A 230,686-nucleotide genomic window follows, 5' to 3' on the forward strand; every position below is an offset into this window, starting at 1 on the left:
AGAAAAAAACAATACGATTTTGTTGAAAAACTAAGTGGTGGCGAGCGTAAACGCTTATATTTATGTACCGTTTTAATTCAAAATCCTAATTTTTTAATTCTCGATGAACCTACAAACGATTTAGATATTGTTACTCTAAATGTTTTAGAAGAATTTTTATTAGATTTCCCAGGTTGTATTATCGTAGTATCTCACGACCGCTATTTCATGGATAAAATTATAGATCATCTTTTCGTTTTTAAAGGTGATGGTAAAATTGAAGATTTCCCTGGAAACTATACAGATTATCGTGTTTACGAAGATAGCCAACCAGAAACTCCTACAATAAAAGACGATAAAAAAGATAATAAAACGTTAAAACAAAACGAAGCTTCAAAACTAAGCTACAACGAGCAAAAGGAATTAAATAATATAGAAAGCAAATTAAAATCCTTAGCCTATGATAAAAAACAACTTGAAGATAAATTCTTAAACCCCGATTTAACACAAGATCAAATTAATGCCCTTTCTGAAGAATTACAAGGTATTATAAATGCTATTGAAGCAAAAGAAGAACGTTGGTTTGAATTAAGCGAAAAATTAGAAGGTTAGTTGTTTGTTGTTTGTTGTTTGTTGTTTGTTGTTTGAAACTAATTAATATGTCTTATCAAATATTACAATACATAAAATTCCTTTTAAAATCCACCAATCAGCATGGTGTACACTCCCCTTTTGTGTATAATTTGGTAACGCAATGTTTCTATAACAAAACAAAATATACAGATTATAAAACTATTTTAAATTACAGAAAAGCGCTTTTAAAAAATAACAACATATTAAATGTTACCGATTTTGGCGCAGGTTCACATACTTTTAAAACCAGTGAACGTAAAATATCTGAAATGGCAAAATATGCAGGTTCAACTTTAAAAAGAGCTAAGTTACTTTACAAAATTTGTAAATACTTTAAACCTGACAACATTTTAGAAATAGGAACGTCTTTAGGTATAAGTACCCATGCCATGAGTCTCGGCAATTCAAAATCCAAAATAACGTCTTTAGAGGGCTGTCCTAATATCTCACAATTCACATCAAACCTTTTAAATAACAACAACGTTAACATAGATACTGGAAACTTTAGCGAAACACTTAAAACGCAAGATAACAAACCATTAGATCTAGTGTTTTTTGATGGCAATCATCAGAAAGAAGCAACTATTAGTTATTTTGAATCACTAATAGAAACCGCCCATAACGATTCTGTTTTTATTTTTGATGATATTTACTGGAGTAAAGGTATGACCGAAGCTTGGGAAATTATAAAACAACACCCAAAAGTTACAGTAACTATCGATACCTTTTTCTGGGGTTTTGTCTTTTTCAGAAAAGAACAAGTTAAACAACATTTTACCATTCGTTTATAACATATATTGCTTTTTTATGAGTTCGTTAACGTAAAAATTAATAAAAATAAGCGATTTTAATTGTTATGAAAAAGAACTCTCACAACTCCAAACGAAAATTTTACAAGAAAAAACGATTTAAAATAATAGCTAGCATCATAATTCTACTAGTAATTGCTCGGTTAGCTTTACCATACATTGTAAAAAACTATGTTAATAAAACATTAGCCAACATACCTGAATATTATGGCCATGTTGAAGATATAGATATTTCACTATATCGAGGCGCATACACCATAAAAGATTTATACTTAAATAAAGTTAATGCAAAAAGCCAGGTGCCTTTTTTAAATTTCCCAAAAACTGATATTTCTATAGAATGGAAATCCTTATTTAAAGGAAGCATTGTAAGTGAAATTATAATGTACAATCCCGAAGTCACATATATTCTAGAAGACCAAGAAGCTACAGTTAATGGTGAACAGGCCGAACTAGACGACTGGACAACAGCCATTACAGACCTTGTACCTTTAGAAATTAACCATTTTGAAGTACATAACGGTAAAGTAGGTATTGCCCAGATAACCACAGAACCTAGCTTAGATTTGTATATGGACGATGTAGAGTTTACTGCAGAAAACCTAAGAAACGTAGTTGAAAACAACAACAAACTACCATCTCCCATTTCGGGTTCTGGCGTAAGTATAGGTAATGGTAATTTTAATATAAATGGCGCTATTAACTTAATAAAAACCATTCCAGATTTAGATATAGATTTTGAGCTTACTAATGCCAGCGTAACTTCGGTAAACGATTTTACTAGACACTATGGTGGTATCGATTTTGAATATGGCAATATTGATGTTTTCGGCGAAATAGCAATTGCTAACAGTTATTTAAAAGGTTATATAAAACCAATGCTAAAAGACTCCAAACTTATCGGTAAAGACGATGGTATTTTAAGCACTATTTGGGAAGGGTTTGTTGGTTTGTTTAAGTTTATTTTAAAAAATCAAGGCACAAAAACATTAGCCACTAAAGTTCCTCTTGAAGGCGATTTAAGCAATGTAAACGCGGGAATATTTCCTACTATAATTAATATTTTTGAAAACGGCTGGATTAAAGCTTTTAAAACCGAAGTTGATAAGGATATTAAGTTTAACGATGCTTTAAACAATACTAAAAAGTAAAATGCAACAGCTTTATATTTTGCTGTATTAGTAATTTAAATATAAATTTGAAGCTATGAAAATTTACACTAAAACTGGCGACGCAGGTACAACGGCACTTTTTGGAGGCTCACGTGTACCAAAACATCATATCCGTATTGAAAGTTATGGCACTATAGACGAGCTAAACTCACATTTAGGTTTAATTCGCGACCAAAACATTAATGATAATTACAAAAAAAATTTAATCAACATTCAGAATAAACTATTTACAATTGGCGCCATTCTAGCAACTGCTCCAGATAAAGCAACTTTAAAAAATGGCAAAGAACGCTTAAATATTGAAAAAATAACCGCAAGCGACATTGAACTACTGGAACAAGAAATGGATACTATGAATGAGGCCTTACCACCAATGACGCATTTTGTTTTACCCGGCGGACACCAAACCGTGTCATTCTGTCATATTGCACGCTGCGTGTGCCGCAGAGCCGAACGTTTAGCTGTAAGTTTAAACGACTTAGAGCCTTTTGAGCCTAATGCTTTAATATACTTAAACCGCCTTTCTGACTATCTTTTTGTGTTGGCACGAAAGTTGACCTACGACCTGCAAGCTAATGAAGTTAAGTGGATTCCCGAAAAGTATTAAATTACAAATTAAATATTATTAGGATTTCCCCTTTGCGCTAGGGGTTGCAACGAATAGCTTTTGGCGAGGCGCGCATCGAGCCAAAACTTGTAGTGTAAAGCCCGACCCTTTTAGGGTAGCGCCCAAATTAATAGCTATAAACGTTCATAATATTATTGATAAAACGGTTTAATTTGATGTTTTTTGCCCAGAGATGCATTAAACATTTATGTTTTAAACCTTGTTAAAACTGTTGATTGTCAGTAAAATTGAACCTGTTTTTTTTAAAATTAAAATAATTCATTTTTTTCTTGCTTGTTTAAACTAAAAATTTATTTTTGCAGAAAAATTAAAACGAACACAACATGTATTGGACATTAGAATTAGCATCTTATTTAAGTGATGCACCTTGGCCAGCGACTAAAGACGAATTAATAGATTATGCTATTAGAACAGGTGCTCCTTTAGAAGTAGTTGAAAACCTACAATCTATTGAAGACGAAGGCGATTCGTATGATTCTATTGAAGAAATCTGGTCTGATTACCCAACCGATGAAGATTATCTTTGGAATGAAGATGAATACTAAAGAAAAGTATAAATTATAGTTAAAAAGTCTCGTTTTGAGGCTTTTTTTTATTCAAGTAGTTATTTAAAATAATAACAAAATGTATATTTGAACATGTTTCATAATACATAAAATTAAAATAATAAACACCTATGTTTCTCACTTAATGTAGAAACAATAAAATATATAAACATGAGTTTTTTAGATTCTGTATTAAAGGTATTTGTTGGCGATAAATCTAAACAAGATGTAAAAGCCATAATGCCTATTGTAAAAAAGGTAAAAGCTTTTGAAAGCGATTTACAAGCCTTATCGCACGACGAACTTCGTAATAAAACTGCCGAGTTTAAAGCTAAAATTGCTGAGGCTAACAAAGCTATAGACGAGCAAATTGAAAACTTAATTAAGGAAGCAGAAAACACTGAAGATATTGATGCTCGCGAAGATATTTACGAGCAAATAGATAAACTTAAAGACGACGCTTACAAAATTACAGAAGATGTTTTAAACGACATTTTACCTGAAGCATTTGCTGTGGTAAAAGAAACAGCTAAACGCTTTGCAAACAACACATCTATTAGTGTTACAGCAAACGAATTCGATAGAAGCTTATCTGGTGAAAAAGATTACATTACCCTAGAAAACGATAAAGCTACTTGGGCAAATTCTTGGAATGCTGCAGGAAAAGAAGTAACCTGGGATATGGTACATTACGATGTGCAGCTTATTGGTGGTATTGCTATGCACCAAGGTAAAATAGCAGAAATGCAAACTGGTGAAGGTAAAACGTTAGTTGCTACATTACCTGTTTATCTTAATGCTTTAGCTGGCAACGGTGTACACTTAGTAACGGTTAACGACTATCTTGCAAAACGTGATAGCGCGTGGATGGCTCCTATTTTTGAGTTTCATGGCTTAACAGTAGATTGTATTGATTACCACAAACCAAACTCTGCCGCTAGACGAAAAGCCTACAAAGCCGATATTACTTATGGTACAAATAACGAATTTGGTTTTGACTACTTACGCGATAACATGTCGCACTCACCAGAAGATTTAGTACAACGCCCACATAACTATGCTATTGTAGATGAGGTCGATTCTGTTTTGGTTGATGATGCACGTACACCTCTTATTATTTCAGGTCCAATTCCGCAAGGCGATCGTCACGAATTTACAGAGCTAAAACCTAAAGTAGACGATATTGTTAGTGTACAACGTAAATATTTAACGGGTGTTTTAGCCGAAGCTAAAAAACTTATTGCCTCAGGCGACACTAAAGAAGGTGGTTTTCAATTACTTCGTGTATATCGCGGTATGCCTAAAAACAAAGCACTTATTAAATTTTTAAGTGAAGAAGGCGTTAAGCAATTACTACAAAAAACCGAAAACTTTTACATGCAAGACAACAACCGCGAAATGCCAAAGGTTGATGCTGAATTGTATTATGTTATCGAAGAAAAAAATAATCAAATTGAATTAACCGATAAAGGTGTTGAATATATTTCTGGTAAAGACGACCCTAACTTTTTTATTCTACCCGAAATAGGTATTGAAATTGCTAAAATAGAAGAGCAAAACTTAAGCAAAGAAGAAGAAGCTGAACTTAAGGAAGACCTTTATAAAGATTTTGGTATAAAATCTGAGCGTATTCACTCTTTAAATCAGCTTTTAAAAGCGTATGCTTTATTTGAAAAAGACACAGAATATGTGGTTATGGATAATAAAGTAATGATTGTTGATGAGCAAACTGGCCGTATTATGGAAGGTCGTCGTTACTCCGATGGTTTACACCAAGCCATTGAAGCTAAAGAAAATGTTAAGATTGAAGACGCCACACAAACATTTGCTACGGTAACACTTCAAAATTACTTTAGAATGTACCGTAAACTGTCTGGTATGACGGGTACAGCGGTTACCGAAGCTGGAGAGTTCTGGGAAATTTATAAACTTGATGTTGTTGAAATTCCAACTAACAAACCCATTGCTCGTGATGACCGTGATGATTTAGTTTACAAAACAAAACGTGAAAAATACAATGCCGTTATCGAGGAAGTTACACAACTATCAAAAGCAGGTCGTCCTGTTTTAATTGGTACAACTTCGGTTGAAATTTCGGAGTTACTTGGTAAAATGCTTAGTATTCGAAAAATTCCGCACAACGTATTAAATGCAAAACAACATAAAAAAGAAGCCGAAATTGTAGATCAGGCAGGTAAAAGTGGGCAAGTAACTATTGCAACTAACATGGCTGGTCGTGGTACCGATATTAAATTAAGCGACGAAGTTAAAGCCGCTGGTGGTTTAGCCATTATTGGTACAGAACGTCATGATTCGCGTCGCGTAGACAGACAGTTGCGTGGACGTGCTGGTCGTCAAGGAGATGTTGGTAGCTCGCAATTTTACGTATCGTTAGAAGATAACTTAATGCGTTTATTTGGTAGCGAACGTATTGCTAAAATGATGGACAGAATGGGCTTAAAAGAAGGCGAAGTTATTCAACATTCTATGATATCGAAATCTATTGAACGTGCACAGAAAAAAGTTGAAGAAAATAACTTTGGAGTTCGTAAAAGATTACTTGAATACGACGACGTAATGAACGCCCAACGTGAAGTGGTTTACAAACGTCGCTACAATGCTCTAAACGGTGAGCGTTTGCGTGTAGATTTAGCGAATATGATTTTTGACACTGCTGAAAACATAGCAGAAACAAACAAAGGCGCTAACGATTTTAAAAACTTTGAGTTTGAATTAATTCGTTATTTCTCGATGAGTGCTCCTATTTCTGAAGCTGAATTTGGAAAACTTTCGGCTCAAGAAATTACATCAAAAGTATACAAAGCTGCTTTCGATAATTACCGTGAAAAAATGGAGCGCAATGCAGAAATTGCATATCCAGTTATCGAAAATGTTTATGAAAATCAGCGTGATAAATACAAACGTATTGTGGTACCATTTACCGATGGTGTAAAAAGCTTAAATGTTGTAACCGATTTAGAAAAAGCCTACGAAACCAAAGGAAAACAATTAATTACCGATTTCGAGAAAAATATTACGCTTGCCATTATTGACGATGCTTGGAAAACGCATTTACGTAAAATGGATGAGTTAAAACAATCTGTTCAATTGGCAGTGCACGAACAAAAAGATCCGCTTTTAATTTATAAATTTGAAGCTTTTGAATTGTTTAAAGCTATGATTGATGAGGTTAACAAAGATGTGATTTCATTCTTATTTAAAGGTGAATTACCAAGCGAAACTCAAGAAAACATTCAAGAGGCTAGAACTAGGCAAGCCGAAAAAGTACAAACAAGTAAAGAAGAAATTCCTAATCTAGACGAGCGTGCTGCCCAAAGTAGAGCTGCAGGCAATACGCAACGCCAAGCAGAAGTTGTCGAAACTATTGTTCGCGATAAACCAAAAATTGGTCGTAACGACCGTGTTACAATAAAACACGTTATGAATGGTGAAAGCAAAACTGTAAAGTATAAGCAAGCAGAACCTTTAATTGCCAAAGGCGACTGGGTTTTGGTTGAAGAGTAATACGTTACACTGTCATTCTGAACTCGTTTCAGAATCTAAATTCAAAAATAATACGACCCTGAAATAAGTTCAGGTTCACATAAAAAATCCCGGAAACAACTGTTTTCGGGATTTTTTAATATAGAACGCAACCTTTTTAAGCAAATATCGTCTTAGTAAAAAAATAAGATGAGGAAACTATTAGTATTATTTACTCTGTTAATTATTTCAATAAGCTGTAAAAGTAGTGACGATAATATAGACTGTGCTACTGTAATTTGCGAAGCTTCTTCGTATTACATAAAGATAATAGATTCTGAAACAGGAAATAATTATGTAACCGAAAACAATATTACCAATAATAATATTACAATTAAAAATACTGAAGATGAAGCTATTTATTTTTACGTAGTTTCAACTAGTAATGAAGATTACAATAATACAATAAGTATAGGTTTGCATACATTAAACAATGAATCTATCACTATTGAAAATCTGTCGGAATTAGAAACATCATATTCAACAACAATTAACGACACTAATAGCTGTTGCCCTAATATTTTAATTGAAGACTTTGCAGTATCTACAGAATACAACTATACGTTTGATTATGAATTAAATATTTTAACTATTTATGTTTAATTAAAACACAACTAATGTTTATAGTTACTATTTCTCCTACCATAAATGTTTTCTTATACTTTTCTGCTCCTAAACCATAATCGAAACGGTTTAACTCAAATTCACCCTCAATTATAATACTATCAGCGTTTTCATTAATAATTAAAGGAATAGTTACATCTTTTATTACACCATGCAACGTCATTTTACCTTTAGTAATATACTTATCACCAGATTTTACTATGCTTTCAGATGTAAAATTTATGGTTTTATATTTTTCTACATGAAAAAAATCTTCGTTTTTTAAATGTTCATCTCTCTTTTTACTTTCAGTATTCACTGTTGCTGGATCTATACTAATATTAAAGCTTGAAGTTGATAAGTTATTTTTATCAAAAACCACATCACCTTTCATTCCAGAAAATGTACCTTCAACAGTATTCCATTTCATATTTTTGATACTAAATTTTACAACAGATTTCTCTTGATCTATTGTTTGTGAATTTGTGATACCTATACAAAAGAAAAGGCATAAAATAAATGCATACTGTCTCATATTAATTTATTTAAATTGATATTTTGTGAACTTATACAACAAATTTAACAAAGAAATAAAGCTTTTTTGTAAAGCTTAATTAAAAGTTGAATCGTTTTTAGTTTTGCAGTGTAATTAATTTCAACTAAATTCGTTTCAAATAGTTTATAAAATAAATTACAGAATTGTTAGGGGTGCCACTAATTGGCTGAGATTATACCCTATGAACCTGATATGTTTAACAACAGCGGAGGGAAACGAGAATTGTAATATACATTTTATGTATATAAATATACAAGCCACTTTCATTGCTGTGAAAGTGGCTTTTTTTTGAAGTAATATCAACTAAAAATAAAATAATGAAAAATTGGTACAGCGATATAAATAATAAAACCGAAAATATTTTAAGCAGCATAAAAACACATCCTTTTATAACTGAATTAATTAACGGAACCTTGCCGAATGATGTGTTTGTTTTTTACATTAATCAAGATGCCCTGTATTTATCTGAATATAAAAAAATACTAGCTGCAGTTGGCACAAAATGTAGTGACGACGACGACACACAATTTTTCTTAGACTCGGCTACAGGCATTATTCATGTTGAAAATGCCCTACATCAACAATTTTTAAAAAACGAAAAAATAATAAATGAAACCTCGCCTTCATGCGAATTATACATTAGTTATTTATCTAGATTAACACACACCTGTTCGCTAGAAGAAGCTTTAGCAGCGGTTCTACCCTGTTTTACTATTTACAAACAAATTGGCGATTATATTTTAAGCAAACAGAACGCTAACAACAACAATCCGTATAAAGACTGGATTAAAACTTACAGCGGTGAAGATTTCGAAAAATCGGTAAAAAACGCTATTGCCATTACCAACAAACATGCTGAATATGCATCGCCAAATGTTTTAGAAAAAATGAACCAAGCCTTTACTAAAGCGTCGAAGTTAGAGTGGTTATTTTGGGATAGTGCTTACAACCAAGAAAAATGGAAAATTTAACAAATTATAATAGTGTTTTAACCATTGCTGGAAGCGATTCTGGTGGTGGCGCCGGCATTCAAGCCGATATAAAAAGTATAAGTGCTTGTGGTGCTTTTGCCGCTAGTGTTATTACCGCTACAACGGCGCAAAACACACAAGGCGTTTTAGATATTCATGCCATTCCTGTGGCTCATATTGCTACGCAATTAGACGCAGTTTTAAGCGATATTGAATTTGGAGCTGTAAAAATTGGCATGCTCCATTCTAGGGAGGTTATTCAAATTGTTGAAAAAAAACTAACACAATATAAGGTTAAAAACATTGTTTTAGACCCTGTAATGGTTGCCACATCTGGCGATAAATTAATTAATGATACGGCCATTGAAACCCTAAAATCCTTCTTACCAAAAGTAGATTTAATTACACCTAATATCCCAGAAGCAGAATTGCTTTTAAACGCCAATATTTCCGCAAATAATTTTATCGCTTCCGCGGAAGAACTTGCTAGTAAGTACAAAACTTCCGTTTTATTAAAAGGCGGTCATTTAAATAATAAGCGCGACCTCGTGAAGGACGTTTTATTTGATTGGAAGACCCAAACTACAAACGAATTTATTAACACAAAAGTTAACACCAAAAACACCCACGGTACGGGCTGCAGCCTATCGTCAAGTATTGCAACATATTTGTGTTTGGGCAACCCTTTAGAAGCTGCTGTTAAAAAAGGCTGTGAGTTTGTTAATAAGGCCATTTATAACGGAAAGGACAAGGTTTTAGGAAAAGGCAATGGCCCAATAAATCATTTTAATTTATAAACAGAAGAAGCGTATAAAAACTAACAAATCTGAAATATTCCTGAAAACTATCAGGAATATTTCAGATTATTAAAAACTATTAATTTATCCGATAATTAGATCCTGAAACGAGTTCAGGATGCTAGATATAAATAGTTTAAGCCTCTGGAATGCGCTTTAAAATTTCTAAAACAAACTTCCAATATTTTTGAGCCGACGAAATTTGCGCACGTTCGTCTGGCGAATGTGCGCCTTTTATGGTTGGACCAAAGCTAATCATATCCATTTCGGGGTAATTCTTACCCAAAATACCACATTCTAGTCCGGCATGACATGCGGCAACGTGCGGTTTTTCGCCATTTAGTTCTTCATAAAGTGGTGCTAAAACTTTTAAAATTTTAGAATCCATATTTGGAGCCCAACCCGGATAATCTCCAGAGAACGCAACTTCGCATCCCACAAGTTCGAATGTGGCTCGTAGCGCATTGGCTAAATCGTCTTTTCCACTATCAACCGATGAACGTGTTAAACAGCTTATTTTAATTTTTCCGTTTTTAATAATAACCCGTGCAATGTTGTTTGAGGTTTCTACCAAATCTGGAATATCGGCACTCATGCGATAAACGCCGTTATGCGCAGCATAAATTGCTCGTGTTACACCTTCTTGAATGCCTAAATCCATTATTTTTTCTGGTATTTCAATTGGCTCAACTAAAATTTCTAAATCTGGCTCTGTAGTTTTAAACTCGTTTTTAATAGCAACACCAAGTTCTGCTATTTGAATTTTAAAATGATCTTCCTTAACCGCATCGATAGCAACTATAGCAGTACTTTCTCTTGGGATGGCGTTACGTAAACTACCGCCATCGATTTCTGAAATTCGGAGTCCGTAATGTTCGAAACCATCAAATAACAAACGATTCATTATTTTATTGGCATTACCTAAACCTTCGTGAATTTGCATTCCGGAATGCCCACCTTGTAACCCTTTTACTTTAATGGTGTAACCAATTTTAAATTCGGGCGTTTCTTCTTCGTTATAAATTCTGGTTGCCGTAACATCTATTCCACCGGCGCAACCTACACCTATTTCGTCATCTTCTTCGGTATCTAAATTCAGTAAAATGCCTCCAGTAAGTAAACCTCCTTTTAATCCCATAGCTCCTGTCATCCCCGTTTCTTCATCAATGGTAAAAAGCGCTTCTATGGCTGGGTGCTCTATGGTTTTACTTTCTAAAACAGCCATTATTGTGGCTACGCCTAAACCATTATCGGCGCCAAGGGTTGTGCCTTTAGCGCGAACCCAATCGCCATCAACATACATTTCGATGCCTTGAGTATCGAAATCGAAGACTGTATCGTTATTTTTTTGATGAACCATATCTAAATGCGATTGCATAACCACGGTTGTGCGGTTTTCCATTCCTGAAGTGGCCGGTTTTTTAATAATTACGTTTCCTACGCCATCTACAACAGTTTCTAAACCAAGAGTTTCACCAAAATTTTTCATGAATGCAATAACGCGTTCTTCTTTTTTTGATGGCCTTGGAACCGCATTTAAATCGGCAAATTTATTCCAAAGTTCTTGAGGTTCTAGTTGTCTTATTTCTTGATTCATGTATTTTTTTATTAGGACAACAAAGGTAACAAAAAGGAACCGACTTTGGCAGCTGCTCCTGATTGCAGCGGCATCCTTTTTTGAAGTATGAAAAAAAGATATAGCGGAAAGCAGGAAGAAACCTTAACAAATTTTAAACAACCATTGGGCTCTAATTTTTATTACTTTTGATGAATGCCTAAGAATAAAAAACTTGTTTTAGCTTTTGCTATTGTTCCGCAATTTTTGCTTGTGAAATTAGTAGCGAATTATCCTGAATTTATAGAAACATATTACAGCAATGGCTTGTACATTTATATTTCGAAAGCGCTGCGTTTTACTTTGGGATGGCTGCCTTTTTCGTTTGGCGATTTAGTGTATTCGGTGGCTGTAGTTTACATAATTAGATGGATTTTTATTAACCGAAAACGTATTTTTAGCGATACAAAACATTGGTTAATTGATGTTTTTGCTGCAATTTCTGTGGTGTATTTTGCTTTTCATATGTTTTGGGGTTTAAATTATTACCGTTTGCCTTTGCATGAAAACCTGAATTTAGAGGCCGATTATACTACGGAACAATTGGTTTTGGTAACGGAAAAATTGATTGCAAAATCGAACGAAGCACATTTTAACATTACTAAAAACGACACTTTAATTGTTAATTTACCATACACAAAAAACGAAATTTTAAAATTAGCTCCAGACGGTTATAAAGCTTTAAAACAAACATTTCCAGATTTAGAATACTACCCGGAAAGTGCAAAAAAATCGGTATTTAGCTACCCTTTAACTTACATGGGTTTTAGTGGTTATTTAAACCCGTTAACCAATGAGGCGCAAGTAAATAGCTTAATTCCTAGTTATAAATTCCCAACCACAACTACACACGAAATGGCGCATCAATTAGGTTATGCTGCCGAAAATGAAGCTAATTTTATTGGATGTTTAGCGGCTATAAACCATAGCGATTCTTATTTTAAATACACGGGTTATAGTTTTGCTTTACGGTTTTGCTTAAACGAAATTTACAGACGTGATGTTTGCCTATTTGAAGATTTAATTGCTGATGTTAACTTGGGTATTTTAAAAAACTACGAGGAAACGCGCTTGTTTTGGGAAGCGCACCAAAACCCTGCTGAGCCTTACTTTAAACAATTTTACAGTGGATTTTTAAAGGCTAATAAACAGAGTAAAGGCATGGAAAGTTACAGCTACGTTGTGGCACTTTTGGTTAATTATTTGAATGAAAAATCTCTATGAAAAGTTAAAATTTGTTAAGAATTTTTCAATAAAATCTTAAATTATCTAATTTAACCCCAAAACTAACTCATAACATGCTAAAAAAATCCTTTTGGTTTGTTGCTCTCCTTCTATCGGTAGCAATAAACGCCCAAGATTATTTCCCAAAAAATAACGGTGTACACACAAAAAACAGTAATTATACTGCTTTTACAAATGCTAAAATTTATGTTACACCTTCCGAAATTATTAAAAACGGTACTTTACTTATTAAAGACGGTAAAGTTGTAAATTCTGGAACTTCGGTAAATATTCCAAAAAATGCTGTTGTTGTAGATTTAGAAGGCAAGAGTATTTATCCTTCGTTTATAGATTTGTATTCTACTTTTGGAGTTAAACAACCTCAGCGCCCAAGTACTCGTTCGCGATCTACGGAATACGAACCAAGTAGAACTGGATATTATTGGAACGATCACATTATGCCCGAGCAAGAAGCTATTTCTGCATTGGCATACAGCGAAAATGCAGCTACCGATTTACTTAAAGCTGGTTTTGGCGTTGTTAACACACATGTTCACGATGGTATTGTTCGTGGCACCGGAACCCTAATTGCTTTAAACAACAGTAAAAGTAATGCTTATCGTATTCTGGAAGAACATTCGGCTCAATACTTGTCGTTAAGTCGCAGTGTTAAGACAAAACAAAGCTATCCTAATTCCATTATGGGAAGTATGGCGCTTTTAAGACAATTATATATTGATGCCGATTGGTATGCTAAAGGTAATATTGACACCAAAGACTTATCGCTAGAGGCCTTAAACAAAAACAAAAGTTTAATTCAAATTTTTGATGCTGGTAGTAGAGCCAACATTTTAAGAGCCGATAAAGTTGGTGATGCTTACGGCATACAATATATTATGCTTGGTGGTGGAGACGAATACGAACGTATTAACGAGATTAAGGCTACCAATGCTAAAATAATTTTACCTTTAGATTTCCCTGATGCGTTTGATGTTGAAGATCCTTTTACTACAGCTTCTTTATCGCTTGAAGATATGCGCGCTTGGAACCAAAAACCACACAACCCAAAAATTTTAGCAGAAAATAATATTGAATTTGCTTTAACTACGCATAAATTAAAATCGGCTAAAGAATTAAAAGCGAAAATTTTAAAAGCTATTGATGCTGGACTTTCTAAAGAAAAAGCCCTTGCCGCATTAACTACCGTTCCTGCAAAACTTATTAACAAGGAAAACGAAATAGGTTCACTTAAAAACGGAAGCTTAGCCAACTTTTTAATTACTTCGGGCGATATTTTCGATAAAAAAACGACGCTTTACGAAAACTGGGTTCAAGGAGACAAAACGGTTATTGAAGCCCTTGACAAAAAAGATATTAAAGGCGATTATACGTTTTCTATTGCAAACCAAGATTATAAAATGTCTATCTCTGGCGAGCTAAGTAAACCAAAAACTAAAATTACAGCCAATGATAAAACCTTAGATTCTAAGATTACTTACAACAAAAACTGGGTAAGTATATCTATGGCAACTATAGATTCTACTAAAAATGAATTTATACGCATTATTGCCAATCCTGGAACCAACGGTTTAACCGGAAAATCTATTTCACCTAATGGCACGGAAAACAGTTTTGTTGCGAGTTTAAGTCCTTCTGAAGACACATCTGATAAAGAGAAAAAAGACAAAGACGATAACAAAAGCAACACACTTTACCCTGTTAGCTACCCAAATAAAGCTTTTGGCTTTAAAACCTTACCAGAAACAGAAACGCTTTTATTTAAAAATGCCACGGTTTGGACAAGTGAAGATGAAGGCATTCTAGAAAACACCGACGTTTTAATAAAAGATGGTAAAATTATTAAAATAGGCAAAGACTTATCTGCCGGAAGAGCTAAAGTTATTGATGCTACTGGCAAACATTTAACCGCAGGTATTATTGATGAGCACTCGCATATTGCAACAGCATCTGTTAACGAAGGCGGTCAAAACTCTTCTGCCGAAGTTACCATTGAAGATGTTATTGATGAAACCGACACTAACATTTACCGCAACCTTGCAGGTGGAGTAACCTCTATTCAAATTTTACATGGTTCTGCAAATCCAATTGGTGGTCGCTCGGCAATTATAAAATTAAAATGGGGCGAATCTGCAGATAACTTAGTTTACACCAACACACCTAAATTTATAAAATTTGCTTTAGGAGAAAACGTAAAACAGTCTAACTGGGGAAGTTTTAATCGTTTTCCTCAAACCAGAATGGGTGTAGAACAAGTTTATATCGATTATTTTACTAGAGCAAAAGCTTACGATGCATTAAAGAAAAGCGGTAAACCTTATAAAAAAGATATAGAATTAGATGTTTTAGCCGAAATTTTAAATAAAGAACGCTTTATTTCTTGTCACTCGTACGTACAAAGTGAAATTAATATGTTAATGAAAGTCGCAGAACAATTCAATTTTAACATAAACACCTTCACCCATATTTTAGAAGGCTACAAAGTTGCCGATAAAATGAAAGATCACGGTGTTGGCGGTTCTACTTTTAGCGATTGGTGGGCTTACAAATACGAGGTAAACGATGCCATTCCTTACAACGCAAGCATTATGCACAACGCCGGTGTTACGGTTGCCATAAATAGTGACAATGCCGAAATGGCTAGACGATTAAATCAAGAAGCTGCAAAAACCGTAAAATACGGTGGCATGAGCGAAGAAGAAGCTTGGAAATTCGTTACCATTAATCCTGCTAAATTATTACACATCGACGATCGCGTTGGAAGTATTAAAGTTGGAAAAGATGCCGATTTAGTGTTATGGTCTAATCATCCGCTTTCTATTTACGCTAAAGCGGAAAAAACCATTATTGAAGGAAAAACTTATTTTGATATTGAAAAAGATAAGCAACTACAAGCTGAAGTTACAAAAGAACGCAGCGAGCTTATCAATTTAATGCTTCAATCTAAAAGCAAAGGCAACAAAACACAGCCTATCAAAAAGAAAACAAAAACCTTATTACATTGCGATTCTATGGATAACGAATTAGCTGAAGCACATAGCCACTAAAAGTTAATCCTAAAACATATAAAAAATGAAAAAAACAATAACACTATTATACACGCTGTGTTGCCTTGTAAGTTTTGCGCAACAAACACCAGCACCTGAACAAACTAAAGCCATTACCATTGAAGGTGCTACTGCACATATTGGTAACGGCGAGGTTATAGAAAATGCCTTAATTATGTTTGAAGGCGGAAAAATAACCTACATTGGAAGCGCCTTAACCAAAATTGCTAGAAAAGGCGACATTATTGACGCCAAAGGAAAACACGTTTACCCTGGGTTTATTGCACCAAATGCAACGTTAGGTCTTGTTGAAATTGATGCCGTAAGAGCTTCAGACGACGATGCTGAAATGGGACTTTGGAATCCTAACGTAAGAAGCTTAATTGCCTACAATGCCGAATCTAAAATTGTAGAATCGATGCGACCTAACGGTGTACTTTTAGGTCAAATTACACCACGTGGAGGATTTTTATCTGGAACATCGTCTATCGTTCAATTTGATGCTTGGAACTGGGAAGATGCAGCTGTAAAAGTTGACGACGCCGTACATTTAAACTGGCCTCGCACCTTTAGAAGAAGACGTGGTAATGTAAGCGTAAACAAAGATTATGATAAACAAACCGAACAAATAACAACTTATTTTACAAATGCAAAAGCTTATTTAGGTGGCGATAAAACACCTACACATTTACCTTTTGAGTCTCTAAGCGGTATTTTTAATGGTTCGCAAAAATTATTTATTCATGCCGATGAAGAAAAAGGTATTATTGAAGCTGTAAACTTCGCAAAAACCTTCAATCTTAAAAACATTGTTATTGTTGGTGGTGCCGAAGCTAATAAAACTACAAAATTGTTAAAAGACAATAATATTCCTGTAGTTTTAATGCGAACACACTCTTTACCTGGTTTAGATGACAACGATTACGATTTACCATACAAAATGGCTAAACTTTTAACCGATGCAGGCATAACCGTTGCCCTTGAAACTAGTGGCGATATGGAACGTATGAACACCAGAAATTTACCGTTTTATGCCGGAACTACTGTTGCATATGGACTAACAAAAGAACAAGCTTTACAACTAATTACCCTAAATGCAGCAAAAATAATAGGTATTGATACTAATTATGGATCGCTTGAAAGCGGAAAAAGCGCGACCTTATTTATATCGGAAGGTGATGCGTTAGATATGAGAACAAATATTATTTCTGAAGCATTTATTGATGGCAGATCTATTAGTTTAGAAACGCACCAAACAACACTTTGGAAACGTTATTCTAAGAAGTTAGAAAACTAATTATAGCTACTTAACACTAAAAAGAAGCTGTTTAAAAGGTTTCCTTGTCATTCTGAACTTGTTTCAGAATCTACAACTTATAACCATGAGAACCTGAAACAAGTTCAGGTCGACATATAAAGAGGTCACTTTTTTAAACAGCTTCTTTTTTCATAAATTTTTAAAGAACCTCTACTCTATTATTTTACTTCCTTCTGGAGCTTCAAAAACAGAAGGCATTCCGCAGAAATAAAACATCAAGTAATTGTAAAACTTACATTTACTTTCTAATTGTTTATAATTTCATAAAGAATACAAACTGTTTTTTCATCAAAACCAAAACTAGGTTTTGGTAATTCAATTCTCGATTTTCTTTACACTAAATCTATCGTTGTTACTTCATCGCCTTTCTTATTACCTATTGTAAAATCAAGCATTTTCAAAGTATTCCAAGTAAAACTTTTCCTCTAAGCGTGTGAAACACTTCAGAAATTAGCTCTGTAAGTATAGAGATTGCATCGGGCCTTTAAGTTTTATAATTTATTCAACCATAAGCTTTTTAACACTCTCAAAACCATCCTTCTTTATTTTCAAAATATACAATCCACTTTTAAACTTTGAAACATTTAAATGTGTTTTGTTTCTATCCAGTATTTCGTTGGTTTTTAAAATTAATTTCCCTTGTAAATCAAAAGCGCTAATCTCGATTAATCCTTCGGTTGTATTGGTAAATATTAAATCGAGCTTTCCATTAGTAGGGTTTGGATACATAGAAACGCTTTTAGTATTAAAATCTTCTGTTGAAAGACTAGTTTCGTCCACAAATTTAGTTTCGAAAATATTGGTTATAATGGGGTCGTTAAAATCAAAATAAATTTCGGCTTTATTGGGGATAATATCACCAACACTATAACCTGCAGTTGGTTTTATTTTGTAGTACACATAACCATGACTGTTTGGTTCATCCATGTCTTCACTTGGTAAATATATGTTATCAAATTGCCAATTTAATTGATTATTAGTTCTTGTAAAAACATAATCATGACTGGATGTTAATATTTGAATGGTAGATTCATCTAATTTAGAATCTAAAGTATTGTCAATTGAAATATTTATTGCATCTGCTGTTCCTACATTTTGAAATCGTATTGTATAGAATAAATAATCTTCATCTGTAAAAGATTCATGCAAAATTTCTGGACCGTGAGATTCTAATATATCGTTAGGATCGTAAGAGCCTACTAATGTTTCAGTAAGTGTTGAAGAATTATCGGTTAAATTATAATCATAAAACGAAACCGAAACAGAGTTAGTTAATACATCCCCTAAATTTAATGAGGATGGCACACTCATATTAACAAATAGGGTTTCAGTTTCGTATGGCTCAATCTCTTGAATATTTAAAACGAATCCGGTATTTGTAGTAGTGAGTGTATTTTCAGGACTAACACCTAAAACTTCTATCACTTCCACATTCTCATCTTTTTCAAAATAAATATTTAATGAATTAATAGTTTGATGTGCAGAGTTTTTTATTTGCAATTTATTAGTATAATTAAATCCAGGGCGAGGTGAAACATCACTTAACAAAACTACAGCAATATTTCTACACGTCTTTTTCTTAACAACAGGAAAAGATAAGTGTTTTATTTTTCCACCTGAAACACTAACATAATACATAACTTCATTTGTGACTTCGTAACAGTTTGTCAACTCATTAAATAAGGTATAGCGTATGGTATACTTATCCGTATCATTTTCAGTTTCAATTGTAAAAAACCCTTTAGATGCATCAACATTATGAATAACACCATTATTATTCACTTCATAGGTAAAAGTACCTTGCGAAAAATATTCCTCCTGAGCAGAAAACGAACCATCCTTATTTTCATCGTAAAATGCACTTATAGACAGCCTCCCTTTATCCGTGCAATTATTCACATAAAGATAAATGCTTCCAAATAATGGACAATTCCCATATTGATAACGAAAATAGACTCTATCTTGATAAGGCTTTAAATTTTGAAAATATTGCGGTAATTTATTAATATTAGCTTGAGCATCCTCCTGGGTTCTAAATAAATCTAAACCTTCTGTAGGCACACCGTTTATGTAAATTCTCGCATCATTAGAATTGAATTCCGTAATACCATCAATTGCATCTGAATCGCATTTATACAAACTATCATAATCAAATACTGGTTTTCTTTCTACAGTTAATTTTAATGATTTAACAATATAATCTTGCAGGTTATTTGGATTAAAAATATAAACATAGATCGCTTGATGGTTATATAAATTTGTGTAATTTTCTGTGTTGTAAATCCGATTTATACCAACATTATTAGAATTATCCCAACCTTCATAAAACAAAACATCTAACTTCGGGTACTCTTCCTTTACCATGTCTGATATAGTTTCAAGATTAAAACTATCAAAACCAGTGTAATATGAATGGTCTTGACATACGTATAAATCTTTTAGGTCAACATCTATCTCTGGCAAATCAACATAAAAATCAAATGAAAAGATTTCAAATAACTCACAAGGTTCATTTTCTACTCTTGCAAACAATGTAACTAAAGTGTTACTATTAAAATCGTCGCTTGGAATTATTTCATTAGTTTTATTTTCTGCATCTATTTCAGAAAAATAATACGATACTTTTAATTTGTTTTGGTCTGATAATATACGATTGGTTATAGATGTAAAGGGCAGGTTTTCAACCCCATTCCTATCCTCATCAATAATAACAAAGTCTGTGATAATATCATATACCAAGATAGGTTGAAGCACTCCTATTTGAGCGGAGTTTTTTATATAGGTATTTCCCCAAGAGCTTCTATACCTTGCTCTAAAATATATAGTTTCTTGACTACTGGTAGTAAGGTCGTAATAAGATGCTTGATATGATGTAAGTGCATTTGTACCATTATTCATATCTTCTTCTGTCAAAAAATACTGTGTAGATTCGTATTGATAACTGCTAGCATTACAAAAGGGGAAAGGAAAAACACCCTTTAAGTTAAATGTTTCTAATCCATCATTATCACTGTCACATTTATAATATTCTAAATCTTCACAACCAGCAGAAGACCCCTGAGCAAAAGTAAACCAAGAAAAAAATATTGAAAAAAAGAAGAGTAAAAGTTGTTTCATGTTTGGAGTAAATTTACACCACCAAACATAGTAAAAAATTAACTACAAAAGTTGTATCTAGCTTACAAAAGCTATTTATTCTTCAACTTTTTCGATTAAAAGAAAAATCGCTTGAGCCTGAAAAAAAAGCAACTATCCTTATATGTCAACCTGAACTTGTTTCGGGTTGTCATGACATAAGTTGTAGACTCTGAAACAAGTCAGAATAACAAGGGAACTTTTTAAACAGCTTCTTTTTTCATAAATTTTTAAAGAACCTCTACTCTATTATTTTGCTTCCTTCTGGAGCTTCAAAAACAGAAGTATCTAGTTTAACTTCTTCAGCTTTAGTTTTGTTAAAAGTTAAGGTTTTACGTAATTCGGTTGGCTTATTGTCTTCAACTTTATACCAAGAAATAGTTTTAGGCAATTTTAATCCGTTTAAATCTTCCCAAACGCCATATTTTATAAAACTAAACTTTTCACTTTTCTTTTTAGAGCGAAATGTTACCGTGTAAGCTAACCATTCCATTTGGTAAGTTTCTGCGTTGTAATATAAAATATATTCATCGTCTGGCGACTCGCCTACCCCCGCTTCATACGATATTTTAACACCCGGATATGTAACACCTTCAAAAGTTAACGGTTCCGCTTCTTCGTAGTTAATACCGTCATCAGCCAAAACAAAAGGCATTGCGTAAAAGTAAAACATAAGGTTGTAATAAAACTTTGGATTGCCTTTATATTCATCTTCAAATTTATTGTTTAACCAAACTTTTTCACCATTAAATCCAATAGTATGTTTCTGCATATCTATTAAAGATTTTCTAGTTTTTAAATCGGTTGTATGCTTTTCTTCTCCAGCCGGTTTAGTTATTAAAAACTCTAGTGTATTCATTTTATTCCAAGAATCAATTCCACCATGAGCATCAAAAACTTTGGTAATGGTTTCAGGATAAATACTTGTAGTTACATTTAAAGTTTCTTCCTTGTAGTTTGGAGTTTCTTCAGATGTTTTTTGTTTACAGGAAATTAGCAACACTACCGTTAAAGCTAATAAGAATAAGTTTTTCATTAAATATTATATTGGTTAATTTTTGTTTGTCGATTTAATATAATTGAAATTACATTAATTACAGTATTTTTGCAGGTATTCTATGAAAACAATTTTAAGCACCCAAAACAAATATATTAAAGAGTTAGTTTCTTTAAAAGACAAATCGAGACAGCGTAAAAAAAGCGGATTATTTCTAATTGAAGGTGTTCGTGAAGTATCTCTTGCTTTAAAGGGTAATTACAGCATTAAATCTATTCTGTTTTATCCGGAGCTTTTTTCTTTTGAAGCTTTAACAGATTTAATTGGTGAATTTAAAATAGAAGTTACAGAAATATCGAAAGAGGTTTACGAAAAGCTAGCCTACAGAAGTACAACCGAAGGTATTATTGCAGTTGCAGAAACTAAAAACCACGACATTTCCAACTTAACTTTAACTACCAAAACACCATTAATTTTAGTTGCTGAAGCACCCGAAAAGCCAGGAAACATTGGCGCACTTTTACGAACTGCCGATGCTGCTAATATTGATGCTGTAATTATTGCAAACCCAAAAACCGATTTATACAACCCTAACATTATTCGTTCTAGCGTAGGTTGTATTTTCACCAATAATATTGCCACAGGAAGCACAGAAGCTATAATTGCTTTTTTAAAGGCAAGCAACATTAATATTTATTCTGCTATTTTACAAGAATCGGTGCCTTATCACACCCAAGATTTTACAAAACCAACAGCTATTATTGTTGGCACTGAAGCCACTGGGCTAAGTGAAGATTGGCGTATAAATGCTACTCGAAATATTATTATACCCATGCAAGGCGAAATAGATTCTATGAATGTTTCGGTTGCAGCTGGAATTCTTATTTTTGAAGCTAAAAGACAACGAGAATTTAAGTAAACCGAATTTCAGTCGTCAGTCTGAGCGCAGCCGAAGACCTAGAAAATCTAGGTTTTTATTTTTTACATTTTAAATCTAAATAATATAATAAATATACACTTCTCCTAAGCTAAGTGTGATTAATAGTTTTTATTTTAGCCTTATAACTTAACACAAATGACAGCAAACACCCTATTCTACATAATAATAGCCATTATACTCATTAATTTTTTAGTTGATAAAATTTTGGATGCCCTAAATGCTAAACATTTTAACGACGCACTACCTAGTGAATTACAAGATGTTTATGATGAAGCCGAATACCAAAAATCGCAAAACTACAAAGCCACTAAATATAAGTTTGGAATTTTAACCTCAACCTTTTCAGTGGTTTTAACTTTAGGTTTTCTGTTTTTTGATGGATTTGAATTTGTTGATAATCTGGCTAGAAATTATAGTGAAAACCCCATAATAATTGCTTTAATTTTCTTTGGAATTATTATGATTGGAAGCGACATTTTAACAACTCCGTTTTCGTATTACAGCACTTTTGTGATAGAAGAAAAATTTGGGTTTAACAAAACCACTAAAAAAACTTTTTTCTTAGATAAACTTAAAGGATGGTTAATGAGTACCATTTTAGGTGGTGGTATTTTGGCCTTAATTATTTGGTTCTACCAAATTACTGGTTCCTATTTTTGGTTGTACGCTTGGGGTTTAGTTACACTGTTCACGGTTTTTATGAATATGTTTTACTCCAAGTTAATTGTGCCGCTATTTAACAAACAAACACCGCTTGAAGCTGGAGAGTTACGTGATAAAATTTCGGCTTACGCAAAAACCGTTGGTTTTAAATTAGATAAAATTTTTGTGATAGATGGCTCCAAACGCAGCACAAAAGCTAATGCTTATTTTTCAGGTTTTGGCAGCGAAAAACGTGTAACTCTTTACGACACTTTGATTAACGATTTAAACGATGAAGAAATTGTTGCCGTTTTAGCCCACGAAGTTGGTCATTATAAAAAGAAACATATTATTTTTAACCTTGTGGCTTCAGTTTTACTTACTGGCTTAACACTGTTTATTCTATCTTTATTTATATCAAATCCTGTATTATCGAACGCTTTAGGTGTAGAGAAACACAGCTTTCATATTGGGCTAATTGCTTTTGGGATGCTTTACGCTCCTATTTCGGAAATTACGGGTTTAATTATGAATGTGTTTTCCAGAAAATTTGAATATCAAGCAGACGACTATGCCAAAAATACTTACAAAGGCGAACCTTTAATTACATCGCTTAAAAAACTAAATAAGAATAGCTTAAGCAACTTAACACCACATCCCGCTTATGTTTTTATGCATTATTCGCATCCTACTTTATTGCAACGCATTCAGAATTTAAGAAAATAAAATGCTACCAAAACTATGACATTTAACATTAATAAAATCACCTTAATTTTAACGCTTATTTTCACTTCTAGCTGTTCCAATAAATACGATAAATTTAAAACAACACCAGAATATATAAATAACGCTTCCGCGACAAAAGCAGCTTATTACGAAGCTTATAACAACACCTTAAAGTTATGGCAAGTTCCTTTCGAAGAACTTTACATACCTACCTCCTTTGGCGTTGCGCACGTTATTGTTTCTGGTAAAAACAATGAAAATCCTGTGGTACTTCTTCACGGTATGGACGCAAGCTCTACCATGTGGTTTCCAAATATTGAAACGCTCTCTAAAAACCATAAAGTATTTGCTATTGATTTTATTTTAGAACCAGGAAAATCTCATTTACAAAAAGATATAGATGCTATTGAAAAAGTGGTCTCATGGTATAATGAAATTTTTGACGCTCTGGAAATTAAAAACTTTCACTTAATTGGAGCTTCGCGTGGTGGTTGGCTAGCTGTTAATTTAGCTTTAAATAACCAGAAACAAATTAAAAGCTTAGCACTGTTAAGCCCTGCCCAAACGTTTTCGTGGATTAAACCTAGCGTAGATTTACTTAAAAACATTGTAACGCTTTTTTCATCAAAAGAAAAACAACTCAATCAGCTGCTAGAAAGCATGTCTAACAACCCAGCCAATATTGATAAAACATATATCGAGCAATTTAAATTAGGTTCGAAAATAGAGAGTCCAAATAAATTAATAACGGCCATGAAACCTTTTTCTAAAAACGAATTAAAATCTTTAAATATGCCTATTTTGGTTTTAATCGGCGATAACGATGTTATTAACTCTACAAAAACCATAGAAATAGCCAACACCCTTCCTAAAGGAAAAGGAGAAATTATTAAAAATGCAGGTCATTTTTTATCGATTGACCAAGCAGACATTGTAAACACTAAATTGCTTGAGTTTTTAGATTAAAAAAAACGAAGACAACTTTAGTTTTAAAGATTATTTTAGTCTTAATATATCAATTGAAATAAAAGTGTATCTTTGCGCCTTGAAATTCAATAAAATGAGATTCTGAAATAAATCAGAATGAGTTTCAACAAAATTCCTCAGGGTGAGGATGTGTTACTAGAAGTTTGGTTTTAAGTATGTCGATTCGCTTCTTATGTAACACTACATAACAAATCGCATACATATTTAAACAGAATGAGCACATTCCAAGATTTAGGTCTTAATGACGACCTATTACAAGGCATTACAGATTTAGGATTTGAAAAACCTAGTGAAGTACAAGAAAAAGCAATCCCTTTATTATTAAATTCAGAAGAAGATTTAGTGGCATTAGCCCAAACAGGAACTGGTAAAACAGCTGCTTTTGGTTTCCCGATGCTACAAAAAATTAACATAGATAGCCGTACTACTCAAGGCTTAATTTTATCGCCAACACGAGAACTTTGTTTACAAATTGCTAGCGAAATGAAACTTTATGGCAAGCACTGTAAAGGTTTAAACGTAGTGGCTGTTTACGGTGGTTCTAGTATTACCGAGCAAGCTCGCGACATAAAACGTGGCGCACAAGTTATTGTTGCTACACCGGGTAGAATGAAAGATATGATTAGTCGACGTTTGGTTGATATTACTAAAATTGAATATTCGGTTTTAGATGAAGCCGATGAAATGCTAAACATGGGCTTTAAAGAAGACATTACCGACATTTTATCGCACACACCTTCCGACAAAAGTACATGGCTATTTTCGGCAACTATGCCAAAAGAAGTAGCTGCTATTGCTAAAAACTTTATGCATAACCCACAGGAAATAACGGTGGGTCGCAAAAACGAAAGTACTACAAACGTATCGCACGAGTATTATTTAGTTAATGCCAGAGATCGCTACCAAGCTTTAAAACGTTTGGCAGATGCAAATCCAGATATTTTCTCGGTTATTTTCTGTAGAACCAAGCGCGATACCCAAAAAGTAGCCGAAAAACTTATTGAAGATGGTTACAACGCAGGTGCTTTACATGGCGATTTAAGCCAAAACCAACGCGATTTGGTAATGAACGCCTTTAGAAAAAACCAAATACAAATGCTTGTGGCTACAGATGTAGCGGCGCGTGGTATTGATGTAGATGATGTTACACACGTAATTAACTACCAATTACCAGACGAAATTGAAACGTACACACACCGTTCTGGCCGTACAGGTCGTGCCGGAAAAACAGGCGTTTCAATGGTTATTGTTAGTAAAAGTGAGGTTAGAAAAATTAAAAGTATCGAGCGTATTATAAAACGCCAGTTCGACAAAAAAGAGGTGCCGAATGGCATGGAAATTTGCGAAGTACAATTAAAATCGTTGGCTAATAAGGTACACGACACCGAAATTAATCACGAAATTGATGCCTATTTGCCAAGTATTAACGAACTTTTTGAAGACACGACTAAAGACGAATTAATTAAAAAATTCTTTTCCGTTGAGTTTACTCGTTTTTACAATTACTACAAAAATGCCCATAATTTAAATGTTGCAGAAGGTAGTAGCGATAGAGACGAAGGACGCTCTTACGGTGGCAACAAAAACGCAACACGCTACTTTATTAACGTGGGTAAAAAAGATGGCTTCGATTGGATGAACCTAAAAGATTTTTTACGTGATCAACTAGATTTAGGTAGAGATGATTTATTTAAAGTTGAAACTAAAGATAGCTTTTCGTTTTTTAATACTGAAAAAGAATTACAAGAGAAAGTTTTAGCACATTTTACCGATTTTAAACACAACGGACGATTTGTAAACGTTGAAGTTTCGGAAAACCGAGGTGGCGGAAGACGCGACAGAAACCGAGGAAGAAAAAAAGATTCTCGTGGTGGCGGAAGACGCAGCGAAGGAAGATCATCGGGAGGTAACAACAAGCGCGCTAAATCTGGCGCTGGTTTTGGAGCTTCACGCCCAAGACGTTCTCGCAGATAGTAGCCATTTAAATAAAATTAAATAGTTGTCAACCTGATTTTAATTATTTTTAAATTAGGTTGACATTTTTAATTTCAAGCAAAATTTTTAATTAAAACGTGTCGATAAGATTAAACTTATTTGTTAATTTTAAGTCAAATTACCGACTAAAAAACGACCGCAAAAATTTTCTTTATTACTTTTACAGCTAAATACCTAATTAATGAAGCAATATCTTTTACTTTTTTCTATTTTATTAACATCAGTTTTTTGTTATGCTCAAGATGCTGAAAAAGTAATTGGTGTTGTTATAAATTCTGCAGATGGAACGCCTTTAGAAAGCGTTAACATTGTTAACTTAAACCAAGTAAAAGGTACAACAACAAACAATAAAGGTGAGTTTACTATTTCGGCAGTGGCAAACGATACGCTGCATTTTTCATATTTAGGTTTTAAATCTATTAAAGTTAGAGTTACTAACGACTGGTTAAAGTTTGGAAGCTCTGAAATTGCCTTAACCGAATTGGCTTTAGCTTTAGAAGAAGTGGTTGTAAATCAACTTACCTTAACAGGTTATTTGGAAGTTGATATAAAACAAGTTCCTGCACCAAACGACAATTATCGTTACAGTATTTCTGGCTTGTCTGGTACTGGCTATGAGTCTGGTAAAAAATCGGCCGTATCAAAAGTTTTGGGTTCAATTTTTAATCCTGCAGACTTTTTACACCGTATGTTTGGTAAAAAACCTAATGAGCTTAGAAAGTTAAAGCAAATGAAGGAAGACGACCAAATTAGAAATCTTTTAGCTTCTCGATTTGATCGTGAAATGCTTACCGCCTTACTACAAGTTGACAAGGTAGATTTAGATGAAATTGTAAACCAATGCAACTACTCGCAAGGATTTATTCAATCGGCTAACGATTTACAAATTCTTGATGCTATAAGTGAATGCTACGAAGAATATAAGCTTTTAAGTAGAAATCGAGGTTAATGCTAGCTTTCTAATATAGCTTTTAAATCAGATAAACCTGCTTCAAAATCCTTTCCAACGGATTTTTCAAAATTAAAAAACAGCATAAAAATATTGGTAGGCGCTGGATTGCTTCCTGAAAAACCCCAAGTAACTTTAGTGTTGTTTTCATTTATAGCATCAACCATTAAAAAGGCATTCGATAAAGATTTCCAGGGTTTAAAAAAGCGTAGTTCGGTTTCAAGTTTATAATTGTTTTCAATATTTTTTATTTCCTGTTCACCAATCCCAACTTGTTTGTTGCCTTCCCATTTGGAAATAAAACCAACTTCTCCATCGGTTCCAATAAATTCTTGTTTCATTTCGGGGTCTTTCTTTTTCCAAGGCGACCAATTATCTTGGTTTTTAACCAATTTTAAATAAGCAAAAACCTCTGGCAATGGTTTTTCTATTTCAACACTTCGGCTAACCCTATACGACCTTGGCGCAATTAAGCTTAATAAAACAAAAATAATAGCAATAGCTAGAACAACATAAAGGAATAAATACATGGCAGTTAAATTTTAGTTTAGTTCTTAAATTTAGCGAAATAGTTACAACTTATAAAAATTTTCTACAATTTGCTCGTAGCTTTTAATTGTTTTCTTACACCAATCTAAACGTTTTGCAAGCATTTCTTCTTCTGTTAATTGCCAATTAACGTTGGTTTGCTTCAGTTTTGTTGTAACATGCTGTAAAATTATAGCTGCAGAAACCGAAATGTTTAAACTTTCGGTAAAACCAACCATAGGAATTTTTAAATAACAATCGGCTTCATTTAAAACCTCATCAGATAAACCTTCGGTTTCCCTTCCAAAGAAAAAGCACGACTTTTTAGTAACATCAAATTCATGTAAAACCGTATCGTTAGTATGTGGCGTAGTAGCTACAATTTGGTAACCGTTTTGTTTTAAACTTTTAATACAATCTTTCACTGTATTAAATCGGTTTAAATCTACCCATTTTTGGGCTCCCATAGCAATTTCTCGATCAATACGTTTTGTATTTACCTCTTCTACTATATTCACCTCTTGTATACCAAACACATCGCAACTTCGTATTACAGCGCTTGTATTGTGTAATTGATACACGTCTTCGGTGGCCACTGTAAAATGCTTCGTGCGCTCTGGCAAAACTTTGTTAAAGCGCTCTAACCTATTCTCGGTTAAAAAAGTTTCGAGATGTTCTAGTAGTTTTATGTCTGTCATGTTAGTTAAAAACTATTTTAGTTGTTAAATTTGATGAGATTCCTATACGCCTAGGAACAGCAAATATAACATGATAAACATGAAACACATAGTCGTTTTAACAGGAGCTGGCATAAGTGCCGAAAGTGGTATAAAAACCTTTAGAGATGCCAATGGTTTATGGGAAGGCCACGATGTTATGGAAGTTGCTTCGCCAGAAGGTTTTAGAGCAAATCCTGAATTAGTTTTAGATTTTTACAACCAACGCCGTCGCCAACTTTTAACCGTAAAACCTAACCAAGCGCATATAGATTTAGCCGAACTTGAAAAAAGCTTTAAGGTGTCAATTATTACCCAAAACGTTGACGATTTACACGAACGCGCAGGCAGCACAAATGTTATTCATTTACATGGTGAACTATTAAAAGCACGAAGTACAAAAAATATAAATGATGTTTTTGAATGTAAAACGGATATTGTTTTAGGTGATTTATGCCAAAACGGACACCAAATACGCCCGCATATTGTTTGGTTTGGTGAAGATGTACCTATGATTGAAAAAGCCATGGAAGTTTGCCAAACCGCCGATATTTTAATAATTATTGGCACATCGATGCAGGTGTATCCTGCGGCAGGATTAATGCATTACGCTCCAGATGGTATTCCCGTGTATTTTATAGACCCAAAACCTAGTGTCAATTCTAATAAAAACCTAACCGTTATTGCCGAAAATGCGACCACTGGTGTTAGAAAAGTGATTGACCATTATTTGGTTTAATGGCTCACCATTTTTAACCCAATAATTGATGTGATGAGTGTTACTAGAAAAAACAAACGCCAAAATGTTGCTGGTTCTTTAAATATAAAAATGCCAACCAAAACAGTTCCTACTGCGCCAACACCTGTCCAAACGGCATAAGCCGTTCCAATTGGCAAAACTTTGGTTACTTTAACCAATAAAATCATACTAATTGCTAGGCAAACTAAAAACCCAACAAACCAATATTTAGATTCCATACCGGTGGTAGATTTTACTTTACCTAAACATGACGCAAAAGCAACCTCGAATAACCCTGCTATAATTAAAAGTATCCAATTCATTATTTTGTTTTATTTTTCTCTTCAATCCATCTACTCATAAATTTGGTGCTTTGCATGGTATGATGCATGAGCATTTGTCCCGTAAAATTGTGAAGTCGGTTTTCGTGAAGTTGTTCTGTTAAAACTTTAATCTTCTCTAAAAAATTACTCTGAAATTGAGTTTTATTAAATCGCGTATTTACAACCTCAAATCCGGATTGTTGTTTTTGGCTCCAAAGGGCTTCATTTTGATATAAATCGACAGCTTTTTTCGCGAAATTTTCAGGATTTTCTTCAATAAACCCATTTGGTTCTAGGTTTCCAAACATACCTTCTGCAGCAATAGGCGTCATTACACAAGGTGTTCCGTTTTGCATGGCGTCAACTAGTTTACCTTTTAAACCAGCACCAAATCGTAAAGCTGCTAAACATACTCTGGACTTTTGCATAACCTCATGAACATCTTCAGCAAAACCTTTTATTAAGAAACCTTGTTTTTCGTTGTGAAGCTGATTCACTTTTTGTGATGCATAAGCACCATAAATATGCATTTCTGCCTTTGGCAATTCCTTTTTTATAAGTGGCCAAATGCTTTCTTTTAAAAATAAAACGCCATTGTAGTTAGGTTCGTGTAAAAAATTGCCAATGGTTATAAAATTCTGCCTATTGCTAAACTTGGGCAATTTTTCTAAAACATCGGCTTCAATAGGATTCAATAAAAATGGTAGATAACATAATATAGCTTCTGGAACTTTAAATTGCGTTTTTAAAATGTCCATCTCTGATTCAGAAATAATTAAACTTAAATCGCAACGGTAAATACTGGCTATTTCACGTTTAGCAACATCGTTAAATAAATAAGTTTCATTAAATATTGCATTTGCTTTTAAGGCTTGCTGTCTTCCTTTTCGCAAAACATGTAAATCTTCGGTATCTAAAATCCGTAATGCATATGGACAATTTTCTGCAACACGCCAACCAAATTGTTCTTCGGTTGCAAACCTATCGAACATAACCACATCGGGTTTCAGGTTCAATATAAAATCGTCGAAACTAGAATCGTTTAGTTTTATTTGCTGTTCTGTAACTCCTAATTCTTCTAAAGCAAATGCATTAGCTGTTTTTGTAGTTGTAGTTGCAAATGTAATGTTATAATTGGCATGTAAAAACGCATCAATCAACTGCATCATTCGGCTACCTGCCGCAGAACTTTTAGGCTCAGGCCAAACAGAACCAATTATTAATAAATTTAGCATTAGTGTTCTGAAAAAGCTTCAATGCCATACGAAACGCGAACCATTTTTGCCCACGTTGTAACCGCTTCTATTTGGCTTTCACTTAATTTGGCGTCTTTATGAATTAAAGTATAAGATTCTAAAGGCATTTTGTGTTCTTCAATTTCCTCAATCAATTCATCCATTTTATGGTCTTTTCGTTTTACTGAGTTACTAACCCAATTCGAGAAATTTAAGTGTTTTTTTCCGTCTTCAATATGGTCGGCTAACCAATAATTTACTGGTGTTATTTTACTATACCAAGGGTAATTTGTAGCATCGCTATGGCAATCAAAACAAGCTGTTTTTAAAATGGTTTTTACTTCTTCCGACGGTTTTGTTTCATTATAAAATGGCTCAACCGAAGCTAAACTGCCTTCATTTTTTTCTGGTTGAAAAAATTGAGCTACAATTAAAACTATAACAATTAGGTAAAATATTTTTTTCATCGTTTTTATTATTGGTTAAATTAGATTCCTAAAATATAAAAAAAGAATGACCACCCAACAACTTTACGAAGAATTAAACTATGTGAACCATTCGCGCGAAAAGCGATTGTATTACGCCAATTTAGTTTTAGCAAACGAAAATTTATTTACTAATTTGCTAGATATTCTTTTTAAAACAGACGATAAAATATCGTGTAAAGCGGCTTGGGTGCTCGAATTTACTTGTAAAGAAAATTTATATTTAATTATTCCGCATCTCGACTATTTTACAAAAAACATGCAAAAAGTCCACCTCGATCCGGCCGTGAGACCTGTTGCTAAAATTTGTGAATACTTAGCGAACGCCTTTTATAGCAAAGAAAATAACGAAGTAAAACACGCCTTAACCTTAACGCATCGAGAAAAAATTATTGAGTTGTGTTTTGATTATCTGATTAGCGACCAAAAAGTAGCAGCCAAAGCATACAGCATGCACACTTTATTTTTATTTGGTAAAGATGCCGACTGGATTTACCCCGAATTAAAAACCATTTTACAGCGCGATTTTTACAACCAAAGTGCCGCATTTAAAGCCCGTGCAAAACACATTCTAAAAAAACTAAAATAGAATTGCCTTTTACACCATTAATAATCATTTTTTAAACGCATATTTTTTTGAAAATTTGAAATTCAAGCCACAACGTTTATCGCTTAAAAAAACTATATTTGCGCTTTTAAAACAACACACATAAATATGTCACTTTCAACCTTAAATGCCATCTCTCCAATTGATGGCCGTTATAGAAATAAAGCAAACGCTTTAGCGCCTTATTTTTCTGAAGAAGCCTTAATTAAATACCGCGTTTTAGTAGAGATAGAATACTTTATCGCACTTTGTGAAATTCCGTTACCGCAACTAGAAAATGTGGATTCGGCTATTTTTGAAGATTTAAGAGCTATTTACAAAAATTTTACAGCTGAAGATGCTACAGCAATTAAAGACATAGAAAAGGTAACCAACCACGATGTTAAAGCGGTTGAATATTTTATTAAAGAGAAATTTGATGCCTTAGGTTTATCTGAATTTAAAGAGTTTATTCACTTTGGATTAACCTCACAAGACATTAATAACACCGCAATTCCGTTAAGTATTAAAGAAGCCATGAACGATGTTTATGTGCCAGAATACTTAACCGTTTTAAATAAATTAAAAGAATTAGTAACCGAGTGGGCTAGCGTTTCTATGTTGGCACGTACACACGGGCAACCAGCATCGCCAACCCGTTTAGGTAAAGAAATTGATGTTTTTGTAGTACGCTTACAAGAGCAATTTAATTTACTTAACGATATACCTAGTGCAGCTAAATTTGGTGGCGCAACGGGTAACTTTAACGCACACCACGTAGCTTACCCAAATATTGATTGGAAAGCCTTTGGAAGTAAATTTGTACAAGAAAAATTAGGATTACAACACTCCTTCCCTACTACGCAAATTGAGCATTACGACCACATGGCGGCTTTATTTGATACTTTAAAACGTATTAATACCATTATTATAGATTTAGATCGTGATATTTGGACCTACGTTGCTATGGATTACTTTAAACAAAAAATTAAAAAAGGTGAAGTTGGTAGTAGCGCTATGCCTCATAAAGTAAACCCAATAGATTTTGAAAACTCTGAAGGAAATTTAGGCATTGCTAACGCTATTTTCGAGCATTTAGCTGCTAAATTACCTATTTCTCGTTTACAACGCGATTTAACAGACAGTACCGTTTTACGTAACGTTGGTGTACCTTTTGGGCATACATTAATTGGTTTTAAATCCACTTTAAAAGGTTTAAACAAACTACTTTTAAACGAAAGTAAATTTGCTGAAGATTTAGAAAACAATTGGGCTGTTGTTGCCGAAGCCATACAAACTATTTTACGTCGCGAGGGTTACCCAAACCCATACGAAGCCTTAAAAGGTTTAACCAGAACAAACGAAAAAATAAACCAAAATTCTATTTCAAATTTTATTGATACCTTAGAGGTTTCAGACGAAATTAAAACTGAATTAAAAGCAATTACACCAAGTAATTATACAGGTATTTAAAATTATGATGTTAAACAACCAACAAACTTTAGTCGTTTCAGGAATTTTAGCCTGCAGTTTTTTTGTTTGTGGCTTGTTAGATATTCTGGATAATTTTTTAATATTAACACTCTTAACCTTAATGTTTTTTGCAATAGTAATTAACGTTTTTCGCTCTGGTTTTAAAAATAATGACGAAAATTTAGAAGAGTAAATTCAGAATTTATAATTATTAAAAAAAGCTTCCTTTTCGGGAAGCTTTTTTCATATCAACATTTAACTATAAATTATTTAAAGAAATTTACAATATTTTCTAATTGTTTTTCATTTATGTTGGCTTTTTGAAACGCATCAATTAAAGTCATCATTTTTTCTGGACTCATATCATTTCCCAAAATTCTCACTACTCCAAAACCGGTTTCTTTTGCACTACCAAAAACTATAACCTCATCGGCTTCATCTTCTTCACCTAAATATTTCACAATTATTTTATTACCGCGGTCGCTAAACTCCATTAAATCGTTGTACTCTTCGTTTGCTAAAATGGTTTTCACTTTCGCAATTTCTTGGTTATACATTTCTGTATTTGTTTCATTGGATTTAAATCCTAAAAAATTCAACTTTTTAACCGATTCGTAAGCCTCTAGCTGTTCTTTGGTAAAACCAGTTTTATCAATTTCTACCATAGATAATGGCAAATCTTGCGAAATAAAATTGGCAGACTCTTGGTGGTTTACAAAGTATTGTTGCAAACTAGGTTCATCACCACAGCTTGTTAAAAACACTGTGGTAATTACTACTAATAAAAGGTTTGTGATTGTTCGTTTCATGATTGTTGGTTTGTTTTCTTATTTTTTATCTAAATGCTCACCTCCTGGAATATTCATTTTAGAGGTAAGTTTCGATATTTCATTTAAATCAATATCTCCAGTTAAAGACACTACAACCGTTTCAATTTTACGTTGTTTACCATTAATTTCAATTTTGTCTTCCATAACCTTATCAATACCATTAACAAAAATTAAAAGTTCCTTAACGTGGTCGGCATCTTTTCCTTCTTTTACATAAAAATTTACGGTTGTACCATCGTCTTTTACTTCCATAAGCTCTTCTAAAGCGCTCGAGCGCGAACCCACCCATTTCGATACATCTGCAGCAATTGTGGCATTATCGGTAACAATGGTTTTAAAACTGGTAATGCTTTTAACCATATCCATGTAAGCTTGTGCTTCAGGGTCGTCTACATCAATATTAATTTTTGCTAACATCTGGAACATTTTTGGTTTAATGTTAACATAAGTTACATTGGCGTTATCGCTATACTTCTCAAAAATATCCTTTTGGGCCATACCTGTTAATGGTAATAACATTACGGCTAATACAAATACTATTAATTTATTTCTCATTGTTTTAAATTTTAAATTTTTAATGTCTTTTTACTTATTGTTTTTAAAAATAATACTCGTTGAATTTTCAATTTCATTCAAGTAACCTAAGGTAGAAGCACCTTTATTTACCTCATTTAAATATCCAACCGTTGCTGTGCCTTTATTAAAGCGTTTGCTAATCATTTCTAACGATTTTGCAACCTCGTTATAGGCTAATTGCGGGTCTTGGTAAGTACCTAACTCATCTTTACTCGTTGTGGTACCAAAATAAAACCCTAACATAAGAACCGCTACTGCTGCGACAGAAATCCATTTATAATTAAATTTTCTAGTAGTTTTTAATGGAACGTCTTTAGTAAATTGTTCTTGTTGGTTTACCAAAAAATACGCAAACATAGGTTTATACATTTCTAAATGCGAAGCCACATTGTCGCTTGTAAAATAGTTTTTTAACAGTTGCTCTTCCTTTAAGCTAGTTTCGCCGTTATCGTACTTTTCTAGTAATTTTTCTATATTATTTAACACCATAATTATGTGTATTAGTCAATTTTTCTCGTATTGCTTTTCGCGCTCTCGATAAGTTTACACGTACTGCCGTATTATTCATATCTAGCATTTTTGCAATCTCATCCAAATCGTATTCTTCTATATCTCTAAGCTGCACAATTAAACGTTGTTGCTCTGGTAATTCTTCAATAATTTTCGCCACCCAATTAACGCTATCGTTAAGCTCAACCTGTTTTTGCAAAGGCGTATTTCCATCTTCGTAATTGCTATGTACAATTTTAAGGTTTTGCGCCTGTTTCGATTTTAATTTGTCAAAACAAAAATTTTTTGTCATAGTCATAGAAAAAGCCTCCACATTTTTATACTCCTGTATTTTCTTTTTATTTTTCCACAACTTTAACAGAATTTCTTGAGTAGCATCTTCAGCCTCTTCGGTCGAGATAAGTAAGCGTTTTGCTACCCTAAACACTTTATCCTTAAAAGGCATTACAATATTTAAAAACTCTGTTTGAGTCATTTTTGGTTTGGTTTCGTTAAAAGCAGCCGGTTTATTTCTGCTATTTGTAATTACGACGACACAGTATTTATTTTGTTACATCCAATCTAAAAAAAAATAAAATATAGGCGTAACCACGCTTTATGGCGTGGTCGGGCTTTACGCTAAATCTTTTTCTCGTGCCTCAAAAAAGGATACCGCTTCAATCCCTTACGCGAGTGCTAGCCAAAGTTTTCGTTTAAATGGTTTATAATTTAACATTCCAAAGTCAGGTGCTTCATTTTTATTAAATAAATTTTAAATTACACAATATTGTAAATACTTTTAAAGTTTACAGACTAATAAGAAAAATAATAGCATGAAACACTTAAAATCTACCCTTCTTTTACTAGCCATATTAGTTTTAGCAACAAGCTGTTTCGAAGATGGCGACGATGTTACCAACCCCGATTCAGTTTCACTTGAAGTAAAAGATTTTGTCTGGAGTGGCATGAATATATTTTATCTTTATAAAGAAAACATCCCAAACCTAGCAGACGATCGTTTTTCTAGTAATACCGAATACAGCGAATATTTAAATAGCTACACCTCGCCAGAGGCCTTATTTGAAAGTTTAATTTACGATTCCGAAAACACCGACCGTTTTAGCTGGATAACCGACGATTATATTGCCCTAGAAGCACAATTTAGTGGTGTTTATACAACAAATGGTGTAGAATTTAGCTTGTATCTCGCCCCAAACAGCACAACTAATCTTGTGGGTGTTGTACGCTTAATTTTACCAAATACCGATGCTAGTACCAACGGAGTAAAACGAGGCGATATATTTTATGCAATAGACGATGTAACCTTAAATGTAGATAATTACACCCAACTACTAAGCCAATCGACTTACACCCTAAGTTTCGCAGACTATAACGATAATGGCACAACCGATACAACCGACGACACCATAGTGGCAAACGGCACGACAGCGAGTTTAACAAAATCAACATATACCGAAAATCCTGTTCATACAACAAACATACTAACCGTTGGTGGGCAAAATGTGGGCTATATACTTTACAACAGTTTTACCTCAGGATCGGAAGACGAACTAAATAACATTTTTGCAAATTTTAAATCAAATAATGTAGCTCACTTGGTTTTAGACTTACGCTACAACCCTGGTGGAAGCGTAGCTACAGAAACCTATTTGGCAAGTATGATAACCGGACAACATACTGGAGAAATTTTCACCAAATTGGTTAGAAACGATAACTTCGACGAAAGCAACTACCTATTTACTAATCAAATAGAAGAAGGTGGCAGCATAAACAGTTTAAACCTAGAAAAGGTTTATGTTTTAGCAACCGATAAATCGGCATCGGCAAGCGAAGGTTTAATTAACGGCTTACGCCCATATATTAATGTTATACATATTGGTGAAAATACTGTTGGAAAAACCCAAGCATCGGTAACGCTTTACGATTCTCCTAATTTTGGCAGAACTGGGGCTAACCAAAACCACACTTATGCTATGCAACCACTAATTGCCAATGGTGTAAACAAAAATAACGAGCAAGTGCCTAGTACAGGTTTAACACCAACTGTTGGTTTCGAGTATACAGAAAGCCCTACCAATTTGGGGGTTTTAGGCGACGAAAACGAACCTATGCTTGCATTAGCTTTGGAAGACATTGAAAATTCTACAGGAAAATCATCAGCTACAAAACTGGAAATCAATAATACATCTTTAATTTTTATAAAAGATAGTAACGACTTTAATCCGTTAGACGGCGGTATGAGAATAGACTAACACTTCCATGCATAAAACATACTTTAACTGGAGTTCTGGCAAAGACTCTGCTTTGGCTTTACATTATTTATTGCAAGACAAAAATTACAGTGTCGAGAAATTAATAACCACCGTAAACAGCTATTACAACCGTGTGTCTATGCACGGATTGAGAACCGAACTTTTAATACAGCAAACCCAAGCCATAGGCATACCTTCAAATTTAATTGAGCTACCTGAAATGCCTAGCATGGAAATTTATGAGCAAAAAATCACAGCATCTTTAAACACTTTAAAAAATAATGGTTTTACACATAGCGCTTTTGGCGATATTTTTTTAGAAGATTTAAGAGATTACCGCGAAACCCAATTAGCGAAACTAAATTTTAAGGCCGTTTTTCCTATCTGGAAACGGGATACTAAAACACTTTTAAACGAATTTTTAGAATTAGGTTTTAAAACCATTGTAGTTTGTGCTAGCTCTAAATTTTTTAATAAAGATTTTGTAGGTACGGTAATAGATAAACATTTTATAGATAACTTACCTAAAGGTGTAGATCCTTGCGGGGAGAACGGTGAATTTCATACGTTTTGCTTTGACGGCCCTATTTTTAAACAACCTGTACAGTTTAGTATTGGAGAAAAAGTTTATCGAGAGTACCAACAACCTAAAACTAATAATTCGGTTTGTAACACTAATAATTATGGTGTATGGTATTGCGATTTAATCCCATAAAAAAGGCCACCCTTTGGTGGCCTTTCAAGTTTAACCTTGTCTCTCACCCAAGGCTAAACCAATACAGCTATTTGCATAAACAATCTAGCATGGTATTTTTATTACTTTTTATGTAAATTTACACTAATTAACTTACAAATAATGCATTATCTTAAGAATTGCAACATTATTTTAACAAATAATTTAGATTTACATCCAGATAAATAATTAATTCGATTGAGCTTTTTCTAAATATCTATCCTAATTAAAGTAAATTTTTGATGCACCTAGTGCAACAGATTGAGTTGAAACTAACTCAGACGTTTCTAAACTGTAAACATTTAAAGTACTTAAATCTGTAAAGCTTGTATTAAGCAGATAAATATTATCATTTTCTACTTCCATTCCATACAAATATCCTTCTGCAGTAAAAATTGAGGAGCTTGATAAAGCAGTGTCAGTTACACCTATTTCGTAAACACTTCCGCTTAAAGCGTAATAAATAATTTCATCGTCAATTACCATTAAGGATGGATGATCGCCTTCTGCAAAAACCACTTCTTGCTCTACCGCTAAACTACTAATGTCGATTGTAGAAATACTTGCCAAAGTATGCCCCGTAACATTCCAATTAGCATCATAAATTGTTCTTCCTTCAGACAGAACAACTAAATCTCCAGTACTGTTAAAAGCAAGTTCGTCTGGGTTGTCTTTTACTTCTATTTCGGTAACGCTATCATCTTCAATATTAATAACCGAAATAATATTATTAGTAGTATAAGCCCCCTTGTGAGAAACGTATAATTTACCGTTACTTTCAACAATTCGTTCTGGCCCATTACCTACGCTAATTCTTTTTTCAACGGTATACGTCGCTAAATCTATTACAGCTACAAAATCATCTGTATCATCAGAAGTACTCCCCCAGTTGGTTACATACCCTTTATTATCTGAAACCACCATGAATCTTGGTAATTCTAAATCGGTAGATATTTCACCTTTATATTCAAAAGTATATCTGTCTACAACCGTAACTGTATTGGCATCATCTACTACTAAATAAGCATTATCATCATCAAAAGCCATCGATTGTAAATGTGTTCCTAGTTCTACATTATTTACTGTTTTGTAAATTAAATTTTCGGCTACAGTAAAATCGTTTGAAACAAAAGAAACCGAACCTGTTCCTGTACTTTTGCTTCCTTCGCCGCTAATTAAAATACCATTTTCGTAATCGCCTCTTGGCTCAGAATCTGTATCGTCTTCACTACAAGACGTGAAGCATAAAATGCTTAAAATAAAAATTGTGGTTAGTAATTTATTAATTTTCATAATTTAAAATGTATAGTTAATTTTTATATTAAAATTTCTGTTTGGCATTGGTCGCCTAGGTTGTATTACATAATATTTATTAAACAGGTTATTTACTTTAACGCCCAATTGTAATGTGTTTGCATTTGTATGTAATATTTTAAAATTTATTCCTGCATTAGCTATGGCATAATCTGGCACAATAAAATCTTCGGAATTACTCGCGGTAGTATAAACTTTACCATTATATAGCTGCTGATAAAATCCTGAAAACCGTTTGTAGTTGTAGGATAAATTAAAATTCAACAAGTGTTTTGGCGTGTAAATAGTTTGCTTATCTGTTGAAGCATCGATAGCTTCGGTGTAACTGTAATTAAGGTTAAATTGAAGCTTATGATTGTGAAATGTTTCGTTATAACTTAAAGCTAATTCGGTACCTTTATTATTTACTTCAGATAGATTTATAGGCACCCAAACACCTGACCTGTCTTCATCGCCATTTGGTGTCCAAACTATTTTATCTTTTGTGGCAATGTAAAACACTCCTAAATCGGCAGAAAATTTATTGTTTTTAAAACCTAAGCCCAATTCACCTTGTGCAGCGGTTTCGGGAATTAAATCTAGATTACCTTGTCCAGGCCAGTACAAATCGTTATAAGTTGGCACCCGGTAATTCTTTGATCCATTAACTCTTAAAAACCATGATGAACGGACTTTGTAATTTATTCCCAAAGCATAAGTAAAGGGCACTGAATAATCGGTGTTAAAATCTTTTCTAATTTTAGCTTCAAAAGCTATTTTTTGTTGAAGATTTTGATTGTAAACTACAGATTGTGAAAACTGCCTACGATTTTGTTCGGAAATTAAATCGGTGCTTCCGTAAATAGTTTCAAACTCTGAAAACGACGTTATACTTGCTCTTATTTTATTAAAACTATACTTTAAATTATAGTTTGCCAGCATGCGTTTAGACTTACCAAAATTAAAGTTACTGGAGTTTTTATCGGCAAAATAGCGATACTCTTGTGTTAGGTAAGCTAGTTTTGCTTCATGATTAAATACAACACCTTTGTTGGTGTAAACTAGTAAATTTCTATTACTAAAATCTTGATACTTGTCGTTTGCCGTAGTTGGATTGGGTAATTCGCCTGAAAAAAAACGTTCGCCTCTATAATTTGCTGTATAAAAATTAAGTTGCGATTGTTTATTTAAATAAAATGAACCACTAAAATTTAAAGCTAAATTACTATAAGCACCGTTTGTATTTTTATAATCGGTATTTAACCAAGGATAATCGTTATTTGACCTGTTGTACGATACTCCTGCGTTTATAGCTATTTTTTTATTAGAAAACTTTAGCTTGTGTAATCCTTGGTAAGTATTATAACTTCCAACCGAAAATAATGTGTGGTTTTTAAACCTTTTATTTTGGGTAAACTTTAAATTATCGTTTAAGTGAATAGTGCCACCAATAGCTCCCGAGCCGTACTCAATGCTTCCGCCACCGCTTCTTACATTTATACCATCAAACAAAGTTACCGTTAAACTGTTAAAACCTGTCTGCCCACTATTTACAGAATTTATATTTATGCCATTCCAAATTACAGCAGTGTTTGATGAACTTGTGCCCCTAAAACTTGCTGAACTCGTACCTCCCGAACCATATTCACGCAAATAAATTGGCGTATTAAACCTAAGTAAATTGGTAAACGACTCGGTATTTTTTAAAATTACAGAATCGGTTAAACGCTCTACTTTGTAACCAACAGAGTGAACCTGCAATTTTGTATCGGCAGTAACCACAACTTCCTCCAAACGATTAACCAAACTATCGTTTTGAGCAAAACATAGGGTGCTAAAAATACTTGCAACTAAAAAGAGTGCTTTGTGCTTCATAAAATTATTAAACTTTTATCCCGAAAGTTTTATTAATTAATTATGAAATTTGGCAGGTCTCCTGACTTACGTATTCATGTTTGTCTTCCCAATGTTATTATTACAATTTACCGCTTTAGGTGATGTAGCAATAATAAACTTCAGTGACTAAAAAGTATAACATGAATCTCTTTAAAGAGATGCCCAATCGAGTTGAGCACTATGCTTACAGTTGCGGGAACAGCTCTGGATTTTCACCAGATTCCCTTTTAATCGACGTAGTCGTCCCAAACTTGTTTTGGGAACTCATTCTATGTCAAACCAAAATTCGGCACAAATGTATTGTATTTTTTATTATTAATAAGATTTTAATGCATTATAATTACAAAATTTCGAAGCTAAATGTTGTGGTGCTTCAAAATGTTCTGGATGAATCATAGCTGCTAAACATTCTATACCATTTACCAATGTTCCTGCAGAAGATTGTGTAAACATATCGAAATCGGCAATATAAACTTGTTTATTTTTAACGGCTCTTAAATTGTCCCATTCCGGTTGTTTTTCTAAAAAGTGCATATCTTGTAAAGTACGCGCTGTAGTGTAACCACAAGGCGCTATAATGATTACTTCTGGATTGTATTTTACAATTTTATCAAAAGGAATAACAATGCTATCGCCCGACGGATGCGATAACAAATCTATACCTCCAGCATAACCAATTTGGTGCGGAATCCAATGCCCGCAATTAAAAATAGGATCTATCCATTCTAATAAAGCCACACTTTTCAATTGTATTTTTAAGGCTCTTTGATTATCAACTATATTGTAAATACGCTGTTTTAAACCGTCGACATATTTTAACCCAACTGCTTCGTTATTCATGGCTTTGGCGATGGTTAAAGCATTATCAAAAACATCATTTAAACTATTTGGAGTAATAGAAATTAGTTCAGGAATTTTAGGTAATTTGTATGCCGAAGCCGCCACACATTCGGTGTCTATTTGGCAAACATCACAAACATCTTGTGTAAAAATAATGTCTGGAGCTATGGTTTCTAATACAGCTTCATCAACATAGTATAAAGTTTCTCCAGCAGCTTTAGTTTCAGAAAAAATGGTATTTATTTCTTCGCTTGTTAATGTTTTTCCTTCTAATTTGTATCGTACAGCCACTTGCTTTTCTTGTAAGGCTTCCGCAGGACACTCAAAAGTAACACCTTGTAAATCAAATTGTAAACCCATATCATAAATCATTTGGGTAACCGCAGGCATAAACGAAGATACTTTCATATTCTATAGTTTTAATAGCGAAAATACGCAGTTTTAAAGTAGTAATTAAAAAAAATTAAAGACCTTTGATTTTCGAAACGAGAGTTATGCGATTATATTTTTTAACGCTTTTAAGCACATTTATGTTGTTTTCCTGTAAAGAAAACAGCACAAAAACGAATGCGCAAAACGTAAAATTAGAACAAACCCAAAACGTAACTTACGCCAAAGGTTTTACTATTGAAAATCACGACACTTATAAAACGCTTACTGTTACATCGCCTTGGCCAAATAGCAATAAAACATTCACTTATTATTTGGTAAATAAAAATGAAGCCATTCCTGAAGCTTTAAAAAACAAAACGGTTATAAAAACACCTATTAACAAACTAGTTGTAACATCTACCACTAATGTTCCTGCTTTAGAATTTCTAGGTGTTGAGGACAAATTAGTAGGTTTCCCGAACACTAATTTCATTTCTTCGAAAAAAACCAGAACACGCATTGAACAAGGCCTTGTAAAAGATTTAAACAGTGAAGTTGACATTAATACCGAATTGCTTCTAGCCTTACAACCCGATTTAGTTATTGGGCACTCCGTTAATGGAAATAATAAAAGTTTAAACCAAATTGAACGCTTTAATATTCCGGTTGTAATTGATGGCGCTTGGACCGAAAATCATCCACTTGGCAGAGCAGAATGGATAAAATTTATCGCAGCGTTTTTTAATAAAGACAACGAAGCAAAAACTATATTTAAAGCTATTGAAGCCGATTATTTGAAGGTGAAACAACTCGCCGCGAACACTACGAAACAACCCACAGTTTTCTCTGGATCGATGTTTAAAGACATTTGGAATGTTCCTGGAGGGCAAAGTTTTATGGCTAAATTCTTAGAAGACGCCAACACAAATTATATTTGGAAAAACAACACCTCTACCGGCAGTTTACAACTTAACTTAGAAAACGTACTTGAAAAAGCAAAAACAGCTAATTTATGGATTGGCGCTGGCCTTTTTAACAATAAAACCGAAATGGAAAGCCAATACAATGGTTATACTTTTTTTAATGCTTACAAAAACAATAACATTTATAGCTACACAAAACAAATAAGTGAAACCGGTGGCTTAATATATTTTGAGCTTGGGCCACTTCGTCCAGATTTAGTTTTAAAAGATATTATTAAAATTGCACACCCAGAAGTTTTACCAAACTACGAACTTTACTTTTTTAAACCGTTAAATTAATTGCAACAGCACCCAGCATATAAAACCCCATTTTTAGTACTTACTCTAGTACTTATTCTGTGCTTTATTATAAATATTAGTTTGGGTTCGGTTTTAATTCCTTTAAAATCCATTTTTGGTATTGTAACGGGGCAAGTTCCAGAAAATACTTCTTGGGAATTTATAGTAATCAACTACCGTCTACCTAAAGCACTAACCGCTATAATAGTTGGTTCAGGCTTAGGTATTTCAGGCTTACTTATGCAAACCTTATTTAAAAACCCTTTAGCTGGCCCGTTTGTATTAGGCATAACTTCTGGAGCAAGTTTAGGCGTGGCTATAGCTATTATGGGCGCTTCGTTTTTTGGAGGTGTTATGGCTGGTGTTTTAATATCGAAATGGAGCATTGTTATTGCTGCTAGTTTGGGTAGTTTTTTAGTACTACTTACCGTTTTAATTGTTTCAAATAAAGTAAGAGACACTATGGCTTTATTAATTATTGGTCTTATGTTTGGAAGCATAACTGCCGCTATAATTAGTGTTCTCACCTACTTCTCTACAGCCGAAGAATTACAACAATTTGTGTTTTGGCGATTTGGCTCGCTAGGTAATTTATCGTGGCAAGAATTAGTGATTTTTTCAATAATATATTGTATTGGCTTACTTTTAAGTTTAGCCTCAATTAAAGCATTAAACACTTTATTATTAGGCGATAATTATGCTAAAAGCTTAGGACTAAACCTAAAAAAAACACGATTAACTATAATAATTGCCACAAGTTTATTAGCAGGAACTATTACCGCTTTTGCAGGCCCAATTGCTTTTATTGGTTTAGCTATTCCGCATATAACACGACAAATTTTCACCACCTCAAACCATAAAATATTATTACCTGCTGTATTTTTATTAGGCAGCATAATTATGCTTATTTGCGATACTATCGCTCAACTACCGGGTTTAGAATACTTTTTACCTATTAATGCTATAACTTGCCTAGTTGGAGCACCTGTTGTAATTTGGTTACTTGTAAGAAAACGAAAAATGGTGTTTTGATGGTTGATGGTTGATGGTTGATGGAATATATTTAATTTACATTAAACACTAAATTTGAATAAGAAAACTGAAAAATAATACATGGCAGAGCACAATGAGCATATCATTCTTAAAACTGAAAACCTTTCTGTTGGGTACAAAACCAAAAAAGATCAGGTTTGTGTTGCTAAAAACATCAATATTCAGCTTGAAAAAGGACAACTTATTGGTTTAGTTGGTGCTAATGGTATTGGAAAATCTACATTATTAAAAACGTTAACTAAAAATATTCCGGCTTTAAACGGAAGCATTTTTATTGAAAATAAAAACTTAAATAAATGTTCTAATTTAGAACTATCAAAATTACTAAGCGTTGTTTTAACCGAACCTTTAGTCGCTAAAAACCTATCCGTTTTCGAGTTAATAACTCTTGGTAGGCAACCTTACACAAATTGGATTGGTAACTTAACAGAACAAGATTTAAAAACGGTTAACCACGCCATACAAATTATTAATATTGAAGAGCTAAAACACAAAAAATGCTTTGAGCTTAGCGACGGACAACTACAAAAAGTTATGATTGCACGCGCCTTAGCTCAAGATACAAGCCTTATAATTTTAGATGAACCAACCACACATCTAGACATGTATCACAAAGCTTATATTTTAAAATTGCTTCAAAAACTAGCAACAACTACCAACAAAACCATTCTTTTTTCTTCTCACGAAATAGATTTAGCTATCCAATTATGTGATAAAATGATTGTAATGAATACTAACGAAATTAATTTTGATTCGCCATGTAATTTAATTGAACAAGGTGTATTCAACACACTTTTCCCTGATGATTTAATTACTTTTGATGAAATTACAGGTAGTTTTAAAGTGAAGAAATAGAACTTTACTTAAGGACATTTCTTCATAAAAAATTATATTTGATAAAATCTAAATTTTAAATGAACGACAGCTTAATTCTTATTCTAGCTATTTTAGTTTCTGCCATTGTTGGTGGGTATATTGGTGTAACCATCGCTAAACTTAAAAGTAAAACCGAAAAAAGCACTTTAGAAGAACGTAATAGTAACTTACAGCTTCAAATTGAAGATTTAAAAACGCTGCATGCCACCGAAAACGAAAAGCAAAACATCAATTTTGAACAAAAAATAAACGAGTTAAAAGAAACCCTAACCAAAATTGAAAAAGAACGCGAAGATATTAGGCGTGAAAAAGATTTTTTAAACACCGAACTCGCTAGAAGAAACTCGGAGTTTAAAAACCTACAACAACAAAACCTTAAACGCGATAAAGAACTCGAAGAACGCCAAGAACAACTTCGTAAAGATTTTGAACTTTTAGCTACTAAAATTCTAGATGAAAAATCTGAAAAATTTACTATTCAGAATAAAGAAAACATAAAAAACATTCTTAATCCGTTACAGGAAAAAATAAAAACGTTTGAAGAAAAGGTTGATTTAACACAAAAAGAAAGCATTAGCATGCATTCGGCTTTAAAAGAACAATTATTAGGTTTAAAAGACCTAAACCAACAGATGACTAAAGAAGCCACAAACCTAACTCGTGCCTTAAAAGGCGATAGCAAAATGCAAGGAAATTGGGGCGAATTAGTTTTAGAGCGTGTTTTAGAAAAATCTGGTTTAGAAAAAGACCGCGAATATTTTGTACAACAAAGTTTTACCAGAGAAGATAATTCGCGCGTCATGCCCGATGTGGTTTTGCATTTACCCGATGGCAAAAAAATGATAATTGACAGTAAAGTGTCGCTAACCGATTACGAACGTTTTGTAAATGCCGATGATGACGACAAATTATCCTTTTTAAAAGCGCATGTAAATTCGGTAAAACGCCACGTAGATCAACTTTCTGAAAAAAACTATCAGGATTTATACAACATGGAATCGCCCGATTTTGTGTTAATGTTTATACCTATAGAACCTGCTTTTGCTGTAGTTGTGAATGAAGACAACACAATTTACAACAAAGCTTTCGAAAAAAATATTGTTATTGTTACACCATCCACTCTTTTGGCTACTTTAAGAACCATTGATAGCATGTGGACTAACGAAAAGCAACAACAAAACGCCATTGAAATTGCTAGACAAGCTGGTGCACTTTACGATAAATTTGAAGGCCTGGTAAAAGATTTAACTGGAGTTGGCAAAAAAATTGATGCTGCAAAAACCGATTACTCTGCCGCAATGAATAAATTAGTTGAAGGCCGAGGAAACCTAATTACCAGCGTAGAAAAACTTAAAAAAATGGGAGCAAAAGCCAAAAAAGCACTTCCTGAAGCAATTATAAAACGTGCTCTAGACGAGGACTAAAAAAATCATTTATCTATGTTTAAAAACATTGAAGACTCTCAAGTCTCTATAACAGAATTAATGCTACCATCGCACTCCAATTTTAGCGGTAAAATTCACGGTGGGCATATTTTAAATTTAATGGATCAAATTGCTTTTGCTTGTGCCTCAAAACATTCTGGCCATTACTGTGTAACGGCATCGGTAAATCGTGTAGATTTTTTAAATCCTATTGAAGTTGGCGAATTAGTAACCTTAAAAGCATCGGTTAATTTTACCGGAAACACTTCAATGGTAGTTGGTTTACGTGTAGAATCTGAGAATATACAAAGTGGTGAAAAAAAACACTGTAACTCATCTTACTTTACTATGGTTGCTAAAGATGCAAACGGTAATAACGCTAAAGTTCCTGGTATAATTTTAAACACCGTAGATAGTGTTAGGCGTTTTGCTAGAAGTATTGAACGTCAAGATCAATCTAGAAAAAGATCAACTAAATATAATTCTGCACAATTTAACATTGAAGAATATTTAGATATTGTAAAGCAACACAATGTTATGATTGATTTGTAAAAAAACAACTCATATTTCCTATTTGGTTACAAGTAGATATAAAAAAATGTTGTTCTAAAATAAATCAGAATAACATTTTTTATCTTATTAAAACAGAATTAAAGCTTCTTTATTCTTTTAAAAATTTACTAACGTAATCTTTAGTTTCTGTTTTTACTTTTATAAAATAAATTCCTGTTTGTAATTTACTTATGTTAATTTGCTCGCTACGTTGTAATTCGTTTTTCAAAATAATTTTTCCGAAAACATCATAAATTTTAAATGATGAAATTTTTTCAGAGTTACTTAAAAATACATTTAAATAATTGTTGGCAGGATTAGGATAAATTTTAAAAATATGCTCTTCCACAAGGCTTTCAACGGTACTTAATGAATTTGAAACCGTTATACCATAATCGTCGCCACGTAAAACAAAACCGTCACCACAAATAACTGGAGATTGATTATAATCTGTTACCACACGCATTTTTAAAAGCGTATTTGATATTGCTGAAGCAGGCACTACAACACCTGTACTTGCCGTATGTACTGTACTCGAACCAATATTATCGACTAAAACTTGCTCGTTGTTTCCATTAGAGTTTGATGTTTCGAACTCTCCATTACTATCCCAATCTATCCAAACTTCTAAGTACTCAGAGCCATCTGTTCTTGAATTATAAGTAACATCAAGCTGATAACTCATTCCTGAAATTAAAGTTGTATTATCCGAACAAATAAAATCGTTAACAGCTCCATTTGGAATATAAGTTGACGTTGCTTTATCAATTGTATTAAAAGTTAAATTTGTTACACCACAGCCATAATTACCACCATCGTAAAAACTACTTAAATCGCAAATAGCTTCGGTTTTACTATTAATAAGTTCTATACTTTCTGTATCTGTACATCCGTTTGCATCGGTTACCGTTACCGTATAAATACCAGGTTCGGTAACTGTGATACTTGCATTTGTACCTAAACCATTATCCCAAACATAGCTCACACCTCCCGATGCCGTTAAATCTATTGACGCAATATCGCAATTGAATGCCGATTGCCCATTTTCGGAAGTAATTTCGGCAGTTGGATTGGGTTTATTCTCTGTAATTACAATGCTTTCAATATCCGTACACCCATCAGACGACGTAACGGTAACCGTATAAGTTCCAGGCTCGGTTACAGTAATCGTAGCATCAATACCTTTATTATTATCCCAATTATAGCTTGAACCACCCGTAGCGGTTAAACTAATAGAAGGCTCGTTACAAGTTAAAACAGTTGTTGATGAATTATTTGTAATTCCAGCACTTGGTGCTGTACAAGCTGGTTTAACATACACACCATAGTCGTCGGCACGTAATACATAACCATTTCCACAAGTTACGGGGCTTCTACCAAGGTCTGTAACAACCCGCATACGAAGCAATGTATTTAATACGGATGATATTGGAGGACTTATGCTCGCAGTTGCAGTTCCTGTGTAGTTAGGTATTATATTATCAGAAAGCACCATTTCGCTATCGCCTTGAGAATTTATAGCTTCGAATGCACCATTATTATCCCAATCAATCCAAACCTCTAAGTATTGATTTCCATCAGATCTTGATTTGTACTCTACTTCTAAATCGTAATTTTCACCCAAAAAAACAGAGGTATTATAATCGCAAGTAAAATCGTTTAAAGCACCTTCAGGAATTACAGTCGTTGTGCTATTATTTATAGTATTAAAAGTAATATTTGTAACACCGCAGTTAACATTTGAATCATCGGTGGCGCTTGATATTGCGCACCCCGACACCACCCCATTAGTTACCGCAATATTACTTGTTTTGGTCAAACTTGTTGTGCCTTCGGGGTTAGTTACCTCCAAGGTTACATCGTAATTTCCTAAATTTGTAAATGTTATTGACGGATTTTGTAACGTAGAGGTTATTGGCGTATCAACGCCGTTGTTAAAAGTCCATGAAAAACTTACATCATCATAACCATTATTTGTATAAGTATTTGGAGTACAGCTAGACTCATCTGTAAACGTAATGGTTTCTCCCAAACAAGCCGTTGAAGATGAAGCTGAGAAAAAAACTGTAGCCGTATCTGGCGGTATTAATGCAGGACTAGATAAATAAGAAGCTCTAGTAGTAGTTAATGTATTTATTACTACAGTTCGCTGACCTCCTGTAAACTCGGAGGCACAACCCGTATAATCCATATAATTAAATATATGATCTTGATGCGTTCCAGAATTCCTAACAAATCCAGTATCAGGATTAATAGTTTCGTTAAAATCAGCATCGCAAGAGTTAACTACAGAAGTATCGCAATCATAATAAATTGAAGGACTTATTGAGTTGGTTCTCATATGACTTGGCGTATCAAAAATACCATCGTCTCCACATTGGTCTGCTACACCATCGTTATTAGCATCATCTCCATCAAAGGTATGAGGTAGGTTAAAAGCATGTCCCATTTCGTGTGCCCAAGTAGACGACGACTCACTTAAAAAAGAGCACATTAAAACCACAGCTCCATCGAATGCCTGCCCGTGAGCTCCTGCAAAATAGGCATAACCAGAAGTATAAGAACCACCACTATAACAATTTTCATTATCAATTTCATCGACTAACCAAACATTATAATAATTATTAGGATTCCAATTTCCATATTCTTTTAATGAATTAATTTCACTATCTCCAATATAATCGGCCAACCCACCAGAGCCATAACTATTTACACCATTATTTACATAAGAATCTACTCCGCTCATATCTACACGGTTTATGCCGTTAGTACAATTTCCACTTTCATCCTGTACGGTGAGCACGAATTCAATTTGCATATCAACACCATTTCCATCTCCATTAGAACCAGATACTTTTCTCCAATAATTATTTAAATATTTTAAACCCTGCTTAATATCTGTATCAGAAATATTTGTGCCTGTACCCATTTCTTCACCTTTATGCATAACATGAATTACGACAGGCACTTGTAAAATACCATTGGCCACTTTGGCATTACTCGCTGAGATTTTATTAAAGTTTCCTATCGCATTTTGGTATTTTAGCTTGTAAATCTCGTCGGTTTCCATTTTATGATTATGAAACAAGTACGATCCGCAATGGCCATTATTAATTTGTTCTTGCGTTAAAACTTGTCCATTTGTAAGTTTTCCAAATAGAAAACAAAGGAATAAAATGCACGCAAAGCGATACTGGTTGGAAGACATTTAAATTAAATTAAGATTGAATAATTTATGAATAAATCATAATTTTGATTGCAATTTAGTCGATTTTTTTTTAATCAACATACTTCAAAACATAAAAAAAGCCGCTTAAAAAGCGGCTTTTTTTTATAAATATAATTTTTATTTACTCAAATACATTTTACGTCTAGAATATAGATCATAAAATTGGTCGTCTTTTAAACTATCTATAAACAAAATACTTTCACCCGTACTTTTCATTTCCGGGCCTAAAGTTTTATCTACATTAGGGAATTTATTGAATGAAAACACCGGTTGTTTAATAGCATAACCTTCTAGCTGAGGATTAAAAGTAAAATCCTTAACCTTCTTCTCACCTAACATTAACTTAGTCGCATAATTTACATAAGGCTCTCCGTAAGCTTTTGCAATAAATGGTACTGTTCTAGATGCTCTTGGATTAGCTTCGATGATGTAAACTTTATCGTCTTTAATTGCGAACTGAATATTTATTAATCCTACTGTATTTAATGCTAACGCGATTTTTTTAGTATGATCTTTTATTTGTTGCATTACAAACTCACCTAAATTAAATGGAGGTAATGTAGAATTACTATCTCCTGAATGAACACCGCAAGGCTCTATATGCTCCATTATACCAATAATATAAACATCTTCACCATCGCAAATGGCATCGGCTTCCGCTTCGATTGCACCTTCTAAATAATGATCTAATAACAATTTGTTATTTGGTATTTTATTTAAAAGACTTACAACGTGTTCTTCTAATTCTTTTTCATTAATTACAATCTTCATGCCTTGACCTCCAAGAACATATGATGGTCTTACCAAAATAGGGAAATCTAATTCTTTGGCAACAGCTAAGGCCTCATCGGCAGTTTCGGCAGTATCAAATTTTGGATAAGGAATGTTGTTTTCTTTTAATAGTGTAGAGAAACTTCCTCTATCTTCAGCTAAATCTAAAGACTCGTAACTAGTTCCTATAATTTTAACACCGTATCTAGAAAGTTTTTCTGCAAGTTTAAGCGCTGTTTGTCCTCCTAATTGAACTATAACACCTTCTGGTTTTTCATGCTTAATTATATCATAAATGTGTTCCCAAAATACAGGTTCGAAATATAATTTATCAGCGGTATCAAAATCGGTTGATACGGTTTCCGGGTTACAGTTAATCATGATGGTTTCGTAACCACATTCTGCTGCTGCTAAAACCCCGTGAACACAACAGTAATCGAACTCTATACCTTGCCCAATTCGGTTAGGTCCAGAACCTAAAACAATTATTTTCTTTTTATCTGATACTATACTTTCGTTATGAGCAAAACGTTTGCCATCGGCAGTTTCCATATCACTTTCGAATGTAGAATAGTAATACGGTGTTTTTGCTTCAAACTCTGCTGCACAAGTGTCAACAAGTTTATAAACACGATTTATACCTAGTTCTTCTCGTTTTGTATATACTTCACTTTCTAAACACCCAAGCATATGTGCTATTTGGCGATCGCCATAGCCTTTTTGTTTTGCCTCTAAAAGTAATTCCTTTTCAATTGAGTTTATATTGAAGGTTGAAATTTCTTTTTCTAAGAAGTATAATTCTTCATATTGTTTTAAGAACCACATGTCTATTTTTGTAATTTCGTGTATTCTGCTTAATGGAATCCCCATTTTAATAGCATCGTAAATTGTAAATACACGATCCCAAGATGCATTTGTAAGCTTATCGATTACTTGGTCGTAATTTGTATTTTCTTTTCCATCGGCGCCTAAACCGTTACGTTTAATTTCTAAAGATTGTGTGGCTTTGTGCAGTGCTTCCTGGAAAGAACGACCAATACCCATAACTTCTCCTACGGCTTTCATTTGTAGCCCTAAGGTTCTATCAGACCCTTCAAACTTATCAAAATTCCAACGTGGTATTTTTACAATTACATAATCAAGAGTTGGCTCGAATAAAGCCGAAGTTGATTTTGTAATTTGGTTACTTAACTCATCTAAACTATAGCCTAAAGCTAATTTTGCAGCAATTTTAGCAATAGGATATCCCGTTGCTTTACTCGCCAATGCGGACGAACGAGATACACGTGGGTTAATTTCTATGGCGATAATTTCTTCTTTCTCGTCTGGAGAAACTGCAAACTGTACGTTACAACCTCCTGCAAAATCGCCTATGTTACGCATCATATGTATCGCCATATCACGCATTTTTTGGTAGGTTGTATCACTTAAAGTCATGGCTGGAGCTACTGTTATTGAGTCTCCTGTATGGATTCCCATTGGATCCATGTTTTCAATAGAACAAATAATTACAACATTCCCATTAACATCACGCAAAAGTTCAAGCTCGTATTCCTTCCATCCTAAAAGCGCTTTATCTATCATTACTTCATGGATAGGAGAAATTTCTAATCCATGTCTTAATAATTTATCAAAATCTTCCTCTTTATAAACAATAGCTGCACCTGCACCTCCAAGAGTAAACGAGGAACGAATACATAAAGGGAAACCAAATTCTTGTGCAATTTCTTTACCTTTTAAAAATGAAGTTGCAGTAGCCTGAGGTGCCATACCAACACCAATTTTTCCCATTAACTCTCTAAACTGCTCTCTATCTTCAGTAATATTAATGGCATCGATATTAACACCAATTAATTCTACTCCAAAATCTTGCCAGATCCCTTTCTCGTCGGCTTCAATAGCTAAATTTAATGCAGTTTGACCACCCATAGTAGGTAAAACAGCATCTATTTGAGGGTGTTCCTTTAAAATTTTTATTATCGATTTTGTATTAAGCGGCAATAAATAAATATGATCGGCCATCGAAGGATCGGTCATAATTGTTGCCGGATTAGAGTTAATTAAAATCGTTTCAATTCCATCTTCACGTAATGATCTTAAAGCTTGCGACCCAGAGTAGTCAAATTCGCAGGCTTGCCCTATAATAATTGGCCCAGACCCAATAATTAGTATCGACTTTAGTTTTGAATTCTTTGGCATTTTTTTGTTTTATATGGAGTTAATATGTTTCAGTGCAAAAATAATAATCACGAGATATAAAAAAAGGCGTTACACTTAAGCAACACCTTTAATTTATAAACAATTGTTAATCATATTATTTCTTATGTCTAGTTTCAGAAGACACAGATAATCTTTTTCTACCTTTAGCTCTTCTACGAGCTAATACCTTTCTACCATTAGCAGAAGCCATTCTTTCTCTAAAACCGTGTTTGTTTCTTCTCTTTCTTTTAGAAGGCTGAAATGTTCTCTTACTCATTATCTTATATCTTTAAATTCTGAAAAACTTTAATGTATTAGGGCTTGTTAAAAACCGAGGGCAAATATACAAAGCCTTTATTACTTTGCAAATCATTTTTATAAAAAATTTAAAATATTTTTTTAAAGCTCGCTCAACTCAATATTTTCCTTTATTTAATTGACTTTAAACCTTATTTAAACAAAAAAACATTCTACTTTTTCTCATAAAATTTTAGTTTATTTGCAAACCAAAACGCCTAAAAAAAGCAAAAGACTGTTATTTTTGGGATTTTTTCAATCTTTAACTAAACAATTATGTATAATAAAATTATAAAATTAATAATTGCGGCAGGTATTTTAGCTTTTGCCGTATATCAATTTATAGAAGGCAATATTGGTAATGGTATAATGTATATTTTACTAGCGTCCATTTTTGTTTTTCTTTACTTTAAGAATGAATTTATTTTATTAGCATTTTTGCGCTTAAGAAAACAAGATTTTGAAGGCGCAAAAAAATGGCTTAATAAAATTAAAAATCCTGAAGCTGCTTTAGTTACAAAACAACAAGGATATTACAATTATTTACATGGTATTATGGTTTCGCAAAGTAATATGACCGAGGCTGAAAAATATTTTAAAAAAGCTATTTCGTTAGGTTTATCTATGGATCACGATTTAGCTATGGCTAAATTAAATTTAGCTGGTATTGCTTTTTCAAAACGCAGAAAGCAGGAAGCACAAAAACTGCTTAACGAAGCAAGCAAGCTTGATAAGCAAGGTATGCTAACCGACCAAATTAAAATGATGAAACAAAACATGAAACGCTCTTCTGGACCAAACCAACAATTTGGTGCCGGCGGTTCTTTAAGATCGCAAAAAAGACGTTCGCGATAATCTGTTTAGTTTTAAAACTAAAAAAACAAAAGCCTCAAAATTTTAAATTTTGAGGCTTTTTTTATATTAAGGGAGACCAAAGCCTGCAATATGATTCTTTTAACTTATCGAATTTAGAACGCTTTTTATAAACCTCTGGATTTACCACTTTACTGTCTTCTAAATCTTGTTGAAAATGAGATTTTAATTCTTTCGATTTTACTTTATCATAAATTACAGAATTAATTTCAAAATTAATATTGAAACTTCGGTAATCCATATTAGAGGTTCCAACCATGGCAAAAACATCGTCAACTACCATAGTTTTTGCATGTATAAAGCCTTTTTGATATTTATATACTTTTATTCCTGCTTTAAATAAGCCTTCTAAGTATGAATTTGACGCGTGCTTTACTACCCAAGAGTCTGACTTTTCTGGAATTAGTAACCTTACGTCTACCCCACTTTTTGATGCAATTTGTAGGGCTTTAATCATTTCGTCATTAGGCACAAAATATGGTGTCGTTAAATATACATAATCACTTGCTGTTATTATAGCTGTTAGGGTTAATTCCATAATATTAGCCCAATCTGTATCTGGGCCACTGGCTGCTATTTGTAAGCCTACGTCATTTTTATTTGTTTCTTCTAAATCTGGAAAAAACAACTTAAAATCGTCAATACGCTCATTTGATACAAAATGCCATGTAGATAAAAAATGAATTTGTAACGACCTAACTGCTTCACCTTGTATTCTTAAATGTGTATCGCGCCAAAATGTTTTATTGTTAGCATTTACGTATTCATCACCTATGTTTATACCTCCAACATAACCAATTTCACCATCTATAATTGCTATTTTTCGATGATTTCGATAATTCATCTTTCCTGTAAACTTAGGCAGTAAAACAGGCATAAATGCATGGTGTTTTATACCGCAATGCGTAAGTTTAGATTTCATTTTGTTAGAAATTTTACTTCCTACATCATCATAACTCATTCTAACAATTACACCTTCTTTAGCTTTTTCGCATAATAAATTGAGTAGTTTTGAACCTATTATATCATCTTTAATTATATAATATTCAATATTAATATGATGTTTTGCTTGTTTTATATCGGCAAATAGTTTCTTGAACTTATCATCACCGTTTTTTAAAATATCAATATTATTTCTTAAAGTTAACGGCTCGTTTTGGTTGCTATGAAGGAGCTTTACTAGTTTTACTTTTTCATCTAAATAATTATTAACTTTTTGCAGTTGTTGCTTACTAAAAGCTTGTTCTTTTTTTACAGCCTTTATTACGGTTTCATTTAAAACATACTTCCTGTTAAAAATTTTATTTTTTCGGTATTCTTGCCCAAAAAGATAATAAACCAAAGGCCCTAAAAAAGGAAAAAACACTAATACAACAATGTATGATAGTGTTTTTGTAGGATTTAAATTTTTTAAAATTACCGTTATTACAGCGGAAACAGCAATAACATAGTTAAGTATAATTAAAAAAAGCCAAATATTATTCCCAATGAATTTAAGCATACCAATGGTTATTGATAGTAGCCTTCTTCCGGAATTTCTATTTGATATACTTTTCTCGATTTATTATTTAAGTGTGGCTCTCTAAGCCATGGGTTATGTAATTTTAAAATCTTGTAGTTAATTTTAAAATTCTGAGCAAACTTTGAAAAATCTGTTACAGCTGTGTCAACTTCTACTTTATAAGTTGGCACATTTTTATATAAATCTTTGCTTCTAAAATTAAAACCGTATTTAGAAGGATGAGATAAAATTTCTTTTAAAGCTACAATTCTAAACATATATCTTCCAGTTTCTTCACCTAGCAACAAATCGTAATAATTAGTAACCTGCTGCTCTTTTAAACGTCTTGAAATTCCTGCAGTACCTGCGTTATATGCAGCAGCAGCAAGTGTCCAAGAACCAAGTTTAGCTTTAGAACGAAGTAAATATTTACAAGCCACTTCGGTTGCTTTTTCTAAGTGATAGCGTTCATCTACATTCTCGTTAATCTCTAGCCCATTTTCACGACCAGTAGTTTTCATTATTTGCCAAACACCTCGTGCTCCTGCTGGAGATACTGCGTTGGTTAAACCGCTTTCTATAACTGCTAAATATTTAAAATCGTCTGGAACGCCATATTTAGCAAGAATAGGTTCTATTATAGGAAAATATTTTTCAGCACGCTTAAACATAAGCAAGCCGTTTGATTGCCAATAGGTATTTACAAGCAATTCCCTATCCATACGTTCGTAAATATCTGGGTTACTAAGCGGCAATGGTTCGCCCGCAAAATCTAAATTATCGGGAATTTGTAATGCGTAAACATTATAATCGTTTATTAATTTTGTTTCAAAATTTTCGTCGGTTGGAGCGTCTTGTAAAGCGTATATAAATAAGCCACATAAACTTAATAATCCCACAAACGCCAAGGCTTTCTGTACTATCTTCATGTTTAATAAGTTTTGATAAAATTAATGAAAAATATCGAGATGCGATATTAGTCCTGCAAAATAATATCTGGTAAATTTTTGTTAAACCAGCGATATTTATTTAAAATCATAACGTGAGTTCCACCTTTTATTGTCCTGCAATTTTGAATATTTTTTATAGGAAAAACGGTATCGGCGTCGCCATGAATATGTACTACATTATTCTGTGGTTTTTCTTGATTCCAGCATATCATATTTTCGATAGCCCAATTTAAATAGCGTTCGTCGTTAACCGATAGGTATTTTTTATAAAGCTCGATGCGTTTATTTACCTTTTTACCAAAAGCATACTTAGATAGTTTTTCTATGTTGTTTGCTAAATGGGTTGGTGCTAGCTTGTAAATTTTGGTTCTCCGAGCGAATTTCATACGTTTTGGAAGTTCGTATTTAGACTTAACACTAGAAACAATAATAAGTTTTTTACACGTTATTACCTTACTCAATTCTTGCACAATTACACCACCAAACGATACGCCTATAAGCACTACATTTTCGTGTTTAATATATGCTGACAACCGAGACACATAACTTGTAAGTGACTCATCTTCAAATGGAATAAGCCACTCGAGCAAATGAATTTGGAACTGGTTTTTAGGCAGTTTTATATTGTCAAATATTTTTGAACTTGCTGCCATACCAGGCATAAAATAAACATGAATTATTGGCGTATTATCCATTTTACAAATCAGTTTTTTTACCAAGCGTAATAGTTAAAACTTTATAAACGAACAGTTTAACTAAATATTTAACAAAAAACGAGTTATTTTTTAGTATATTTGCATCGCAAACTTATAAAATAGTCTTCACTATTTTTACTTTTCCGCTTAATTTAAAATTTTTATAACATGGTTGAGGCTGCTGAACTAATTGATAATGACTTTTTACGCCAATTTGAGTTAAAAGTTGATAATGAATTAGCTACGATTGAGTATTCATTACAGGAAAGAAAAATATTTTTAACTAAACTTGTAATTCCGAGTAATAATAACGACGAAATATTTAAAAAAGAATTTTTAGAAATTGTTTTTGAACAAATTAGAGAACGAAATTTAAGTGTGGTTCCTACAAGTCCTGAAATTGCCAAATTTGTAAGAAGTAATCGTAAATATAAGCGTATGCTTCCTGTTGGTGTTAGAATTTAAATTTTTAAAAAGAATTAAATTATTATAAAACTGAAAGTAAATAAAACTTTCAGTTTTTTTTATTCTGTTAGGTAATCTGTATAGTTATTTGACACTTTAACATAAATAATATCAGTATTTTCTGCAGACACCAACTCTTGCGAATCTATTAAATTAAAAATCTCTTCGGAGTTTGTTCCTTCTAAAACAATTGTATTATTTTCTTTTCTCCAAGTTCTACCAACCAAACTAGAAGTTATCTCGCCTTGGGAATTTTCTATCAGCTGAATTTTAGCTGCTTCATTATTTGTTCCTAACACAATTTGGCTTGTATAAACTACATCATCAACTTCTGTAATATACTCCCAAACGCCCAACATTTCATTAATATTATCATCTAAATCATCAGAGCAAGATACGTGCAAACTAAAAATTAAAAGTAGAATTGTTAATTTTTTAAAATGCTTCATTAAATAAGCGTTGTTTAAATTAATTTTAAATCTAAAGTTATGCTTTTTGCTAAAGTAAAAATTTCGATAAAATGTTATAATATCGGCTTAAAGTAGCACTTCTTCAAAATTAAATCGAACTAAACCATCATCATCAATTTTAGTTAATTCTACTTTGTGTAGCGTATTAACAAGTTCTGGGTTCCACGGTGTTTTTACTTTTACATAGTTTTCTGTAAAACCATGAATGTACCCTTCTTTGTTTTCACTCTCAAAAAGTACCGTTCTGGAGCTACCTATTTGGTTTTCGTAAAAAGCTCTGCGCTTTTTTACAGAAAGTCCTCTTAACATTTTACTACGTTTACTTCTTACATTTTTAGGCACGACACCTTCCATATTTGCCGCTTCAGTATTATCACGCTCCGAATATGTAAATACATGAAGGTATGAAATATCTAAGTCTGCCAAAAAGTTATACGTTTCTAAAAAGCTCTCGTCGGTTTCACCAGGAAAACCAACAATAACATCAACACCTATGCAGGCATGCGGCATAACTTCTTTTATTTTATTAACCCGATCTACATATAATTCTCGCATGTAACGACGCTTCATTTTTTTAAGAATAGTGTTACTACCTGATTGTAAAGGTACATGAAAGTGTGGCACAAATGCTCGGGATTTTGAAACCAAATCTATAGTTTCATTTTTCAATAAATTTGGCTCAATTGAAGAAATTCGTAAACGTTCAATACCCTCTACCTTATCTAGTTCTGTAACTAAATCTAGAAAGGTATGCTCGTGTTTTTTATTACCAAACTCACCTTTACCATAATCGCCTATATTAACTCCTGTTAATACAATTTCTTTTATATTTTTTTCTGATATTTCTCTGGCATTCTTTAATACATTATCCATGGTATCGCTACGCGAAATACCTCTAGCCAAAGGAATGGTACAGTAGGTACATTTGTAATCGCAACCATCTTGCACTTTTAAAAACGCACGAGTTCTGTCTCCTATAGAGTAACTGCCTACATAAAAATCGGCATCCTCAATTTCGCAAGAATGCACTTCGCCGTAATCGTTTTTAGAAAGGTCGTTTATGTAATCGGTAATTTTAAATTTTTCTGTGGCACCAAGAACTAAATCTACACCATGCACATCGGCTAGTTCTTGTGGCTTTAATTGCGCATAACACCCAACAGCTGCTACAAATGCATCAGGGTTTACCTTTTGCGCTTGCTTTACAATGGTTTTAAAACGCTTATCTGCATTTTCGGTTACCGAACAAGTGTTAATAACATAAATATCAGCTTTTTCAGAAAAATCTACACGATTAAAGCCCTCATCTTTAAAGGTTCTAGCTATGGTAGAGGTTTCAGAAAAATTTAATTTACAACCTAAAGTATAAAATGCAACGTTCTTTTTCATTAGCTTTCATTTCCGCAACGGCGAAAATCTCATTATATTTACCTTTATCATTTAAAAGAGTGCAAATTTACAATTAATTACCCACATGATAAAACCCTTAACCAAACAATTAAACCTCTACTTATCAATTAGTTGCGTGGTAATTTTATTTTTTTCTTGTTCAAATAAATCTAATACAAATAAAGAGCACCTTGTTTTTCGTTATAACGAACATACCAATATTAATACTTTAGATCCGGCATTTGCAAGAACTTTACAAGATATTCGTATGGCCAACCAACTTTTTAATGGGCTTGTACAAACAGATAGTGCTTTAAATATTATACCGTGCATTGCTAAAAGCTGGACCATTTCGGACGATGCCACAACCTACACTTTTAACCTTAGAAACGATGTTTTTTTTCATAAACACCCAATTTTTGGTAAAGATTCTACCAGAACTGTGATAGCTTCTGATTTTGAATTTAGCTTAAACCGTTTACGAGACAAAAAACTTGCTGCCCCGGGGAGTTGGGTTTTAAATAAAGTAGACGATTTTAAAGCTATTAACGACAGTACGTTTCAAATTACATTAAAACAACCTTTCCCTGCCTTTATTGGTTTATTAAGCATGAAATATTGCTCTGTTGTACCTAAGGAAATAGTAGAGCATTATGGCGTAGATTTTAGGGCGAACCCCATTGGTACCGGGCCTTTTAAATTTAAACGTTGGAAAGAAAATGTAAAATTAGTTTTTAGAAAAAACACTAATTACTTTGAAACGGATAAACATGGTGAACAACTCCCATACCTTGAAGCGGTATCAATAACCTTTTTACCCGATAAGCAAAGTGAGTTTTTGCAATTTGTTCAAGGCAACATCGATTTTTTAAACAGCTTAGATGTGTCTTATAAGGATGAATTATTAACCAGTAATGGTAAATTAAGAGCACAATATTCTGAAAGCGTTAATATGATTCGTGGCCCCTATTTAAATACAGAATATTTAGGATTTTATTTAGATTCGAAAATTCCTGAAATACAATCCGAACTCATTAGAAAAGCCGTTAATTATGGTTTTGACCGTAAAAAAATGATTCTTTATTTACGCAATGGCATTGGTAACCCCGCTAATGGCGGATTTATTCCATTAGGGCTTCCTGGACACAGCACATCGGTTGGCTTTAATTATCAGCCTAAAAAAGCCAAAGCATTAATCGATCAATTTAAAAAAGAAACTGGAATTAGCAATCCAGAAATAACACTAAATACAACTAGCAATTACCTTAGTTTTTGCGAATTTATTCAACGTGAGCTTGAAAAAGCAGGGTTAAAAATAAATGTTGATGTGATGCCTGAATCTACGCTAAGAACAGCACGATCAAATGGAAAAGTAGATTTGTTTAGAAGTTCATGGATAGCCGATTACTTAGATGCCGAAAACTATTTATCTATTTTTTATAGTGAAAATTTTGCTCCAAAAGGCTCAAATTACTTTCATTATAAAAATGCCATGTTCGACAGTTTATACAACAAAGCATTCTCTATTAACGATATTGAAAAACGTAAACATTTATATACTAAAATGGATTCGCTAGCTATGGATGCTGCACTTATTGTACCTCTATATTACGATGAAGTAATTCGGTTTACAAGAAAAAACATTAAAGACCTTGGCATAAACCCTGTAGATATGCTCGATTTAAAATATGTAAAAAAAACTAAGCTTTAAAGCTACTCTATATTTTCTGCAGGTTTAATTTTTTCTGTTACCAAACCATACACGATCAAGAATTGTGAAATGGCATAAAATGAAACTATGGTTATTTTATTGTACAAGAAATAATCTTGATAAAATTTAGCAAGAAGGGCTATGGTATCGTATGTTACAGAAAAAACCACACCAATTACCACCATTAAAAAACTTTTAAAATCTACTTCTACCCTTCTTAAAAAAGAAAATAAAAATTGAATAGAACTAAACAACAAATATATTAAAACAGGAACTACATACTCATTTAGGTTTTTAATAACCACATTAAAAACTAATAAAATGTAAAAAAAACAAAAAGCTAAAATGGGGAACAAATTAGCGATTTTAAAATCTCTATCTCCAGAAAAACGAAATATATAAAAGATTTTGCCCATCATAAAAAACAACATGGCAATTAAAAATAATATAGGTTTATCTTTAAATACAATTATTACATCTCCCAACAAAAAAGCTATTATTGCTAGATTTAAAAATTTAAATTTTTTATTTTTTCTATTTGCTGTATTTACCCAAGTAAATATCAACAAAGACAACATAAAAAAAGGTTTTACAAATACTCTTAAGTAATTTTCGTCAGTATTAAATTTCACGTAAAGATATACAACTAAAATGACGAAATATAAAACAGAAAAAAGGAACTTATTTTTAAATAAACTCATAACTAAGCGACTTAAATTTTAGACCAACTTTTACAATTTTTATTAAAAATACATACGTTTTTATCTTCCAAAATACCAACGACTATAAAAAATTGAAATAAACCATAAAATACCATAATTAAAGATTCTGAAAAAGGAACAGACACCTCTGAAAAAGATGACAATGCTGTTATTGTATCTGAAAAAAACGAAAAAACCACGCCCAACAATACTAATCTATAACTAATTCGTGTTACTGCATTTTTTCTTATTAAAGCAAACAAAAACACCAATAATGCAGCAAAAAAATAAAGTAAAATCAAGAAAAAACAACTTTTACACAATCCATTATATATTAAATAGTACACCATAAATATAAAAGCAACACCAAAAAACACATATGGCACTAACCTATTCATGCTAAAATCCTTTTTTGTACTTAACCTTAAAACATAAAATAACTTACCTATAAGAAAAAAGAAAATAGCTAGGAAATACACAGCCATGTTATCGTCAAACAACATTAGCATATCTCCAACCCAAAAAAACATAAGAGCAGATTTTAAGTAAAACATATTACGCTTTTTCTGCTCTGAATTATGATTGAGCACTAATATAAATAATGCAAGTAACAATGAGGACTTTGTTACTATTCTAAACAAAAAAACTTCACTTATATTTTTTACAATGACATCGATTAGGAGTATTGTAAAATAAACAACACCAAAATGAAGCTTACTTTTAAAAATTTTATTCATGGATTAATAACTTAAAACTATAGTTACAACCCAAAACTACGCAATGAACTAAAAGCTATAGAGGTATTTTCGTTAAACCAATTTAAAAGAGACTTTTAAATGTCATTTTCTGTAGACGAATAGATTTACTAATTTCTGCGATATTTCTTAGTTTCCTCAAATATATGCTCAAAAATGTTTTCATCACCCTTTGTAAACTCAACATTTTTACGCTCCATAACACGTTTAGCAACATCTGCAGCTTTTTTAGTTAAATAACTAGTGAAACCACTATTACCACCCCATGAAAAACTTGGCACGAAATTTCTTGGAAAACCTGAACCAAAAATATTTGCACTTACACCTACAACTGTTCCTGTATTAAACATAGTATTTATACCACATTTACTATGATCTCCCATCATTAAGCCACAAAACTGTAGTCCTGTTTTAGCAAAACCTTCAGTTTCGTAATTCCACAACCTTACTTCGGCATAGTTATTTTTTAAATTAGAATTATTGGTATCTGCTCCTAAATTACACCACTCACCTAAAACTGAATTCCCTAGATAACCTTCGTGACCTTTATTAGAATTTGCAAAAAGCACAGCATTTTTAACTTCCCCTCCTACTTTACTTCCTGGTCCAATAGTTGTGGCTCCATATATTTTTGCCCCTAATTTAATTACTGCTTCGTCGCATAACGCTAACGGACCACGAATTACAGCACCCTCCATAATTTCAGCATTTTTACCAATATAAATTGGCCCTGTAGAGGCGTTTAATGTGGTAAATTCTAAACTCGCACCTTCTTCAATAAAAATATTTTGAGCATCTATAACATTATTGCTAGAAGGTATAGGCTGCGATTTTCTGTTTTTTGTTAAAAAATTAAAATCATCTTGAATGGCGTCTTCGTTTTTTGAGAAGATATCCCAAGTATTTTCAATTTTTAAAAGCTCGTCATTATACTCGAAAGCTTCATAATCATTAAAATTTATATCCTCTTGAGCTTCTTTAGTAAAAAACGCAATAACCTCTTCTCCTTTAAAAATAGCCTGATTTTCTTTTAAATCACGAATCATTTCAACTAACTCTAAATTTGGCAAAAACGACGCGTTAATCATTACATTCTCATCCATTTCAACCATTGGGAATTTATCAGATAAATAATCTTCCGTTATGGTGGTTGTGGTAGTACCCAAATAAACTTCCCATTTTTCGCGAATAGTTAAAATACCTACTCGAATATCGGCAACAGGGCGTGTAAACGTAAATGGCAACAAGTTATTTCGTGATGGTCCATCAAAAAGAATATAGTTCATAACTAAATTTGAAGTTAAAATGGAAGAATTAAAAATTCGCTTTTAATTCTTACAATTTGTTTTAAACAAATGTATGCGAATTACAGAAAATAAAAAAGCCTTTCATTTCTGAAAGGCTTCATAAAAGTTTTAAAAACTCGAAAATTATTTTTTAAACTTCGCGTATTTGTTTTTGAACTTGTCAATACGTCCAGCTGTATCTACTAATTTAGATTTACCAGTGTAATAAGGATGAGACGTTCTAGAAATTTCCATTTTAACTAATGGATACTCAACACCATCAACCTCAATCGTTTCATTAGTATTGGCTGTAGACTTAGTTAAGAAAACATCGTCGTTAGACATATCTTTAAATGCTACTATTCTATAATTTTCTGGGTGTATACCTTTTCTCATCGCTAAATACTTTTATCTAATCAATTTTGGAGTGCAAATTTACACTTTTTTATCTAACGTACAACAATTTATTTAAAAAAATATTTAATTTTTATGTGTAACGTTTTTCTATATTTGACTACAAACTTAGTAACTAATTATAAAAACCAAAATATTATGGAAAAATCTATTAAATCCCTTGCTACAAATTGGGGATTATATCTAGGCGTTGTCTTAGTTATTGCAGGAATTATGGGCTATATGAATCTCGAGTTAATGACTAAATGGTGGTTTGGTATTAGCATGATGATAGTTGTTATCGTTTTTGGCATTATTTCGGCCATGAAATCAAAAGGCCTTTTAAATGGTTTTATAAGTTTTAAACAAGCTTTTACATCCTATTTTATTACCATTGTAATCGGTATTGTAATTAGCGTAGTAACCACTATACTTATTTATAATTTTATCGATCCAGATGCTGCGTTAACATTAAAAGATAAAATGTTGGATAGCCAAGTTGAAATGATGCGCAATTTCGGAGCACCAGAAGAAGCTATTGCAGCAGCAGTTGAAGAATTAGAAGCTCAAGAAAACATATTTTCTATTGGCAAAATTTTACAATCTTTAGCTTTTCAACTTGTGGGCTATAGTATTGCGGGCTTACTTGTAGCCGTAGTTGTTAAAAAAAACAACCCTAAAGAAGCATAAAATCTGTATTTTTGAAAACTAATTTATTTTCAGAAAATATTTAAATGAATATATCAGTAGTCATACCACTACTTAACGAACAAGAATCTTTAATAGAATTACACGATTGGATTGCAAATGTTATGCAATCCAATCGTTTTTCTTACGAAATTATTTTTATTGATGATGGCAGTACAGACCATTCTTGGAAAACTATTACAAAACTTGCCGAAAAAGATAGCAACGTAAAAGGCATCAGGTTTTTAAAAAACTTTGGAAAATCTCAAGCACTTCACGCCGGTTTTGAAAAAGCCAAGGGTAATGTTATTATTACTATGGATGCCGACTTACAAGACAACCCAAACGAAATACCAGAACTCTACAACATGATTGTAAAAGATGGTTTCGATTTAGTTTCGGGCTGGAAAAAGAAACGTTACGATTCTGTAATTTCAAAAAACTTACCATCAAAATTATTTAATTGGGCTGCAAGAAAAACTTCGGGGGTTAAACTAAACGATTTTAACTGTGGCCTTAAAGCTTACCGTATTAATGTTGTAAAAAATATTGATGTTAATGGTGAAATGCATCGTTATATTCCTGTACTATCAAAAAACGCCGGTTTTACTAAAATTGGCGAAAAAATAGTACAACATCAAGCTAGAAAATATGGCGAAACCAAGTTTGGCATGGACCGTTTTATACATGGCTTTCTAGATTTAATAACTATTTGGTTTTTGTCCCGTTTTGGTAAACGTCCCATGCATTTATTTGGCGCCTTGGGTGTTATAATGTTTATAATTGGTTTTGGTTTCGCTTTTTATTTAGGCGTAGATAAATTATTTTTAAATCCAACCGGACGTTTAATTACCCAACGCCCACAATTTTACCTTTCGCTGTCTACAATGGTAATTGGCTCACAGTTTTTTATAGCAGGCTTTTTAGGCGAACTTATTTTACGAAACAAGCCAGACAAAAAACGTTATTTAATTAAAGACAAATTAAATTTAAGTTAAATCAACCACTTTAATCGTTAAAACGATAACTTTTTAAAAGGTATTCCTTTTCAAATTGTTTATTTTTGAATACAAATTTATTAATTGATCATGATACACATAGAACCAAAAATTTTAGAACGAATTAATTCGTGGTTAACTCCAACTTTTGATGCCAACACGCAGGCAGAAATAAAAGACAGTATTGCCAACAACCCAAAAGATATTCAAGAAAGTTTTTACAAAGACTTAGAATTTGGTACTGGTGGCATGCGCGGTGTTATGGGTATTGGTACAAACCGAATTAATAAATATACATTAGGAAAAAGTACACAAGGCTTAAGTAATTACTTAAAAACATCGTTTCCAGGCGAAAAAATAAAAACTGTAATTGCTTACGATTGCAGAAACAATAGTAAAACACTAGCCAAAGTAGTTGCCGATGTATTTTCTGCAAATGGTATTGAAGTATTTTTATTTGAAGATTTACGCCCAACACCAGAATTATCTTTTGCAGTAAAACATTTAAATTGCCATTGTGGTATAGTTTTAACAGCCTCTCATAACCCGCCAGAATACAACGGTTACAAAGTATATTGGCAAGACGGAGGGCAATTAGTTCCCCCACATGATGCTGCTGTAATAAAAACGATAAACGATCTAGAATATTCAGATATTAAATTTGAAGCTAACGATAGTTTAATTAATTATATAGGTAAAGAAGTAGACGATATTTTTGTTGATGCCTCTGTAAAAAACGGATGCGTTGGCGCTACTCAAGATGCTAAAGATAATTTAAAAATTGTTTTCACTTCGCTTCATGGCACTTCAATCACCGCAGTTCCAGAAACTTTAAAACGTGCTGGATTTAAAAATGTGCATATTGTAAAGGAGCAAGAAGTACCTAACGGAAATTTCCCAACGGTAAAATCGCCAAACCCAGAAGAACCAGCGGCCTTAAAAATGGCATTAGAGCTGGCTAACGAGGTTGATGCAGATATTGTTATTGGCACCGACCCAGATTGCGATCGTTTAGGAGTTGCTGTTAGAAACAGTGAAGGTGAATTACAACTTTTAAACGGAAATCAAACCATGGTTATGATGACCGATTTCCTATTAAAACAATGGAAAGCTGAAGATAAAATAAAAGGTAAAGAATTTATTGCAACAACAATAGTATCTACGCCAATGCTAAAAGATTTAGCTAAAGCTTATGGTGTAGATATTAAAATTGTTTTAACCGGATTTAAATGGATTGCTAAACTTATTTACGATTACCCTGAGTTAGATTTTATTGGTGGTGGCGAAGAAAGTTTTGGTTTTATGGTGGGCGATTTTGTTCGCGATAAAGATGCTGTAACCTCTACCCTTTTAGCTTGCGAAATTGCTGCAATTGCAAAATCTCAAGGAAGTTCTTTCTACGAAGAATTACTTAAACTTTATGTTGAGCACGGTTGCTTTAAAGAAAAATTAATTTCACTTACCAAAAAAGGTATTGAAGGCGCCGAAGAAATAAAACAAATGATGATTGACGCTCGCGAAACACCTTTTGAAACTATAAACGGCTCAAAAGTTGTAAAGTTTGAAGACTATCAAACATCAAAAGCAAAACACTTACTTACCGGCGAAGAAACCGATATTGATGTACCAAAATCTAACGTGCTAATTTATTACACCGAAGATGGAAGCCAAATCGCTTTAAGACCAAGCGGGACAGAACCTAAAATAAAATTCTATGTAAGTGTTAACAAAAGTTTAGACAGTGTAGAAAACTTTAAAAACACAGAAGCAGAACTAGATAAAAAAGCAGAAGATATCTTAAAAGATATGAAGCTAATATAATTGAATGAACGAATTTTTTAAAATATTAAGGTACGCAAAACCTTATAAAAAATATGCAATAGGACACATTATTTCTAATGTGTTTTTTGCTTTATTTGGGACACTTTCTTTTGTAGCTTTAAAACCTATGCTCGATGTTATTTTTGAAAAAAACATCGATCCGTGTACAGGTAAAACTATAATTACCAACCCAACAGCGCCTATTTACAAAGGTATTTGGGAAATTGGCGACTATTTTGAAGGCTTTTTAGCTTACAGAATGCATGTATTTACTGGCGGAGACAAATCAAAAGCCCTTATTTTTGTAATCCTGTTGCTAGTTCTTGCTTTTTTATTAAAAAACATCTCTGGATATTTAGCAAACTACTTTATGGTATTTTTACGTAACGGAGTTATTCGCGATATTCGTAACACGGTTTACAATAAAATATTAGAATTACCATTATCCTATTTTTCCGAAAAAAGAAAAGGTGATATAATGTCGCGCGTAACGGGCGATGTAAACGACTTACAATACTCAATGCTACCTGTTTTAGAGCTTATTGTTCGAGAGCCATTAACCATTCTGTTTTCGCTAATTGCCATGATAATTATAAGTACAAAACTTACAGTATTTGTATTTATTTTTATACCCATAGTTGGTTTTGTTATTTCTAAAATTGGTAAAAGTTTAAAACGTAAATCAGACCGAGTACAGCGCGAACAAGGTTTATTTTTATCAACTTTAGAAGAAACTTTAGGTGGCTTACGCATCATAAAAGGTTTTAATGTTGAAAAATTATTTAATGAAAAATTTAAAGCCTCAACCCAACGGTTTTATAATTTTTCAAACAAATTATTAATCAGGCAAAGTTTAGCCTCACCTTCAAGCGAATTTTTAGGCATTTGCATGATTGCAGTTATTTTATGGTTTGGAGGTAATTTAATTTTAAACGACGCTTCCGAATCGTTTTTAACAGGAAGTAAATTTTTAGTTTATATAGGGCTAGCCTACAACATTTTAACACCTGCAAAAGCCTTTTCTAGAGGTTTAGTAAATGTAAAAAAAGGAGGTTCTGCAGCAGAGCGTATTCAGGAAATTTTAACCGCTAAAAATCCGCTTCAAGATATACCAAATGCTGTTGAAAAATCTGGGTTTAATTCCAAAATTGAATTTAAAAACATATCATTTAAATATGATAAAGAGTATGTTTTAAAAGATTTTTCTTTAACTATACCAAAAGGAAAAACTGTAGCTCTTGTTGGGCAATCTGGTAGTGGAAAATCTACTTTAGCAAACTTAATCACACGCTTTTACGATGTAAACAAAGGGAGTATTTTAATTGATGGGCAAGACATAAAAACGCTTACTATTTCATCATTAAGAAAACAATTAGGCATTGTTACTCAAGACGCTATTTTGTTTAACGATAGTATTAAAAGCAATTTGCAATTAGGAAAAGAATATGCTACCGACGAAGAGGTTATCGATGCCCTAAAAATAGCTAATGCTTGGGAATTTGTTAAAGAATTACCTGAAGGCATTGAAACCAACATTGGAGATTCTGGAAATAAACTATCTGGCGGCCAAAAACAACGCTTAAGCATTGCTAGAGCCGTGTTAAAAAGCCCTCCTATTATGGTGTTAGATGAAGCAACATCTGCTTTAGATACCGAAAGTGAGCGTTTAGTACAAGTTGCTCTAGAAAACATGATGAAAAACAGAACGTCTATAGTTATTGCACACCGACTTTCTACGATACAAAATGCCGACAATATTGTAGTTTTAAACAAAGGAGAAATTGTAGAACAAGGCAAACATGACGAGCTTATTTCAAAAAATGGCACCTACAAAAAACTTGTAGATATGCAAAGCTTCGAATAAAATTTATTAAAAATTAAACATAAAAAAAAGGATAGAGATTTGGGCAGCTATCCTTTTTCAGTTTTTGTTAGACTTGGGGACGACTAACATATAAGTAGGTTTCTACACCAAATATAAAGTATAATTCAAGTTTACACAAGAAAAACATCCATTTTATCGTTTTTATATGCGTTTCATCGATTATATTAAAATCAAAATATTGATTTTCAACCAATTGTGTTTTCTAGATAAAAAAATACTTTTAATTAAACTTTTAGTACTTTTAGAAGTCTAATTACAAATGGATTTTGTGACAGAAGAAGTAGATTTACTTAAACAATTACAATCTAGCACCAATAAGGAGGTCGCCTTTAAAGAATTATTAAATCTTTACAAGGAACGCCTATATTGGCACATAAGGAATATCGTAAAGTCTCACGACGATACGGACGACGTGTTACAAAACACCTTCATTAAAATTTATAAAAATATAGATAAATTTAAAGGAGATAGTAAGATTTATTCATGGATGTATCGCATTGCCACAAACGAGTCGCTCACTTTTTTAAATCAAAAAGCAAAACGTTTACAAATTACTAGCGAAGAAGTTCAAGAACTTGCAATAAACAACTTAACATCCGATGTTTATTTTGAGGGTGATGCCATCCAATTAAAATTACAAAAAGCCATTGCTACATTACCAGAAAAACAACAATTGGTGTTTAATATGAAATACTTTCAAGATTTAAAATACAGCGAAATGTCTGATATTTTAGAAACCAGCGAAGGCGCTTTAAAAGCATCATACCACTTAGCAGCAAAAAAAATTGAAGCATATTTAACTAGCAATTAAACCTTTATTAAAATTTATAGTCTTATTTAAAGATGAGCAATAATAGTTTACATAACATAAAAAAAAGCGGATTTAAAGTGCCTCAAGATTATTTTACAAATCTTGATGATACTTTGCTTACCGTTACAAAACTTAAAAATGAAGTAAACAAAACTGGCTTTAGCACGCCTAACAACTATTTTGACACTCTAGAAACATCTGTTTTAAATAAAGTGTCAAAGCGAAAAGCAACTAAAGTTATCTCTATATTTAGTAAAAAAAATATAGTATATGCCTCAAGCATTGCCGCCGCAGTTATTTTATTATTCAGCCTAACACTTTTTAATAAACAAAACATAAGCTGGAACACTCTAGATGTAGACACTGTTGAAAATTACATTTTAAACGAAGACTTAACATCTTATGACATGGCAAACTTATTTGCTGATGAAGATTTTAATATCGACAATTTTATAAATCACGATTTTGAAGAAGAAAACATAGAATCTTACTTAATAGATCATATAGATTTAGATGATTTTATTGAGGAATAAAACCTAAGAATTATGAAAAAAATAATGCTCCCCTTATTTTTATTATGTCTTTTGTCTTTTAAAGCGTTTTCGCAAGAAAGCAAACGAGACAAAATAAAAGCACTTAAAGTATCTTTTATAACAGAACGTTTGGAGCTAACTCAAACTGAAGCTCAAAAATTTTGGCCCATATACAACGCTTACGACGAAACTACCAGAAAGATAAAGCATAACGAATTAAGAAGTATTCGCAAGGAAATAAAAGAAAACATTAATACACTTTCTGAAAAAAGAGCCGGCGAACTTCTAGAAAAATTTACTAATGCAGAACGTAAATTACATCAAGAAGAATACAACTTAAATAAAGAATTAAAAGCCATTATTCCTGCAAAAAAAGTACTTTTACTACAGGTTGCTGAAGAAGAGTTTAAGAAAAAAATGTTTGAGGAATGGAAAAAAATGAAAAACAAAAATAAATCGTAATAAACAAAGTAAAAGAGATGGTAAACATCTCTTTTTTTTATTCCTTAAATATCAGTTTACTTATTCTTCCTGAGCCCGCAGCAAAAGCTACACTATCGTTTACAAAACGCAACGTATAAAAACCTTCGTCGCTTAAATGTTTCCAAGTTTTACCTGCATCGTTACTTACATCAATTCCTTTAAAACCAATTGCTACTAATTTTTTAGCATTAGAATTTGGCACATATTGCACACAACTTCTGTACCCTGGACCTTCGTTGTTTGAAACAAGTTGCCAGGTTTTACCACCATCAATAGTTTTTATTTTGTTAGCAATATTTGCATCAGGTTTTGTGTAATCCCCTCCAATACCAAAACCGTTTAATTCATCGTAAAAATCAATTGAGTAAATACCTTCGGTTTCTTTGTCTTTTATAATTGGTGTGTTATAAATCTCCCAAGATTTTCCTTTATCTGGCGAAAAGTAAATTCGTCCTGCAGTTGTTGCTACCCAAGTTTTGTTTCCAATAATGGCTATGTTAGTGTCGCTGGCAGCAAAGGCACCTTCTTTTGGCAAAGCTTCTGGCAGTTTATTGCAACTTATTTTGTTCCAAGTTTCACCGCCATCTCTTGTAATAATTATACTTAAACAACCATCTGTAGAATCTCCAATAGCAATTCCTTCTAAATCGTTCCAAAAATCCATTGCATCATAAAAAACGTCTGGATGATCTTCACGATAAATTAATTCACTTTCGTCATCATCAACATCTAAATCAAACATTAATGCAGGCGATCCAATGGTTAGTCCGAAAGCTTTATCTTTTATAACAGCTAATGACCTAAAATTTATAGGCAATGTATCGTACTTAATTGTTGTTTGGATTTTCTGCGGAATGTTTATGTCTGTTACATTTTCTGAAGTATTTTTATTATTAAAAAGAATACCTAAATCGCCATTAGAGCTTAAATACGCCAAACCTATATTGTCTATAATTTCAATAGCACGAACGTTTAACAATGAATCTTGATGTATTATATCTATTTCCACTGATGTAAAGTCTAAACTACGTTTACTAACCGGGATAAAAGCAAAACTAACAACAACTAATAGAGTAATTAAAATACGATTTTTCATGAATAAAGGTTAAAATTTAAAAGTAATAAAAAAAGAGCTATGGATTTTACCCCACAGCCCTTTTAAAGCTACTAATCAACAATATTTTTATCCTTGTTCTTTTTTTAATGCCTTTACATCTGTAATTAATTGAGCGATTGACGCTCTATTTAACCCATTATAAATACCGCGAATATGTTTATTTTTATCAATAAGCAGAAAATTTTCAGTGTGTAAAAAATCGTCGATACTTTTTTGTTCCCCTAAATCGTTTTCTACAAAATAAGCCTCCCGACCCAGGCTATAAATTTGAAATTTATCGCCTGTTACTAAATGCCATTTTCCGTTTATAACACCATACTCCTTGGCATAATCTTTTAAAACAGCTACAGAGTCTACACTTGGCATAACGGAGTGAGAGAGTAAAAGCACTTCTGGGTCGTTTTGAAAGGCCTCTTGTATTTTAAACATATTTCCTGTCATTTTTGGGCAAATACCAGGACATGTAGTAAAGAAAAAATCAGTAATATAAATTTTATTCTCAAAGGTTTTTTGGGTTACTGTTTCACCTAATTGATTTGTTAACTTAAAATCTGGTATTTTATGAAATTTTTTCTCTGCTTCAGTATTTGGCGTAATCCACTTTGGGGTAAAAGACTCGTCTTCGTAATACGGTAAATAGTCTACTCTACTCGTTTCTTCAGCTTGGGAAATTTCTTTTTTTGCTTTTTGTTTACACGCAAAACTTAAAAAAACTAATATTAAAACAATTATCTTTTTCATTTATTCATTATTACTTTTTCATCTTCCAATCTATAACAAGAATTAGCTCTTAACATTCCAAAAATTCTTCCATTTTTGGCTTCATAATTCACATATAACTTTCCGTTTTGTAACCATGCTTTTTGCATTCCTTCTTCTTTCCCTTGTTTTAATTGACGTAATTTTGCCATTTGCCCAGTGTTATACCAACGCTTTTCCTCCCCATGAACTTGTCCATCTAAATAAGTAGTTGACAATGCTAAAACTCCGTTAGGCCACCAGGATTTATACGTGCCCACTATGGTATTTTTATTGTAATAGTATTCTGTTTTTAATGATCCGTTATCATGCCAAACTTTAGCTAAACCATGCTTTTTCCCATTATAAAAACCAACTTTTTCCATTAAATTATTGTTTTTATAATAACGCACGGCATAGCCATTAAATAAAGAATCTTTGTAATACCAATTACCCTCGTTGCCATTTAAAACTAGTTTATTTTTTAACACTAAACGGTCTTTAATTTCAATATTAGTGGCTGTGCTTGTAACTACACGACTTTTGCTACAAGCAACTAAAACCACTAAAAGAAACAAAACAACTATTTTACTATTTAATCGCATTTTAATACCCTTGATAAGGACCCGCAAACACAATATACGATCCTGTAGTTGAATACAACTCGTTTATTATATGATAATGATATTCTTCCTTTCCATTAGAATATTGTGTTACTCCCGTATGCCCTCCAGAAGCATCTAGATTGGTAGGATAATCTCCTGTTTCAAAACATTTTCTACCATAAATAAATACACCGTCACGAAGTATACCTACTAACTTATCGTCGTTATAACTAAAAGCTTTAGGCTCTAGATGATAATGATATACACCCGGACCAATGTGGCCTCCTGTCCAATCTAAACTTGCTGCTGCTCTATCAAGTGCACCACCTCCTTCTTGATCGTTAAATATTGAAGCACCACTCACTGCAATACCAATTGTTCCCATGTGAGTATTAATTGTTTTACCACTTAAATTAGGAACGGCATCTACTACTAATGTCACAGCATTATTGTTACTAGACATTATTGATGGGGTTCGTTCCACACTTGGTTCATCGCGATACAATTCATGATTTTTGCCCCAATAAATCGTTTCGTGGTTTGGCAAACCTGTAGTTTCTATTGTAACGGTTTTTCCGTTGTTTGATAAAAATATATCTGTAGCTTCTTTATTAAAAGCTTCAAAAGCTGGGTGCAATTCTGTAATTGCTTCATCTGCATCTGTAGCCGTATAATTTCTTACTCTACCGCCACCACCAGGAGGTCCCGGGCGTCGTCTTCCCTCTTCTCTAGGTGGTCTTCTTTCTTCAAAATTATTGATTGAAGACACCTCTTGCTTTTCCTTTCTACTTTTACATGTAAAAAGAATAAAACAAAGTAGAAGCATGTTTACTATTTTGAAAATTTTCATTTTTAAAAATATTATTAATATCCTTGAAACGGACCTGCAAAAACAATATAAGATCCTGTTGTAGAATACAACTCGTTTATTATATGATAATGATATTCTTCTTCGCCATCGCTATGTTGTGTAATACCTGTGTGACCTCCAGAAGCATCTAAATCTGTTGGATAATCGCCTGTGGCATAACATTTTCTCCCATAAATAAAAACACCATCTAACAATATACCCACCAGATTTTCATCATCATACGAAAATGCAACTGGCTCTAAATGGTAATGATACACTCCTGGGCCAATATGTGCTCCAGTCCAGTCTAAACTTGCAGCAGCCTGATCTAGCGCACCTCCACCTTCTTGGTCATTAAAAAGCGAAGCCCCACTTACAGCGATACCTATGGTTCCTAATTCGGTAGCAATACTTGCCCCATCTAAATCTGGAGTTGCATCAACCACTAAAGTTACTGCGTTATTATTACTTGACATTATAGAAGGAGTAAGTGCCACATCAGGTTCGTCTTTATATAACTCATGGCCTTCTCCCCAATACACAGTTTCATGGTTTGGCAAACCTGTAGTTTCTATGGTTACAGTAGTACCACTATCAGACAAATAAATATCTGTAGCATCTGTATTAAATTCTGCAAAAGCAGCATGTAACTCGGTAACTGTTTCTTCTTCAGAATTTTCTTCATCATAACCATCGTCGCTTCCTTCTGATGACGAGCAAGAAAAAAGCCCTAATAACACCACACTAATTATAAAAAATTGCTTCATTATTATTGTATTTTTTAGTTGTATAATGTTTTAGATGCAGGAAATGTAAAAAACTTGTGCTTTTGATAAAAAAACATTTCATAAATAAAAAAACTTGTGCTTAAAAGCTTATTTTTTTATTTCTCTAAGCCTAAAACACAAGACTTTATTTATTTATTTATAAAATTTAAAAAAAGTTAACGATATTCCATTAATGTTCTGGCGGTGGTCGTTGCCCTTCTCTACCTTTTATAGGTGGTGGCCTGTGAGCATTAGGTGGCAATCTTCTTAGTTCTGGCTTACCAATGGCGTCTTGAATTATAGTTCTAAAGGCCTCTCGTTGTGTTTCGGAGTTACAAATGGCTTCAATTTCTTTAAAGTAGTAAAATATTTTTTTACTTGAAATAGCTTCATTTTCACCAATTATTTTTGATATTGAATCTATTTCTTCTTGAGATATTGTTTTGTCTGAAAGTTTATTAAACAATTTATCTTTTAAAAACTTTGTATCGTCTCCAATCTTTCTAAGCTCTTTATGATGACTTTCTTCTAGTTTTGCTAATTCCGCTTTTTGCGCATCATTAAATCCTAGCCTTTCACCAATAAATTGTTGCGGACTTTTAGGTTCAATAAATTCTGGCAATTTATCTCCAGCTAAATAATTATAAATAAAAAACCCATTTACAATTATTAAAAAGAAAAGCAATACATATAAAATAGAGTTGTTTTTCATGTCTATTGATTAAAAAATGAATTTTGCGTATTTGAATTTAACCCCAACGTTTCGGCTAGCTCATTTACATTATTTTGATATAATGAATCTGATGTTATTTTAGAAAACGCCCATACATTTACCGTAATTACTAAAACCAATGTCGCTAATTGCAACTTTGGCGTAAACCACGACCAAATTGTATTTTCTTTCACTAATTCTTTTTCGGCAAATAGTTTTTGCATCGTTCTATCTTTAAAAAAGGGCGATACATTAACTGGCTTTATTTTATCTACAGCATTTAGCGTTTTGGTTATTTTATCTTCCATAATTTACGCTTTTTAATTTCTATATATTTTTGATGCAATATTTTTTAAAAACTTGCGTTGCTTATTCTTTTTTGTAAAAATTTTCTAGTAATTTTTGTAAATTCTTCTTCGCTCTAAACATTAACGACTCTATAGACGAAATACTTTTCCCTGTAATTTCAGCTACTTCTTGGTAACTTTTATCATCTACTTTACAAAGCGTAAATACCACTTTTTGCGATTCTGGTAATTGGTTTATAGCTCTAAACAAAGTTTCGCTTTCCTCTTTGTTTTCTAGTAAAATACCAGGATGATTCATCTCCGTAAAATAATTTGTTTTATCTACCGGAATATCATTCCCCATAATAGTTTGCAAAAAGGCGAATCGTTTTTTTGCATTTCTTTTCCTTATAAACTCTAAGCTTTTATTGGTTGCTATTCTATAAATCCAGGTAGATAGTTTTGAGTTTCCTTTAAATTTATTAATTGAATTAAAAACTTCAACAAAAACCTCTTGAGCTATATCTTCGGCATCTTCCTTATTAGGCACAAACGAAATACAAGTAGCAAATACCTTTTGCTGATACGAGTCAATCAACTCCTCATAAGCAAATGGCTTGCCATCTTTAAGATCTTGTATAAATTTGTCTTCTTCCAAAAGCTAGTTTATTGCCGCAAAATAGATAATTTTATTATTTAAATAACATTACCTTTGCATACTTATTTTATTTACAATGCGATTACACAGAAATTTATGCTTTGCGGTTATTGATGGTTTAACCCTAATTTTTAATGAAGACAACTACGCCGATAAAGTAATACAACAACTTTTAAAGCGCGATAAACGTTGGGGAAGCCGAGACCGAGCTTTTGTTGCTGAAACCACTTATGATATTGTACGTTGGAAACGACTTTATGCTGAAATTGCTGAAGTTAAAGAACCTTTTGATCGCGACAACCTGTGGCGCATGTTTGCAGTTTGGGCAACATTAAAAGGTATTAAATTACCAGACTGGAAATACTTTGAAGGCACGCCAACCAGAAAAATTAAAGGCCGTTTTGATGAACTTTCAAAAATTAGAAAATTTAGAGAATCTATTCCAGATTGGATAGATGCTATAGGCTTAGAAGAATTAGGTGAAGCCACTTGGACAAAAGAAATTGCCATGCAAAATGAGCAAGCCGAAGTAATTTTACGTGTAAACACCTTAAAAACTACTAAAGAAAAACTTCAAAACATACTTTTTGATTTAAATATTGAAACCGAATTTATTAAAGGTTATCCATCTGCATTAAAACTAACAGAACGTGCTAATGTTTTTGTTACCGATGCCTTTAAGCAAGGTTTATTTGAGGTTCAAGATGCATCTTCGCAATTGGTTGCCGATTTTCTAGATGTAAAACCAGGCATGAAAGTAGTAGATACCTGTGCTGGCGCCGGTGGCAAAACCCTACACATTGCTGCTTTAATGCAAAACAAAGGGCAAGTTATTGCCATGGATATTTACGAAAGTAAATTAAAGAAATTAAAAATTAGAGCTAAGCGTAACGGTGTTCATAATTTCGATTTAAGAGTTATTGACTCTACTAAACCCATTAAAAAACTACACGGTAAAGCAGACCGCGTGTTAATTGATGCACCTTGTTCTGGCTTAGGCGTTTTACGACGTAACCCTGATGCGAAATGGAAATTACAACCCGAGTTTATAGATAAAATTAGAGTAACACAACAAGAAGTTTTACAACAATATTCTAAAATGGTGAAACCTGGCGGAAAATTAGTGTATGCTACATGTTCTGTTTTACCTTCTGAAAACCAGAATCAAGTTGACAAATTCTTAACATCAGAATCTGGAAAAGAGTTTACTTTTGTAAAAGACAAAAAAGTTTTAGCTCATGAGTCTGGTTTCGACGGATTTTACATGGCTCTGCTAGAAAAATCAACCAAATAGATTAAATTAACTCTCTATCTATGAAACATTTTTACTTTTTCTTTCTTTTAATTTCAAGTTTAAGCTTTGCTCAACTTACACCTCCTACAGCATTACAAAATTATTATTCTGGTGTAGATTTTAATAAAACAGGTACAGATTTGTTTGATGATTTAGCGATACCTACAGCTTCAAAACACAGTAATTATTTAAGTTATACGCCTGGTATTTGGAATGCGAGTAAAGAAACCGATTTAGATCCAACAAACAGTAATAACGTAGTTTTAATTTACGGTTACAGCGATACGGATGGTAATTATATTACAGATAGAACCAGAGATAAAGATGAAACTGGTGGTACAGCGGGTTCAGATTGGAATAGAGAACACACTTTTCCAAACTCCTTGGGTAGTCCAGATTTAGACAGTAACGGAACATCTAATCCGCCATACGCAGATGCTCACAACCTGAGACCATCTGATGTTACTATGAACTCGAACAGAGGAAATAAAAAATTTATAACAGGCTCTGGAAATGCTCAAGATATTTCTGGAAGTTGGTATCCTGGAGATGAATGGAAAGGCGATGTTGCCAGAATTATAATGTATATGTACTTACGTTATGGCGACCAATGTAAACCAAGTTATGTTGCAAATGGCACAGCAAATGCTATTGATGCCGATATGATAAATTTATTGTTAGATTGGAATGCCGAAGATCCGGTTTCAACTATTGAGGATAATCGAAACACATATCACGGCAACACATCTAACACTTACGCCCAAGGAAATAGAAACCCGTTTATAGACAACCCATATTTAGCCACAGTAATTTGGGGCGGAACTCCTGCAGAAAATCGTTGGGGTGAAGCTGCAGATCCAGACACCGAAGCGCCAACAACACCAACTAATTTAACAGCGTCGAACCCAACTTCATCTACAGTTGATTTAGCTTGGACAGCTTCAACCGATAACGAAGCTGTTGTAACTTATAATATTTATATTGATGGTAATTACTACGTTTCAACAAACTCAACCGCAACCACATTTACAGTTACAGGTTTATCGGCTGAAACGACTTATCAATTTGCTGTTTTAGCTGTTGATGCGGCTAGTAACACGTCAACTTTAAGTAATTCGGTAACTGAAACGACACTTGAAGCTCCGGCTTCTGGCGACAACTGTTTAAGTGAAACGTTCGAAAATATACCAACAAACGCATCAAATTATGCAGAAAGAACTTGGACAGGTGACGACGGTGGAACATGGACAGCGACCGATGCTAGAACCGATCAAACTTTAAATTCAAGAACTATTTGTATTAGAAACGGAAATTTAACAGCTCCAACAATTACAGGTGGTATTGGAAGCTTAACAGTAACTACTCAGCTAACATTTAGTGGTTCTGCAGGAACTTTCGATGTGCTTGTTAATGGTAATTCTGTTGGAAGCATTCCTTACAGCGGTGATAACACAACATCGACCACAACTACAATTTCAAACATTAATATTGAAGGTAACGTAACTCTTGTTTTCGATAATCAATCAACGTCTAATCGTGTAAGAATTGACGATTTATCTTGGACTTGTTTTAGCGGTACATTAAGCACTAGCGATACTATTGATTTAAGCAACATAAATATTTACCCCAACCCAGTAATTGGCGATAGCATTTCAATTAATAGTAATGAAAATTTATCTTTTGAAGTTTATAATATGTTAGGCAAATTATTAAGTGAAGGTAAAACAGTAAATAAAACTATTTCTGTACAAACACTTAATTCAGGTATTTATATTTTAAAACTTTCAAATGGAGCGCAAAGTATTACCAAACGACTTATAAAAGAGTAAAGCCAACATAAAAATAAAATTTAAAAGGTCATTAATTATTTTAATGGCTTTTTTTTATTTTTAAAATGAAATGAACACAGCCTTTTTTAATCATATCACTTCGGTTTTAAACCAACCAATAATTAACTATGCGCCGGTTTCTGGTGGCGATATTTCTGAAGCTTTTAAAATTAATACAGCTGCTAAATCGTATTTTTTAAAAACGAATTCTTCCGGTGGCGCCCTAAACATGTTTCAAACCGAAAAACTAGGGCTCGAAATTATTAAAAACACCAATACCATTGCTGTTCCAGAATTAGTTACTTGCGGAAACTTAGGTGAAACTGCGTTTTTATTAATGGAATTTATTGAAACTAAAACACCCAGTGAAACCGATTTTAAAACGCTAGCTGAACATTTGGCTAAACTGCATAAAACCTCAGCAGATAATTTTGGTTTATCAACCAATAACTTTATTGGCAGTTTACCGCAGCAAAATAAATTTCATAAACATTGGACAGATTTTTACATTAACCAACGCTTATTACCTCAACTAAATTTAGCAAAAACCAATAATTTGCTTCAAGATTCCGAAATTCCTACTGAAGTCAGACTGAAAGAAGTTTTAACGCCGCTTTTTAAAAATATAAAACCATCGCTTATTCATGGCGATTTCTGGAGCGGCAATTATATTATTGCAAAAAACGGCACGCCTTATTTAATTGATCCTGCTATTTATTTTGGGCACAACGAGGTTGATATTGCCATGAGCAAATTATTTGGTGGCTTTAGCAATGCGTTTTATGACGTTTACCAAAACATTTTTTCATTTGATGATTTTACGGAAACCAGAATTGAAATTTACCAACTGTATTATTTATTGGTGCATTTAAATTTATTTGGTAAAAGTTATTACACACAGGTTAAACACGTACTTAACAACAATTTTTAAAACATGAGGCAAGCCGCGTTAGGGATTGAAACGGCATCCTTTTTTGAGGTACGAGAAAAAGATATAGTGTAAAGCCCGACGCCGATCCCGACTGTTCGGGGCGGGGAAACGCCCAAAAATTTATTTCTGTTAAAAAACTTGTTGAAAACACCTTGTGTTTCGTAAAAAAACAGCCGTTTTATAGTTTAAAAAAATGTATTTTTGCGTTTTTATAACACAACTATAACGTATACATAATGATTCATTTCTTCGGAAACCAAAACAGTAAAGTATTTGCTGTTCAAGCAACAAAAGAATTTTCTACAGAAACCATTTCTAAATTAACCTGGTTATTTGGTAACGCACCTAAAATTGAGCAAGCATCGTTGGATGCTTTTTTTGTTGGGCCGCGTGCTGCAATGATTACGCCTTGGAGTACAAATGCTGTGGAAATTACCCAAAACATGGGTATTGAAGGTATTATTCGTATTGAAGAATTTACAGCTGTAGCTGAAGATTTTAAAGATTTTGACCCTATGATTTCGGAGAAATTTAACGGGTTAAATCAAGAATCGTACACCATAAATATTGAGCCTGAACCTATTTTAAATATTGATGATATTGCCGCTTACAATGTGCAAGAAGGCTTATCGTTAAGTGATGAAGAAGTTGCTTATTTAGAAGGTGTTGCCGAAAAAATTGGCAGACCACTTACCGACTCTGAAGTGTTTGGGTTTTCGCAAGTAAATAGCGAGCACTGTCGCCACAAAATTTTTAATGGTACGTTTGTTATTGATGGTGAAGAAAAACCAACCTCGTTATTTAAATTAATTAAAAAAACATCGGAAGTCAATCCTAACGATATTGTGTCGGCTTATAAAGATAATGTGGCTTTTATAAAAGGCCCAAAAGTGGAGCAGTTTGCTCCTAAACGTGCCGATATTCCTGATTTTTACGAAACTAAAGAATTTGATTCGGTTATTTCGCTTAAAGCGGAAACACATAACTTTCCAACCACTGTGGAGCCTTTTAATGGGGCTGCAACTGGTGCCGGTGGAGAAATTAGAGACCGACTAGCTGGTGGTAAAGGCTCGTTACCTTTAGCTGGTACGGCGGTTTACATGACCTCTTACTCTAGACTTGAAGAAAACCGCCCTTGGGAACAAAAGTTTGAAGCTAGAAAATGGCTTTACCAAACGCCAATGGATATTTTAATAAAAGCATCTAACGGTGCTTCGGACTTTGGTAATAAATTCGGGCAACCCCTAATTACGGGCTCTGTTTTAACTTTCGAGCATAACGAAAACGCGTCGTCTAGCGATGCGCCTGCTAGACGTTTAGGCTTTGATAAAGTCATTATGCAAGCCGGTGGTATTGGCTATGGCAAAGCCGAACAAGCCTTAAAAAACACACCGCAAACAGGCGATAAAATAGTTATTCTTGGGGGTGAAAATTACCGAATTGGAATGGGTGGCGCCGCTGTTTCTAGTGCCGATACTGGCGAATTTTCGTCTGGAATCGAGTTAAACGCGGTACAACGCTCGAACCCTGAAATGCAAAAACGTGCGGCTAACGCTGTTCGCGGTATGGTTGAAGGCGACGAGAATTTTATTGTTTCTATTCACGATCATGGGGCTGGAGGGCATTTAAATTGTTTATCGGAGCTTGTTGAAGATACCGGTGGAAAAATAGATTTAGATGCGCTTCCTGTTGGAGACCCAACACTTTCTGATAAAGAAATTATTGGTAACGAATCGCAAGAGCGTATGGGGCTTGTTATTGCTGAAAAACACATTGAAACCTTACAAAAAATTGCAGAACGCGAACGTTCGCCAATTTATACTGTAGGTGATGTTACTGGAGACGATCGTTTTACATTCCAATCTAAAACCAAAGGCAACAAACCTATGGATTTAGCGATGAGCGATATGTTTGGAAGTTCTCCTAAAACGGTAATGACAGATAAAACGGTTACCAGAAAATATAAAAACCCAAGATATAAAACCAAAAACCTACAAATTTACCTAGAGCAAGTTTTACAACTTGAAGCTGTTGCTTGTAAAGATTGGTTAACAAATAAAGTAGACCGTTGTGTTGGTGGTAAAGTTGCCAAACAACAATGTGTTGGTCCGTTACAAATCCCGTTAAATAACGTTGGAGTTATGGCTCTAGATTTTAAAGGAAAAGAAGGTGTTGCAACCTCTATTGGGCACTCTCCTATTTCCGGCTTAATTAACCCAGTAGCTGGAAGTAGAAATTCCATTACAGAAGCATTAACCAACCTGGTTTGGGCACCTTTAAAAGACGGCTTACAGTCGGCATCATTATCTGCCAACTGGATGTGGCCTTGTAAAAATGAAGGTGAAGATGCCCGTTTATATGAAGCAGTTAAAGCGATTTCCGATTTTTCGATTGAATTAGGAATTAACGTTCCTACTGGAAAAGATTCGCTTTCTATGAAGCAAAAATATCCTGATGGCGATGTTATTTCTCCTGGAACGGTTATTATTTCGGCGGGTGCAAATTGTAACGATATTACTAAAGTTGTAGAACCCGTTTTTAAACAAAACGCTGGAAATGTTTACTATATAAATGTATCGCAAGACGATTTTAAATTAGGCGGAAGCTCGTTTAACCAAGTTTTAAACACTATTGGTAGCGATGCTCCAACGGTAAAAAATGCGAGCTACGTTAAAACTGTTTTTAACACCATTCAATCTTTAATTATAAGCGATAAAATTTCGGCAGGTCACGATGTGGCTTCTGGCGGATTAATTACAACTTTATTAGAGCTTTGTTTTGCTGATGTTAATTTAGGTGCCGATTTAGATATTTCGAAATTGAATGAAGAAGATTCTATAAAAGTATTATTCGCTGAAAATGCTGGACTTGTTTTTCAAGCAGAGGCATCGGTTGAAGCTATTTTAGCTGAAAATAATATTGCGTTTTTCAATATTGGTTCGGTAAATACTTCTGGCAACTTAACTGTTAAAAACAACGACGATAGCTTTAGCTTTAATATTAGCGAAAATAGAGATGTTTGGTATAAAACATCTTATTTGTTAGATGAAAAACAAACGGCTAATGGTTTAGCTAAAGAACGCTTTGATAATTACAAAAACCAACCATTACAATTTGAGTTTCCTAAACACTTCACAGGAAAACTAAATGACGTCACTTCGAGTGATTCGCCTAAAGCGAATCGTATCGAGAAGCCTAAAGCAGCAATCCTTCGCGAAAAAGGAAGCAACTCGGAACGCGAAATGGCAAACGCCATGTATTTAGCTGGTTTTGATGTAAAAGATGTACATATGACCGATTTAATTTCGGGTCGTGAAACCTTAGAAGATATTCAATTTTTAGGAGCCGTTGGAGGTTTCTCAAATTCTGACGTTTTAGGTTCTGCTAAAGGTTGGGCAGGTGCTATTAAATACAACGAAAAAGCCAATAAAGCTATTAAAAACTTCTTTGAAAGAGAAGATACCTTATCTGTTGGAATTTGCAACGGTTGCCAATTATGGATGGAATTAGATTTAATAAACCCTGAGCATGAAGAACACGGAAAAATGTTGCATAACGATTCGCATAAGCACGAAAGTTCGTTTACTTCGGTAAAAATTCAAGAAAACAATTCTATTATGCTCTCTACATTAGCAGGAAGTACTTTAGGCGTTTGGATTTCTCATGGCGAAGGAAAATTTAATTTACCTTACAGTGAAGACAAATATAATATTGTAGCAAAATATGGTTACGAAGGTTATCCGCATAACCCAAATGGTTCAGACTATAATACCGCTATGCTTAGCGATAAAACTGGCCGCCACTTAGTAACTATGCCACATATTGAGCGCTCTACCTTTCAATGGAACTGGGCAAATTACCCGGATGGTAGAAAAGATGAAGTTTCACCTTGGTTGGAAGCTTTTGTTAATGCTCGTAAATGGATTGAGAACAAGTAATTATTATCTGTATTTCACTAATCAAATTTTATTTTGATTAGTGAAATATTGTTTAACAACATATTTTCTTCACTTTTTTCGATATTACACTTACTTAATCTCAAAATCAATTGAGAAAAAAACTAAAAAAAACACATCTTTCAATTTTTAGACAAATTATTTAATAACCAAAAATAAATTTAAAAATCCCTTTATTTTTTTAATTAAAAATTAAACAAACGTATTTCATCCGATATTTTAATCGATAAAAAGCATATTTTTACGATAAAGTAGTGTATTTGAAAATATTTACTGTATATTTACGCACGAAAGCGACTAAATACAGAATGAATTACTCAACTAAAATACTACCACTTTTAGCATATCTTTTTGGGGTATGTACTTTTGGGTCATTAGAGCTTTCTAGTCAAAATAATAATGCAAGCGAAAGCTTATCTGAAGTTTTACCCAATATATCTCAAGACTCTACAATAGCAGAAATTTCCAACCATGTTGAAACTATGGTTAATTGGATGACAACAGAATACTATAAATCCAATTACGTAGAAACCTTAATTTATGCAGAAAAAGGTCTTTATCTTGCAAAAAAGAGTCAAAACAGTAAATATATTTCCGAAGTAAGTACAATAGTTGGCAACACCATGTTACGTATTAATGATACGGCCGGAGCCAAAAAAATATTTTTAAAAGCTTTAGAAGAAGCCAAAATTGCCAACGACAGTTCGGCTATTTTAAAATCAATTGGAAATTTAGCGAATATTTACTATTACAGTCCTAAATACAAATATAAAACTGTAGAAAAATATAGAGAAAGTATTAAAATCGCCAAAAAGTTAAAAGACACATCGCGATTATTTATCATTCATCACAACCTAGCACGAATATTTAACGAGTTAAAAATGCCCGATAGCTCTAAGCATCAAATTGCAAAAACTCAAAAATATCTAGACTTAATAGGAAACCCACCACATTACAAAGCCAGCCATTTACATAATTATGGCCGCATGTACTTACTAAAAAATGAACCAGACAAGGCCATTGAAAAATTCGAGCAAACCATAGCTATATGCGAAAACACGGAATATGTTGAAGCTTTAATTGAAGGTTATGAAGGCTATAAGGAAGCCCTTGAAATGAAAAAAGACTACAAAGGACTTTACGATATTAACAAAAAACTACAAACTTATAACGAAAAAAAAGACAACGATATAGCTAAAAACATAACCGATGCCGTATCTGCAAAAATTAATGTTGAACGTTATAAAGATCAAATTAAAGCCAAAGAACTCGAAGAAAAACTTTTATTACAAAAAGCCGAACGTAAAAACATTCTTTTAATTTTAATCGCTGGCATTGGTTTATTTCTAATACTAGTTCTTGTTAACACTTATTTTGAGCATAAAAAAAAGAAAGCTCTCGTTAAAGACCTAAAAGAAAAGAACAAACAGTTCCTAATGGCAAAAGAAGAAAGCGAAAGACTTGCCAAATCTAAAGAGAAATTTTTTGCAACAGTAAGCCACGAACTCCGCACCCCTCTTTATGGTGTAATTGGTCTTAGTAGTATTTTAATGGAGAATGAAGAACTTAAAAAGCATGAAAAAGATTTAAAATCTCTTAAATTTTCAGCTAATTATTTATTGGCATTAATAAATGATTTGCTGCAAATGAATAAAATAGATAATAAAAGTTTTACCAAAGAAGAAGCTGTTTTTAATTTAAAAGAATTAATAAATACAATTATTTTTTCATTTGAATACATTAAGCTACAACACGGAAACGATATTCGTATTTCAATTAGTGAAAATTCACCAGAGTTTTTAAAGGGTAACTCCGTAATGTTATCACAAATATTAATGAATCTTATAGGTAATGCTTGCAAATTTACGGAAGATGGGCTCATAGAAATAATTATAGATACCATGAGTAACAATAACGAAACAGCACAATTAAATTTTACAATAAGAGATAATGGCCCGGGTATTGAAGAAAACAAGCTTAAAGGTATATTTGATGAATTTACACAAATAAACTCGCATAATAATAAATATCAAGGCACCGGACTTGGTCTTCCTATTGTAAAAAAACTATTAAACCAATCTGGAAGTTCCATTAGTGTAGAAAGCGAAGTAGGAAAAGGCAGTACATTTAAATTTAGCTTACCGTTCAAAGTTATTGAACAACACGAAAAAATTAAAAAAACAGACACAACACTGTTAGCTCAAAAACGAATACTTATTGTTGAAGATAATCGTATTAATCAAATTGTAACTAAAAAAATTCTAAATACCGAACATGTAAATAGCGACCTCGCGAAAAATGGAGAAGAAGCAGTAAATATGGTAAAAAACTCTAATTACGACCTAATTTTAATGGATATAAATATGCCTATAAAAGATGGAATTGAAGCCACTAAAGAAATTAGAGTATTTAACAAAACAACACCTATTATCGCCCTAACAGCAGTTGAAATTGAATCGCAAAAGCATCAAATTTTTGAAAGTGGCATGAATGATATTGTATTAAAACCCTACGATATTGATATATTTAAACAAACTATCATAGAAAATATACTTACCGACAAACGAAAGGTTCTAAAAAAACTCGGATAAATGCTCTAATATTATTCAAAATCGACATGTTTTATTTTAAAATTTGAGATTTTAGTTAAAGTAAATTCGATTAAAATTATCCTAATTTTTAAAACTATTTTATTTAAATTAACCTTTCCGAAATTTTTTTTTAAGAAATAGAATTTAACGATTATCTAAATTAAAAGCATCAAATTCAAACAAATAAATAATTAAACATTGCTTTTTTTAATAGATTAATATTAATTTTAAACAAGTTGTTTTTAATTTAGAATTTGAAAACCGTTTTTAATTCCCTAATTTGCAAAACTGATTAAGAAAAACCCATGACTAAACCTAAAAGACTTTTCGATTTTCCATACCACCAATTGGAAAACAACCCAACTGATTCTGCCCTAGTTACAAAATACAATGGCGAATGGATAAAAACCTCTACACAAGAATACATTAACAAAGCTAATGCGATAAGCAGAGCATTATTACGCCTTGGAGTTCAAAAAAACGATAAAATTGCTGTAATCTCAACAAGCAATAGAACAGAATGGAATATCGTAGATATTGGTGTACTACAATTAGGCGCACAAAATATTCCTATTTATCCAACTATAAGTGCCGAAGATTACGAATATGTTTTAAACCACAGCGAGTCTATTTATTGTTTTGTTTCTGATGAGGAAGTACTTGAAAAAGTAAATAAAGTAAAAGGAAACACAAAACTAAAAGACATTTATTCTTTCGACCACATTGAAGGTTGCAAGCATTATTCCGAATTATTTAAATTAGGTGAAGACGAAAGTAATCAACCTGAAGTTGAAGCTAGAAAAAACGACGTACAGCCGGAAGATTTAGCTACTATAATTTACACATCAGGAACCACAGGAAAACCTAAAGGCGTTATGCTTTCTCATTGGAACATCACCAGCAACGCCATAGACAGTTACCCGAGAATCCCACTTAAACCAAACCAAAATAAAGTTTTAAGCTTTTTACCACTTTGCCATATTTTCGAACGATTATTAATCTACTTATATCAATACGCAGGTTTATCTATATATTATGCTGAAGCGATAGACAAAATAGGCGATAATGCTAAAGAAATTAGCCCTAATTTAATGAGCGTAGTACCTCGTTTACTTGAAAAGGTATACGATAAAATTATAGCAAAAGCCGAAGAACTTACTGGCATAAAAAAAGCGTTATTCTTTTGGGCCTTAAAATTAGGAGAACAATGGGAACCTTACCAAAAAAACGGGGCTTGGTACGAGTTTAAACTAAAAATAGCCAATAAGCTAATATTTAGTAAATGGCGAGAAGCCTTGGGTGGTGAATTACACACTATGGTATCTGGAAGCGCCGCCCTACAACCGCGCTTGTCAAGAATTTTTTGCGCCGCAGGTATGCAAGTTATGGAAGGCTACGGCTTAACCGAAACCTCCCCCGTAATAGGCGTAGGCATGTATAAAGATGCAAGCTTTAAAATAGGAACAGTTGGAAAGCCAATTCGCAATGTAGAAGTAAAAATTGCAGAAGATGGTGAAATTTTAATAAAAGGCCCAAACGTAATGATGGGCTATTATAAAGACGATGAAAAAACCGCTAGCGTAATGACTGGCGATTATTTTCATACCGGAGATAAAGGAGAATTAGACCAAGAAGGTTTTTTAAAAATCACAGGTAGAAAAAAAGAAATGTTCAAAACCTCTGGCGGAAAATACATTATACCTACGCTTTTAGAAAACGAATTAAAACAATCGAGATTTATCGAACAAATTATGGTTATTGGTGAAGGCGAAAAAATGCCCGCAGCACTAATTCAACCAAATTTTGAGTTTATAAGAGAATGGATTCAACATAAACAGCAAAATATTGGAGTTTCCGAAACTGAAATAGCCGAATCAGAAATTATTCATAATAGAATTCAAGAAGAAGTAGATTCTTGCAATACTAAATTTGGACGTTGGGAGCAAATTAAAAAATTCGAATTAACTCCAGATATTTGGTCTATAGATGGAGGCCATTTAACTCCTACCATGAAAATGAAACGTGATGTAATAAAAGAAAAGTATCACCACTTAATTGAAAAAATATACCGAAAATAACGAATTTCACAAATCACCTCACTACAACTTATTAAATTCGTTATTTTTTAGTACTTTTATTATCAATTAACTAACTAGTTTCTAATTATTATGCCATTTCGTATATGTTGAATAATTGTGTTTTACGTAAATAGTTCTATTAACGTTTTATTTTAAACTTTCATAAATTCCTAAAGCACTAAAGGAAAAGTATGCTTTATGTAAGTAAATCTTACAATACTTTTTTAAGAAATATAATTTAACATAAATTTACTATGCATGCATAATATTTTTTATATATTTGATAATATTAAAAATTATGAAAGACAAAACCATCGATTATATGCTTCGAACAACTTGGCTTGCTGTTCAAAAAATGTATAATGAAGAGGCCGCTAAATTTGAAAGCACAATGGCTACAGGATTTACTCTATTAAGTATAGATCCAGAAAAAGGCACGCCATCTACAGCTCTTGGGCCAAAAATGGGGATGGAAGCTACCAGCCTTTCGCGAATTTTAAAGAAAATGGAAGAAAAAGGACTTATTGAAAGAAACCCAAACCCCGAAGATGGTCGTGGGGTTATTATTTCATTAACCGATTTTGGTGTAGAAAAACGAAACTATTCTAAAGAAAAGGTACTCACATTTAACGAAGCCATTAGAAAAACAGTTCCTGAAGAAAAACTAAATCATTTTTTTGAAGTCTCGGAAACTATAAACGAACTCGTCTCAAACAAAAAAATTTACAATTAATTATTTAAGGATATTAAACTAAACATGAATAAACGAATTATTAACAAAGTAGCAGTTATTGGTTCTGGAATTATGGGTAGTGGTATTGCTTGCCATTTTGCCAATATTGGCGTAGAAGTATTACTACTAGATATTGTTCCAAGAGAACTTACCGATGCCGAAAAAGCAAAAGGATTAACACTAGAAAACAAAGCCGTTAGAAACCGCTTGGTCAACAACGCTTTGCAAACCGCTTTAAAATCGAAACCATCACCAATTTACCACCAAAAATTTGCAAGCAGAATTACCACTGGTAATTTAGAAGACGATATTGCAAAAGTGGCCGATGTAGATTGGATTATTGAAGTTGTTGTAGAACGATTAGACATCAAGAAAAAAGTTTTTGAAAACTTAGACAAACACCGTACACCTGGAACTTTAATTACCTCAAATACTTCTGGTATTCCAATTAAGTTTATGAGTGAAGGTAGAAGCGATGATTTTCAAGCACATTTCTGCGGAACACACTTTTTTAACCCTGCCAGATATCTTAAATTATTCGAAATTATACCAGGTCCAAAAACTTCAAAAGATGTATTGGACTTTTTAAATGGCTACGGAGAACAATTCCTTGGAAAAACTTCTGTAGTAGCTAAAGATACGCCTGCATTTATAGGGAATCGCATTGGTATTTTTGGTATTCAATCACTATTTCATTTAGTAAAAGAACTCGATTTAACTATTGAAGAAGTAGATAAATTAACTGGCCCTGTTATTGGTCGTCCAAAATCTGCAACATTTAGAACTGTAGATGTGGTTGGGCTAGATACGCTTGTACATGTTGCCAATGGCATTTATGAAAACTGTCCTAACGACGAAGCCCACGAGCTTTTTAAGTTACCCGATTTTATTAATACCATGATGGAAAATAAATGGTTAGGTAGCAAAACCGGACAAGGATTCTACAAAAAAGTTAAAGGAGATGGTGGTAAAAGCGAAATTTTATCATTAGACCTAAACACTTTAGAATATAGAAAAAAGAAATCTGCCAAATTTTCAACTTTAGAATTAACGAAATCGATTGAGAATGTTGCCGACAGGTTTAAAATTTTAGTTGGAGGAAAAGATAAAGCAGGCGATTTTTATCGTAAAAACTTCGCGGCAATGTTTGCCTATGTTTCTAATCGTATTCCTGAAATAACCGATGAACTTTATAAAATTGATAATGCCATGAAAGCTGGTTTTGGTTGGCAACATGGTCCGTTTCAAATCTGGGATGCCATTGGCGTAGAAAAAGGAATTGAAATTATGAAGGCTGAAGGTTACGAACCTGCTTCCTGGGTAAATGATATGATTGCTTCTGGTAGTTCATCATTTTATTCTGTAAAAGATGGCGCAACCTATTTTTATGATGTTCCTGCAAAGACTCAGACAAAAATTCCAGGTCAAGATGCCTTTATTATTTTAGATAACATTAGAAAATCTAAAGAAGTATTTAAAAATTCAGGTGTTGTAATTGAAGATTTAGGCGATGGTATTTTAAACTGTGAGTTCCAAAGTAAAATGAACACCATTGGTGGCGATGTTTTAAACGGATTAAACAAGGCTATAGATTTAGCAGAAAAAAACTATCAAGGTTTAGTTATTGGTAACCAAGCGGCTAATTTTTCGGTAGGTGCTAATATTGGCATGATATTCATGATGGCTGTAGAGCAAGAATACGACGAACTTAACATGGCTATAAAATATTTCCAAGACACCATGATGCGTATGCGCTACTCCTCTATTCCAACCGTTGCTGCCCCTCATGGCATGACACTTGGTGGTGGTTGCGAATTATCACTGCATGCAGATAAGGTTGTTGCCGCAGCAGAAACTTACATTGGTCTTGTAGAGTTTGGTGTTGGTGTTATTCCTGGTGGTGGTGGCTCTAAAGAAATGGCTTTAAGAGCTTCAGATTTATTCCAAAAAGGCGATGTAAAATTAAACGTGCTTCAAGAATATTTCTTAACTATTGGTATGGCAAAAGTATCAACATCTGCTTACGAAGCCTTCGATTTAGGCATTCTTCAAAAAGGAAAAGATGTTGTAGTTGTTAATAAAGACAGGCAAATAGCGACAGCAAAAGCCTACGCAAAATTAATGGCAGAACAAGGCTACACTCAACCCATTAAACGAAAAGATGTTAAAGTTTTAGGAAAACAAGCTTTAGGTATGTTTTTAGTAGGAACAGACTCTATGGAAGCGAGCAATTACATTAGCGAGCATGATCAAAAAATTGCAAATAAGCTCGCCTACGTAATGGCTGGTGGCGATTTAAGTGAACCAACACAAGTTAGCGAACAGTATTTATTAGATCTGGAACGCGAAGCATTTTTAAGTCTTTGTACAGAGCGTAAAACGCTTGAACGTATTCAACACATGCTTAAAACTGGAAAACCACTTCGCAACTAATTGTGAATGTAGTTAGTATCGAGAATTAAGTACTAAGAACCAAAAGCTATGCACAGATTTGAAGAATTAAAAATATGGCAAAAAGCAATGAATATTACTGAAAATTGCTACAAAGTCACAGAAAATTTTCCCTCAGAAGAAAAATATGGATTAGTTTCTCAATTAAGAAGAAGTGCTATTTCCGTACCTTCAAATATTGCTGAAGGTGCAGGCAGAAATACAAACGGAGAATTCAAACAGTTTTTAGGTATAGCTAATGGTTCATCATTCGAATTACTAACTCAATTATATTTATCAAAAAGATTAAACCTTATTAAAGAAGAAAGTGTAAGACCAATTATTGATGAAGTAATAGAAGTCACAAAAATGAACTACTCGCTTCAAAAATCACTACAAAAATCTTAATACTTGATACTAAAATCTTAATACTAAATTATGAAAACAGCATATATAGTAAAAGCATACAGAACAGCCGTTGGTAAAGCACCAAAGGGATTGTTCCGCTTTAAAAGAACCGATGAATTGGCGGCCGAAACCATAAAATACATGATGAAGGAGTTGCCAAACTTAGACCCAAAACGCATAGACGATGTTATAGTAGGAAATGCCATGCCAGAAGGTGCTCAAGGTCTTAACATGGCGCGCTTAATTTCCTTAATGGGATTAGATGTGGTTGATGTTCCTGGTGTTACTGTAAACCGTTTTTGTTCTTCAGGAATTGAAACTATTGGTATGGCTACCGCAAAAATTCAAGCTGGAATGGCCGATTGTATTATCGCAGGTGGTGCAGAAAGCATGAGTTCTGTGCCTATGACGGGGTTTAAACCAGAATTAAATTACGACACGGTAAAAGCAGGTCACGAAGATTATTACTGGGGTATGGGAAACACTGCCGAAGCAGTAGCAAATCAGTTTAAAGTATCTCGTGAAGATCAAGATGAATTTGCTTATAACTCGCATATGAAAGCTTTAAAGGCTCAAGCTGAAGATCGTTTTCAAGACCAAATTGTTCCTATTGATGTAGAACAAATTTACGTAGACGAAAACGGAAAAAAAGCAAGTAAAACATATACCGTTAATAAAGACGAAGGACCAAGAAAAGGTACAAACCTTGAGGCTTTAGCAAAACTTCGTCCTGTTTTCGCTCAAGGCGGAAGTGTAACAGCAGGAAACTCATCGCAAATGAGTGACGGTGCTGCCTTCGCCATGGTAATGAGCGAAGACATGGTTAACGAATTAGGCCTAAAACCAATTGCACGTTTAGTTAGTTACGCCGCTGCGGGTGTTGAACCTCGCATCATGGGAATCGGCCCTGTAAAAGCCATCCCAAAAGCATTAGCTCAAGCCAATTTAAAACAAAACGATTTAGAATTAATCGAGTTAAATGAAGCATTTGCTTCGCAATCAATAGCCGTAATACGTGAGCTTGGTTTAAATCCGGACCTTGTGAATGTAAACGGAGGCGCCATTGCTCTTGGTCATCCACTAGGATGCACAGGAACTAAACTTTCTGTTCAATTATTTGATGAAATGAGAAAGCGTAACATGAGTGGTAAATATGGTGCCGTAACCATGTGTGTTGGTACCGGGCAAGGTGCTTGCGGAATTTTTGAATTTTTATCTTAAAAAACAAGATAAAAAGAATCTAGAATCAAGACCTGATGCACAACTTTAAAAATTTGGATTCAAAGCATGGAATTAGTATCAGATTTTGATTATACCATATATTTCAGAAGGTAAATTTTTAGAACTAGAACATAAAATAAAACAAATACAAAAAATGATTATAGGGTTTCAATCTAAACTAGATTTATAAATCTTGCTTCTTGAATCTTATATCTCTAAATCCAATTAAACATGGCAGAAATAGAAAAAGACATACTACGTGGCGGTCAATTCTTAGTTAAAGAATCAGATTGTCAAGACATTTTTACACCAGAAGATTTTAACGAGGAACAGCTCATGATGAAAGAAGCTGTTACCGAATTTGTAGACAGAGAACTTTGGGCTAAAAAACCACAATTCGAGAAAAAAGATTACGCTTTAACGGAAGAAGTGATGCGAAAAGCTGGTGAGCTTGGTTTTTTAGGCATTTCTGTTCCAGAGGAATATGGAGGCATGGGCATGGGCTTTGTTTCAACCATGTTAGTCTGTGACTATATTTCAGGAGCAACAGGGTCTTTTAGTACTGCTTTTGGTGCACATACAGGTATTGGTACCATGCCAATTACACTTTATGGTAACGAAGAGCAAAAACAAAAATACGTACCGAAATTAGCTTCGGGAGAATGGTTTGGTTCTTATTGTTTAACTGAGCCAAGTGCAGGTAGTGATGCAAACTCTGGCAAAACAAAAGCTGTTTTATCAGAAGATGGAAAAACCTATAAAATTACAGGACAGAAAATGTGGATATCTAACGCTGGTTTCTGTAGTTTAATGATTGTTTTTGCGCGTATTGAAGACGATAAAAATATTACTGGATTTATTGTAGAATACGACCCAAATAATCCTAACGGTATTACTTTAGGAGAAGAAGAGCACAAATTGGGTATTCGAGCTTCTTCTACGCGTCAAGTATTTTTTAATGAAACCGTAGTACCAGTTGAAAATATGCTTTCTACTCGTGGTAACGGTTTCAAAATTGCAATGAATGCACTAAACGTTGGTAGAATTAAATTAGCAGCAGCTTGTTTAGATGCGCAACGCCGTACGATAACAGAATCTGTTAAATATGCTAACGAGCGTATTCAATTTAAAACACCTATTTCTAGCTTTGGCGCTATTCGTCAAAAAATAGCTGAAATGGCTACAAATTGTTGGGTAGGTGAATCTGCAAGTTACCGTGCTGCAAAAAATATTGAAGATCGCATTGAAATTAGAAAAAACAATGGTAAAGACACACACCAAGAAGCAGAACTAAAAGGTGTTGAAGAGTATGCTATTGAATGTTCTATTTTAAAAGTAGCGGTTTCCGAACATACACAACACTGTACAGACGAAGGCATTCAAATATTTGGAGGTATGGGATTCTCTGAAGAAACACCAATTGAATCGGCTTGGAGAGATGCTCGTATTGCAAGAATTTACGAAGGCACCAACGAAATTAACCGTATGCTAAGTATTGGTATGCTAATTAAAAAAGCAATGCGTGGCCATGTTGATTTATTAGCGCCTGCCATGGCTGTTAAAGATGAATTAATGGGAATTCCATCTTTTGAAACTCCAGATTTTTCAGAATTATTTTCTGAAGAAAAAAGTATTATAAAAAACCTAAAAAAGTTATTTTTGATGGTAGCTGGAGCTGCTTTAGAGAAGTACGGTGAAAAAATGGAACACCAACAACAACTTATGCTAGCAGCATCCGATATTTTAATTCAAATTTATTTAGCAGAATCTGCTATTTTACGAGCAGAAAAATTAGCTAAAAAAGAAGGTGAAGATAAAGTAAAAGAGCAAATAGCTATGGCAAAATTAAACCTATTTCATGCTATTGATGTTATTGAAACCGCAGGAAAACATTCTATTATATCGTTTTCTTCGGGCGACGAACAACGCATGATGCTTATGGGATTAAAACGTTATATTAAATACGTTAACATGCCAAACATTATAGAATTAAGAAATATTATTGCTAACAAAGTAATAACTGAAAATAAATACTGCTTTTAATTATTTATTAGCGGTTTTTGAGTGACTAATTCAAATTTCAAGAACGTCTCGAAATTAATTTCGAGGCGTTTTTATTTTTTATTACTTTTAATTAAAAATCAATCCATGAAATTTTTATTGCTTCTTTTGCTCTTCTCTACTTCTATTTGTTTTTCTCAAACTGAAAAAACTCTTGCTCCAAAACTTAAAAATATAGAATGGATATCTGGAAACTGGAAAGGTGAAGCCTTTGGTGGGAAAACCGAAGAAAATTGGAGCAAACCATCAGGTGGCTCCATGATGGCAACTTTTAAACTTATTGATAAAAACGAAGTTGTTTTCTATGAAATTGAAATCATCAGAGAAATTGAAAACTCTTTACTTCTTCAGCTAAAACATTTTGGAAAAGATTTGAAAGGTTGGGAAACCAAAGATGAAACTGTAGATTTTCCTTTAATAAAACTCACATCAACTAAAGCTATTTTTAAAGGCATGACTTTCGAAAAAGTAAACAATAACGAAATGAATGTTTATGTCGATATTAAAGATGAGAATGGTAATATAGAAAACGTAAAATTCAATTATAAAAAATAATAATGAAATACCTTAAGCAAGTAATCTTACTAGTTTTCACTACTACCCTAACCGCACAAACCAGTCCTGAAATTTACGATATTATTAAAAACGTTTCAGCAAATCGCATTGAAAACGATATACAAACCTTAGTTAATTTTGGCACACGTAATACATTTAGCGATACCATTTCAAACACGCGAGGCATTGGTGCTGCAAGACGTTGGATAAAACAGGAATTCGAAACCATATCTCAATCGTGTAATAATTGTATCGATGTTTTTTATCAAAAAGATTTTGTAACCAAAGCAGGTAATCGTCGTGTACCACATGATGCTTGGGTTGTAAATGTAGTGGCGATTCAAAAAGGCACGAAATATCCAAACCGTTATATTATAATGAGTGGTGATATCGATTCTCGGGCTAGCAATACTATGGATTTTACAACCGATGCACCCGGAGCTAACGATAATGCTTCTGGAATGGCAGGAACTATTGAAGCTGCAAGAGTTTTAAGCAAATATAAGTTTGAAAGCAGCATCGTTTATGTTGGTTTATCTGGAGAAGAACAAGGCCTTTTTGGAGGAGCAGGTTTAGCCAAATATGCTAAAGAAAACAATTGGGACATCATTGGTGTTTTTAATAACGACATGATTGGAAACATAAAAGGTGTAGACGGCGTTATTGATAATAAAACATTTAGAATTTTCTCTGAACCTGTTCCCGCCAATGAAACCGAAAAACAACGCCAATTAAGACGCTTTTACGGCGGTGAAGTTGATGGTATTTCGCGCCAATTAGCACGCTATGTTCATAAAAATGTAAAAACGTATATGCCAGACATGAACCCAATGATGGTTTACAGGTTAGATCGCTTTGGACGTGGTGGGCATCATCGTCCTTTTAACGATTTAGGTTTTGCTGGTATTCGTATTATGGAAGCTCACGAAAACTATACCCAACAACATCAAGATGTTCGTGAAGAAAACGGTATAAAATACGGCGATGTTATCGAGCATGTAAATTTTAATTATGCTAAAAAACTAACAGCAGTTAATGCCATAAATTTGGCAAGTTTAGCTTGGGCACCACCTCAACCAACAAATGTTGCTATTGGCGGTATTGTAGAGGCTTCTGCAAAATTAAAATGGGATAAAATTGATGGCGCCAAAGGTTATAAAATTTACTGGAGAGATACTACATCTCCAACCTGGGATAATAGTCGTTACGTTGAAAATATTACCGAGTTTACTCTTGATGGTATTGTTATAGATAATTACTTTTTTGGCGTATCATCGGTTGGAGAAAATGGGTTTGAGAGCGTTGTTGTTTTTCCAAATAAAACTTTTAAAAATTAAATTTATGATGTCTTTAAGAGCTATAATTCCAAATTTTAGTTAAAATTACAATCAGAAATACATCAACTTTATGAAAAAGCTTTTACATTTCATTTTATTAATATCTATAAATATTTCATTGGGGCAAGGGTTAATGTCCGATAAAACAGTATTTACACATCAAGACACACTACGTGGTACAATTACCCCAGAACGCGAATGGTGGGATTTAACCTATTACAACCTCGAGGTTAAAGTAAATCCAGATAAAAAATTTATATCTGGTAAAAATACCATTCAATATAAAGTTTTAAAGCCTAATTCTGTGCTTCAAATAGATTTGCAAGCCCCTTTAAAAATGCTTTATGCCATACAAAATTCCGACACCTTACATATAAAACATGATGGTAATGCACATTTTATCACTTTAAAAGCGTCACAAGATATTGGAAGCATGCAAACTGTTGATGTTTATTACGAAGGCAATCCTCGTGAAGCTAAAAGAGCCCCATGGGATGGAGGTTTTTCTTGGAAAAAGGATAAAAATGGCAATCATTTTATAGCGACCTCTTGTCAAGGTTTAGGAGCTAGTGTTTGGTGGCCATGTAAAGACCATATGTACGACGAAGTTGATAGTATGCAAATTAGTGTAAATGTACCTTCAAAATTAATGGATGTTTCTAACGGAAGACTTCGCAAAGTTGAGCAAATTGGAGACACAAAAACTTATACATGGTTTGTTGGCAGCCCAATTAACAATTATGGCGTAAATTTAAATATTGGAGACTATGTGCACTTTTCTGAAGTTTATGATGGTATGGCAGGAAACTTAGATATGGATTACTATGTTTTAAGAGATAACCTTGAAAAAGCAAAAGAACACTTTAAAGATGCTCCAAAAATGATGAAAGCGTTCGAGCATTGGTTTGGTCAATATCCGTTTTACAAAGATGGTTATAAACTAGTTGAAGTACCCTATTTAGGTATGGAACATCAAAGCTCGGTAACCTACGGTAACCAATACAAAACTGGCTTTTTAGGATCAGATTTATCCGGAACCGGCTGGGGTTTTAAATTCGATTTCATCATTATCCATGAATCTGGCCACGAATGGTTTGCCAATAATATAACGGATAAAGATATTGCAGATATGTGGATACATGAAAGCTTTACTTCCTATTCCGAAAACCTATTTTTAGATTATTATTACGGAAAAGAAGCCAGTGCAGATTATGTAATAGGCACACGTAAAAATGTACTAAACGACAAACCAATTATTGGCCATTATAATGTAAATAAAGAAGGCTCTGGCGATATGTACTATAAAGGATCTAACATGCTTCACACACTACGCCAACTTATTGAAGATGATGAAAAATGGAGGCAAATTTTACGTAAAATAAACGTACAATTTTACCATCAAACAGTTACTACTAAACAAATTGAAGATTTTTTAATTACAGAAACAGGAATAGATTTAAACGCTTTTTTCAATCAATATTTAAGAGATATTCGCATTCCAAAATTAGAATATAGCATAAAAGGAAAAACATTAAAATATCGTTACACCAACATTGTTGAAAATTTCGACATGCCTATTCAAGTAGAAATTGATGGAAAATCGCAATGGATTCAACCCAATGCAAATTGGCAAACACTTGAACTCGATGTAAAAAACCCAGAAATAGTTATTGATAGAGATTTTTATATCGAATCTGAAAAATTATAATGCCAGAAAAAGAAGTTCTATATTTTAAAAACGATACCGAATGGCGTGCGTGGTTACATAACAATCACGCCATTTCAAAGGGTGTTTACCTTATATTTTATAAAGTGAATCATGAAGCAGAATCGATGCGCTGGGAAGAAGCTGTAAAAGTTGCACTTTGCTATGGCTGGATAGACTCTACTGTAAAAAGCTTAGGCGGCGGGAAACGGCAACAACAATTTTCTCCTAGAAATCATAAAAGTGTTTGGAGCGCTGTAAATAAAAGGTACATCGACCAATTAATTGCTGAAAACTTAATGCATGAAAGCGGCCTAAGAAGCATTGCCATAGCCAAGGAAAACAAAAGTTGGTTTACCTTAGATGATGTTGAAAACGGTATTATCCCAAAAGATTTACAAAGTGCATTTAAAGTAAACCCAACAGCATACTCAAATTATAAAAACTTTGCACCATCATACCGAAAAAGTTATTTGTACTGGCTTAACCAAGCCAAACGAGACGCAACACGCGAAAAGCGTATTATAGAAATAATAAAACTTTGCGAAAACAATATAAAAACTAGAGGAAATTGGTAAAACTATTCAACACGAATTAAATCTTCTATTTTTTCAATCTTAATTTTTTTACCTTCTGTAGTAATTAATCCTTCTTTTTTAAACTGCGAAATAATGCGTATTGCGGACTCTGTAGCTGTTCCTACAATGTTAGCATAATCATCGCGTGTAAGCATAATGTTTAAAAATCCGTTAGCATCTTCACCAAAATTATTCTTTAAATAAACTAAAGTTTCGGCCAAACGTTGTCTAACCGATTTTTGAGCCATATCAACAATTACATTATCTGCCAACTTTAATTCATCGGCCATATCTTTAAGCATGTCCATGGAAAAATTAATATTGGTAGATAAATCATGAATAATCTCATGCTTAGGTATAAAACACACTTGCATATCGTTTACGGCAACAGCAGTTAAATTTGCAGCTTCATCTGAAATTAAAGATCGTTGCCCCAATAAATCACCTCTTACAACCAGTTTTACTATTTGATCCTTTCCGTTAGAACTTAATTTAGATAATTTACAAACACCTTCTTTTACACAAAAAACGCCATTAACATGCACGCCTTCTTCAAAAATTACCTCGCCTTTTTTTATGGTTCGGGTAGTTTTACATCCAGACAACCTAACTAAATCATCTTTTTGTAACGCCTTTAAGGCGTTAAACTGCCTAATAATACATTGCTCACACTTACTCATACCTTGTTTTGAAGAATGGTAAATTTAAACAAAACCTGATAATTATCATATTTTTTTTAGGCATTGATTACAACCTTTGCTTCAGGTATTTATGAGCAAAAAATTATGAAACAAACTACATGTTTTCACTGTGGCGATTTGTGCCAAAGCAAGCATATTATTTATCAAGAAAAAGACTTTTGTTGCAACGGTTGTAAAACGGTTTATGAAATTTTCTCTGAAAACGATTTAACCTGTTATTACGATTTACAACAAACACCAGGTGCAACACCCCAAGATATTGAAGGTAAATACGATTTTCTTGAAGATGAAATTATAATTGAAAAACTAACCGAATTTAATGATGGTAAACACCAAATTGCCTCCTTAACTATTCCGCATATTCATTGTAGTTCATGTATTTGGATTTTAGAAAACCTAAACAAACTCAACCCTAACATTACAGCTTCTCAAGTAAATTTTGGTAAAAAAACAGTAAGAATTACCTATAAAACGGAGGCGTTTTCGCTTAAAGAAGCGGTATTATTACTAAGCAAAATTGGCTACGAACCCTATATTTCTCTTGAAGATTTTAGCACAGGTAAAAGCAAAGTTAATCGCAGCTTAATTTACAAACTAGGTGTTGCTGGTTTTGCCTTTGGTAATGTTATGTTTTTATCGTTTCCAGAATATTTTGAAGTTAATGAATTCTGGCTAGAGCAATATAAAATCGTATTTCGCTGGCTTATGTTTACATTTTCCTTGCCTGTTGTGTTTTATGCTGCTCAAGATTATTTTATATCGGCTTACAAAGGTTTAAAAAGTAAACTACTAAATATTGATATTCCTATAGCGCTTGGTATTTTGGTTTTATTTATACGAAGTACCGCCGAAATTGTTTTAAATATTGGCACTGGCTTTTTCGATAGTTTAACAGGTTTAGTTTTCTTTTTATTACTCGGAAAATATTTTCAGCAACGCACCTATAATTTTTTGTCTTTCGAGCGCGATTACAAATCGTACTTCCCCATTGCTGTAACCAAAATTTATAAAGGAGAAGAAAAACCTATTCAAGTTTATGATATTAAAAAAGGCGACCGATTATTAATTAGAAACGAAGAACTTATTCCTGTTGATGGTATTTTAATTAACGGAAATGCCAACATTGATTACAGTTTTGTTACCGGTGAATCTGAAGCCGTAAAAAAAGCCTCTGGAGATAAACTTTTTGCTGGAGGAAAACAAACCTCTGGAAGCATTGAAATAGAAGCCTTAAATGCTGTAGAACAAAGTTACCTAACACAACTTTGGAGCAACGATGTATTCAATAAAAATAAAGAAGATGGCTTTACAACCTTAACAAACACCATAAGCAAACGGTTTACTATTATTGTATTAAGCATAGCCGTAGTTGCTACTACATTTTGGTTATTTGTTGATGCCACCAAAGCTTTAAACGTATTTACTTCTGTTTTAATTATTGCTTGCCCTTGTGCCATTGCTCTTTCTGCCCCTTTTACTTTAGGCAATTTGTTGCGCATTTTTGGAAAGTTGAAATTCTATTTAAAAAACGCTTCGGTTATCGAGCAACTTGCCAAAATAGACACTATTATTTTTGATAAAACAGGCACTATAACTTCAAACAAAAAAACAAAAACAACTTATCGAGGCTCAAAATTAACGCCAAACGAAGAAATTTTGCTAACGAGTACGTTAAGACACTCAAATCATCCGTTGAGCAGGTCTTTATACAAATTGCTTCAACAAAATAATATTGAAAGTTTAGACTATTTTGAAGAACACTTAGGAGAAGGTATTTATGGGAAAACACAAAACGAATCTATTAAAATAGGTTCTGCAAAATATGTTGGGCAACTTCAACCAGAAACCGAATTAAGTACAGCGGTTCATATTAGTACAAATAATACTTACAAAGGTAAATTCACTTTTTATAATGCTTATAGAAAAGGCATTTCAAAGCTATTCAATCAATTAAAAACTAATTACGATTTAGCTATTCTTTCAGGAGATAACGCTAGCGAATTAAACAACCTAAAAAAGCTATTACCAAGTAAAACCAAACTTATTTTTAATCAAAAACCTAACGACAAGCTAGAATACATAAAACACCATCAAAACAATGGCGCAAATGTGCTTATGATTGGCGATGGTTTAAACGACGCAGGTGCACTGGCACAAAGTAATGTTGGTATTGCTATTTCAGAAAACATCAATGTATTTTCTCCTGCATGCGATGCCATTCTGGACGCTTCAAAATTCAATCAACTATATCATTATATAAAGGCATCAAAAACCGCTATAAAAATTATAAAATGGAGTTTTGTGTTCTCCTTTTTCTACAATGCTATTGGCTTATACTTTGCCATCACGGGTCAACTTATGCCTGTAATTGCAGCTATATTAATGCCGTTAAGCTCTATTAGCATTGTGGTTTTTACAACCATTGCCACTAACATTTTAGGTCAGAAATTAAAATAAAAAACTTATGAAACATGATAAATATCATCTTTTAAAAAAAGATGCCAACGTAATTTTGAACCATAACTTCAAGTAGGTATGAGTGTTATATATGTATTACTAACCATTAGCATAATCATTGCTATTGTCTTTTTTATTGGCTTTATAAAAGCTGTAAAATCTGGACAATATGATGATGATTACACGCCATCTGTACGCATGCTTTTTGAAGACGAATTGGTTAAAACCAAACCTAACAAAACCATTAATAAAACTAAAGTTTAATTAACTATTATGGAAGTACAACAATTTTATTACGACAACAAGATTGTTAAAAAGTTCTTACTCGCCACCATGATTTGGGGTGTTGTAGGTATGCTTGTTGGCCTACTTTTGGCCTTTATGTTTTTATTCCCTAACCTTACCGATGGTATTTCATGGCTAAGTTTTGGTCGTTTACGCCCTTTACACACCAACGCTGTTATTTTTGCCTTTGTTGGTAATGCCATTTTTGCAGGGGTTTACTACTCATCGCAGCGTTTACTAAAAGCTAGAATGTTTAGCGATGCCCTAAGTAACATTAACTTTTGGGGCTGGCAATTAATTATTGTTGGTGCTGCTATTACACTTCCGCTAGGTTTTACTACCAGTAAAGAATACGCCGAATTAGAGTGGCCGTTCGATATTGCGATAGCTGCTGTTTGGGTGGTTTTTGGTTGGAATTTAATTGGAACTATTTTAAAAAGAAGACAACGACACATGTATGTTGCTATATGGTTTTACTTGGGCACATTTGTTACGGTTGCTGTACTGCATATTTTTAATAGTTTAGAATTACCGGTTAGCGGTTTAAAAAGTTATTCGGTTTACGCTGGTGTTCAAGATGCCTTAGTACAATGGTGGTACGGGCATAATGCAGTTGCCTTCTTTTTAACAACCCCATTTTTAGGGCTAATGTATTATTTTGTTCCAAAGGCTGCAGACAGACCTATTTATTCTTACAGGTTATCCATTGTACACTTTTGGTCCTTAATATTTATTTATATCTGGGCAGGACCTCACCACTTATTATACACAGCTTTACCGGAATGGGCACAAAATTTAGGTGTAGCATTCTCGGTAATGTTATTAATGCCCTCTTGGGGTGGTATGATAAACGGACTTTTAACCTTGCGTGGTGCTTGGGATAAAGTAAGAACAGATCCTGTTTTAAAATTTATGGTTGTTGCCATAACAGGTTATGGTATGGCTACTTTCGAAGGGCCAATGCTATCACTTAAAAATGTAAACGCCATTGCGCACTTTACAGATTGGGTTATTGCACACGTTCACGTTGGTGCTTTAGCTTGGAATGGCTTTTTAGCCTTTGGTATGATTTATTGGTTAATTCCGCGATTATTCAAAACTAAACTATACTCAACCAAACTTGCTAATTTACATTTCTGGATAGGTACTTTAGGTATTATTATGTATGCGTTACCAATGTATGTTGCCGGATTTACACAAGCCAGTATGTGGAAACAATTTAATCCAGATGGCACTTTAGTTTATGGTAACTTTTTAGAAACTGTTTCTGAAATTATACCCATGTATTGGATGCGTGCCATTGGCGGATCGCTTTACATTATCGGTATGTTTGTATTAGCTTACAACGTTATTGTTACCATGAAAAAAGGTAGCCAAGTAACCGACGAATTAGCTGAAGCTCCTACCCTTCAACGTGTTTCAAAAAGACGAATTGCTGGAGAAACTTTTCATACCTGGTTGGAGCGTAAACCTGTACAATTAACCATTTTAGCAACTATAACCATTTTAATTGGTGGTATAATTCAAATTATACCAACTATAATGGTAGAATCTAACATTCCAACTATTGCTAGTGTAAAACCATACACCCCTTTAGAGCTTGAAGGACGTGATATTTACATTCGCGAAGGCTGTGTAAGTTGCCATTCGCAAATGGTGCGCCCGTTTAGAAGCGAAGTTGAGCGCTACGGCGATTACAGTAAAGCAGGGGAATTTGTTTACGATCATCCATTCCTTTGGGGAAGTAAGCGTACAGGACCAGATTTACATCGTGTAGGTGGAAAATATTCAGATAACTGGCACCTAAACCATATGTACGACCCGCAAAGCACCTCATCTGGCTCTATTATGCCAGCTTACCAATGGCTAGTTAGAAACGAATTAGATAAATCGATGACCGAATCTAAAATGAAAGCTATGGTTAAACTAGGTGTACCATACACCGAAGACGATATTGCAAATGCGCAAAAAAGCATGCTAGAACAAGGCACACAAATAGAACAAAACTTGTATACAGATCCTGATTTTGCTGAAACTTATGAAGCCGATAAAAAAGCTGGCGGAACTGCTTTTATTGAAATGAAAAATCGCGAAATAACCGCTTTAATAGCTTATTTACAGCGCTTAGGAACCGATATTAAAGTTCAAGAAATAGAAGAAACCCTAACCACACTAAATCAATAAAGTTATGTTGAAGTTTGTAAAAAACCATATGGAGAGCATTACAGGTATAGAAATTTACCCATTAATATCCTTACTTATATTTTTCATCTTTTTTGTAGCCCTGTTTTGGTGGGTTATTACAGCAAAAAAAGACTATATAAACACCGTTAGTCAATTACCATTAGATAAAAAACCTAACCAATTATGAGACAGTATTTCCCCTCTTGGATTCGAGTTCCTGCCTTGTTCTTCATCATTGCAGCTTTCGCTGAATATGTTATAGACTCAGGCGATAAACCAGCATTTATAGAATATCCTTTGTTATCATTATTCTTAATTTTAGTGTTGCTTATTTTAATTGCCATTGAAGGCATTGTAAGCGCCATGAGAAATTTAGTTTACCAAAGTTTAAACGAAGAAGCTAAAGCTCGTTTTGATGCTCAAAATGCAAAACCATCTAAATTTATTAGCTGGATTAAGAAGGTGTACATAAAGCTATTAGGGTCTAAACCTATAGAAGAAGAACACGAAATAATTCTAGATCATAATTACGATGGTATTCGCGAGTTAGATAATTCTTTACCACCTTGGTGGATTTACAGTTTTTACATTTCAATTGCATTTGCAGCTATATACCTTTTAAAATATCATGTATTTAACGGTGAAGGACAGTTTGATGAACTAGAACAGGAATATGCCGAAGCTAGAATTACTATTGAAGAATACAAAAAAACCGCAAAAGATTTAGTCGATTTTAATACGGTTGAATTGCTTACCGAAGCTTCAGATTTAGGCAATGGAAAGAAAATTTTCGATGCCAATTGTGTAGCCTGCCATAAAGCCGATGGTGGCGGTGGTATTGGTCCGAATTTAACCGACGAATATTGGATTTTAGGCGGTGGTATTAAAAATGTATTTAAAACCATTTCTGAAGGTGGTCGAGACGGTAAAGGTATGATTGCCTGGAAACAAAACTTAAAACCATCAGAAATTGCGCAAGTGGCAAGCTACGTATTAAGTTTTCAAGGCACAACACCTACCGAACCTAAAGAAGCACAAGGCGACTTATGGGTTTCGGAAGATACACCACAAGAAGCTACCGAAACCAAAACAGATTCTATAATGGCACAATAAACTTATTAAGTGAGCCAAAAAAACCAAAATAACGAAAATTTTAGAGACTCTATTGGTACCATTACCAATGAAGGCAAGCGTGCATGGGTTTACCCCAAAAAACCTAGTGGGAGATTTTACGATAAGCGTAAAATGGTTAGTTACGTACTGCTTGCCTTCTTATTTGGTGCGCCTTTTATAAAAATAAACGGTAACCAATTTTTAATGTTTAATGTATTAGAACGTCGATTTAACATTTTTGGATTTCCGTTTTGGCCACAAGATTTTCACTTATTTGTAGTTTCCATGATAATAGGTGTTGTTTTTATAACACTTTTTACTGTAGGTTTTGGTCGTATTTTTTGCGGATGGATTTGCCCACAAACCATTTTTATGGAAATGGTTTTTCGTCGTATTGAATATTGGATTGATGGAGACCGAAATAAACAACGAAAACTAGATAAACAAGAATGGAATGCCGAAAAAATTAGAAAACGACTTTTAAAATGGTTTATATTTTTAATTATGTCATTTTTAATAGCCAACATATTTTTAGCCTATATAATTGGTAGCGACAAACTAATTGGTTATGTAATTGATGGGCCTTCAGCACATTTAAACACACTATTTCCACTACTTATTTTTACAGGAGTGTTCTATTTTATTTTCGCTTGGTTTAGAGAGCAAGTTTGCATTATTGCTTGTCCTTACGGAAGATTACAAGGGGTGTTATTAGACAACAAATCTATTGTAGTTGCATACGACCACAAGCGTGGTGAAGGCGAAACCGGACGAAAAAAATTCAGGAAAAACGAAGACAGAGCAACTTTAGGCCATGGCGATTGTATAGATTGTTTACAATGTGTAAACGTTTGCCCAACGGGCATTGATATTAGAAACGGAACTCAACTAGAATGTGTTAACTGCACTGCTTGTATTGATGAATGCGACCATATTATGGAAAGCATTAATTTACCAAAGGGCTTAATTCGTTATGCTAGTGAAGATGACATTGAAAAGAAAGAAAAATTTAAAATCACTGCTAGAATTAAAGGCTATATCGCCGTATTAACCATTTTAATTGGTGTTTTGGCTGGCATGCTGCTTTTACGAAACGATGTTGAAGCAAGAATTTTACGATTACCTGGGCAACTTTACGAGAAAAAAGAAAACAACATTATTAGTAATGTGTTTACCTACAAACTCATTAACAAAACCACAACAAAAATAGACAATGTTAGCTTTAAACTTAGAAATTTTAATGGTGATATAAAACTTGTTTCAACTACTGATGATTTTAGCGTTCCTGAACAAGGTATTGCGGAAGGTACTTTATTTATAGAATTAAGTAAAAGTGTTTTAAAAGGTGATAAAAATAAATTGACTATTGATGTGTATAGCCATAACAAACTTATTGAAACAACAACAGTTAACTTTTTAGGGCCTCGTAGTTATCATTGAGTTGGTTGATGGTTGATGGTTGATGGTTGAATATTAATTATAAAAAATAGCATTATGAAAATAAATTGGGGAACCGGTGTAGTGTTAGCCTTTGTAGGCTTCATAGGTTTTATCATGTATTTTGTGATAAACATGAGCACAAACAATAAATATGATCACGATTTAGTAACCGAAGATTATTACAAACAAGAACTAAATCTTCAAGATAATATCAATAAAGAAAAAAACTCAAAAACACTTAAACAAGATATTGTTTACAAAAAAACTGACAGAGGGATATTATTAATTTTCCCAGAAAATTTTGATGAAAAAAAAATAACAGGAAAAGTGTTCCTATACAGACCATCTAACAAGCAATTTGACTTTGAAACAGCTATTTCATTGTCAAACCACAATTTGCTCATACCTGAAACCAGTTTGTTAGGTGGTCGTTGGAACATTATAGTCGATTGGAATTATAACGACACGCCATATCGATTTACAAAACAAATTATTTATTAAACAAAGGATCTTGACTGCGCTCGATCTGACAAAAACGGATAATCAGTAAAAAAACAAAAAGTAACATGCTTTGGTCTGCTTTTATATTAGGTTTATTAGGAAGTTTTCACTGCGTTGGCATGTGTGGCCCTATTGCTTTTATGCTACCTGTAGATAGAAGCAACTCGGTTAAAAAAATAAGTCAAATTACTATTTACCATATTGGGAGGTTATTGGCCTACGGGCTAATTGGGTTAGTGTTTGGGTTAATTGGCAAAAACCTATACATTTTTGGGTTTCAACAGCAATTATCAATCATCATTGGTGTTTTAATTATTGTAGTGGTTTTACTTCCTTATAAAACTTTTAATAAATACAACTTATCTAAACCATTGCATAAAATAATTGCTAAAGTTAAAAGTCAACTTGGTTTAGCTTTAAAAAAGAAAACAGCCGATACTTTTATAACCATTGGCTTTCTTAACGGATTTTTACCTTGCGGATTAGTTTATATGGCGGTCTTGGGGAGTTTGGCAAGCCCAACTATTTCGCAAGGTTTTTTATATATGATTTTATTTGGTCTGGGCACTGTTCCTTTAATGACTTCGGCCATTTATTTAGGCAAGTTTTTAAATGCCGCTATAAAACAACGCATACAAAAAGCTATTCCTGTTTTTGTAATTATAATTGGATTGCTATTTATTTTACGGGGTTTAGGCTTAGGAATTCCTTACATTTCTCCTGCTCCTGTTAGTGAAATAGTTTCTAATAATATGAATTGCCATTAAGATTAAGTGAATACAAAACCAAATTTAAAACCTAAGAGTATTTACATTGGCAATAACTAAGCGTTAATTTTATGCACTGTTTTTAACTGATTTTTCTTTTTTAAAACTATGAAGCATCATTCCAACTATTACCAAAATAATTCCAATAATTGAATATATATCTGGTAAATGAATTTTTAATACCAATATTTCTCCCACAAGCGCAAATAGAACTTCAGCCGATTGAGTTGCTTCAACCGATGCCAAAGCTTTCTCATTTTTTTGAACCTTATCGGTTGCCATAAAAAACAAAACAGTTGCAATAACACCAGAGCAGATGGCTACAATTGATGTTTGATACACTTGGGTTTCCGTGGGTAATTCATTTATATTAATTCCTATAATTGATAGTAATATCCAAAAAGGCAAACTTCCTAATGTCATGCCTAATGTTCGTTGGATGGCATTTAATTTACCATTTGTAACCTGCATCATTTTTCGGTTACCTAAAGGGTAAGCAAAAGCAGCAATTAAAACTGGAATGGTGCCAAGCAAGAGCTCATTGGTAGAAATAGATTGTGCTTGGCTTATTTGCATAATTAAAATGCCTAACAATATTATTAATGAAAAAGTAAGAGCTTGCAACGATATAGATTTCTTAAAACTCTTTTTATTAATAATTGGCGCAACTAACATGCCTGCCACAATAGTAATTTGCCAAGTACTTGCTACCAGCCACGAAGGTCCATAGGCTGCAGCAAAAGTTAAAGGTGCATAAAATACCCCAAAGCCAATGGTACTCCAAATTAGCCATTGCCAAGGTTTTTCTCGCATTACTTTTAGCAATGGCTTTAGGTTTTTATTAAAACATACCAAAACTAAAAGTAAAGGAATCATCCAAAAGAAGCGAAGCGAAGAACTCCAAATCCAATGTCCTCCACCTACCGATATTAGTCTATTTAAAACAAACGTTACTGCAAAAAATAAGGCGGATAAAACGCCTAATACTATTGCTAAAGATTTATTTGATTTCATTCAGTCTTAACTATATTTTGCCTTGAATTTCACTGACCTTTTTAATGTTAAATTTGTGCTTGTAAAGGTTATAAATTTTAACGTAACCTAACCACTTTTTTTAAATAATTCCATTAGAGTAAAAAAGTAGCAAACGGTTTTAACTGATTTTAATTAAATATCTTTTTATTGTAGGCTTTATTTGAGTTTTTTGTAGAGTAAAGTTTTTTTATTGAATTTAAATTATTCTTCTATATCAAATAAATATTCGACTGTGACTTTAAAAAAACGAGCCATTTTTATTGCTAATGTAACCGACGGATTAAACTTGTTTTTTTCTATTGCATGAATCGTTTGCCGTGAAACGTTTAATTCTTTGGCTAAACCTTCTTGCGTTAAGTTGTGTCTGGCCCTTTCTACTTTTACAAGGTTTTTCATATGTACATTTTTCTTTTAATAAAAAATACAATTATGTACGACCAAAGCAATGGAAATATAAAATAATCTAAAGTCAGTTTTAAATCTTTGGCTAAAATGTACGTAAGAATTGTAACTAATAATCCAATTATAAAAGTAAGTTGAAATGATTCTAGCCTTAATTTGTCTATATAATCGTCTTCTACTTTTTCTTTCGAAATCATATAAATTAGCATTGCTATTATCGCAACATAATCAATTCCATAAACTATTCCCCCTCCAGAAAAGGCATTTAAAAGTTCTAATATTCCAGTACCCGAATCCGGTTCTGTTGCTATTTTTGAAATGTTAACTCCAGGTAGTTTAGTACTATATTTATAAATGGAATTATTAATAAAGTTTAAACTTCCATTAAGTAAAGAGGCAATAATAAAAAGGATTAAACCTATTTTTTTATACCTATTAGGCAATATTTGTGTTTTCATATTCTATTATTTTTATATAAAAGTAAATAAAACTTTACATTTAGTAAAATAAAATAGAATAATTAGGTAATAATTTTTGGTTGCAAAAATGTTCAAGTTTACCAAATCGCCCCCGAATTACGTATTTATATTGTTAGGCAATGTTTTACTTTTTAATCAAATTAATAGTAAAGTTTAGTTGTGTGTCTTTATTGTTTGTAAAATCTGAGTGTGATTGAATAACATTGAAGTCAGGTTTAATACCATCTCCATAGTTTTCATCTGGTAATTCTCTTACATCTTGTTCTAAATCAACTATTGAAAATTGTAGAATTAATTTTGAGTTGGGTAATTGGTAATGTACAGGGATGTGGCCAGTGTGCCCATAATATCCGCCAGCAGTTTCTTCTCCTATTACAATGGTTTGTTCATCACTTTTAACTAAACTAGCAAATAATGAGCCTGCAGAGGCAACAAAAGCGTCTACTAATAAATAAATGTTTCCGTTAAATGCATTTTTATTCGGATTCCAAACTTTATTAAAACTGTTGTTTTGGTAGTATTTCCCATCTTTAAAAATAGAATGTTCTTCTTTTAAACTTTTCGGTAATTCGTTAATGTCATCATCAATGTAGTATTCTTTAAAAGGAATATCTTGAAAAATAGTGTAGGCAGATGTATTCTCTTTAAATTTTCTTTTTGTTAAGTAAGAATACAGTAGTATATCGTTTGGGTCGTTTCCACCTCCATTATTTCGAACATCTACAATTAGGTTTGTAGTTTTATTTGTCTTTAATTGAATAAAAACTGAATCTAGAAATTTAGCATACTGTTTATGTCCTTCGGAACCTGGTCCACCCATACCGAAAGTTTTTACTTTTAAGTATCCTGATTTTATAGTGTCTATATATTTAAAACTATATTCTCTATTTTCTTCTGTTTTAGTTTGCTTTTTCTTGAAATTATTTAAGAAAGTAGTATAATCTACTGCTGTAATTTGTTCTTTTATAATAGATGAATTTTCACCTTTGTAGACAATTTCGAAATGTTGTTGTTCTCCAAAAATTAGGTACATATACCATGCAAGTCTACCAGTTTCTATAAATGCATATTTACCTGTTTTGTTATGCCCATCGGTACTGGTATAATGTGCTAATAATGAAGCTAGCTCTTTACTAGCTACATTGTTTACTGCTAAAATTTCACTTCCCTTAGGAATAGCTTCAAATTTGTGCTTGGTGTATATTTTATCACCCAAATATTTTAATGGTAAGGGGAAATATATTGGCTCTTTATTTAAGCGCTGTTTTAACGAATCTGGAAAATACAATTCATTATGGCAACTTCCTGTGTAATCGATTACATTCCATAATACAGTATAATACTCTCGGTATGATAGTTTGTTGTTTATAAGTCTTTCGTTTGCTTCAAAAACACTATCTATGGCTTGCTTTGTATGGTATTTATATAGTCCTGCATTGGCTTGTTCAAAGATGTTTTTAAACAACCGATAATCGTCAAGCATTTCTTGTTCTGAAAGTTTATTTTCCTTTATAGTTACACTCTTTTTGGAGTCTAAATTGCAAGAAATTAAAAATATTAAAAGTAAAAAAATGCTAAGTTTAGTAATTGCACTCATTGTAAAAGTATGTTTTTTTCACAAATGTAATGCTGGCAGAACCTTCCTTACTTGTATAATATTGACAATTTTAAAGCAGTTTGTTTTTATAGTCTTTTGGCGAAATACCTATAAATCGTTTAAAGGTTTTAGAATAATGAGCTAAGTCTGTAAAATTATATAGGTAGGCTAAATCAGTAAGGTTTGTAGTGCTTTTTATTAGCTTTTTACTCGAAAATACTTTTCGCATAAGAATATAATTCATTGGTGTCATTCCCGTAAATGTTTTGAACTTTTTTGAAAAACCATATTTATTAATATGTGCCATTTTAGACAGTTCTTCTAAGTGAAACTTTTCTTGAATATGATTTTCTATATAATTGCTTATGTTAGTGAAGTTTTTAAAGTTGATGTATGAATAGTCTGTTTTATTTTCCTCTGCAAACTGCTCAAGAGTAGTAGCGAATTCATGAAAATGATTAGTAATAGTGTCTTTATTTGCTGTTTCTAAAGCATTTTTAAGGGCTAAAAACACGCGAGTCATTTTTTTACTTTGTATTTTTCTGCTTCCATTGGCGAACTTTATATTTTTTCCGTTTAAGGCTTTTTGCATAAGCTCATTTGGAACATAAATGGTATCAAATTTTAAACAGGAAGTTTTATCAATTAAAGGGTTTGAGTGCACTTCATAAGGGTTGGTAATTGAAATAGTACCAGCCTCACTAAAAAGGCTATGCTTTTCAAAATCGATTTGTTCCGTTCCTTTATGTATCAGTGAAATACAAAACGTTTCATGAAAATGTTTAGGGAATTCAGTAGTTTGATTTTCTATGGAGATGAATTCTAATTTATTGGACGGCATTCTTAATTTTAATGGGGCACGACGGCTTCGTATAACCGTCGGTTATGGGTTAAATTAGCGATTATTTTCGGATTAGGCACTAAACATAGCATTTCCGAGTGTATTCGGACGTAGTCGAATCCGCCGTAATTGCAGTTATAGATTGTTGGCAATAGTTATTTTTTATATAAATACAATAATCCATCATAAATTGCTCTTGATAGCACAGAATGATGATTAGTATTTTTGACTAGTTCAAATTTATAATTCAAATTTTCAAGTTCCAGTTCAGCCATAATTTTATTTATTCTATTATTCGAAGTTTTAATGCCTTTGATTTCTTCTCCACCATAGCTCTGATAGAGTTTTATTTCACTCTTTGAATCTTTTAATTTTGAAAAGTTTTCTTTATTAACTAATTCATATGAATTCCAAGAAAGAGAAGCAGATATTAATAATAAATCTTGGAATAATTCCGGGTTATTCTGTAAAGTGTAAAAGCCAAAAAGACCTCCAAAAGAATGTCCTAGTAATCCTCTTCGTTTATTAAAATTAGGATATTTATTTTCTACAAATTCAATTACTCCTTTCTCTAAAAAATCTAAAAATAAATTTGCTCCTCCAGTACTTTCTTTATTGAGCTGGTTTCCACTTCCAGTTTTGACGGTAATTTTGATGTTATTATCTTGATTAGATTTTTTTAAATCTTCAAAAAGTCCAAGGTTTTTAAATTGCGAAGGTGTAAAATCCATATCTCTTTGCTTATTCCAATCTTTTTGAGTGCCGTTTAATGAAATGCCAACAAAAACAACATCTTCCACATAATCACATAAATTCAATATGGTATAAGAGCCAAGAGTAATTTCTGTAAGCCAATAAGCATCTAAATAATAAAGTGTTTTATACTCTTTGTCTGAGCTATAATTCCTCGGGAAAGTTATTTTTAAGATATATTCGTCTTTATCTTCTGAATAGACTTTATAATTCTCCGTTTTATATCCTAATTCAGTTTTTTGTCCAAAACCATTAAGGAATAAAAGTAAAAATCCTATTACTGTAATTTTAAGTTTTATGTTCGTCATTTATAACTATTACCAACGTGTTTGTATAAGAAACGTTGCGATTTTGAGCGCGGCGATTTTCCGAAGGAAAATCGGACGTAAGCAAAAGAGCAAAACGTTTCAATTTAAAAATAAAGATAAGCAATGTTTTTTATACGTTGTTGCAAGTTGTAGTTTTTTCAGAGTTATGTTTTCTGCTTGAGTTAAATTCCGAGTAAGAGTACATTCAGCTATTATTTTCGTCCGCAAAGTATTGTCAATCCGCAAGAGTGAAAATCCGTGTAATATTTTTAGTCAGCGTTTTAAAATTCCGCAACCTTGCTCAATTCCGCAAGAGTAAAAGTCAGCGCAATATTGGTCAGACTCAGAGTTTGAGTGAATTTCTCCGCGTGATAATTCAGAGTTTTTCTTTGTTAAAAATCAGGTGTTTTTAAAATTCAGAATTATCCGCCGTATGAGTGAGCGCTATGACTTGCAACGGTCTCGTATAACCGTCAGTTACGGGTTAAAGTACGCAAATTTTTCGGTTTAGCACTGACGTTAGCAATTCCGAGTGGATTCGGACGTAGTCGAATCCGCCGTAATTGCGGTTATGCATTGTTACCTGCTGGCTTTTATATTTTTTCATTCCCAAATTCGTTGTTAAAATCCCTAACTCTTTTTTCTGGATATTCGCATTCTGCATTCATAAGCAAGTCTCTCCAATCAGTTTGAGTCAGTTCAATCATTTTCTTTAGATGATTTATATCTTTATTTCCAGAAAATATTAGTGCTCGAACTATTCTGTGACTTCTAAATTCTTTATTGGATTTAATTAACTCTTGAATTTTTCTTTTCGCTTCTCCAGAGTTTTTTCCGTAATCAGATTCAAGTCGTTTGATTATGTCAGCAGGATATAAATTCAGATTTATTGCTTTTGGGTTAGTCGTTGATTCCAATTCCAAATTAGGATTTACAATCTCAATTATTTTACCAAAACCAATAATCCTACTTCCTTCGCAAAATTTGAAGTCCATATTCTTATAAAGTCGGTTTGCAAAATATTCAGTTCCTAAAATTGCAATTTCCGCTTTTACTGTTGTTCCTAATTCCGCAATTTCTTGTCCAATATAAGTTTGCTGTCCAGAAGTCGAATATTCTGGATAGTTGTCAAATTCAATATGAGGACGATAACCTGAATGAGCAGGACTTTTTCGACCACTTTTTTCAGTAGTCAAAAATTCCAATTCAGCTATAAAGTCGGTTTGTTTCACGATATTTTTTCAGCTTGCAGGTAACTCCCCGATAATAAGAACAGGAGTGTTAAATATAAAAAAAATACCACAATAAAAGGCTAACCATTTAAGGTTAGCCTTTTAACAGCTTAATATATTTATTTAGTTATTAAATTTTAAAAGTCATTACCGGTAAAACAGCGTGGTTTGCAACATCTTCAGAAATACTTCCTTCTAAAAAGTGCGCAATTCCTTTTCTACCATGTGTTGCAACAGCAATTAAATCGGCATTAATTTCGCTCGCTTGGTTTAAAATACCGGCCTCAACAGAATAGTTAGAAACAAAACTTGTATTTGCCATACGGTTTGTATTGCCCTCTGCTTCGGTTAAAAAATTGGCTACTTTTTCCCTCATTTCTTTTGAGGTTAAAAAACGACTTGGTGTATTTACATAAACCAAATTCACGTTAGCATTTAAAGCTCCAAATTGAGCCACGGCTCGTTTAAAAACCGCGATAGAATCTGTTGAAAAATCTGTAGCAAAAAGCACATTTTTAAAACCAATTGTTTTAATTTCATCTTTTAAAACCAGCACAGGTATATCAGAGTGACGAACCACTTTTTCGGTATTGCTACCTACAAAAATTTCGGTTAGGCCGCTAGAACCATGCGAGCCCATTACAATTAAATCGGCACTGTGGTCTTCGGCAACATCGCTAACCTCGCTAAACACTTTAAAATGCTTAACAATTGGAGTTACTTTTACACCTTCTAAATACTCACGTTTTAAAAACGATTTAAATTTTTTCTCTGCTAATTTTAGGTAAAAAACGGCTTCTTCATTTTGCTGAAAACCACCTTTTGTTAATACAGCTTCCGATAACTCCAACATGTGTAATGCTAAAACTTCACCTTGATGCTGTTTCGCCAAAATAGCTGCAGCTTCTAGGGCGTATTCGGAATAAATTGAAAAATCTATAGGTACAATTATTTTTTTCATGACAAATAATTTAGATGGTTTAACTTCCTTTTTTAATTACTTTAAGTTACAAAATTTAAGACAAATTTTCAAGTAAATTAACGTTTAAATTGTCATTGAAAACAATTGTTTCTGAGGTTGTTTTTGTTGTAATAACACATCGAAAGCCATACAAACATTGCGTACAAATGGTTTTCCTTTTTTAGTAATTTTTAATGTATTATTTTCAATTACTACAAGCTCATCTTTTAACATTTCAGACAGTTTATTCAAAGCATCATCTAAACTTTTAAAATTTAAATAACTGTTGCTCCAGGAGGTTTTGTAATGACACATTAAATTTAAAATATGTTGCCTAATGACTAAATCTTCTTTATTTAAAATATGCCCTCTAAAAACCGGAATTATATTATGTTCTATGAGATGATAATATTCCTCAATGCCTTTTACGTTTTGCGAAAAACCATACCAACTATCGCTAATAGCCGAAACGCCCAAACCAATCATCATTTGTGTTTTTGATGCTGTGTAACCCATAAAATTACGATGTAACTCTTGGTTGGCCATAGCAGCATATAAGGTATCGGTTGGCAATGCAAAATGATCCATACCAATTTCTGAATAACCGGCATCGGCCAACAAAGCTTTACCTATTTCGTATTGTAAACGTTTTTCTTCGGCTTTTGGTAAATTTACCTTACTAAAACCACGCTGCCCGTTACCTTTAATCCATGGTGTATGAGCATAACTGTAAAAGGCAATTCTATCGGGTTTTAATTGTCGGGTTTTGGCAATAGTTTCTCTAATATGGTCGGCGGTTTGAAACGGTAAACCAAAAATAATATCATGACCAATACTTGTAAAGCCAATTTCTCTGGCCATTTCGGTTACGTTTTTAACATTCTCGAAAGGTTGAATTCTGTGTATTGCTTTTTGTACGGTTTCGTTGTAATCCTGCACACCAAAACTAACACGCCTAAACCCTAAATTATATAACGCTAATAAATGGGCTTTCGTTGTGTTATTTGGGTGACCTTCGAAACTAAACTCATAATTTTTAGCTAAAATGGCTTTACGAGTTATACCATTTATTAATCGCTTTAAATTTATTGGGGCAAAAAAGGTTGGCGTACCACCGCCTAAGTGTAATTCTTTTATAATAGGTTTCGCATCGAAAAGCTCACAATACAAATCCCATTCTTTTAAAACAGCGGTTATGTATGGCGATTCTACTTCGTGTCGTTTGGTTATGCGCTTATTACAACCGCAAAACGTACACAAACTTTCGCAAAACGGTAAGTGTATATATAAACTTACACCTTCGGAAGTGTTACTCTCTTTAAACGATTGTTGTAATGATTGTTTCCACAGTTTTAAGCTGAAGGAATTATGATCCCAAAAAGGCACCGTTGGATAACTTGTATACCTGGGCCCCGGTACATTGTACTTTTTAATTAAATTTTTGCTCATACTCATTAATTTGAATCAAAACTAAGGGCATAAAAACGAAAAAACCATGACAAAAGTCATGGTTTAAATGATTTCCATTATTTTTTTTGTTTTAAAAAATATTCGATTCCATGGTACGTTGATTTATGGAGTTATTAAATACTTCAATCATACGTTTTGCAATACCTGTCCATCCAAAATTACGACGTGCAAAACGTGCGCCTTCAACCGAAAGTTCGTTACGCATTTTTGGATACAATAACGGCATTGCCATCATCGCACCAAACTCTACCGGACGATGCGGGTCGGCGAATAAGGCCTGATTGCCAAAATCGATTAAATCGTACAAACCACCATGAACCGTTACAACACTAGGTGTACCGCAAGCCATTGCCTCGATAGCCACCATACCAAATGGCTCGTAACGCGAAGGCATTGCAAAAATATTTGCCGAACGATATACGTTCGCTAAATCTTCGTCGGCCACATAACTTTTCCAAGTTATTTTATCTAAAATTCCTAATTCGCCAGCTAATTTTTTTAAACCTGCTACGCCTTTATCGTCTTGCTTCGAGCTATCGCCTCCAATAGCAGCAACTAATCGTGCCTCTGGACACAAATCAAACACGGTTGGTAACGATTTTAAAAGTAAATCGTAACCTTTATTATGTGCCATTCTTCCCAAAGCTAAAATATCGGTAGGTTGAATATCGTATTTAGCTCGAATTTTATCGTTTTCCTTACTTGGTACAGGAAAAAAGCGATTCTCATCGATTCCAGGCGGAATCATCCCGCAGTTTCGTGGTAACACATCGTATTGTTGTGTTAGTAAATCGACTTGAGGTAAAGTGGTTGCAATTACAAAATTGCACATTTGGTATACAAAATACTCTTTACGAATACGCTCCTTAAAGCGGTACTTTGCCTCCATTTCTTTTTCGTCCATATCACTTCCCATGGTATGCTGTTTCCACCAACCTAATGAGTGTGGCGTATGCACATGCGAAATACCGAGCTCTTCGGCTATTTTTTGACCTGCCCAACCAGCATCCCAATAGTGCGAGTAAACAACATCGTAACGTTTACGTTCCTTTTTTATAGCCGCCAAACAATTGGTAACAAATTTTTTAAGGTGGTCGTGCATATCCTCTTTTCGAATAAAGTTTTTACCACCAAATGGAATACGCCATACACTGTAATTCTCGTCTACATGATCGTATTCTGGTTGATCTTCAAATTGGCGTGTTACCAAATCTACTTTTTTTCCTAAACGGCTAAACCGCTCAGCGAGCTCTAAAACATAAACTACTTGACCTCCTGTATCTGGTTTTCCTAATTCGGCATTGGCTCCTACATATCCGTGTAAGGATATCATTAATATTGATTTCATAGTTTTAAATTTTAGTTAATCTGTTTATAATTTTTAAGTCGTGGCAAGCAGAAATATATTGTGCTGCCGACCACGCTTGGTAGGCTTTACCCATAGCTTTTCCGGTAATTCCATGCGCCCATTCTGTAAATTCCCATTCTTCGGTTAAACCTTCTTTATTTATTAAAGCAAGCTTGTATAACTCTGAAATGGCGACGTCTTTCAGTCCTAATTTATTAATGAATTTCACCCAAAATCCACCAACAAAAGGCCAAATTCCGCCATTATGATAATGGTTTGGTAAGTTTAAAAGATTTACGGTATAATACGGTCTCCAATCCGGATCGCCTGGTGTAACTACTGGATACACGTTAGATACTGGAAACGGATCGTTAACTCCAACACCTAACATAAATTTGAAGGTTTCGTGCGCTTTTTCTGAATCGGTAGCGCCGTGTAAAAACGCCAGCACATTACCAAAAACATCGCAACGCCAACTAAAATCGAAAGGTGTGGTTTGCGCTATTAAATACGAGGTATCACCAAGTGTAAATTGACGTTCGGCAAAAGATACCGATTGAAATAATTTTTGCTGTGTAGATGGCCAGAAGTTCTGCAATATTTCTTTTTTAATTACCTGCGACCAGCGAATATATTCGCCAGCTTCTTCGTAATCGCCCAACATTTCAAGCATTCTACCAAAACATACGTTGGCTCTGTACCATAAAATTTCGTCGTACAATATGTTGTAACTTCCACCGAATAAATCGGTCCAATCGCCTGCTTCAGGAATTTCTAATAAGGCATCGTTATTACTATCGTGCGCGCCTAACCAGCGCATGGTTTCTTTTATATCTTTTATATATTTTCTTAGAAACTTAATGTCTTTAGTAACATTTACATACTCATAAAAGGCAATAACCACCCAAATACCACTATCGATAGAACAAATACCACCAACACCGGAATAATCGGGCTGATTATCTTTTATACGCACATTCGAAGGAATTTGACCGTTTCGCGAAATATGTTCGAATAAGGTTTCAAGCGTTTTTCGCTGACAAGCATGAATTTCTTCATCGTGAATAAGTGGTAACGAACCAATAACAGTTATGGCACCATCGCGCGCCCACACACTGTAATAATTCTCATCGGTTCCTTTTGATACATTATCTTTTATAGAACAGGCCGAAAAGCCTAAGGGCGTAATATTCTTTTTTAATGCGATTACTGCTTTTTCGTAACCCTCTCGAATTAAAGCCAGTTTTTCGTCTTCGTCTTCTTCGGCTATATTACTAAGCTCTTGTTGAATAATATAATCGTCGGTATGATCTATGTTTTCAGATACTTTTGCCTCTTTTGGTAATACACCGTAATAAATTAAGCCTTCAATAATACCATCGCCATGAATATTTTCGGCATGATACATTTGCTTATACTTGGTATATTTATAAAGCTCTTCGTGAGCATTTGCTACAACAATTCCTTTTACATCGTCCATATCGAACATCGCCGAATCGTTTCCACTATCTCCAGCAACCAATACATTTTCTGCATTAATTTTTAATTTATTAAGCAACCATTGTAAAGCATTTCCTTTATTGGCCCATTTAGGAAGCACATCTAAAAACTGATTGCCAGAATACACAATATTTACAAACATGTTGGCCTTTTCAAAGTCCTTCTCTATACTTTCAATTAAATCTTGGGAGGCATCATGAAAAAAGTAGCTTCGTTTGTAGGCATGCTGATATTTTGAAGGCTGCTCGCTTATGGGATGTTTTATATTTGTTACAATATTTTCAACCGCTTCTAAATCCCAGCCATCATCTAAAACATCATTAAAGGCTTTTACCGTTCGCTGTTTTTTATAATCGTAAATTAAAGTACCAACACCACCAATTATATAGTCTGGTTCGGGTAAAGTGCCTTTTTCTATTAAACCTAAAACATCGTCGATTAAACGACCTGTATTATAAGTTAGTAAAACGTTTTGGGGTTTGTAAGTTTCCCATATTTTTTTGAAATTACTTTTATGGGTATGAAAATCGATTAACGTATTATCGATATCGAAAGATAGAAGTTTAATGATGGCCTGATTGCCATCTTCGGTTTTGTTCATGTTTTTTTTGCTTTTTTACAATTTTTGGTAAGATTTTCCCATAATTTAAGCCAAAATGAGCTAAAAAGCAAAAAAACATGAACTATTATAATTTCAATTTTTAATGTAATAAATTGAAAGCGTTTAACTACGAAATTTAGAATTAAACTCCTTTTTTATTAAATTTTCAATAATCTAAAAAATTTATTTTTATGCATTACAATCCTTTCATAAAACTACCATAAGGATCTTTAAATTGAATCCCCTCTGTGAAACGTTGTTTGCTTAAAAGTTTAAATTCTACAAGCGCCCAAAGCACAAATTCTTTTACAAAAAAGCTATCCTCTTGAGCTAAGTTTGGTTGATATTTAGCCAGTAAATCGTTTAAAGGCGAAATATTACTTAATAAAGTGTTATACTCTTTATCGCGTAAATCGTCTAACAACTCAAAGCCTTCTTTTAAATTAAAAAACCACGACACAATATCGTCGTATGGGGTTTCTTCGTTGGCCTTTTGAAGCTTTTCAATTTTAGGAAAATATTCTACAAACAAACTTTTTACGGCTTCACCAATTAAATTGTATGCCACTACTGCGGCGCCTTCCTGTTCGCCTTCATAAACCAACTCAACTTTACCTGTAATGGCTGGAATAATTCCAACAAAATCAGCCAATCGAAGTGTTGTGTTTTCTTCTCCATTTACTAAAGCTCTGCGCTCTGCTGTACTTAGTAAATTTTCAAGAGCAGTAATACTTAAGCGCGCACTAACCCCACTTTTTGCATCGATATATTCGCTTTCGCGCGCTTCGAACACAATTTGCTCCAATAAATCTCGTGCTAAATCGGGAACGGTAACTGTAGATTTTTGTGACTCCACTACTTTAGCTTCTTGCTCGGTAATTTTTCTTGCCGTTTCAATATCTATTGGGTAATGTGTTAAAATTTGCGACCCAATACGATCTTTTAACGGTGTTACAATACTTCCTCTGTTGGTATAATCTTCGGGATTTGCGGTAAATACAAACTGCATATCTAGAGGTAATCGCAATTTAAAACCTCTAATTTGTATATCGCCTTCTTGTAAAATATTAAACAAAGCTACTTGAATTCTAGCCTGTAAATCGGGCAACTCATTAATTACGAAAATGCATCGGTTGGCACGAGGAATCATTCCGTAGTGAATAACTCTGTCGTCGGCATAACTTAGTTTTAAATTTGCAGCTTTTATGGGATCGACATCACCAATAATATCTGCAACCGTAACATCGGGTGTGGCTAATTTTTCAGCAAAACGTTCACTTCGGTGCAACCAAGTAATTGATGTATTATCGCCTTTTTCTTTAATAATTTCGGTTGCAAAACGCGATAATGGCTGTAATGGATCGTCGTTAATTTCAGAGCCTTCAACAACCGGAATATATTCATCTAACAGGTTTAACATTAATCGCGCAAGACGTGTTTTTGCTTGTCCGCGTAAGCCCAATAAGTTAATGTTATGCCTTGATAAAATAGCACGTTCTAATTCTGGAATTACTGTATTTTCGTAACCATGAACACCTGTAAAAGTGGTTTCTTTGTTTTTTATTTTTTCGATTAAGTTATCGCGAAGCTCATCTTTAATAGATTTTGATTGATATCCTGATGCTTTTAATTCGCCTAATGTGGTTATTTCGTTAACTTTCATTATGTATTTTTAGTTTTAAGAAACATCTCGACTGCGACAGATGTGACTATAAATTTTCTTTTTTTAGGTATAGAGGTCTAATTACCCTCTTATTCTTTTTTTTCTGTTAGTTTCGTAATCTTCAAAAATCATTTCACCTAACCCTTTTAAACCTGTATAAAAAGCTTTTCCTTGGTTGGCATAGGTGAATTCTCGAACAAATTGCATTAAATAGCTATCTTTTGCAATCATAAACGTAGTTATTGGTATATGTAATTTCCTGGCTTGTTGCGCCATCATATAACATTTATTGGTAATATTTGGGTTTAAGCCCACGCTATCTTTAAAATACTCTCCATTTTTTAATTTTAAACAACTTGGCTTACCATCGGTAATCATAAAAATTTGCTTATTTGTATTACGCTTTCGCCTAAGCAAATCTAAAGCCAATTGCAAACCTGCCACAGTATTGGTGTGATATGGCCCAACGTTTAAATAGGGTAAATCTTTAATTTCTATTTGCCAAGCATCGTTACCAAAAACCAATATATCTAGAGTATCCTTGGGATAGCGTGTTGTAATTAATTCGGCGAGTGCCATGGCTACTTTTTTGGCAGGAGTAATTCTATCTTCACCATACAAAATCATGCTGTGGCTAATATCTATCATTAAAACCGTGCTCATTTGCGATTTATGCAAAGTATCCTCTACAACTAAATCGTCTTCTGTTAAATTAAAATCGCCAATACCGTTATTAATTTGGGCATTTTTTAAACTTTCGGTCATGGAAACCCGATCTAAACCATCACCAAATTGATAGTTCCTAAAGTCTCCTGTGTGCTCATCGCCAATTCCTGGACTTTTACTTTTGTGGTTACCCTGGCCGCTTCGTTTTATTTTTCCAAAAATTTGGTCTAAAGCCTGTTGCCTTATGGCACGTTCGGTTTTTGCAGTAATGGCTAAACCATTTTTTCCATCAGGTTTTATTTCTTCTCTTAAATAGCCTTTCTTTTTAAGGTCTTCAATAAAATCATCAATGGTGTACTCTGCGGTAGTTAGCTTGTATTCTTTATCAAGTTCTCTTAACCAATCAATGGCTTCATCAAAATCTCCAGAGGTGTAGGTAATCAACTCTTTAAAAATCTCGAAAAGTTTTTCAAATGGCGATTGATTAGGAGCTTCATACTTTTTAAATACAAATCCTTTTCTTTTCATATTTTGTTTTTTCATAGCTGTATAAAATTACGAATTTGCTAGATATAACGCTTGTTTTAAAATATTAAAATTTTGTTATAGCGTGGTTTAAATTTGTTATTACATCAATATTCATTTAAATTAAGTGGAACAACAAAACAACACTTTACTATGAAAAATTTAAATTTATTACTTATTGCAAGTACTATTGCAATATTTACAGCATGTAAAAATAACACGAAACAACAAGAAGAAAAGTTGCCTAACCATGAAGTTAGTAAAACCGTTGAAGAAAAAACCAACAATGCTAAATCTGTTACAATTGCTTTAAACGCGAAAAGTGAAAGTAATGTAGGCGGAAAAGTAGTTTTTACCGAAAATAATGATGTTGTTAACATGGTTGCCTCTATTAATGGTTTAGAGCCTGGAGTTCATGCTATACATATTCATGAAACGGCAGATTGCTCTTCTGCAGACGGAAAATCTGCAGGTGGTCACTGGAACCCAACCAGTCAACCTCACGGCGCTTGGGGTGCAGAAACGGGTTACCACAAAGGAGACATTGGTAATTTTACGGCAGACGAATTGGGTCATGCAGAAATTGAGTTTTCTACTTCAGAATGGTGTCTTGACTGCAACGACGAGACTAAAAATATTATAGGTAAAGGCCTAATAGTACATGCAGGAAAGGATGATTTAACATCTCAACCATCTGGTGATGCCGGAGCTAGAGTGAGTTGCGCTGGTATAATTCAATAAATATTGTTTTAAGAATTAAATAACACCTTTAAGTTGGTATTGGTATTTTTATAACTTAACTTTCGGTTAAATGAAATTGATACCAAAAATTATGAAGAAATTAAACATACTACTACTTTGTTTATCATTGAGTATTGTAGCCTGTAAAAAAGACAAAAAAGAGACCAAAACACCTGAAGCTGAAGCAACCACAGCAGAAGTTTTTGTAGCAAAACCAGAAGCTACTTCTGTAAAATGGACAGCTTATAAAACTACAGATAAAGTTGGTGTTGGTGGAGAATTTACCACAGTTAATTTTGAAGAAAAATCTGGAGCAACTCCAGAAGAGGCCTTAAATGGTTTAAAATTTTCTATTCCAGTAAGTAGTTTATTTACAAACGATGCTACTAACACGCGTGATGCTAAAATTAAAACCTCGTTTTTTGGATCGATGGTAGACACGGCACTATTAACAGGAACTATTGCTTATACCAATGGTAACTGCATTGCTAATTTAACTATGAATGGTGTTACACACGAATTACCATTAGAAGTTGCTATTGGAGACGAAAGACGAGTAACTTTAAAAGGCACCATGAATTTAGCCGATTGGAATGCTCTTGATGCACTTGCTGCTTTAAACAAAGTTTGTTTCGATTTACATAAAGGCGCCGATGGTGTTAGCAAAACTTGGGAAGATGTGGCTATTCAAGTAGAAACTTACCTAAGAAAAAGCTAATTAATAAAACATGACAACCCAACAAATTCTTGAAAAATTAGTTTCGTTTCCTGTGCTAGGAGGCGATAGTAATTTGGAAATTATTAATTGGATTAAACAATATATAGAAAGCTTTGGTATTACCTCGTTTTTGGTTTACAATAACGATAACACCAAAGCTTCTTTGCATTGTAGAATTGGACCAGCTGTAGATGGTGGCGTTATACTTTCGGGACACACCGATGTAGTTCCTGTTAAAAATCAACCATGGGATACAAACCCATTTGAATTGGTTGAAAAATCAGATGGAAACTTATATGCTCGCGGTAGTTGCGACATGAAAGGTTTTCTAGCCTGTTGTCTTGCCACATTACCAAACATGGTAAAAGCCAACTTAAAAAAACCTATTTACTTTGCTTTTTCTTATGATGAAGAAATTGGCTGTTTAGCAGCCGAAGCTTTAATAAATCATATAAAAGCGACTTATCCCGAAACACCAAAATTTGCTATTATTGGTGAGGCAACTATGCTACAACCTATAATTGGTCAAAAAAGTATCCATATTTTAGATATTACGGTTAACGGTTCCGAAGGCCATAGCAGCCGTATAAAACAAGAAGTTAGTGCCATTCATGAAGCTGCAAAAATTGTACTTTGGGCAGAAGAAAAAATGAACACTCTTGTAAAAACGAGTAACGATGCTCGCTTTAATCCATCACACTCTTCACTACATGTTGGCACCATTAACGGTGGTATTGCTGCGAACATAATCGCTAATAAAGTTACACTTTCGTTAGATATTAGATGTTTGCCAAAAGACAACCCAAACATACTGCATCAAGATTTAATACATTTTTGTAAAGAAAGAGAAAAAACTCGGCGTTCAATTTTCTCTGGTTTTAAAATTGAAGTTGAAGAAAATCATCCTATTGTTCCAGCCTTTAGCACCAACGAAACGGCCGAAGCCGTTGATTTAATTGGTAAAATTACAGGAAATTATAACTGGAATACCGTATCGTACGCATCGGAAGCTGGCTATTTCGCCAATGCGGGTTTCGAAACCATTATTTGCGGCCCAGGCTCTATAAAACAAGCACATAGAGCTAACGAGTTTATTTCGAAAGACCAACTAAATAAAGGCACAGAAATGATAGATGCCTTAGTACTACATTTAGAAGCTATCGCATAACTTAAGTGTGTTTTTTTTATTTAAAAAAATTAAGCTTAACTTTCCAAAAAAAAACTAACACTATGCAAATAGAGCTTCTTGTTGAAAAATTTAAACAAAAAGACGAAAAAGCGTTTGAAACCCTTTACAATATGTATCGCGAAAGTATGCATGGTGTAATTTTTAATATCGTACGGGACAACGCCATTGCCGACGAGGTATTACAAGATGTCTTTATTAAAGCATGGCACAAAGCCGACACTTACTCGTCGAAAAAAGGACGCTTTTTTACTTGGTTACTCAATATAGCTAGAAACGCCGCGATAGATAAAACCCGGTCGAAAGCCTTTAAGAAAAATAAACAAAACCTTGACTCCGATTATTTCGTAGATATTTTAGAAACTAATGAAAGTTTAGATAATAAAACCGATGCTATTGGCATAAAAAAGTTTGTAGGCAAACTTGCCGAAAAGTGTAAATCTGTTATCGAGCTGTTGTATTTTAAAGGATACACTCAGGCTGAAGCCTCAGAACAGCTAGACATGCCCATTGGTACTATTAAAACTAGAAATAGAAACTGTATAAAAGAATTAAGAAATTTAGTATTAAACTAAAATGGATGCAAAAACCTACATAGAATCTGGGATTTTAGAGCTGTATGTGGCTGGAGCGCTTTCTGAAAAAGAAAACCAGGAAGTATACGAAATGATGAAGCAACATCCAGAAGTATTACAAGAAATATTAGAAATAGAATCGGCAGTTATTAAACTTACCGAATCTGTGGCTCCTACACAAAATATCACGCATTTTAACACCATAAAATCTAAATTAAATTTAGAAGGCGGTACAGAAAGTAAAATAATAGACATTAGTAAACCGAGATATAACTGGGTAACTTATACCGGTTGGGCGGCTTCTATTGTTCTTGCTGGTGGTTTATTATGGACCTTAAACCTAAACGATGTTCTAAAATCTGATATAAAAATAGCGGAAACACAACAGGAGTTACTCGAAATTCAAATAGAAAAATCTAAAATTAATTTAAACGAAGCTAATAACTTAATTAGCGTGTTGCGCGACAATAACATTTCCCAAATACCGCTTGCCGGACAGGGTAATTTTGAGCAAACATACGCCAAAGTATATTGGGACAAAGCCAAGCAACGAATATTTTTAGATGCTCAAGGTTTACCAGAGCCACCCGAAGGTAAAGTTTACCAAGTTTGGTCGTTAACCTTAGCGCCTTTAACACCTACAAGTTTAGGCACCATTGAAAATTTTACTAGCGATGAAAACAAAATTTTTGAAATTGAAAATGCCAACCAAAGTCAAGCTTTTGGTATAACTCTAGAACCTGCTGGTGGAAGTAAAACACCAACAATGGAACAACTATACACGCTTGGTATTGTAAAATCTTAAGTTTTTATTTTACAGCATTTTAAATGCATTGTTTTTACACAAAAGTTATTACTTTGCAGTGTGCAGTGCTAGCCCATTTGCAAACATGAATTTAAACCAAATAACAGTTCCATCGTTAGATTTAACTGAGTCCATTGCTTTTTATGAAAAACTAGGGCTCAAGTTAATAGTAAAATCGCTACCACATTATGCCCGATTTGAATGCCCAAACGGAAATGCCACCTTTTCTATTCATAAAACCGACCATTTACCAAAAGGAACAGGTATTTACGTGTATTTTGAATGTGAGAATTTAGATGAACAGGTTGAAAATCTAAAACAAAAAGGAATTAAATTCGATCAAGAACCAACAGATCAAAATTGGCTTTGGAGAGAAGCAAGATTAAAAGATGTTGATGGAAACCAACTCATTTTATTTTATGCCGGAGAAAACCGACTAAATCCACCATGGCGCATTAAATAAAATTAGACACTGCACGCAACTTACATAATTATATTACCTGACATTTTTTTTAAGTTACAAAATCTTCTTCCTAAAAAAACAACAATTTATCCGTAACTTTTTACATTTCAGTAGATAAAAGTTTTAATTTTTGAAGCAGAAATAGAAATTTGCTAAACAATTACTAATACTCATTAAACCATAATGAATAAACAGAAAACCATAATGTTTAGAATAATTTTATTTATTGGTACGGTAACCTCATTGTTTTTTGTACCATGGTTATTGGTAAAAGCATGGATACTTCCACTTCCAAACACGATTCAAGAACAATTAGACCAGGGTATTAATCACGGATTTGACGGAATAGTAGTTTATATCGACCAAGCAGATAAATCACCTCAAAAGGTTACTTCCGGTTGGCATAATAAAGAATTAAAAATTCCTGCTAAACCAAACGCTTTATTTAAAATAGCCAGTATTAGTAAGCTATATGATGCCGTAGCGGTGACTAAATTGGTAAATCAAGGTAAACTATTTTTAGATAAAACCTTAGCCGATTATTTACCCGAGGTTGTAGGACGCATTGAAAATGCCGACCAAATAACTTTGCGATTAATGATACAACACCGCAGTGGCATACCGAATTTTACCGACACTCCTAATTTCTGGAGAAATCCGACACAAACCTATGCCGAAAGTCTTGCTTTAATTTTAGATAAACCAGCTAATTTTAAACCCGATAGTGATTACGAGTATTGTAACACTAATTATCTTTTAATTAATAAAATAATGGATAATGTGTTAGGCTATAGCAACTTCGAGTTTATTAAACAAGAAATACTTGAACCATTAAACCTTAAAAATACATTTAGCGCCTTAAGCGAAGTAAATATTAACGATGTAATGAGTGGCTATCATGTTGGGCATCCTTACGATTTAAAAGAAGACGAACATGGCATGCTCGCTACAGCAGAAGACGTGGGTATTTTTATAAGGGCGTTAAATAACGGAGATCTATTTAAACCAAGTGAACAAGAAATTTATGCTTCTATATACAAAAATGAACATGCCGGCTGGGTACCAGGTTATCAAAGTTTTGCTAATTATTATGAAGATCTAGATGCTGTGGTTATTCAGTTTTACAATACAACAGACCCCAAGCTATACAATTGGAACTTATCTGAAATAATAAATAAAAGAATTAAAAAGATTATAAAGCGTAAAAAATAAAAACTAAATTTTAGAATCCTTTAAACCCCAAGCATCTAAACCGCGTAAAATAGGTTCTAAAGACTTACCCCTTTCGGTTAGGCCATACTCTACTTTTGGTGGCACCACCGGATACACTTTTCTAAATACGAGTCCGTCTTTTTCTAACTCTCTAATAGTTTGGGTAAACATTTTATTTGAAATACCCGAAATATGCTTCTGTAATACGCCAGAACGCAGATTCTCTTCTAGTAAATGAAACAAGATTAAAGGCTTCCATTTAGTCCCAATTAAATTCATAGTATAATTTAACGGACATTTAACATCATTTTTCATTTATTTAATAAATTGAATTTCAACATAATACTCATTTAGGTAACTATACCACTTTTTAGTAAGTTATTGCCTAATAAGCAAATATAATCTAATTTCGCAGTCTAAAACAAATATTATGACAACAAATAAAAATTATCCGAAGTCGTTTTCTCACATCGGAATTACTGTTCCAGATATTGAAGCAGCTACTAAATTTTACACAGAAGTTATGGGTTGGTATGTTATTATGGAACCATCAACGGTAAAAAAAGAAACCGAAACAGCCATTGGGCAAATGTGTATTGATGTTTTTGGAAACGATTGGGAAACTTTTGAAATTGCACATTTAGCAACATCAGACGGTATTGGAGTTGAATTATTTTCCTTTCCTCATGGTGTAAAAGAAGCTCCTGAATTTAACCCATTTAATACTGGGCTATTTCATTTTTGTGTTCAAGATCCAGATATTGAAACTTTAATAGAAAAAATTAAAGCATTTGGAGGTAAACAACGCATGCCTATTCGCGAATATTACCCAGAAGATAAACCTTTTAAAATGTGTTATGTAGAAGATCCATTTGGAATTGTTTTCGAAATTTACACCCATAGTTACGAGTTAACATACTCCAGCGGTGCCTACGCTAAATAAAATACTTTTTTGGTATAACTTAAAAAAGGGCCGGTTAATAATTAACCAGCCCTTCACCTAACAAAAACCTAAAAACTAACACATAAATTTAGGTTTCAATAATATTGTAAGTTAGAATCTATAAGTTACCATTGCTTTAGCAAAAAACGGTGTTCCTGGTGTAAAATGAATTTCCTCTACTGCTTCAGGTTCGTTTTGTAAACGAGATTCTGTAGCAAATTGCGTTTCGTTCCAGTCTACATCAAAAAGGTTTTCTATAGCCACACCAAACGTTAAATTATGTATGGTATAATTCACATTAAAATCGGTTACAAAATAGCCTTCAGCCACAATACTGTTATCTTCGTTAGCAGGTCTGTCGTCAACAAAACGATATTTTAAGCCTCCAGAAAAACCATTTAAATTGTTAACCGCTAAACCACCCGCCATTGTAAAATTTGGTGCAAGGGGAATGTAATTTTCGCCATCAGGATCTTCAACACTTCTTGCGTGAGTTAAGGTTGCGTCGGTATCTATAAACAACCAATTACTTAACTGATATCGTACCCCTAAATCGAAACCATAACGTTCTGTTTTTCCGCTAGGCTCTACAATACCCGCGTCACCTACGTAAACAAATTCTTGATCTAGAAACAAATACCAAAGTGCACTATTTACAACAAGCTTAGAAAAAGGTTTCCATATTGTTCCTAAATCGGCACCATAGGCTCGCGGTAAAATATCTTCACCCGAATTACTAACCACTACTCTAGCATCGTTAGAGTGAAATCCTATTCCTGTTTTTAAGTATAGTTTTAAATTGTTATTGGCATTATAAAAGGCATTCAATTTAGGACTTACAATGGCTTTAGTTTCTGCTTCGGCCGAATAGGTTTCAGACAATTTATCGGTATATAAAAATTTAAAATGGTCTAAACGAACAGCTGGAGCAATTGTAAATTTTCCCATTTCGAAATCGGCATTAAAATATGCTGCTGCGTTTGTTTGATTAATATCGCCCAGTTGAATCTGCTCTAAAGTTGTAGTTCTGTTAAGGGTATGTGATAATTCTGTATCTGTTGTATTATCATGCCTTAAAGACAGACCAGATGTAAGTTTAAGTGCTACGTTTCCTAAATTCGTGGTGTAGTTTAACTCAGAATTTAAACCAAAAATATCGCGATTTTCTTTCTGTTTTATTTGATCGCCATTTACAGGATCTTCTAAAAAGAAGGTGAAATTTGAATAAAGCTCGAAATTATAATGCGAATAAAATGCGTTTGTTTTTAAGCTTGTATTTTCAGAGACATTTTTATAATATTCTACATTTAAATTTGTACGCTGTGTTTGGCCTCCTTCAGTATCATCAATAGCTCCAAAACGAGATATATTGCCATTATCTACTTCGCGCTGTGGAATTTGCCCTGATGCATCCCAGCGACTTGTAAAATGAGATGCGGTTAATGTTAATTTATCATTCTCTGGCGAAAACATAACGTATTTACCAAATAGATTTATTCTATTAAAATTTTGCGGCGAATCGAAAGGGCCATCACCCTCTAAATACTCGACTGCTAAATAACTATTTTGATTCTTCGTTTTTTCTAATAAATCAATCATCCCTAGGGTTCTTATAGTGTTAAATTGCCCTATTGAAAATGTAACTTCGCTATCTTTTAAATAATCTTTAGTAGCGAAATCGACATAACCAGCAGTTGTAAAATCGCCTTCTTTAGCGTAATAAGGTCCTTTGCCAAAATCTATTTTATTAACAGTTTCTGGAATTAAAAAATGTAAATCGGCGTATCCTTGCCCATGAGCATGCGACACCATATTTACCGGCATTCCATCAACAGAAATAGAAATATCTGTACCGTGATCTATATCGAAACCCCGTAAAAAAATCTGTTCGGCTTTACCGCCGCCAGCGTGCTGCCCGATAATTAAACCGGGAACTTTTCGTAACACATCTTGCGATGAATTTACAGGATTGGTACTTAAATCTAACCTAGAAATAGTGCTTACTGGGCTTAATTGTTCTTCAATAACCATTTCTTCTAATTGAAATAATTTTTCTTGTAAAACAATAGTGAAAACTGATTTTGCAGAATCTTCAGTAACTGATAATATTTTAGTTTTGTAACCTAATAATCCTAATTTAAGCGAATCGCCTTGGTTTGTATTTTCTATAATAAACTGCCCTGTTTCGGAAGTATGGGCATGTGTTTTGGTGTTTAAATTATATACGTAAACAGCCTCTAAAGGTTGATTAAGTTCATTTATTACTTGCCCTTTAACTTGTTGTGCATCAATTTTTAAGACTATAAGTAAAAACAGAAATAAAAGAAGTAACTGTTGCGTTTTCATATAAATATTTTATTAAATACTATTAATTTCTTGAGTCATTATTGGACCAAGCTCAAAAGTACTTTGTAGTAGTTCATCCTTCAAACTTTTAACTTCTTTTAACTTACCGTTTGCGTTATAAATTTTTGCTAAATGAAACAACACCTCGGGCTCTGTAGTTTTACCAACAACATATTTATCCATAATCTGCATGGCTTCTTTGGCATCGCCGTGATTATAAAATGTCCAAGCCAATAAATCGTAAGACTGTGGTGTTGGACGCTTTTCAATTTCGTTATAAGCAATTTCTAATGCTTTTGCTGATTTTTTATCGTTTTCGGCATAAAGTAATACAGTATATTTATTATACATATCGCCGTATAACGGATTTATTATTATTGAATCGTATCGTCTTAATTGTTCGGCTTTAAACGCGGTATCGCCAATAAAACTAGCTATTTCTGCCTTTAAAAGATAGTAATCAGGCGAGTTATAAGATAAAGTTATGGTATTTAAAATACGTAAAGCTTCCTCTGGATTTTGTTCGTAGGAATAAACAATCCAAGCAATACCTTTTTTTGCGTAAGCATCCTCTGGATTAAGCTGAAGTGCTTTTATATAATGTTGATACGCTTCTGAAACCCTTCCGGCGTGACCGTAAAAATCGGCTAAGTTTGTATAAACCCATTGTTTTGTAGATGCTAAATTTGAAGCTTCGGCAATTTTTTTAGCTTGCTCCATATATTTTATAGCGGCAGTTAAATCGCCACGGTGATCGCTCCATTTTGATAATCGAATTAAATAATCGAAATCGTTATTTTTTCTAATATGTTCTAAGTAGGTTTTTGCTGTTTCGAAATTACCTAACTCTAAATGCACATCGAAAAGCATTTTTTGTGTACCTTTTAAATTTTCGCCGTTTGTTTCGGCTTTGGTTAATAAACTTAAAGCTTCTTTAAACTTATGCTGCGACACATAATTACGAGCTAATGCGCGTAAATATCCTGCTTTGTTGTAATTGGTACGCTCATTCACTTTTAATAAATTTTTTTCTGCATTTATTAAAGCTTCAATGTTACCAGTTAAATTAAAAATAAGAGTTTGAGATGCCGCAATTTTAGCTAAATACGGAAATTGATTTGGCTCTTTTTCTAGCTTTTTTTCCCAGAACTCAAGGTCTGATTTCGCCATATGCAACATCTCTCTCTTATTGCTCACAAGAAAATCATTATAGTCTTTGGCATTTGTAATAAGCTTGGGGGAACTGTTACAACTTGCCAAAATTAGCATTGCAAATGCAACATATATGTTATAAATAGATTTCATGTGTTTGTGTTTTTTGTTAATTTTTGTGTAGGTTTTGTTTATACTCTAAAACGAGAATGATGCCTCGTTTTAGAGTTATTTTGGTTTTACCAAGGCGTTGCTAAGTAAGGAAATGAGGTCAAAAAGGCTTTATCATTTGCATCGACGTTGTCGTTTGATAGCCCAGGGTTTTCGGTAAAATCTTCACCACCGAAAATGAGTAATAATTCAACAGTAATAACGTCATCGGCTAATGCTCTACCAGTTAACACATTGGTTCCGTCGTAAAAAGTTGTTGTTCCATCTAAAGACACATTTAAAACATCGGTTGCTAAAAGGCCTGTAAAGGCTGCTGCATCTTGCCCAAGAGCATTCATATCGCCATCGTTAGCAAATGCTGGACTTAATGCCGTTAAATTGGTTTGAAACATACTTTGAAACGCTGCGTTCTGTGCCGTAGGAATGGTTGTATTAAACGCATCTTTACTATCTGAAGACACAAAAACAGTATTTACTGCTGGGCGTCCCATTTGATCTTCTTGCGTGTAGGTTCCAGAAAAATCTGGTTCCATGGTTGTAATTTCGTTATCGTCGTCGTTTGAGCAGTTAAAAGCTAAAAGAGACAATGCTGCTAAGGTTAATATTTTTAAAGATTTCATATTGTTTTGTCTTAAAAGGTTGTAATTATTTTCTTTTTGTTTCTACCCAAGTGTTAATTGTTCCAGAGCCACCAATCATAGATTTAGGTACTTCAACAACAATGGACATTACATTTGTACCCGCAAAAGTATCGGCTCCTGGCGTATTAAAACTCGTTGCGTTACCTGCTATAATTTCACCGTATTGAGCAAAATCCATAAAGAAAGGATCGTCTCTTGGTCCAGCGAAAAAACTCATACCATTATTAGTTTCAATAGAAGCACTACTACCATAAGCAGAAATATCAACCCAACCTGTATTGGTTGCCATAGTTTCTATAACACTATTTAATCCTGTTTGAGAAGGCGCAACCGGACCAAAAAAGTACATTTTACCATCTCTAGGAATGGCTTGAATAACTAAATCTTCAACATTATCGCCTGTGTTATCAATATTAAACTCAACTAGTACGTTTTCATCAAAAGATGCAGAACTCGTATTTGCTGGACTTAACAAACCTTGCAAATTGGCCACAAAAGCAATGTTACTTGTGTTCTCGCCTTGAAAGGCATAAAAATCGGTAATATCGCTACTACCGCCTTGTACCGCAGGCGCATCGATGTGGTCTGCTGCTAAAATGAAGCCTACCACCGCAGCAACTGCTCCAATTCCTAATACTTTTTTTAAATTTTTCATGATTTTTTTGAGATTTAAGTTATTAATTAATGTGTCTCGCCAATACCTACGGAAAATTATAAATAGCGGTTTTGTTAAAATTATGTTAAACAAATAATTATACCTTTTAACAGAATGCACCTCTACGGTAACAAGTATTTTTTATTTACTAAATTAGCCTGCTATAAACCATAGGATAACTACCTTAATGCTCTAGTAAATCTTCAATGACGATAAAGAAACTTTCAGTTATTATACCTGCTTATAATGAAGCAGAAACTATTCATAACATATTAAACAAAATACAAGCGGTAAAACTGATTAATAATATTGAAAAGGAAATTTTAATAGTTAATGATTGTTCTACGGATAAAACAAAAAACACCATTAACACTTACATGAACTCCAACCCAGATTTACCTATTAGTTATTTTGAGCATGAAACTAACCAAGGTAAAGGAGCCGCCATACATACCGGAATACAAATGGCAACTGGAGATGTTTTGGTAATACAAGACGCCGATTTAGAATACAACCCAGAAGAATACAACGATTTGCTAAAACCTATTACCGATGGCTTTGCCGATGTGGTTTATGGCTCTAGGTTTATGGGAAGCAAACCACATAGAATTTTATTTTTCTGGCACACCATAGGTAATAAATTCCTCACATTTTTATCGAATATGTTTACCAATTTAAACTTAACCGATATGGAAACCTGTTACAAAATGTTCAGAAGCGATATAATTAAGTCTTTAAATTTAAACGAAAAACGATTTGGATTCGAGCCCGAAGTAACGGCAAAAATTTCGAAAATAAAACATATTCGCATTTACGAAGTTGGAATAAGTTATTATGGCAGAACCTATTATGAAGGAAAAAAAATAGGTTGGAAAGATGGCTTTAGGGCTATATGGTGTATTTTTAAATATCGTTTTTAATTTTTAAAGATGAAAATAGCCAATTTTAAATCTATAATTCTATTTCTTCCATTACTTATTCTTTACATTCTCATTGCTCTTCTTGTAATTGATAATGGATTAGGAGGAGACCAAGCGCGCTACCTACGTTATGCTAAAAATTTATTAAACGGCACCTATGCAATTGATGGCGCTTTATTTTTATGGAATGGACCAGGATACCCATTAATATTAGCACCATTTGTGTTTTTAAATGCCTCCATAATATTTTTAAAAGGTTTAAATATTATTTTTTTATTTTTTGGAATATTATTTTTTCATAAAACTTGTTTAGCTTTTTTTAATAAAATACAAGCACTATTATGTAGTTACATTCTAGGGTTATATTATCCAAATTTGCTATTTTCCTTAAAGTATATTTTAACCGAAGGCTTTGCATTTTTTTTAGCCTGTGGTTTTTTATTCTATTTCACAACGGCTCTAAAAAAAGGTAAACGAAAACACATAATTTTAGCATCGGTATTTTTAGTTTTACTACTATTAACTAAAGTAATATTTGCCTATGTAACCTTTGGAATAATTGCTATTTCACTATTTATGTTCGCTTTTAAAAAACTAAGATTACAGGCTAAAAGAGTATTAATAATTTTTGTATTTGCTAATGTTTTGTCACTTCCTTATTTATTTTACACCTATAGTTTAACAAGCAAATTCCCGTATTACTCTAATGCTGGTGGCCAGTGTATTTATTGGTTAAGCACACCTTTTGAAAACGAACAAGGCGAATGGGTGCTCGCCAGTGATAAATATTTTAAAACTAAACCTCAATACAAAAATCATAACGAGTTTTTAAACACCATTAAAACGTTAAAACCAGTTGAAAAAGATGCCTCGTTAAAAGAAAAAGCCCTTACTCAAATAAAAGAAAATCCAAAAAAGTTCTTCAAAAATTACATTTCAAATATTAGCCGACTATTTTTAGATATTCCAAACAGTTACACGAACCAAAGTATCGGATTTATTTTTTATGCCGTTCCTAATAGTTTTATTTTTGTGTTTTTATGTTTGAGTGTTTTTTTTAGTTTTTTGAGCTTTAAAAAACTTCCAGTGGGTATTATTTTGTTTTCAACTTTTTCATTAATCTATCTTTTTGGTAGCTCGTTGTTATGTGCATACCCAAGAATGCTCTACCCTATTCTTCCATTTCTTTTTTTATGGATTTTTTATTGTATTTTACAATTTAGAACAACACCACTTTTTTCAAGTAAAAGTTAAATCATATTAAAATAATTTCGGCCTTTAATTTATAAAAACACTACTTTTATAACTTGTAACCCAATTACCATATTATGAACCCATCGGCTTCTGGTTGGATAAAAAAACTACTTAAAAATTGCGACAGCAATCATCCTGTTTTTTTATTAGAAGAAGATTTACTTTATAAAAAACTAAGAGCTTGTGGTTTTATATACGGTAGTAACTTACACGTTATTGAAAAGGTTTTTGAAAAAAACGATTTTACCGAAGATGAAATCTGTAAAATAAACCTATGCTTGGCTTTGCTTTATATGCATAAAAAATCGGGAACGAGCATCCATTTTACCGAAAGCGTTATTAATTTTTATAACAGTATTAACGAAACTAAAACTTCATTTTTTAAAATATTATTGAGCGAAAAAAAATCTGAAGAACAACTTGAAAAAATATTTCATAAGCGCATTCAAATAGATACAAATATTTTAACTAAAAACTTTAAATATTTTATAGTTAACGCCTTACTTTTTATTGATGTTTTAGCCTATAAACGATACTTAGAAAATAACACAATTTCAACAGATTATTTAACTAAAACCGAAGCCTCTATAGCTTCTATTTCATTAAATGTTTTAAATTCTAAGGCTGAAAAAAGTCAATATGACGAGAGTTTAATTCGCCTTTTCGAATCATCTTTAAGGTACTTTAATAATGAAAACAACAACTACAAACAGGCTATAACTTACATTAAAACCCCGCTTGAAAAGCAATACATGATCGATTTAGCTTGTATGGCAACCTGGACTGACAAGGTTATCGATATACAAGAACAAAAGTTTTTAATTACACTTAGAAAAGATTTAAATCTCGATAAAGCTATTTTAAAAGAGTCTATAAAAACCATTAACTCTTACTATATAGAAAACAAAGACAACATTGCCTTATTAAGCTCGAAAAATTTGGTTAAAAGTTTTTACGATAATTCTAGCAAAATGGTAACTAAACTTATTTCTAGAAATAAAAAACGATTGTACAAGGAGTTAGTAGACAGCAAAGAATTAATGGTTTTACTTACGCAATCTACGGTACGCGATTTAACTAAAGAAGAACAAAAAAAAGTACAAGAGCAGTTATTCGATATTTTTAAAAGTATACCAAGTTTAGCCATTTTTATGCTTCCTGGTGGCGCCATTTTATTGCCACTAGTAATTAAGTTTATACCAAAGCTTTTACCCTCGGCTTTTGATGAAAATCGAATTGAAGAAGATTAACGTTTTAACTTAAACGTGCTAAATAATCGTAATGCTCGCCTTCAAGAACTAGTTCACAATTTAGGTCAACAGTTTCGCTGGCTAACTTTAAGGTGTCAAAATCGAGATACAACCATTTCATAGGCACTTCTTTTTCGCCTTTGTAACTTAAATAATAATCGAGTTCGCCGTAGTAACTAGCATTCATGTCTTGCCAATAGCCACCATCGTCATCTAAATACATGTATTTAATATCGGATGAATCGATTAAAATTTGTCCGTTAGGTTTCAATAAACTTTTTAAATGCGTTAAGTATTTCGAAACTTGAGTAAGCTCTTGAAAAATTCCGGTACCATTCATTAATAATAAAACGGTATCAAAAGTTTCGGTTTCGTTTAAAATATTTAAAATTTCAGCATTTTTTACACCGCGTATTTTTGAAACTTCAATAGCACCTTCCGATACATCGATAGCTTTCACATCCATACCTTTTTGTTGCAAATACAAACTATGGCTTCCGGCACCACAACCAACATCTAGCACCTTGCCTTTACTTAATTTTAAGGCTTGTTGTTCGAGTTTAGGCATTTCAGAATAGTTTCTAAATAAATACGGCAAAGGCAATTCATCTTCATCAGAAATACTGGTAGAAGTCATAATATCTTCGGTATAATTTCCGTTTTGGTAATCAAGTAAAGCTTTTCCGAAAAGGTCTTTCAAATTCAAAATTCAAGTATTAAAATACAAAGTTAGTTTGCTTTTAGTAGTTTTGCTAAAATTTTAAATTTTGAGTATTCAACCTAAAATAGAAGACCTTCCAAAGCTCGCCAAAGATAAGCATAACGAAAACAAAAAGTTCTTTGCTAAGCTTAAAAAAAAGCCACCCAAGAATTTAGATTATGTGATGCAAATGCTACACGAAGAGGAATTTGAGCGTACCGATTGCCTACAATGTGCCAATTGTTGCAAAACAACTGGTCCACTCTTTACAGATAAAGATATTGAGCGTATTGCTAAACATTTTAAAATGAAACAGCAACAATTTATAGATCAATATTTAAGAATTGACGAAGAAAACGATTATGTATTACAGAGTGTGCCATGTACGTTTTTAGATGCCGATAATTATTGCCTTATTTATGATGTAAGACCAAAAGCATGCCGAGAGTTTCCACATACCGACCGGAAAAAATTTCAACAAATAGCTAACTTAACTTTAAAAAATGTAGCTATTTGTCCGGCAGCTTTTAACATAGTTGAAGCAATGAAGCAAAGAATAAAATAGTTATATTTAAAAACTAAACTAAATTATTTTGGAAGCATTATTAAACTATTTCGAGACTATACCTTCTCACCACAGAGCTATTATTTTAATTGGAGGCCTAACTTTTTTCTGGGTTTTAGAAGGCATAATGCCGTTATTTGGTAAGCCATATAAAAAATGGAAACACGCTATTCCTAACATATTTTTTACCTTAACAACAGTAGTTGTAAACTTACCATTGGCGTTTTTACTTTTAAAATCGGCCGACTGGGTTACGCAAAACAACTTTGGTATTCTTAACTGGTTGCCCGAAATGCCCTTGTGGCTATACGCCCTTTTAGGTATATTTTTAATAGACTTTATTGGAGCATATTTACCGCATTTAATTGAGCATAAAACCAAGTTGTTATGGAAAGTACATTTAGTACACCATACCGACCATAACGTAGATACAACTACAGCAAACAGGCACCACCCTTTAGAAAGTTTAATACGTTATTTGTTTACATTGGCCGGTGTTTTTATTATTGGAACACCTATTGCTATTGTGTTTTTATATCAATCGTTATCTGTTGTGGCAACTCAATTTAATCATGCTAATATAAAATTACCAAGAAAAGTAGATGATTGGCTAAGCTACGTTATTGTTTCACCCGATATGCACAAAGTACATCACCATTACAGGCTACCTTTTACAGACTCTAACTACGGAAATATTTTTTCGGTTTGGGATAGGCTTTTTGGAACTTTTATGAAGCTTGATCGCGATAAAATTGTTTACGGCGTAGATGTTTTTCCAGATGAAGTTGCCAATAGCAATATTAAAACCTTATTAGCACAACCTTTTAAAAAGTACGAGCAGCAAACCTTAAAACCAGATTAGTTTTGAAGTATTTAAGTGGTTTAATTTTAGCAATAGTTGTAGTGAGTTGTAATTCTAAAAATATCGACATTCAAGGCCATCGCGGTTGCCGCGGATTAATGCCAGAAAACACCTTACCGGCATTTAAAAAAGCCATAGAATTAGGCGTAAATACTTTAGAACTTGATGTAGCAGTAAGTCACGATGGCGTTGTTGTTGTGTCTCACGAACCATTTTTAAGCCGAGTTATTTGTTTAGATATTGAAGGAAACCCAATTCCGGAGGAAGATGATATGAAGTATAACTTATATCAAATGACTTTTGATAGTATTAAACAATTTGATTGCGGACTAAAAACGCATCCACGATTTCCAGAGCAAGAAAAATTGAAAGCCTATAAACCATCGTTAGATGAGGTTTTTAAAATGGCAAAACAATTAAATCCTGAAATTAAATTTAATATTGAAATAAAAGCAAAACCAAATTTTGATGAAGTTTTTACGCCAAAACCAAAAGAATTTGTCGCCTCAGTTTTAAAAGTGATTGAAGCTAATAACGCTTTCGCGGAAACTAACTTGCAAAGTTTCGATTTACGAGTTTTAGAAGAAATTAAAAAGCAATCGCCAAAAATGCGGGTTGCCATTTTAATTGATGAAGATGAAAACATTACAACAAAACTTAATAGTTTAAGTTACAAACCCGAAATTATTAGTCCGTATTACAAGCTTTTAAATACTAATAATGTTGAAGCCTTTAAACGTGAAAGCTACAAAGTAATTCCGTGGACGGTTAATAGTTTTGAAAGCATGGAAACCATGATTAATTACAAAGTAGATGGTATAATTACAGATTACCCGAACTTACTATTAAATATGTTAAACTAATTAATAAAAAGTGCTTCTAATTGATTTCCTAAATCGTAAACAGGAACGTTAGACAAATTAGTAACAATAGAAATAACAACCTCTTCTTCTGGGTAAATTAAAAGTAAGGTTGATGCGCCTACACCACCACCAGAATGTCCAAATCTGGGGGTTTTGTTTTTAGATAAACCTACCGAAAAACCTACGCCGTAATGTGTGTTTTTTCCAGAATCTAAAATTTGAGGTGTTAACAATTCATTTAAAACAGTTTCAGAAATTAATGTTGGATGAATTATTTCGTTTCCAAATTTAATTAAATCTTCAGATGTTGAAATAAAACCACCTCCAGCAGCTTTAAATTCATTGCAAACAGGGCTCCCAAATTCAATTTTACCATTTTCATTTTTTCTGTAAAATAGCGTTCTGTTCGGTATATCAGTATTACAATAGTCTAAGCTTGTGTTTAGCATTTTTAGCGGACTAAAAATTACGTTTTTCGTATAAGTATCAAAAGGTGTTTTTGCTACCGTTTGCGTAACTTCGCTAAGCAAGTTCCAGCCATATGTACTGTATTTGTAGTTGCTTTGTGGCTTAAAAAGTAAGGTGTCGTTTTTAAAAATATCTATGCCTTGAGTAATAGTTAATGGTTCGTTTAACAAAAACTCATCATTTTTATAATGCCTAATTCCTGCCGTATGCCCACCAACTTGTCTTATAGTAAAATCGTATTTCTTTTTTGGGTAAGTAGGTAAATAGGCGTAAATGCTAGAATCTAAATCTATAAGTTTAGCATCAATTAATGTGGCCATACAAACAGCCGAAATAGGTTTTGAAATACTAGCAATTCTAAATTGAGTTTCGTCTGGTTTTACCTTAATTTTTTTAGCAATATTGGCATAACCAAAACCTTCCGACCAAATTATGTCACCATGTTTTGCTACGGTAATGGCCATTCCAGGAATACGCTCATTAATTAAAAAGTTGGTAGCAAAATCTTTTGGTGTTTCGGGGTTTGCTTTTATGGTGGCAACCGAACTTTTACACGAACTGCCCCAAACCAATGTATAAAGCAGGGCTAGTATAGCTATTTTTTTCATTAAACTTATTTTAAGAGCTTAGTCGTATAACAAATAATTTTCTCTAATTTTTTTAAAGGTTTTTAAATTAGCTTGCCACGAGTTTTTAATTTCGGCTTCGCTTAAACCAGCTTCAATTTGTTGTTTTAAAGTTTCTGTTCCTGCTAGTTTTACAAAAAAGTTATTAAAAAATTTAGTTTTATCTGTGGTGTTATTGTAAGCCTCAATTAACCAGTTTAAGTTTAATGCCGTTAAGTTTTTTGTTGAGGTTAAATCGCTTCCGTAGCATACTTCATTTTTATGTTTAGGATATTTTGCACCTTCATTTGGCTGAGGTGTAAATTGAAACGTAAAGACTTCAGTATTTAAAAATGGGCTTCCAAATATTTGAAATTGCGTTTCTGTGCCACGTCCGGCGCTAACATTAGTACCTTCAAAAAAACATAAGCTAGGATAAAGGTTAATAGCTTTATCGTTTGGTAAATTAGGGCTTGGTTTTATAGGTAAGCTATATGTTTTTTTATGATTGTAATGCTTCATGTTAATAATGGTTAACTCACATTCAATATTGTTTTTTAACCATTTTTCACCATTAATCATTTGTGCATATTCGCCAATAGTCATGCCATGAACAACCGGAATAGGATGCATACCAACAAAACTTTGGTGTTTTGTTTCTAAAACAGGGCCATCAATATAATGCCCATTTGGGTTAGGTCTATCAAAAATTATAACAGGAATATTAGCTTCGGCGCAAGCTTCCATAACATAGTGCAGTGTAGAAATATAAGTGTAAAAACGGGCGCCAACATCTTGTATATCAAAAATAACAACATCTAAATCGTTTAATTGTTCTTGTTTTGGCTTTTTGTTGCTGCCATAAAGTGATACAATAGGTAATCCGGTTTTAGTATCAACACCATCTTTTACAACCTCGCCAGCATCAGCTTTTCCACGAAAACCATGTTCTGGCGCAAAAACCTTTTTTACATTTAATTTTAACGAAACTAGAGAATCTACCAAATGAATATATTTAGTTCCATTTTTAAAAATTACAGAAGTTTGGTTGGCTACAATACCAACGCGTTTATTTTGCAATAATGGTAAATACAGCTCGGTTTGGTTGGCTCCAATAACAATATTGGTGTCAGTTACAACTTGTTTTAAAGGTGTTACATCGGCCGAAACGCTATCCTGTTTTACTTTAGATCCGCAGGAAATTAACATCACAAACCCGAGAACAATAGAGAATAAAACAGTATTTTTGAAAACTTTAAAAGGCATCATATATATTTTGAATTACGAGTTTTTTATAGCAAAACGCTTAATTGGTAGTAAAGCGTATAAAAGTAGTATTTCGGCGCCAATAATAAAAATTGGTATAGCTGCAATAGCTATAGGTATTGTGGTTATGATGATTGCCATAGCTACAGGTATTGGCCTTCAACAAAAAATTAGAGATAAAGTCGTGGCCTTTAACGGGCATATAACTATAAGTAATTACGATAGTAATAACTCGCAAGAAAGTGTATTTCCAATTTCAAAAAATCAAGAATTTTATCCAGAGTTTAAATCTGTAGACGGTATAGCCCATGTGCAGGGTGTTGCCACTAAATTTGGCGTAATTAGAACCGAAACAGATTTTGAAGGTGTAGTTTATAAAGGCGTAGGAGAAGACTACAATTGGCAATATTTTAAAGAATTTTTAATAGATGGCGTATTACCAAACTTGCAAAAAAAATGGAGTGAGGAAGTTTTAATCTCGGAGTATTTAGCCAATAGACTAGGTTTTAAAGTAGGAAGCGAGTTTCAAATGGTGTTTGCAAAAAACGACCCAGAAAAGTTACCAAACTATGTAAAATGTAAAGTTGTAGGCGTTTACAATTCGGGGTTTCAAGATTTAGACAAGCAATTTTTAATCGGGAATTTACGTCATATACAAAGACTAAATAAATGGGAAACCGACCAAATTGGCAACTTCGAAGTCTTTATAAACGATTTTTCAAAAATCGATAGAAAAGGCATAGAAGTTTACCAAAACACACCATCAACCTTAAATACAGAAACTGTAACAAACAAATTCGCATCCATTTTCGAGTGGATAAGCATTTTCGATAAAAACATTTATGGCATAATAGGAATCATGATTTTAGTTGCCGGTATAAACATGATAACCGCACTACTCGTTTTAATTCTAGAACGCACACAAATGATAGGCGTTTTAAAAGCCTTAGGTAGTAACAACTGGAGCATACGTAAGCTGTTTCTATACAACGCATCCTATTTAATTTTACTCGGTTTATTTTGGGGTAATTTAATCGGTTTGGCGGTATTATTATCTCAAAAATACTTTAAAATTTTTCCTCTAGACCCAAGTGTTTATTACGTTTCCGAAGCTCCAGTTTTTATAAGTGTAGGTTACATACTGGCATTAAATGTTGGCACCTTAATATTATGTTTAATTATGCTTTTAGTGCCATCTTATTTAATTACAAAAATATCTCCAGTAAAAGCCATACGGTTTACATAAATAATTTGGGCATTACCCTAAAGGGTCGGGCTTTCGGTAGTCGCTACCTCCTGCGTCGGTGAGCTCCAACAATACCTCAATCCCTAATGCGAATAGTTAAACCTTATAGTATAGGCTTAGCAATAAATTAAACTTATATTGATATTGTAAATAATATTGAAGAAGCTTTATAAAAACAAGCAAGTAATTGTAAATTTGAATATCAAAAAAAGAAAGAATTATGAAGCTTGTACTATCACCCGCCAAATCTTTAGATTTTGAAAGCGAATTACCAATACAAAACTTTACAGAAGCACAGTTTTTAAAACAATCAGAACGTTTAAATAAAGAGTTAAAAAAGAAATCTGCCAAAAAATTATCAGACCTAATGAATATTTCCGATGCATTAGGGCAATTAAATTACGAACGAAATCAAGCCTGGGAATTACCTTTTACAGCAGAAAATGCAAGACCTGCAGCATATGCATTTAATGGCGATGTTTATAAAGGCTTAAACGCTTATACCATACCAGCAGATAAATTAGATACTTTTAAAAATACCGTTCGCATTTTATCTGGCCTTTACGGTATATTAAAACCAACCGATTTAATACAACCTTACCGCCTAGAAATGGGAACTAAAATGCCAGTTGGTACTAAAAAGAATTTATACGAATTCTGGAAAAAAGATATTACCAACGCCTTAAACAACGAGTTAGAAGATGGCGAATTATTTTTAAACCTAGCCAGTAACGAATACTTTAAAGCTATAGATAAAAAAGCACTAAAAACGCCAATTGTTACAGCAAATTTTAAAGATTTTAAAAACGGACAATACAAAGTAATTTCGTTTTACGCCAAAGAAGCACGCGGATTAATGGCGAGATATATTGTGGATAGTAACGCTAAAACTGTTGAAGATTTAAAAGGCTTTAATTACGAAGGTTACGGATTTAGCGAAGAAATGTCAAAAGAAAACGATTTGGTTTTTATCAGGTAGTTTATTTTCGTAATATTACGAAAAACACAGTATGTATTATTACCTTATTTTACTACTTCAAGGCTATTGCATATACCATATGTATAAAAATAGAATTCCCTATTATTGGATTTTTCTAATTTTATTTTTGCCTGTGGTTGGTTGTATTATATATTTAATAACCCAAGTTTACAATAAGCGTGATGCAGAAAAAATTACTTCTGAAATAACAACCATAATTAACCCTACAAAAAAAATTAAAGATTTAGAAAATAAACTAGAATTTTCTGAAACTTACCAAAATAGAATAGATCTTGCCGATGCTTTTTTAGAAACTAAAGATTATAGCAATGCCATAAAGCATTACAAGGAAACTTTAAAAGATAAATCGCAAAACAACTTTTATTCAATAACCCAATTAATAAAAGCATACGCTGGTATTCAAGATTTTGAAAACGTAATTTTTTATGCAGAAAAAATAAAAGACCACAGTGAGTTTAAAAAATCTAGATCGCAGTATTACTATGGTATGGCGCTAAAGCAATTAAATAAAACTGAAGAAGCAGAATTTAATTTAAAAGCTATAGATATTAGGTATTCGTTTTACGAAGAACGATTAGCTCTGGCTAAATTTTTATTAGAAATAAAAAAAGAAACCGAAGCTAAAGACGTATTAAATGAAATATTTAATGAATCAAAACATATGACTAAGACTAACAAACGTTTATACAGGTCAACTATATCAGAAGTTCAAAAATTATTAAAAGAATTAAATTAATTATTTAGGCATAGCTTTTCCCGTTACGCTTATTTTTTTCTCTACAGAAGGCTTCTTTTTTATTCTAGGTCGTCTTGAACCAAAAGTACCTCGGTTAATTTTACCACGTTTTGTTTTTTTATCTCCTTTTCCCATTTTATTGCTATATTTTTGTTTATTATAAACTACAAAAAATAACAACGCAAGTCAAGTTTATTCGTGTTTAAACACAAGCATCCATACGAGCCATTTATATTACCCGATACCGAAAAACTTATTGTAGGTACATTACCGCCACCACGATTTTCTACAGGAGCACTTTTAGAAAAAGATGTCGATTTTTGCTACGGAAGTTATTACAATTCCCTTTGGCTGTTTATCGATAAAATTCATAATCTAAATTTGAGATATGATAATTCTAACGAAGCCGTACAACAGCGTAAGAACTTTTTAATACAACATAAAATAGGTGTTTGCGATATCGTTGCTAGTTGCGAACGCGAAAAAATTGATGCTTCCGACTTGGGAATGACAAATATTAAACTGCGCGATGTTGTTGGCTATTTAAAACAATTCCCAAATGTAAACACACTGCTATTTACTGGCGGAAATAGTAAAAATGGCCCTGAATATTTCTTCAGAAAGCATTTAAAAACCTATGGTTTAAAATTGAATTTAGTAACTAATGAAGTACCACGAATACACGAATTTAACCTGCCTGTCATTCCGAGCGCAGTCAAGGAATCTTATAAAAAAGCCCGTAAAATAAAAACCGTTTCGTTAACATCTAGTTCTGGAGCTGCTAATATTTCAATAAGCAGAATACCTTTGTACCGTCAATTAAAAGCCAACAACCCCAATTTTAATACTTTCGATTTTCGAGTGCTTCAGTATCGTGAGTTTTTTTGAGCAAAGCTTATTTATCAGCTTTTATCCGGTTAAGTTAAGTATAATTCTTTCGACTGCGCTCAAGAAGACAAGCAAATAATCTATTAAACTTTTAGTTACCCTATTTTTAGTTTTATCTCGAACTCTAATTTATTTAGGTTCACGCAAAATCTTTTCCATTTTTCGACCTTTGGCCAATTCGTCAACAAGTTTATCGAGGTATCGGGTTTGTTTGGTTAACTCAGTTTCAATTTCCTCAATTCTATAGCCGCAAATTACACCTTTAATTAAATGTGCCTTTGGGTTAATTGTAGCGCTTTCAAAAAAGGTTTTAAAGGTTACTTTTTCCGCAATTAATTCTTGCAGCTTTGTTTCATTAAAACCTGTAAGCCATTCAATTACTTGGTGTAACTCTTCAACCGTTCTCCCCTTTTTTTCAACTTTAGTCACATAATGCGGATAAACCGAAGAAAATGTCATGCTCGCAATACGTGCATCGTGTTCTGGTGTTGTTGCCATAATTTATTTATTTGATGTGTTTTCAATATCACTAATATGGTGTTCTAATGCTTTAACAGATATTTGAATTTCAACAACCAATAAGGCTAGCGAAATTATTAATAGTAATAAAGCCATACCAAACACCCAAACCGCCACATGTTGCTGCTGTACATAAATTAAAAACATGGTTAGTACACATAACAACAAACTACTAATACCAAATATTTGCATGTAACGCGTTAAATACAATCGGGTTTTAATATTTTTAATTTGAGCCATTAACACCGAATCTTTTTCTTTTTTATACTTATCGTGCAAACTCCTAATTACCGATGCATAAGCCAAAAACCTATTGGTATAAGCCAGCATAATTAACGAAATTGCCGAAAACAATAAGGCCGGTGTAGTAAGTGTTAATTGTTCCATAATTATTTTTTTCGCTGTTTATAGCTATCGTGTAATCCCATTCCGTTTAAAATTAATGCTGTGCATTTTTCTATTCTAGATAGTCGTGTTTTTACTTGTTTGGGTTGCGAAAAATACAAAATATAACCACGTTGTCTACCTGGAGTTAAATTATTAAAAGCCAATTTAAAAACGGGATCATCTTCAAATTTCACCCCTAACTCTTCTGGTATTTGTTCTGTATTTTTCTTAAATTCTACTTTTAAACCAGCCTTTTCAACCTCAATAGCCTCAAATATGTAGGTTTTAATATCAGCTTCAATCAACTTAATATCATTTACATTGGTAAACTTAAATAGCCTTACAGCTTGAGAGTTTTGTCCTGGCTTTTCTAAAAGTTGTTTTTCATCCGCTAATAATGCTCCTTTAAAAAAACCAATCGAACAGAAATTTTTAAAAGCACTAATATTTAAAACATTCTTGTTGTTGTAAGTATAACAAGGCACACCCCATTTACAGGTTTCGGTTAAACCGCATTGCAAAACTATTTTTTGTAGTAGTTGAAGCTCTTGTTTCCAAGTATGCACTTTACAATCGGGTGTTGCAGCAAGGGCACACCTACCACAACCTTCAATAAAATAATTTTCAACCGTTGTATTCATTTAGTGTAATAATGTAGCTTTCAATTTAAAAAAAATGTTTCAGTTTTACGTTTCAGGATCTAAAAATAACAATTCGGTTACTTGCTTTTTTAAAAACCGTACTTCATTAAGACATTTGTACTGTAATTAAATAAACACGTTATTTATTACATTTAAAAAAACATTTACAAAAGTATTACACCATGACAAAATCTGTAAAAAATATATTAATAACCTTTATTATAGGTTGCGTTGTTTTTGTAATTGGCACTATGCTATCGGGCGGTTTCAATTTCGCTACGGTAAATGAGGTTATTGTTCATTTTACTTTTTACCAATTATACGCTTTTGTTTTAGGATATTCTAACATGTATTTTTTTCAGTTTTTAAATAGCCGAAACTGGAAAAAAACAGACACTATTAAACGCATTATTATTGGTGTATTTGGCGCAACAATTTTAACCTTAATTGGCCTATTTATTTTAAGAGCCTTAACCGCTCTATTTATGTACCACCAAACTTTTAACGAGTTTATTACAAACGAGAAATTTGAGTATTATACGTTTGGTTTATGGATTACATTAACAATTATCGCTGTTTTTCATGTTATTTACTTTTACAACAAATACCAGCAAAACCGCATAAAAGAACAAAAAGTAATTGCCGGAACTGCCAGTGCGAAGTTTGATGCTTTAAAAAACCAATTAGATCCGCATTTTTTGTTTAATAGTTTAAATGTGCTCACCAGTTTAATTGAAGAAAACCCCGAAAGTGCACAAAAATTCACGACCTCTTTATCTAAAGTATACCGCTATGTTTTAGAGCAGAAAAACAAAGAATTAGTATCGGTAGATGAAGAGTTGCAATTTGCAAAAACCTATATGTCGCTGTTAAAAATGCGGTTTGAAGACAGCATTGTATTTAACATGCCAGAACAAGCTAGCAACCCAGAAAGTAAAGTAGTACCATTATCGTTGCAATTGTTACTAGAAAATGCCGTAAAACACAATATGGTAACTAATAGTAAACCATTACACATTAATATTTACGAACAAGAAGACAGCTTAATAGTAGAGAACAACTTGCAACCTAAACAAATAGTTAAAAAAAGTAGCGGCGTGGGTTTAAGTAACATAAAAGAACGTTACCAATTATTAACACATAAAAAAGTATTCATTAATCAAGAAGCAAACCGTTTTGCAGTAGCAATACCTATGCTTACAAAACAATTATCAGTTATGAAAACAATTAACACGAAATCGAATTTTGGCGATAGTTACGTGCGTGCACGCGACTACGTAAAGGAACTTAAAGGCTTTTATTACAGCTTAATATGCTATTTGGTAATTATTCCTTTTTTAATTTACATTAATTACAACACGTATTGGGGTGTAAAATGGTTTTGGTTTCCTATGTTTGGTTGGGGCGTTGGTTTAGTTTTACAAGGCTTTAAAGTTTTTGTTAATAATGGCGCTTTTGGTCGAAACTGGGAAAAACGTAAAATTGAACAATTTATTCGTGAGGAAGAAGATAAAAAACGTTGGAATTAAAAACTTAAAAATTATGGAAAATAGAGATATACAACCTTACAACGACGACTTTAAAAACAAAGCTTTTTTAAAAGAAGAAGCCTACCTTCGCGCTAAAGAAAAAGTAAAAAAAATAGTAGGTTTTTATTGGCATTTGGCCGTTTTTATAGTAGTAAATGCTTTTATAATAATTACCATTGTTGTAAATGGTGGTAGTTTGTGGCACTTTGGTACCTGGGCGACACCCTTATTTTGGGGTATTGGTTTACTCTTCCATTTTTTAGGTGTTTTTGGTGTTACTTTCCTGTTTGGAAAAGACTGGGAAGAACGTAAAATTCGCGAGTTTATGGAAAAAGACAAAACCAATTGGGAATAACAAATTATTACAATAACTAAGCAACCAAAATTATGAATGTAATTATTATTGAAGATGAAAAACCTTCGGCACGTCGTTTACAACGTATGCTGGAAAAACTAAATATTAAAACTCAAATACTTTTACACTCTGTTGAAGAATCTTTAGACTGGTTTAGTAATAATACGCATCCAGATTTAATTTTTCTAGATATACAATTAAGTGATGGCTTATCGTTCGAGATTTTTGAAGCAATTGATATTAAATCGCCTGTTATTTTTACAACAGCATACGATGAATATGCGTTACAAGCGTTTAAACTTAATAGTATAGATTATTTACTTAAACCTATTGATGAAGATGATTTGGCTACGGCTGTAAAAAAATATCAAGAACGCCAACCACAACAACAAGCCGTTACTTTAGATTTTAACGACATTAAAAAACTATTGGTTAACCCAATAGATCGCGAGTATAAAAAGCGCTTTTCGGTAAAAGTGGGACAGCATTTAAAACTTATTTCAATTGATGATATTGAATGTTTTTTTAGCGAAAACAAAGGCACTTATTTACATACCACCGAAGGCAGAAACTATTTAATTGACACCACATTAGAACTTTTAGAAAACGAGTTAGAACCACAAATCTTTTTTAGAATTAATCGTAAGTTTTATGTAAATATTAATGCCATAAAAGATATGGTTAGCTATACCAATTCGCGTTTGCAAATAAAACTTAAAACATACAACGAACAAGAGGTTATTGTGGCTCGTGAACGTGTAAAAGATTTTAAAGCGTGGTTGGAGTAGTTATTTAATTCCTGATTTAATGTGTAAAAACGGTTTTAAATTGCTCGCAGATTATAATCATATTTGGTGATGGTTGCTCGCCTTTAACTGCCATTTCTCTGGCATAATACGCCCAATGCACATCTTGCCAATATTTTAACGATTTATCGCCTTCGCCCTCAATTTTAGCATAGTTTGCAGTTATTTTATTAAATGGTACTTGTTCTACCTTTATGGTTTTAATTATAGCCTTGGCCTCACCACCCCAAGTGGTTATTATGTTTAAATCGTTAACTTTTGGCAATGCATAATTATTAGTTTTAAACCACCAAAGCGATGTTGATGTGGCTTGTTTTACACCTTTTACAACCAGGTTAGCACAATCGTTAGCATCGCTTTGGTTATCACAGAAATACCAAGCTTCGGGGCGATTATAATTTTTATATTCTGGATTTGCTTTTATAAAGTTATTCCATAATGTTTGTACCGATGCGTTATTAAACGTTTTCATGTGTACAAAATACTATATTTTACACAAAGTTTGCGTTAAGGATTGCAGTGGAAAGCCCACAGGGAGGCACGACCGAGGACTTGTAACGAAAAGCCTGACCCCGATACTTCGGGGTAACGCCCAAATAATTAAACTTTAATTTTATAGGATGAGCCCCTGAAATAAATTCAGGGTGACCATAGATGCTTTAAAAATTAAAGTTTACGCTTTCGCGGAAGTAAAAAACAATAAACTATTTAAAAATCGAACTTATAGGTTGCTCCTGCTAAAAGCTGAATGCCTTGAACCGGGAAATTCTGCCATTTTTGGTAGCTATTATTTGCTAAGTTATTTCCTTTGGCGTACACAGAAAATTTATCGTTTATGTGATATCCAACATGTGCATTCGCATCAAAAAAGCTATCTAAAGTTACGGTTTGTATAGTTGGCGTACTTTCCATAGCTATTAAATCTTTACGCTCGCCTACATAAAATAAATTCGCTCCAGCAAACCAATTTTGGTTTATTTGGTAATCGAAAAACAACGATCCTTTTATGTCTGGTAAGTTCCAGACTTCGGTCTGTGTTTTGGCATCGTAGCCAAAATATTCGGCTTTTAAACCTAATTTAAAGTTACGACTAACATCGACATTAATTTCACCCGCTACACCAAAAGTATCGACGTTATCGTAAACAATACCAAACGAATTTCCATACTCATAAGCTTGGGTTGCAGTTGTATTTTTAATGGTATTAGTAATAAATAGAGCTTTGTTTTTATCGGCATTGTAATGCCCGCTAATGCTGTAACTCATATTGCTAGACAATTTACCTTTTAAGCCTATAAAGGCATTAAATAAATTATCGGTTGGCGCTATATTTAAAGTTGGCGATACAAATGGGTTTTCGCTAGCAAAACCATAATACGAATTTTGGTTTAAATCGCCTTGAACACCACCATACACTATTAAAACATCGTTTACTAAGCGATACGTGGCCGTTACGTTTGGATACAAATAGAATTTATTATCGCCTGTTTCGATATCGTTTAAATAATACGTAGAAACACCTAAGTTCAAGGTTAAATCGTCGCGTTTAAGCTGATATGTTGGCGAAAGCCCAACGAAGAAATTACCATAATTTACCTCATCGGTTGTAAAATAATTTCTATCGAAAGTTCCTCCTAAATAATCGAAGGTTAAACCTGTTGAAATTTCGATATCGTTTATTGGAATATCGACCTTAGTATTTACAACAAACCTATTTTCGCCCGAGCCTTGGTTATCGCCAAAACGACGAAATTTAAAATCGGCCGATTTTACATAAGTGTCTTCAAAAGTAATATCGCCACCAAAATGAGCATTATAAAACATATGGTCGACGGCAGGATTATTGGCTTGAACGGTTAAAACTTGCGATTCTGGCACACCATACCAATTGTAAACTTGGTGCTGAAAACCTCCTTCTACATTCCACGCGTAATCGCGCATACGGCTGCTATAGTTTACATTAATTTTTGAGTTTGAAAAATGATCGTCGAACTCGACACCTTCTATTCCACCTTGCGATGAATGATGACTTACATAACCACCAACACTTTCGTTACGATTTAGCGCATGATTTAAATACACTTCGCCCAAAAGTGTGGTGTAGGTTCCCACGCCAAAAGTGGCATAGTTATCGAAAATTTTAGCCGGTTCGCGCTTTTCTACTACTGCGGCTTTACCTTTTGCAGGTGTAAATGTTGAAGCTACAGGAAAGGAGAAAATATTATATTTTACATCCTTTTTAGTTTCGGTGGTTTCGTCGTCGAGTTTTGGAGTTTCACGAACCTTAAACACATCGGAAATAGTTGGTGAATATGGTTTTACAACATCGATTACTCCGGTATTTATAGTATCGTTTTCTCTACTTTGAGCAAACGATAGCGTTGTAATTAAAACGACAATTACTGCTGAAATATGTTTTATTTGCTTTCGCATGAATTCTATTTTTTATTTTTTTAATCCGCAAAGGCGGACATTTTTTTGATTTTATTTTGACTGATGTTTTTTACTCTAGCTACCAAACCTTGTGTAACATAAACTAATCTTCGGTTTCGATAGACGAGTTTGTTTTAGCTTCTTCGGTTTTTATTTTCTTTAATTCTGCTTTCGCCTCGGTTACTACGTCGTCGAAATCTGGAAAATTTTGAATCACACTTTCTAAAATATAGGTGGCTTGAAAAGCATCTTTTAAAGCGTAAAAGTTTTTAGCCATAAGCACCAATCCTTTTGCACTGTAATATTTATAACCAGAAAAATCTTTGGCTAATTTTTGTACCGCCGTGTTAGATGCTTCGTATTTTGCTTCTTTATTTTTAAAATAAGCATTGTAGTATAAAGCTTCGGCAGCAGTTTCGCCAGTAGCCACTTTTTCCACTTCAGCAAATGCTGTTTTGGCTTTAGCTTCATTGTTTGTTTTTATAGCCGAACGTGCAATTATTACGTACGCATCACTTTTTATTTTGTTATCAATTTTAGAGCTAACGAGCACTTTTTCCGCGTAAGCGACTGCTTCGGTATAGTTTTCTAATTGATAATTAGCTTTCATTAAATTGGATTGTGCAAATACCACGTTTTGCGGAAAATTTGCTTCTGCTTCTAATCGTTTTAACACTGGAATAGCATTTTTCCAGTTTTTCTTTTCTAAATGAAACTGCGATAACCGCGTTAATGCTTCTTCGGTATACTCGTTTTGCGCTGCCTCAACGATGTATTGGTAATGCGGTGCTGCATTTTCTAGCAAATCTTTTTTGTAATACAACTGCGCAATGTAAAAATGCGCTTTTAAGGCGTGTAAACCATTAGGAAACTGACTTAAATAGCCGTTAAATTGCTTAATGGCTCTATCGGTATTACCATCTACATATTGTTTTTCGGCAGCCTCGTAGGTTGTATTATCTAAATCGGCATCGGTAATTTCAACATAATCTAAAGTTTTTACCCAAGCGGCATATTCATCTACCTGACCCAAATCGATATAAATTAAACGTGCTGTAGAAACCGCTTGAACAGCTTCTGGTGAACCGGCATAATTACTGGCCACGTTTTTAAATTTAACTAGCGCATCTTGGTTTTGACTTGCATTGTAATAAATTAACCCTTGGCGTAACAAAGCCTTTGGAACAAATGAGCTATTTTTATAGGCTACACTTAATTTATTGTAGGTGGCGTGTGCTTTTTGAGTTTGACCTTCTTTTACATAAGAATTACCAAGTTCGTACATAGCATCGTCACGTAATTTTGAATTTGGATAGGTTTTAATAAATGTTTCTAATTCATGTATTTTTTTTGAAGATTGCCCCGCATAACCAACGCTTAAGGCTTTTTGAAAAAACGCATAATCTGATTCTATTTCGTTTAGCTTTATTGCGTTTTGATAAGCATCGATGGCATTGTTATATTCACTAGACACGAAATAACCATCGCCTAATCGTAAATACGCATCGTTAAGTCTTACTTTATCGTCTTTATGATTGCTAATAAATTGGTTAAAATAAGTTGTAGCCTGAGTATAACTTTTTAGTTTAAAATAGGTATAGGCTAAATTATAATTTAAATTCTCGAATTCTGGTGTTTCTGAAGCTTCTGCCATTTGGCTAAATTGCTTGAAACCAATTAAAGCATCATCGAAATTAGATAAATTATAATCGGCTTCTGCTTTCCAGAATGTGGCACGCGCCGTGTAAATTGGTTCGAGAGATTCTTTTAACGAGGCATCGAACAAATTTTCGGCTTCTAAATAATCATTGTCATTATACAACTCTAAACCACGATAAAACGCTACTTTTTGGTATGCTACTTTATTATCGTAACTATTTTTTCCTTTTAACAGTTTTAAAGCTTCGGCATAGTTTTTAGAAGTTATGTAAGAATCGATTAAAAGCGTTTCAATTTCTTCACGATAACTTGTTTCTGGATATTTTTCTAAATAACCAGCCAAAACTTGAGGTGCCGATTGATACGGATTACCTATTTCGTAACTAATTTTGGCATAATTTAACCAGGCATCTTCTTGAATTTTTAAATCGAAATCCATTTCAGAGGCATTTTTAAATGCATTTAAAGCTTCTTGTTTTTTATCGAGGTGTACATAACTTTCCCCTAAATGATAATACGCGTTTTGGGCTATGCTATTTGTGCCTCCAACAATTTTATTAAACTCGTTAATGGCATTTTCGTATTGTTTTTGCTTATAGTATGTGTAGCCCAGTTGGTAATAATCTGTATTATTCCACTTCGCTGTTTTTTCTCGTTTCCCTTTACGACCTTTATACGCTTTTAAATACGGTAAAGCTTCTTCGTAATTTTCAAGATTAAAATAGCTTTCGCCAATAATTTTTGAAAGTTCGGATACTTCGTTTTCGTCGCCAGAATCTAATCGGTCTTTTGCCAACTCGATGGCTTTTTCAAAATTACCTAGCTTAAAGTTTAAATCGGCTTGATAATACGATAATTTTTCTTTGTAACGTTCTTGGTCGCTAACTTGATCGAAATATTCGTTGGCCTCATCGTAATCGTCGCCTTCGTAAGCCATAAAACCAATATAATACTTAGCTTGCGATCCATATTCTTTAGAGCTTTCAACACGGTTTAAATATTTTTTGGCATCTTTATATTGTTTTACAGAAAACGCCGAATAACCGTTATTAAAGTAAAACTTTTCTTTTTCGCTTCGCCCTAAAGCATTTTCGTTTACTTTACTGTACCATTTTCTGGCATAGGCGTATTTTGAATTTTCGAAATAATAATCGGCTACATCAACATAAGCCGTATTTTTTTTGGTACTTGTTGGATATTCTGCTACGAAATTTTCGACTAATTGGTCGGCATTTTGCTGGTTTAATCGCACCGCACAATTGGCTATGTAATACGCACAGTCTGATTGTAAAATATCTTCTTCGGCCGTTTTTTTAACACTGCTAAACAACGACTGAGCCGCTAAGTATTGCTGATTGTTATAAAGTGATAATGCCTTTTGATAATCGACTAAGTTACTAGTATAAGTGGCCGATTGTTGTGCCATTGTTGGGAAAATAAAACCCAAAACGAGCATGAGGGAAAGTATGTTTTTGTAAATCATTTACAAGTCGTTTTTTAATTTGAGTATTCAAATATAAATGAATCTAAAAAGTATAACGTAACAATTAAGATAGAATTATAAAAACAGGTATTAAATATTAAAATATAGTAAATTAAAATATGTACAACATTAAAATGTAGCGCTCAAAACAATAAAATTTCGGCAATTAGGTTTGTTAGGTTAAACTATAAACTTTAAACTTGTACTTTTAAACCAATATTTCATGTCTAGCCCTATTTTACAATTAAAAGACGCGTCAATTTTTCAAGGTGGAAGTCTCGTTCTTTCTAACATAAACCTAGAAATGAACAAAGGCGATTTTGTGTATTTAATTGGTAAAACAGGCTCTGGAAAAAGTAGTTTTATGAAAACGCTTTACGGCGATTTACCATTAACCGAAGGTGAAGGCAGTATTGTAGATTTTAACTTAAAAACCTTAAAGGAAAAAGAAATTCCGTTTTTACGACGAAAGTTGGGCGTTGTTTTTCAAGATTTTAAATTACTACCTGATAGAAATATTAATGACAATCTGCTTTTTGTTTTAAAAGCCACTGGTTGGAAAGATAAAACCAAAATGACCGCTCGTGTTGATGACGTTTTAACAAAAGTTGATATGAAAACTAAAGGCTTTAAATTTCCTCACGAAATTTCGGGTGGCGAGCAACAACGTGTTGCCATTGCTCGTGCTTTATTAAACCATCCAGAACTTATTTTAGCCGACGAGCCTACTGGAAACTTAGACCCGCAAACCAGTATTGAGGTTATGGAAGTATTGCAAGAACTAAGTAAAAACGGCAATACCATTTTAATGGCCACTCACGACTACGCCCTACTACTTAAATATCCAAGAAAAACGTTAAAATGCGACGAAAACCAAGTTTTTGAAGTGGTACAGCGCAAAAGTTAGCTATGTATAATTTTATAAAACAAAAAGCCAAAACCTTAATTCCGAAATCATTTTTATTTAACAACGAATTATTTCTTCGTTCGTTTTATGGCTATTTTTATAAAGGTAAAAAACACCAGTGTAATATTTGCCAGCACAAACTAAAACGTTTTGTACCTTTAAACGAAAACGATTTACTTTGTCCGTTTTGTGGCAGTATATCTAGAAACCGAAGATTATGGAATATTTTATTAAAGGAAAACTTAATTAACGGGACTATTTTACATTTTTCGCCTTCTAGAAGCTTATACAGAATGCTAAAAAAAGATGATACTATTAATTATTTTAGTACCGATTTTGAAAATGAATTTTTAGCCGATTACCAATTTGATATAACCAAAATCCATAGGCCAGATAATTATTTTGACACCATAATTTGCTATCATATTTTAGAACATATTGTTGATGACAGCAAAGCTATGAGCGAGCTTTATCGTGTTTTAAAACCAAACGGAACAGTATTAATACAAACACCTTTTAAGTCTGGAGAAATTTATGAAGACGCTTCTATAACTTCGCCAGAAGCACGATTAAAACATTTTGGGCAAGAAGATCATGTAAGAGTATACTCTGTTAATGGATTAAAATCTAGATTAGAAAACGCAGGTTTTAAAGTAAACACGCTTGAATTTAACACCAACAACGACGACGAGTTTCATGGCTTTACCTCTCCAGAAATTATATTAAAACTTACTAAATAATGCTTTCGGTATTAATACCAACATACAATTGCAATATAACATCGCTTGTTCATAAAATACACAAGCAAGCAAGCGAGTTAAACGTTGTATTCGAGATCATTTGTATTGACGATTGCTCAACAACCAAAAGCATAAGTGAGGCAAACCAAAACATAAGCAATCTTAAAAACACCAATTACACCATTCTAGATAAAAATGTAGGCAGAAGCGCCATTAGAAACATTTTAGCAAAACAAGCCACATACAATTTATTGCTTTTTATAGATGCTGGTACTATGCCTAAAAATACCGATTTTATTAAAAGCTACCTCAAAGTAAAAAACCACGCCGTAACTTCTGGAGGCATGACCTGTTTAGCAACACCTCCCAACAAACCATATAAATTAAGATGGTTGTACACAAAAAAAAGAGAACACAAAACACTGTGTTCATCGAACTTCATGATTAAAAAAGATGTAATATTAGCGCATCCTTTTGATGAAACTATAACAAGTTATGGCTATGAAGATGTTCTGTTTTTTAAAAACCTTGAGAAACATGATTTTAAAACTCATTTTTTTAACAACCCTGTTGTGCATCATGCCGACGATGATACCTCAACATTTTTAAACAAAACCGACAAAGCATTAAATAATTTAATGATGTTGTATAATGAAAAAAAGATCTTTCCGCATCAGGTTAAACTCTTAAAACTGTATTTAAGTTTAAAAACATTAAAACTTAACGGCTTAATTTATTTAATCTTTAAAATTGTTAAGCCAATTGTGAAAATAAACTTAAATTCAAACAATCCCTCTATTTTATTGTTCGATTTTTATAGAATAAGTTACCTTTGCCGCCATTAATAGTTAACTAATGCCTTTTTTTTCCGTAATTATTCCTTTATATAATAAGGAAAAATATATTGAATCTACTTTAAAAAGTGTTTTAAACCAAGATTTTAAAGACTTTGAAATAATTGTTTTTGATGATGGTAGTACGGACGAAAGTTTAAAAAAGGTTAAGACATTTAACGACGGTCGTATAGTTATTTATAAGCAAAAAAATAAAGGTGTTTCATCTACCCGAAATAATGCCATTAAAGTTGCAAAAGGCCAATATATGGCACTTTTAGATGCCGATGATTATTGGACTCCAAACCATTTAACCGAACTAAAAAATTTAATTAACACTTTTCCAAAAGCTGGGTTATTCTGCAACAACTACAAAGTTATTTACAACAACAAGGTTTCTTTACCTGCCAAATTCAACTTTAATTATGGAAATGATTATGTTATTGTAGAAGACTTTTTTAAAGCCAGCATAATTAACTGTGTGGCTTGGACTTCATCGGTGTGTTTTTCAAAAGACACTTTTCTTGATATTGGCGGTTTTCAACCTCACTTAAAAACAGCTCAAGACCTCGATTTATGGATTAGACTTGCTTTAAAACATCAAGTGGCTTTTAACCCTAACATTACCATGCATTATAAGCTTTATGTGAAAAACAGCTTATCGAAAAGTGAAGATAATTTTAATAGTATTAGGTACGATTTTATTTCTAGCTTCGCTAAAATTGAAGCTACCAACCCTTCTTTGAAATTATATTTAGATATTAACCGCTATTCTGTAGCACTGCGTTCTCGCGTAAATAATAATAACGCACTTTACAAAAAGTTAAAAAGCGAAATAGACCTAAACAACTTAAATTTTAAGCAGAAATTACTTTTAAACTCACCTAAATCTATCTTAATTAAATTTAGAAGTTTTCAAAAGTTTTTATTAAACAATAACATTTACTTAACTGCCTACAAATAGTTTAAAAGCTTCAAAATCTCTTATATAGTCCGACTCATCAAACACATCAGAAGCCAAAACTAAACACACTGCGCCCGATGAAAAATTTTCAATCTCTCTCCAAACCCCAGTAGGAATTAACAACCCTTTGTTAGGCTTATTAAGCATTATTGTTATTTTTTCGCTTCCATCATCTAAAACCACATCAAAACTACCACTAACGGCAATTAACACTTCCATTTGTTGTTTATGCGCGTGTCCTCCTCTATAAGCATCGCTAGGCACATCATATAGATAGTAAACACGATTTATTTTAAAAGGGATGATATCTTTTTCTATTACAGATAAATTTCCCCTAGGATCTGAAATTTTAGGAATATCTATTAGCTTAACGTCCTTATTCATTGAGTAAAATTTTTTGCCAATGTAATGCTATTTTATCAGTACTCAAATGTTTCACACTTTGTATTGCGTTTTCCTTACACCTCGTGTATAAGTTTTTATCATCAACAAACCTATTCATAGCTTTCGATAGAGCCAAACTATTATTTTGTTCTATCAACAAACCATTACTTTCATTAATTATAATTTCTTTAGGGCCCGATTTGCAATCGACCGATATTACTGGTGTGCCAAGAGCTAAGGACTCAGTTACCGACCTGGGAAAACCTTCATAATTACTGGTTAAAACAGTAAACATAGCGTTTTTAATATAATTTTTAGGATTAGGCTTAAAAGGTATAAACACGACATAATCGAGCAAATTGTGTTCTTTTACCTTTTCTTTCAGCAAATTTAAATCTGGACCCGACCCCAAAATAATTAATTTAATATTGTACTGTGGTAATTTTGAAGCCTTATACCCATCAATTAAAAGCGACAAATTTTTTGAGCGCTCTTGTATTCTACCAAAAAATAAGATGTATTTCAAGTTAGGCGTGTTCTTTAATTCTTGTACTTCAACTTCTTCCTCAGTTTTAATCGGATTATATATTCTAACCACATTTTTAAAACCCATTTTACGCTCTATCTCCTCCTTTATTTCGTTACTTACCGCAACAAAGTTTTCTACCCCTCCAAAAATTATACGAGCTTTTGTTCTATTTTTAGGCAGATAAGTATTTAGGTTAAAACTTCTAATAACTGTTACAATTTTTGCCTTACTAAATACCAAACGATACAATAAAAACTCCTTAAAAAAACTGCTATGCGGCCTATTATCTATAACATAATTAAATTGATGTTTTTTTAAATATGCCCGCAGTACTTTTAATTTCCTCCAATTGTTATTACTACCATTAATTTCTTTTTCTAAATTAAAAAGTGTTCCGGAAAATGGATATTCTACCCTGTTTTTAGTTGAAATTACATGTACATTATAACCTAAACTAAATAACATTTGCGACAACAATGCTGCCGATCGTTCAGCGCCTCCAGCGGCTAATGAGGTGGTTACAATACACACGTTTAGCATTTCGTAAAAAAAAGATTTTAATTAAATATATTTACGCAAAGATTGACAAAGGTAATAAATGAATATTTTATTAATAGGAGAATTTAGTAGACTTCATAACTCATTAAAGGAAGGCCTACTAGCCTTAGGACATAAGGTAACAATAGTTGGAACTGGCGATGGCTTTAAAGACTATCCTGTAGATATTTATATTAAAAATGTTTTTTTTAAACATCGTTTTTTATTTTTTATCGCCAAACTTATCCATCGAATTACAGGTATAAGTTTAATAAAAATTGAAAACAGCTACAGATACTACAAACTCTTACCTAAATTAAAAAACTATGATATTGTTCAACTAATAAACGAAAACAGCCTTAAAACAAATCCTAGAGTTGAAATTTGGTTATTAAAAAAAATAATTAATCAGAATAAAAAAATATTTTTATTATCCTGTGGAGCAGACTACTCAAGCGTATCATTCGCAAACAAGAAGCATTTAAAATATTCCATTCTTTCCCCTCTTGAAACGAACAAAAAATTAAGAAAAAAGTACCGTCCTATTTTACGTTACTTAAAACCTTCGTTTAAAAAACTACATCATTTCTTATTTGAAAATATTAACGGCGTAATAGCCACAGATTTAGATTATCATTTACCGCTATTAAACCATCCTAAATATTTAGGACTAATCCCCAACCCAATTAATACTGATAAAATAAATTTTATTGAAAATACCGTTTCTAAAAAAATAAAAATCTTTCACGGCATAAACTTAGCAAACTACGAAAAAAAAGGAAACTTGTTTTTTGATGAAGCTCTGGCCATTATAAAAGAAAAATACCCTGATGAAGTCGATATTATAATAACAAATAGCATTCCTTATAAAACCTACATTAACTTATATAACAATTGCAATGTGCTTCTAGACCAAATATACTCGTACGACCAAGGATACAATGCTTTGGAGGCCATGTGTAAGGGCAAAGTAGTTTTTACAGGCGCAGAAGAAGAATGGTTAGAATTTTACAAGGTACAACCCAACACAATTGCTATTAATACCATTCCTGATGCAAAAGAGATTGCAAATAAATTAGAGTGGCTAATTCTAAATCCTGATAAGGTTAATGAAATTAGTAAAAACGCCCGTGCTTTTATTGAAAAAGAACATCATTACAAAAAAATTGCTCAAAAATATATTGATACTTGGAACCGGAACTAAAAAAGTATTTTGAATTTATAAAGAAAAACACCGGTTATTTCTAAAAGTTTTTAATTTTTAAATTTTTATCCATTCTTTGTTGCTCTCCTTCCCAATTCCTTCTAATATTTCTTTTTAATAATTTTGCAGGAATGCCTCCCAATAGCACATTAGACCCTAAGTTTGTATAGTCTTTAGTACATAAAGTATTTGATGCGATTGAAGTATTTGTGCTCGTTTTTGTTCCTTTCATTATTGTAACTCTATTAGAGATAAAATTAAAATCTCCAATTTCTATGGGTTGCGTCATAGGGATATTCTCTCCAGTTTCTAAATCAATCATTTCATGAAAATTAGTATCAATAATTTGACATTCTGACCCCAATCTTGCATAATCTCCTAATTCAATTCTATTTGTACAAATAATTTTTCCCTTTGAAGCAACCGAAGACATATCTCCAAATTTACATGTAGCCTTAGCTCCTACAAACAAGAACACATCTTTACCTAATTGGCAATAATCTTTAAATACTAATTTACCTTTCACATTAATTTCAGTTAAGCCACAATTCGCTTTATTCTTTTCATAAGATTGCCCAATACCAATCATTCCTGTTTTAATAGGAGCTTCAATAATTACGTCGCCAGACAAATCAGTAATTTTGATAGGCCCATAAATAACAACAGGCAGTTTTTTTGCAACACCTAAAGGAAACATTTTAAAATTAAAATATATTGTTTTAAGCCAATTAACAGAGTAATACAGCTTAACCTTATTTTTTAGTTTTCTCAAAACTATTCGAATCATTTTTTTATCTTATTTTTTAATAAGGCTATTAAATTTAATTTTTTATCAAGATGATACACTGAAACTCCAATCGACACCAGCAAAATTATAATTAAAACCAAAAATTTTAGAACAGGATTACCGATAAAAGTACTTAAATAAGCTACACCAGAAAGCACAAAACTTTGAGAAAAAATTATAATTACCTCTTTATTGAAAGTTATATGATATCGATATTTTAGCACTAAAGAAATTATAATGTAATGTATAATATAATAAACCACAAAACTAACACCTAGCCCAAATAACCCATAAAAATTATACCCGTAAATATTTAAAATTAGCAGCAAGGTATTAAAACCAATAGCGGTTTTAATAAACACCTTAGAGTCGCCTTTTGCAATTATAACGTAGCCCTTGGACCAAGATAAAGCTTTAAATAAAGTTCCTAACAAGGCTAAGGAAACAAATGCAACAATTGGTAAAAACTCTTTCGAATAAAGCAACCTAATAATAATTTGAGCAAAAGCAATAAAAAATATCACTATTGGTGCCAAAAATAAAATAGCTATTAAAGCTTGCTGACTTACTTTTTCTTCAATTAACTTTTTATTATTTATGGTTTCGGATAGTCTTGGAAAGTAATCCTTACTCATGGCATTAAAAACAATACCAACATACGAATTAACAATTACAATGGCTGCGTTATAAAACCCCACTTGCGTTAATCCTCCAACAGTAGTTATATACACTTGCATAACATAGGCCACCACTAAAGATATTAAACTGTTAATACTTAGCACCGCGCCAAGTTTAATCATAGCTTTACCTTTTGCAAAGGTTTTTAAGTAAGATTGTTTAGGTAACTTTAATCTCGTGAATCTTGAAAAGTATGCTGAAATTATAAAAGTAACTAGCGAAACAAGTATAATTGATGGAACAATGCCTTTTAATTGAAAAAAATAATAACAAGGCACCACGATAATAACACTTGCTATACTGGCTATTAAATTTGAGAAAGCTAATTCTCGTAAGCGTCGTAATCCTTGAAAAACAGCTAAATTACCAACTGTTAACTGATTAAATAAAACCGCGATAGACAACCAAAAAAAAGAAAAAACATAGTTAGCATTACCGAACGTTAAATCGCTTAAAAACCCAGATAGAAAAATAGTTGTTAAAGCACCTAAAAGGCCTGTAAACCATAAAATACGCTTTAACGTAAAAATAATGCCGTTAACTTTATTGGTATCACCTTCTTTATTCGCATAAGCAATGTCTTTAACCGCACTCGTGTCTAGCCCTATTTTAGAAATTCCAGAAATTAAATTTATAACCGCATTAAGCGCACCCAAAATACCAATTCCTACAGGGCCAATAAAAATAGCTGCAAATTTAGATCGAGCTGCAGATGCTATGATATTTAGCAACTGAACGCTACTAAAAAGAGATGTTGACGCAAATACTTGTCTGTATGATTTTTGAGTGTTTTGCATAAAAAACCTAAAAAATTTAATATTTACGTTAAAAAGCTATTTAATTAATACAAATTGATGGTGTTTACAATAATTCCCTGTTCTTTCGCATTTAACAAAGGGTTTATAGGAATACTAACAATATATTTATGTAATTGTTCGGTTATAGGTAATTTTAAATGAGCATACGCTTTTAAAGCCTTTTGTTTATGTAAAGGTACAGGGTAATGTATGTTCGTTTCTACTCCATTTTGCAATAAAAAAGCTCTAAACTTTTCTTGATCCTTAACCTTAACTACGAATTGATGAAATACATGATCTTCTTTTCCAGAGTAATAAGGTAATTCTACTTTGTTGTTTTTAATATTCGCTATAAAACATTTTGCTATCGCCCTTCTTTTCTCATTATCGGCATCTAGCTGTTTTAATTTTACGCTTAAAAATGACGCCTGAATTTCATCTAATCTAGAATTTACTCCCACAAAATCACTCACATACTTTTGAGTTGTACCATAATTTCTTAACTTAAAAATGGTTTCTGCTAATTTTTTATCGTTCGATGTTACGCAGCCTCCATCTCCCAAGGCGCCTAAATTTTTAGTAGGATAAAAACTAAAGGCTGCAGCATGACCAAAACTTCCTGCTTTAATGCCATTTTTTACTGCGCCATGAGCTTGGGCCGCATCTTCAACAATAATTAAATTATGCTTTTTTGAAATATCTCTAAACAAATCAACGTCAACCATTTGTCCGTAAAGATGCACGGCTAATATGGCTTTAGTTTTATTAGTTATTGCTTGCTTTATACTTGTAACGCTAATGTTAAACGTACTAGGATTTGGTTCTACTAAAACAGGCTTTAAGCCAGCATTTAAAACACCAAGAACACAAGCAATATAAGTGTTTGCCGGAACTATAACTTCGTCGTTATCCTTTAACTTACCTAAAATTTTATAAGCTTTAAATATTAACGTAATAGCATCAAGCCCGTTTGCAGTGCCTATACTGTATTTTGTACCGCAAAACTTAGCAAATTCCTTTTCAAAGTGAGAGACCTTATCGCCTAAAATATACTGTCCAGAGTTTAAAAACGACTTAAAAACATCGTTAAAATCGGCTTCATAGGCTGCATTTATTTTTTTTAAGTCTAAAAACTTAATCATTGCATTACAGAGTTTAACAATTTGTAATTAGCCGTTTTAACAGAAAAAACTTCCTGCACCACTGTGCGAGCTCCAAAACCTTCTTTCCAAAATTGAAGTCCTTTATTTACAGCTCTACCATGGTTTGCGTTAGAGGAACCAAAATCAAAAAATGATTTATCTACAAAAACATCATTTATTAATTTCTCGAATAAAAAATCTAAACTTCCTAAGGTGTTTTTATCCAAATTTCCTGAAATATATTGACAATGCGCCACATTTTTAGTAATAAACATGGTTGTTCCTGCAACTAAAGCGCCTTCGTGATACACGTTATATTGTTTTATGTTCTCTGGAAAATGGTTGTGCAATTGTTTAATTTCATCTAAACTATGCACAGGTAATGCACCATGTTTTCTATTTAAATTTGGTATTAAAATGTTATTCCAAAACGCATCAAGATCACTAGATTCCTCAACCTTTAAATTATGTTTAACACCGCGCTTTACGCCTTCTAGCCTGTTATTAGAAATAGCTATTTTATGACGCTGGTTAACTACCGATAAACTTTCCTTTTTAACTAACTCTGCCTGAAGTAAAAACAACAAATAACTCAACTCGTCATTAGGTAAATCACAATAAATTAAAGGCATTAGTTTAATTTCTAAATGACTAATATTTTCGCTATTTAAAAACGCTAGCAAACTAGAAAACACCTCTAAAACTTCATTAAATTTAACATCGCTTTTTAAAACAAGACCTCCATATGTTAAACCTTGATGCGAATAAACCGTATGTGAATTTCGATTTGCCGGAAGCAATGCTACCAACGTATTTTTTTTAAAAACCATTAATGAAAAATCGGTAAACCTATCCGCATGATATTCCATAAAATTTCTATGAAATAAAAAGGTTGCATTTTTACTGTTGCGTATAAAGTTATTCCATACATCAAAATAATTTGAATGGTACTTTATTACAGTAAAATTATTCATAAAAATAGTAAGTTAATGGTTTTAAAACTTTTATAACTCTTCAATATTATCATTATCTAATCCAAAAAACGAACTACTAAAAATAAGCAATATCATACCGTAATACATAGCATAACTAACAAAATGAGCGACTACCACACCTTTAACTCCTCCAAGCAGATTAACAAAATACACACTGGTAATGTAAAGTATTACAATTAAAAAAGCTTCTGTTAAAACATAGTGCCAAAACATTTTTTTGGCCAAAAATTGATAAGCAATAATTATAGAAAGTACTTTAATAAAATCGCCCAAAAGTTGCCAAAAGAACAAGTCTTCTACAGGCAGAAATTCTTCCGTAAAAACAGCTAAAATAATATATTTTTTAAGTAAAAATATAAGCACTAATCCTAAAGTAAGAAAGGGCACAATTGTTTTATAAAAATGCCAAACTTCTTTTTTAAACGCTTTGGTTGTTTTTATTTCAGAAAAGCGAGGCAACAAATAAAGTGATATTAAAGAGCTAACAAACATTAAGTAATATTTCGAGAGACGCGTTATAGCTTCCCAAAACCCTGCCTCCTTATAACCTACATTATCAATAATATAAGAGCGTATAGCAATAGTTACCAAAGGCAATAACACCGCAGGAAACAAAGCCATTACAGCATAAGAACTCATTTTTTTATACATTTTAAAGCTCACTGCTTTCACCTGTATATTTGGCAACATACTCCTTCTGTTAATAATACCTACGAGCGTTATTAAAAAAATAATCGACTCTGCAATTACTACAGAAATTAAAGCCCCTTTTAGTTTTTCTTGATAGATTAAAATTAAGGCAATACTCACGCTTAGTATTTGCCCTATAATATTAATAATAATAAGAATTTTATACTTTGAAAACCCATTCATTATAGAAAACGAGAACATATTTAAAGCATAAAAAGGTAAGGCTATGGCAAATATTTTTATTATATAACCATAATCATTATAACTCGGAAAAATAATGGCGTTTATCCATTCTGAAGCAAAATAACAGAAACAGGCCACTATAATTGTAGAAATAAACCCAAAATAATATGCTGTAGAAAGTGTTTTGGTAAGGGACTTGGCATTTTCTTTAAAAACCGAAATATATTGTACAACACCCTTATACAACCCTTGAGTTGCTATGGTTTGAAATGCTGCCACAAAATTTCGTAAGTTTCCAATAAGTGCCAAACCAAATGGTCCAACCATTACGGCAATAGCTTTCGAGGTTAGCAGGCCCGCTATTATTCTGGTAATTATAGAAACCATTTGTAGCGAAGCTATTTTTACTAAAACTTTATCGTTTATATAGGCTATTAATTTTCTCAATTAATAATTTTTGGTTTGGTCGGTTAATTTTATAACGTAATTATTAACCTAATATTCTAAATGTAAACAATACAATGCAGCTAAATATACAAATCATTTAGATTTATCATAATTTTATACCTATGAGATAACCAAGTTTCCGATAAAAAGCAGATATTTTTACTTTTTAACGATGTAATATAAATTAATGAAAAAAATGGCCAAATTCGTAATAATAATTGGCTTAGAAAGTGGTGTAAGTAAAAAACCATAGCATACAAATAGTAAACATCCTATACAGTTTACAATTCGTAAACGGGTAACCGCTTTCATTAAAAACGAAGTTAAAACAGTAGCAGTGGCTAGATAACCTAGCCACTCTACCCAATGTATTCCCAAAAAGTCCATATATTAATTAAATAGACTTATTACGTTTTCTATCTACTTCTTTTAAGTATATTTTACGTAAACGTAAGTGGTTTGGTGTTACCTCTACGTATTCGTCTTTTTGTATGTATTCTAAAGCTTCTTCTAAAGAGAATTTAATTGCAGGAACAATTTTAGCTTTATCATCGGCACCTGCACTACGTACGTTACTTAACTTTTTAGTTTTAGTTACGTTAACCGTCATATCGTCTTGACGCGAGTTTTCACCAATTACCTGTCCTTCATAAATATCTTCACCCGGATCTATAAAAAACTTACCTCTATCTTGTAATTTATCAATAGAATAAGGAATTGCTGTACCATTTTCCATAGATACTAACGACCCATTTTGGCGCTCAGGAATACCACCTTTTAATGGTTGATACTCTTTAAAACGGTGTGCCATAATAGCCTCACCAGCAGTTGCTGTAAGTAATTGGTTACGTAAACCAATAATACCACGCGATGGTACAATAAATTCGCAAACCATACGCTCACCTTTAGCTTCCATACTGGTCATTTCACCTTTACGCATCGTTACTAACTCTACCGCTTTACCCGAAACGTTTTCTGGCAAATCAATAGTCATTTCTTCAACAGGCTCACATTTTACACCATCAATTTCTTTTATAATTACTTGCGGTTGTCCAATCTGTAGTTCGTAACCTTCACGACGCATGGTTTCAATTAAAACCGATAAGTGTAATACACCACGACCAAAAACCATAAATTTATCGGCACTATCTGTTTCTTCAACACGTAAAGCTAAGTTTTTCTCAAGTTCTTTGGTTAAACGCTCTTTAATATGTCTAGAGGTTACAAACTTTCCGTCTTTACCAAAAAACGGCGAATCGTTAATTGTAAAAAGCATACTCATTGTAGGCTCATCAATGGCAATGGTTTTTAAACCTTCAGGGTTTTCAAAATCGGCAACAGTATCACCAATTTCAAAACCATCTAAACCAACAATAGCACAAATATCACCTGTTTGTACTTCATCAACTTTAATTCTTCCTAAACCTTCAAAAACGTGTAATTCTTTAATTCTATTTTTAACCATAGAACCATCACGCTTCACTAAAGTAATTTGTTGATTAACCTTTAATTCACCACGCGTTAAACGCCCAATAGCAATACGTCCTGTAAAGCTAGAAAAGTCTAACGAAGTAATAAGCATTTGGGTTGTTCCTTCTTCAATTTTAGGTTCTGGAATATGCTCAATTACCATATCAAGTAATGGCTCAATATTTTCAGTTGGCTTTTGCCAATCTTCGCTCATCCAGTTATTTTTAGCACTACCATAAACCGTTGGGAAATCTAACTGCCACTCCTCTGCCCCAAGCTCGAACATTAAATCGAATACTTTTTCATGCACCTCATCTGGCGTACAGTTTTCTTTATCAACTTTATTTACAACCACGCAAGGTTTTAAACCTAAATCAATCGCTTTTTGTAACACAAAACGCGTTTGTGGCATTGGCCCTTCAAAAGCATCAACTAACAATAACACACCATCAGCCATATTTAAAACACGTTCAACTTCTCCACCAAAATCGGCGTGACCAGGCGTATCAATAATATTAATTTTAGTGTCTTTATATTTAACCGATACGTTTTTAGAAGTAATTGTTATTCCTCTTTCACGCTCTAAATCGTTATTATCTAAAATTAAATCGCCAGTATTTTCATTTTCTCTAAATAACTGACAGTGATACATAATTTTATCAACCAAAGTTGTTTTACCGTGGTCAACGTGTGCAATAATTGCAATGTTTTTTATAGTAGCCATAATAGTGCTTATTTTAAGGGCGCAAAGGTAGTTATAAATTATCGATATTCAACACATTTTTTTTATTTGGGCATTACCCTTTGCAACCCACAAACAGTTTAACCTAACACAATGTTTATTAATAGGTTGCAAAGGGTCGCGCTTTCACTACTCGCGCTCTGCGAGGCGCTCAAACATGCCGTTCAATCGCTAATGCGCATATTTGCCAAGGTAAATTTCTTAAATCGTAAAATCGAACCTATTAAATTCGGGCATTAGTAGTATCTTTGTTCTATTAAATTTTAAATTGCACATGAAGCTTCAAGACATTCCTAAAATAAAACATACAAGTAATACTAATTTCTTTTTACTATGTGGTCCTTGTGCCATAGAAGGTGAAGATATGGCTATGCGTATTGCCGAAAAAGTAGTAAACATAACCAACAAATTAGAAATTCCGTATGTATTTAAAGGAAGTTTCAAAAAAGCCAACCGTAGCCGAATAGATAGTTTTACAGGCATAGGCGACGAAAAAGCACTTGAGATTTTGGCTAAAGTTTCAGAAAAATTTGATGTACCCACCGTTACCGATATTCACGAAGTTAGCGATGCCGCCAAAGCCGCTCAATATGTCGATGTTTTACAAATACCTGCCTTTTTAGTGCGCCAAACCGATTTGGTTGTTGCTGCTGCCCAAACAGGTAAAGTGGTAAACCTTAAAAAAGGACAATTTATGAGCCCTGAAGCCATGAAACACGCCGTACAAAAAGTTAAAGATGCTGGTAGCGATAAAGCTTGGATAACCGATCGAGGTACTATGTTTGGTTACCAAGACATGATTGTAGATTTTCGAGGCATCCCAACCATGAAACAATACGCTCCTGTGGTTTTAGATGTTACACATTCTTTACAACAACCTAATCAAACAGCAGGTGTAACAGGTGGTCGCCCAGACATGATTGAAACCATTGCCCGCGCCGGTGTAGTAAATAATATTGATGGTTTGTTTATTGAAACCCACTTCGATCCTGCGAATGCAAAAAGCGACGGTGCCAATATGTTGCATTTAGATAATCTGGAAGGTTTACTAACCCGATTGGTAGAAATTAAAAAACTAGTAAGCAGTTTTTAAATAAACCAAGCTTTTTTACTCGCTTTAAGTTTTGTTGCAGCTGCAATTAACAAAGTTTCAAATTCCTGTTGATTAAAATCTTCAAGGCTATAAACTTGTAACGAACGTACTTGTTTGCGTTTATTGTCGTTTTTTAATTCTGGAAACTCAGGCTCCAATAAAATGCCTTGTACAAAAGCCACATCAACATAAGTTTTTCCTTTTAAGATGTTAAGATAAAGTAGCGGCTTTTTATCAATGCGATAAAACGGAATTTTGTAACTGTAGTACTCTTCTGCTTCTGGTAACGTTTTTAAAATTACACTCCGCAAGTAAAGCATTATAGACTGGTATGGCTGTTTTTGATTTAAAAAATATTGATCAACCGACTTCATTCAGACTTATATTCTTCCAATAAAATAAAACACTAGAATAAAGAGGCTCTGGCGTTTCTGGCGAAATTTCAAAATAACTTTTGCTAACATAAAAATTAAAAACCAAACAATTATAATCTGCACAACATGCTTCTATCTGGTTTTCAATTAAAAATTTGGTCATTTTTTTTCTAAACTCATATTCAATTTCGAGTTTATTACGCAAGTCATTTTCGTTAAAACTTACATTTGGTAGCCAGTTAATTTTCATTTTCTTGAGAGAGATTAAAAACCAAACAAAAACAACATCTTCACACAAACTTAACATAAAATTAACATAAAAAAACGAAAAATCCTAATGAAATCAATTTACTTTGCATTTCAAAGTACTTTAAAAATGGATTCTAAAGATTATTTAAAAGACATATCAGAAATTAAAAACCTAATGAATAAATCTTCTCGATTTATTTCTTTAAGTGGCTTATCTGGAGTTTTAGCAGGTATTTATGCATTAGTAGGTGCAGCAATAGCCTTTGTCTTGGTTAAAAACTCGACCCGTGGTTATTTAATTCTAGATGGTTATATTTTTAAACTTTGCTTACTTATTTTAGCTTTAGTTGCCATTTTCAGTATTGTTACTGGTATTATTTTAACCACTAAAAAAGCTAAAAAGCAAGGTGCTAAAATTTGGGATACCAGCTCAAAACGGCTTGTTATAAACTTTTTAATTCCATTATTAACTGGTGGGCTTTATATTTTAATATTGCTATTTCAAGGTAAATACGGGCAAACAGCCGCTTTAATGCTAATATTTTACGGTTTAGCTCTAGTTAATGCCTCAAAATTCAGCATTGGCGATATTAAATATCTAGGAATTATAGACATAATTTTAGGTTTAATTGCCGCCTCCTTTCCTGGTTACGGATTTTGGCTTTGGGTAATTGGTTTTGGTATTATGCACATTATTTATGGCACTTGGATGCATTTTAAATACGACAAATAATGTTAAAAAACTATATTTTAATTGTTTTAGGAATTTTAGTTGGAATAATGGCTTTAGTTATTTTTGCACGGACTAATTATTTATTTTTAGCATTAGTATACAGCGCTTTATTAATAATTTCTGGGCTTTATTACAACGAACATAAAATATTTTTTTGGTTAAGTTTTCTCTGTATTTTACCGCTTGCCCTGTTATTTTATTTCCAACTATTTAAACGATTGCGTTTTTTATTTAATTATATTTTTGATTTAAAAAACCCGCAAGCTTCACCAGTAGCTTTTTTATATGGTTTACTTTTAGAATTACCATTTTTAACATTAATCTCCTATTATTTTTATAACCTTTACAGCTCTTTTAAAACCAAAAATCGAAGATTCATTTAAAACATGGGCATTATAAACAACATAAATAAAGCATTCGACCACCGGATTAGATTAGGCATCATGTCTATTTTAATGGTTAACGAATACGCCGATTTTAAAATGCTTAAGGATCTTCTTGAAGTTACCGATGGTAATTTAGCTAGCCACACCAAAGCACTAGAGAAAGTTGAATATATAAAAGTAGAAAAGCAATTTATTGGTAGAAAACCAAACACCCGCTACTATACCACTAAACTGGGAGAACTTGAGTTTAAAAAACACATTAACGCCCTTGAAAAATTAATTAATAAACAATAAATCATTTTTTTTAATCATTTACTTTGAAACTCAAAGTACTTTAAATTAATAGTTATGGAAACACCTCAAAAAACAGCACCTCCCAACCGATTTGCCAATTGGTTAAAAACATCGATTACCTCGCGCATGATAGCAGTTGGATTTTTAACCTTAGTTTTACTAGTACCACTAACCTTTATTCAAAATTTAATTCAGGAGCGTTCGTACAGGCAAGATGAAGTAGTTAACGAGATAAACCAGCAATGGGGCAACGAAGTATTTATTTATGGCCCTATTTTAAAAGTACCATATAAAACCTATTCGGAAAAAATAGTGACCGACAAAAAAACAAAAAAGGTATTTACCGAAACCCATACCGTTATTAATTACGCCTATTTTTTTCCTGAAAGCCTAAATATTACATCAAACATTAACCCAGAAACAAAGCAACGTGGTATTTATAAAACTGCCGTTTATAACAGCGAAATAAAATTAAACGGCAAGTTTACAAAACCAGATTTTAGCGATATTGAAGTTTCCGAAAATGATATTCTTTGGGAGAAATCGAAAATAATTATCCAAACTTCAAATGTAAAAGGTGTTAATGAGGCGCATTTAACGCTTAATAAAAACACGTACCAGTTATCATCAAAATACAACAGCCAAAGCAATGTAGCATACAACCAAGTTGCTATGCATACGCTAGAAACTAAATCGTTTACTAAAAACCCAATTAATTTTAACGCCCCAACATCTTACAACATAAACTTCAATATAAAAGGCAGTAAACAAATTCGTTTTATCCCAACAGGAAAACAAACCGAAGCTCAAGTTACATCAAACTGGAAAACTGCTAATTTTATTGGTGAATTTTTGCCTTACAATGGCGACAAAATAAGCGACTCTGGTTTTGATGCCAAATGGAAAATTTTAGATTTAAATCGTCCGTTTTCGCAACAGCATTTCAACAATTTACCAAACTTGCAAGACTTTGCTTTTGGCGTTAATTTTATGATTCCTGTTGATGAATATCAAAAAAGCGAACGATCGGCTAAATACGGTTTTTTAGTTATTGGTTTAACCTTTTTGGTCTTTTTCCTAATTCAAACATTAAGTAAAATAAATATTCATCCGTTTCAATATTTAATGATTGGTTTGGCTTTAACTATGTTTTACACGCTTCTCATCTCTATTTCGGAACATAGTAACTTTTTTAAAGCCTATATAATTGCAGGTATTTCGGTAATTGTTTTAATAACGCTTTACTCGAAAACCATATTACAAACCTTTAAATTCCCTGTATTTATTGGCTTGTCCTTAACGGCACTTTACACCTTTATTTATGTGATTATTCAGTTAGAAAATTACGCCTTATTGGTTGGCAGTATTGGTTTGTTTTTAATACTCACAACCGTGATGTTTGTATCTCGAAAAATAGATTGGAGCAACGCTTAAGTTTTATTTGTTAATTACCAAAACCTTGTTTCTAAACCCCAATACATGAAACAAGGTTTTAATAAAAACTAGATTTCGACTGCGCTCAACCTGACGACTAGATTTCGACTGCGCTCAATCTGACATAAGACTAGGTTTCGACTGCGCTCAACCTGACATAAGACTAGATTTCGACTGCGCTAAAACAAACAAAAGGCATAAACCTTTTATAATTTAATAAAACAACAGTAACGTTATAAAAAACACACTTTAAAAATTTAAAAATCATGGAACAGATAAAAGAATTATCGTTTAACAAATACAGCGCTTTAAGCATTTTATTTATTGCGTTATCGTCAAGCTTTTTTTTACTAGCCGTAAAAATGAAACTTACACACTCCTATCACTATCTATTTTTAGTATGGAACATCTTTCTAGCAGTCATTCCCTACGCCATTACCACATATTTAAAGCGCAACCCCAAACGTTATAAATTAAGTTTGGTGTTATGGCTAGGTATTTGGCTGCTTTTTTTACCTAATGCGCCTTATATAGTTACCGATTTTGTGCATTTACAATACAACTACAGTCATTATTTTTGGCTCGATGTTCTTATTATTGCAGCCTTTGCTTTAAGTGGTTTATTATTATTTTATTTTTCACTTTTAGATTTTAATAAAATTACTGCTAAATATCTTTCAATTAAAACCCAGTTATATGCTAATGCGGCTATTTTGTTTGCATCGGCATTTGGAGTTTATTTAGGCCGTTATTTTAGGTATAATTCTTGGGATATTGTAAGCCATCCAATAGATTTAATAGTTGATATTTTTCACCTTTTAACCAACCCAAAGTCTATGACAAACCCTTGGTTATTCACTATTATTTTTGGATTATTTCTTTGCGGCGGATTTTGGATAATTAAAACATTAGAGCAGCAAAAATTGAAAAACTAATGAGGTTAATCCTTCCTGTTTTTCTCTTGAAGTTTTCTAACAATTGAGGCTGCCATATTACGAGGAATAATACGCGGTAGTGTTGCTAAAAACTTATTAAATCCTCCAGGGATGGCATAAGGTTTACCTTTTAACATGGCTTTATAACCGTATAATGCGACGCATTTTGCATCGCCCATATTGAATTTAATTTTATTTTCTGTGGTGTTTGCCGAAACGGTTTCTTGAAAGGCTGTTTTTGTTGGCCCGGGACATAAGGCTGTTACTGTAACGCCCGTCCCTTTTAGTTCGTTTGCAATAGCTTCAGAAAAAGACAGCATGTACCCTTTTGATGCGTAGTAAATAGACATTAACGGCCCAGGTTGAAAAGCCGCTAACGACGACATGTTTAATATTTTTCCCGAACCACGTTTTACCATGCCTTCTAAAACAAGTTTGGTTAAATGTGTTGCGTTTACAACATGTACGTTTAGCATTTGGGCTTCGCGCTCCCAACAGGTATTTACAAAAGAACCAAACAACCCGAAACCTGCATTGTTTATTAAAACATCTAAAGGTTCGTTGTTAATATCGTCCATAATATCTTGAGCGACATTTACCTGACTTAAATCTTTTTGCAGCGTTACAACCTCGACGTTATAGGTTTGCTCAAGCTCGGTTTTTACTTGTGTTAATTTTGAAGCATCAATATCAACTAAAAATAATTTGTAATTGTCTTTGGCTAATAAAATGGCCAATTCGTAACCTAAACCAGAGGCAGCACCAGTAACTAAAGCAGAGTGTTTCATACCTCAAATAAAGTAATAATTATGGAAAATCACCCTTTTTCGTCAACAAAATCTTGCAAATAATTAAATTTTGGAGTTAGCTTCCCGCTTTCGGTGATTTTTGCGCGCTGTAAAATCCCGTCCTTGTCCTCATTAAAAAACGCTGGAATTACATGTTTTAAAAACATGTCGCCAAAGCCTTCGCTGGCATCTTGCGGTAATTCGCAAGGCAAATTATCGACCGCCATAACTACAATGGCTTTTTCGTTTTTATAATCGATTTCTGATTCGGTTTGTGGGTTGTAACCATAAATTGGTTCTGCAATAGTTGATGCGCGAAGTGTTGTAGCCACTGGCCCGTCGACATCGCAACTAATATCGGCCACGACTTTTATATTAAAATCGGGCGATTTTACATCTTGTCGGGTATACAAATATGGTGCGCCATCGCCGTAAAAGTGTCCCGCAATATAATAATCGGTTACTTTGGCAAAACGCATGAAATTAGATTGATAATCCTGCGGATTATTAAAAAAGTCTGTATTATTTAAAACCTGTCCATCTGTACGCTTGTTATAATCGAGCACATCAATTTTACAATACACAGGTTCGTTAAAGTTATCGTTTAAATACTCCTGAACCGATACTGACTTTATTTGCATAGCATCTAACATTTCTTGAGCACCATTGGCAACTTTACCGCTTCCAGTTAATAATATTTTTATATTTGGAAGCTCTATTTGATTTAATTCTGCGATTAATGCCGCTTGGTTTGGTAAAGGTCCTGCTTTTGGTAATTGCCACGTATTGTATTTTAAACCCCAGGCTCGAAAACCGTTGTAAGCACCAACAATTCCAGCAAATCGTCCGAAACCTATTAGCCTATTTCCTTTGGCATCGACAATGGTTTCGTGGTCGTAAAGCTCTATATTTTTATTTAAAATAGCTTTTAGTAATTTACGGTTATAAGGTTGCTTTTTTATGGTATGCGAAAAGAAGAAATATTTTTTATTAGGAATTAATGCCGAAATAGGTACTTCTTTCACTCCAATTAAAACGTCTGCATCAGATACATCATTAACAACTTCAATACCTTTTTGTTGGTAAGCCTCGTCTGAAAACACACGAATTGTTGAAGCTTCTACAATAAATTGGGCTTCTGGAAATTGCTTTTTAGCTTCATCTAGTTTTTCTGGTGAGAAAACCACACGACGATCGGGTGGTGTTTTGCGTTCTGTTATTATTGCGAATTTCATAGGTTTTATGCGCCTAAAAGCGGCAAGTGTTTTATTTTATGATAGGTTAATGCGAGCGTTATACAATGCTCTAGTTCGGTTTTTGGAAGGCTCTCGTTTATATTAAAAATGATGGCTCTTTTACCTTCGAATTTAAAAACGGCTTTATAAATTATTTTAAAGGTGGAAACCAACTGCGAGGTGCATTGAAAATACATAGCGTATTGGTTTGGTGTTTTGGGTTTCCAATCGATTCGTAGTGTGCTACCGTGTTTTGTTACAAAACTGGGTTCATTCCATTTTAGGGTTTCTTCTAGTTTTTCTAATCCTGTTATGCTTTCTGCTGTTTTTAAAACCAAAGCGCGTAGCGCATCCATTTTGGGTTTTACCTGCGGCGGATAATTGTTAAACTTTTCGTTTACTTTTGGATGACTGACAATTTGCATAACACGTAACTATGGAATACTTTTTGTTGTAATTTAAGTGTATTAAAACAGATTTACAAACTTTTTAATATCTTTGCCGCCCGCGTTAAGGATTGAGGTATTGTTGGAGCTCCTCGCAGAGAGCGACTACCGAAAGCCTGACGCACTTTTGCCATTAAAAGCAAAAGTGGGTAACGCACACTGTTTAAAAATACGCTTGGACTGTGCTTAGCTTGACAGTTGAAGTGACACAATAATATTCCCGCCTGTGCGGGAAAACGGGGTCGACTGGTTTTGACAGCGAGATTAATTGAACGGTAAGCACGTGGTGTAATGGTTTTGAAACACCTAAAAGGCTAGACCAAACTTTAAACGGCGAGAATAACTACGCTTTAGCTGCTTAATAACTGAATTATAGTAAGTTCAAGCCTCGGCACACAAGGTGTGCAAGCTAAATGTCTCTAGAAAGCCCTGGTTAATGGCGTTCTTTTTTGAGGCATCGTAAATATTAACTAAGATTAGGTAGCGCTTTGATGCCTTTTCGAGATTTAAAAGCTAAGTTGTAAGTGGGTTGTCTTTAACCAGCTTGCAGTCGAAAACCTAAGAAAAGAATAAACGTGTAGAAAGCCCTTTGGTTACTTGTTTGGACGAGAGTTCGATTCTCTCCGACTCCACTTTTTAAAACCCTATAAATTTGATTTATAGGGTTTTATTTATTTTATCACCCAACACTATGTGTAAATTACCGCCATCGATAATGTCTTGATGTGTTATGGATAGTGCGTTGTAAGGCTCGCCATTTAACAAAATAGATTGGATATATTTATTTTCGGGAGATTGATTTTCGGTAGTGATTTTAAACACCTTACCGTTTTCCAAATTAATAGTTGCCGAAGTTACTGTTGGCGAGGTAATGCTATAAACCGCCTCGGCTGGATTTATTGGATATAATCCCATTGATGAAAACACCAACCACGCGCTCATTTGTCCGCAATCTTCATTTCCACAATAACCATCTGGTTTGGTGCTATATTGGGTTTTTATAATTTTACGTACCATGTCTTGGGTTTTCCAAGGCTGCCCAATTTCGTTATACAAATAAGCTACATGGTGACTTGGCTCGTTACCGTGTGCATATTGCCCAATCATTCCAGTGCTAAAAATAGGTAGCTTATCGTCTTTTTCTGGGTAATAGGTAAACATAGAATCTAATTTTACTGCAAATTGTTCTTTTCCTACGGCTTGCTCTAATCCATCGATATTATGCGGAACAAACCAAAAATATTGCCATGCGTTACTTTCGCAAAATTCTTTCGTATATGCTTTTGCTGAAAATTCACTAACAAAATGCCCTTGATCGTCTTTTGGACGGAAGAATGTCGATTCTGTATCGTACAAATTACGCCAGTTATCGGCGCGTTTTGCAAACACTTTATTAGCCTCTACATTCCCTAAGGCTTTTGCTAATTTGGCTATACACCAATCGTTATAAGCATATTCTAAGGTTTTTGAAACCGACCAATTTTCGTGATGTTCGCCAGTGGGAACATAGCCTAACTTTTTATATAAATCTATTTGTCTGCCATCTTCGTTTGCTGAAGCGATACAAGCCTCTAAAGCTTTTTCGGCATCCATTGGAATGCCTTTAAAATAAGCATCAACAATTACAGGAACGGCGTGGTAACCAATCATCATATTTGTTTCGTTTCCTGCTAAAGACCATACTGGTAGTAAACCCGTTTCGTCGTAATGCGATAAAAACGACTTTACCATATCTTCAGTTTCTTTTTGAGAAATAATGGTGTATAATGGATGCGTTGCTCTAAAGGTATCCCATAATGAAAATGTATCGTACTTATTGTAACCGTTGGCTACATGATTTTTGCCATCGGCACCTTTGTATGCGCCATCCACATCGCTGTGTAACGATGGCGTTAAAAACACATGATACATATTGGTGTAGAATAACTCTTTTTGAGCTTTTGTGCCTTCAATAGTAATTTTTGAAAGTTGTTTTTCCCAAATAGCATCGGCCTCTGCTACGGTTTTTTCGAAATCCCAATGCCCTAATTCGGCTTCAAGGTTTTTTCGAGCACCAGCTATACTTGCCGAAGACATCGCCACTTTTACTTTAATTTTTTCGTTATCTGATGTTTTATAATGAGCCACTATTTTGGTAAACTGTCCTGCTACGCTATCGGCATTAATTTCTTCAGAATTATTGAATAACTGTGCTTTATCGAAAGGTTTAGAAAACTGCATTACAAAATACACGCGTTGGTCGGCCGCCCAACCTTTAGATTTACGGTAACCCACAATGGTTTGATTGTCTTCTATCGTTATTTTAGTTTCCATAGGTTTATCCCAATTTAAGCTATATCCTAAATCGAGAATAATTTGACTGTTATCGTCCTTTGGAAATGTATATTGATGAAAGCCTACGCGGGAAGTTGTAGTTAATTCGGCTTTAATACCAGAGCTTAACAAATCTACAGCATAATAACCTGGGCTTGCCTCTTCTCTATCATGAGAAAATTTAGAATATGGTCTGTAAGCAGCTTCGGGTGTTAAACTTTTAGTGAATTTACTGTTTAAAGGCATTACCAATAAATCGTACATATCGCCAGCACCAGTACCTGATAAATGCGTATGACTAAACCCTGCAATGGTAGAATCTGGATAAAAATAACCTGCAATTCTGTCCCAACCAGGCAAACCATTATCTGGACTTAATTGCACCATTCCAAATGGAACAACTGCTCCGGGATAGGTATTTCCAGGTCCGTCGGTTCCGGTAAAGGTGTTTACATATTGTGTTAGCTTTTCTTTCGACTCCTGCACACCTTCTTTTTTATTATTTGCACAAGAAACTACTGCTAAACTCAGTATTAACAATAAGCTATTATAAAACTTCATTTTCCTTTTAATTTTAAAGCACATTTACTTGGTGCTATGACAAACTTACGCTTAAAAAATAATGGGTTTACTTATATTCTTCTTTAAGCTTATTTACTTTGTTGTTGGCATTATTAGCTATATGGCGGCTATAATCTTGAGTGTATAAAGTTGCAATGGTGCTGTACTTTTTTGCTAAATTGTTATAATCTTCCCAAGCTTTATCGTAAACTTTAAGCCATTTTTTAACGTTTTTAGCATCGCCATTATCATCTGCATATTTAATATTAACCAAGCTTCGGTATATTTCATATAGCTTTAAACCATATTCCGATGAACCAAGAGCATGATTTTTGGTTTCGTTATTTCCCCAATTAATGCTTTTAGCTAAACTAACTATAGTTTTCCATTTTGCAACAGCTTCATCTTTTTGAGCTAAGTTTCGTAACTGCTCTGTTTTACCTTTAACCACCATTGGCCACGCAATACCTTGATCTCTTGTCCACCACGGATTCATATCGCGATACGTACTATTTCTACCACGAACAACCGCTTCGGCAGAAAGTAAACACAAGCGTCTAAATTTCTCTAAGTCAGTTCCTTTTAAACCTAAACGTTCTGTAGCATATCGATTAAAAATAAAGGCTTCGGTTTTATCGGTATTTTGTCCCCATTGTGCCATTACCCAAGAATTAAGATCGCACCATAACTCATCTTTTATATATGGACCATCCCAACCGCCACCACGCGACCAAGTCCAGATACCTGCATATAATTCTGGTTTAGTTTCAACAAACTCCTTAATACTGTTAATGTCTTCTTTAGGCATACGGCTATGCTCTTCGAAACCATCAATTACACCATTGGCGATATAATTTGGATAAGCGCCTTTACCTTCGTATTCGCGAGCCGATTGCACTTCAATAATTTGTTTATGACGCCCTTGACCAATGACTTTACTAAAACTATTTGCCCTGTGAAAATCGCCTTCGCAATGCTTTACACTAATAATTAAATTTTTATGAGGTGTTACAGCATCACTTACTTTTAAATAGTTTTCTAAGTTAACATCGAAAGCGCCCCAAGTTCTAAAAATTAATTGTTTATCGCGTTTCTCGCATATTTCCTCCTTTAAAATATTAATTAAAGGAATAATGGTTTTTTCTGGATTATTTTTGTCTTTTATATCCCCTAAATGAAAAGGCGCATCGTGTAAATAGGTTTCGCCAATACGCACAACCAGACCATCGAGATCTGGAAACTGATCGAACATTTCATTAATTTGAACTCGAATTAATTGCTCGGTCAATTCGTTATTAGGATCGCCAAAAGTGTCTTCAATATTATATTTTTCTATTAATCTTTTTGGAAACAACACCAAATCTGACATGGCATAAATGGCCATATTTTCGGCCTTACATGCGGCATGCATTTGTTTAATTTGTGCCGCTTTTTCATCAACCCATTTTCTATCTTGAGTGCCTTTAGGAAGCACATCTTTATCGAATGATTCCCAATTTATAGCCAATGCAGGAGATTCGAATAAAAAGTACACTTTGCCGTTGTACCCCATTTCCTTAATTACTGCCGGATTGTTGTATTTAGAATCGTATGGTGTTTCACCAGGATTATGATGAACCATATCGAAAATTAAGGGTTCTGAATTCTCCTTTTGTCCGTACACAGCATTCTGAATTACTAAAGACAAAATAAAAATTGCTACCAAGTATTTTTTTAAGATTAATTGAATCATTTTTCTGCTTAAATAATGTTTTTATTTATTATTAAAATCCTGTAACAGTCGAATTAATTAACTGTAAATCTTTACCTTGCATCCCATACCAAGCACTAATTACTCTAGGTTTATCGCTTGGTCTATATTTAATAGTTATAGGATGCCAACCCGCTTTAAGCGCGACATTTCCGTAGCGTTTTCTTGGTCCGTGCCAACCGCTATTATCTACAACTAATGTATCTCCAATATATAAATAATCGCCACCGTCCGATCGTGTTTCGAATTGATAAATTCCATCTTTTTCGGCTTTTATATAACCTGAAAACACCATATTAACCGGCTTTTTTCCTTTAAAATCGGCGATATCAACGCTATCTACAACTTCATATTTTGTTGTAGTTTTAAGCTTAATATCTTCCACTTTTTTAAGTTTCCCTGATATTAAAAAACGTTTTAGCCCTTTTGATTTTGGTTCGATAGCTTCAGAATTTAAATATACTTTCTGCTCAACTTTTGTCTTTTTAATATCATTGAATATTTCACCTTTATAAGCTCTAGCCTTAATTTCTACCGTATCACTCACCGTAAAAGGTTCTGTATATTTTGTAGTTTCCTTTGTTGGTACAGAACCATCTGTTGTGTAATAAATTTCTACACCTTCTAAAGGATAAGCTAATTCCAACTTAACTTTTGTACTATCAACCATAGCTATGGTTTTATCTAAGCCTTTTACAATCGGGATGTAATAATATACTCCTAGCTCATCTAACCTTGGGTATTGTTTTTCAACGCGCGCATTAAAAGCTTCAAAATCTTTATTTTCTTTTGATGCCCATGCATTTTCTGCCACCGCTAACATACGTGGAAATGCTTGATATTGTAAGCGTTTAAAACTTGGAATCCACTCCGACCATAAATTAGCTTGAATACCTAAAACGTTAGCTTCTTCTTCGGCTGTAAAATTTTCTGGAACAGGCTCGTAATTATAAATTTTCTCTAAAGTATTTCCTTCATTTAAATAATCGAAATAATAGGCATCTGTTGGCGTAATTACCAATTCGTTCCCGTTTTCGGCCGCCTTTTTAGGCGCTTCTGGTCTCCAACCTCTCCACCACATTACGGCTGCATCTTTAGTTAAACCACCTTCAACAATTTCGTCCCACCCCATAAGTTTTTTTCCTTTTGAATGTAAAAACTGCTCAATATCACGATTAAAAAACGACTGTAATTCGTGTTCATCTTTTAGGTTATTATCTTTTATTGCTTTTTGGCATAATGGACATTCTTTCCATGATGCTATATTAACCTCATCTCCACCAATATGAATGTATTCGTAAGGAAATAAATCGACAACTTCGCTTAATACATTTTTCATAAACTCGTAAGTGGTGTCTTTTCCTAAACATGACGGGTGTGTAAAAACAGTATCCCAACCCGATTGCCCATTGCAAGATAAAAACGGATAATTATCTATGGCTGCTTTAAAATGCCCTGGCATATCAATTTCTGGAACTACTGTAATACATCTATCATCGGCGTAAGCCACGATTTCTTTTATTTGTTCTTGAGTAAAGAAACCACCGTATTTACGCTCACCATCAATAGTTTTAAACTTAGCTTCATCAATGGTATAAAGTTTATTTTCTTCGGCGCGTTCCATACAAATCGTGTCTTGATTGTTTGGTGTTCTCCACGCTCCTTTTTCGGTTAATAATGGATATTGTTTAATCTCAATTCTCCAACCTTGATCGTCGGTTAAATGCATGTGATACATGTTCATTTTATAAAGCGCTAGGTAATCTAAAAAAGATTTAACCTCATCAATATCAATAAAATGACGACTAAAATCATTATGCATACCTCGCCACTTAAAACGTGGCTCATCTTCAATACTTAAACATGGTACATACCAATTTACTGAAACCTCGTTTGTACTTTCTATTTCTGATGGCAATAATTGACGAATGGTTTGAACACCATTAAAAAATCCGCTTTCTTCTGAAGCCGAAATAATGATTTGCGACGGATTTACAACTAATTTATACGCCCCTTCTTTTAAACCTTCTACCGTTTCAAAAATTACAGCTGCTGCAGTTTTTGATGTTGATTCGCTAAACTCGAACCCTGCAGAAGTACTAAATAATCCTTTTAAATAGTTAGCGGCTTTTTTATGCGCAGCTTCGGTAACTACTAATTTGGTTTTAGACTCGAATTCGAAAGCACTTTCATGAAGTTGTATGCTTGAAGGCTTTGGTATTATTGAAATATCATCTTTGGTAAAAGTTGGTTTTTGATGGGAGCAGCTCGTAAAAAGAACAGCTAAAAGTAAGAGCGTTAGATAGTTTTTCATGGTTATCGTTTTATTTTCATTTTCATGTTAGTTTCAACCGCTTTATCAAAAGCTTCGGTTATTTCGGGTTTTAGTTTAGATTTTTCAATCCAAGCGGCATCGCCATAAATTCCAGCTTCCGAATAATTAAAAGGTTTAAAACCTATTTTTTTATAATTCTTTTTTCTTTTAAAGCTAAAATTAAAAGCTTCTGTATCTTTAAAATATGGCTTAGTAATTAGGCTATGTTTATCGAATCCTAAAGCCTTCCATTCTTCAAAATTATGTTCATTAAAATTGTAATCGGTACTGCTGGTGTTCCAATATATATTTTTATCAATCTCTGCAACTACAGTATCCCAAGCGCCTTTAGCCACCATACCTTCGTTAAAAATTACAATATTATTTGTGAAAGTAAACGACTTATGCTTTTCTGGAATTGTACATTGCAATTGATATTTTTTTGCAAAAGCTAAAATGTTATTTTTTACAACATTATGCTTTCCATAGTTTTGCTGAAATCCGCCAGTTTTTGTGCTATAAACTAGGTTATTTTTAAACACAATTCCTGTAGAACCTTCGTCGGCATACATGCCCCAGCCACCGTAAGAATACGAATGTATATGATGAATCAAATTATTTTCGACCACCGTACCTTCTGAAGCTCCCAAAGTATAAATTCCCGCCATATCGCTTAACAAATCCCAACCAATATGATGTATATGATTATAAGAAATTGTATTGCGTTTTGCTAAACTTGGCTTATAGCCCCAAACCCAACCAACAGAAACTCCGGTATAGAAAAAGTTACCAATATCGTTATGGGTTACTATGTTGTCTGAACTATGGCCAACCCAAACACCAACAGCCGCAGGAAATTCTTGTCCGCCAGATTTTATAATATTATTTTCTACTGAAATGTGATGTGTATGAAGCTCGTTTTGTAACGGTTTAAAATCGCCTAAATAAACACCACCGCCACCAATGTTGTGAATGTATGTTTTATTAATTGATGAATAACTACAACCTTTACCAAACCAAACCGCATGTTGGCCAACATTTGATACTTCGCAATTACTTACGTTTATATGCTTCGCATTTTCAACCAAAATGGCTGCATTTAAAATAGCTGCCGCCTGATTAGGCTCTGAACCCGTTGGAGGTATTTTATAATGACAATGTTTAAAGCTTAAGCCTTCAAAATTAATATACTGTACATACTTATTTTCACTAGCGTTACCTGCAATTGTTATTAAATTCCCCAAAACGGGCGCAATAAACTCGGTATTATTAATGATTTCGCCATCCTTGGGTTTGTAAAGTAAAATGCCGTTATCTTTTAAAAACCATTCACCCGGAGCATCAAGAGCAGCTTCGTAGTTTTCAAGAATTATGCGTCTATCCTTTTTTAACGGATTCCAAGGTTTCATACCTTTTCCTGAAGTTACTATTTTGCTGCTATCGGCAATAAAATCATCAATATGCCTTAACGTATAATCCCATTTATGGTACGCTTTAAAACGTACATTTTTAAGTTCGTTTGGCTTTATATTTTGCAAAGCTTTTGCGCCGTTACTATCTAAATATATAATCTGTTCAGCACGTTCTGCAACTTTAGATTTACCTTGTTTCCAGATGTTTTGAAAAACTGTATCTATTTTAATAAAACCTTGGTTTGGTGTTTTAGCTAAAGTCGCTCGGTTATTATTAACGTATAACTGATCGAATTTCCAGTTGTAATACACCGATTCCGGAACTTTAGTTTGCCACAATCCATTTTCTGTTTCAGTAAAATTTGAAATGGTTTTGCCACCACTAAAAACAGGGTGTGCACCTTCTTCTGCTTTATAAATTATTGGGTGTTTTTCGGTACCGCTGTCCTCTGGAAATAACTCAAAAGGCGCTTTCATAACATACAATCCGTCTTTGACAATTACCGTGAAAGCTTGTGTTTTAAACGATTGATTTTCCTTTAAAAGCCTTATTGCATTTCTTGCTCCAGTTAAAGTAGCTAAAGGCTTTGTTTTAGTTCCCGAATTAGTATCGTTACCAGTTGGAGATATGTAAATTTTGTGTTGTGCATTTAAGTTAAAACTTAAAAACACGATAGCGAAAACTATGTGTTTAATATTATTCAAAATTGAGAGATTTATTTTTTATTTTCGACTGGTATAGTACTCAACTTTAAAAATTGTGCTTCGGTAGCTAAGCCCATCATATTATTTTTTCTGTGCTTAATACGCTCTGCTGCCTTATCTAAAAAAGCTTTTTTAACATCGGTTGGTAAGCCTTTTGTTTTGGTATACTTCGGGTTATTATCTAAACTTGGCAAAGCATCAACTTTTGTTTGAAATTCGTTTACTACAGATTGTAAATTAGCGTCATCAATTAAGTTTTTAGTTTCGTATGGATCTTCTTTTAAATTGTAAATTCTGTGTACTTTTTGAAGCGTATCAACATATACTTTATACTGCTCGTTTCGTAATACACGATCTCTAAATTGCAAAGCATTTACCAGCCAACCATCTTTATTAATATGCCCCGGTAAACCACCCATTGATAAAATATAGTCTCTGTTAGTACTTTGTGCTTTCTCGGTTAAAACTTTAGCAAACGAATGACCGTCAAGATTTAAATCTGCTTTATTTTCGGCTCCTGCTAATTCTAAGAACGTTGGAAACATATCCGTAAAATCGACCAAAGCATCGGTTTCAAAATGTTTATTATCTGGTGTTTTTACAATGAATGGTGCATTAATTCCGTTTTCGGTTAAATAAGCTTTTCCGCCTCTAATATACTTTCCGTTTCTTTTACCAATAATTGATGGCGACGTACCGTTGTCTGTAGTTAAAACCACATAAGTGTTTTTTGCCAAGCCTGATGTTTCAAGATTATCTAGAATTTTTCCGATAATAAAATCGGTATAACGCACCATGGCTCTATGCTTTTCGTATTTAGTTTTTACATTTGGCTCTAGAGGTGTATGTACAAAAGGTGAGTGCGTTAAAACCATTGGATAATAAATACAAAACGGATTGTTTTTATAGGTATTCATAAAATCGATTACAAAATCTGAAAACAGATCTGGCCCAAATTTACCTTCGTAGGTCTTACTCCCTTCTTTTGTAAAAATATAAGGATCCCAATAGCGTTTATCGCTTGGTTTATTGCCCGATTCGTAACCTGTCCACATACAAAACTCATCGAAACCTGCCTTTTGCATCGCATTTGGCTCTATTCTAAAATCGTTTATTTGCCATTTACCTGCAATACATGTTTTATAACCCGATTCTTGCAACGCCTTAGCAAAACTTGGGTTTTTATCGGCATCAAAATTAGCACCATGTCCCCAACGAGGCACATCGTAATGATTTACCCAACCATTTTCGTACGGATACTGACCTGTTATTAAAGCCACACGACTTGGTGTACATTGTGGCATAGAATACACATTGTTAAATTTTATACTCATATTAACTAAGGCATCTATATTTGGGGTGTTAATTTCTGAAGCGCCATAGCTTGTAAACCATTCTTTACCCAAATCATCTACTAAAATAAATATGAAATTAGGCTTTTCATTAGTTTCAGAAATCACCTTTTTTTCAACGTTTTGTTTGCAAGACCAAGCAAAGCTAATGGTAATAATTAGCAGTAAACTACGTTTTAAGTTATTTGATATTTTAGTAAACATAAACCTTAGTTTTTCCATTCTATTTCACCGTTTTCTAAACTCCAATCATTACCGTAATACCCAATAGCTTCCACAGCATTAACACCATCATTATAAATGGTATTATTAAAAATAAAAACATCAGGAGTATCTGTTCCAGAACCAAAGTATTTGTTTTGGTTGGCAGATTTAAATCCGTTAATTCCCGTACCTGTAATTACCGCAATTGAAGCCGTTTTGCTATCCGTTCTTGGGAAAGTTAAATAGGCGCTATAATTATCACCTTTTAGTATTTTGTTTCCTACTTTAATTTCGTTGCGTTTTACTTGCACCGGACTATCTTTCAACAATACTTTCCAAGCACTGTTTGTTGAAGCATTTCCGTAAAGGATAACCGAACGATCTTTATATTTTTTAAGTGAAAACTCTTTATCCGAAATGATATCGATAGAGCCATTACCTCGGTAATAGAATGTTTCGGCATCAAAACGGGCTTTATTAAACGCCCAATTGTTTTCGGCAGTAGTTCCTTTAGTTCCATAAACAAACAGCATATTGTTTTTAAACGCTTCTTTAAAATTACCGTAGCGTGTTGGGTTTTTCTCGAACGTATTGCTAGGAGCTTCTGCTATTTTCCAAGAATCATTTAATTTTTCAAACCAAATATCATTCTTGTTTTTAGCATCAATATTATTAAACTTAACACCATCAATTGTAATGTTTACGGTGTCTGAAGCTTTAGTATGTTCTAAATTAACTTTAAACTTCTTTAAGTTTTCAGTTTCAAAAGAAATGTGTCTCGTTTTTAAAACTTCATTCTTTTTTATTTGTTTTTCGGTTCTTGCATTTTGAGTGCCTTTTATGCTTGTAAACTCAAATAATTTTTCTTGTTGATATAAACTTACATATCTACTTTCTGAAGACACACCTGGATTTACCGTTTTAAACTCAAAAGTTTTTACCACATCGTTATCCGGAATGGTATGCCATTTAAAATAATCGAAAATGGTGTGGAAATCGATACCGAACCAATGCTTTTTATCTTCATATTCTAAATAGGCAAAATCTGGATGAAACTCTGCTAAATGCTTTTTCATAAAACGTGCTTGATCTACCGAAACTACCTCATCGGCATCGCCATGTTGAATATAAACGCCGTGATGTAAATAGTTTCTGGATAATTCTAACGTATGACTCGCATAATTAGAACGTGTAAACATATGCTCAATAGCCGATTCGTTTTCTGCTTTCTCTTTTCCAGCATAAGAAAACAAGGAATACCAACCCGAAATTGGTGCAATAGCCGCCCATTTATTAGGAAAGGTAGCGCCTAAATGCCAAGTACCATGACCGCCCATAGAATGCCCTGTTAAATAGGTGCGTTTTGGGTCTGTGCCATACATATCTTCAGCTATTTTTTGAACTTCCATAGCATCCCAACGGCCCCAATCTTCCCAATTGAAACCAAAAGGTCTACGGTTTGTTGGAGCAAAAACATGTCCCCAATCTTTTGCTTTATAAGATGCTGCTTGATTTCTAGCTTCAACACTTGCCCCGTGTACGGATAAAAACATCGCTGGTTGTTCGTCTGTTTTTAAATCGCCTTCTTTAACTGAAAAATATTGCACACTGCCGTCGATGTTTGAAACAAATGTTCTAGAATATCGATCTTGCGGTGTACGTACGTGATATAAAACCGAGGTTTCATCAACTAACTTATTGTTGTTATATAATTTTAAGTGGACTCTTACCGTATCTTTTTCAGTATAATTATCTTTAACCTTATAGGCTACTTTGCGCATTGCCATTGGAATAATAGAAGCTGCTTTAGTTTCTAAAACTTCACCATTACTTTCGGCAACTATTTTTAGGTTTTTCAGGTTATTTTCTGATGCATTTAAAATTCTAACCGAACCTATTTTGGTATCGTTTTCTGTGGTTAAAAAATCAGGAATTGTCATATCTCGTTTTAAAAACGAAATAGGTTTAATTACAGGTAATAATTGTAAATTTACTTGTCCGCGACCACCTTTTACTAAAAAGGTATTCTCGCCTTTTTTTATTTGAATTGGATGAAAAGTTAAATGCTTATTATACACATCGCCACCACGAGGTACAGCATTTACAAAAACCTCGTTATGCCCAGATATTTCTAAAACACGAAGCTGTTCTACTGGGGAATTGTAGGTTATAAATAAATAACCACCGCGTAGTTTTCTGCTTTTAAAAACACCGTTTTCATCGGCAGTAACACGTTCCCATCGCTCAACCTCATCTCTTCTATTTAAACCAATGCTGTCGTTTTCTTTGGGTTTATATTGTTTTTGAGTAATAAAACTATGAAAAACAGGATCTTTATAAATCATGCTTCTTCTAGCTTGACTTGTACTACCAACCATTAAACCTTTGGTTAATGGAATGGTGTCTTGAGCTATTAAAACGACGGTTGAAAATAATGCTATTAATAAGGTTGAGAGACTTTTGGTTTTCATTATTGTATTTAGTTAATTAATTCTTTTTCGACTTTTAATAGTTTTTTAACGCCTTCCGGATCTGGAGTTCGGTTTGATGTTGTTGCCGCATTACCATACCAATACACGCCTACGCCATATTCCATATCGCATTTAGTCCAACTCCAAATTTCCATATCTAACTGTAAAGACGAACCAAAAGGCATACCATCTAAAGCACGAGTACGTGTTTCTGTACTATATTTTTGGGTATTTCTAGTGCCAAATTCGGCTTCAGGTTTTCTATTATTTTTATTGTAAACATTGCTAGCTGTTTGCGCATGAAATGGATGCTCGTAAAAATCGTTACTCATACCGCCCCAAGAATAACCGTAGTAATCTTCGGTTCCGGTTCCGAATATGGATGGAAAATCTTCGCCATCTACCCAAATTTTTTCATCGCCTTCGCCCCACCATCTTTTAACAGGGTTCCAAATGGTTAAAGCATCGCCCACATACACCCCTTTACCTTTTATTGTAACATAATTCCAATCGGAAAATGGTCTGGTTGAAACTGGATATTCTCCTCTCCAAGCTGCATTAAAATACATGCTGCTTTCGTCCCAACTGTAATCGGCGATTGTTGTTTTCAGATGTAAATCAATAGCCTTTTCTCCTAAATTGAGTATAGCTATTTTGGCATTTTTTTGATAAGGCATTACCCATCTGCTTGCCATAGTTCCATCTTTATCCACAGTTCTATACCAGCCTTGAAACGGATTTAAGCCTACTCCACTGCCAAAAAAATCGCCAATTGGACACCAAACGGTTTCTTGCCCATCAAACTCCATTTTTAAAACCACAGAACGGGTAACCGTAGAGTCTTTGTAACTTCCTAGTTTTAACGATAAATCTCTTATGGCTTTAGTGCCTTCGGGTAAGTTTATAAACTTTTCTTCGCCTTGTTTTAAAGTTTCATTTAATTGCAATGTTTCACCTTTATCTGTTACATTAGGAGCTAACAAAGTTTCTCCTACTGTTTTTATTAATTCGGTTTGATTCTTAAAGTCTTCAGCTGTAAACGTTTTTATTTGGGTTCCTTCGGTATATTCTCTGTAAGTGAATTGATAGAAAAAAGGTTTTTCCGTCACCGTAATTTTACAGCTTTTAGCATACGGAATTGGAAAAAAGGATACTGCAGAACGTATAGATTTATGTGCAAAAGGAAACGGAAATAACCCTGTTCCGTTTAAAAGCCCTAGCATATTTCCTTCTAAAGTTGGTACTTCTGCACCATCTAAATATATTTTAATAACGCTAGTTGTTGTTGGCTTTTTGGCGTTTAAAAAAGGCATCCAAGTACGCACAATTGCGCCTGCGCCTTGGTGATCCATTAAAACCCATTCTTTTTCTCCATTATTTTCTTCTACACGAATAAAATTTTTGTCGCTTTCTTTAGAATTGAAATCGTGGTTAATAAACCAACCCACCGTATCGTTTGGTGTTTTTGATGCTCTGTTATAACTACTTTCTTGTTTTAAACGAAACTCATTTTTTGGAAATTTAGATATGGCTTCGCGGTCTATCATTTCATTTAATAATGATTCTATTGACACCAATTCTTCTTTTTTGGATTGCGAACAAGATGCTAACACTAAAACGCTGATTGCTAGCAAAATGACCGTTTTAAAAGTTTTGATTTTTGATTTCATGTTTGGTTCTTATTAGTTGGTTTTTATCTAGTTGATGTGTTTCTGTAATTATTTAAAATAGCTTCCATTTCATTCACTATTTCTGGGAAATCTTTATAAACATTTGTTGTTTGATTAGGATCAATTTCCAAATTGTATAATTGAGCAGGTGGCGCATCTACTTTTATTTTTCCATTTTCGATATCACTATTTATTTCTCCAGCGAATGCTATGGCCTTTGGTCCTCCAAAAGCATGTGACCCTTGTTTTTCACTACTAAAACCTCCTGCACCTCTTGCACCTATGTACATCCACTTTCCTTTTCTAATGGACAGATGGGATTTTTTAAGGGGCGCAAGTAATAACGACTCACGAATTTGTTCCTCTGTTTTACCTAGAATTGCATCTAATACATTATTGCTATCTATGCCTTGGTTTTTTGCTAACTTTTGTCCTGTAAGACTTGCAAATGTTGCTAGCATATCTACATTACAAATTAATTGGTTAGATACCTCTCCTGCTTTAATTTTTCCAGGCCAATGCGCAATAAAAGGCACTCTATGTCCGCCCTCCCAAGCATCAAATTTAAAACCTAATAAATCGCCATTAAGTTTATGCCCAAGTTGCCACGTTTTTTGCCCTGTAGCATTAAACATACCACCATTATCACTGGTAAAAATGATGAGTGTGTTTTTTTCTTCTCCCTTTTCTTTTACCGTTTTTATAACCTCGCCAACTATCCAATCTAATTCATGTACAAAATCGCCATAAATTCCGCATTGGCTAGTTCCTTTAAACTGTGATGCTGGTGTAAACGGATGATGAATATTAGTTGTTGCTAAATACAAAAAATATGGTTTATCCTTCTGCTCTTTTAACCAATCAAGGGCTTTACTTGTTAAATGTGTACCAACCTCTTCATCAACATATAACTCATGCGCTTTATCGGCTCCACCAATGGCATTTAATTTCATTTTTTCAAAAACCTCCTGTGTTTTTGCTTTCTTACCATAAACAAAAGGATCGTCTTCTACCAAACCTACTACATGATGATTTTCAACATACACAAAAGGAGGATGGCTATTTACCACAGGCACTCCGTAATAATAATCAAACCCGAGTTCGTTAGGCCCCGGATTTAATGGCTTATTCCAATCTACAGGTTCGGTTTCCCCAAAACCAAGATGCCATTTACCAACACAAGCAGTGGCATAACCCGCTTTTTTTAATAAAGAAGCAATAGTTTCCTGTTGGGTATCAATAACTAATTTACTTTTTAGAAAAACTGGAGCATTTAAATTCCCATGCCTAATGGGATATTCTCCAGTTATAAGGGCATAACGAGATGGTGTACAAACGGCTGAAGCTGAATGGGCATCTGTAAATCTGCGTCCTTCTGATGCTAACTTATCAATGTTAGGCGTATTTAGTAGATTTGCTCCATAACAACTCAAATCTCCATAGCCTAAGTCATCGGCATTTATTAAAATGATATTAGGAAGACTCACGGTTTTATTTAAATTTTGAGCATAACCAAAATTTATGATAAACGCAGAGAGCATTATGACTAAACCGCTAACGCACTTTTTAGCCTTCAATAAAATAGTAACATGAATAGAATTCCTCATTTTATATTTTATTTTGAAAACCTAACTGATCTTCTTGCTGCTTCATCCAATCTTGAATAGCCGTTTTTAATTCAGTTATTCTTGTAGCGTATTCTGGTTGATTGGCTAGATTATTAAGCTCATAAGGATCTTCATTTAAATTGTACAATTCAAATTCTGGTCGTTTTTTATAACGCTGCACCAAGTTACTCGCAGTTTCATTATAACCTGCTTTTTCAAGCCAAGACAGATAAATTTGTCTCACATCTCTATCAGGCATTTTCTTATCTACATAACCATAATCAAACCCATTAATAACACGCACTGCGTAAAGATTATCTGGTGTTAAATTCCAAATGAGCTTAAATTTTCCATCGGTTACTGCTCTAGATGCATATTCTGGACCTTCACTACCACTATTGTACAAGAAAAAAGCATATTCTCGATGTGTATTTGTCTTCTTATTAATTATTGGCATTAGGCTTTTACCATCAAGATTTGTAGGCACTTTTCCTCCTGCCGCATCAATTAACGTTGGAAGAATATCGCAGTATTGCGCAATAGCATTGGTTTCTAATTTTTGATTATACGATTTTGGCCATTTCATTACACAAGCAGACCGCACGCCCCAATCGTAGGTGGTCCATTTTCCACCAGGCATTCCTGTACCGTTTTCATCTAAAACAATCATAGCGGTGTTTTTTTCTAGACCATTATCTTTTATAAGGTTTCGTGCTTTACCAACTTGCTCATCAAACGCTCTAACTTCTGCTAAATATTCACGAAAGTATTTGCGTGTAACGTCGGTATCTACAAGATTATCTGGTAAAATCAGTTCCTCAGCATTCCATAAACTGCTATCTCCGGCATCCCATGGAGCGTGCGCATTAACAGAGCAAATAAGTAAACAAAAAGGTTGATTAGGATTGCGCGTAACAAACTCCTTTACGCCGCTCCAATCTTCCGGTGCTGGACCTCTAAAACCAACACTTTGTGTAAAGCCATCAATAAACTCATACGGATAAACCGATTTTGGTTTAAAATGTCTTTTCCCTGTTAATCCCACACGATAGCCTAACTTTTCTAAATGTTGCACAATACTTAGCGTGCCTTTTTTTGTAGCGGCATGGTTAATAGAACAACCATTTTTTACAGGCATTAAACCCGTCATTAATTCTGCTCGTGCTGGTGCACAAATAGCCTGAGAAACAAACATGTTGGTAAACTTTATACCTTCGCTTGCCAGTTGGTCGATATTAGGAGATGTATTGGGGTTTGGAGAACCGTAGCAACCTAAAGTATTGGCACTAATATCGTCTGCTAATACAATTACAAAATTTGGTTTTTGCTGTTTCTGTGCGTTAAGCAATGAGCAAAAGCTTAGGAATACTAATAATAAAAATGTTATTCTATTAATTTTCATGTGGTTGTATTCCTTTTTTAGTTTAGTCTCTATTTACTCAAAAATGATTAACCTTTTATTTTTGGTGTTGCTCCCATATCAAACTCTAAAACACCACCGTTTACAATTTCATCGTGGGTAATGTAATATCTGTCTAAAATTTTACCGTTTAATTTTATAGATTGGATATAAATATTTTCTTCTGAATTATTATGCGCTATAATTTTGAAGGTTTTTCCTGAATAATAATTCTTATCTAATTTTATTTCTGCTTCTGAAAATACCGGACTTGTAATTTGGTATTTATTATCTCCAGGATTTATAGGATGGATTCCTATAGATGCTAAAACATACCATGCCGACATTTGCCCAACATCTTCGTTTCCACATAATCCAAAAGCATCGGTTCCGTAAGCTTGCTCACAAATTTTGCGAGTATACTTTTGTGTTAAATGTGGCGCGTCGGCTTCGTTTAGCATAAATGGCACATGATGTACTGGCTCGTTTGGGTGATTGTAATAGTTATTCCAAAGAAAATCTTCTGGTGTATTTTCAAAGAAAGCAATTAACTCGTTTTTAAACGCCGTTTCGCCTCCCATAAGTTCTTTTAAACCGGCTATATCATGCGGTACAAACCAACCTTGTTGATACGGATTACTTTCTATACAACCTTGACCGTGTTTTGTTTTTCCTTCCCATGGCAACCAAGTTCCTGTGCTATCTTTAGCTCTAAACCAATTAACCTCATCGTTCCAAATATTCTTATAATTTTTGCTGCGCTTAAAATATTCTTTTGCAACATCTGCTTTTCCTAAAGATTCTGCCATGGTTGCCAAAGCCCAATCGGAATATGCATATTCTAAGGTTTTAGAAATGTGTTTATGGGAATAACCAAGTGTTCCATTACCTGTGTTATTTACCGTATTTAAGGAATAGGTAAATGCCTTTTCAACATCGTAATTTCGGATGCCCTTTTGGTACGCATCGTTAATAACTGAAACTGCAGGATTACCCAACATCACTCCGGAATAGGAATTAAGCATTTCCCAACGTGGTAAATATTCGCGACCGCTTAACTCTGCCATTTGAATTAGCGAATTAATTTCATCGTTTACTAAACTTGGGTTAATTATGGTTTGAAGTGGAAATTGTGAACGAAAAACATCCCAACCACTAAAAATGGTGCGGTATGTAAAATCATTAGTTTGATGTATTTTTTTATCTGCTCCAACATAATTTCCGTTGACATCTGAAAAAGCACGAGGATCGATTAACGTATGATACAACGACGTATAAAAAATAGTTTTTTCTGCATCTGTGCCGCCTTCAACCGAAATATTAGAAATCGCATCGCTCCACAAATCCTTAGCTTCTTGTCTGGTTTTATCAAAATCCCAGTGATTAATGTCGTGCTCTAAATTTTCTTTTGCGCCTTCGATACTTACAAATGAAATTCCACTTTTTACTAAAACTTGTTCGCCGGCTTTGGTATTAAAATTGGTATAAAAACCTAAATGTTCGCCTTGTAATTCGGTTTTATCGGTATAAATTTTAGCGTTTTTAATGGCGTTTTGGTAATTGTCTTTACGTATCCAACGCATTTTACGTTTTACATCTGGTAAATCGGCACTCCAAATACCATAATCTTTTAAAGGCTTACTAAACTGGCAATAAAAATACACCACATAATCGGCGTTTCCAGCACCAGCGCCCCAACCACCACCTTCTGGCGGACATTTCATCCAACCTTGAATGGTGTTTTCGTTTACTATTTTTATGTATTGTTCGGTTGATGTTCCGCCTACTCTACGCGCTAAATCTATTTGCACACGAGAACTATCGCTTTCTGGATAGGTAAAACGAATAATTCCTGCTCTTGGCGATGATGTTAGTTCTGTACGCACCTTGTAATCGTCCATTGTTACGGCATAATATCCAGCTTCTGTAACTTCGGTATCGTGTGAATAACGCGAACGGTAACCACTTTCTGGGTCTTTTTCAACGCCTCTATTCGTTTGTAATTTTCCTACTGTTGGCGTTACTAAAAAATTTCCTAAATCGCCAAACCAACCAATACCGCTCATGTGTGTAAAACTAAAACCTTCTATAGTAGAATGCTCGTAGGAATATCCAGGGCCGTTATCGCCATCGGAAACCGTATCTGGACTTAATTGTACTAAACCAAAAGGTGTTGCCGAACCTGGAAATGTTTTACCAAAACCGTGAGCATCTTTAGATTTTTTACCGTAGGTAACTGCGCCAATTATTGGGTCGATATAATCTACCGGCTCTTTTGTGTTATTATCAGCTTCAACCGTTTTGGCAGTTTTTGTTGTAGAACATGCAATAGCAAATAACACACTTAAAACTAAAGTGAAATAGACCGATATTTTTAACCTTTTAATTTTCATGTAACGTATTCTGTTTTGTTAGTGTGCCGATGCTTTTTTTGTAATACCTGGTTTAAAAATGTCTACTTCCACATCGTTTTCTAATGTTTTTCCTGAAGTTGTTCTTCCGTTTTCTACAATTTCAACGAGCTGTGATGTTAGTTTTTTAACCACTTTTGGATACTTATCGTAAACATTTGTAGTTTCTTCCACATCCTTCTTCATATTATATAATTGAATATCTGGATAGTTTTCTTTAATGGCTTTATTATCGGTAGGTCCAGACCATCCGCCAGAACCTGGAGTTAATTCTAATTTCCATTTTTTATTACGAATAGAAAATTTTCCGTTTATAGAATGATGCACCACTAAATTATAATCAGTTTTCGCTTTTTTGTTTTTAAGCATCGGAAGAATGCTGTATGAATCTACACCAGTAGTTCCATTTAAATCTGCACCAACAATTTCGGCACAAGTAGCCATTAAACTGGTTTGGCAAATTAATTTATCGTTCTCTGAACCCGCTTCAATAACACCAGGCCATTTTACAATAAACGGAATGCGATGACCACCTTCCCAAATATCAGACTTATACCCTCTAAAATTAGCACTTGGGTAATGCCCAAATTCTTTTTCTAATTTTCCTGCTTTTGAAACCGGAGCAGAACACCCATTATCGCTAGTAAAAAATACAAGCGTATTGTCTTCTATACCATTTTCTTTTAAAGCATTTAACACACGGCCAACTACAAAATCGGTTTCCATAACAAAATCTGCATAGGCCCCCATACCACTTTTACCTTGCCAATCTTCAGATGGTACAACCGGACTGTGCGGAGAATTTAAAGCCAAATACATAAAAAACGGCTCGCTAGCATCGGCTTCTTTTGCAATATATTCTGTAGCATGATCGCCTAAAAATTGAAGCATTTTAATGGGCTCCATTTTATCGATTACCTTATCATCTTTAATTACGGTTTTCATAACTCTAGAGTGGTGAAACCCGATATAAGAATCAAATCCGCGTGATAATGGCCCGTTAGGAACGGTAGAACCAATTGCAGGACCAATTACTTTTTTACCATCGTAAACTTCGGCAGGATTGCCTTCATCATCAACAAACTTAAATCCTAAATGCCATTTACCAATTGCGGTAGTTTTATAGCCTGCTGTTTTAAGCATTTTTGGAACGGTTGTAATATCTTCTGCAATTAAAGGATCTAGCTCATCGCCGCCACTTAAAACCCCTTTTTGTAGTCTTGAACGCCAAGAGTAACGCCCTGTAAGCACCGCATATCTAGATGGTGTACAAACTGCCGATGCCGAATGTGCGTCGGTAAACGTCATGCCTTCTTTTGCTAAAGCATCAACTTCTGGAGTTAAAATTTTTCCTTTTTCTGGGTTTAAAGCTTGTATATCGCCATAACCTAAATCATCACAAATAATGTAAACAATATTAGGTTTTTGTTGTGCCGATACTAAACTTGAAATGAATAGCGCTACAAAAAGTATTTTATTTAGTTTCATATTATTTTAATCTTATCTCTGTTATTTCTCCCAACAGTTCGCCTTTTTTATTGAATAATCCTGCTTTTAATAAAGACTTTGGTACTGCTTTAAAATTTTCGGTATACTTAGTTGCTTCAATTGTTGGATTGCTGCCATCTAGTGTGTAGTAAATATCATAACCAACTGCTTCTGTTTCTAAATACACAATAGCTTTATTATGTAATTGATCGATACCGAAAGCCGGATACACTGTAAACAAACTTTTTGCAACGTTTACCCCTTCTTTTTTTAATCTATTAAAGTGTTTAAACTCTAATGCCTTTTGAAAACGCTCCCAGCTTTTCACTTCTGGTTTACTCCAAGATACTTCTGCGCTTGCTAAAGTTCTAGGGTACAACATATACTCAAAATGTTCTCCTGTTGGTGTAAATTCTCCCCATAAACTGGCTTGGTTTCCTAACACTCTAGCCGCTTCTTCTTGGGTTAATTCTGCAGGAACAGGTTCGTGATTGTACACTACAGATAAAGGTAATACCGAATTAGGACCTTCTGGCTCCATAAAAGTTGGCCCTTGAACTCGGCTTATGTAGGAATGTAAATAAGAGGTCATAATAGTTGGGTAACCTTCTCTTGGCGCTTGAACTTCTGGGTTATATTTACCTCTACGCCATGCCATAATAGTTGCTCCAGGAACACCATTACCACTTAAAACCTCATCCCAACCAATCATGGTTTTGTTTTGTTTTTCTACAATTTTATGAATACGTTGAATAAAATAACTCTGTAATTCTTCGTAATCTTTTAAACCGTTTTCTTCCATAAGAGCAGCGCACATGGCACTTTTTTTCCAATCTTTTTTGCTACACTCATCGCCACCAATATGTAGATATTTTGATGGAAATAAATCGGCTATTTCTTCAATAACACCTTCTAAAAATTCATAGGTAAATTCACTTGCTGGACAAACCGTATTGTTAGGCGCTTTACCACCAACGGCAACTTCAAAATTTACACCAGTAGTATCAATATCCGAACAAAATAATTCTGGGTACGAAGCTACCAAAGCTTTGCTATGACCAGGAACATCTATTTCTGGAATAATTTCTACATTTCTGGTTTTAGCAAATGCAATAATTTCTTTTAAATCGTCTTGTGTGTAAAATCCACCAACTGTTTTAGGCTCGCTGGTGGTTGCCGGTTTTCTGCTCCACCAATGATCGTCTCGTTCTGCTCTCCAAGCACCTTTTTCTGTTAGCTTAGGATATTTTTTAATTTCCACTCTCCAACCTTGATCATCGGTTAAATGCAAATGGAACACATTTATTTTGTAAGACGACAATAAATCAATCTGCTTCATTACAAACTCTTTAGAATGAAAATGACGCGACACATCCATTAAAACACCACGCCAACCAAATCTTGGATTATCTGTAATTGTTACATTTGGAAGCTTAATTTCTGATGTTTTTTCGATAGGAACTATTTGTCGTAAAGTTTGAAATCCATTAAAAAACCCAGAAAAACCTTTTGCTTTAACTATAATTTTTGAATCTGAAACTTCTAAAATATAACCTTCTTCTTTTACCGATTTATCTTTTGTTTTTTGAAATTCAATGTAATTCGATTTTGCTTTAACTTTTCCTGTTTCAACAACAAAATCTAAACCTGTTTCAAATTTTAATTTTTCTAAAACGTATGGTTTAAAGCTTGATGCTACTTGCTTTGGCATGTAAATTTTAGTGGTATTCGATAAATTAAACACCCCATTTTTAAACACCACAGATTCTGGTTGCGGAATAAATGTATTTTCTTGTGCTTTTCCAGTTACAGAAAGCAATACAATGGCTATAAAAATTACTATTCTATTCATAAACTATAAGTTTTGGGCTATTATTTTAGCCACTTCTTTACCTTGAGCCGTTTTACCAAGCTCATTATAATGTACATTATGCGGTTTTATGTACCACTCCTTTTCGTGTGGTTTTGTAAAGGCGTACAAATCGTTAATTTGTATTTCAGGATAATTTGTTAAAACCTCTAATGCCGCTGTATTGTATTTTACACTATCGCCAGCAACTCTACCATCGGCACCTTCTTCTGGCACTGCAGTTGTTGTTGCAAAAATTAATTTTGCTTTAGGGTATTCCTTCTTTAAATACTTACAGATTTCATGCAAGTTTTCTTTGTACTTTTCAATGCTATTTACTTGCTTACCATTTTCTAAATCGAGCTTGCCGTTTTTAACATATTTTAAATCGTGTAAGCCTACATTAAAATGAATAACGTCCCAAGTAAAATCCCAACCGCCTTTTAAATACGGTTGAAACATGGTGGTTTTCATTTTTTCTACAAAAGGAATAAACTTGTTACTTGACTGTCCGTTTTTATGAAACCTGAACACATTGGCTTTGCCTTCTAACTCTTTTCTAACCGTAGTTGTATAGCCAATAGAAATAGAATCGCCATAAATAAATACGTTTGGTAATTTTTTATTAGGGCTTACATAAGCAAAAGCAGCTTCTTTGTTTGCTAAGTTTTTCCAAGCTTCGCGTGCTACTTCTTCATCATATGTATCTCCAAATAAATTTAAAGAAGCACACGATGAAGCACTAATACAAATTCCTGTAGCTCCTAAATATTTTACAAAACTCCTTCTATGCATGTTTATAAGTTTACAGTTAAGGTGTTAAATGACTTGGCATCTAAACTTGCTTTAACTTCTTTATCGTTTATATTAAACTGAACGGTTTTATTTTCGCTAGCGTCGTTATACGCTAAAATCACTACATTATTTTCTGCTTCGTTATAAAAAACTACGGCGTTTTCATCGTCTCCAGCAGTATCAATTTTTACTGAACCTGGCATAACAAAAGCACTTAAATGCTTCATTAAATAAAACTCTGGATTGTAGGTAATGGCTTTTGTTTTACTATCAATAGAAATCATAGAATTTTGTTTCCAACCCCATTGACTTTTTCCAGTTTCATCTAAAACCATGTTCCAATACAGGTATGAATTTGCACCGTTTTCAAAATAATGCTTCATTAAATTAAAAGTGTATTCGGCAGCCTTCCAATCGTTAGAACCATCGCCACATTCAGTTTCAGTTTGCATTAAACGCATGTCTGGATATGTAGCATGAACTGCTTCAATGGCACCTTTACCAGCCCATTGAAAACCAATACCATCAACATATTTTTTGGCATCACCATATTCAACAATATCTGTTACACGCTCTAACTGCGGACGCTCTACAGTTCCTAACCAAATTTCGGCATCAATATTTTCAGCTTCAAATTTTGGGCCTAAATAATCTGAAATAAGAATTCCTAAATCTTCTGGTTTCCAAACACAAGATGGAAAATTTTGTGCTGAATTATATTCGTTTTGTACGTGAACAGCGCTAATATCTATACCTGCATCTTTGTAAGCTTGAACAAACTTTGCAAAGTATAAGGCGTAAGCCTCAAAATACTCTGGTTCTGTAATAAAACGTGAAACTAATTCTTCTGTATTACTCCACGCTTCTGGTAAATCGTTAAATTCCGGATTAGCTTTACATGCGTAATGTTTGCTGTGTTTCATCCATGACGGCGGACACCAAGGCGATGCCCAAACAGCTACATTTGGGTTAATTTTTTGTGCTTCTTTTATGTAAGGAATTAATCGTTTTTTATCGCGATCTATAGAAAAGTTTTCCATTGCAAAATCGCCTTCGGTCTCGTTATGGCTATACCAATCTACAGCATAATCGTTGGCACCAATTGGCATTCTACACAATGTAAATTTACAACCTGTTTCTTGGCTAAATAAATCGTTTAAAATTTGTTGTTTTTCTTCGGGTGTAACCATGGCTAAAGCCTCCCAACCTAACTCGTTAAAACAGCCGCCAAAACCATCAATAGTTTGTTGTTGGTTTGTTGTATTTACAACTATGGTTGCTTCTGGAGTTATTTCTGATGACTGTGGTTGATAGGTTTTATCGCTCCAAACACTGTTTTCTTCACTACTTTTCCAAGATACATCAAGTCCTTTTTCTTCTTGTTTACACGATGAAAAAGCCACTAATGCAACTAAAATTAATCCTTGTATATGTTTCATTTTGATGTTGGTTATTTTACGGTTAAAATTTTTCTTAAACGGATATCTTTTGATGATGCACCAATCATGATTCTAAAATCTCCAGGCTCAACAACACGCTTTAAATTAATATCTAACATAGATAAAGCTTCACTATCTAAAGTAAAAGTAACGGTTTTAGATTCACCTGATTTTAAGGCAATACGTTGAAATCCTTTAAGTGATTTAATAGGTTGTGCTACTGATGATAACTCATCACGAATGTAAAGTTGCACCACTTCTTCGCCATCTAATTTACCAGAATTGGTGATGGTACAAGTTACTTCTATTGATTCGTTTGGCGCCATATTATTTTTACTGAATTCAATATTTGAATACTCAAACGAGGTATAACTTAAACCGTAACCAAATGGAAATAAAGGTTGCCCTGTTAAATTATGGTAATTATCGCCACGACCTGTTGGTTTGTTATTGTAGTATAACGGACATTGTGCTTCATCTACCGGAAATGTAATTGGTAAACGTCCCGCAGGATTTTCATCACCAAATAAAATATCGGCAAAACCATTACCTCCGTTTTCACCAGCATACCAAGCCATGATAATACCGTCTACATCGTTTTTCCAATTCGCCATAGTAATCGCGCTACCACCAACTAAAACAACAACTGTTGGTTTACCTGTTGCAGCAACGGCTTTTATTAATGCTTCTTGATGCCCTGGTAAAGCCAATAAAGCACGATCTCTAAATTCGCCTTCGTGAATACCAGCGAATACAACTGCAACATCACTTTTTTCTGCAGCTGTAACCGCATCTTTAATTTGTTGTTCCCACTCTTGGGTTACATCGGCATCCCAAATAAATTTAAATTTAGCATTTCCTGCAGATTCAAAAAATTCAATTTTTACATCGTATTCTTTTCCTTCAACAAAATAAAATTCTTTTAAAATGGTATTATATGATTGTTTTTGCCAATTATCAATTAACAATTTACCATCTAAATACAAACGGTAACCATCATTACCTTCAATACCAATTTTTGAAATTCCTGTTTTAGGTGCTTTAACTTTTCCTGTCCAACGCACAGAATACCAATCGTAAGGTAAATCTTTATGAGGTGAAAATAAGGTCCAACCAAAACCAATTTTTTTATCTACACGTTCTACTTTTGGCGAACCGCTTAATGTAATATTATCGAAATAATCGCCTTTTAAACCTTCAACTTTTTTACCATCTTTAGTTGACGATAAATATTTTGGAGCAATAACAGTGTAATTTTCTTCTTTAAGTGAAACGCCTTCGGCATAACTAATATTAGCCTCACCAATTTTAGCTGCTACACCCTTGTAAAACGAAACTTTATCGTTACCAGGACCACTATAACCACCTAAACGCACTGTTTTAGCATCATGACCAATTAAGGCTACTTTTGTATTTGATTTACTAACAGGTAAAACTGCATTATTATTTTGAAGTAACACCATAGATTTTGAAGCTGCTTTTCTAGCCAACTCGCGGTGAGTTTTGTGTCCGTTCCATTTGTCGGCTTCTTTAGCATCAACGTAAGGATCTTCAAATAAACCTAATTCAAATTTTATTTTTAAAATACGACTAACCGCTTCATCAATAGCTTTAATATCAACCATTCCTTTTTCGTAAGCTTCCCAGAATAATGGAAAGTGGTTATAGTTGGTTTGAAACATCACATCTAAACCGCCTTCAACCGCATCTTCTGTAGCTTCAGCATAATTTGCAGCTGTAAAATGCAATACATTGGCGCCACCGGTTGCACCAGCATCTGAAATTACAAAACCATCGAATCCCCATTCGCCTTTTAATTTATCTCTTAACAACCAAGCGTTTGATGTACATGGTGTCCCATCTAAAGAATTATAAGCCGTCATTACCGAACGTGCGCCTGCTTTTTGAAAAACGGCTTTAAAAGCTGGAAAATAAATTTCTTCTAATAAGCGTTCGTTAAAACTAATTGGGTAACTATCGCGACCACCAGCACCTACATTGGCAACAAAGTGTTTTGGCGTAGTTATAACGCCTTCGTTTTCAAACTCACTAATAAAAGATAAGCCCATTTGTGTTGTTAAGTATGGGTCTTCTCCGTAAGTTTCCTCTACACGTCCCCAACGCACATCGCGTGCAATATTTAAAACTGGCGATAAAATTTGACGAATACCACGTGTTTTAGTTTCTTTGGTTATTGCCTTTGCAACATCGCCAACTAAATTGGTATCCCAAGTAGCTGCTAAACCAATAGCTTGTGGGTACACCGTAGCACCATCGCGCGCTAAACCATGTAAAGCTTCGTTAAACGGAATGATAGGAATACCTAAACGTGTTTCTTCTAAAAAGTACTTTTGAAGTTTGTTAATTTCGTTTGCCATATCTTGAGCACTTCCGGTAGAACCGTAATCCATAATTTGCTCTGCGGCATTATCATTTTTTCCTTTTGATGAAATTTGAAAACCAAAAATACCGTGTTTCAATTTGTCTTTACCAATGCTTAAATCGCCAGGAATCATAAACATTTGCCAGAACTTTTCTTCTAAAGTCATTCGGCTTAACAAATCTTGCACACGCTCTTCAACAGGAAGTTTAGGGTTTTTATAAGGCGGATCTTTTTTATCTGTAAATGATAAAGAAATTGTAATAATTCCTCCTAAAAGCAAACAAGTAAATACCTGTTTTATGTTTAATTTATATTTCATCTTTTTGTTAACTATAATTTTGTGTTCTTTAGTTTTTCTAATTGTGGCCAATCGCTTGTACCATCGTTTTCTTGTTTTGCACCAACAGTACTTCTGCCATCATTTATAATTTTTAATAAATCGGCTTTAAATTCCTTTACAATTTCAGGATGTTCTGCTTGTAAATTTTTGGTTTCGGCAGCATCGGTTTTAACATTATACAATTGAACCATTGGAAGTGTATCGTAAATTGCTTTTTTAGTGTTGACATTTGGATAACTCCATCCGCCAGAACCTTTACAAAAATTAACTTTGTAATCGCCTTTACGATAGGCAAACTCACCTCGAACTGAATGATGAATGATGCTTTCGCGTTTTGGAGCTTCAGAATTTGTTAAATGGCTGAAGCTGTCTTCTGCTACATTATCTTCTAAATCAATATTTAAAACATCGGCAACGGTTGCAAAAAAGTCTGTGGTACAAACCAATTGTTCTGTTTTTGTTGGTTGAATGTTATTTTTCCATGTCATGATGTATGGTACACGGTGTCCGCCTTCAAAAATATCAGATTTTGTACCTCTATAAACGTAACTTGGATTGTGATCTTTAGATTTTAATTGTTTGAAATTAGCTGTTGGGGAACATCCATTATCGCTAGTAAAAACAATTAATGTGTTTTCTGAAATGCCGTTAGCTTCTAAAGCTTTTGTAACTTCTCCAACAACCCAATCGACCATAATAACAAAATCGGCATACGGATTTTCTAAACCACTTTTACCTTTAAAAGCATCGGTTGGTAAAATTGGCGTGTGTGGTGCAGGCAGCGGCATATATACAAAAAACGGATCGTCTTTTTTTGCATTATCGTTAATATAACTTACGGTACGTTTTGTGATTTCTGGTAACGCTTGTTCGTGCTCAAAATTATCGGCCGTTAAGCCATAACGCCAAGTACCTTGTTTGGTTTTTCCTTTGGTATATTTTGTGGGTACGCTGGTTGGCATATCGTTTTCTACCCAAACGTATGGTGGCATATCTAAAGAGCCACAAAATCCGTAGCTATAATCAAAACCATGTGTATTTGGGCCATTTTTAATAGGTGTTGTAAAATCTACCTCTGGTCTCGCTTTTAAATTATCTATATTTAAACCTAAAGAATCCGGTTTTGTAATATCCCAGTCCCAGCCCATGTGCCATTTACCTATAAAAGCAGTGTTGTAACCGTTGTCTTTTAAAACATCGGCAATAGTAGTTCGGTTTGGTTGTATTAATGATTTTGAATAACCACTAACCACACCTTGTTTTAACGAGGTACGCCAGTTATAACGCCCCGTTAAAATACTATAACGTGTTGGCGTACAAACTGCAGAACTTGTATGGGCATCGGTGTACATTACGCCGTTAGTTGCCAATGCATCGATATTTGGTGTTTCAATTTTAGAGTTCTCGTTGTAAATAGATACATCGCCAATACCTAAATCATCAGCAAGAATATATATGATGTTGGGTTTTGTTGTATTTGTAGTGCTCTTTTTCTCTTCTTTTTCTTTACAAGAAAAGAAAACGATACTCATTAAAGTAATTTGTAAGATGTTTTTAATTGACATTATTTGCTGCGTAAATGTTGTTGGTTTCTTTTGTTTTTTTGTAATTCTTCATCAAAATCTAGCATCAATTTTTTAAGTTTTTTAACCTTTTTAGGATATGTTGACGCTAAATTATGTTGTTCTGATATATCGTCTTTTAAATTATAAAGCGCTACATCATCTTCTATTATTCTTAATTTCCAATCGCCTTGTCTTACCGCTTCAAGGTTAAAATCTTTGTAATAAAAGAAGCCTTCTTTTTTGTGAGGTGATTTTTTATTTTGTTTACCTGAAAGTATTGGCCAAATGTTTTTTCCGTCTATTTTTTTCTCTGGTAAATCTGCTCCTGTTAAATAGGCTACAGTTGGTAAAACATCGATAGTAGAAATCACTTTATCACTTACTGAAGCTGGTTTAATTTTTCCATTCCATTGCGCTATCATTGGTACGCGAAAACCACCTTCAAAAGTTTCATTTTTGTGTCCTCTTAACGGTAAAGCACTTCCTCCGTGTTCTCCTCTTGAAGTCCAAGGTCCGTTATCTGATGTAAAAATAACTAAGGTATTTTCATCAAGTCCTTGTCCCTTTAATGTTTTTAAAATTTCTCCAACACTCCAATCTATTTCTTCTACAGCATCGCCATACAACCCTCTTTTACTTTTTCCCTTAAAATTAGCCGATGCATAAAGCGGTACGTGCGGCATTGAATGTGCCAAGTATAAAAAGAAACGTTCGTTTTTATTGTCTTTAATAAACTGTATTGCTTGTTCGGTATAGCGTTGTGTAATGGTAGATTGATCTACGGGATATTCAATAACTTCATCTTGTTTAAGCAAAGGCACTCTGCTACCACGCCATTTTTTTTCACGCAAACTATCTAAAGTCATGCCTTCTCTAAACACAATATTTTTAGAGATTTTAGATTTTGGATTTACCGACATATCGTTACTAAACGGAATGCCATAATACATATCGAAACCTTGTGATGTTGGTAAGTATTCTTGCTTATCTCCCAAATGCCATTTACCAATACAAGCTGTGGCATAATTTTGGGATTTTAACATGTTGGCAATAGTAGTTTCTGCATTGCTTAAACCTCCAGGAAGGTTTGGCCATAATACTTGAGGCACTCCAACACGATTAGGATACGACCCCGTTAACAAAGCTGCTCTTGATGGCGAACATACCGATGATGCAGAATAAAAATCGGTGAATTTTATACCGTTTTTAGCCATGTTATCTAAATTTGGTGTGCTAATTAATGGCGAGCCAAATACACCTACATCTTGATAGCCTTGATCGTCGGTAAAAACAATAATAATATTGGGTTTAGAATTTTTAGCCTGAGCGCATACTGCTTTAGGACTAAAAAAAGCCATTATAAAAAGTAATATGAACGTTAATTTTTGCATTACGATTTTTTGCTTAATAAACCATCAAAATTATAGGTCTTACCTGCTTTGGTTTCAAACTCAATAGATTTATCTCCATATTTTAATACACAAGGCATGCCACTTTTTGATAAAACTGACACGTTTTTAAGTGTACCTGCTTCCCATGAAAATGCTAACTCAAATCCGCCACGTGCTAAAATTCCAGAAACATGTCCTTCTGGCAACGTGCTTGGTAATGCTGGTAATAATTCGATGTATTTTAACTGACTTTGTAAAAGCATTTCTAAAATACCTGAAGCACCTCCAAAATTACCATCTATTTGAAATGGTGGATGCGCATCAAATAAATTAGGATAAGAACCACCGCCAACTTTTCCATTTGGTCTTTCGGCAGGACTTAATAATTTATGTAATAATTTATATGCGTGATCGCCATCTTTAAAACGCGACCAAAAATTAATTTTCCATGCTAAACTCCAACCTGTACCATTGTCTCCTCTATATTCTAAAGATTGTTTTGCAGCTTGCATTAAATCTGGAGTCTCATCAAAATTAATTTCGTTTCCTGGGTGAACTGCCCAAAGATGCGATACATGCCTGTGATGATTTTCTGGATTGTCTTTATCTTCCATCCACTCTTGTAATTGCCCATGTTTACCTATTTGGTTTGGCGCAATTTTATTAATCATGGGTTTAAGGGTTGATGTAAACTCTGCATCTTGATCTAGAATTTTTGAAGCTTCAATAGTGGTTTTAAATAAAGCTCGAATTAATTGATGATCCATAGTTGGGCCAGCAACTAAACCTCCTATTTCTGGTGAATTTGAAGGCGAACTAATTAAATAGCCTGTATTTGGATCTTCATACAAAAACTGACTATAAAATAAAGCCGCATTACGAAGTAACGGATAACGTTTTTTTAAGAATTCTTTGTCTTGCGTAAATAAGTAATGCTCCCAAATATGCGATGATAACCAAGCAGCACCACCTAACCAAATACCGTGATGCGATGCATTTACTGGAGCAGCACCTCGCCAAATATCAACATTATGGTGTACAATCCAACCATCGGCATTATAATGTGTTTTTGCAACTTTGGCTCCTGTTATAGATAAATCTTCAATTAAATCGAAAAGTGGCTCGTGGCATTCACTTAAATTATACATTTCTACCGGCCAATAATTCATTTCTAAATTAATATTGGTGGTATAGCTACTAAACCAAGGCGGCGTTAATTTATCATTCCAGATGCCTTGTAATGTTGCAGGTTTAGTTCCTGGTCTGCTACTTGCAATGGTTAAATAGCGAGCGTATTCCACGTAAAGTGCTACCAATTGCGGATCGTTAGGTGTTTTGCTAAAATCGGCAATACGTTTATCGGTTGGGTTTTTAGATTTTCCATTATCGCCAAAACTAATTTGAAAACGGTTGTAAAGCGATTGATAATCGGAGATATGTTTTTCTTTTACAAACTCAAAACTTTGATCTTGCACTTTCACCAAAGTTTCTGGAACTATTGTTTCTGGTGTTCCGGTTACATCGTTAAAATCGACATAATTTGTGGCTGCAGATAAGTATACCGTAGCGTTTGAAGCATCGGTAATTTGTAATTTACCATCGGTAGTAGTAACCGTTCCATCGGTTTTAATTTTCAAGGTTGAAACTCCCCACAACACACCGTCTTTTACTTTAACTACAAGGGTTTGTGTATTATTTGAAGTAACAACCGATTTATCTTCATGTATGGCATCTAACCATAAATCGAAATTTAAAGCTTTCTCTTTACTCGCTGATACATTTATTGCTATAATTTGATCTGGAAAACTAGATAGTACTTCGCGTTTATAGTCTACACCTTCAACTGTATAAGAAACTGAACTTACGGCGTTATTTAAATTAAGCTCACGTTTATAGTTTTTATAGTTTTCGTGATTTTTAAAGTCGAAATAAATATCTCCAAAAGGCTGATAATGGATTTGTTTTATAGGATCGCTCATAAAATGCTCTTGAGCTAATTTTTGAGCCTCTAACTGCTTTCCTGTAGCCAACAAGTTTCTTATTTCACCCAAATATTCACCAGCGCCTTCGTGCGAATAATCGTGGGGTTGACCACGCCATAAGGTTTCTTCATTAAACTGAATATGTTCTTGCAAAACACCACCATAAATCATGGCGCCTAAACTACCATTACCAACAGGTAAAGCTTCTGTCCATTTTTCGGCAGGCTCGTTATACTGTAATTTAAACGTTTCTTTTTGTTGATCGCTTTTAGCATTATTACAACTTGAAATTGTAATTACTAAAGCAACAATACTTAGCTTTTTTATGGTATGTACTATTTGTTTCTTCATTTAAATCCTCCTGATTATCCTTTTATTTCAATGTAAAACGGATAGGCATATTTTAACTCGCCTTTTCTTTTTAAATAGGTTTTAGGCATTATGGTAACTTTGCCTTTTGGTAATTCTATATTATTAAAACTGAAACTTGTTTGTCCGTTAGCTTCAATTTTTACTGTTTTTGTTTGCGAACCTAAATCTAGTTCTAACGTGCCGGTTGTAGCTATTGGCGCATCAAAATGAACTATGAAATCGAACGTTTTTGCTTCATCTACAATAACATCCCAATAAATAAATTCTTTTTTAACACCTTCTTTCTTTAAGAAAAGAGCATCATTCTGATTCAGCATTACTGGATTTTCGTGAACCGTTCCAATTATTGGCATTGGTGAGTTTACGATATGTTCTGAAGTTTCCATGGTATGTAACCAAGTATCCATTTCGGCTTTTAATTCTTCAACTAAAGCAGGATGTTCTGCTGAAATATCGTTTTGCTCGTAAGGATCATCATTTAAATTAAATAATTCAAACTTATCGTTACCATCTTCATCTTTACCAACACCAACTAATTTCATTTCGCCTTTTCTTGTTGATACATTTCTGTAATGCACTGGCGCTGTTCTTGCCCAATAACGGTTAATGATACGTTCTGGTAAGCTATCTTCTGTTTTGGTTAATAATGGTAATAAACTTTCACCTTCAATTCTTAAACCTTTTGGTAATGAAGCCCCTGTAAGTTCGGCTAATGTTGGTAAAATATCGTAATGAGCGGCTGGCGTTTTTATATCTCTGGCTTCTTTAAACGCTTTTGGATAATACCAGAAACTTGGTACACGTACGCCGCCTTGAAAAACAGAACCTTTTTTACCGCGCATACCTGCAATGTATCTTGGGTGTTGCGGACCATTATCTGTCATGAAAATAACTAGTGTATTTTCATCTATGCCTAAATTTTCTAACTTTTTGAATAATAGTCTTAAGTTATCATCAATATTAGTTACCATTCCGTAGACTTTTCTAGAGTTTTCTCTACTATGGTCGGTAACATTTGGATATGGTTTTCCTTGGTTAATTAGACCCGCATCGATATCTACATCTTTGTACATATCATAATATTTTTGCGGTAATTGCAATGGCCCGTGAGGCGCATTATAAGATAAATAAAGGAAGAATGGATTGTCTTTGTTGTCTTCTACATAATCCATTGCTGCTTCGGTTAAAACATCGGTACAATAACCTTGAGTTTGCACTTGTTTACCGTTTTTCCATAAAATAGGATTGAAGTAACTGCTGTCTCTTTTCAATGTATTTGGCCAATCGCCGTATTGCCCAATTCCGCCTGATAAATGGTTTAGTGTATACTCGAAACCTTGGTCTTGTGGACGCATTGGGTAATTATCGCCTAAATGCCATTTCCCAATCATCCCGGTTTTATAACCTGCTTCTTTTAAAATTTCGGCAATGGTAACTTCACTTGGCGCCATCATTGCACCACCTCTGTAGGTATCGTGTACTCCTGTTGCCATAGAGTACTTTCCTGTCATGATTGCCGAACGTGTTGGCGCGCACACTGGATTTACCGAAAAATCGTCGAAACGTACACTTTTACTTGCTAAACTATCTAAAACCGGTGTTTTAATATGCGGATTTCCATAATATCCAATATCGCCAAAACCCTGATCGTCTGTGATAATCAAAAGCACGTTAGGTCTTTTTGGTTTATCTGTCGTTTTAGTTTCAGCACAACTATTTAAACATAAAATAGCTATACTTAAAGCGATATAAATTGAATATTTCATTAATGGTTATTATTTAGTTGTTGCATAAACATCGTCGCCCCAAGCTTCTAATTTTTTAGTTAAACTTTTAACTAATTCTGGATGTTGTTGCGCGAGGTTATTATTTTCTCCTATATCTTCTTTTAAATTATATAATAAAGGTTCTGCGGTTTTGTTTCGAATAATAAGTTTCCAATCGCCTTGACGAATGGCTTTTCTTCCGGCATAGCCCCAAAACAAATCTCTTTCAGCTAAAGGCTCGCCTTTAATTAAATTATTTTTTAAACTTACACCATCTAGGTTTTCTGGTTGTTCTGCACCTACTAAATCCATGATAGTAGGAAATAAATCCATGGTTAAAACCGTTTCGTTATTTACTTGGTTTGGTTGAATTGTTCCTGGATACCAAGCCATTGCAGATACACGATGACCACCTTCCCATAAGGTAGACTTATAGCCTCTTAAACCACCATTACTACCAACTTTTCTTGATGCACCGTTATCTGAACAAAAGAATATAATCGTGTTTTTATCAATATTCAGTTCTTTTAAGGTTTTCATTACTTCACCAACACCTTCATCCATAACTTCAACCATTTCTTTATAAATGTTGTTGAGTTCTTCATCAGACATTTTATTTTTTTGCTTTGCGCCATTTTTCCAACCTACGTAACGTTCTGCAGCAGATTTACGCCCTTGAAATGGCCCGTGAGGCGCTTCGTGCGGAATGTAAAGTAAAAAAGGTTCATCTTTATGTCGCTTAATAAAATCTACAGAATGTTCGGTAATTAAATCTGTAGAATAGCCTTTTTCGTTTTTAATTTTATCACCAACCCACCAATCTTCGTAGCCTTCTTGATCGATGTGTGAGTGATAATCTACATTACCAGAAACATAACCAATATACTCATCGAACCCTTGGTTAATTGGGTTAAATTCCTTTTTGTAACCTACGTGCCACTTACCAAACATTCCGGTTACGTAACCTGCTTTTTTAATAGCATCTGCAAACGTTTTTTCGCTAACAGCTAAACCTTTATCACGATGATGTTTGGCTGTAACCACACCATCAATACCAACGCGTTGTTGATATTTACCTGTTAAAATAGCAGCTCTGGTAGGGCTACAAACGGGACCGTTGGCATGAAAATCTGTAAACTTAATACCTTCTGAAGCCATTTTATCGAGATTAGGCGTATTTATTAATGTACTGCCGTAACACGATAAATCGCCGTAACCCATATCGTCTGCCATAATGATGATAATGTTAGGCTTAGTTTCTTTTTGTGCTTTACAACTTAGTGTTATTATGCTTAAAAAGATTAGGCTAAAAAGTGTATTAAGTTTACTATGCATTTTGTTACTTACTTTTGTTGAATACTAATTCCAATGTTTTTCAATAATCTCAAGAATTTCTGGATTATCTGCATCTGTATCACCAATAGCCTCGCGTTGTTTTAAAATTTCAGCTTTCATATTGGCAATAATATCTTTGTATTTTGGGTCGTTGTAGGCGTTATGTAATTCATGAGGATCTTCTTGTAAATCGTAAAAATCCCAGAATTGATTTTGAGCAGCTCCTTTAAATCCGTTGCCATAAAAGAAGGCTAATTTGTAACGTTGCCCACGAATACCGAAATGTCCAGGACGATCTTTGGAATGATCCCAATAACGATAGTAACCGTAATCTCTCCAGTCGTTAGGTGTGTTTCCTTTTAAGTTTTCACGGAAACTGCGCCCTTGCATATCGTTTGGATAATCGATTCCTGCATAATCTGCGAATAATGCTGAAAAATCTACATTTTCGATTAAATCTTTATTTCTTGCGCCTGCTCTTACTTCTTTTGGATAACGGATAACGAACGGCATGTGAATAGATTCTTCGAAAATTAAACGCTTATCGAACCAACCATGTTCACCCAAAAAATAACCTTGATCTGCTGTGTAAATTACTACAGTATTTTCTGCAAGTCCGTTGGCTTCTAAATAATCTAAAAGTTTACCAATATTATCATCTACCGCGGCACCAGAACGCATAAAATCTTTCACCATTTTTTGGTAGGTTTTGTAACGTGCTTCTTCGTTGGTTAATCCATCAACTGAAAATGGTAACCCCGGATAATTCATAAAGTCTTTACGCAATTCTGGATTTGCTGTAGCATCTAAATAACGTTGTTTTAAATTATCCATAGATTGTCCTAAAAACGAACGTCCTGTTACAGATGCACTACTATCGTAAAATGAATCTGGCACTGGAATTTCTTCATCTTTATAAAGGTTCGCAAAACGCTCTGGGTAATCGTAAGGCTCGTGTGTAGCTTTAAAATGACACATCGCCATAAATGGTTTATCCTTATCTCGGTTTTCAATCCAGTCGATAGTCATATCAGCAATAACATCTGTACTATAACCTTTATATTGTTTACCACCTTCGTAATAATCTTTCCAATTATCGGCAGTTTTAATTACTGGATCGTGATATTCTCCTTGACCCGGAAGCACTGCATAATGATCGAAACCTGCTGGTTCTTGCTTTAAATGCCATTTACCAATAATTGAGGTTTGGTATCCCCCTTTTTGCATTTCTTTAGCAATGTTATTGTATTGTGGCGATAAACCAGCATCTAAAATTTTAACACCGTTAACATGACTGTATTGTCCTGTTAAAATTGTAGCTCTACTTGGTGTACAAATTGAGTTTGATACCAAACAATTTTCTAAAACAGTTCCCTCGTTAGCTAAACGTTTAATGTTTGGTGTGTGTACCAAATCTTTTAAAATACTTTCGTAAATACCCCAAGCTTGTCCCGTATGGTCGTCTGCCATTATAAACAAAATGTTTGGACGTTCTGGAGTAGCTTCAGTTTTAGCTGTTTCTTCTTTTTTTTGGTCTTTACAACTTGTGAAAGAAGCAAAAACTAATAAACATATTGCACCTATTTTAAGTACATTTTTCATTTTATATATTGTTTAATTGGTAACGTTAAGTGTTACCGTTTCAAAATTATTTGATGCAGGACCAATACCTATTTCAAATTCGCCTGGTTCAACTACGTATTTATGTAGTTCGGTATCAAAGAATTGTAAATCTTCTGGTGTAATATTAAAAGTTACTGTTGCAGATTTCCCTGGTTTTAAAGTAATACGCTTTATACCTCGTAAACTTTTTAATGGTCGTTTAACCGAACTCTTTAAATCTTTAATATACAATTGTACAACTTCTTCCCCTTGCAAATCTCCTACATTTTTCACCTTAACAGATACTTTTGTTGCCTCTGTAGTTTTAATTTGATCTTTATCTAATTTCAACTTTTCGTAATCGAATTTTGTATAACTTAAACCGAAACCAAAAGGATATAAAGCTTCTCCTTCGTAATACCTATAAGTTCTGCCTTTCATACTGTAATTTACAAATGGTGAAAGTTCTTTATGAGATGTATAAAAGGTTACAGGTAATCTTCCTGAAGGGTTATAATCTCCAAATAGCACGTCGGCAATTGCAGTACCACCAAGTTCACCCGGATACCAAGCTTCTACAATAGCAGGTAAATTTTCATTTTCCCAATTTACAGCCAAAGCACTACCATTAAGTAATACCAAAACAACTGGTGTTCCTGTTTCATGAAGCGCTTTTAATAATTCGGTTTGTACTTCTGGTAAATCGATGTTGGTTTTATCACCTCCATCAAAACCTTTTGAGTTTACTGGCATTTGCTCGCCTTCAACACCAGGAGAAATTCCACCAACAAAAACAACAACTTCTGATTTTTTTGCTAAATCGATCGCCTTTTCAAAGGAAGTCTTTTCTGGTGAAGCCCACATAAACTTTAGTTTAGCAGGATAACCTTCATGGTAATATTTAATATCAACCATATAAGTTTTTCCTTTTTCAAGTTGAATTGACTCATCTATTACACGTCTTTTAGGTTTGTTCGTATTATCAACAATTACTTTACCATCTATAGCTAGTGTATAACCTTTATGATGACTTTGTAATCCTAATTTGTAAGTTCCTGAAACATCTACTTTAATATTTCCTGTGTATTCAATAGCAAATTTTGCTTCGTTTAGACCTTTTACAGGATTTAAATTCCAGTTTGAATTAACCACTTCTTCTATACGAGTTGCCACTGGAGCTCCTGTAAATTCGTGATTATTATAATATTTTGCTTGCAGCCCTTTTTTACCATTAAAACTTAAAAACTCTGCAGGAACTAAAGACATTGTAGGTTCTTTAGAAATTAATTCTGTACCAGCTTCGTAATAAACCTTGGTGTTTTCTGAAACTTTACTTTTAATACCATCTAAAGGTGTGAAGTACTGCGAAGGAAAACCATTGTAGTTTCCTAAGAGTACTTCCAAATCGTTTGCATTAGGACCAACAACTGCGATAGATTTTAAATCCTTTTTTAATGGTAATGTTTGGTTTTCATTCTTTAATAAAACAATGGATTTTTGAGCAGTTTCTAAAGCTAAAGCTCGGTGCTTTTCTGAACTTACTACATCCATTGGAATGCTTGCAAAAGGCACCTTTTCAACAGGATCGAACATACCTAATTTAAAACGTGCTTTAAAAATTCGTTTTAAAGACACATCAATTTCATCTTCTGTAATTAAACCTGCTTTAACCGCGCTTTTTAAATACTCGTAACGCGAACCACAATTTAAATCTGTTCCTGCTAAAACAGCTACTGCAGCCGCCTCTTCTTTAGAATCTACGTAATTGTGATAATCGTGAATATCTCTAATAGCATTACAATCTGAAACCACGAAACCATCAAAACCCCAATCTTTACGTAAAATATCGTCTAGTAATTGATGACTTGCACAACATGGTTTTCCCATGTATCGGTTATAAGCTGCCATTACCGAATATGCTTTACCCTCTACTACTGTAGCTTCAAAAGCTGGTAAATAGGTATCGTACAAATCACGTTCTGTAGTTGTGGCATCAAAAAAATGACGTTCTGGCTCTGGACCACTATGTACTGCAAAATGCTTTGGAGTTGCTACTAACTTTAAGTATTTCTCATCGTCACCTTGTAAACCTTTTACAAAGCTTACTCCCATTCTTGAAGTTAAATAAGGATCTTCGCCATAAGTTTCTTGACCTCGTCCCCAACGCGGATCACGAAAAATATTAACGTTAGGCGTCCAATAGGTTAACCCTTCGTAACGTTTGTATGATTTATTACGTTGTGCTTCATGGTGTTTAGCTCTTGCTTCATCTGAAATTACAACGGCGTCATTATAAATTAAATCAGCATCAAAAGTGGCGGCTAAACCTATAGCTTGAGGAAATACTGTGGCTTTACCAGCACGCGCTACACCGTGTAAACACTCGTTCCAGTATTCGTGCGCAAGAATATTTAATCTTGGAATTGCAGGCGCATCATTCATCATTTGCCCTACTTTTTCTTCAAGAGTCATTCTTGATACTAAATCGTCTGCACGTTCATCAAAAGATAAAGATGTATTTAAATATGGTAGTATTTCTTGAGCCTTAGATGAACTAACTACAACTAAAGCTAATGCTATTAAAATTTTTAATTTAATGTGTTTCACTTTTAAATTATTCTTAGAATTATTTGTAATTTACTTCAACCACAGATATAGAATTTGCAGGGATATCTACAACTTGAGCATGGTTATCTTTTAACCAAATGTCGAAAGTTTTTGTTTTATTTGATTGATTTTTAATGAACAGATAAATATTGTTATCATCTTTAAGTGTAATAGTATCACCATACCAAGATGCCGATACTATTCGCTTCATTCCTGGTTTCATAAATCTTCCAAAAAGTGCCATGGTGGCATAATCTGGGTTGTACGTAACCGTTTTGTCTTTTCTGTTGATTTTGATTAAGCTGTTTTGTTTCCATCCCCATCCACTTGAAGAATCTTCATTTAAAATCATGTTCCAATAACAAAAGTTTGGTACCCCATGATTTATAAACCCAGCAACTTCATTAAACCTTGAAAAGGCTTGATCTACACTATTTTTACCACCGTAACAATTACCTTCGGTATGTAAAAATTTAATATCTGGGTAAACCGCTTGCATATTTTCCACTTGTCTGGCATTCATATATTGTACACCAATACCATCAACTGCTTCTCGCCATGTTGTATTTGATACAAATTCTAAACCATCCAATCGCTTTGCTGTACGGAAAGAACCCGCCCAAATTTCAGCTGGTGTATTATCTTTTTCAAACTGCGGACGCAAATAATTAATTACAAACTCGCCCATTTGTTTTGGTGGCATGTGGCAAGACGGGTATTTTGTTGAAATATCTTGCTCGTTTTGAATGACAATTTTATTTACTACAATACCTTCTTTAGCATAAGCATCTACATATTTAGAAAAATATTTAGCGTAGGCTTTGTAAATTTTAGGATCGTCTTTTAAAACATTTTTCTCTGGAAATTCTTCACCTCTATCCATTAACCCCGATTCTTTCATCCAACCTGGAGGACTCCAAGGTGATGCAAATAATTGCATATTAGGGTTATACTTATAAGCCATTTGAATAAAAGGAATAACGCTTGTACGTTCTCTTTCTATAGAAAACTTTTTCATTTTAAAATCGTTTGCAACTTCGCTATAACTGTAAGCATCTATACCAAAATCACTAGCGCCAATAGCGGTTCTGCACACTGTAAAATTTGCACCATTAACATCAAAAAGATTTTTCATAATCTCATTTTGCTGTGCTTCACTTAACGACATTAATGCTTCGCCCCCTATTTCGTTAAAAGCACCGCCAATTCCTGTTATGGTTTGAAAAGATATATCTGGATAAATTCTAACAGAAATACCTTTTCCTTCTGATTTTGCTTCTTGAGTTTTTATTGGGTTTGAAGCTATTTTTTCACCTTCAACAAGCTTCACATAATGTACTTTAGCACTGCTTTGTGCTTTTATTGAAAGTGTAATTGATAGTATAATAGTTAATGTTAAAACTATCTTTTTCATTTATTCTTTACTTTTTAAATTTCGCTTTTAATACTACTGGATAACTATCTCCATTTACAGCAGGCATATTTATAGTTAAACCTTTATTTGATTGTTTAAATGATACTTTTCTGCCATCGTATAATTGTGTTAATCCTTTAAGAGTTCCTGGACTAACTTCGCTTGATTTCCCAAAAGAAGGAATTACAAATTCACCGCCTTTAGGATTCATAACGATTATGTAAAAATCGTCTGCTTTTGTTGTAAATCTCACTTCATCGTTAGCAAAAGCAGGCGTTGCTGTAGTACGTTGGTTAAAATGCTCGCCGTGTTTTTGGTTTGCGGTAGCATTTCTTAATTCCCCTTCAACAGTTTCAACCTCTTCTCCTCTTACACTTTTTCCGTCTCCAAAAACTTTCCAAGGACGTGTGCCGTAAATGGCTTCTCCATTAATTTTTAACCAATCGCCGACAATAACAACACTCTTTTTAATTTCGTGCGGAATCGTTCCATCAGGATTTAATTCCATACTCAAAAGTAAGTTTCCGTTTTTACTAACGGCTTCAATCAGCATTTCAAGAATGGTGCGTGCATTATGTGTTAAATGACGATCTTTTTTGTAAAACCAATCTGTAAACGTAATTTCTGACTGCCAAGGATATTCACGTAAAGTATTACTACCACCCGATTCTACTTCGTTTACAGTACCTTTTGCTTTACGCTTTAAAAGCATTACAGCATCAATTTTACCGTTTTCGCTTAAACTATTGTTATAAAGTTTACGTGTTACTTCTTTACCATATTCGCCGTAAGTAAAGTTAAATCCGTCGTTGTATAATAAATCTGGTTTGTATTTATCAACTAATTCTATGTGACGTTTTAGCCAGTTTTTCTTGATATCTTCAATAATTTCAGGTGTACGATCTTCTGGAGCTGGACCGTATAAATCTTTTGGATCTAAACCTTCCCACCATGTTCCTTTACCGTCTGCTTTGGTTAAGCGAGCGTCGTAAGGTACACCAGCGTATTTCCCATCTTTATCTGAACCAAAAGCAGGTTTCCACCAATTTAAAAAACGATCGTCGTGACTGGTAACACCAAATTTTAAACCTGCGTTACGAGTAGCAGTTTCAAACTCACCAATAATATCTTTTTTAGGACCAACATTTACTGAGTTCCATGGATGGTAAGACGAATCAAATAAATCGAAATGATCGTGATGGTTTGCTAATGCTACAATATATTTTGCCCCATTTTCTTTTGAAAAATTGATTAAAGCTTCTGCATCAAAATTTTCTGCTTTCCAAGTATTTATTACATCTTTAAAACCAAACTCCGAAGGGTGCCCGTATGCCATTAAATGATACGGATACGCCATTTTACCAAAAGTTTGTCGACCAACATCTTGCATATACATATGGCGCGCATACCAACCACCACCTTGCTCTGGTGCAGCTTGTGGCCCCCAATGAAACCAAATGCCAAACTTAGCATCTCTAAACCATTCTGGGCATTCGTACTGTTCGGCTAATTCGTCCCAGGTTAATGTTTTTTCTTGTGCAGTTAGTGGAATAGCTGTTATTATAACAAGAAGTGTACAAAGGATTAAATTACTAAGTTTTGGCATTAATTTCATCTTGTTCAAAGGGATATATTATTACTTTTTTGTTTTAAAATTATAAGCTTCGTGATTATCGAAAAGACCAAATTCAGGTTTTGTTAAATCTGCAGGGTCACCTACTTCTTTTATTAACTTTTCAAGCTCTTGTTGTAAATCTTCTTTTACATCTTTATAATTTTCATCATCAATAAGATTTACTAACTCCCAAGGATCATTTTTAAGGTTGAATAATTGATAGGTGTAAACTTCCTTTTTAGCACTAACAATTAATTTAAAATCACCTTTACGCACTGCTCTGTGCCCACCGCCATTATTAATATTTGGACGTGTTTTTTCACCTGGCCAAGAGTTATACGCATAAAACATACTTTCTCTAACCGCTTCTTTTTCACCTGTAATTACAGGAGTTAAATCTTCAGTTTGAATAGATTCTGGAATATCTAAACCTGTTAAACCACAAAGCGTTGGGAATATATCGTGTAAATAAGCTAAAGCATTATTTTTTTGATTTTTCGGAATGTTTGGACCGCAAAACACCATAGGTACACTTACACTATGCTCATAAACATTTTGCTTACCTAAAAGTCCATGTTGACCAAGCGCTAAACCATTATCTCCGGCTAAAACAACAATTGTGTTATCGGCTTTTCCTGAAGCTTCAAGCGCTTTTAAAATTCTACCAATTTGCGTATCGGTAGCCGTAATCATTGCATAATAATCTGAAATTTCTTTTTGAACTCTTTCTGGAGTTCTTGGAAATGGAGCTAACCTTTCGTCACGGATTTTTTCATCTGCCAATTCAAAAGGATGCTTAGGCATAAAATTTTCTGGCAGCGCAATATCTGCTGCAGGGTACATGTCGTGATATTCTTGTGGTGCCGTTCTTGGATCGTGTGGAGCCGTAAACGCCACATACATCAAAAATGGTTTATCTTCTTTATAAGCATCAATAAAACCTACGGCAGCATCAGCAAATACTTCACTACTAAATTTCTCATCATTTTTATAAGGCTGAGACCAACCTGTTTCTGGAGAATAATCTTTTACTTTGGTACCAAAATGCCTTGTCATTCCTCCTAAAAATGCTGATTTTACATTGGTAAATCCGCGTTCTACCCACTGCTCACCGTTATGTTGTTTTCCTGTTGCAAAAGTGGTATAACCATTGGCTTTAAAGTATTCAGGGAAGGTTAATTTATCGCTTTTACCTTGATCTTCTTTATTAAAAGCAAACTGCGCATAAACATTAGGCTCAATATTAAAATAGTGACGCCCCGTCATTAACATCGCTCTACTTGGCGAACAAACAGCGGCAGTAGTTGCACCTAAAATATAAGAATTAGTGAACGCCGTACCATTTTTAACGAGCTTATCCATATTTGGCGTTTGCACATTGTATTTATTCAATTCGTTAATGGTTCCGTTACGTTGATCATCAGTAAAAAGAAATAAAATATTTGGCATTTCTTTTTCTTCAGAAACTGCTTTTTCTTCTGCTTTTTCCTTACATGAATTAACACTTACAAAAAGTATTAAAACAAAAATTCTGATTAGGTTTTTAGTGTTGCTCATTTTATTGTGAACCTTATTTTAAAATTAATTCTTTCTTAATCTTCCCAAATTTCTGGCTTTGGAGCCTGCAGTTTTTGACCTATAACTACATTTTCTTTTCGCGTTGACGGCGTTACTTTTAAACGTTTAATTTCTCCGTTAACTATTTTACCTTCAACTATGGTATTTTGTTTTGCATATAACTTAAACTCAGCACTCCAATTTGAAGGAAACGCTGGTAAGAGTATAATTTTATCGTTTACATTTTGTAAAATCATGCGTTGTAAAGCTGTAGCCGCTACAGATGAGTGTTGTACATCTGGTGTGCCATCATGCGTAGACATAAAAAATCCTGGGTAACGCTGTTCTGGAACCGGACGGTGTAATGCCCAAACTACTTCTTTCTGTACAGAATCGGTTAAACCAACCATAGCTGCCATAATGGCTTCTGGATGCCAACCACCACGAAGATAGCCTGGAGCCCATTTTGGGTTTTTACCGCCAACATCATCAACCAACGTTGTACGGTTTTTGTAAGTATCTTGTGCCATTTTTAAATCGGGCAAACCAACACCGTACAAATGGTATGGGAATACTGAATATAATTCAGCAACTTCTACATTGGCTTTATTTGATTTTATAACTTCGGCATTCGCTAAAATTTTTATACCATTTCTGTCTCTAGTAGGAATTTCTGGAACTCTAGCTAATAGTGCTTTCCAATAGGTTCTATCTTCTTCTGTTGTTAAGTGAGAAGGCAATTTTAATAATCTACCTAAAACCGAACGTAATCCTGCTACAAACGGCATTGGGTTATCCGCTTTTCTAAACGACTCTAAAACATGAACATCTGGAAAATATAGTTTACCATCTTTATGTGGCCAGTGCTTATCGAAAAACTTCACAATTTCTGATGCAAACGGAATAAATTTTTCTTTAGCAAACGTTTCATCTAAAGTATAATCGTAACGTTCTGATAAATACCAAGCTACTTCTAATCCTGCATTCCAATGGGTTCTGTGCCATATAGATTGTTGTTGTCCTGGTTCTAAACCTTCACGATTTACACCATAAACACCTGGAGCAACAACCCCCCAAAGTGTAGTAGACTCGCGAATTACAGTACCTTCGTGACCAAAAACCGTATTGCTATGTTCCTTCATGGCATTAAAACCACGCATGTATAAATCGATAAATGTGTTGGCGTATTTAAACTGTCCAGCAGCATTCATGGAATAAAACGGTAAGCGTACATTTTGATGCAACATTAAATTACCCCAAGAACGATGGTCTTTATCTTTAAAGTGCTTTATACCGGTATGGTTGCGTTGTAAAACTTCGTTTAAATCTGGGGCAAACATAGAGCCATTCCAGATTATTGGAAACTCACCTTCGCCTGCCATAGCATTTAAATACATGGTATAAGCATACCCTGCGCTGGTT

Annotated in this window: 195 protein-coding genes, 1 other RNA gene and 2 riboswitches (2 of these 198 only partly in view); of the genes, 92 read left to right on the forward strand and 104 right to left on the reverse strand. The window is 33.6% G+C overall.

The genetic code is table 11. The features are described from left to right. The 7 genes from LG651_RS10820 to LG651_RS10850 all read left to right on the forward strand — a co-directional run. Nucleotides 1-591, forward strand: partial view of an ABC-F family ATP-binding cassette domain-containing protein gene (locus tag LG651_RS10820; RefSeq protein WP_226696146.1) — the 3' portion only. 1,272 nt of this gene lie to the left of the window's left edge; the window shows 591 of its 1,863 coding nt (coding positions 1,273-1,863); the start codon falls outside the window, past its left edge; it ends in the stop codon at nucleotides 589-591. Nucleotides 592-638: 47 nt separating this feature from the next. Then, a complete protein-coding gene (locus tag LG651_RS10825; protein WP_226696147.1) occupies nucleotides 639-1,403 on the forward strand; it encodes an O-methyltransferase in 765 nt (254 codons plus the stop codon). Nucleotides 1,404-1,468: 65 nt separating this feature from the next. Beyond that, complete coding sequence (locus LG651_RS10830) at nucleotides 1,469-2,572, forward strand: DUF748 domain-containing protein (RefSeq protein WP_226696148.1); 1,104 nt, start codon at nucleotides 1,469-1,471, stop codon at nucleotides 2,570-2,572. Nucleotides 2,573-2,627: 55 nt separating this feature from the next. Further along, entirely contained in the window at nucleotides 2,628-3,200 is a 573-nt protein-coding gene (locus LG651_RS10835) for a cob(I)yrinic acid a,c-diamide adenosyltransferase (protein WP_226696149.1), read from the forward strand. Nucleotides 3,201-3,544: 344 nt separating this feature from the next. Beyond that, nucleotides 3,545-3,766, forward strand: coding sequence for a DUF2795 domain-containing protein (locus LG651_RS10840; protein WP_019387375.1), 222 nt, complete (start codon nucleotides 3,545-3,547; stop codon nucleotides 3,764-3,766). Between the two features lie 171 nt (nucleotides 3,767-3,937). Then, the gene (gene secA / locus LG651_RS10845) at nucleotides 3,938-7,291 is read left to right on the forward strand and encodes a preprotein translocase subunit SecA (protein WP_226696150.1); all 3,354 of its coding nucleotides are present in this window, start codon (nucleotides 3,938-3,940) and stop codon (nucleotides 7,289-7,291) included. Nucleotides 7,292-7,459: 168 nt separating this feature from the next. Then, on the forward strand, nucleotides 7,460-7,912 hold the full coding sequence (locus tag LG651_RS10850; protein WP_226696151.1) for a hypothetical protein: 453 nt from the start codon (nucleotides 7,460-7,462) through the stop codon (nucleotides 7,910-7,912). On the opposite strand, the gene LG651_RS10855 is transcribed toward LG651_RS10850, so the two are convergent. Beyond that, nucleotides 7,899-8,447, reverse strand: a complete 549-nt coding sequence (locus LG651_RS10855; protein ID WP_226696152.1) for a YceI family protein — start codon at nucleotides 8,445-8,447, stop codon at nucleotides 7,899-7,901. The two genes, LG651_RS10850 and LG651_RS10855, sit on opposite strands and share 14 nt — an antisense overlap. Before the next feature lie 159 nt (nucleotides 8,448-8,606). Continuing rightward, a riboswitch (TPP riboswitch) is annotated at nucleotides 8,607-8,699 on the forward strand. Between the two features lie 86 nt (nucleotides 8,700-8,785). Here LG651_RS10855 and tenA point away from each other — a divergent pair. Together tenA and thiD are read left to right on the forward strand one after the other, a co-directional pair. Continuing rightward, nucleotides 8,786-9,439, forward strand: coding sequence for a thiaminase II (gene tenA, locus LG651_RS10860; RefSeq protein ID WP_226696153.1), 654 nt, complete (start codon nucleotides 8,786-8,788; stop codon nucleotides 9,437-9,439). Then, nucleotides 9,427-10,236 (forward strand): bifunctional hydroxymethylpyrimidine kinase/phosphomethylpyrimidine kinase, encoded by an 810-nt coding sequence (gene thiD, locus LG651_RS10865; protein WP_226696154.1) that lies wholly within the window; start codon nucleotides 9,427-9,429, stop codon nucleotides 10,234-10,236. Before tenA ends, thiD begins: the two co-directional genes overlap by 13 nt. Before the next feature lie 136 nt (nucleotides 10,237-10,372). Here the strand turns inward: thiD and LG651_RS10870 are convergent, their stop codons facing one another. After that, entirely contained in the window at nucleotides 10,373-11,833 is a 1,461-nt protein-coding gene (locus tag LG651_RS10870) for an aminoacyl-histidine dipeptidase (RefSeq protein WP_226696155.1), read from the reverse strand. 174 nt (nucleotides 11,834-12,007) lie between these two features. Between LG651_RS10870 and LG651_RS10875 the strand changes: the two genes are divergently transcribed. From LG651_RS10875 to LG651_RS10885, 3 genes are all read left to right on the forward strand, one after another. Next, complete coding sequence (locus LG651_RS10875; RefSeq protein WP_226696156.1) at nucleotides 12,008-13,075, forward strand: DUF3810 domain-containing protein; 1,068 nt, start codon at nucleotides 12,008-12,010, stop codon at nucleotides 13,073-13,075. Between the two features lie 74 nt (nucleotides 13,076-13,149). Then, nucleotides 13,150-16,140, forward strand: coding sequence for an amidohydrolase family protein (locus tag LG651_RS10880; RefSeq protein WP_226696157.1), 2,991 nt, complete (start codon nucleotides 13,150-13,152; stop codon nucleotides 16,138-16,140). 25 nt (nucleotides 16,141-16,165) lie between these two features. Beyond that, the gene (locus LG651_RS10885; protein WP_226696158.1) at nucleotides 16,166-17,437 is read left to right on the forward strand and encodes an amidohydrolase family protein; all 1,272 of its coding nucleotides are present in this window, start codon (nucleotides 16,166-16,168) and stop codon (nucleotides 17,435-17,437) included. A 519-nt stretch (nucleotides 17,438-17,956) separates the two neighbouring features. Here the strand turns inward: LG651_RS10885 and LG651_RS10890 are convergent. Together LG651_RS10890 and LG651_RS10895 are read right to left on the reverse strand one after the other, a co-directional pair. Then, nucleotides 17,957-20,575, reverse strand: coding sequence for a DUF7619 domain-containing protein (locus tag LG651_RS10890; protein WP_226696159.1), 2,619 nt, complete (start codon nucleotides 20,573-20,575; stop codon nucleotides 17,957-17,959). Between the two features lie 259 nt (nucleotides 20,576-20,834). Further along, the gene (locus tag LG651_RS10895; RefSeq protein WP_226696160.1) at nucleotides 20,835-21,629 is read right to left on the reverse strand and encodes a DUF6503 family protein; all 795 of its coding nucleotides are present in this window, start codon (nucleotides 21,627-21,629) and stop codon (nucleotides 20,835-20,837) included. Nucleotides 21,630-21,711: 82 nt separating this feature from the next. Here LG651_RS10895 and LG651_RS10900 point away from each other — a divergent pair, with 82 nt between their 5' ends. The 5 genes from LG651_RS10900 to LG651_RS10920 all read left to right on the forward strand — a co-directional run bounded on the left by LG651_RS10900 (nucleotide 21,712) and on the right by LG651_RS10920 (nucleotide 27,829). Next, a complete protein-coding gene (locus LG651_RS10900; protein ID WP_226696161.1) occupies nucleotides 21,712-22,509 on the forward strand; it encodes a TrmH family RNA methyltransferase in 798 nt (265 codons plus the stop codon). Nucleotides 22,510-22,665: 156 nt separating this feature from the next. Continuing rightward, nucleotides 22,666-23,898 (forward strand): M48 family metallopeptidase, encoded by a 1,233-nt coding sequence (locus LG651_RS10905; RefSeq protein ID WP_226696162.1) that lies wholly within the window; start codon nucleotides 22,666-22,668, stop codon nucleotides 23,896-23,898. A 15-nt stretch (nucleotides 23,899-23,913) separates the two neighbouring features. Further along, nucleotides 23,914-24,864, forward strand: a complete 951-nt coding sequence (locus LG651_RS10910; protein WP_226696163.1) for an alpha/beta fold hydrolase — start codon at nucleotides 23,914-23,916, stop codon at nucleotides 24,862-24,864. A gap of 234 nt (nucleotides 24,865-25,098) precedes the next feature. Beyond that, on the forward strand, nucleotides 25,099-26,859 hold the full coding sequence (locus tag LG651_RS10915; protein WP_226696164.1) for a DEAD/DEAH box helicase: 1,761 nt from the start codon (nucleotides 25,099-25,101) through the stop codon (nucleotides 26,857-26,859). Between the two features lie 202 nt (nucleotides 26,860-27,061). Next, nucleotides 27,062-27,829: a carboxypeptidase-like regulatory domain-containing protein gene (locus LG651_RS10920; protein WP_226696165.1), complete on the forward strand. Its 768-nt coding sequence runs from the start codon at nucleotides 27,062-27,064 to the stop codon at nucleotides 27,827-27,829. Nucleotides 27,830-27,831: 2 nt separating this feature from the next. Here the strand turns inward: LG651_RS10920 and LG651_RS10925 are convergent, their stop codons facing one another. Next, entirely contained in the window at nucleotides 27,832-28,359 is a 528-nt protein-coding gene (locus LG651_RS10925; RefSeq protein ID WP_226696166.1) for an SRPBCC family protein, read from the reverse strand. A gap of 42 nt (nucleotides 28,360-28,401) precedes the next feature. Continuing rightward, the gene (locus tag LG651_RS10930) at nucleotides 28,402-29,055 is read right to left on the reverse strand and encodes a TrmH family RNA methyltransferase (RefSeq protein WP_226696167.1); all 654 of its coding nucleotides are present in this window, start codon (nucleotides 29,053-29,055) and stop codon (nucleotides 28,402-28,404) included. Between the two features lie 79 nt (nucleotides 29,056-29,134). On the opposite strand from LG651_RS10930, the gene LG651_RS10935 reads away from it, so the two are divergent. Beyond that, nucleotides 29,135-29,812, forward strand: coding sequence for an SIR2 family NAD-dependent protein deacylase (locus LG651_RS10935; protein ID WP_226696168.1), 678 nt, complete (start codon nucleotides 29,135-29,137; stop codon nucleotides 29,810-29,812). Here the strand turns inward: LG651_RS10935 and LG651_RS10940 are convergent. From LG651_RS10940 to LG651_RS10950, 3 genes are read right to left on the reverse strand one after another with little or no spacing between them, the layout of a single operon-like run. Further along, nucleotides 29,809-30,135: a DMT family transporter gene (locus tag LG651_RS10940; protein WP_226543086.1), complete on the reverse strand. Its 327-nt coding sequence runs from the start codon at nucleotides 30,133-30,135 to the stop codon at nucleotides 29,809-29,811. The genes LG651_RS10935 and LG651_RS10940 overlap by 4 nt on opposite strands. Further along, nucleotides 30,135-31,370: a glycosyltransferase gene (locus LG651_RS10945; protein WP_226696169.1), complete on the reverse strand. Its 1,236-nt coding sequence runs from the start codon at nucleotides 31,368-31,370 to the stop codon at nucleotides 30,135-30,137. The genes LG651_RS10940 and LG651_RS10945 overlap by 1 nt, the downstream gene beginning before the upstream one ends. Beyond that, nucleotides 31,370-31,837, reverse strand: coding sequence for a heme-binding domain-containing protein (locus tag LG651_RS10950; RefSeq protein ID WP_262905117.1), 468 nt, complete (start codon nucleotides 31,835-31,837; stop codon nucleotides 31,370-31,372). The genes LG651_RS10945 and LG651_RS10950 overlap by 1 nt, the downstream gene beginning before the upstream one ends. Before the next feature lie 46 nt (nucleotides 31,838-31,883). On the opposite strand from LG651_RS10950, the gene LG651_RS10955 reads away from it, so the two are divergent. After that, the gene (locus tag LG651_RS10955) at nucleotides 31,884-32,444 is read left to right on the forward strand and encodes an adenylosuccinate lyase (protein WP_226696170.1); all 561 of its coding nucleotides are present in this window, start codon (nucleotides 31,884-31,886) and stop codon (nucleotides 32,442-32,444) included. 126 nt (nucleotides 32,445-32,570) lie between these two features. Then, the gene (gene purB / locus LG651_RS10960) at nucleotides 32,571-33,914 is read left to right on the forward strand and encodes an adenylosuccinate lyase (RefSeq protein WP_226696171.1); all 1,344 of its coding nucleotides are present in this window, start codon (nucleotides 32,571-32,573) and stop codon (nucleotides 33,912-33,914) included. A 266-nt stretch (nucleotides 33,915-34,180) separates the two neighbouring features. On the opposite strand, the gene LG651_RS10965 is transcribed toward purB, so the two are convergent. Genes LG651_RS10965 through LG651_RS10980 form a run of 4 tightly spaced genes read right to left on the reverse strand, consistent with a single transcriptional unit; the run spans nucleotide 34,181 to nucleotide 36,305 of the window. After that, complete coding sequence (locus tag LG651_RS10965; protein ID WP_226696172.1) at nucleotides 34,181-34,723, reverse strand: DUF4252 domain-containing protein; 543 nt, start codon at nucleotides 34,721-34,723, stop codon at nucleotides 34,181-34,183. Between the two features lie 18 nt (nucleotides 34,724-34,741). Then, on the reverse strand, nucleotides 34,742-35,299 hold the full coding sequence (locus LG651_RS10970) for a DUF4252 domain-containing protein (protein ID WP_226696173.1): 558 nt from the start codon (nucleotides 35,297-35,299) through the stop codon (nucleotides 34,742-34,744). 30 nt (nucleotides 35,300-35,329) lie between these two features. Beyond that, the gene (locus LG651_RS10975; RefSeq protein ID WP_226696174.1) at nucleotides 35,330-35,809 is read right to left on the reverse strand and encodes a hypothetical protein; all 480 of its coding nucleotides are present in this window, start codon (nucleotides 35,807-35,809) and stop codon (nucleotides 35,330-35,332) included. Further along, the gene (locus tag LG651_RS10980; RefSeq protein WP_226696175.1) at nucleotides 35,796-36,305 is read right to left on the reverse strand and encodes an RNA polymerase sigma factor; all 510 of its coding nucleotides are present in this window, start codon (nucleotides 36,303-36,305) and stop codon (nucleotides 35,796-35,798) included. The genes LG651_RS10975 and LG651_RS10980 overlap by 14 nt, the downstream gene beginning before the upstream one ends. A 337-nt stretch (nucleotides 36,306-36,642) precedes the next feature. On the opposite strand from LG651_RS10980, the gene LG651_RS10985 reads away from it, so the two are divergent. Both LG651_RS10985 and LG651_RS10990 read left to right on the forward strand, forming a co-directional pair. Then, complete coding sequence (locus LG651_RS10985; RefSeq protein WP_226696176.1) at nucleotides 36,643-38,082, forward strand: S41 family peptidase; 1,440 nt, start codon at nucleotides 36,643-36,645, stop codon at nucleotides 38,080-38,082. A 7-nt stretch (nucleotides 38,083-38,089) separates the two neighbouring features. After that, nucleotides 38,090-38,797, forward strand: a complete 708-nt coding sequence (locus tag LG651_RS10990) for an adenine nucleotide alpha hydrolase (protein ID WP_226696177.1) — start codon at nucleotides 38,090-38,092, stop codon at nucleotides 38,795-38,797. A gap of 240 nt (nucleotides 38,798-39,037) precedes the next feature. Here LG651_RS10990 and LG651_RS10995 read toward each other — a convergent pair whose 3' ends face one another. The 3 genes from LG651_RS10995 to LG651_RS11005 all read right to left on the reverse strand — a co-directional run bounded on the left by LG651_RS10995 (nucleotide 39,038) and on the right by LG651_RS11005 (nucleotide 43,252). Next, nucleotides 39,038-40,108 carry a YncE family protein gene (locus tag LG651_RS10995; protein WP_226696178.1) on the reverse strand — a complete coding sequence of 357 codons (1,071 nt, stop codon included), beginning with the start codon at nucleotides 40,106-40,108 and terminating at the stop codon, nucleotides 39,038-39,040. A gap of 3 nt (nucleotides 40,109-40,111) precedes the next feature. Beyond that, complete coding sequence (locus LG651_RS11000) at nucleotides 40,112-41,983, reverse strand: TonB-dependent receptor plug domain-containing protein (RefSeq protein WP_226696179.1); 1,872 nt, start codon at nucleotides 41,981-41,983, stop codon at nucleotides 40,112-40,114. A 34-nt stretch (nucleotides 41,984-42,017) separates the two neighbouring features. Further along, nucleotides 42,018-42,269: riboswitch (cobalamin riboswitch) on the reverse strand. A gap of 50 nt (nucleotides 42,270-42,319) precedes the next feature. Next, on the reverse strand, nucleotides 42,320-43,252 hold the full coding sequence (locus LG651_RS11005; RefSeq protein ID WP_226696180.1) for an ABC transporter substrate-binding protein: 933 nt from the start codon (nucleotides 43,250-43,252) through the stop codon (nucleotides 42,320-42,322). 86 nt (nucleotides 43,253-43,338) lie between these two features. On the opposite strand from LG651_RS11005, the gene LG651_RS11010 reads away from it, so the two are divergent. From LG651_RS11010 to LG651_RS11030, 5 genes are all read left to right on the forward strand, one after another. After that, nucleotides 43,339-44,478, forward strand: coding sequence for an ABC transporter substrate-binding protein (locus LG651_RS11010; protein ID WP_226696181.1), 1,140 nt, complete (start codon nucleotides 43,339-43,341; stop codon nucleotides 44,476-44,478). After that, nucleotides 44,479-45,510: a FecCD family ABC transporter permease gene (locus LG651_RS11015; protein ID WP_226696182.1), complete on the forward strand. Its 1,032-nt coding sequence runs from the start codon at nucleotides 44,479-44,481 to the stop codon at nucleotides 45,508-45,510. 81 nt (nucleotides 45,511-45,591) lie between these two features. Continuing rightward, nucleotides 45,592-46,386, forward strand: a complete 795-nt coding sequence (locus LG651_RS11020) for an ABC transporter ATP-binding protein (RefSeq protein WP_226696183.1) — start codon at nucleotides 45,592-45,594, stop codon at nucleotides 46,384-46,386. 59 nt (nucleotides 46,387-46,445) lie between these two features. After that, nucleotides 46,446-47,831: a DNA recombination protein RmuC gene (rmuC, locus tag LG651_RS11025; protein WP_226696184.1), complete on the forward strand. Its 1,386-nt coding sequence runs from the start codon at nucleotides 46,446-46,448 to the stop codon at nucleotides 47,829-47,831. Between the two features lie 15 nt (nucleotides 47,832-47,846). Then, entirely contained in the window at nucleotides 47,847-48,383 is a 537-nt protein-coding gene (locus LG651_RS11030) for an acyl-CoA thioesterase (RefSeq protein WP_226696185.1), read from the forward strand. 109 nt (nucleotides 48,384-48,492) lie between these two features. Here LG651_RS11030 and LG651_RS11035 read toward each other — a convergent pair whose 3' ends face one another. The 3 genes from LG651_RS11035 to rpmH form a co-directional block, all read right to left on the reverse strand. Further along, nucleotides 48,493-51,591 carry a GEVED domain-containing protein gene (locus tag LG651_RS11035; RefSeq protein WP_226696186.1) on the reverse strand — a complete coding sequence of 1,033 codons (3,099 nt, stop codon included), beginning with the start codon at nucleotides 51,589-51,591 and terminating at the stop codon, nucleotides 48,493-48,495. 138 nt (nucleotides 51,592-51,729) lie between these two features. Beyond that, nucleotides 51,730-54,582 (reverse strand): carbamoyl-phosphate synthase large subunit, encoded by a 2,853-nt coding sequence (gene carB / locus LG651_RS11040; RefSeq protein WP_226696187.1) that lies wholly within the window; start codon nucleotides 54,580-54,582, stop codon nucleotides 51,730-51,732. 115 nt (nucleotides 54,583-54,697) lie between these two features. Continuing rightward, a complete protein-coding gene (gene rpmH / locus LG651_RS11045; protein WP_042244185.1) occupies nucleotides 54,698-54,859 on the reverse strand; it encodes a 50S ribosomal protein L34 in 162 nt (53 codons plus the stop codon). Between the two features lie 296 nt (nucleotides 54,860-55,155). On the opposite strand from rpmH, the gene LG651_RS11050 reads away from it, so the two are divergent. Then, a complete protein-coding gene (locus LG651_RS11050; RefSeq protein ID WP_226696188.1) occupies nucleotides 55,156-55,734 on the forward strand; it encodes a DUF2892 domain-containing protein in 579 nt (192 codons plus the stop codon). Nucleotides 55,735-55,795: 61 nt separating this feature from the next. On the opposite strand, the gene cls is transcribed toward LG651_RS11050, so the two are convergent. Genes cls through LG651_RS11065 form a run of 3 tightly spaced genes read right to left on the reverse strand, consistent with a single transcriptional unit; the run spans nucleotide 55,796 to nucleotide 58,898 of the window. Beyond that, nucleotides 55,796-57,253 (reverse strand): cardiolipin synthase, encoded by a 1,458-nt coding sequence (gene cls / locus LG651_RS11055; RefSeq protein WP_226696189.1) that lies wholly within the window; start codon nucleotides 57,251-57,253, stop codon nucleotides 55,796-55,798. Between the two features lie 8 nt (nucleotides 57,254-57,261). Next, entirely contained in the window at nucleotides 57,262-58,182 is a 921-nt protein-coding gene (locus LG651_RS11060; RefSeq protein ID WP_226696190.1) for a lytic transglycosylase domain-containing protein, read from the reverse strand. Nucleotides 58,183-58,229: 47 nt separating this feature from the next. After that, a complete protein-coding gene (locus LG651_RS11065) occupies nucleotides 58,230-58,898 on the reverse strand; it encodes an alpha/beta hydrolase (RefSeq protein WP_226696191.1) in 669 nt (222 codons plus the stop codon). A 168-nt stretch (nucleotides 58,899-59,066) separates the two neighbouring features. Between LG651_RS11065 and LG651_RS11070 the strand changes: the two genes are divergently transcribed. Beyond that, nucleotides 59,067-59,363, forward strand: a complete 297-nt coding sequence (locus tag LG651_RS11070) for a GNAT family N-acetyltransferase (RefSeq protein ID WP_226696192.1) — start codon at nucleotides 59,067-59,069, stop codon at nucleotides 59,361-59,363. Nucleotides 59,364-59,422: 59 nt separating this feature from the next. On the opposite strand, the gene LG651_RS11075 is transcribed toward LG651_RS11070, so the two are convergent. Together LG651_RS11075 and mtaB are read right to left on the reverse strand one after the other, a co-directional pair. Beyond that, the gene (locus LG651_RS11075; RefSeq protein WP_226696193.1) at nucleotides 59,423-59,812 is read right to left on the reverse strand and encodes a hypothetical protein; all 390 of its coding nucleotides are present in this window, start codon (nucleotides 59,810-59,812) and stop codon (nucleotides 59,423-59,425) included. An 87-nt stretch (nucleotides 59,813-59,899) separates the two neighbouring features. After that, nucleotides 59,900-61,222, reverse strand: coding sequence for a tRNA (N(6)-L-threonylcarbamoyladenosine(37)-C(2))-methylthiotransferase MtaB (gene mtaB / locus LG651_RS11080; protein ID WP_226696194.1), 1,323 nt, complete (start codon nucleotides 61,220-61,222; stop codon nucleotides 59,900-59,902). 85 nt (nucleotides 61,223-61,307) lie between these two features. Here mtaB and LG651_RS11085 point away from each other — a divergent pair, with 85 nt between their 5' ends. After that, entirely contained in the window at nucleotides 61,308-62,933 is a 1,626-nt protein-coding gene (locus LG651_RS11085; RefSeq protein ID WP_226696195.1) for an ABC transporter substrate-binding protein, read from the forward strand. A gap of 2 nt (nucleotides 62,934-62,935) precedes the next feature. Here LG651_RS11085 and LG651_RS11090 read toward each other — a convergent pair whose 3' ends face one another. The 4 genes from LG651_RS11090 to LG651_RS11105 form a co-directional block, all read right to left on the reverse strand. Beyond that, complete coding sequence (locus tag LG651_RS11090; RefSeq protein ID WP_226696196.1) at nucleotides 62,936-63,634, reverse strand: lysoplasmalogenase family protein; 699 nt, start codon at nucleotides 63,632-63,634, stop codon at nucleotides 62,936-62,938. Between the two features lie 11 nt (nucleotides 63,635-63,645). Further along, the gene (locus LG651_RS11095) at nucleotides 63,646-64,371 is read right to left on the reverse strand and encodes a lysoplasmalogenase family protein (protein WP_226696197.1); all 726 of its coding nucleotides are present in this window, start codon (nucleotides 64,369-64,371) and stop codon (nucleotides 63,646-63,648) included. Nucleotides 64,372-64,499: 128 nt separating this feature from the next. Further along, nucleotides 64,500-65,675 (reverse strand): GlmU family protein, encoded by a 1,176-nt coding sequence (locus LG651_RS11100; protein WP_226696198.1) that lies wholly within the window; start codon nucleotides 65,673-65,675, stop codon nucleotides 64,500-64,502. A 144-nt stretch (nucleotides 65,676-65,819) separates the two neighbouring features. Continuing rightward, a complete protein-coding gene (locus tag LG651_RS11105) occupies nucleotides 65,820-66,071 on the reverse strand; it encodes a type B 50S ribosomal protein L31 (protein WP_226543008.1) in 252 nt (83 codons plus the stop codon). Between the two features lie 156 nt (nucleotides 66,072-66,227). Here LG651_RS11105 and LG651_RS11110 point away from each other — a divergent pair, with 156 nt between their 5' ends. The 7 genes from LG651_RS11110 to LG651_RS11140 all read left to right on the forward strand — a co-directional run bounded on the left by LG651_RS11110 (nucleotide 66,228) and on the right by LG651_RS11140 (nucleotide 73,265). Continuing rightward, nucleotides 66,228-66,758, forward strand: a complete 531-nt coding sequence (locus tag LG651_RS11110) for a DUF4199 domain-containing protein (RefSeq protein ID WP_226696199.1) — start codon at nucleotides 66,228-66,230, stop codon at nucleotides 66,756-66,758. Nucleotides 66,759-66,802: 44 nt separating this feature from the next. After that, the gene (locus LG651_RS11115; RefSeq protein WP_226696200.1) at nucleotides 66,803-67,753 is read left to right on the forward strand and encodes a glycosyltransferase family 2 protein; all 951 of its coding nucleotides are present in this window, start codon (nucleotides 66,803-66,805) and stop codon (nucleotides 67,751-67,753) included. A 90-nt stretch (nucleotides 67,754-67,843) separates the two neighbouring features. Next, on the forward strand, nucleotides 67,844-69,574 hold the full coding sequence (locus LG651_RS11120; protein WP_226696201.1) for a phospho-sugar mutase: 1,731 nt from the start codon (nucleotides 67,844-67,846) through the stop codon (nucleotides 69,572-69,574). A 4-nt stretch (nucleotides 69,575-69,578) separates the two neighbouring features. After that, nucleotides 69,579-71,438: an ABC transporter ATP-binding protein gene (locus LG651_RS11125; RefSeq protein WP_226696202.1), complete on the forward strand. Its 1,860-nt coding sequence runs from the start codon at nucleotides 69,579-69,581 to the stop codon at nucleotides 71,436-71,438. Nucleotides 71,439-71,718: 280 nt separating this feature from the next. Continuing rightward, entirely contained in the window at nucleotides 71,719-72,270 is a 552-nt protein-coding gene (locus tag LG651_RS11130) for an RNA polymerase sigma factor (protein ID WP_226696203.1), read from the forward strand. 32 nt (nucleotides 72,271-72,302) lie between these two features. Continuing rightward, nucleotides 72,303-72,803, forward strand: a complete 501-nt coding sequence (locus LG651_RS11135) for a hypothetical protein (protein ID WP_226696204.1) — start codon at nucleotides 72,303-72,305, stop codon at nucleotides 72,801-72,803. Nucleotides 72,804-72,815: 12 nt separating this feature from the next. Then, on the forward strand, nucleotides 72,816-73,265 hold the full coding sequence (locus LG651_RS11140; RefSeq protein ID WP_226696205.1) for a sensor of ECF-type sigma factor: 450 nt from the start codon (nucleotides 72,816-72,818) through the stop codon (nucleotides 73,263-73,265). A gap of 37 nt (nucleotides 73,266-73,302) precedes the next feature. On the opposite strand, the gene LG651_RS11145 is transcribed toward LG651_RS11140, so the two are convergent. From LG651_RS11145 to LG651_RS11180, 8 genes are all read right to left on the reverse strand, one after another. After that, the gene (locus LG651_RS11145) at nucleotides 73,303-74,382 is read right to left on the reverse strand and encodes a WD40/YVTN/BNR-like repeat-containing protein (RefSeq protein ID WP_226696206.1); all 1,080 of its coding nucleotides are present in this window, start codon (nucleotides 74,380-74,382) and stop codon (nucleotides 73,303-73,305) included. An 87-nt stretch (nucleotides 74,383-74,469) separates the two neighbouring features. Continuing rightward, a complete protein-coding gene (locus tag LG651_RS11150) occupies nucleotides 74,470-75,144 on the reverse strand; it encodes an SCO family protein (RefSeq protein WP_226696207.1) in 675 nt (224 codons plus the stop codon). Continuing rightward, nucleotides 75,141-75,746 carry a toxin-antitoxin system YwqK family antitoxin gene (locus tag LG651_RS11155; RefSeq protein ID WP_226696208.1) on the reverse strand — a complete coding sequence of 202 codons (606 nt, stop codon included), beginning with the start codon at nucleotides 75,744-75,746 and terminating at the stop codon, nucleotides 75,141-75,143. The genes LG651_RS11150 and LG651_RS11155 overlap by 4 nt, the downstream gene beginning before the upstream one ends. 1 nt (nucleotide 75,747) lies before the next feature. Beyond that, the gene (locus LG651_RS11160) at nucleotides 75,748-76,596 is read right to left on the reverse strand and encodes a YHYH protein (RefSeq protein ID WP_226696209.1); all 849 of its coding nucleotides are present in this window, start codon (nucleotides 76,594-76,596) and stop codon (nucleotides 75,748-75,750) included. A gap of 14 nt (nucleotides 76,597-76,610) precedes the next feature. Further along, on the reverse strand, nucleotides 76,611-77,363 hold the full coding sequence (locus tag LG651_RS11165; RefSeq protein WP_226696210.1) for a YHYH protein: 753 nt from the start codon (nucleotides 77,361-77,363) through the stop codon (nucleotides 76,611-76,613). Nucleotides 77,364-77,553: 190 nt separating this feature from the next. Beyond that, nucleotides 77,554-78,075, reverse strand: a complete 522-nt coding sequence (locus LG651_RS11170; RefSeq protein ID WP_226696211.1) for a hypothetical protein — start codon at nucleotides 78,073-78,075, stop codon at nucleotides 77,554-77,556. 2 nt (nucleotides 78,076-78,077) lie between these two features. Continuing rightward, nucleotides 78,078-78,383, reverse strand: a complete 306-nt coding sequence (locus tag LG651_RS11175; RefSeq protein ID WP_226696212.1) for a hypothetical protein — start codon at nucleotides 78,381-78,383, stop codon at nucleotides 78,078-78,080. Between the two features lie 61 nt (nucleotides 78,384-78,444). Further along, a complete protein-coding gene (locus tag LG651_RS11180; protein ID WP_226696213.1) occupies nucleotides 78,445-79,020 on the reverse strand; it encodes an RNA polymerase sigma factor in 576 nt (191 codons plus the stop codon). 76 nt (nucleotides 79,021-79,096) lie between these two features. On the opposite strand from LG651_RS11180, the gene LG651_RS11185 reads away from it, so the two are divergent. The 15 genes from LG651_RS11185 to LG651_RS11255 all read left to right on the forward strand — a co-directional run bounded on the left by LG651_RS11185 (nucleotide 79,097) and on the right by LG651_RS11255 (nucleotide 102,727). Next, nucleotides 79,097-80,314: an RsmB/NOP family class I SAM-dependent RNA methyltransferase gene (locus LG651_RS11185; RefSeq protein WP_226696214.1), complete on the forward strand. Its 1,218-nt coding sequence runs from the start codon at nucleotides 79,097-79,099 to the stop codon at nucleotides 80,312-80,314. 20 nt (nucleotides 80,315-80,334) lie between these two features. Next, a complete protein-coding gene (locus LG651_RS11190; RefSeq protein ID WP_226696215.1) occupies nucleotides 80,335-82,143 on the forward strand; it encodes an endonuclease in 1,809 nt (602 codons plus the stop codon). Nucleotides 82,144-82,213: 70 nt separating this feature from the next. Then, complete coding sequence (locus tag LG651_RS11195) at nucleotides 82,214-83,074, forward strand: fructosamine kinase family protein (protein WP_226696216.1); 861 nt, start codon at nucleotides 82,214-82,216, stop codon at nucleotides 83,072-83,074. 236 nt (nucleotides 83,075-83,310) lie between these two features. Beyond that, nucleotides 83,311-87,012: a phosphoribosylformylglycinamidine synthase gene (purL, locus tag LG651_RS11200; protein ID WP_226696217.1), complete on the forward strand. Its 3,702-nt coding sequence runs from the start codon at nucleotides 83,311-83,313 to the stop codon at nucleotides 87,010-87,012. Between the two features lie 326 nt (nucleotides 87,013-87,338). Continuing rightward, nucleotides 87,339-89,621: a response regulator gene (locus LG651_RS11205; RefSeq protein WP_226696218.1), complete on the forward strand. Its 2,283-nt coding sequence runs from the start codon at nucleotides 87,339-87,341 to the stop codon at nucleotides 89,619-89,621. A 305-nt stretch (nucleotides 89,622-89,926) separates the two neighbouring features. Then, nucleotides 89,927-91,699 (forward strand): AMP-dependent synthetase/ligase, encoded by a 1,773-nt coding sequence (locus tag LG651_RS11210; protein ID WP_226696219.1) that lies wholly within the window; start codon nucleotides 89,927-89,929, stop codon nucleotides 91,697-91,699. 298 nt (nucleotides 91,700-91,997) lie between these two features. Beyond that, nucleotides 91,998-92,432: a MarR family winged helix-turn-helix transcriptional regulator gene (locus LG651_RS11215; protein WP_226696220.1), complete on the forward strand. Its 435-nt coding sequence runs from the start codon at nucleotides 91,998-92,000 to the stop codon at nucleotides 92,430-92,432. A gap of 24 nt (nucleotides 92,433-92,456) precedes the next feature. Further along, the gene (locus LG651_RS11220; RefSeq protein ID WP_226696221.1) at nucleotides 92,457-94,865 is read left to right on the forward strand and encodes a 3-hydroxyacyl-CoA dehydrogenase/enoyl-CoA hydratase family protein; all 2,409 of its coding nucleotides are present in this window, start codon (nucleotides 92,457-92,459) and stop codon (nucleotides 94,863-94,865) included. 48 nt (nucleotides 94,866-94,913) lie between these two features. After that, the gene (locus LG651_RS11225) at nucleotides 94,914-95,270 is read left to right on the forward strand and encodes a four helix bundle protein (RefSeq protein ID WP_226696222.1); all 357 of its coding nucleotides are present in this window, start codon (nucleotides 94,914-94,916) and stop codon (nucleotides 95,268-95,270) included. A gap of 30 nt (nucleotides 95,271-95,300) precedes the next feature. After that, nucleotides 95,301-96,491 (forward strand): acetyl-CoA C-acyltransferase, encoded by a 1,191-nt coding sequence (locus LG651_RS11230; protein ID WP_226696223.1) that lies wholly within the window; start codon nucleotides 95,301-95,303, stop codon nucleotides 96,489-96,491. Between the two features lie 231 nt (nucleotides 96,492-96,722). After that, entirely contained in the window at nucleotides 96,723-98,534 is a 1,812-nt protein-coding gene (locus LG651_RS11235) for an acyl-CoA dehydrogenase family protein (protein WP_226696224.1), read from the forward strand. A gap of 105 nt (nucleotides 98,535-98,639) precedes the next feature. Beyond that, nucleotides 98,640-99,107, forward strand: coding sequence for a DUF6265 family protein (locus tag LG651_RS11240; protein WP_226696225.1), 468 nt, complete (start codon nucleotides 98,640-98,642; stop codon nucleotides 99,105-99,107). A gap of 2 nt (nucleotides 99,108-99,109) precedes the next feature. Further along, nucleotides 99,110-100,444, forward strand: coding sequence for a M28 family peptidase (locus LG651_RS11245; RefSeq protein WP_226696226.1), 1,335 nt, complete (start codon nucleotides 99,110-99,112; stop codon nucleotides 100,442-100,444). A 70-nt stretch (nucleotides 100,445-100,514) separates the two neighbouring features. After that, nucleotides 100,515-102,152 (forward strand): M1 family metallopeptidase, encoded by a 1,638-nt coding sequence (locus tag LG651_RS11250; RefSeq protein WP_226696227.1) that lies wholly within the window; start codon nucleotides 100,515-100,517, stop codon nucleotides 102,150-102,152. Then, the gene (locus LG651_RS11255; protein WP_226696228.1) at nucleotides 102,152-102,727 is read left to right on the forward strand and encodes a YdeI/OmpD-associated family protein; all 576 of its coding nucleotides are present in this window, start codon (nucleotides 102,152-102,154) and stop codon (nucleotides 102,725-102,727) included. The genes LG651_RS11250 and LG651_RS11255 overlap by 1 nt, the downstream gene beginning before the upstream one ends. Nucleotides 102,728-102,729: 2 nt before the next feature. Here the strand turns inward: LG651_RS11255 and LG651_RS11260 are convergent, their stop codons facing one another. Beyond that, nucleotides 102,730-103,407: a Crp/Fnr family transcriptional regulator gene (locus LG651_RS11260; protein WP_226696229.1), complete on the reverse strand. Its 678-nt coding sequence runs from the start codon at nucleotides 103,405-103,407 to the stop codon at nucleotides 102,730-102,732. Between the two features lie 105 nt (nucleotides 103,408-103,512). Here LG651_RS11260 and LG651_RS11265 point away from each other — a divergent pair, with 105 nt between their 5' ends. From LG651_RS11265 to LG651_RS11300, 8 genes are all read left to right on the forward strand, one after another. After that, on the forward strand, nucleotides 103,513-105,885 hold the full coding sequence (locus LG651_RS11265) for a heavy metal translocating P-type ATPase (RefSeq protein WP_226696230.1): 2,373 nt from the start codon (nucleotides 103,513-103,515) through the stop codon (nucleotides 105,883-105,885). Nucleotides 105,886-105,963: 78 nt separating this feature from the next. Then, nucleotides 105,964-106,149 carry a cbb3-type cytochrome oxidase assembly protein CcoS gene (ccoS, locus tag LG651_RS11270; RefSeq protein WP_226696231.1) on the forward strand — a complete coding sequence of 62 codons (186 nt, stop codon included), beginning with the start codon at nucleotides 105,964-105,966 and terminating at the stop codon, nucleotides 106,147-106,149. 9 nt (nucleotides 106,150-106,158) lie between these two features. Next, nucleotides 106,159-108,354 carry a cytochrome-c oxidase, cbb3-type subunit I gene (gene ccoN, locus LG651_RS11275; RefSeq protein WP_226696232.1) on the forward strand — a complete coding sequence of 732 codons (2,196 nt, stop codon included), beginning with the start codon at nucleotides 106,159-106,161 and terminating at the stop codon, nucleotides 108,352-108,354. Nucleotides 108,355-108,358: 4 nt separating this feature from the next. Continuing rightward, on the forward strand, nucleotides 108,359-108,541 hold the full coding sequence (locus LG651_RS11280) for a CcoQ/FixQ family Cbb3-type cytochrome c oxidase assembly chaperone (protein ID WP_226696233.1): 183 nt from the start codon (nucleotides 108,359-108,361) through the stop codon (nucleotides 108,539-108,541). Next, nucleotides 108,538-109,467: a cbb3-type cytochrome c oxidase N-terminal domain-containing protein gene (locus tag LG651_RS11285; protein WP_226696234.1), complete on the forward strand. Its 930-nt coding sequence runs from the start codon at nucleotides 108,538-108,540 to the stop codon at nucleotides 109,465-109,467. Before LG651_RS11280 ends, LG651_RS11285 begins: the two co-directional genes overlap by 4 nt. Before the next feature lie 9 nt (nucleotides 109,468-109,476). Beyond that, the gene (gene ccoG, locus LG651_RS11290; protein ID WP_226696235.1) at nucleotides 109,477-110,907 is read left to right on the forward strand and encodes a cytochrome c oxidase accessory protein CcoG; all 1,431 of its coding nucleotides are present in this window, start codon (nucleotides 109,477-109,479) and stop codon (nucleotides 110,905-110,907) included. Between the two features lie 54 nt (nucleotides 110,908-110,961). After that, nucleotides 110,962-111,408, forward strand: coding sequence for a FixH family protein (locus tag LG651_RS11295; protein ID WP_226696236.1), 447 nt, complete (start codon nucleotides 110,962-110,964; stop codon nucleotides 111,406-111,408). A gap of 65 nt (nucleotides 111,409-111,473) precedes the next feature. After that, a complete protein-coding gene (locus tag LG651_RS11300; protein WP_226696237.1) occupies nucleotides 111,474-112,175 on the forward strand; it encodes a sulfite exporter TauE/SafE family protein in 702 nt (233 codons plus the stop codon). 69 nt (nucleotides 112,176-112,244) lie between these two features. Here LG651_RS11300 and LG651_RS11305 read toward each other — a convergent pair whose 3' ends face one another. From LG651_RS11305 to LG651_RS11365, 13 genes are all read right to left on the reverse strand, one after another. Continuing rightward, nucleotides 112,245-113,189 carry a DMT family transporter gene (locus LG651_RS11305; protein WP_226696238.1) on the reverse strand — a complete coding sequence of 315 codons (945 nt, stop codon included), beginning with the start codon at nucleotides 113,187-113,189 and terminating at the stop codon, nucleotides 112,245-112,247. 222 nt (nucleotides 113,190-113,411) lie between these two features. Then, complete coding sequence (locus LG651_RS11310; RefSeq protein WP_226696239.1) at nucleotides 113,412-113,606, reverse strand: helix-turn-helix transcriptional regulator; 195 nt, start codon at nucleotides 113,604-113,606, stop codon at nucleotides 113,412-113,414. Beyond that, nucleotides 113,603-114,070: a hypothetical protein gene (locus LG651_RS11315; RefSeq protein WP_226696240.1), complete on the reverse strand. Its 468-nt coding sequence runs from the start codon at nucleotides 114,068-114,070 to the stop codon at nucleotides 113,603-113,605. Before LG651_RS11315 ends, LG651_RS11310 begins: the two co-directional genes overlap by 4 nt. A gap of 145 nt (nucleotides 114,071-114,215) precedes the next feature. Beyond that, nucleotides 114,216-115,688, reverse strand: coding sequence for a S41 family peptidase (locus LG651_RS11320; protein ID WP_226696241.1), 1,473 nt, complete (start codon nucleotides 115,686-115,688; stop codon nucleotides 114,216-114,218). Between the two features lie 70 nt (nucleotides 115,689-115,758). Next, the gene (locus LG651_RS11325) at nucleotides 115,759-116,529 is read right to left on the reverse strand and encodes an AraC family transcriptional regulator (protein WP_226696242.1); all 771 of its coding nucleotides are present in this window, start codon (nucleotides 116,527-116,529) and stop codon (nucleotides 115,759-115,761) included. A 155-nt stretch (nucleotides 116,530-116,684) separates the two neighbouring features. Continuing rightward, on the reverse strand, nucleotides 116,685-117,590 hold the full coding sequence (locus tag LG651_RS11330) for an alpha/beta hydrolase (RefSeq protein WP_226696243.1): 906 nt from the start codon (nucleotides 117,588-117,590) through the stop codon (nucleotides 116,685-116,687). 593 nt (nucleotides 117,591-118,183) lie between these two features. After that, nucleotides 118,184-118,822 (reverse strand): elongation factor Tu, encoded by a 639-nt coding sequence (locus tag LG651_RS11335; protein WP_226696244.1) that lies wholly within the window; start codon nucleotides 118,820-118,822, stop codon nucleotides 118,184-118,186. Nucleotides 118,823-118,952: 130 nt separating this feature from the next. Then, nucleotides 118,953-119,783, reverse strand: a complete 831-nt coding sequence (locus LG651_RS11340) for a universal stress protein (RefSeq protein WP_226696245.1) — start codon at nucleotides 119,781-119,783, stop codon at nucleotides 118,953-118,955. An 84-nt stretch (nucleotides 119,784-119,867) separates the two neighbouring features. Continuing rightward, nucleotides 119,868-121,232, reverse strand: a complete 1,365-nt coding sequence (hemN, locus tag LG651_RS11345; protein ID WP_226696246.1) for an oxygen-independent coproporphyrinogen III oxidase — start codon at nucleotides 121,230-121,232, stop codon at nucleotides 119,868-119,870. 91 nt (nucleotides 121,233-121,323) lie between these two features. Next, a complete protein-coding gene (locus tag LG651_RS11350) occupies nucleotides 121,324-122,601 on the reverse strand; it encodes a glycosyltransferase (RefSeq protein ID WP_226696247.1) in 1,278 nt (425 codons plus the stop codon). Nucleotides 122,602-122,605: 4 nt separating this feature from the next. After that, nucleotides 122,606-124,702, reverse strand: a complete 2,097-nt coding sequence (locus LG651_RS11355) for an HAD-IIB family hydrolase (RefSeq protein ID WP_226696248.1) — start codon at nucleotides 124,700-124,702, stop codon at nucleotides 122,606-122,608. Nucleotides 124,703-124,898: 196 nt separating this feature from the next. Continuing rightward, a complete protein-coding gene (locus LG651_RS11360) occupies nucleotides 124,899-126,365 on the reverse strand; it encodes a MoxR family ATPase (protein ID WP_226696249.1) in 1,467 nt (488 codons plus the stop codon). An 81-nt stretch (nucleotides 126,366-126,446) separates the two neighbouring features. Continuing rightward, on the reverse strand, nucleotides 126,447-127,559 hold the full coding sequence (locus LG651_RS11365) for a vWA domain-containing protein (RefSeq protein WP_394371669.1): 1,113 nt from the start codon (nucleotides 127,557-127,559) through the stop codon (nucleotides 126,447-126,449). A 150-nt stretch (nucleotides 127,560-127,709) separates the two neighbouring features. Between LG651_RS11365 and LG651_RS11370 the strand changes: the two genes are divergently transcribed. From LG651_RS11370 to LG651_RS11400, 7 genes are all read left to right on the forward strand, one after another. After that, nucleotides 127,710-128,297 carry a superoxide dismutase family protein gene (locus LG651_RS11370; protein ID WP_226696251.1) on the forward strand — a complete coding sequence of 196 codons (588 nt, stop codon included), beginning with the start codon at nucleotides 127,710-127,712 and terminating at the stop codon, nucleotides 128,295-128,297. Between the two features lie 91 nt (nucleotides 128,298-128,388). After that, a complete protein-coding gene (locus LG651_RS11375; RefSeq protein ID WP_226696252.1) occupies nucleotides 128,389-129,015 on the forward strand; it encodes a YceI family protein in 627 nt (208 codons plus the stop codon). 10 nt (nucleotides 129,016-129,025) lie between these two features. After that, complete coding sequence (gene argE, locus LG651_RS11380) at nucleotides 129,026-130,183, forward strand: acetylornithine deacetylase (RefSeq protein ID WP_226696253.1); 1,158 nt, start codon at nucleotides 129,026-129,028, stop codon at nucleotides 130,181-130,183. 62 nt (nucleotides 130,184-130,245) lie between these two features. Continuing rightward, on the forward strand, nucleotides 130,246-130,776 hold the full coding sequence (locus LG651_RS11385) for an RNA polymerase sigma factor (protein ID WP_226696254.1): 531 nt from the start codon (nucleotides 130,246-130,248) through the stop codon (nucleotides 130,774-130,776). A gap of 1 nt (nucleotide 130,777) precedes the next feature. After that, the gene (locus tag LG651_RS11390) at nucleotides 130,778-131,581 is read left to right on the forward strand and encodes an anti-sigma factor (RefSeq protein WP_226696255.1); all 804 of its coding nucleotides are present in this window, start codon (nucleotides 130,778-130,780) and stop codon (nucleotides 131,579-131,581) included. A gap of 85 nt (nucleotides 131,582-131,666) precedes the next feature. Then, complete coding sequence (locus tag LG651_RS11395; RefSeq protein ID WP_226696256.1) at nucleotides 131,667-132,044, forward strand: VOC family protein; 378 nt, start codon at nucleotides 131,667-131,669, stop codon at nucleotides 132,042-132,044. A gap of 183 nt (nucleotides 132,045-132,227) precedes the next feature. After that, a complete protein-coding gene (locus tag LG651_RS11400; RefSeq protein WP_226696257.1) occupies nucleotides 132,228-133,256 on the forward strand; it encodes a serine hydrolase domain-containing protein in 1,029 nt (342 codons plus the stop codon). A 3-nt stretch (nucleotides 133,257-133,259) separates the two neighbouring features. Here the strand turns inward: LG651_RS11400 and LG651_RS11405 are convergent, their stop codons facing one another. After that, nucleotides 133,260-133,571: a winged helix-turn-helix transcriptional regulator gene (locus LG651_RS11405; protein ID WP_226696258.1), complete on the reverse strand. Its 312-nt coding sequence runs from the start codon at nucleotides 133,569-133,571 to the stop codon at nucleotides 133,260-133,262. Nucleotides 133,572-133,686: 115 nt separating this feature from the next. Here LG651_RS11405 and LG651_RS11410 point away from each other — a divergent pair, with 115 nt between their 5' ends. After that, on the forward strand, nucleotides 133,687-134,199 hold the full coding sequence (locus LG651_RS11410) for a VOC family protein (RefSeq protein ID WP_226696259.1): 513 nt from the start codon (nucleotides 133,687-133,689) through the stop codon (nucleotides 134,197-134,199). A gap of 111 nt (nucleotides 134,200-134,310) precedes the next feature. Here LG651_RS11410 and LG651_RS11415 read toward each other — a convergent pair whose 3' ends face one another. From LG651_RS11415 to LG651_RS15765, 4 genes are all read right to left on the reverse strand, one after another. After that, on the reverse strand, nucleotides 134,311-136,545 hold the full coding sequence (locus LG651_RS11415) for a TonB-dependent receptor (protein WP_226696260.1): 2,235 nt from the start codon (nucleotides 136,543-136,545) through the stop codon (nucleotides 134,311-134,313). Between the two features lie 12 nt (nucleotides 136,546-136,557). Next, nucleotides 136,558-137,850 (reverse strand): tetratricopeptide repeat protein, encoded by a 1,293-nt coding sequence (locus LG651_RS11420; protein WP_226696261.1) that lies wholly within the window; start codon nucleotides 137,848-137,850, stop codon nucleotides 136,558-136,560. An 86-nt stretch (nucleotides 137,851-137,936) separates the two neighbouring features. Continuing rightward, nucleotides 137,937-138,488, reverse strand: a complete 552-nt coding sequence (locus LG651_RS15760; protein ID WP_262905118.1) for a DUF4331 domain-containing protein — start codon at nucleotides 138,486-138,488, stop codon at nucleotides 137,937-137,939. A gap of 25 nt (nucleotides 138,489-138,513) precedes the next feature. After that, nucleotides 138,514-139,164, reverse strand: coding sequence for a DUF4331 domain-containing protein (locus LG651_RS15765; protein ID WP_262905119.1), 651 nt, complete (start codon nucleotides 139,162-139,164; stop codon nucleotides 138,514-138,516). Nucleotides 139,165-139,370: 206 nt separating this feature from the next. Between LG651_RS15765 and LG651_RS11435 the strand changes: the two genes are divergently transcribed. The 3 genes from LG651_RS11435 to LG651_RS11445 all read left to right on the forward strand — a co-directional run bounded on the left by LG651_RS11435 (nucleotide 139,371) and on the right by LG651_RS11445 (nucleotide 142,588). Then, nucleotides 139,371-140,084, forward strand: coding sequence for a glycosyltransferase family 2 protein (locus tag LG651_RS11435; RefSeq protein ID WP_226696262.1), 714 nt, complete (start codon nucleotides 139,371-139,373; stop codon nucleotides 140,082-140,084). Nucleotides 140,085-140,093: 9 nt separating this feature from the next. Further along, entirely contained in the window at nucleotides 140,094-141,338 is a 1,245-nt protein-coding gene (locus LG651_RS11440; RefSeq protein WP_226696263.1) for a hypothetical protein, read from the forward strand. Nucleotides 141,339-141,412: 74 nt separating this feature from the next. After that, the gene (locus tag LG651_RS11445; protein WP_226696264.1) at nucleotides 141,413-142,588 is read left to right on the forward strand and encodes an LETM1-related biofilm-associated protein; all 1,176 of its coding nucleotides are present in this window, start codon (nucleotides 141,413-141,415) and stop codon (nucleotides 142,586-142,588) included. A gap of 4 nt (nucleotides 142,589-142,592) precedes the next feature. Here LG651_RS11445 and LG651_RS11450 read toward each other — a convergent pair whose 3' ends face one another. After that, nucleotides 142,593-143,288 carry a class I SAM-dependent methyltransferase gene (locus LG651_RS11450; RefSeq protein WP_226696265.1) on the reverse strand — a complete coding sequence of 232 codons (696 nt, stop codon included), beginning with the start codon at nucleotides 143,286-143,288 and terminating at the stop codon, nucleotides 142,593-142,595. Between the two features lie 73 nt (nucleotides 143,289-143,361). On the opposite strand from LG651_RS11450, the gene LG651_RS11455 reads away from it, so the two are divergent. From LG651_RS11455 to LG651_RS11465, 3 genes are read left to right on the forward strand one after another with little or no spacing between them, the layout of a single operon-like run. Beyond that, nucleotides 143,362-143,853, forward strand: coding sequence for a YkgJ family cysteine cluster protein (locus LG651_RS11455; protein WP_226696358.1), 492 nt, complete (start codon nucleotides 143,362-143,364; stop codon nucleotides 143,851-143,853). 28 nt (nucleotides 143,854-143,881) lie between these two features. After that, nucleotides 143,882-144,715 carry a sterol desaturase family protein gene (locus tag LG651_RS11460; RefSeq protein WP_226696266.1) on the forward strand — a complete coding sequence of 278 codons (834 nt, stop codon included), beginning with the start codon at nucleotides 143,882-143,884 and terminating at the stop codon, nucleotides 144,713-144,715. 2 nt (nucleotides 144,716-144,717) lie between these two features. Beyond that, complete coding sequence (locus LG651_RS11465) at nucleotides 144,718-145,578, forward strand: glycerophosphodiester phosphodiesterase family protein (protein ID WP_226696267.1); 861 nt, start codon at nucleotides 144,718-144,720, stop codon at nucleotides 145,576-145,578. Here LG651_RS11465 and LG651_RS11470 read toward each other — a convergent pair. Together LG651_RS11470 and LG651_RS11475 are read right to left on the reverse strand one after the other, a co-directional pair. Continuing rightward, nucleotides 145,575-146,654, reverse strand: a complete 1,080-nt coding sequence (locus LG651_RS11470) for a serine hydrolase domain-containing protein (RefSeq protein WP_226696268.1) — start codon at nucleotides 146,652-146,654, stop codon at nucleotides 145,575-145,577. The genes LG651_RS11465 and LG651_RS11470 overlap by 4 nt on opposite strands. Before the next feature lie 18 nt (nucleotides 146,655-146,672). Continuing rightward, complete coding sequence (locus LG651_RS11475) at nucleotides 146,673-147,917, reverse strand: exo-beta-N-acetylmuramidase NamZ family protein (RefSeq protein WP_226696269.1); 1,245 nt, start codon at nucleotides 147,915-147,917, stop codon at nucleotides 146,673-146,675. A 10-nt stretch (nucleotides 147,918-147,927) separates the two neighbouring features. On the opposite strand from LG651_RS11475, the gene LG651_RS11480 reads away from it, so the two are divergent. From LG651_RS11480 to LG651_RS11490, 3 genes are all read left to right on the forward strand, one after another. After that, nucleotides 147,928-149,163 (forward strand): ABC transporter permease, encoded by a 1,236-nt coding sequence (locus tag LG651_RS11480; protein ID WP_226696359.1) that lies wholly within the window; start codon nucleotides 147,928-147,930, stop codon nucleotides 149,161-149,163. 220 nt (nucleotides 149,164-149,383) lie between these two features. Further along, nucleotides 149,384-150,142, forward strand: coding sequence for a peroxide stress protein YaaA (yaaA, locus tag LG651_RS11485; protein ID WP_226696270.1), 759 nt, complete (start codon nucleotides 149,384-149,386; stop codon nucleotides 150,140-150,142). Between the two features lie 31 nt (nucleotides 150,143-150,173). After that, the gene (locus tag LG651_RS11490) at nucleotides 150,174-150,899 is read left to right on the forward strand and encodes a hypothetical protein (protein ID WP_226696271.1); all 726 of its coding nucleotides are present in this window, start codon (nucleotides 150,174-150,176) and stop codon (nucleotides 150,897-150,899) included. Here LG651_RS11490 and LG651_RS11495 read toward each other — a convergent pair whose 3' ends face one another. Further along, nucleotides 150,900-151,034 (reverse strand): 30S ribosomal protein THX, encoded by a 135-nt coding sequence (locus tag LG651_RS11495; protein ID WP_226696272.1) that lies wholly within the window; start codon nucleotides 151,032-151,034, stop codon nucleotides 150,900-150,902. 63 nt (nucleotides 151,035-151,097) lie between these two features. On the opposite strand from LG651_RS11495, the gene LG651_RS11500 reads away from it, so the two are divergent. Next, the gene (locus LG651_RS11500; protein WP_226696273.1) at nucleotides 151,098-151,787 is read left to right on the forward strand and encodes a uracil-DNA glycosylase family protein; all 690 of its coding nucleotides are present in this window, start codon (nucleotides 151,098-151,100) and stop codon (nucleotides 151,785-151,787) included. Between the two features lie 129 nt (nucleotides 151,788-151,916). Here the strand turns inward: LG651_RS11500 and LG651_RS11505 are convergent, their stop codons facing one another. Genes LG651_RS11505 through LG651_RS11515 form a run of 3 tightly spaced genes read right to left on the reverse strand, consistent with a single transcriptional unit; the run spans nucleotide 151,917 to nucleotide 153,334 of the window. Next, nucleotides 151,917-152,285 carry a DUF2200 domain-containing protein gene (locus LG651_RS11505; RefSeq protein WP_226696274.1) on the reverse strand — a complete coding sequence of 123 codons (369 nt, stop codon included), beginning with the start codon at nucleotides 152,283-152,285 and terminating at the stop codon, nucleotides 151,917-151,919. Nucleotides 152,286-152,288: 3 nt separating this feature from the next. Beyond that, nucleotides 152,289-152,693, reverse strand: coding sequence for a DUF2721 domain-containing protein (locus LG651_RS11510; protein WP_226696275.1), 405 nt, complete (start codon nucleotides 152,691-152,693; stop codon nucleotides 152,289-152,291). Between the two features lie 2 nt (nucleotides 152,694-152,695). Next, nucleotides 152,696-153,334 (reverse strand): YdeI/OmpD-associated family protein, encoded by a 639-nt coding sequence (locus tag LG651_RS11515; RefSeq protein WP_226696276.1) that lies wholly within the window; start codon nucleotides 153,332-153,334, stop codon nucleotides 152,696-152,698. Nucleotides 153,335-153,516: 182 nt separating this feature from the next. On the opposite strand from LG651_RS11515, the gene LG651_RS11520 reads away from it, so the two are divergent. Genes LG651_RS11520 through LG651_RS11530 form a run of 3 tightly spaced genes read left to right on the forward strand, consistent with a single transcriptional unit; the run spans nucleotide 153,517 to nucleotide 156,006 of the window. Next, entirely contained in the window at nucleotides 153,517-154,863 is a 1,347-nt protein-coding gene (locus tag LG651_RS11520) for a histidine kinase (protein WP_226696277.1), read from the forward strand. A 13-nt stretch (nucleotides 154,864-154,876) separates the two neighbouring features. Further along, entirely contained in the window at nucleotides 154,877-155,218 is a 342-nt protein-coding gene (locus tag LG651_RS11525; RefSeq protein ID WP_226696278.1) for a 2TM domain-containing protein, read from the forward strand. A gap of 32 nt (nucleotides 155,219-155,250) precedes the next feature. Beyond that, nucleotides 155,251-156,006, forward strand: coding sequence for a LytR/AlgR family response regulator transcription factor (locus LG651_RS11530; RefSeq protein WP_226696279.1), 756 nt, complete (start codon nucleotides 155,251-155,253; stop codon nucleotides 156,004-156,006). Between the two features lie 16 nt (nucleotides 156,007-156,022). On the opposite strand, the gene LG651_RS11535 is transcribed toward LG651_RS11530, so the two are convergent. The 3 genes from LG651_RS11535 to LG651_RS11545 form a co-directional block, all read right to left on the reverse strand. After that, on the reverse strand, nucleotides 156,023-156,496 hold the full coding sequence (locus tag LG651_RS11535; RefSeq protein WP_226696280.1) for an ASCH domain-containing protein: 474 nt from the start codon (nucleotides 156,494-156,496) through the stop codon (nucleotides 156,023-156,025). A 236-nt stretch (nucleotides 156,497-156,732) separates the two neighbouring features. Continuing rightward, nucleotides 156,733-158,457: a porin family protein gene (locus tag LG651_RS11540; RefSeq protein WP_226696281.1), complete on the reverse strand. Its 1,725-nt coding sequence runs from the start codon at nucleotides 158,455-158,457 to the stop codon at nucleotides 156,733-156,735. Between the two features lie 103 nt (nucleotides 158,458-158,560). After that, nucleotides 158,561-161,599 (reverse strand): tetratricopeptide repeat protein, encoded by a 3,039-nt coding sequence (locus LG651_RS11545; RefSeq protein WP_226696282.1) that lies wholly within the window; start codon nucleotides 161,597-161,599, stop codon nucleotides 158,561-158,563. Nucleotides 161,600-161,822: 223 nt separating this feature from the next. On the opposite strand from LG651_RS11545, the gene LG651_RS11550 reads away from it, so the two are divergent. Genes LG651_RS11550 through LG651_RS11565 form a run of 4 tightly spaced genes read left to right on the forward strand, consistent with a single transcriptional unit; the run spans nucleotide 161,823 to nucleotide 165,043 of the window. Continuing rightward, complete coding sequence (locus LG651_RS11550; protein WP_226696283.1) at nucleotides 161,823-162,506, forward strand: cell division ATP-binding protein FtsE; 684 nt, start codon at nucleotides 161,823-161,825, stop codon at nucleotides 162,504-162,506. Between the two features lie 2 nt (nucleotides 162,507-162,508). Beyond that, nucleotides 162,509-163,246, forward strand: coding sequence for a class I SAM-dependent methyltransferase (locus tag LG651_RS11555; RefSeq protein WP_226696284.1), 738 nt, complete (start codon nucleotides 162,509-162,511; stop codon nucleotides 163,244-163,246). After that, on the forward strand, nucleotides 163,246-164,091 hold the full coding sequence (locus LG651_RS11560) for a glycosyltransferase family 2 protein (RefSeq protein ID WP_226696285.1): 846 nt from the start codon (nucleotides 163,246-163,248) through the stop codon (nucleotides 164,089-164,091). Before LG651_RS11555 ends, LG651_RS11560 begins: the two co-directional genes overlap by 1 nt. A gap of 10 nt (nucleotides 164,092-164,101) precedes the next feature. After that, nucleotides 164,102-165,043: a glycosyltransferase family 2 protein gene (locus LG651_RS11565; protein ID WP_226696286.1), complete on the forward strand. Its 942-nt coding sequence runs from the start codon at nucleotides 164,102-164,104 to the stop codon at nucleotides 165,041-165,043. On the opposite strand, the gene LG651_RS11570 is transcribed toward LG651_RS11565, so the two are convergent. Together LG651_RS11570 and LG651_RS11575 are read right to left on the reverse strand one after the other, a co-directional pair. Next, nucleotides 165,026-165,427, reverse strand: coding sequence for a sugar 3,4-ketoisomerase (locus tag LG651_RS11570; protein WP_226696287.1), 402 nt, complete (start codon nucleotides 165,425-165,427; stop codon nucleotides 165,026-165,028). The two genes, LG651_RS11565 and LG651_RS11570, sit on opposite strands and share 18 nt — an antisense overlap. Beyond that, a complete protein-coding gene (locus tag LG651_RS11575; protein WP_226696288.1) occupies nucleotides 165,420-166,496 on the reverse strand; it encodes a glycosyltransferase in 1,077 nt (358 codons plus the stop codon). Before LG651_RS11575 ends, LG651_RS11570 begins: the two co-directional genes overlap by 8 nt. Before the next feature lie 58 nt (nucleotides 166,497-166,554). On the opposite strand from LG651_RS11575, the gene LG651_RS11580 reads away from it, so the two are divergent. Then, nucleotides 166,555-167,697 carry a glycosyltransferase family protein gene (locus LG651_RS11580; RefSeq protein ID WP_226696289.1) on the forward strand — a complete coding sequence of 381 codons (1,143 nt, stop codon included), beginning with the start codon at nucleotides 166,555-166,557 and terminating at the stop codon, nucleotides 167,695-167,697. Between the two features lie 40 nt (nucleotides 167,698-167,737). Here the strand turns inward: LG651_RS11580 and LG651_RS11585 are convergent, their stop codons facing one another. The 6 genes from LG651_RS11585 to typA form a co-directional block, all read right to left on the reverse strand. Beyond that, on the reverse strand, nucleotides 167,738-168,484 hold the full coding sequence (locus tag LG651_RS11585) for an acyltransferase (protein ID WP_226696290.1): 747 nt from the start codon (nucleotides 168,482-168,484) through the stop codon (nucleotides 167,738-167,740). Further along, nucleotides 168,481-169,959 (reverse strand): oligosaccharide flippase family protein, encoded by a 1,479-nt coding sequence (locus LG651_RS11590; RefSeq protein ID WP_226696291.1) that lies wholly within the window; start codon nucleotides 169,957-169,959, stop codon nucleotides 168,481-168,483. Before LG651_RS11590 ends, LG651_RS11585 begins: the two co-directional genes overlap by 4 nt. Nucleotides 169,960-170,003: 44 nt before the next feature. Further along, on the reverse strand, nucleotides 170,004-171,101 hold the full coding sequence (locus LG651_RS11595; RefSeq protein WP_226696292.1) for a DegT/DnrJ/EryC1/StrS family aminotransferase: 1,098 nt from the start codon (nucleotides 171,099-171,101) through the stop codon (nucleotides 170,004-170,006). Continuing rightward, the gene (locus LG651_RS11600; RefSeq protein ID WP_226696293.1) at nucleotides 171,098-172,075 is read right to left on the reverse strand and encodes a GNAT family N-acetyltransferase; all 978 of its coding nucleotides are present in this window, start codon (nucleotides 172,073-172,075) and stop codon (nucleotides 171,098-171,100) included. Before LG651_RS11600 ends, LG651_RS11595 begins: the two co-directional genes overlap by 4 nt. A gap of 30 nt (nucleotides 172,076-172,105) precedes the next feature. Next, nucleotides 172,106-173,416, reverse strand: coding sequence for an O-antigen translocase (locus LG651_RS11605; RefSeq protein WP_226696294.1), 1,311 nt, complete (start codon nucleotides 173,414-173,416; stop codon nucleotides 172,106-172,108). A gap of 394 nt (nucleotides 173,417-173,810) precedes the next feature. Further along, nucleotides 173,811-175,610 carry a translational GTPase TypA gene (gene typA / locus LG651_RS11615; RefSeq protein WP_226696296.1) on the reverse strand — a complete coding sequence of 600 codons (1,800 nt, stop codon included), beginning with the start codon at nucleotides 175,608-175,610 and terminating at the stop codon, nucleotides 173,811-173,813. A gap of 292 nt (nucleotides 175,611-175,902) precedes the next feature. Here typA and kdsA point away from each other — a divergent pair, with 292 nt between their 5' ends. Continuing rightward, the gene (gene kdsA / locus LG651_RS11620; RefSeq protein WP_226543999.1) at nucleotides 175,903-176,721 is read left to right on the forward strand and encodes a 3-deoxy-8-phosphooctulonate synthase; all 819 of its coding nucleotides are present in this window, start codon (nucleotides 175,903-175,905) and stop codon (nucleotides 176,719-176,721) included. On the opposite strand, the gene LG651_RS11625 is transcribed toward kdsA, so the two are convergent. Next, nucleotides 176,718-177,095, reverse strand: coding sequence for a DUF1801 domain-containing protein (locus LG651_RS11625; RefSeq protein ID WP_226696297.1), 378 nt, complete (start codon nucleotides 177,093-177,095; stop codon nucleotides 176,718-176,720). The genes kdsA and LG651_RS11625 overlap by 4 nt on opposite strands. Then, the gene (locus LG651_RS11630) at nucleotides 177,082-177,345 is read right to left on the reverse strand and encodes a hypothetical protein (protein ID WP_226696298.1); all 264 of its coding nucleotides are present in this window, start codon (nucleotides 177,343-177,345) and stop codon (nucleotides 177,082-177,084) included. The genes LG651_RS11625 and LG651_RS11630 overlap by 14 nt, the downstream gene beginning before the upstream one ends. A 126-nt stretch (nucleotides 177,346-177,471) precedes the next feature. On the opposite strand from LG651_RS11630, the gene LG651_RS11635 reads away from it, so the two are divergent. The 4 genes from LG651_RS11635 to LG651_RS11650 all read left to right on the forward strand — a co-directional run bounded on the left by LG651_RS11635 (nucleotide 177,472) and on the right by LG651_RS11650 (nucleotide 181,126). Further along, entirely contained in the window at nucleotides 177,472-178,077 is a 606-nt protein-coding gene (locus LG651_RS11635; RefSeq protein ID WP_226696360.1) for a hypothetical protein, read from the forward strand. A 386-nt stretch (nucleotides 178,078-178,463) separates the two neighbouring features. Further along, entirely contained in the window at nucleotides 178,464-178,757 is a 294-nt protein-coding gene (locus LG651_RS11640; protein WP_226696299.1) for a winged helix-turn-helix domain-containing protein, read from the forward strand. 54 nt (nucleotides 178,758-178,811) lie between these two features. Further along, nucleotides 178,812-180,191 carry a cell envelope integrity protein CreD gene (creD, locus tag LG651_RS11645; protein ID WP_226696300.1) on the forward strand — a complete coding sequence of 460 codons (1,380 nt, stop codon included), beginning with the start codon at nucleotides 178,812-178,814 and terminating at the stop codon, nucleotides 180,189-180,191. Between the two features lie 266 nt (nucleotides 180,192-180,457). Next, nucleotides 180,458-181,126, forward strand: a complete 669-nt coding sequence (locus LG651_RS11650; RefSeq protein WP_226696301.1) for a DUF1361 domain-containing protein — start codon at nucleotides 180,458-180,460, stop codon at nucleotides 181,124-181,126. 5 nt (nucleotides 181,127-181,131) lie between these two features. Here the strand turns inward: LG651_RS11650 and LG651_RS11655 are convergent, their stop codons facing one another. The 3 genes from LG651_RS11655 to LG651_RS11665 are packed head-to-tail and all read right to left on the reverse strand — an operon-like array spanning nucleotide 181,132 to nucleotide 183,574. Continuing rightward, nucleotides 181,132-181,914 carry an SDR family NAD(P)-dependent oxidoreductase gene (locus tag LG651_RS11655; protein WP_226696302.1) on the reverse strand — a complete coding sequence of 261 codons (783 nt, stop codon included), beginning with the start codon at nucleotides 181,912-181,914 and terminating at the stop codon, nucleotides 181,132-181,134. A gap of 29 nt (nucleotides 181,915-181,943) precedes the next feature. Continuing rightward, nucleotides 181,944-183,149, reverse strand: a complete 1,206-nt coding sequence (locus LG651_RS11660; protein ID WP_226696303.1) for an NAD(P)-dependent oxidoreductase — start codon at nucleotides 183,147-183,149, stop codon at nucleotides 181,944-181,946. A 5-nt stretch (nucleotides 183,150-183,154) separates the two neighbouring features. Beyond that, nucleotides 183,155-183,574 carry a DUF1801 domain-containing protein gene (locus LG651_RS11665; RefSeq protein WP_226696304.1) on the reverse strand — a complete coding sequence of 140 codons (420 nt, stop codon included), beginning with the start codon at nucleotides 183,572-183,574 and terminating at the stop codon, nucleotides 183,155-183,157. Nucleotides 183,575-183,833: 259 nt separating this feature from the next. Here LG651_RS11665 and ssrA point away from each other — a divergent pair. Further along, nucleotides 183,834-184,230, forward strand: a transfer-messenger RNA (tmRNA) gene (gene ssrA, locus LG651_RS11670). Nucleotides 184,231-184,252: 22 nt separating this feature from the next. On the opposite strand, the gene LG651_RS11675 is transcribed toward ssrA, so the two are convergent. The 26 genes from LG651_RS11675 to LG651_RS11800 all read right to left on the reverse strand — a co-directional run. Beyond that, nucleotides 184,253-186,469, reverse strand: a complete 2,217-nt coding sequence (locus tag LG651_RS11675) for a GH92 family glycosyl hydrolase (RefSeq protein WP_226696305.1) — start codon at nucleotides 186,467-186,469, stop codon at nucleotides 184,253-184,255. Nucleotides 186,470-186,536: 67 nt separating this feature from the next. Continuing rightward, a complete protein-coding gene (locus tag LG651_RS11680) occupies nucleotides 186,537-188,201 on the reverse strand; it encodes a hypothetical protein (protein WP_226696306.1) in 1,665 nt (554 codons plus the stop codon). 31 nt (nucleotides 188,202-188,232) lie between these two features. Beyond that, nucleotides 188,233-190,533, reverse strand: a complete 2,301-nt coding sequence (locus LG651_RS11685) for a family 20 glycosylhydrolase (RefSeq protein WP_226696307.1) — start codon at nucleotides 190,531-190,533, stop codon at nucleotides 188,233-188,235. A gap of 2 nt (nucleotides 190,534-190,535) precedes the next feature. Beyond that, nucleotides 190,536-192,650, reverse strand: a complete 2,115-nt coding sequence (locus LG651_RS11690) for a right-handed parallel beta-helix repeat-containing protein (protein ID WP_226696308.1) — start codon at nucleotides 192,648-192,650, stop codon at nucleotides 190,536-190,538. 11 nt (nucleotides 192,651-192,661) lie between these two features. Then, nucleotides 192,662-194,206, reverse strand: coding sequence for a sulfatase-like hydrolase/transferase (locus LG651_RS11695; protein ID WP_226696309.1), 1,545 nt, complete (start codon nucleotides 194,204-194,206; stop codon nucleotides 192,662-192,664). 5 nt (nucleotides 194,207-194,211) lie between these two features. Continuing rightward, a complete protein-coding gene (locus LG651_RS11700) occupies nucleotides 194,212-196,677 on the reverse strand; it encodes a prolyl oligopeptidase family serine peptidase (RefSeq protein WP_226696310.1) in 2,466 nt (821 codons plus the stop codon). 8 nt (nucleotides 196,678-196,685) lie between these two features. Then, entirely contained in the window at nucleotides 196,686-198,347 is a 1,662-nt protein-coding gene (locus LG651_RS11705) for a glycoside hydrolase family 172 protein (protein WP_226696311.1), read from the reverse strand. 23 nt (nucleotides 198,348-198,370) lie between these two features. Continuing rightward, on the reverse strand, nucleotides 198,371-199,954 hold the full coding sequence (locus tag LG651_RS11710; RefSeq protein ID WP_226696312.1) for a sulfatase family protein: 1,584 nt from the start codon (nucleotides 199,952-199,954) through the stop codon (nucleotides 198,371-198,373). Between the two features lies 1 nt (nucleotide 199,955). Beyond that, nucleotides 199,956-201,356, reverse strand: coding sequence for a sulfatase family protein (locus LG651_RS11715; RefSeq protein ID WP_226696313.1), 1,401 nt, complete (start codon nucleotides 201,354-201,356; stop codon nucleotides 199,956-199,958). 47 nt (nucleotides 201,357-201,403) lie between these two features. After that, the gene (locus LG651_RS11720; protein ID WP_226696314.1) at nucleotides 201,404-203,746 is read right to left on the reverse strand and encodes a GH92 family glycosyl hydrolase; all 2,343 of its coding nucleotides are present in this window, start codon (nucleotides 203,744-203,746) and stop codon (nucleotides 201,404-201,406) included. Nucleotides 203,747-203,764: 18 nt separating this feature from the next. After that, a complete protein-coding gene (locus LG651_RS11725) occupies nucleotides 203,765-205,252 on the reverse strand; it encodes a sulfatase family protein (RefSeq protein WP_226696315.1) in 1,488 nt (495 codons plus the stop codon). Between the two features lies 1 nt (nucleotide 205,253). Continuing rightward, nucleotides 205,254-207,104, reverse strand: coding sequence for a beta-N-acetylhexosaminidase (locus LG651_RS11730; RefSeq protein ID WP_226696316.1), 1,851 nt, complete (start codon nucleotides 207,102-207,104; stop codon nucleotides 205,254-205,256). A 3-nt stretch (nucleotides 207,105-207,107) separates the two neighbouring features. Further along, nucleotides 207,108-207,896, reverse strand: a complete 789-nt coding sequence (locus tag LG651_RS11735) for an SGNH/GDSL hydrolase family protein (RefSeq protein ID WP_226696317.1) — start codon at nucleotides 207,894-207,896, stop codon at nucleotides 207,108-207,110. Between the two features lie 2 nt (nucleotides 207,897-207,898). Next, entirely contained in the window at nucleotides 207,899-209,335 is a 1,437-nt protein-coding gene (locus LG651_RS11740; protein ID WP_226696318.1) for a glycoside hydrolase family 30 protein, read from the reverse strand. A gap of 11 nt (nucleotides 209,336-209,346) precedes the next feature. Then, entirely contained in the window at nucleotides 209,347-212,037 is a 2,691-nt protein-coding gene (locus LG651_RS11745; RefSeq protein ID WP_226696319.1) for a glycoside hydrolase family 3 protein, read from the reverse strand. Between the two features lie 11 nt (nucleotides 212,038-212,048). After that, nucleotides 212,049-213,590 (reverse strand): sulfatase family protein, encoded by a 1,542-nt coding sequence (locus LG651_RS11750; RefSeq protein WP_226696320.1) that lies wholly within the window; start codon nucleotides 213,588-213,590, stop codon nucleotides 212,049-212,051. A 32-nt stretch (nucleotides 213,591-213,622) separates the two neighbouring features. Continuing rightward, entirely contained in the window at nucleotides 213,623-215,014 is a 1,392-nt protein-coding gene (locus LG651_RS11755) for a sulfatase family protein (RefSeq protein ID WP_226696321.1), read from the reverse strand. Further along, nucleotides 215,014-217,347: a glycoside hydrolase family 95 protein gene (locus LG651_RS11760; RefSeq protein ID WP_226696322.1), complete on the reverse strand. Its 2,334-nt coding sequence runs from the start codon at nucleotides 217,345-217,347 to the stop codon at nucleotides 215,014-215,016. Before LG651_RS11760 ends, LG651_RS11755 begins: the two co-directional genes overlap by 1 nt. A gap of 14 nt (nucleotides 217,348-217,361) precedes the next feature. Beyond that, entirely contained in the window at nucleotides 217,362-219,134 is a 1,773-nt protein-coding gene (locus tag LG651_RS11765; protein ID WP_226696323.1) for an arylsulfatase, read from the reverse strand. A gap of 9 nt (nucleotides 219,135-219,143) precedes the next feature. Beyond that, a complete protein-coding gene (locus tag LG651_RS11770; RefSeq protein WP_226696324.1) occupies nucleotides 219,144-220,469 on the reverse strand; it encodes a sulfatase in 1,326 nt (441 codons plus the stop codon). A 24-nt stretch (nucleotides 220,470-220,493) separates the two neighbouring features. Next, nucleotides 220,494-222,071 carry a sulfatase family protein gene (locus LG651_RS11775; protein WP_226696325.1) on the reverse strand — a complete coding sequence of 526 codons (1,578 nt, stop codon included), beginning with the start codon at nucleotides 222,069-222,071 and terminating at the stop codon, nucleotides 220,494-220,496. Between the two features lie 12 nt (nucleotides 222,072-222,083). Next, a complete protein-coding gene (locus LG651_RS11780) occupies nucleotides 222,084-224,678 on the reverse strand; it encodes a glycoside hydrolase family 3 C-terminal domain-containing protein (protein WP_226696326.1) in 2,595 nt (864 codons plus the stop codon). Nucleotides 224,679-224,697: 19 nt separating this feature from the next. After that, complete coding sequence (locus LG651_RS11785; RefSeq protein ID WP_226696327.1) at nucleotides 224,698-226,092, reverse strand: glycoside hydrolase family 30 protein; 1,395 nt, start codon at nucleotides 226,090-226,092, stop codon at nucleotides 224,698-224,700. Between the two features lie 7 nt (nucleotides 226,093-226,099). Further along, entirely contained in the window at nucleotides 226,100-227,698 is a 1,599-nt protein-coding gene (locus LG651_RS11790; protein WP_226696328.1) for an alpha-L-fucosidase, read from the reverse strand. Nucleotides 227,699-227,728: 30 nt separating this feature from the next. After that, complete coding sequence (locus LG651_RS11795; protein ID WP_226696329.1) at nucleotides 227,729-229,264, reverse strand: sulfatase-like hydrolase/transferase; 1,536 nt, start codon at nucleotides 229,262-229,264, stop codon at nucleotides 227,729-227,731. A gap of 35 nt (nucleotides 229,265-229,299) precedes the next feature. Continuing rightward, nucleotides 229,300-230,686, reverse strand: the 3' portion of a protein-coding gene (locus LG651_RS11800) for a DUF5703 domain-containing protein (protein WP_226696330.1). It continues 914 nt past the right edge of the window; the window shows 1,387 of its 2,301 coding nt (coding positions 915-2,301); its start codon lies off the right edge, out of view; it ends in the stop codon at nucleotides 229,300-229,302.

Origin of the sequence: Neotamlana sargassicola, assembly GCF_020523965.1 — a bacterium.
In the GTDB taxonomy this organism is placed as follows: Bacteria; Bacteroidota; Bacteroidia; order Flavobacteriales; family Flavobacteriaceae; genus Neotamlana; species Neotamlana sargassicola.

What these genes read in the sequence shown, in the direction of transcription:
- LG651_RS10825 (WP_226696147.1), top strand. Translation starts at nt 639, where the DNA reads ATGTCTTATCAAATATTACAATACATAAAATTCCTTTTAAAATCCACC.
- LG651_RS10830 (WP_226696148.1), top strand. Translation starts at nt 1,469, where the DNA reads ATGAAAAAGAACTCTCACAACTCCAAACGAAAATTTTACAAGAAAAAA.
- LG651_RS10835 (WP_226696149.1), top strand. Translation starts at nt 2,628, where the DNA reads ATGAAAATTTACACTAAAACTGGCGACGCAGGTACAACGGCACTTTTT.
- LG651_RS10840 (WP_019387375.1), top strand. Translation starts at nt 3,545, where the DNA reads ATGTATTGGACATTAGAATTAGCATCTTATTTAAGTGATGCACCTTGG.
- secA (WP_226696150.1), top strand. Translation starts at nt 3,938, where the DNA reads ATGAGTTTTTTAGATTCTGTATTAAAGGTATTTGTTGGCGATAAATCT.
- LG651_RS10850 (WP_226696151.1), top strand. Translation starts at nt 7,460, where the DNA reads ATGAGGAAACTATTAGTATTATTTACTCTGTTAATTATTTCAATAAGC.
- LG651_RS10855 (WP_226696152.1), bottom strand. Translation starts at nt 8,447, where the DNA reads ATGAGACAGTATGCATTTATTTTATGCCTTTTCTTTTGTATAGGTATC.
- tenA (WP_226696153.1), top strand. Translation starts at nt 8,786, where the DNA reads ATGAAAAATTGGTACAGCGATATAAATAATAAAACCGAAAATATTTTA.
- thiD (WP_226696154.1), top strand. Translation starts at nt 9,427, where the DNA reads ATGGAAAATTTAACAAATTATAATAGTGTTTTAACCATTGCTGGAAGC.
- LG651_RS10870 (WP_226696155.1), bottom strand. Translation starts at nt 11,833, where the DNA reads ATGAATCAAGAAATAAGACAACTAGAACCTCAAGAACTTTGGAATAAA.
- LG651_RS10875 (WP_226696156.1), top strand. Translation starts at nt 12,008, where the DNA reads ATGCCTAAGAATAAAAAACTTGTTTTAGCTTTTGCTATTGTTCCGCAA.
- LG651_RS10880 (WP_226696157.1), top strand. Translation starts at nt 13,150, where the DNA reads ATGCTAAAAAAATCCTTTTGGTTTGTTGCTCTCCTTCTATCGGTAGCA.
- LG651_RS10885 (WP_226696158.1), top strand. Translation starts at nt 16,166, where the DNA reads ATGAAAAAAACAATAACACTATTATACACGCTGTGTTGCCTTGTAAGT.
- LG651_RS10890 (WP_226696159.1), bottom strand. Translation starts at nt 20,575, where the DNA reads ATGAAACAACTTTTACTCTTCTTTTTTTCAATATTTTTTTCTTGGTTT.
- LG651_RS10895 (WP_226696160.1), bottom strand. Translation starts at nt 21,629, where the DNA reads ATGAAAAACTTATTCTTATTAGCTTTAACGGTAGTGTTGCTAATTTCC.
- LG651_RS10900 (WP_226696161.1), top strand. Translation starts at nt 21,712, where the DNA reads ATGAAAACAATTTTAAGCACCCAAAACAAATATATTAAAGAGTTAGTT.
- LG651_RS10905 (WP_226696162.1), top strand. Translation starts at nt 22,666, where the DNA reads ATGACAGCAAACACCCTATTCTACATAATAATAGCCATTATACTCATT.
- LG651_RS10910 (WP_226696163.1), top strand. Translation starts at nt 23,914, where the DNA reads ATGACATTTAACATTAATAAAATCACCTTAATTTTAACGCTTATTTTC.
- LG651_RS10915 (WP_226696164.1), top strand. Translation starts at nt 25,099, where the DNA reads ATGAGCACATTCCAAGATTTAGGTCTTAATGACGACCTATTACAAGGC.
- LG651_RS10920 (WP_226696165.1), top strand. Translation starts at nt 27,062, where the DNA reads ATGAAGCAATATCTTTTACTTTTTTCTATTTTATTAACATCAGTTTTT.
- LG651_RS10925 (WP_226696166.1), bottom strand. Translation starts at nt 28,359, where the DNA reads ATGTATTTATTCCTTTATGTTGTTCTAGCTATTGCTATTATTTTTGTT.
- LG651_RS10930 (WP_226696167.1), bottom strand. Translation starts at nt 29,055, where the DNA reads ATGACAGACATAAAACTACTAGAACATCTCGAAACTTTTTTAACCGAG.
- LG651_RS10935 (WP_226696168.1), top strand. Translation starts at nt 29,135, where the DNA reads ATGAAACACATAGTCGTTTTAACAGGAGCTGGCATAAGTGCCGAAAGT.
- LG651_RS10940 (WP_226543086.1), bottom strand. Translation starts at nt 30,135, where the DNA reads ATGAATTGGATACTTTTAATTATAGCAGGGTTATTCGAGGTTGCTTTT.
- LG651_RS10945 (WP_226696169.1), bottom strand. Translation starts at nt 31,370, where the DNA reads ATGCTAAATTTATTAATAATTGGTTCTGTTTGGCCTGAGCCTAAAAGT.
- LG651_RS10950 (WP_262905117.1), bottom strand. Translation starts at nt 31,837, where the DNA reads ATGAAAAAAATATTTTACCTAATTGTTATAGTTTTAATTGTAGCTCAA.
- LG651_RS10955 (WP_226696170.1), top strand. Translation starts at nt 31,884, where the DNA reads ATGACCACCCAACAACTTTACGAAGAATTAAACTATGTGAACCATTCG.
- purB (WP_226696171.1), top strand. Translation starts at nt 32,571, where the DNA reads ATGTCACTTTCAACCTTAAATGCCATCTCTCCAATTGATGGCCGTTAT.
- LG651_RS10965 (WP_226696172.1), bottom strand. Translation starts at nt 34,723, where the DNA reads ATGAAACGAACAATCACAAACCTTTTATTAGTAGTAATTACCACAGTG.
- LG651_RS10970 (WP_226696173.1), bottom strand. Translation starts at nt 35,299, where the DNA reads ATGAGAAATAAATTAATAGTATTTGTATTAGCCGTAATGTTATTACCA.
- LG651_RS10975 (WP_226696174.1), bottom strand. Translation starts at nt 35,809, where the DNA reads ATGGTGTTAAATAATATAGAAAAATTACTAGAAAAGTACGATAACGGC.
- LG651_RS10980 (WP_226696175.1), bottom strand. Translation starts at nt 36,305, where the DNA reads ATGACTCAAACAGAGTTTTTAAATATTGTAATGCCTTTTAAGGATAAA.
- LG651_RS10985 (WP_226696176.1), top strand. Translation starts at nt 36,643, where the DNA reads ATGAAACACTTAAAATCTACCCTTCTTTTACTAGCCATATTAGTTTTA.
- LG651_RS10990 (WP_226696177.1), top strand. Translation starts at nt 38,090, where the DNA reads ATGCATAAAACATACTTTAACTGGAGTTCTGGCAAAGACTCTGCTTTG.
- LG651_RS10995 (WP_226696178.1), bottom strand. Translation starts at nt 40,108, where the DNA reads ATGAAAATTAATAAATTACTAACCACAATTTTTATTTTAAGCATTTTA.
- LG651_RS11000 (WP_226696179.1), bottom strand. Translation starts at nt 41,983, where the DNA reads ATGAAGCACAAAGCACTCTTTTTAGTTGCAAGTATTTTTAGCACCCTA.
- LG651_RS11005 (WP_226696180.1), bottom strand. Translation starts at nt 43,252, where the DNA reads ATGAAAGTATCTTCGTTTATGCCTGCGGTTACCCAAATGATTTATGAT.
- LG651_RS11010 (WP_226696181.1), top strand. Translation starts at nt 43,339, where the DNA reads ATGCGATTATATTTTTTAACGCTTTTAAGCACATTTATGTTGTTTTCC.
- LG651_RS11020 (WP_226696183.1), top strand. Translation starts at nt 45,592, where the DNA reads ATGGCAGAGCACAATGAGCATATCATTCTTAAAACTGAAAACCTTTCT.
- rmuC (WP_226696184.1), top strand. Translation starts at nt 46,446, where the DNA reads ATGAACGACAGCTTAATTCTTATTCTAGCTATTTTAGTTTCTGCCATT.
- LG651_RS11030 (WP_226696185.1), top strand. Translation starts at nt 47,847, where the DNA reads ATGTTTAAAAACATTGAAGACTCTCAAGTCTCTATAACAGAATTAATG.
- LG651_RS11035 (WP_226696186.1), bottom strand. Translation starts at nt 51,591, where the DNA reads ATGTCTTCCAACCAGTATCGCTTTGCGTGCATTTTATTCCTTTGTTTT.
- carB (WP_226696187.1), bottom strand. Translation starts at nt 54,582, where the DNA reads ATGCCAAAGAATTCAAAACTAAAGTCGATACTAATTATTGGGTCTGGG.
- rpmH (WP_042244185.1), bottom strand. Translation starts at nt 54,859, where the DNA reads ATGAGTAAGAGAACATTTCAGCCTTCTAAAAGAAAGAGAAGAAACAAA.
- LG651_RS11050 (WP_226696188.1), top strand. Translation starts at nt 55,156, where the DNA reads ATGTATAATAAAATTATAAAATTAATAATTGCGGCAGGTATTTTAGCT.
- cls (WP_226696189.1), bottom strand. Translation starts at nt 57,253, where the DNA reads ATGCTTAAATTCATTGGGAATAATATTTGGCTTTTTTTAATTATACTT.
- LG651_RS11060 (WP_226696190.1), bottom strand. Translation starts at nt 58,182, where the DNA reads ATGAAGATAGTACAGAAAGCCTTGGCGTTTGTGGGATTATTAAGTTTA.
- LG651_RS11065 (WP_226696191.1), bottom strand. Translation starts at nt 58,898, where the DNA reads ATGGATAATACGCCAATAATTCATGTTTATTTTATGCCTGGTATGGCA.
- LG651_RS11070 (WP_226696192.1), top strand. Translation starts at nt 59,067, where the DNA reads ATGGTTGAGGCTGCTGAACTAATTGATAATGACTTTTTACGCCAATTT.
- LG651_RS11075 (WP_226696193.1), bottom strand. Translation starts at nt 59,812, where the DNA reads ATGAAGCATTTTAAAAAATTAACAATTCTACTTTTAATTTTTAGTTTG.
- mtaB (WP_226696194.1), bottom strand. Translation starts at nt 61,222, where the DNA reads ATGAAAAAGAACGTTGCATTTTATACTTTAGGTTGTAAATTAAATTTT.
- LG651_RS11085 (WP_226696195.1), top strand. Translation starts at nt 61,308, where the DNA reads ATGATAAAACCCTTAACCAAACAATTAAACCTCTACTTATCAATTAGT.
- LG651_RS11090 (WP_226696196.1), bottom strand. Translation starts at nt 63,634, where the DNA reads ATGAGTTTATTTAAAAATAAGTTCCTTTTTTCTGTTTTATATTTCGTC.
- LG651_RS11095 (WP_226696197.1), bottom strand. Translation starts at nt 64,371, where the DNA reads ATGAATAAAATTTTTAAAAGTAAGCTTCATTTTGGTGTTGTTTATTTT.
- LG651_RS11100 (WP_226696198.1), bottom strand. Translation starts at nt 65,675, where the DNA reads ATGAACTATATTCTTTTTGATGGACCATCACGAAATAACTTGTTGCCA.
- LG651_RS11105 (WP_226543008.1), bottom strand. Translation starts at nt 66,071, where the DNA reads ATGAGAAAAGGTATACACCCAGAAAATTATAGAATAGTAGCATTTAAA.
- LG651_RS11110 (WP_226696199.1), top strand. Translation starts at nt 66,228, where the DNA reads ATGGAAAAATCTATTAAATCCCTTGCTACAAATTGGGGATTATATCTA.
- LG651_RS11115 (WP_226696200.1), top strand. Translation starts at nt 66,803, where the DNA reads ATGAATATATCAGTAGTCATACCACTACTTAACGAACAAGAATCTTTA.
- LG651_RS11120 (WP_226696201.1), top strand. Translation starts at nt 67,844, where the DNA reads ATGATACACATAGAACCAAAAATTTTAGAACGAATTAATTCGTGGTTA.
- LG651_RS11125 (WP_226696202.1), top strand. Translation starts at nt 69,579, where the DNA reads ATGAACGAATTTTTTAAAATATTAAGGTACGCAAAACCTTATAAAAAA.
- LG651_RS11130 (WP_226696203.1), top strand. Translation starts at nt 71,719, where the DNA reads ATGGATTTTGTGACAGAAGAAGTAGATTTACTTAAACAATTACAATCT.
- LG651_RS11135 (WP_226696204.1), top strand. Translation starts at nt 72,303, where the DNA reads ATGAGCAATAATAGTTTACATAACATAAAAAAAAGCGGATTTAAAGTG.
- LG651_RS11140 (WP_226696205.1), top strand. Translation starts at nt 72,816, where the DNA reads ATGAAAAAAATAATGCTCCCCTTATTTTTATTATGTCTTTTGTCTTTT.
- LG651_RS11145 (WP_226696206.1), bottom strand. Translation starts at nt 74,382, where the DNA reads ATGAAAAATCGTATTTTAATTACTCTATTAGTTGTTGTTAGTTTTGCT.
- LG651_RS11150 (WP_226696207.1), bottom strand. Translation starts at nt 75,144, where the DNA reads ATGAAAAAGATAATTGTTTTAATATTAGTTTTTTTAAGTTTTGCGTGT.
- LG651_RS11155 (WP_226696208.1), bottom strand. Translation starts at nt 75,746, where the DNA reads ATGCGATTAAATAGTAAAATAGTTGTTTTGTTTCTTTTAGTGGTTTTA.
- LG651_RS11160 (WP_226696209.1), bottom strand. Translation starts at nt 76,596, where the DNA reads ATGAAAATTTTCAAAATAGTAAACATGCTTCTACTTTGTTTTATTCTT.
- LG651_RS11165 (WP_226696210.1), bottom strand. Translation starts at nt 77,363, where the DNA reads ATGAAGCAATTTTTTATAATTAGTGTGGTGTTATTAGGGCTTTTTTCT.
- LG651_RS11170 (WP_226696211.1), bottom strand. Translation starts at nt 78,075, where the DNA reads ATGAAAAACAACTCTATTTTATATGTATTGCTTTTCTTTTTAATAATT.
- LG651_RS11175 (WP_226696212.1), bottom strand. Translation starts at nt 78,383, where the DNA reads ATGGAAGATAAAATAACCAAAACGCTAAATGCTGTAGATAAAATAAAG.
- LG651_RS11185 (WP_226696214.1), top strand. Translation starts at nt 79,097, where the DNA reads ATGCGATTACACAGAAATTTATGCTTTGCGGTTATTGATGGTTTAACC.
- LG651_RS11190 (WP_226696215.1), top strand. Translation starts at nt 80,335, where the DNA reads ATGAAACATTTTTACTTTTTCTTTCTTTTAATTTCAAGTTTAAGCTTT.
- LG651_RS11195 (WP_226696216.1), top strand. Translation starts at nt 82,214, where the DNA reads ATGAACACAGCCTTTTTTAATCATATCACTTCGGTTTTAAACCAACCA.
- purL (WP_226696217.1), top strand. Translation starts at nt 83,311, where the DNA reads ATGATTCATTTCTTCGGAAACCAAAACAGTAAAGTATTTGCTGTTCAA.
- LG651_RS11205 (WP_226696218.1), top strand. Translation starts at nt 87,339, where the DNA reads ATGAATTACTCAACTAAAATACTACCACTTTTAGCATATCTTTTTGGG.
- LG651_RS11210 (WP_226696219.1), top strand. Translation starts at nt 89,927, where the DNA reads ATGACTAAACCTAAAAGACTTTTCGATTTTCCATACCACCAATTGGAA.
- LG651_RS11215 (WP_226696220.1), top strand. Translation starts at nt 91,998, where the DNA reads ATGAAAGACAAAACCATCGATTATATGCTTCGAACAACTTGGCTTGCT.
- LG651_RS11220 (WP_226696221.1), top strand. Translation starts at nt 92,457, where the DNA reads ATGAATAAACGAATTATTAACAAAGTAGCAGTTATTGGTTCTGGAATT.
- LG651_RS11225 (WP_226696222.1), top strand. Translation starts at nt 94,914, where the DNA reads ATGCACAGATTTGAAGAATTAAAAATATGGCAAAAAGCAATGAATATT.
- LG651_RS11230 (WP_226696223.1), top strand. Translation starts at nt 95,301, where the DNA reads ATGAAAACAGCATATATAGTAAAAGCATACAGAACAGCCGTTGGTAAA.
- LG651_RS11235 (WP_226696224.1), top strand. Translation starts at nt 96,723, where the DNA reads ATGGCAGAAATAGAAAAAGACATACTACGTGGCGGTCAATTCTTAGTT.
- LG651_RS11240 (WP_226696225.1), top strand. Translation starts at nt 98,640, where the DNA reads ATGAAATTTTTATTGCTTCTTTTGCTCTTCTCTACTTCTATTTGTTTT.
- LG651_RS11245 (WP_226696226.1), top strand. Translation starts at nt 99,110, where the DNA reads ATGAAATACCTTAAGCAAGTAATCTTACTAGTTTTCACTACTACCCTA.
- LG651_RS11250 (WP_226696227.1), top strand. Translation starts at nt 100,515, where the DNA reads ATGAAAAAGCTTTTACATTTCATTTTATTAATATCTATAAATATTTCA.
- LG651_RS11255 (WP_226696228.1), top strand. Translation starts at nt 102,152, where the DNA reads ATGCCAGAAAAAGAAGTTCTATATTTTAAAAACGATACCGAATGGCGT.
- LG651_RS11260 (WP_226696229.1), bottom strand. Translation starts at nt 103,407, where the DNA reads ATGAGTAAGTGTGAGCAATGTATTATTAGGCAGTTTAACGCCTTAAAG.
- LG651_RS11265 (WP_226696230.1), top strand. Translation starts at nt 103,513, where the DNA reads ATGAAACAAACTACATGTTTTCACTGTGGCGATTTGTGCCAAAGCAAG.
- ccoS (WP_226696231.1), top strand. Translation starts at nt 105,964, where the DNA reads ATGAGTGTTATATATGTATTACTAACCATTAGCATAATCATTGCTATT.
- ccoN (WP_226696232.1), top strand. Translation starts at nt 106,159, where the DNA reads ATGGAAGTACAACAATTTTATTACGACAACAAGATTGTTAAAAAGTTC.
- LG651_RS11280 (WP_226696233.1), top strand. Translation starts at nt 108,359, where the DNA reads ATGTTGAAGTTTGTAAAAAACCATATGGAGAGCATTACAGGTATAGAA.
- LG651_RS11285 (WP_226696234.1), top strand. Translation starts at nt 108,538, where the DNA reads ATGAGACAGTATTTCCCCTCTTGGATTCGAGTTCCTGCCTTGTTCTTC.
- LG651_RS11295 (WP_226696236.1), top strand. Translation starts at nt 110,962, where the DNA reads ATGAAAATAAATTGGGGAACCGGTGTAGTGTTAGCCTTTGTAGGCTTC.
- LG651_RS11300 (WP_226696237.1), top strand. Translation starts at nt 111,474, where the DNA reads ATGCTTTGGTCTGCTTTTATATTAGGTTTATTAGGAAGTTTTCACTGC.
- LG651_RS11305 (WP_226696238.1), bottom strand. Translation starts at nt 113,189, where the DNA reads ATGAAATCAAATAAATCTTTAGCAATAGTATTAGGCGTTTTATCCGCC.
- LG651_RS11310 (WP_226696239.1), bottom strand. Translation starts at nt 113,606, where the DNA reads ATGAAAAACCTTGTAAAAGTAGAAAGGGCCAGACACAACTTAACGCAA.
- LG651_RS11315 (WP_226696240.1), bottom strand. Translation starts at nt 114,070, where the DNA reads ATGAAAACACAAATATTGCCTAATAGGTATAAAAAAATAGGTTTAATC.
- LG651_RS11320 (WP_226696241.1), bottom strand. Translation starts at nt 115,688, where the DNA reads ATGAGTGCAATTACTAAACTTAGCATTTTTTTACTTTTAATATTTTTA.
- LG651_RS11325 (WP_226696242.1), bottom strand. Translation starts at nt 116,529, where the DNA reads ATGCCGTCCAATAAATTAGAATTCATCTCCATAGAAAATCAAACTACT.
- LG651_RS11330 (WP_226696243.1), bottom strand. Translation starts at nt 117,590, where the DNA reads ATGACGAACATAAAACTTAAAATTACAGTAATAGGATTTTTACTTTTA.
- LG651_RS11340 (WP_226696245.1), bottom strand. Translation starts at nt 119,783, where the DNA reads ATGAAAAAAATAATTGTACCTATAGATTTTTCAATTTATTCCGAATAC.
- hemN (WP_226696246.1), bottom strand. Translation starts at nt 121,232, where the DNA reads ATGAGCAAAAATTTAATTAAAAAGTACAATGTACCGGGGCCCAGGTAT.
- LG651_RS11350 (WP_226696247.1), bottom strand. Translation starts at nt 122,601, where the DNA reads ATGAAATCAATATTAATGATATCCTTACACGGATATGTAGGAGCCAAT.
- LG651_RS11355 (WP_226696248.1), bottom strand. Translation starts at nt 124,702, where the DNA reads ATGAACAAAACCGAAGATGGCAATCAGGCCATCATTAAACTTCTATCT.
- LG651_RS11360 (WP_226696249.1), bottom strand. Translation starts at nt 126,365, where the DNA reads ATGAAAGTTAACGAAATAACCACATTAGGCGAATTAAAAGCATCAGGA.
- LG651_RS11365 (WP_394371669.1), bottom strand. Translation starts at nt 127,559, where the DNA reads ATGAAAAGAAAAGGATTTGTATTTAAAAAGTATGAAGCTCCTAATCAA.
- LG651_RS11370 (WP_226696251.1), top strand. Translation starts at nt 127,710, where the DNA reads ATGAAAAATTTAAATTTATTACTTATTGCAAGTACTATTGCAATATTT.
- LG651_RS11375 (WP_226696252.1), top strand. Translation starts at nt 128,389, where the DNA reads ATGAAGAAATTAAACATACTACTACTTTGTTTATCATTGAGTATTGTA.
- argE (WP_226696253.1), top strand. Translation starts at nt 129,026, where the DNA reads ATGACAACCCAACAAATTCTTGAAAAATTAGTTTCGTTTCCTGTGCTA.
- LG651_RS11385 (WP_226696254.1), top strand. Translation starts at nt 130,246, where the DNA reads ATGCAAATAGAGCTTCTTGTTGAAAAATTTAAACAAAAAGACGAAAAA.
- LG651_RS11390 (WP_226696255.1), top strand. Translation starts at nt 130,778, where the DNA reads ATGGATGCAAAAACCTACATAGAATCTGGGATTTTAGAGCTGTATGTG.
- LG651_RS11395 (WP_226696256.1), top strand. Translation starts at nt 131,667, where the DNA reads ATGAATTTAAACCAAATAACAGTTCCATCGTTAGATTTAACTGAGTCC.
- LG651_RS11400 (WP_226696257.1), top strand. Translation starts at nt 132,228, where the DNA reads ATGAATAAACAGAAAACCATAATGTTTAGAATAATTTTATTTATTGGT.
- LG651_RS11405 (WP_226696258.1), bottom strand. Translation starts at nt 133,571, where the DNA reads ATGAAAAATGATGTTAAATGTCCGTTAAATTATACTATGAATTTAATT.
- LG651_RS11410 (WP_226696259.1), top strand. Translation starts at nt 133,687, where the DNA reads ATGACAACAAATAAAAATTATCCGAAGTCGTTTTCTCACATCGGAATT.
- LG651_RS11415 (WP_226696260.1), bottom strand. Translation starts at nt 136,545, where the DNA reads ATGAAAACGCAACAGTTACTTCTTTTATTTCTGTTTTTACTTATAGTC.
- LG651_RS11420 (WP_226696261.1), bottom strand. Translation starts at nt 137,850, where the DNA reads ATGAAATCTATTTATAACATATATGTTGCATTTGCAATGCTAATTTTG.
- LG651_RS15760 (WP_262905118.1), bottom strand. Translation starts at nt 138,488, where the DNA reads ATGAAATCTTTAAAAATATTAACCTTAGCAGCATTGTCTCTTTTAGCT.
- LG651_RS15765 (WP_262905119.1), bottom strand. Translation starts at nt 139,164, where the DNA reads ATGAAAAATTTAAAAAAAGTATTAGGAATTGGAGCAGTTGCTGCGGTG.
- LG651_RS11435 (WP_226696262.1), top strand. Translation starts at nt 139,371, where the DNA reads ATGACGATAAAGAAACTTTCAGTTATTATACCTGCTTATAATGAAGCA.
- LG651_RS11440 (WP_226696263.1), top strand. Translation starts at nt 140,094, where the DNA reads ATGAAAATAGCCAATTTTAAATCTATAATTCTATTTCTTCCATTACTT.
- LG651_RS11445 (WP_226696264.1), top strand. Translation starts at nt 141,413, where the DNA reads ATGAACCCATCGGCTTCTGGTTGGATAAAAAAACTACTTAAAAATTGC.
- LG651_RS11470 (WP_226696268.1), bottom strand. Translation starts at nt 146,654, where the DNA reads ATGAAAAAAATAGCTATACTAGCCCTGCTTTATACATTGGTTTGGGGC.
- LG651_RS11475 (WP_226696269.1), bottom strand. Translation starts at nt 147,917, where the DNA reads ATGCCTTTTAAAGTTTTCAAAAATACTGTTTTATTCTCTATTGTTCTC.
- yaaA (WP_226696270.1), top strand. Translation starts at nt 149,384, where the DNA reads ATGAAGCTTGTACTATCACCCGCCAAATCTTTAGATTTTGAAAGCGAA.
- LG651_RS11490 (WP_226696271.1), top strand. Translation starts at nt 150,174, where the DNA reads ATGTATTATTACCTTATTTTACTACTTCAAGGCTATTGCATATACCAT.
- LG651_RS11495 (WP_226696272.1), bottom strand. Translation starts at nt 151,034, where the DNA reads ATGGGAAAAGGAGATAAAAAAACAAAACGTGGTAAAATTAACCGAGGT.
- LG651_RS11505 (WP_226696274.1), bottom strand. Translation starts at nt 152,285, where the DNA reads ATGGCAACAACACCAGAACACGATGCACGTATTGCGAGCATGACATTT.
- LG651_RS11510 (WP_226696275.1), bottom strand. Translation starts at nt 152,693, where the DNA reads ATGGAACAATTAACACTTACTACACCGGCCTTATTGTTTTCGGCAATT.
- LG651_RS11515 (WP_226696276.1), bottom strand. Translation starts at nt 153,334, where the DNA reads ATGAATACAACGGTTGAAAATTATTTTATTGAAGGTTGTGGTAGGTGT.
- LG651_RS11520 (WP_226696277.1), top strand. Translation starts at nt 153,517, where the DNA reads ATGACAAAATCTGTAAAAAATATATTAATAACCTTTATTATAGGTTGC.
- LG651_RS11525 (WP_226696278.1), top strand. Translation starts at nt 154,877, where the DNA reads ATGGAAAATAGAGATATACAACCTTACAACGACGACTTTAAAAACAAA.
- LG651_RS11530 (WP_226696279.1), top strand. Translation starts at nt 155,251, where the DNA reads ATGAATGTAATTATTATTGAAGATGAAAAACCTTCGGCACGTCGTTTA.
- LG651_RS11535 (WP_226696280.1), bottom strand. Translation starts at nt 156,496, where the DNA reads ATGAAAACGTTTAATAACGCATCGGTACAAACATTATGGAATAACTTT.
- LG651_RS11540 (WP_226696281.1), bottom strand. Translation starts at nt 158,457, where the DNA reads ATGCGAAAGCAAATAAAACATATTTCAGCAGTAATTGTCGTTTTAATT.
- LG651_RS11545 (WP_226696282.1), bottom strand. Translation starts at nt 161,599, where the DNA reads ATGATTTACAAAAACATACTTTCCCTCATGCTCGTTTTGGGTTTTATT.
- LG651_RS11550 (WP_226696283.1), top strand. Translation starts at nt 161,823, where the DNA reads ATGTCTAGCCCTATTTTACAATTAAAAGACGCGTCAATTTTTCAAGGT.
- LG651_RS11555 (WP_226696284.1), top strand. Translation starts at nt 162,509, where the DNA reads ATGTATAATTTTATAAAACAAAAAGCCAAAACCTTAATTCCGAAATCA.
- LG651_RS11560 (WP_226696285.1), top strand. Translation starts at nt 163,246, where the DNA reads ATGCTTTCGGTATTAATACCAACATACAATTGCAATATAACATCGCTT.
- LG651_RS11565 (WP_226696286.1), top strand. Translation starts at nt 164,102, where the DNA reads ATGCCTTTTTTTTCCGTAATTATTCCTTTATATAATAAGGAAAAATAT.
- LG651_RS11570 (WP_226696287.1), bottom strand. Translation starts at nt 165,427, where the DNA reads ATGAATAAGGACGTTAAGCTAATAGATATTCCTAAAATTTCAGATCCT.
- LG651_RS11575 (WP_226696288.1), bottom strand. Translation starts at nt 166,496, where the DNA reads ATGCTAAACGTGTGTATTGTAACCACCTCATTAGCCGCTGGAGGCGCT.
- LG651_RS11580 (WP_226696289.1), top strand. Translation starts at nt 166,555, where the DNA reads ATGAATATTTTATTAATAGGAGAATTTAGTAGACTTCATAACTCATTA.
- LG651_RS11585 (WP_226696290.1), bottom strand. Translation starts at nt 168,484, where the DNA reads ATGATTCGAATAGTTTTGAGAAAACTAAAAAATAAGGTTAAGCTGTAT.
- LG651_RS11590 (WP_226696291.1), bottom strand. Translation starts at nt 169,959, where the DNA reads ATGCAAAACACTCAAAAATCATACAGACAAGTATTTGCGTCAACATCT.
- LG651_RS11595 (WP_226696292.1), bottom strand. Translation starts at nt 171,101, where the DNA reads ATGATTAAGTTTTTAGACTTAAAAAAAATAAATGCAGCCTATGAAGCC.
- LG651_RS11600 (WP_226696293.1), bottom strand. Translation starts at nt 172,075, where the DNA reads ATGAATAATTTTACTGTAATAAAGTACCATTCAAATTATTTTGATGTA.
- typA (WP_226696296.1), bottom strand. Translation starts at nt 175,610, where the DNA reads ATGGCTACTATAAAAAACATTGCAATTATTGCACACGTTGACCACGGT.
- kdsA (WP_226543999.1), top strand. Translation starts at nt 175,903, where the DNA reads ATGAAGCTTCAAGACATTCCTAAAATAAAACATACAAGTAATACTAAT.
- LG651_RS11625 (WP_226696297.1), bottom strand. Translation starts at nt 177,095, where the DNA reads ATGAAGTCGGTTGATCAATATTTTTTAAATCAAAAACAGCCATACCAG.
- LG651_RS11630 (WP_226696298.1), bottom strand. Translation starts at nt 177,345, where the DNA reads ATGAAAATTAACTGGCTACCAAATGTAAGTTTTAACGAAAATGACTTG.
- LG651_RS11635 (WP_226696360.1), top strand. Translation starts at nt 177,472, where the DNA reads ATGGATTCTAAAGATTATTTAAAAGACATATCAGAAATTAAAAACCTA.
- LG651_RS11640 (WP_226696299.1), top strand. Translation starts at nt 178,464, where the DNA reads ATGGGCATTATAAACAACATAAATAAAGCATTCGACCACCGGATTAGA.
- creD (WP_226696300.1), top strand. Translation starts at nt 178,812, where the DNA reads ATGGAAACACCTCAAAAAACAGCACCTCCCAACCGATTTGCCAATTGG.
- LG651_RS11650 (WP_226696301.1), top strand. Translation starts at nt 180,458, where the DNA reads ATGGAACAGATAAAAGAATTATCGTTTAACAAATACAGCGCTTTAAGC.
- LG651_RS11655 (WP_226696302.1), bottom strand. Translation starts at nt 181,914, where the DNA reads ATGAAACACTCTGCTTTAGTTACTGGTGCTGCCTCTGGTTTAGGTTAC.
- LG651_RS11660 (WP_226696303.1), bottom strand. Translation starts at nt 183,149, where the DNA reads ATGAAATTCGCAATAATAACAGAACGCAAAACACCACCCGATCGTCGT.
- LG651_RS11665 (WP_226696304.1), bottom strand. Translation starts at nt 183,574, where the DNA reads ATGCAAATTGTCAGTCATCCAAAAGTAAACGAAAAGTTTAACAATTAT.
- LG651_RS11675 (WP_226696305.1), bottom strand. Translation starts at nt 186,469, where the DNA reads ATGAAGTTTTATAATAGCTTATTGTTAATACTGAGTTTAGCAGTAGTT.
- LG651_RS11680 (WP_226696306.1), bottom strand. Translation starts at nt 188,201, where the DNA reads ATGATTCAATTAATCTTAAAAAAATACTTGGTAGCAATTTTTATTTTG.
- LG651_RS11685 (WP_226696307.1), bottom strand. Translation starts at nt 190,533, where the DNA reads ATGAAAAACTATCTAACGCTCTTACTTTTAGCTGTTCTTTTTACGAGC.
- LG651_RS11695 (WP_226696309.1), bottom strand. Translation starts at nt 194,206, where the DNA reads ATGTTTACTAAAATATCAAATAACTTAAAACGTAGTTTACTGCTAATT.
- LG651_RS11700 (WP_226696310.1), bottom strand. Translation starts at nt 196,677, where the DNA reads ATGAAAACCAAAAGTCTCTCAACCTTATTAATAGCATTATTTTCAACC.
- LG651_RS11705 (WP_226696311.1), bottom strand. Translation starts at nt 198,347, where the DNA reads ATGAAATCAAAAATCAAAACTTTTAAAACGGTCATTTTGCTAGCAATC.
- LG651_RS11710 (WP_226696312.1), bottom strand. Translation starts at nt 199,954, where the DNA reads ATGAGGAATTCTATTCATGTTACTATTTTATTGAAGGCTAAAAAGTGC.
- LG651_RS11715 (WP_226696313.1), bottom strand. Translation starts at nt 201,356, where the DNA reads ATGAAAATTAATAGAATAACATTTTTATTATTAGTATTCCTAAGCTTT.
- LG651_RS11720 (WP_226696314.1), bottom strand. Translation starts at nt 203,746, where the DNA reads ATGAAAATTAAAAGGTTAAAAATATCGGTCTATTTCACTTTAGTTTTA.
- LG651_RS11725 (WP_226696315.1), bottom strand. Translation starts at nt 205,252, where the DNA reads ATGAAACTAAATAAAATACTTTTTGTAGCGCTATTCATTTCAAGTTTA.
- LG651_RS11730 (WP_226696316.1), bottom strand. Translation starts at nt 207,104, where the DNA reads ATGAATAGAATAGTAATTTTTATAGCCATTGTATTGCTTTCTGTAACT.
- LG651_RS11735 (WP_226696317.1), bottom strand. Translation starts at nt 207,896, where the DNA reads ATGCATAGAAGGAGTTTTGTAAAATATTTAGGAGCTACAGGAATTTGT.
- LG651_RS11740 (WP_226696318.1), bottom strand. Translation starts at nt 209,335, where the DNA reads ATGAAACATATACAAGGATTAATTTTAGTTGCATTAGTGGCTTTTTCA.
- LG651_RS11745 (WP_226696319.1), bottom strand. Translation starts at nt 212,037, where the DNA reads ATGAAATATAAATTAAACATAAAACAGGTATTTACTTGTTTGCTTTTA.
- LG651_RS11750 (WP_226696320.1), bottom strand. Translation starts at nt 213,590, where the DNA reads ATGAGTATCGTTTTCTTTTCTTGTAAAGAAAAAGAAGAGAAAAAGAGC.
- LG651_RS11755 (WP_226696321.1), bottom strand. Translation starts at nt 215,014, where the DNA reads ATGCAAAAATTAACGTTCATATTACTTTTTATAATGGCTTTTTTTAGT.
- LG651_RS11760 (WP_226696322.1), bottom strand. Translation starts at nt 217,347, where the DNA reads ATGAAGAAACAAATAGTACATACCATAAAAAAGCTAAGTATTGTTGCT.
- LG651_RS11765 (WP_226696323.1), bottom strand. Translation starts at nt 219,134, where the DNA reads ATGAAATATTCAATTTATATCGCTTTAAGTATAGCTATTTTATGTTTA.
- LG651_RS11770 (WP_226696324.1), bottom strand. Translation starts at nt 220,469, where the DNA reads ATGCATAGTAAACTTAATACACTTTTTAGCCTAATCTTTTTAAGCATA.
- LG651_RS11775 (WP_226696325.1), bottom strand. Translation starts at nt 222,071, where the DNA reads ATGAAAAATGTACTTAAAATAGGTGCAATATGTTTATTAGTTTTTGCT.
- LG651_RS11785 (WP_226696327.1), bottom strand. Translation starts at nt 226,092, where the DNA reads ATGAAAAAGATAGTTTTAACATTAACTATTATACTATCAATTACACTT.
- LG651_RS11790 (WP_226696328.1), bottom strand. Translation starts at nt 227,698, where the DNA reads ATGCCAAAACTTAGTAATTTAATCCTTTGTACACTTCTTGTTATAATA.
- LG651_RS11795 (WP_226696329.1), bottom strand. Translation starts at nt 229,264, where the DNA reads ATGAGCAACACTAAAAACCTAATCAGAATTTTTGTTTTAATACTTTTT.